General features: G+C 67.9%; 174 protein-coding genes, 1 tRNA gene, 1 pseudogene and 1 riboswitch. Of the genes and pseudogenes, 84 read left to right on the forward strand and 92 right to left on the reverse strand.

Going from position 1 to position 186,132, the window contains the following annotated elements; genetic code table 11:
- Positions 1–393 precede the first annotated feature (393 nt).
- Together EV643_RS32600 and EV643_RS32605 are read right to left on the reverse strand one after the other, a co-directional pair.
- Complete coding sequence (locus tag EV643_RS32600; RefSeq protein ID WP_133804040.1) at positions 394–2,163, reverse strand: hypothetical protein; 1,770 nt, start codon at positions 2,161–2,163, stop codon at positions 394–396.
- A gap of 433 nt (positions 2,164–2,596) precedes the next feature.
- The gene (locus EV643_RS32605) at positions 2,597–3,184 is read right to left on the reverse strand and encodes a hypothetical protein (protein ID WP_133804041.1); all 588 of its coding nucleotides are present in this window, start codon (positions 3,182–3,184) and stop codon (positions 2,597–2,599) included.
- Between the two features lie 459 nt (positions 3,185–3,643).
- On the opposite strand from EV643_RS32605, the gene EV643_RS32610 reads away from it, so the two are divergent.
- The 8 genes from EV643_RS32610 to EV643_RS32645 all read left to right on the forward strand — a co-directional run bounded on the left by EV643_RS32610 (position 3,644) and on the right by EV643_RS32645 (position 14,756).
- Positions 3,644–5,233, forward strand: coding sequence for a restriction endonuclease (locus EV643_RS32610; protein ID WP_166665663.1), 1,590 nt, complete (start codon positions 3,644–3,646; stop codon positions 5,231–5,233).
- Positions 5,234–5,430: 197 nt separating this feature from the next.
- Complete coding sequence (locus EV643_RS32615; RefSeq protein ID WP_133804043.1) at positions 5,431–5,901, forward strand: MerR family transcriptional regulator; 471 nt, start codon at positions 5,431–5,433, stop codon at positions 5,899–5,901.
- Between the two features lie 38 nt (positions 5,902–5,939).
- Positions 5,940–6,224 carry a type II toxin-antitoxin system Phd/YefM family antitoxin gene (locus EV643_RS32620; protein WP_133804044.1) on the forward strand — a complete coding sequence of 95 codons (285 nt, stop codon included), beginning with the start codon at positions 5,940–5,942 and terminating at the stop codon, positions 6,222–6,224.
- A 92-nt stretch (positions 6,225–6,316) separates the two neighbouring features.
- Entirely contained in the window at positions 6,317–7,867 is a 1,551-nt protein-coding gene (locus EV643_RS32625; protein WP_133804045.1) for a hypothetical protein, read from the forward strand.
- Positions 7,864–8,592: a hypothetical protein gene (locus EV643_RS32630; protein WP_133804046.1), complete on the forward strand. Its 729-nt coding sequence runs from the start codon at positions 7,864–7,866 to the stop codon at positions 8,590–8,592. The genes EV643_RS32625 and EV643_RS32630 overlap by 4 nt, the downstream gene beginning before the upstream one ends.
- Positions 8,589–12,998, forward strand: a complete 4,410-nt coding sequence (locus tag EV643_RS32635) for a coiled-coil domain-containing protein (protein WP_133804047.1) — start codon at positions 8,589–8,591, stop codon at positions 12,996–12,998. Before EV643_RS32630 ends, EV643_RS32635 begins: the two co-directional genes overlap by 4 nt.
- 89 nt (positions 12,999–13,087) lie before the next feature.
- Complete coding sequence (locus EV643_RS32640) at positions 13,088–14,050, forward strand: hypothetical protein (RefSeq protein ID WP_133804048.1); 963 nt, start codon at positions 13,088–13,090, stop codon at positions 14,048–14,050.
- Between the two features lie 19 nt (positions 14,051–14,069).
- Complete coding sequence (locus tag EV643_RS32645; protein ID WP_202869865.1) at positions 14,070–14,756, forward strand: DUF5753 domain-containing protein; 687 nt, start codon at positions 14,070–14,072, stop codon at positions 14,754–14,756.
- 1,104 nt (positions 14,757–15,860) lie between these two features.
- Here EV643_RS32645 and EV643_RS32655 read toward each other — a convergent pair.
- Positions 15,861–19,124 carry a phosphoribosyltransferase gene (locus tag EV643_RS32655; RefSeq protein ID WP_133804050.1) on the reverse strand — a complete coding sequence of 1,088 codons (3,264 nt, stop codon included), beginning with the start codon at positions 19,122–19,124 and terminating at the stop codon, positions 15,861–15,863.
- A gap of 265 nt (positions 19,125–19,389) precedes the next feature.
- On the opposite strand from EV643_RS32655, the gene EV643_RS32660 reads away from it, so the two are divergent.
- Entirely contained in the window at positions 19,390–19,893 is a 504-nt protein-coding gene (locus tag EV643_RS32660) for a Pycsar system effector family protein (RefSeq protein ID WP_133804051.1), read from the forward strand.
- Here the strand turns inward: EV643_RS32660 and purN (EV643_RS32665) are convergent.
- From purN (EV643_RS32665) to EV643_RS47035, 3 genes are all read right to left on the reverse strand, one after another.
- Positions 19,825–20,610 (reverse strand): phosphoribosylglycinamide formyltransferase, encoded by a 786-nt coding sequence (gene purN / locus EV643_RS32665; protein WP_370452412.1) that lies wholly within the window; start codon positions 20,608–20,610, stop codon positions 19,825–19,827. The genes EV643_RS32660 and purN (EV643_RS32665) overlap by 69 nt on opposite strands.
- Before the next feature lie 306 nt (positions 20,611–20,916).
- Positions 20,917–21,483: a BRCT domain-containing protein gene (locus EV643_RS32670; RefSeq protein WP_133804052.1), complete on the reverse strand. Its 567-nt coding sequence runs from the start codon at positions 21,481–21,483 to the stop codon at positions 20,917–20,919.
- An 82-nt stretch (positions 21,484–21,565) separates the two neighbouring features.
- A complete protein-coding gene (locus EV643_RS47035; RefSeq protein WP_133804195.1) occupies positions 21,566–22,048 on the reverse strand; it encodes a 3'-5' exonuclease in 483 nt (160 codons plus the stop codon).
- A gap of 47 nt (positions 22,049–22,095) precedes the next feature.
- Here EV643_RS47035 and EV643_RS32680 point away from each other — a divergent pair.
- Positions 22,096–23,635, forward strand: a pseudogene (locus EV643_RS32680) (IS1182 family transposase).
- Here the strand turns inward: EV643_RS32680 and EV643_RS47040 are convergent.
- Entirely contained in the window at positions 23,604–23,768 is a 165-nt protein-coding gene (locus tag EV643_RS47040) for a hypothetical protein (protein WP_133804196.1), read from the reverse strand. The pseudogene EV643_RS32680 and the gene EV643_RS47040 overlap by 32 nt on opposite strands.
- Positions 23,769–23,792: 24 nt before the next feature.
- The gene (locus EV643_RS32690) at positions 23,793–24,122 is read right to left on the reverse strand and encodes a hypothetical protein (protein WP_133804053.1); all 330 of its coding nucleotides are present in this window, start codon (positions 24,120–24,122) and stop codon (positions 23,793–23,795) included.
- A 669-nt stretch (positions 24,123–24,791) separates the two neighbouring features.
- On the opposite strand from EV643_RS32690, the gene EV643_RS32695 reads away from it, so the two are divergent.
- A complete protein-coding gene (locus EV643_RS32695) occupies positions 24,792–26,201 on the forward strand; it encodes a helix-turn-helix domain-containing protein (protein WP_166665664.1) in 1,410 nt (469 codons plus the stop codon).
- 76 nt (positions 26,202–26,277) lie between these two features.
- On the opposite strand, the gene EV643_RS32700 is transcribed toward EV643_RS32695, so the two are convergent.
- A tRNA-Thr gene (locus EV643_RS32700) sits at positions 26,278–26,353 on the reverse strand.
- Positions 26,354–26,497: 144 nt separating this feature from the next.
- Here EV643_RS32700 and EV643_RS45095 point away from each other — a divergent pair.
- Together EV643_RS45095 and EV643_RS45100 are read left to right on the forward strand one after the other, a co-directional pair.
- Entirely contained in the window at positions 26,498–27,037 is a 540-nt protein-coding gene (locus EV643_RS45095; protein ID WP_202869867.1) for an MFS transporter, read from the forward strand.
- A 50-nt stretch (positions 27,038–27,087) separates the two neighbouring features.
- Entirely contained in the window at positions 27,088–27,624 is a 537-nt protein-coding gene (locus EV643_RS45100; protein WP_202869868.1) for an MFS transporter, read from the forward strand.
- On the opposite strand, the gene EV643_RS32710 is transcribed toward EV643_RS45100, so the two are convergent.
- Entirely contained in the window at positions 27,608–28,789 is a 1,182-nt protein-coding gene (locus EV643_RS32710; protein ID WP_133804055.1) for an MFS transporter, read from the reverse strand. The genes EV643_RS45100 and EV643_RS32710 overlap by 17 nt on opposite strands.
- 150 nt (positions 28,790–28,939) lie before the next feature.
- Between EV643_RS32710 and EV643_RS32715 the strand changes: the two genes are divergently transcribed.
- Positions 28,940–32,950 carry a patatin-like protein gene (locus EV643_RS32715; protein WP_133804056.1) on the forward strand — a complete coding sequence of 1,337 codons (4,011 nt, stop codon included), beginning with the start codon at positions 28,940–28,942 and terminating at the stop codon, positions 32,948–32,950.
- Here the strand turns inward: EV643_RS32715 and EV643_RS32720 are convergent.
- Positions 32,910–33,803, reverse strand: a complete 894-nt coding sequence (locus tag EV643_RS32720; RefSeq protein WP_133804057.1) for an EamA family transporter — start codon at positions 33,801–33,803, stop codon at positions 32,910–32,912. The two genes, EV643_RS32715 and EV643_RS32720, sit on opposite strands and share 41 nt — an antisense overlap.
- A 68-nt stretch (positions 33,804–33,871) precedes the next feature.
- On the opposite strand from EV643_RS32720, the gene EV643_RS32725 reads away from it, so the two are divergent.
- Entirely contained in the window at positions 33,872–34,723 is an 852-nt protein-coding gene (locus EV643_RS32725) for a LysR family transcriptional regulator (protein ID WP_133804058.1), read from the forward strand.
- Here the strand turns inward: EV643_RS32725 and EV643_RS32730 are convergent.
- Positions 34,720–35,142, reverse strand: a complete 423-nt coding sequence (locus EV643_RS32730; RefSeq protein WP_166665665.1) for an SRPBCC family protein — start codon at positions 35,140–35,142, stop codon at positions 34,720–34,722. The genes EV643_RS32725 and EV643_RS32730 overlap by 4 nt on opposite strands.
- 116 nt (positions 35,143–35,258) lie before the next feature.
- Between EV643_RS32730 and EV643_RS32735 the strand changes: the two genes are divergently transcribed.
- The gene (locus EV643_RS32735; protein ID WP_202869869.1) at positions 35,259–36,221 is read left to right on the forward strand and encodes an RNA polymerase subunit sigma-70; all 963 of its coding nucleotides are present in this window, start codon (positions 35,259–35,261) and stop codon (positions 36,219–36,221) included.
- On the opposite strand, the gene EV643_RS32740 is transcribed toward EV643_RS32735, so the two are convergent.
- The 4 genes from EV643_RS32740 to EV643_RS32755 all read right to left on the reverse strand — a co-directional run bounded on the left by EV643_RS32740 (position 36,210) and on the right by EV643_RS32755 (position 38,431).
- Positions 36,210–37,073 carry an alpha/beta fold hydrolase gene (locus EV643_RS32740; protein ID WP_133804061.1) on the reverse strand — a complete coding sequence of 288 codons (864 nt, stop codon included), beginning with the start codon at positions 37,071–37,073 and terminating at the stop codon, positions 36,210–36,212. The two genes, EV643_RS32735 and EV643_RS32740, sit on opposite strands and share 12 nt — an antisense overlap.
- A 10-nt stretch (positions 37,074–37,083) precedes the next feature.
- Complete coding sequence (locus EV643_RS45105) at positions 37,084–37,629, reverse strand: COG4315 family predicted lipoprotein (RefSeq protein WP_133804062.1); 546 nt, start codon at positions 37,627–37,629, stop codon at positions 37,084–37,086.
- Between the two features lie 62 nt (positions 37,630–37,691).
- Positions 37,692–38,108, reverse strand: coding sequence for an SRPBCC family protein (locus EV643_RS32750; protein ID WP_133804063.1), 417 nt, complete (start codon positions 38,106–38,108; stop codon positions 37,692–37,694).
- Complete coding sequence (locus tag EV643_RS32755; RefSeq protein ID WP_133804064.1) at positions 38,105–38,431, reverse strand: metalloregulator ArsR/SmtB family transcription factor; 327 nt, start codon at positions 38,429–38,431, stop codon at positions 38,105–38,107. The genes EV643_RS32750 and EV643_RS32755 overlap by 4 nt, the downstream gene beginning before the upstream one ends.
- A 79-nt stretch (positions 38,432–38,510) precedes the next feature.
- On the opposite strand from EV643_RS32755, the gene EV643_RS32760 reads away from it, so the two are divergent.
- On the forward strand, positions 38,511–38,939 hold the full coding sequence (locus EV643_RS32760) for an SRPBCC family protein (RefSeq protein ID WP_133804065.1): 429 nt from the start codon (positions 38,511–38,513) through the stop codon (positions 38,937–38,939).
- Here EV643_RS32760 and EV643_RS32765 read toward each other — a convergent pair.
- A complete protein-coding gene (locus EV643_RS32765; RefSeq protein ID WP_133804066.1) occupies positions 38,887–39,741 on the reverse strand; it encodes a cytochrome c biogenesis CcdA family protein in 855 nt (284 codons plus the stop codon). The genes EV643_RS32760 and EV643_RS32765 overlap by 53 nt on opposite strands.
- Positions 39,742–39,746: 5 nt before the next feature.
- A complete protein-coding gene (locus tag EV643_RS32770) occupies positions 39,747–40,310 on the reverse strand; it encodes a TlpA family protein disulfide reductase (protein ID WP_166665666.1) in 564 nt (187 codons plus the stop codon).
- 87 nt (positions 40,311–40,397) lie between these two features.
- On the opposite strand from EV643_RS32770, the gene EV643_RS32775 reads away from it, so the two are divergent.
- Complete coding sequence (locus EV643_RS32775; protein WP_238165952.1) at positions 40,398–41,576, forward strand: DUF3179 domain-containing protein; 1,179 nt, start codon at positions 40,398–40,400, stop codon at positions 41,574–41,576.
- Positions 41,577–41,588: 12 nt separating this feature from the next.
- On the opposite strand, the gene EV643_RS32780 is transcribed toward EV643_RS32775, so the two are convergent.
- Positions 41,589–41,993 (reverse strand): hypothetical protein, encoded by a 405-nt coding sequence (locus EV643_RS32780; protein ID WP_133804069.1) that lies wholly within the window; start codon positions 41,991–41,993, stop codon positions 41,589–41,591.
- Positions 41,994–42,105: 112 nt separating this feature from the next.
- Here EV643_RS32780 and EV643_RS32785 point away from each other — a divergent pair, with 112 nt between their 5' ends.
- The 3 genes from EV643_RS32785 (at position 42,106) to EV643_RS32795 (ending at position 43,977) form a co-directional block, all read left to right on the forward strand.
- Entirely contained in the window at positions 42,106–42,600 is a 495-nt protein-coding gene (locus EV643_RS32785) for a DoxX family protein (protein WP_370452413.1), read from the forward strand.
- Positions 42,601–42,697: 97 nt separating this feature from the next.
- Complete coding sequence (locus EV643_RS32790) at positions 42,698–43,180, forward strand: hypothetical protein (protein WP_133804070.1); 483 nt, start codon at positions 42,698–42,700, stop codon at positions 43,178–43,180.
- Positions 43,177–43,977, forward strand: coding sequence for a Crp/Fnr family transcriptional regulator (locus EV643_RS32795; RefSeq protein ID WP_133804071.1), 801 nt, complete (start codon positions 43,177–43,179; stop codon positions 43,975–43,977). Before EV643_RS32790 ends, EV643_RS32795 begins: the two co-directional genes overlap by 4 nt.
- 12 nt (positions 43,978–43,989) lie before the next feature.
- Here the strand turns inward: EV643_RS32795 and EV643_RS32800 are convergent, their stop codons facing one another.
- From EV643_RS32800 to EV643_RS32815, 4 genes are all read right to left on the reverse strand, one after another.
- On the reverse strand, positions 43,990–44,847 hold the full coding sequence (locus EV643_RS32800) for an NAD-dependent epimerase/dehydratase family protein (RefSeq protein ID WP_133804072.1): 858 nt from the start codon (positions 44,845–44,847) through the stop codon (positions 43,990–43,992).
- Positions 44,848–44,908: 61 nt separating this feature from the next.
- Positions 44,909–46,207 (reverse strand): NTP transferase domain-containing protein, encoded by a 1,299-nt coding sequence (locus tag EV643_RS32805; protein WP_166665667.1) that lies wholly within the window; start codon positions 46,205–46,207, stop codon positions 44,909–44,911.
- A 225-nt stretch (positions 46,208–46,432) separates the two neighbouring features.
- A complete protein-coding gene (locus EV643_RS32810) occupies positions 46,433–48,460 on the reverse strand; it encodes a DUF222 domain-containing protein (RefSeq protein WP_133804074.1) in 2,028 nt (675 codons plus the stop codon).
- A 50-nt stretch (positions 48,461–48,510) separates the two neighbouring features.
- Complete coding sequence (locus EV643_RS32815; RefSeq protein WP_133804075.1) at positions 48,511–49,104, reverse strand: TetR/AcrR family transcriptional regulator; 594 nt, start codon at positions 49,102–49,104, stop codon at positions 48,511–48,513.
- A gap of 79 nt (positions 49,105–49,183) precedes the next feature.
- Here EV643_RS32815 and EV643_RS32820 point away from each other — a divergent pair, with 79 nt between their 5' ends.
- On the forward strand, positions 49,184–49,768 hold the full coding sequence (locus tag EV643_RS32820; RefSeq protein WP_133804076.1) for a nuclear transport factor 2 family protein: 585 nt from the start codon (positions 49,184–49,186) through the stop codon (positions 49,766–49,768).
- Positions 49,765–50,697 carry an SDR family NAD(P)-dependent oxidoreductase gene (locus EV643_RS32825; protein WP_133804077.1) on the forward strand — a complete coding sequence of 311 codons (933 nt, stop codon included), beginning with the start codon at positions 49,765–49,767 and terminating at the stop codon, positions 50,695–50,697. Before EV643_RS32820 ends, EV643_RS32825 begins: the two co-directional genes overlap by 4 nt.
- On the opposite strand, the gene EV643_RS32830 is transcribed toward EV643_RS32825, so the two are convergent.
- Complete coding sequence (locus EV643_RS32830; RefSeq protein ID WP_133804078.1) at positions 50,686–51,318, reverse strand: anti-sigma factor family protein; 633 nt, start codon at positions 51,316–51,318, stop codon at positions 50,686–50,688. The two genes, EV643_RS32825 and EV643_RS32830, sit on opposite strands and share 12 nt — an antisense overlap.
- Positions 51,315–51,833 carry a sigma-70 family RNA polymerase sigma factor gene (locus tag EV643_RS32835; RefSeq protein WP_238165953.1) on the reverse strand — a complete coding sequence of 173 codons (519 nt, stop codon included), beginning with the start codon at positions 51,831–51,833 and terminating at the stop codon, positions 51,315–51,317. The genes EV643_RS32830 and EV643_RS32835 overlap by 4 nt, the downstream gene beginning before the upstream one ends.
- A gap of 284 nt (positions 51,834–52,117) precedes the next feature.
- Here EV643_RS32835 and EV643_RS32840 point away from each other — a divergent pair, with 284 nt between their 5' ends.
- Entirely contained in the window at positions 52,118–52,495 is a 378-nt protein-coding gene (locus tag EV643_RS32840) for a COG4315 family predicted lipoprotein (protein ID WP_166665668.1), read from the forward strand.
- Here EV643_RS32840 and EV643_RS32845 read toward each other — a convergent pair.
- Positions 52,489–53,541: a response regulator transcription factor gene (locus EV643_RS32845; RefSeq protein WP_133804081.1), complete on the reverse strand. Its 1,053-nt coding sequence runs from the start codon at positions 53,539–53,541 to the stop codon at positions 52,489–52,491. The two genes, EV643_RS32840 and EV643_RS32845, sit on opposite strands and share 7 nt — an antisense overlap.
- A gap of 145 nt (positions 53,542–53,686) precedes the next feature.
- Between EV643_RS32845 and EV643_RS32850 the strand changes: the two genes are divergently transcribed.
- The 5 genes from EV643_RS32850 (at position 53,687) to EV643_RS32870 (ending at position 56,622) form a co-directional block, all read left to right on the forward strand.
- On the forward strand, positions 53,687–54,124 hold the full coding sequence (locus tag EV643_RS32850; RefSeq protein ID WP_133804082.1) for a cupin domain-containing protein: 438 nt from the start codon (positions 53,687–53,689) through the stop codon (positions 54,122–54,124).
- Positions 54,121–54,519 (forward strand): DUF1304 family protein, encoded by a 399-nt coding sequence (locus EV643_RS32855; RefSeq protein ID WP_133804083.1) that lies wholly within the window; start codon positions 54,121–54,123, stop codon positions 54,517–54,519. The genes EV643_RS32850 and EV643_RS32855 overlap by 4 nt, the downstream gene beginning before the upstream one ends.
- Before the next feature lie 16 nt (positions 54,520–54,535).
- Positions 54,536–55,141, forward strand: a complete 606-nt coding sequence (locus EV643_RS32860; protein ID WP_133804084.1) for a hypothetical protein — start codon at positions 54,536–54,538, stop codon at positions 55,139–55,141.
- Positions 55,142–55,267: 126 nt separating this feature from the next.
- Positions 55,268–55,906 carry a VOC family protein gene (locus EV643_RS32865; protein WP_133804085.1) on the forward strand — a complete coding sequence of 213 codons (639 nt, stop codon included), beginning with the start codon at positions 55,268–55,270 and terminating at the stop codon, positions 55,904–55,906.
- Between the two features lie 101 nt (positions 55,907–56,007).
- The gene (locus EV643_RS32870) at positions 56,008–56,622 is read left to right on the forward strand and encodes a SigE family RNA polymerase sigma factor (protein ID WP_238165954.1); all 615 of its coding nucleotides are present in this window, start codon (positions 56,008–56,010) and stop codon (positions 56,620–56,622) included.
- A 19-nt stretch (positions 56,623–56,641) separates the two neighbouring features.
- Here EV643_RS32870 and EV643_RS32875 read toward each other — a convergent pair whose 3' ends face one another.
- Together EV643_RS32875 and bla are read right to left on the reverse strand one after the other, a co-directional pair.
- Positions 56,642–57,412, reverse strand: coding sequence for a TrmH family RNA methyltransferase (locus EV643_RS32875; RefSeq protein WP_133804086.1), 771 nt, complete (start codon positions 57,410–57,412; stop codon positions 56,642–56,644).
- 225 nt (positions 57,413–57,637) lie between these two features.
- Positions 57,638–58,528 carry a class A beta-lactamase gene (bla, locus tag EV643_RS32880; RefSeq protein WP_133804087.1) on the reverse strand — a complete coding sequence of 297 codons (891 nt, stop codon included), beginning with the start codon at positions 58,526–58,528 and terminating at the stop codon, positions 57,638–57,640.
- 106 nt (positions 58,529–58,634) lie between these two features.
- Between bla and EV643_RS32885 the strand changes: the two genes are divergently transcribed.
- Positions 58,635–59,390, forward strand: a complete 756-nt coding sequence (locus tag EV643_RS32885) for a class E sortase (protein ID WP_238165955.1) — start codon at positions 58,635–58,637, stop codon at positions 59,388–59,390.
- Positions 59,391–59,399: 9 nt separating this feature from the next.
- Here EV643_RS32885 and EV643_RS32890 read toward each other — a convergent pair whose 3' ends face one another.
- Positions 59,400–59,822 carry a hypothetical protein gene (locus EV643_RS32890; protein WP_133804088.1) on the reverse strand — a complete coding sequence of 141 codons (423 nt, stop codon included), beginning with the start codon at positions 59,820–59,822 and terminating at the stop codon, positions 59,400–59,402.
- Between the two features lie 52 nt (positions 59,823–59,874).
- Positions 59,875–60,603 carry an SAM-dependent methyltransferase gene (locus tag EV643_RS32895; RefSeq protein WP_202869870.1) on the reverse strand — a complete coding sequence of 243 codons (729 nt, stop codon included), beginning with the start codon at positions 60,601–60,603 and terminating at the stop codon, positions 59,875–59,877.
- 64 nt (positions 60,604–60,667) lie between these two features.
- On the opposite strand from EV643_RS32895, the gene EV643_RS32900 reads away from it, so the two are divergent.
- Positions 60,668–61,459 (forward strand): class I SAM-dependent methyltransferase, encoded by a 792-nt coding sequence (locus tag EV643_RS32900; protein ID WP_133804089.1) that lies wholly within the window; start codon positions 60,668–60,670, stop codon positions 61,457–61,459.
- On the opposite strand, the gene EV643_RS32905 is transcribed toward EV643_RS32900, so the two are convergent.
- On the reverse strand, positions 61,460–62,227 hold the full coding sequence (locus tag EV643_RS32905; protein ID WP_133804090.1) for an SDR family NAD(P)-dependent oxidoreductase: 768 nt from the start codon (positions 62,225–62,227) through the stop codon (positions 61,460–61,462). It abuts the gene before it with no gap.
- Between the two features lie 171 nt (positions 62,228–62,398).
- Between EV643_RS32905 and EV643_RS32910 the strand changes: the two genes are divergently transcribed.
- Complete coding sequence (locus tag EV643_RS32910; RefSeq protein WP_133804091.1) at positions 62,399–63,715, forward strand: neutral zinc metallopeptidase; 1,317 nt, start codon at positions 62,399–62,401, stop codon at positions 63,713–63,715.
- A 23-nt stretch (positions 63,716–63,738) separates the two neighbouring features.
- On the opposite strand, the gene EV643_RS32915 is transcribed toward EV643_RS32910, so the two are convergent.
- Positions 63,739–64,194 carry a GNAT family N-acetyltransferase gene (locus tag EV643_RS32915; RefSeq protein WP_133804092.1) on the reverse strand — a complete coding sequence of 152 codons (456 nt, stop codon included), beginning with the start codon at positions 64,192–64,194 and terminating at the stop codon, positions 63,739–63,741.
- Between the two features lie 223 nt (positions 64,195–64,417).
- On the opposite strand from EV643_RS32915, the gene EV643_RS32920 reads away from it, so the two are divergent.
- The gene (locus EV643_RS32920) at positions 64,418–65,254 is read left to right on the forward strand and encodes a mechanosensitive ion channel family protein (protein ID WP_133804093.1); all 837 of its coding nucleotides are present in this window, start codon (positions 64,418–64,420) and stop codon (positions 65,252–65,254) included.
- Positions 65,255–65,314: 60 nt separating this feature from the next.
- Here the strand turns inward: EV643_RS32920 and abmR are convergent, their stop codons facing one another.
- From abmR to EV643_RS32945, 5 genes are all read right to left on the reverse strand, one after another.
- A complete protein-coding gene (gene abmR / locus EV643_RS32925; protein ID WP_133804094.1) occupies positions 65,315–65,839 on the reverse strand; it encodes an ATP-binding transcription factor AbmR in 525 nt (174 codons plus the stop codon).
- 149 nt (positions 65,840–65,988) lie between these two features.
- Positions 65,989–66,984, reverse strand: a complete 996-nt coding sequence (locus EV643_RS32930; RefSeq protein ID WP_133804095.1) for an N-acetylglucosamine kinase — start codon at positions 66,982–66,984, stop codon at positions 65,989–65,991.
- On the reverse strand, positions 66,984–68,240 hold the full coding sequence (locus EV643_RS32935) for a 6-phospho-beta-glucosidase (RefSeq protein ID WP_133804096.1): 1,257 nt from the start codon (positions 68,238–68,240) through the stop codon (positions 66,984–66,986). Before EV643_RS32935 ends, EV643_RS32930 begins: the two co-directional genes overlap by 1 nt.
- An 88-nt stretch (positions 68,241–68,328) precedes the next feature.
- Positions 68,329–69,528, reverse strand: coding sequence for an ROK family transcriptional regulator (locus EV643_RS32940; RefSeq protein ID WP_133804097.1), 1,200 nt, complete (start codon positions 69,526–69,528; stop codon positions 68,329–68,331).
- Between the two features lie 221 nt (positions 69,529–69,749).
- Entirely contained in the window at positions 69,750–70,439 is a 690-nt protein-coding gene (locus tag EV643_RS32945) for a uracil-DNA glycosylase (protein ID WP_133804201.1), read from the reverse strand.
- A gap of 58 nt (positions 70,440–70,497) precedes the next feature.
- Here EV643_RS32945 and EV643_RS32950 point away from each other — a divergent pair, with 58 nt between their 5' ends.
- The 3 genes from EV643_RS32950 (at position 70,498) to EV643_RS32960 (ending at position 72,079) form a co-directional block, all read left to right on the forward strand.
- Entirely contained in the window at positions 70,498–70,944 is a 447-nt protein-coding gene (locus tag EV643_RS32950; protein WP_133804098.1) for a group II truncated hemoglobin, read from the forward strand.
- Positions 70,945–70,962: 18 nt separating this feature from the next.
- Positions 70,963–71,358 carry a nuclear transport factor 2 family protein gene (locus tag EV643_RS32955; protein WP_133804099.1) on the forward strand — a complete coding sequence of 132 codons (396 nt, stop codon included), beginning with the start codon at positions 70,963–70,965 and terminating at the stop codon, positions 71,356–71,358.
- Between the two features lie 139 nt (positions 71,359–71,497).
- A complete protein-coding gene (locus EV643_RS32960; protein ID WP_133804100.1) occupies positions 71,498–72,079 on the forward strand; it encodes a dihydrofolate reductase family protein in 582 nt (193 codons plus the stop codon).
- 145 nt (positions 72,080–72,224) lie between these two features.
- Here the strand turns inward: EV643_RS32960 and EV643_RS32965 are convergent, their stop codons facing one another.
- The gene (locus EV643_RS32965) at positions 72,225–72,746 is read right to left on the reverse strand and encodes a DUF1990 domain-containing protein (RefSeq protein ID WP_133804101.1); all 522 of its coding nucleotides are present in this window, start codon (positions 72,744–72,746) and stop codon (positions 72,225–72,227) included.
- A 9-nt stretch (positions 72,747–72,755) separates the two neighbouring features.
- On the reverse strand, positions 72,756–73,748 hold the full coding sequence (locus tag EV643_RS32970) for an LCP family protein (RefSeq protein ID WP_133804102.1): 993 nt from the start codon (positions 73,746–73,748) through the stop codon (positions 72,756–72,758).
- A gap of 311 nt (positions 73,749–74,059) precedes the next feature.
- On the opposite strand from EV643_RS32970, the gene EV643_RS32975 reads away from it, so the two are divergent.
- Complete coding sequence (locus tag EV643_RS32975; RefSeq protein WP_133804103.1) at positions 74,060–74,353, forward strand: HU family DNA-binding protein; 294 nt, start codon at positions 74,060–74,062, stop codon at positions 74,351–74,353.
- Between the two features lie 85 nt (positions 74,354–74,438).
- Here EV643_RS32975 and EV643_RS32980 read toward each other — a convergent pair whose 3' ends face one another.
- Positions 74,439–75,530 (reverse strand): SMP-30/gluconolactonase/LRE family protein, encoded by a 1,092-nt coding sequence (locus tag EV643_RS32980; protein ID WP_133804104.1) that lies wholly within the window; start codon positions 75,528–75,530, stop codon positions 74,439–74,441.
- 185 nt (positions 75,531–75,715) lie between these two features.
- On the opposite strand from EV643_RS32980, the gene EV643_RS32985 reads away from it, so the two are divergent.
- Entirely contained in the window at positions 75,716–77,671 is a 1,956-nt protein-coding gene (locus tag EV643_RS32985; RefSeq protein WP_133804105.1) for a M13 family metallopeptidase, read from the forward strand.
- Between the two features lie 57 nt (positions 77,672–77,728).
- On the opposite strand, the gene EV643_RS32990 is transcribed toward EV643_RS32985, so the two are convergent.
- From EV643_RS32990 to EV643_RS33030, 9 genes are all read right to left on the reverse strand, one after another.
- Positions 77,729–79,249, reverse strand: coding sequence for an aminopeptidase P family protein (locus EV643_RS32990; RefSeq protein ID WP_133804106.1), 1,521 nt, complete (start codon positions 79,247–79,249; stop codon positions 77,729–77,731).
- A gap of 37 nt (positions 79,250–79,286) precedes the next feature.
- Positions 79,287–79,709: an aspartate 1-decarboxylase gene (panD, locus tag EV643_RS32995; RefSeq protein WP_133804107.1), complete on the reverse strand. Its 423-nt coding sequence runs from the start codon at positions 79,707–79,709 to the stop codon at positions 79,287–79,289.
- Positions 79,710–79,834: 125 nt separating this feature from the next.
- Positions 79,835–82,033 (reverse strand): MMPL family transporter, encoded by a 2,199-nt coding sequence (locus EV643_RS33000; protein ID WP_133804108.1) that lies wholly within the window; start codon positions 82,031–82,033, stop codon positions 79,835–79,837.
- An 81-nt stretch (positions 82,034–82,114) separates the two neighbouring features.
- Positions 82,115–82,816 (reverse strand): response regulator transcription factor, encoded by a 702-nt coding sequence (locus tag EV643_RS33005; protein ID WP_133804109.1) that lies wholly within the window; start codon positions 82,814–82,816, stop codon positions 82,115–82,117.
- Positions 82,719–84,095, reverse strand: coding sequence for a sensor histidine kinase (locus tag EV643_RS33010; RefSeq protein ID WP_133804110.1), 1,377 nt, complete (start codon positions 84,093–84,095; stop codon positions 82,719–82,721). The genes EV643_RS33005 and EV643_RS33010 overlap by 98 nt, the downstream gene beginning before the upstream one ends.
- A gap of 87 nt (positions 84,096–84,182) precedes the next feature.
- Positions 84,183–85,616 carry an FGGY family carbohydrate kinase gene (locus EV643_RS33015; RefSeq protein ID WP_133804111.1) on the reverse strand — a complete coding sequence of 478 codons (1,434 nt, stop codon included), beginning with the start codon at positions 85,614–85,616 and terminating at the stop codon, positions 84,183–84,185.
- Entirely contained in the window at positions 85,603–87,000 is a 1,398-nt protein-coding gene (locus EV643_RS33020; protein WP_133804112.1) for an alpha,alpha-trehalose-phosphate synthase (UDP-forming), read from the reverse strand. Before EV643_RS33020 ends, EV643_RS33015 begins: the two co-directional genes overlap by 14 nt.
- A gap of 6 nt (positions 87,001–87,006) precedes the next feature.
- On the reverse strand, positions 87,007–88,005 hold the full coding sequence (locus EV643_RS33025; RefSeq protein ID WP_133804113.1) for a Gfo/Idh/MocA family protein: 999 nt from the start codon (positions 88,003–88,005) through the stop codon (positions 87,007–87,009).
- Complete coding sequence (locus EV643_RS33030; RefSeq protein WP_133804114.1) at positions 87,996–89,432, reverse strand: amidase; 1,437 nt, start codon at positions 89,430–89,432, stop codon at positions 87,996–87,998. The genes EV643_RS33025 and EV643_RS33030 overlap by 10 nt, the downstream gene beginning before the upstream one ends.
- 199 nt (positions 89,433–89,631) lie before the next feature.
- Here EV643_RS33030 and EV643_RS33035 point away from each other — a divergent pair, with 199 nt between their 5' ends.
- From EV643_RS33035 to otsB, 3 genes are read left to right on the forward strand one after another with little or no spacing between them, the layout of a single operon-like run.
- Entirely contained in the window at positions 89,632–89,943 is a 312-nt protein-coding gene (locus EV643_RS33035; RefSeq protein WP_133804115.1) for a DUF3263 domain-containing protein, read from the forward strand.
- Positions 89,944–89,946: 3 nt separating this feature from the next.
- Positions 89,947–90,525 carry a LytR C-terminal domain-containing protein gene (locus EV643_RS33040; RefSeq protein WP_133804116.1) on the forward strand — a complete coding sequence of 193 codons (579 nt, stop codon included), beginning with the start codon at positions 89,947–89,949 and terminating at the stop codon, positions 90,523–90,525.
- The gene (otsB, locus tag EV643_RS33045) at positions 90,522–91,358 is read left to right on the forward strand and encodes a trehalose-phosphatase (RefSeq protein WP_133804117.1); all 837 of its coding nucleotides are present in this window, start codon (positions 90,522–90,524) and stop codon (positions 91,356–91,358) included. The genes EV643_RS33040 and otsB overlap by 4 nt, the downstream gene beginning before the upstream one ends.
- A 162-nt stretch (positions 91,359–91,520) precedes the next feature.
- Here the strand turns inward: otsB and EV643_RS33050 are convergent, their stop codons facing one another.
- The 3 genes from EV643_RS33050 to EV643_RS33060 form a co-directional block, all read right to left on the reverse strand.
- A complete protein-coding gene (locus EV643_RS33050; RefSeq protein ID WP_133804118.1) occupies positions 91,521–92,636 on the reverse strand; it encodes a hypothetical protein in 1,116 nt (371 codons plus the stop codon).
- Entirely contained in the window at positions 92,633–93,154 is a 522-nt protein-coding gene (locus EV643_RS33055; protein ID WP_133804119.1) for an RNA polymerase sigma factor, read from the reverse strand. Before EV643_RS33055 ends, EV643_RS33050 begins: the two co-directional genes overlap by 4 nt.
- 399 nt (positions 93,155–93,553) lie before the next feature.
- Positions 93,554–94,003, reverse strand: coding sequence for a hypothetical protein (locus tag EV643_RS33060; protein WP_133804120.1), 450 nt, complete (start codon positions 94,001–94,003; stop codon positions 93,554–93,556).
- 49 nt (positions 94,004–94,052) lie between these two features.
- On the opposite strand from EV643_RS33060, the gene EV643_RS33065 reads away from it, so the two are divergent.
- The 6 genes from EV643_RS33065 to EV643_RS33090 all read left to right on the forward strand — a co-directional run bounded on the left by EV643_RS33065 (position 94,053) and on the right by EV643_RS33090 (position 100,403).
- Positions 94,053–95,087 carry a DNA-3-methyladenine glycosylase family protein gene (locus tag EV643_RS33065; protein WP_133804121.1) on the forward strand — a complete coding sequence of 345 codons (1,035 nt, stop codon included), beginning with the start codon at positions 94,053–94,055 and terminating at the stop codon, positions 95,085–95,087.
- A gap of 79 nt (positions 95,088–95,166) precedes the next feature.
- The gene (locus EV643_RS33070) at positions 95,167–96,423 is read left to right on the forward strand and encodes a cation:proton antiporter (protein WP_238165956.1); all 1,257 of its coding nucleotides are present in this window, start codon (positions 95,167–95,169) and stop codon (positions 96,421–96,423) included.
- Between the two features lie 182 nt (positions 96,424–96,605).
- Complete coding sequence (locus EV643_RS33075; protein WP_133804122.1) at positions 96,606–97,571, forward strand: helix-turn-helix domain-containing protein; 966 nt, start codon at positions 96,606–96,608, stop codon at positions 97,569–97,571.
- A 65-nt stretch (positions 97,572–97,636) separates the two neighbouring features.
- A riboswitch (SAM riboswitch) is annotated at positions 97,637–97,777 on the forward strand.
- A gap of 10 nt (positions 97,778–97,787) precedes the next feature.
- Positions 97,788–99,056, forward strand: coding sequence for a threonine synthase (thrC, locus tag EV643_RS33080; protein WP_133804123.1), 1,269 nt, complete (start codon positions 97,788–97,790; stop codon positions 99,054–99,056).
- Entirely contained in the window at positions 99,053–99,328 is a 276-nt protein-coding gene (locus EV643_RS33085) for a ubiquitin-like small modifier protein 1 (RefSeq protein WP_133804124.1), read from the forward strand. The genes thrC and EV643_RS33085 overlap by 4 nt, the downstream gene beginning before the upstream one ends.
- 52 nt (positions 99,329–99,380) lie before the next feature.
- Entirely contained in the window at positions 99,381–100,403 is a 1,023-nt protein-coding gene (locus EV643_RS33090; RefSeq protein ID WP_133804125.1) for a zinc-dependent alcohol dehydrogenase family protein, read from the forward strand.
- Between the two features lie 15 nt (positions 100,404–100,418).
- On the opposite strand, the gene EV643_RS33095 is transcribed toward EV643_RS33090, so the two are convergent.
- Positions 100,419–101,645, reverse strand: coding sequence for a hypothetical protein (locus EV643_RS33095; protein ID WP_133804126.1), 1,227 nt, complete (start codon positions 101,643–101,645; stop codon positions 100,419–100,421).
- A 173-nt stretch (positions 101,646–101,818) separates the two neighbouring features.
- Between EV643_RS33095 and EV643_RS33100 the strand changes: the two genes are divergently transcribed.
- From EV643_RS33100 to EV643_RS33110, 3 genes are read left to right on the forward strand one after another with little or no spacing between them, the layout of a single operon-like run.
- Complete coding sequence (locus tag EV643_RS33100) at positions 101,819–102,991, forward strand: DegT/DnrJ/EryC1/StrS family aminotransferase (RefSeq protein WP_133804127.1); 1,173 nt, start codon at positions 101,819–101,821, stop codon at positions 102,989–102,991.
- Positions 102,978–103,739, forward strand: coding sequence for an amidohydrolase family protein (locus EV643_RS33105; RefSeq protein WP_133804128.1), 762 nt, complete (start codon positions 102,978–102,980; stop codon positions 103,737–103,739). Before EV643_RS33100 ends, EV643_RS33105 begins: the two co-directional genes overlap by 14 nt.
- Complete coding sequence (locus EV643_RS33110) at positions 103,739–104,467, forward strand: amidohydrolase family protein (RefSeq protein ID WP_133804129.1); 729 nt, start codon at positions 103,739–103,741, stop codon at positions 104,465–104,467. The genes EV643_RS33105 and EV643_RS33110 overlap by 1 nt, the downstream gene beginning before the upstream one ends.
- Here EV643_RS33110 and EV643_RS33115 read toward each other — a convergent pair.
- Both EV643_RS33115 and EV643_RS33120 read right to left on the reverse strand, forming a co-directional pair.
- A complete protein-coding gene (locus tag EV643_RS33115) occupies positions 104,464–105,408 on the reverse strand; it encodes a dihydrodipicolinate synthase family protein (protein WP_133804130.1) in 945 nt (314 codons plus the stop codon). The two genes, EV643_RS33110 and EV643_RS33115, sit on opposite strands and share 4 nt — an antisense overlap.
- A 16-nt stretch (positions 105,409–105,424) precedes the next feature.
- The gene (locus EV643_RS33120) at positions 105,425–106,564 is read right to left on the reverse strand and encodes a mandelate racemase/muconate lactonizing enzyme family protein (protein WP_238165957.1); all 1,140 of its coding nucleotides are present in this window, start codon (positions 106,562–106,564) and stop codon (positions 105,425–105,427) included.
- A gap of 98 nt (positions 106,565–106,662) precedes the next feature.
- Between EV643_RS33120 and EV643_RS33125 the strand changes: the two genes are divergently transcribed.
- Positions 106,663–107,631, forward strand: coding sequence for an LLM class flavin-dependent oxidoreductase (locus EV643_RS33125; RefSeq protein WP_133804132.1), 969 nt, complete (start codon positions 106,663–106,665; stop codon positions 107,629–107,631).
- Here EV643_RS33125 and EV643_RS33130 read toward each other — a convergent pair.
- From EV643_RS33130 to EV643_RS33160, 7 genes are all read right to left on the reverse strand, one after another.
- Complete coding sequence (locus tag EV643_RS33130) at positions 107,624–108,796, reverse strand: DegT/DnrJ/EryC1/StrS family aminotransferase (RefSeq protein ID WP_133804133.1); 1,173 nt, start codon at positions 108,794–108,796, stop codon at positions 107,624–107,626. The genes EV643_RS33125 and EV643_RS33130 overlap by 8 nt on opposite strands.
- Positions 108,793–109,548, reverse strand: coding sequence for an amidohydrolase family protein (locus tag EV643_RS33135; protein WP_133804134.1), 756 nt, complete (start codon positions 109,546–109,548; stop codon positions 108,793–108,795). Before EV643_RS33135 ends, EV643_RS33130 begins: the two co-directional genes overlap by 4 nt.
- Entirely contained in the window at positions 109,545–110,231 is a 687-nt protein-coding gene (locus EV643_RS33140) for an amidohydrolase family protein (protein WP_133804135.1), read from the reverse strand. The genes EV643_RS33135 and EV643_RS33140 overlap by 4 nt, the downstream gene beginning before the upstream one ends.
- The gene (locus tag EV643_RS33145) at positions 110,228–111,100 is read right to left on the reverse strand and encodes a carbohydrate ABC transporter permease (protein ID WP_238165958.1); all 873 of its coding nucleotides are present in this window, start codon (positions 111,098–111,100) and stop codon (positions 110,228–110,230) included. Before EV643_RS33145 ends, EV643_RS33140 begins: the two co-directional genes overlap by 4 nt.
- Positions 111,100–111,915: a carbohydrate ABC transporter permease gene (locus EV643_RS33150; protein WP_133804204.1), complete on the reverse strand. Its 816-nt coding sequence runs from the start codon at positions 111,913–111,915 to the stop codon at positions 111,100–111,102. Before EV643_RS33150 ends, EV643_RS33145 begins: the two co-directional genes overlap by 1 nt.
- A gap of 119 nt (positions 111,916–112,034) precedes the next feature.
- Complete coding sequence (locus tag EV643_RS33155; RefSeq protein WP_133804136.1) at positions 112,035–113,294, reverse strand: ABC transporter substrate-binding protein; 1,260 nt, start codon at positions 113,292–113,294, stop codon at positions 112,035–112,037.
- Between the two features lie 87 nt (positions 113,295–113,381).
- Positions 113,382–115,406, reverse strand: a complete 2,025-nt coding sequence (locus EV643_RS33160; protein ID WP_133804137.1) for a ligand-binding sensor domain-containing protein — start codon at positions 115,404–115,406, stop codon at positions 113,382–113,384.
- A gap of 183 nt (positions 115,407–115,589) precedes the next feature.
- Here EV643_RS33160 and EV643_RS33165 point away from each other — a divergent pair, with 183 nt between their 5' ends.
- Positions 115,590–117,554: an NHL repeat-containing protein gene (locus EV643_RS33165; RefSeq protein ID WP_133804138.1), complete on the forward strand. Its 1,965-nt coding sequence runs from the start codon at positions 115,590–115,592 to the stop codon at positions 117,552–117,554.
- A 54-nt stretch (positions 117,555–117,608) separates the two neighbouring features.
- On the opposite strand, the gene EV643_RS33170 is transcribed toward EV643_RS33165, so the two are convergent.
- From EV643_RS33170 to EV643_RS33190, 5 genes are all read right to left on the reverse strand, one after another.
- Complete coding sequence (locus EV643_RS33170) at positions 117,609–118,301, reverse strand: hypothetical protein (RefSeq protein ID WP_133804139.1); 693 nt, start codon at positions 118,299–118,301, stop codon at positions 117,609–117,611.
- Between the two features lie 29 nt (positions 118,302–118,330).
- On the reverse strand, positions 118,331–119,482 hold the full coding sequence (locus EV643_RS33175; RefSeq protein ID WP_133804140.1) for an L-histidine N(alpha)-methyltransferase: 1,152 nt from the start codon (positions 119,480–119,482) through the stop codon (positions 118,331–118,333).
- Positions 119,483–119,583: 101 nt separating this feature from the next.
- Positions 119,584–119,784 (reverse strand): cold-shock protein, encoded by a 201-nt coding sequence (locus EV643_RS33180; RefSeq protein ID WP_133804141.1) that lies wholly within the window; start codon positions 119,782–119,784, stop codon positions 119,584–119,586.
- Between the two features lie 137 nt (positions 119,785–119,921).
- Positions 119,922–120,101 carry a hypothetical protein gene (locus EV643_RS33185; protein ID WP_133804142.1) on the reverse strand — a complete coding sequence of 60 codons (180 nt, stop codon included), beginning with the start codon at positions 120,099–120,101 and terminating at the stop codon, positions 119,922–119,924.
- Positions 120,098–121,489, reverse strand: coding sequence for a PspC domain-containing protein (locus tag EV643_RS33190; RefSeq protein WP_133804143.1), 1,392 nt, complete (start codon positions 121,487–121,489; stop codon positions 120,098–120,100). Before EV643_RS33190 ends, EV643_RS33185 begins: the two co-directional genes overlap by 4 nt.
- Before the next feature lie 205 nt (positions 121,490–121,694).
- On the opposite strand from EV643_RS33190, the gene EV643_RS33195 reads away from it, so the two are divergent.
- From EV643_RS33195 to EV643_RS33210, 4 genes are all read left to right on the forward strand, one after another.
- Complete coding sequence (locus EV643_RS33195) at positions 121,695–123,179, forward strand: ATP-binding protein (RefSeq protein WP_133804144.1); 1,485 nt, start codon at positions 121,695–121,697, stop codon at positions 123,177–123,179.
- Positions 123,176–123,817 (forward strand): response regulator, encoded by a 642-nt coding sequence (locus EV643_RS33200; protein ID WP_133804145.1) that lies wholly within the window; start codon positions 123,176–123,178, stop codon positions 123,815–123,817. Before EV643_RS33195 ends, EV643_RS33200 begins: the two co-directional genes overlap by 4 nt.
- A gap of 286 nt (positions 123,818–124,103) precedes the next feature.
- Complete coding sequence (locus tag EV643_RS33205) at positions 124,104–125,363, forward strand: MFS transporter (RefSeq protein WP_133804146.1); 1,260 nt, start codon at positions 124,104–124,106, stop codon at positions 125,361–125,363.
- Positions 125,364–125,488: 125 nt separating this feature from the next.
- Positions 125,489–126,811 (forward strand): C1 family peptidase, encoded by a 1,323-nt coding sequence (locus tag EV643_RS33210; protein ID WP_133804147.1) that lies wholly within the window; start codon positions 125,489–125,491, stop codon positions 126,809–126,811.
- Positions 126,812–126,879: 68 nt separating this feature from the next.
- Here the strand turns inward: EV643_RS33210 and EV643_RS33215 are convergent, their stop codons facing one another.
- A complete protein-coding gene (locus EV643_RS33215) occupies positions 126,880–127,623 on the reverse strand; it encodes an alpha/beta fold hydrolase (protein WP_133804148.1) in 744 nt (247 codons plus the stop codon).
- A gap of 81 nt (positions 127,624–127,704) precedes the next feature.
- Here EV643_RS33215 and EV643_RS33220 point away from each other — a divergent pair, with 81 nt between their 5' ends.
- Both EV643_RS33220 and EV643_RS33225 read left to right on the forward strand, forming a co-directional pair.
- Positions 127,705–128,472, forward strand: a complete 768-nt coding sequence (locus EV643_RS33220; RefSeq protein ID WP_133804149.1) for a GAF and ANTAR domain-containing protein — start codon at positions 127,705–127,707, stop codon at positions 128,470–128,472.
- A gap of 163 nt (positions 128,473–128,635) precedes the next feature.
- Positions 128,636–129,028 carry a DUF6766 family protein gene (locus tag EV643_RS33225; protein WP_133804150.1) on the forward strand — a complete coding sequence of 131 codons (393 nt, stop codon included), beginning with the start codon at positions 128,636–128,638 and terminating at the stop codon, positions 129,026–129,028.
- Positions 129,029–129,037: 9 nt separating this feature from the next.
- Here EV643_RS33225 and EV643_RS33230 read toward each other — a convergent pair whose 3' ends face one another.
- Entirely contained in the window at positions 129,038–129,670 is a 633-nt protein-coding gene (locus EV643_RS33230; protein WP_133804151.1) for a ClpP family protease, read from the reverse strand.
- Entirely contained in the window at positions 129,667–130,275 is a 609-nt protein-coding gene (locus tag EV643_RS33235) for a ClpP family protease (RefSeq protein ID WP_133804152.1), read from the reverse strand. The genes EV643_RS33230 and EV643_RS33235 overlap by 4 nt, the downstream gene beginning before the upstream one ends.
- Positions 130,276–130,502: 227 nt before the next feature.
- Here EV643_RS33235 and pcrA point away from each other — a divergent pair, with 227 nt between their 5' ends.
- Together pcrA and EV643_RS33245 are read left to right on the forward strand one after the other, a co-directional pair.
- Positions 130,503–132,821 carry a DNA helicase PcrA gene (gene pcrA, locus EV643_RS33240; RefSeq protein ID WP_133804153.1) on the forward strand — a complete coding sequence of 773 codons (2,319 nt, stop codon included), beginning with the start codon at positions 130,503–130,505 and terminating at the stop codon, positions 132,819–132,821.
- Between the two features lie 141 nt (positions 132,822–132,962).
- Positions 132,963–133,526: a hypothetical protein gene (locus EV643_RS33245; RefSeq protein WP_133804154.1), complete on the forward strand. Its 564-nt coding sequence runs from the start codon at positions 132,963–132,965 to the stop codon at positions 133,524–133,526.
- A 3-nt stretch (positions 133,527–133,529) separates the two neighbouring features.
- Here the strand turns inward: EV643_RS33245 and EV643_RS33250 are convergent, their stop codons facing one another.
- From EV643_RS33250 to EV643_RS33260, 3 genes are all read right to left on the reverse strand, one after another.
- Complete coding sequence (locus EV643_RS33250) at positions 133,530–134,849, reverse strand: lanthionine synthetase LanC family protein (RefSeq protein WP_202869873.1); 1,320 nt, start codon at positions 134,847–134,849, stop codon at positions 133,530–133,532.
- 94 nt (positions 134,850–134,943) lie between these two features.
- Complete coding sequence (locus EV643_RS33255) at positions 134,944–135,702, reverse strand: M23 family metallopeptidase (protein WP_166665669.1); 759 nt, start codon at positions 135,700–135,702, stop codon at positions 134,944–134,946.
- 345 nt (positions 135,703–136,047) lie between these two features.
- On the reverse strand, positions 136,048–136,959 hold the full coding sequence (locus EV643_RS33260; RefSeq protein ID WP_133804155.1) for an esterase/lipase family protein: 912 nt from the start codon (positions 136,957–136,959) through the stop codon (positions 136,048–136,050).
- Between the two features lie 184 nt (positions 136,960–137,143).
- On the opposite strand from EV643_RS33260, the gene icmB reads away from it, so the two are divergent.
- The 4 genes from icmB (at position 137,144) to EV643_RS33280 (ending at position 141,177) form a co-directional block, all read left to right on the forward strand.
- Positions 137,144–137,560, forward strand: coding sequence for a coenzyme B12-dependent isobutyryl CoA mutase small subunit (gene icmB, locus EV643_RS33265; protein ID WP_133804156.1), 417 nt, complete (start codon positions 137,144–137,146; stop codon positions 137,558–137,560).
- Positions 137,561–137,908: 348 nt separating this feature from the next.
- A complete protein-coding gene (locus EV643_RS33270; protein WP_238165960.1) occupies positions 137,909–139,183 on the forward strand; it encodes an ABC transporter substrate-binding protein in 1,275 nt (424 codons plus the stop codon).
- Positions 139,184–139,312: 129 nt separating this feature from the next.
- Positions 139,313–140,329: a carbohydrate ABC transporter permease gene (locus EV643_RS33275; protein WP_238165968.1), complete on the forward strand. Its 1,017-nt coding sequence runs from the start codon at positions 139,313–139,315 to the stop codon at positions 140,327–140,329.
- Positions 140,329–141,177 carry a carbohydrate ABC transporter permease gene (locus EV643_RS33280; RefSeq protein WP_133804158.1) on the forward strand — a complete coding sequence of 283 codons (849 nt, stop codon included), beginning with the start codon at positions 140,329–140,331 and terminating at the stop codon, positions 141,175–141,177. The genes EV643_RS33275 and EV643_RS33280 overlap by 1 nt, the downstream gene beginning before the upstream one ends.
- A 240-nt stretch (positions 141,178–141,417) precedes the next feature.
- On the opposite strand, the gene EV643_RS33290 is transcribed toward EV643_RS33280, so the two are convergent.
- Positions 141,418–143,064, reverse strand: a complete 1,647-nt coding sequence (locus EV643_RS33290; protein WP_133804159.1) for a glycoside hydrolase family 13 protein — start codon at positions 143,062–143,064, stop codon at positions 141,418–141,420.
- A 184-nt stretch (positions 143,065–143,248) separates the two neighbouring features.
- Here EV643_RS33290 and sucC point away from each other — a divergent pair, with 184 nt between their 5' ends.
- Positions 143,249–144,421 carry an ADP-forming succinate--CoA ligase subunit beta gene (gene sucC, locus EV643_RS33295; protein ID WP_133804160.1) on the forward strand — a complete coding sequence of 391 codons (1,173 nt, stop codon included), beginning with the start codon at positions 143,249–143,251 and terminating at the stop codon, positions 144,419–144,421.
- Between the two features lie 12 nt (positions 144,422–144,433).
- Positions 144,434–145,324: a succinate--CoA ligase subunit alpha gene (gene sucD / locus EV643_RS33300; protein ID WP_133804161.1), complete on the forward strand. Its 891-nt coding sequence runs from the start codon at positions 144,434–144,436 to the stop codon at positions 145,322–145,324.
- A 72-nt stretch (positions 145,325–145,396) separates the two neighbouring features.
- Here the strand turns inward: sucD and EV643_RS33305 are convergent, their stop codons facing one another.
- The gene (locus EV643_RS33305) at positions 145,397–146,740 is read right to left on the reverse strand and encodes a hypothetical protein (RefSeq protein WP_238165961.1); all 1,344 of its coding nucleotides are present in this window, start codon (positions 146,738–146,740) and stop codon (positions 145,397–145,399) included.
- A gap of 142 nt (positions 146,741–146,882) precedes the next feature.
- Between EV643_RS33305 and EV643_RS33310 the strand changes: the two genes are divergently transcribed.
- The 5 genes from EV643_RS33310 (at position 146,883) to EV643_RS33330 (ending at position 153,214) form a co-directional block, all read left to right on the forward strand.
- Entirely contained in the window at positions 146,883–148,133 is a 1,251-nt protein-coding gene (locus tag EV643_RS33310; RefSeq protein WP_133804162.1) for a cell division protein PerM, read from the forward strand.
- 10 nt (positions 148,134–148,143) lie between these two features.
- On the forward strand, positions 148,144–148,779 hold the full coding sequence (gene purN / locus EV643_RS33315; RefSeq protein ID WP_238165962.1) for a phosphoribosylglycinamide formyltransferase: 636 nt from the start codon (positions 148,144–148,146) through the stop codon (positions 148,777–148,779).
- The gene (purH, locus tag EV643_RS33320) at positions 148,776–150,335 is read left to right on the forward strand and encodes a bifunctional phosphoribosylaminoimidazolecarboxamide formyltransferase/IMP cyclohydrolase (protein ID WP_133804164.1); all 1,560 of its coding nucleotides are present in this window, start codon (positions 148,776–148,778) and stop codon (positions 150,333–150,335) included. Before purN (EV643_RS33315) ends, purH begins: the two co-directional genes overlap by 4 nt.
- A gap of 205 nt (positions 150,336–150,540) precedes the next feature.
- Positions 150,541–152,064, forward strand: coding sequence for a peptide ligase PGM1-related protein (locus EV643_RS33325; protein WP_133804165.1), 1,524 nt, complete (start codon positions 150,541–150,543; stop codon positions 152,062–152,064).
- A gap of 253 nt (positions 152,065–152,317) precedes the next feature.
- Positions 152,318–153,214, forward strand: a complete 897-nt coding sequence (locus tag EV643_RS33330; RefSeq protein WP_202869874.1) for a trypsin-like serine peptidase — start codon at positions 152,318–152,320, stop codon at positions 153,212–153,214.
- Between the two features lie 48 nt (positions 153,215–153,262).
- On the opposite strand, the gene EV643_RS33335 is transcribed toward EV643_RS33330, so the two are convergent.
- Positions 153,263–153,673, reverse strand: a complete 411-nt coding sequence (locus EV643_RS33335; RefSeq protein WP_133804167.1) for a peptidase inhibitor family I36 protein — start codon at positions 153,671–153,673, stop codon at positions 153,263–153,265.
- A 590-nt stretch (positions 153,674–154,263) separates the two neighbouring features.
- The gene (locus tag EV643_RS33340; protein WP_133804168.1) at positions 154,264–155,202 is read right to left on the reverse strand and encodes an SMP-30/gluconolactonase/LRE family protein; all 939 of its coding nucleotides are present in this window, start codon (positions 155,200–155,202) and stop codon (positions 154,264–154,266) included.
- Positions 155,203–155,386: 184 nt separating this feature from the next.
- Between EV643_RS33340 and EV643_RS33345 the strand changes: the two genes are divergently transcribed.
- Positions 155,387–156,667, forward strand: a complete 1,281-nt coding sequence (locus tag EV643_RS33345; RefSeq protein WP_133804169.1) for a glycoside hydrolase family 18 protein — start codon at positions 155,387–155,389, stop codon at positions 156,665–156,667.
- Positions 156,668–157,297 carry a phosphotransferase gene (locus EV643_RS33350; protein WP_133804170.1) on the forward strand — a complete coding sequence of 210 codons (630 nt, stop codon included), beginning with the start codon at positions 156,668–156,670 and terminating at the stop codon, positions 157,295–157,297.
- Here the strand turns inward: EV643_RS33350 and EV643_RS33355 are convergent.
- Together EV643_RS33355 and EV643_RS33360 are read right to left on the reverse strand one after the other, a co-directional pair.
- A complete protein-coding gene (locus tag EV643_RS33355; RefSeq protein WP_166665670.1) occupies positions 157,294–158,061 on the reverse strand; it encodes a class I SAM-dependent methyltransferase in 768 nt (255 codons plus the stop codon). The two genes, EV643_RS33350 and EV643_RS33355, sit on opposite strands and share 4 nt — an antisense overlap.
- Before the next feature lie 105 nt (positions 158,062–158,166).
- Positions 158,167–159,153 (reverse strand): pirin family protein, encoded by a 987-nt coding sequence (locus EV643_RS33360; RefSeq protein ID WP_133804172.1) that lies wholly within the window; start codon positions 159,151–159,153, stop codon positions 158,167–158,169.
- 203 nt (positions 159,154–159,356) lie between these two features.
- Here EV643_RS33360 and EV643_RS46070 point away from each other — a divergent pair, with 203 nt between their 5' ends.
- Together EV643_RS46070 and EV643_RS46075 are read left to right on the forward strand one after the other, a co-directional pair.
- Positions 159,357–160,313, forward strand: a complete 957-nt coding sequence (locus EV643_RS46070; RefSeq protein ID WP_238165963.1) for an ArnT family glycosyltransferase — start codon at positions 159,357–159,359, stop codon at positions 160,311–160,313.
- Between the two features lie 5 nt (positions 160,314–160,318).
- The gene (locus EV643_RS46075) at positions 160,319–161,266 is read left to right on the forward strand and encodes a mannosyltransferase YkcB-related protein (RefSeq protein ID WP_238165964.1); all 948 of its coding nucleotides are present in this window, start codon (positions 160,319–160,321) and stop codon (positions 161,264–161,266) included.
- Between the two features lie 105 nt (positions 161,267–161,371).
- Here the strand turns inward: EV643_RS46075 and EV643_RS33370 are convergent, their stop codons facing one another.
- Together EV643_RS33370 and EV643_RS33375 are read right to left on the reverse strand one after the other, a co-directional pair.
- A complete protein-coding gene (locus EV643_RS33370) occupies positions 161,372–163,546 on the reverse strand; it encodes an MMPL family transporter (protein ID WP_133804173.1) in 2,175 nt (724 codons plus the stop codon).
- Between the two features lie 49 nt (positions 163,547–163,595).
- Positions 163,596–164,156, reverse strand: a complete 561-nt coding sequence (locus EV643_RS33375; protein WP_133804174.1) for a TetR/AcrR family transcriptional regulator — start codon at positions 164,154–164,156, stop codon at positions 163,596–163,598.
- 129 nt (positions 164,157–164,285) lie between these two features.
- Here EV643_RS33375 and EV643_RS33380 point away from each other — a divergent pair, with 129 nt between their 5' ends.
- From EV643_RS33380 to EV643_RS33390, 3 genes are all read left to right on the forward strand, one after another.
- Positions 164,286–165,149 carry a bifunctional methylenetetrahydrofolate dehydrogenase/methenyltetrahydrofolate cyclohydrolase gene (locus EV643_RS33380; protein WP_133804175.1) on the forward strand — a complete coding sequence of 288 codons (864 nt, stop codon included), beginning with the start codon at positions 164,286–164,288 and terminating at the stop codon, positions 165,147–165,149.
- Entirely contained in the window at positions 165,149–165,418 is a 270-nt protein-coding gene (locus EV643_RS33385; protein ID WP_133804176.1) for a DUF3017 domain-containing protein, read from the forward strand. Before EV643_RS33380 ends, EV643_RS33385 begins: the two co-directional genes overlap by 1 nt.
- Before the next feature lie 194 nt (positions 165,419–165,612).
- Positions 165,613–168,945 carry a S8 family serine peptidase gene (locus EV643_RS33390; protein ID WP_238165965.1) on the forward strand — a complete coding sequence of 1,111 codons (3,333 nt, stop codon included), beginning with the start codon at positions 165,613–165,615 and terminating at the stop codon, positions 168,943–168,945.
- Between the two features lie 70 nt (positions 168,946–169,015).
- On the opposite strand, the gene EV643_RS33395 is transcribed toward EV643_RS33390, so the two are convergent.
- Positions 169,016–170,008, reverse strand: coding sequence for a malate dehydrogenase (locus tag EV643_RS33395; protein WP_133804177.1), 993 nt, complete (start codon positions 170,006–170,008; stop codon positions 169,016–169,018).
- 211 nt (positions 170,009–170,219) lie between these two features.
- Between EV643_RS33395 and EV643_RS33400 the strand changes: the two genes are divergently transcribed.
- The 4 genes from EV643_RS33400 (at position 170,220) to EV643_RS33415 (ending at position 174,052) form a co-directional block, all read left to right on the forward strand.
- Positions 170,220–171,371, forward strand: a complete 1,152-nt coding sequence (locus EV643_RS33400) for a glycerophosphodiester phosphodiesterase (RefSeq protein ID WP_133804178.1) — start codon at positions 170,220–170,222, stop codon at positions 171,369–171,371.
- A 67-nt stretch (positions 171,372–171,438) separates the two neighbouring features.
- Complete coding sequence (locus tag EV643_RS33405) at positions 171,439–172,245, forward strand: spermidine synthase (RefSeq protein WP_133804179.1); 807 nt, start codon at positions 171,439–171,441, stop codon at positions 172,243–172,245.
- Between the two features lie 67 nt (positions 172,246–172,312).
- Positions 172,313–173,176, forward strand: a complete 864-nt coding sequence (locus EV643_RS33410) for an MOSC domain-containing protein (RefSeq protein WP_133804180.1) — start codon at positions 172,313–172,315, stop codon at positions 173,174–173,176.
- A 96-nt stretch (positions 173,177–173,272) separates the two neighbouring features.
- Positions 173,273–174,052 (forward strand): NPP1 family protein, encoded by a 780-nt coding sequence (locus EV643_RS33415; RefSeq protein WP_133804181.1) that lies wholly within the window; start codon positions 173,273–173,275, stop codon positions 174,050–174,052.
- A gap of 6 nt (positions 174,053–174,058) precedes the next feature.
- On the opposite strand, the gene EV643_RS33420 is transcribed toward EV643_RS33415, so the two are convergent.
- The 6 genes from EV643_RS33420 to EV643_RS33445 form a co-directional block, all read right to left on the reverse strand.
- On the reverse strand, positions 174,059–174,319 hold the full coding sequence (locus EV643_RS33420; RefSeq protein WP_133804182.1) for a hypothetical protein: 261 nt from the start codon (positions 174,317–174,319) through the stop codon (positions 174,059–174,061).
- A 138-nt stretch (positions 174,320–174,457) separates the two neighbouring features.
- On the reverse strand, positions 174,458–175,324 hold the full coding sequence (locus EV643_RS33425) for a hypothetical protein (RefSeq protein WP_133804183.1): 867 nt from the start codon (positions 175,322–175,324) through the stop codon (positions 174,458–174,460).
- Between the two features lie 174 nt (positions 175,325–175,498).
- Positions 175,499–176,332 carry a CAP domain-containing protein gene (locus EV643_RS33430; protein ID WP_238165966.1) on the reverse strand — a complete coding sequence of 278 codons (834 nt, stop codon included), beginning with the start codon at positions 176,330–176,332 and terminating at the stop codon, positions 175,499–175,501.
- A gap of 316 nt (positions 176,333–176,648) precedes the next feature.
- Positions 176,649–177,503, reverse strand: coding sequence for a CAP domain-containing protein (locus EV643_RS33435; RefSeq protein ID WP_133804185.1), 855 nt, complete (start codon positions 177,501–177,503; stop codon positions 176,649–176,651).
- Between the two features lie 141 nt (positions 177,504–177,644).
- Positions 177,645–178,307: a GNAT family N-acetyltransferase gene (locus EV643_RS33440; RefSeq protein WP_133804186.1), complete on the reverse strand. Its 663-nt coding sequence runs from the start codon at positions 178,305–178,307 to the stop codon at positions 177,645–177,647.
- A gap of 136 nt (positions 178,308–178,443) precedes the next feature.
- The gene (locus EV643_RS33445; RefSeq protein WP_133804187.1) at positions 178,444–179,583 is read right to left on the reverse strand and encodes a GNAT family N-acetyltransferase; all 1,140 of its coding nucleotides are present in this window, start codon (positions 179,581–179,583) and stop codon (positions 178,444–178,446) included.
- 80 nt (positions 179,584–179,663) lie between these two features.
- Here EV643_RS33445 and EV643_RS33450 point away from each other — a divergent pair, with 80 nt between their 5' ends.
- Positions 179,664–180,479, forward strand: coding sequence for a DeoR/GlpR family DNA-binding transcription regulator (locus EV643_RS33450; protein ID WP_133804188.1), 816 nt, complete (start codon positions 179,664–179,666; stop codon positions 180,477–180,479).
- 24 nt (positions 180,480–180,503) lie between these two features.
- Here the strand turns inward: EV643_RS33450 and galK are convergent, their stop codons facing one another.
- Both galK and galT read right to left on the reverse strand, forming a co-directional pair.
- Positions 180,504–181,634, reverse strand: a complete 1,131-nt coding sequence (galK, locus tag EV643_RS33455) for a galactokinase (protein WP_133804189.1) — start codon at positions 181,632–181,634, stop codon at positions 180,504–180,506.
- On the reverse strand, positions 181,631–182,677 hold the full coding sequence (galT, locus tag EV643_RS33460; RefSeq protein ID WP_133804190.1) for a galactose-1-phosphate uridylyltransferase: 1,047 nt from the start codon (positions 182,675–182,677) through the stop codon (positions 181,631–181,633). Before galT ends, galK begins: the two co-directional genes overlap by 4 nt.
- 184 nt (positions 182,678–182,861) lie before the next feature.
- Between galT and EV643_RS33465 the strand changes: the two genes are divergently transcribed.
- A complete protein-coding gene (locus EV643_RS33465) occupies positions 182,862–184,166 on the forward strand; it encodes a hemolysin family protein (RefSeq protein WP_133804191.1) in 1,305 nt (434 codons plus the stop codon).
- A 5-nt stretch (positions 184,167–184,171) separates the two neighbouring features.
- Here the strand turns inward: EV643_RS33465 and EV643_RS33470 are convergent, their stop codons facing one another.
- Together EV643_RS33470 and EV643_RS33475 are read right to left on the reverse strand one after the other, a co-directional pair.
- A complete protein-coding gene (locus tag EV643_RS33470; protein ID WP_133804192.1) occupies positions 184,172–185,113 on the reverse strand; it encodes a protein kinase domain-containing protein in 942 nt (313 codons plus the stop codon).
- Positions 185,114–185,169: 56 nt separating this feature from the next.
- A complete protein-coding gene (locus EV643_RS33475; protein ID WP_133804193.1) occupies positions 185,170–186,012 on the reverse strand; it encodes an alpha/beta fold hydrolase in 843 nt (280 codons plus the stop codon).
- Positions 186,013–186,132 lie beyond the last annotated feature (120 nt).

Here is a 186,132-nt window from a genome sequence, read left to right on the forward strand (position 1 = left end):
TGGATCAACAGACCAGCACCGACACCCCAGAAGGAAACCGACACAAAACTAGCCGCCTAACTCACGCTGGCCTCATCCGCCTTGACAAATTCCGGAGGCGGCATAGATCGGTACAGAAGCGTTGGTCGGATCTGCCGGGGTTGAAGGTTGCTTCGCAGTGCTCGCATGCGCGTCTTCGGGCGTCTAGATTGGCGAGATACTGGCTCGCGGAGGTGTCCATATTGGCTCAACGGTCGGCGGGCGATGCGTTCGAATAGTCGTTGCGCTCGGCTGAAACGCCTTGGATGCAAGAAGTGTGTCAGCGGTCGACCCTGCACGGCGACTGAAAGTTGCCTGCATCCGTTGAGTAGCCGAGGCTCACAAGGAGGGAGAAGCCTGCGCGCGGTCCGGGTCCTAGGAGCTGCCGATGACCTCCAGTTCGCCGCCGATGCCGACGCCGGAGGCGCGGGCGGAATTGAGGAGGGTCTCGACGAGGTGCAGTCGTAGCAGGTCGGTCTCGGCGCCGTTCGAGCCGGAACGCAATTGATGATAGGTCGGTTCAGCGATGTGGGGCTGGACGACGACGACTCGCCAGGGGTCGGTGGCGTTGCGCGGTTCGAGGGCCTCGAGGAACTCGGTGCGATCATCGACGCTCGCACCGTCTGACCAGCAGGCCGGGCGGGCTACGGGTGCTCGGCTCAGCTTGGTGCGCAGCCGATCGGTGTCCGCGTAGACGAGGTTCTTCACAGCCTGGCCGACCACGACTTCGTACGCCGCAGCGGCGACGCGGCGGCGTGGCGACGCGCTCCGTGCGGCCTTCACATGGTTGACGCTCAGACAGCCGTCGTCAGGTGCGATGTGGAAGAAGTCGGCGGCTTCGCCGGCGCCGTCGTCACAGGTCAGCCAGCCATCGGAGAAGTGCTGGACGACCCAGCCGAACAGGGACGTGTCGCCCGGCCGGCCCGCGAGGTCGTGGATCTCCTGCGGTTCCGTGCGGTCCGGCTTCTCGCGGGTGATGTCGAACCCGGTGAAGTCCTCGAACATCCAGTTCCGGAATGCGGCGACGGGAATCCGCTCCTTCCAGATCTGGCCGTTGCTGAACGTGTGGCCCGACCGGTAGTAGACGGTCAGCAGCTCCTGGTGCCCGAGCGCGTCCATGATCTCCCGGACTGTCGGCGGATCGGTCGGTTCGGTGGCGTACCCCAGGCTGAGATCGAATCCGTGGTCGCCGACCCGGGGACCCAGCGCGAGCGTGCCGCTGATCGATCCGCCGAAGCCGACGCCGAGCACGAAGTCGGGGGAGTTCGCCTTCTCCTGTACGTCGAGCGTCGCGGCCTCGAGCGTGATGGCAGCGTCGCGGACTTCGTCTCCGAGGTCCGGCAGGTTCGCCAGCTCGTCCGGTGTCGTCGCGATGATCTCGTACGCGCCGAATACTCCCGACAGATCGGCGACCGGACGTGCGAGGTGCGGCAATCCGTGTCCAGTGGCGGTGCCGGACACAAGGGCCTTGTCCAGCAACAGCAGGAGCTCGGCCACGGCCGCGGCGAAAGCGTTGAAGTCGGTGGCCGGCCCGAACCAGACCGAGGACCGCCTCGGTGTCGTCCCGATCGTGCCGTGGAGGACGAATCGCTCGGGATCGTCGTCGAGGAGGGCCTTCGCCGACCCCATCGCGAACGACGAGTCCTCGAACGGACTGAGCGCGTCCTGGAGGCGCTGGCCGCTGATGTTCTTGGTGTCGGGTTTCGTCGTCCGGCGTTGATGCGTGCCACGGAGCCACAGTCCCTTGGATTCACCGGTGAGCAGGGCTGATTCGAGCACATCGGGCGGGATCCGGCGCAGCGCCGGCCTCGGCGCCTTGTCGAGCCATCGTTGCAGGCGGTCGACGGTGACGTTGTCGGTGTGTACGGCGAACAGCCGGCCGCGGCGGAGAACGGCGGTCAGGTGATTCGTCGTGTCGACGAAGCTCGACCCCGGTGCGGCCCATCCAGGATGCGCGCGGACTTCCCGCACGAAGGCTGCGATCTGGTCGATACCGAGATTCTCGAGGCCGCGAGGAGCCTCGGGCTGGCCGGCATCGGGCGAGCTGCTGGCGATGATCCGCTCTTCCCGTCCAGGGCGTGACCGCCATGGATCACGCAGTACGCGCTCGCATCCGTCGAAGAACTGCCTCGGATCGTCGGCCATGCATTCCAGAACCACCACGGACACATAAGGGCGAAGAAGCCCCCAGCTCAGCGCGGCAACGGAGTGACCAGCCTCGACACCCATACACGACCCCCAAGGTGATCGAACACACCAGCCCGATCACTCAAGGTTATGAAGGCGACGCGAGGCCTGTCCGGCCACTCAGCGTGTCGGCACAGCGGCTTGGCTCCCGGATCAAACCAGAACGGGTCGCCGGTGCACGTCGTCAGCGCGGATGAGCAGCTGTCCGTCCTGGCGCACAGATCGCGGCGAATGATTCTGGAGGCGTTGCGCGAGCCGCAGCCGCCCGCCCGGTCGAGCGGCCTCGGCACGCCCGGGCGTGACGACGATGCCCGCCTCGGCATGCCAGTTACGGCTACCGGGCGGCGTTACGTTCTGCCCGGCGTGCGGGCCCGCCGTGCCGGCCTCTGCGTCAGGTTGTGGTCAGGGACGCCGGCTGCGCTCGCGACTCGGCCCTTGGAGTCAGCTTGGCGCGTGGTCTGCTGAAGCCGAGCGCCTGCGCGATGATCGTCAGCGGCGGTAGAAGCAGGTAGAGCAGCGGACACGTCAGTACGAACAAGCCGCTCTCCAGGCTTCGTTCGCGGACCATCGCGATGACTGGTCCGATACAGCCCAGAAGAATCAGTTGCCACGAGACGCCGTCGACCTCCAGCAACATCAGAACGGCGAGAGCCAAGCCGACCGGCCCTCGGGTGGTCTCGAACCACGTGACCGAACCAAGGGCGACCCCCGCGATTGCGACAAAGGCCAGTACGACGGCCGCGGTCGCAACAGCGTCGCTACGGGTGTGCAGCCACTCTGTCGCCGAGCCGATCGACCAACTCAGGCCTGTCCAGTCGATGGCGTGCTGCAGCACTGCACTGGGCAACTGCCGGTGGTGCAGGGCCGCCGCGAGCCAACAGAACACCAGCCAGTCGAGAAGCAGGGCCAAAGGTTTCATTGCCTTTCCGGCCGCGCTGTTCAGAACCGCAGAGCCGAGCGAGGACACGAGTTCGATCATGACCGAGAGTCTGACAGCGACCACCGACAGTCAGAGCCCTCGTTGATGTCGCCGAACCTCTGCGCCGGAAGCAACCGGCACAAGCGAGCCTTCGCAGATGGTCGCGACCAGGAGCCGGAGATACCGGCGGTGACGGATCCGGTGGTTGCTGAGGTTACGCATACCAGCTCGCAGCGGCGACCGGACCGACTGTCGAGTGCACGCGCCACGGTTCCACTCTCCTGGTAAGGGACGGGCTGGCCGGCCTGCGCTGGCCCGAGTCGGGGCGGAAGGGTCCTGCACCTAGGTGTCCGCGGTGTGCTCGAAGTACCGATGTCGACGGGCCCCGGCACAGCCGGGGGAGTAAGCCGACTCTCGTCGAGTGGGTCGGCGCGGGCTGCGCTCGTAACATTGTGTAGCTGGTGCTGTCCGCTGAGTTCGGTGCCTCCGCGGGCAGGTCGACGTGGCTTGGGAGGGCGGATGGCGCGTGGGCAGGGTTCCCAGAACGAGTGGCAGCGACAAGCTGCCGCAGCGGCGCGGGCGCGGGAATGGGAGGAGCGTGCGCGGGAGCGAGCAGTGCGAGAGGCGGAGAAGGAGCGCAAGCGGCTGCACCAACTTCGTATGACGGAGCAGGTCGACCAGGACAACGAGCAGTTGGAGGCCAGCGTCCAGCAGCTCCGCTCGATCCTCGAATCAGGTCTCTCGCGTCCTGCAAGGATAAATCTTCGCGCGCTACGCCGGACCTTCAAGGCACCGGAGCTCAAGCTGGGAGACCTGGCGCAGGCGAGTCCAAAGCCGACCTGGGATCAGTACGCACCTAATCCTCCGGGCCCGATCTCGAGGTTCTTCGGCGGCGAGGCGAGGTACGAAGACAGGCGGCGGTGGGCCGAGGCCGCGCTCCAGAAGGCACTAGAGGAGCATGCGGAGCAGGAGAGACAGCGTCAGCAGACGATCTCGCAGCTTAAGCGGGATCATGCCGAGCGGGTTGACGCGGAGGCGAAGCAAGTTGCCCGGCACAACCGTTCGGTCGAGGCCCTTGCTGGGCAGCTCGACGAGCGACAGAAGGACGCCGTCGAGAAATACCTGCGACAGGTGATCAAGGCGACCCCGATACCCGCATCGTTTCCGCGACGTCTGGCGCTGACGTTCAGTCCTCGTGCGGATCAGGTCGTGCTCCAGGTCGAGCTGCCGCCGAAGAGCGTCGTGCCGATGGTCTCGTCGTACCGCTACTTGCCGACCAAGGATGAGGTACGTCCGACCGCCAGGCAGGCGAAGGAGGCCGGGAGCCTGTACCGGGCGATCATCAGCCAGGTCGCTTTGCTGTACATCCGCGATCTCTTCGCCGGCGATCCGAAACTGCGGACGGTGGCATTCAACGGTCACGTCCAAGCCCTCAATCCCGGCACCGGAGAGAACGAGTTCCCGTGCATCATCAGCCTCAACGTCGAGCGTGAGGACTTCCCGCAGGATGCGAACCTGCGGAAGGTCGAGCTGGCGGCCTGCGTCCGGCACCTCAATGCGATCGTCTCGGCCCATCCGTACGAGCTCGAGCCGATCGAACCGATCCTCGACTTCGACCTGAGCAAGTTCTCGTTCGTCGAGGGGTTTGATGCGGTTTCGACACTAGACGCGCGTCCGGACCTGATGGAGATGTCGCCGACCAACTTCGAACATCTGGTCCGGGAGATCTTCGTCGCCCAGGGTGCCGAGGGCTGGACGACGGAGCAGAGCAACGATGACGGAGTCGATGCGGTCATCGCGAAGCGTACGCCGCTGATGGGTGGCCTGAGTATCGTGCAGGCCAAGCGCTGGAGCAAGGTGGTCGGCATCAGCCACGTGCGTGAGCTGGCCGGTGCCATGGAAGAGAAACGAGCTGGCTGGGGAATTCTCGTCACGACCTCCTGGTTCACACCCAAGTGCTGGGACAAGGCACGCGAGCATGGGCGAATGGAACTCATCGACGGCGATCGCTTGGTGTATCTGATCAAGGAGCACCTGGGCAAGGATGTGTTGATCGGAATCAAGGACCGGCCCGCTGCGCGACGGAACCAGCCCCAATCCGGTCGGTGACTAGTAGGCCCCGGCACGGACCAGCTGCCTGACCATCTGTGCGCCGTACGCGAATATGACGCCGTACTGCACACCGCAGTTCGACGCCGCACTCGCGGAGCGGTGAGGGTTCAGTCGCCATCGCCGTAGAACTGACAACTCGAAATCACAACTCAGAATGGTGGAAACGGTCATCTGATTGCGAGCAGACTCGTGGCATGAGCACCTTGAGCGGCGATGCATTCGATCCGAACGCCATTGACGACGTCGATCGCGTGGTCGAGGAACTCGCGAAGGAGTACTACCCAGGCAACAACTCGCAGGCACCCTGGGAGCCGGCGGGTTGGGACAACGTTCCTCGAGGCAGGCGGGTCCAGCGCGACCCTGAAACCGGCCGAGTGACCGAGTTGTTCCTCATCGGTGCGCTCGCCTTCGCGATGAACCGCAAACCCCTCACGATCCGTCTCTGGGAGCGCAAGGGGATCATCCCTAAGGTCCAGCAAGCAGCGGGCCGCGAGGGCAGTCAGCATGGTGGACGACGCCTCTACACACGCGCACAAATCGAGGGAATGATCGTGATTGCTCGGGAGGACGGTCTGCTGAGCAATGACCGCCGTCCGATCGAATCGACCAACTTCACGCCGCGCGTGGCGGCACTGTTCGACCGGTTGGCCGTAGGCGACACCTGAGCGATCACCAGCGGACGAAGTCAGCTACCGATGAGGCCATGAACCCGGTGGTTGATGGCTCCGACGTCGGCAGTAACAGTCCGGGTCCAGATCAGTGGCTGTCGGCCACTGAGGCGAAGAAGCGGTTGGGCACACTCGTGAAGACGGTCAACGAGGACCGGGGCGCTGTCGGAATCACAGCTCGGGGCGGATCAGAGGCCGTGCTCATCTCGGTCGAGGACTACCGGATGTGGCGAAAGATCAGCGAACTTGTCGAGCGCCGGGGAGGAGGCACTGAAACGACCCGGGAGTTGGCGGTCGCCGAGCTGGATCTTGGCCTGTGACGTGGTTGTGACGTTCTGTTATCGTTGCGTTGCTGGAGGTGCGGGGGAGACGCATGCGTCCGGTGGCGACTCGGTGAGGGGAGTGACGCTGGGTGAGTGACCTTCCGTCGGTCGGGCGGGCCGTGTTCGACGAGTCGTTCGGTGGACGGGTGCGGGCGTTGCTGCGGATTCGGCCGGTGGCCGATGCGGCGGACAATGCCGGACGGCAGTCGTGGGGTGACCAGCGGTACGACGTGGTGACGCTTGCGCTGGCCGCGATCGACTCGGTGATCGCCAGGCAGGGGTTCGACGACGAGGTGTCCTATGACGAAGTCGTGGCTGGCCTGGAGGCGCTGGCCGCGACCGCGCATCCGGAGCGTCCGGTTGACGAACACGCTCTGGTCGCGAGGTACGTCATCGACGCACTGCTCAATCGTCGGGAGCGTGAAGCGCCGTATCGGTACCAGATTTCGATCTTCAGCCGTGACGGCGACGGGGCGATCCGGCACCGGCAGATGCCCGCGGAGTTCCGCCTGCTGACGGAGCATGAGGATCACGCCCGGGGCGTGAACGTGCTACGTGCGTCGGCGGATGCGATCAATGCGCTGGTCGGCGGATTGGAGTTCGACGTCGAGGACGAGCAAGCCGCGATAGAGCTCATGCTTGCGCGACAGCTCGAGCGGGGTGCATTCGGGCAGGCGGAGAAGGCTGCGGAACGGTCGCGCCTGCTGTCTGTGCGCTACGCCGACGAGCTGCGGACCTTGCTCGCCGACACGACGCGGGACATCCGGACGGTGCTGGATCAATGGACCGAGCAGGTGCCGCAGCAGTTGGAGCGCAATCGCGCGCATCTGGAGGAGCGGCTGTCGGCGGAAGCCAAGGCGCTCGAGCATGTTCGTGGGGCGCTGGATGCCCCGGATGCAGAGCCTGAGGTTGCCGGTGCGGCTGCACGTATCGCGGGTCTCCTCGAGGAATGTCGCCACAGGCACACGGAGCTCCACGGGCGGCTGGTCAGTGCGCGAACGACGTTCCTGGACGAACAAACACGTCAGTCGTTCAGGCCGGTCGGCAGTCTGCGGAATCCGAACATCACCGACGATGTCTTCCTCCCGCTGCTCACTCTCCCGGCGGATCTCGCAGTGGAACCGGCCGAGACCTTCGCGACGTCGATCGCGGGCACGCAGGTGCCGCGGATCGTGCGGTTTGCCGATCTAGTGGACGATCTGCTGGCGCCACGGCGAGGCAGCGTCATCGAGGATCCACCCGATCCGGACGACGAGCTGGATGATCCGGATCCGCCAGCGGTTTCGGCCGAGGTGCTTGCGGCTGCCGCGGAGGTGGTTGATTCTGTTGAGCTGCCGTCGCGCCTGTCTGCGTTGTTGTCAGCGGCCCGTGGGGCGGATCTACCGGCGGAGGTCGATCGGGCGGCAGTGGAACGCGTGATCGCGCTGTCGGTGCTGTGGAGCTTCGCTCCCGAGTCGGTCGAGGACTTCTCGACGGCGGTGGACACGGCTGCCCAGGTACTCGGACCAACCGCGGTCGTCGATGCCGACGGGACACGGATCCCGCTGTCCGGTTGGTCGGGGGACGACTTGATTGTCGCTGAGGACGAGGATGCGCTCGGGGCATGGGCCGGTGCTCCGAGCGATCAGGAGGCGTCGTGACGTTGAGCCAGCGTGACCTCGCCGATGTCGGCGTACTCATCGGGTGCGGTCTGCGTCCGAAGCTGCGACCTGGTGCGGACTCCGAATACCGCGCCCTGCTGGGCCGGTACCGCACGGACCCCGAGTTCCGGAACGCGGTCGACGGCGTGCTCGACGGGCTGGATGCGCAGGTGTTGTCTGAGTCGGATCTCGGCCTGGTCCTTGGTGCACGCCGTGAATCCGTCTTCGCGTTCCGGATCTCGGATCTGCCCAATGTGACCCGTGTCAGTGACCGGCTGCTGATCGGTTTGGTCAGCGTAGCTGTGGCGGCGTTCGCGTTTCCGGCGCCGGCCGACTTCGACGATGACCGCGTGCATTGGGTGTCGGTGGAGGAGATCGAACGTTTCCTTCGCGAGGTGTGCGAGCGCCTCAAGCAGTCGCCGGACTTGGTCATGCGAGAGGAGGAATCGTTCGAGGAGGCGTGGCGAACGTACGACCGGCTGTCACCTGGCTACAAAGCGGACAAGGGCAAGGGAAAGGCTCGACGGTCACCGGCCTCGTCGCCCTACTGGGTGGCCAGTGTGCTCACGTGGATGGTCGATCAGGGGCTCGCCAGACCGGCGCCGACGCGCGGTCCGGAGGCATTCCAGCTGCTGGAGCGGTTCCGTATCCAAGCCCGCGAGCTTGCCGGGAATGCGACGTACGCCGTGCTCGCGTCGATGCGGCGTGAGGAGGGCGCGGCGTGACGTACCACCTGTCGCGCTTCCGGCTGGCGAGCGTCGGTGACCGCGCTGCACGGTTCACGGACTTGACCGCGGACCTGACCGCGTCCGGCCTTGATGGCTCGGCCGGTGAAGGGGAGCCGACCGACTCGATCGTCTGGCTGCGGAATGGCGGCGGCAAGTCCAGTCTCCTGTCCCTGTTCTTCGCGTTGCTGCTCCCGTTGCGGAAAGACTTCCTGGGGAAGGCGGTGAAGCGGCAGTTGGAGGACTACATCGCCACCGGCGACACGAGCCATACAGTTGCCGAGTGGGTAGCCTCCGACCCGCAACGTGGTCGGCAGCGGCTCATCACGGGCGCCGTCTACGAATGGGTCGAGCGGCGCAAGCCAGCCGACCCGGATCGTGACCGCGAGAAGCTCAAGAGTTCGTACTACGCCTTCTTCGCTGTCCCCGGCGTGCTCGACCTGGACCACTTGCCGATCGACGATGAGACAGGCCGCCGCCGATCCAGGTCGGATTTCGTTCGTTGTCTGCAGGAGATCGCCGCGTCGCGTCCGCAGGAGTTCCTGTTCACGATCACCGAGCAACGCAGCACCTGGATGGATGCACTTGTGGCCCGCAACCTCGACCCGGGGCTGTTCCGGTATCAGAAGCAGATGAACCACTCGGAGGGCGGCGTCGCCGAGCTCTTCGACTTTCCGACGACGGACAAGTTCATCGACTTCCTGATCGACCTGACCGTTGACAGTGCGCAGCCGGATCTCGTTGCGGCGAACTTGAAGAAGATCATCGACGTGCTCGGCCGTAAACCGCAGTTGACGATCGAACGTGACTTCTGCGGCGGGCTGGCGGACAAGCTCGACGAACTCGCGGAGAAGCATGCGCGGGCACTGCAGGCTGAGGGCGAGGCTACCGATGCGCGATCGGCCGCCGCTGCGCTCGCCGGTGCGTTTCGCTCAGCTTCCCGGGCTCAGGAGGCCGACGCGACGTGGTACGGCGAGGAGTCGGATCGACTGCGCGAGCGCGCAACCAAACTGGACAGCGAGCGGAACCGACGTAACGACACGGCCAATGAGTTGCTCAGGGTCGCCGCGACCCATCGGCTCACAGCTGCCCGTTCCGCGTGCGACGGTGCTGCGCGCCAGGCGGACGAAGCCAAGAGCGAGAGCCTGGCTTGGGAGGCGGTTCACTGGCTGGCCGAGCGGATGGAGGTGCAGGAGGCGGCGAAGTCGGTGCGGGAACAGTTGGCCGAGGAGGAGCACAAGACAGCTCCGCTACGTGCCGCGCGTGACGACGCTGCGCTGGAGTTGAAGTCGCGCTACCGAACGCTCGCTGACGAGGAGAACGAGGCGGAGGCGGAGGCAGTTTCCGCCGCCGAGGAGGGGGAGACGGACGCCGAGCACGAGGCGACTGTTGCGCAGGGCAATCGTGATAAGGCGACCGAAGCCACCACCCGCGCGGAGAACCTACGTGGCAAGGTGATCGAGATCGAGCAGGCCGTCGAGGCGGCCGTTGACAGTGGTGATCTGCCTGATCCTGCTGCTAAGCCATCCGAGGTGCTCGCCGGTTCGCGGGCTGCGAGGCGGTCGACCGTGGAGCTGCGGGAGACTATTCGGGTGCGGCGGTCCGCCGTACCAGAGCAGCGACGGGCGCTGCAGGACGAGCGAAAGCGGCTCACAGGCGAGCAGGCCACCAAGGTCGCCGAGCGAGATCAGGTGGCCGACGATCGTCGGAAGCTGGCCGCGCGGGTCGAGGCACTCGCGACCGATGCCAGACTCGCGGAGCTGGTAGAGCTCGGAGACGGTGGGCGTCTGAATCTGTGGGGCGAGGCCGCCGATCTCCGGGCCGCCCTGACCCATGCGGCTGCCGCCGCCGAGCTGGCGATCGTCGACTCGCGGGTTGACGCGGCAGACGACGATCGCGCGTTGGAGGGCCTGAGGACCGAAGACTTCCTGCCGACTACGCGTGATGCCCAGCGGGCCGCGGAGACCCTGATCGCCAACGAAGTCGCTGCACGACCGGGATGGCATCTTCTGCGGGATCTGGTCGCCGAAGCCGAGCGGGGGGCCGTACTGGACAACGCCCACGTGGCGGAGCTTGCAGCCGGCGTCGTGGTCGCGGACGGCGATGCCGACGATGCACGGGTCATCATCGCCTCCGCCAGTTGGAGCAGCGTCGCTCACGTCACAGTGTGCACCGCGGCGCAACTGCAGGAGGCGCTGCGGCGGGCCGCGCCCGAGTGGACCGCCGTACCCAGCGATCCGGCGCTCTACGATTCGTTCGCCGCCGAGAACGCCAGGATCGAACGCGAGCTACGACGGCACGAGCAGGACCAGCAGATCGACGCACTCCAGCAACAGGCCGCCGCAGATCGAGAGCTGCTGGCAACACTCGAGGGCCTCCTGCAAGACTGCCCAGCAGGGCACCTCGAAGAGCTCGAACGGATCGTCGCCGCCTGCAACGAGGCCATCGACGAGTACCAGAAACGGGATGGCTCGCTGGCGGAGGAGATCGCGGAGCTCGAGCGCCAGGACAAAGCGGACGCCGAAACCGAGAACGAGCTCTCCGAAAAACTGACCGTGCTGGCGGGACAGATTGAGCGGCTCGACGCTCTTGCGCGTAAGGTATCCGAGCTCCCGGCGCTCCAGCAGCAGATCGAGCAGCTTGACAAAGACGCCAGGCATCACAGCGACGCAGCCGACGATGCCGCACGACGTACGCGCGAGTTTCGTCTCGCCGCGCAAGCAGCTCGTGGCCGCGCTGCCGAGCACAAGTCGAATCGGGGGCGCCACCTCAGGGACGCGGGGGAGATCTCGCTGCTCGACGCTGACCGTGAATCGGCCGGCGTGGGATCCGGTGAGCCGTTGTCGGTGCTGCAGCACCGGTTCGCCGAGTTCGATCGGCGCTGGCAGACCGCGGCATCTCAGTCAGTGCTTGCCGAGAGGCTGAACAGCCTCACCGAACGCCTCACGAAGGCGGCCGGCGAGCTGGATGCCTACGATCCCGCTGTCCGCGAACAGGCCGGCGATCTGCTGGCGACAGGTGACGGGCAGGATGCGGCCAGACGTGCTGCCGCACGAAGCCGTTCACGGGAAGCAGCCGACGAGGCTCAGCAGATGTTGAGCACCACGAGGTCCGAGCTCGACCTGGCAGAAGCAGAAGTCAAGGAACGGACACCGAAGGACAGGCCGCGCCACGCGCAGCTCGAAGCCGAACCGGCGACCGAGGCCGAGGCTCGCCGGCTGGCCGAGGACGAAGCCGCACGCGCAACGGAGATGAGCAACAGAGCTACGAACCTGCGGCGAGACGCTACTGAGGCCGGCACCGAGGCGAGTGAAGCCCGTACAAGAGTGCAGGTGTTCCAGCAGCAGGCCAACCGGCTGCAGGACGCTGCCGCACCAGCCGAGGTGCCCGAGGACGTTCCGGCGTACAGCGGCGAAGCCGACGCAGAGGCTGTGCTCGATGGCGCACTCCAGTGCTTGAACGGTGCGGTTTCCACTGCATCGAATGCGAGGCGGGACGCTGACGATGCTGTCGGTGTTGTGCGGCGCATCGCAGCTGAGAGCCGGTTCGCGACGGTTCCCGCCGCCATCCGGGATCGGTTCACCGCCGACGATGCCAGCGTTCTAGCGGGACGTGCCGCCGCGCAGGCTGCCCAACTGCGACTGCGCTACACCACGATCGAAGGGCAGCTGGCCGACATCGGCCGAGATCAGCGTCTCGTGGTCGTGGAGGTTGCGGCGATGGTGCGCGACGTGATGGCCACGCTGGACTCCGCGCACCGACACTCGAAACTGCCCGGCACGTTGGGCGGCTGGAGCAACGAACACTTCCTGCGGATCAGGTTCACCCACCCGGCCACCGAAGAGGATCTGCATACGCGGATCGACACCGTAGTCGAGCGCATCGTGGCGGAGAAGTCGAAGCCCGAAGGCCTCGCGCTGCTCAAGCGATGCGTGCACGAAGCCGTTGCGCCGCGGGGGTTCACAGTCAAGGTGCTCAAGCCGAACAGCGACCTGGCGGTGGAACCGGTCGAGGTCACCCAGCTCGGCAAATTCTCCGGCGGGGAGAAGCTCACCGTCTGCGTCGCGCTCTACTGCACGCTCGCTCGGCTTCGCGCGGTCAATCGTGGTCAAGGCAAGGCTGCGGCGGGTGGCACGCTGGTCCTGGACAATCCGCTCGGTACGGCGAGCCACGTCGCGCTACTCCGATTGCAGCGCGACGTGGCGGCTGCGCACGGTGTACAGCTCGTCTACACGACCGGTGTGGAGGATCTCGGAGCGGTCGGACAGTTCCCCAATGTGCTGCGGTTGCGCAACGCTCCTGGGGCACTGCGCACCCGGCGGTACGTCGTACTCGAAGATCGCTACGGTCCGGCGGCGGACGGAATCACGGGTGCGCGCCTGAGCCGCACTGAGTCGGAATCGTGAACCTGAGTTCCCTCGGCAGGCGGCTGGCTGCTCTGATCGAGACGTCACCGACGCAGCAGATTGAGCTAGGTGTGCTGTATGACGCGGCCGTGGCATTCGACCGTAGCTTGGCCACCGCTCCCGACGCGCGCTCGGAGATCCGGGCCGCGCTGGATGAGCTGGTCGCCGCCGGTGTGGTCATCCTGCCGGCGTCGGCCGGCGGCTACGACAGGAGAGAACAGCCACCGCTGCCGCTGTGGGTTCGCCGCCCACCGCGCCCGCGGCGGGCGGCTCAGCCCAAGCCTGTGCGTGTGTGGCCGGCAGCGCTCGAGGCCGCCGGGCGGATTGCGAGCCGGGACGATGAGCTCGCCGTTCTCGAGGCAGTTGCCGCGTTCTTGCGTGACTGTGGTGAGGCGCGGCCGAGCGTGCCGGTCCGCGAACGGTCTCTGGAGCTGTTCGGTGACGAGAAGCGACTGGATCGTCTCAGCACTACGAGATTGTTCACTGCGGGCGCGCTCACGCTCGAGCTGCTGCGGTGCCATCAGGTGCCGATCCCGTTCGTTTCGCAGTGGGTTCCCGGAGCCGTCGATCCGCACGGCAAGGCTTTGCTGATCGCGGAGAACCATCACACCTACGCGTCGCTGCTCGAAGTCACTCGTCAGCACGCCAACCATGGCGGTCCCGGCAGGCATGTCGGCTATGGAACCGGAAATCAGTTCCCGTCCGCGGTGCTGTCGGTGCCGCTGCTGGTCCCGGCGCCGCAGCGGATCGTCTACTTCGGCGATGTCGACCTGAAGGGGCTGCAGATTCCGGTAGCTGCGAGCCTGAAGGCCCTGCAAGCTGGTCTCCCTGCGGTGGTTCCCGCGATCCCGCTGTACGAGCTCCTGTTCGCCACGCCGCACCGGCTGCCGGGTGCCCGAGTCGCCGTCGACGAGGCTGCGGCCGCGTCCGAGTGGCTGTGCGAGTTCGCCGGCGATGCCTGCATGGCATTGGTCAACGGCCAGCGACTCCCACAGGAAGCCGTCGGCTACGAACTCCTGCTGCGCCACCAGGACGTCCTGCACCGCATCTGATCAGGCGAGACGTTGACCGGTGGCGACGCCGGTACGACGAGGAGCCGCGCAATGCGAGGCCTCAGACCAGATCGCCGATCTAATCGCTTCGCTGGAAGCGATCGAGGGCATGTTCGTCCAGTGGAAGCGCATGGAACGCGGCGGACTTCGACGCGCCCACGAGTCCGTCATGCCGCTGTGGCAGCGCACCCGACGCTTCCGGACGTACTCGCCGTGGCTGGTCCTCGGTGCAGTACAGACCCAGAGCTACACCCGCGCCCTGCTCCGCGGCACCGCGGCCCGCCGCGGCCTCCCAGACGACGTCGAGGATGCCGTGAGGGTGCGGAATGAGCGCCGGAAACTGCTCCACCAGAAGGACCGGACGTTCACAGTACTTGTGGAGGAAGCCGTACTCCGAAACGTCATGGGCGACACCGACGTCATGGCTGGCCAACTCGGCCACCTCCTCACCGTCAGCGAGCTGCCTTCGGTCTCCCTCGGCATCTTGCCCCTCGGCGCCGACCGCACAGCCATGCCCCCAGTCGAGGATTTCTGGATCTTCGACGACGCCCAGGTCAACGTCGAACTCATCTCCGGCTACCTCACCATCACCCAGCCTGGCGAGGTAGCGATGTACGCCGACGCCTTCGCCCGCCTATCCAAAATCGCCGTCGTCGGAGCCCCCGCGAGACGCTTGATCGCCTCTGCCCTCGAGGCTCTGCAATAGCCGTGCAAGTCTCTGCAAGTCCATACTCTGAGCACCTGCCGGACTCCTACCGTCTAACCATGGTCAGGGCGGCGGAAGAGCCCCGAGCGCGCACCCGGGCGGTGCGTGGTTGCCCCTGCCCTGTCGCCGGCCGTTCCAAGCGGTGGCTGTGATGGGAGTACGGAATGAATCTGACTGGGAACCGGTCGCGCGAGTGGCCGGTACTACGCTCAGCGCAAGAAGTGGATTGCGACGGCCGCAATCCACGCACTGATGACCCTTGCCTCCTCGGCTACCACCACGGCCTACACAGGGACGATGCAGGAGTCGAATGGCTCGATGACGGCGACCTTGCCCGTCCCGACTGGCTGAATCGCTGAGCGCCGAAACATCCGCGACCGCCAACTACGCCGCGGGTCGTCCGGACAACGGCAGTGGAACGTCGCAACCGAGCAAGGCTGGATGGGTCTGACTCGCGCCGCGCCGGCCATATCCTCCCCTGGGCGCGTAGAGGCGCACTTAGCGCGAGGGACCATCACTCCGCGAATGTCGACTCGCGAATACCGCCGAGACGAGTGGCGGACAAATTCATGCTGCGAAATCTCGCTGACCACCAGGTCGGTTGATGGTCCCCACAGCGAGCAGACTGTCGATGTAGAGGTCGCCCCTGGCCCACCGTGTGGTAGAGGTGCAAGTCCGAAAACGAACACACACCTTAACCACACGCCTGGAGGTCGATCTGGAACCGCCAGGTCGAGCGCCTAGAGGAGCCTGAGTACGCTCCTCTTGTTCGGCGCGGTCCCCCCTGCGCTGATGCCGGTTCCAGTTCGTCTCGATAACTGCGTCGAGCACAATGGTGGCGCTATTTGCGGATTATCGAGAACCCGGACTGGCTAGTGGACGGGGTTCTGCGCGTTCGGATGCTTTCGCGAGGCTGGGCGGCAGCGGACAGAGTCGGCCTGTCCAGGGCAATATCAGGCTCGCCGTGCACGGGATTCACGATGCGACCGTCAGCAGGGCCATCGGAGCGCGCCGTGCAGTTCGATCTGGAATGTCCAGCACGCCGTCGTCGATCTCACTCCAGTGTAAACATCGAAATGGGAGCTGGATCTATCCTTGGTGATGTCATCCCGATAGATGGCCGTAAATAACTGGTGTCACTCGCTGGTTCCCCTCTACCTCAGTCGGATGGCCTTTGGCAACAATACCTCCTAGTCCAAGGCGGTCGGCTACTCCGGACCTAATTAGCCCTTGTCCGGCAACCATCACGAAGCACGACGAATCCAAATAACTTCCCTCAAGGTCCCCAAGATCCTGTTGCAAGCAGGACAGATGTTCCAAGAAACTTCGTCCCATCATTTCGCCACCGTGTTGCCGTGAAAGGGACGTGCCTACGAAGTTGGTCTCAATGAGGATGGCTCTAAAGCGGACCCCCGGGAACGCCTCCGCACACTTGCGTAACCGTGCGAGGGTCTCGATTGCCCACTCAAGGGCCAATCTACCGCCGAATGCGACATGCTTTTCGTCATCGGCGGAACTAAGGCCAACTTTCCAAGGGTGAACTTCGCCACCCTTCTTCCTGGCCACTTGTTGCATCTCAATGAGTTGCGAATTGGCTGCCCGGCGAAACACGAAGGACCTTCGGCGATATGTCTCCACATCTATGTCCTGCTCCTTCCATTCATTTCCTTTCGAATCAACCAGGTCGTACCAAAGTACATATGAATAGCGTTGCCCAACGAGCGGAGTGCCATATTCCTCTAGCATGAAATCTACTAGGCTCACTGCGCCATCTATCGAGTTCCTCAGAGTTGTTATCTTCTCCAGAGCGAGTCGGCAGGCCGAAAGTCTCTCGTCGAGAGTCGAGAGGCGGAACGACTCCATCAATTCCTCTACTTCAAGAACATCATTTGGCGCTGCGATCGAGGCATCGGTCATCCTAGCTCGCCATGTCGACAACTTCTTTGCCCCGTTGCGAATGTCCTTTTCGCTCGAACTTCTCTGAACTTGCGAAACAGAACCTTCCTCGAGAATGGCGAACCACGCGCCTACGCTCCAACAAATACCAGCGAATTGCGTAATGGCGCTCTCAAGCGCCTCCCCGCCTGTTGAAGTTTGGGCTTCGATGTATGGTTTCCAGTACCCCTCCCATGTGCGTGCTTCACCTTCTCTACCCGCGTGTCGTAGTTTCGACGTTCCGCCATCCACTACGTTTCGCCAGAACTGGGTTCGATACCAATGAGCCTTCTTGAGCGCCGAATTGACTGCTGTGTATCCATTTCCGCGATGAAGTCGAGTCATAAGCTTCGCGGCCATTTGGAGATCTCGGTGAGAAAATGCGCTCCGCAGGCTGCTGCCGTTTTCCTCATCCCACCATTCGGAGAATAGAACGAGCTCTGCTTCAATTGCCGCCAATGTATCTCGAGCGTCTCTCGTCGTAGTGAGTGCGATGAGATCGTCGGTGGTCTGCGCTGGTCCCGGTAAGCCGCCGCCCATCAACGCTCCGACAATGTTTCCGAGCCCGAATGCGAATGCTGGCGCCATCGAGTGGACCTGGCTGCCGTCAACCCGTCTTCCCAATTGATACTTTCGCGCTGAGTCTAAAGTCAAGACGTTGCGTCTGCGCAGATATTTCGAAAACCAAATCTCATTCACAGAGGCTGAACTCGATCGGGAGCGAAACTCCATAATCGCCCCGTGTAGGTGAAACGCACGGTGAAGCATCAATCGTTCGCGACTGGCACTAGGTACATCTGCCTTTGGCAGAATGTATCCTTGGGAAATGCCTAGCTGAAATAATAGAACGAGAAGCTTCTCTAGGGCGACTCTGGATAGCGAATCGCGTCCTGACCCATGAAGGATTCCATCAACGGCATCAAAGGCAAGATCCAAATGGCCATCATGTATTGGCACATCTTCGCCGTGGCGATAAGCGCGATACAAGATTCCGGCCTCACAGCACGTGATAGGAACGGATATGCCAAGATCGTTCAACCCATCGAGGATGAGGCTTAAGAGTCGTCTAAAGTGAACGTCATTCTCGGTGTCGTAGCGCTTTGCAAGATGTTCGGTGATACTCCGCCACGGAATGCCTTTGAGTAATCGATCGCGGAACGGGGCGTCCTCAGGGTCGGCAACTAGAACCCCTGAGCCTAGCCGCCGCGCTTCATCTCTGGCTGGGATCTCGTAGCGCTCGAAGAGTGCCAGGAAGATCTCAGAAAAGTCAGTCTCGATGCTTCCGCTAGAAGGATGCGAACTGCTAAGCATAATGCCATCCGCTGGGGCATCTGCATCGTTAAATAGAGCCGCGGTTCGCAGCTTGACATCACTCGGCAACTCTGCGGGATTGAGGGCGATGTGCGGTGCGTCATCGGAAAGCGCACCGAAGACTACATGTTCGGCTGGAGCGCTAATCGACTCGAGTCGCTTGCCCAGTTCGGGGCCGAAGTGGATGGGCGCCTCTCGATCAAGAAAGCCGACGGTGGGCAAACCATGAATTGACGATGCGATCGATCGAAGGAAACGCCCGCCGAGGGCTGAGCTGAGCAGATACTGTGTAATCCGTAGCCATCCGATTGGTTCGCGGATTGCACCGACGAGTGAATCTAGCGGACCGGCTCCGGATTCTTCCAGTCGTTGAATAATATGTCGAGCGCAACGCTCCACTCCTGCCACATCGAGCGGTTGAAGGGTTACAATAGGAACGAATGAGAACCAAGCCGCATCATCGACGAGCCGGCCAAATGCGCGCACCTTCACGATGTCCAGGCAGGCCAACGCGTCAGGGCCGAGAGATCGAGCCAGCTCAGCGTAGATAAGATCACTGGGAAAGAAGGTGTACGCGAGAATATCTGTGGTGCCTCGCGATGGACTGTCCACTTTGTAGGTGGACCACTCAATACTGGAGAAGAATGTTCCAAGATCCGTCCGTCGAATTCGCGTATTTGCTGAGATCGGAAAATCCACGATGTAAGGTCTTGGGAGTGACGCAAGTGCGCTTATCTCCGCCGCACAAAATGTCTTAATGAAGTCATCCGTGCCTACCAGTTCAGCATGATCTAACTGGACAATATCGGGAGAATAGAAGTCCTCGTCCACGCAAAGGGCATGAATGCTGACCTCAGCACCCACGTCGATCAATCGTGCGCGCGCACGTGCAAGTGTGGTGCCAAGGATCACCGTATCGTCAACCAGTGCGACCCGTTTTCCTCGAAGTTCTCGCAAATCAAAGTCCAGCATTCTATCCGTAACAACTGGACTGTCTGTTCCAATGTAGCCTAGGCGAACGAGGGTGTCATACAGGCAATAGGATTTGCGAGCGATGAACATAACAACATCTGCATCCAATTGCTGCAAATGCCGCATGAATTGACGAATGCCGTCAAGCATCCGCGGCTCGAATTGGCCCAAGACTTGACGATGCAGGCTGAGTTGGATCTCTGAGCGGCGCTGCATATCTTGGCCTTCTTTCCCGCGCTGGCGGAACGGTGAGGTTCCCTGCAAGAATGGCCCAGAGTATGCCCTCCGGCAAGTGCGCGGTTCAGGTCGGTTTGTTCAAATCTCTCGAAGATCGCTACCTTGGAAGCCGTCGAGCCGTGGCGGGTCGGCCATCAAGTGCTTGATCCATTCATTCGCTCGAAAGGATGTTTTGGCAATGACGGATGATGTCTCCGCATGCGCAGAGGTAATCCTCGCAGCGGCCCGAGAGGAGATCGGGAGGGCGGACGCAAAGGCATCCATCCTCTTGGCGGGTGCTGGCGTCGTAGTGGGTGCTCTGCTCGCCTCTGCACTCTCAAGCGATTGGAGTCCCGCGCGCCTGGTTTTGGCGGCGGCGATCCTCTGGTGGCTCAGCATTGCAGCTGTCGCGTTGGGCCTCGGCATGTTGGGATATTGCATCTACCCTCAAACCAAGCGTATCAAAAATGGCGGCAGCGTCATTTCTTACTTCGGTGATGTGGTCGGCCTGTCTCGCCTCCAGTTGGAGGCGGCGTTGGAGGAATCTGTAGCGGAGCCGAGGAGTGCGGTTTTGGATCAACTACTCCAAGTATCGGCGATTGCGGCAAGGAAATACTGGGCAATCAGTGCTGCACTACGACTGATGCTGTTCGGGACCATCGGAGCCGGTCTCGCCATCGCGGTCGATACCTGGCTGAGTTAGGTGACGTCGGAGGGTCAGAGGGGATTCGGATACAAGTTCCCCGATCACTTTCACATATAGATCCCGTTCAATAGACTGGATCCGTCTACGCAGACTGTCAGTAGTATCGTCGTCAGCAACGGCGACCGGAGCCTGAGCGATGATTTCGCCGGTATCTATGCCTTCGTCGACCCAGTGGATTGTGACGCCTGTTACCTTCACTCCATGCGCCAAGGCATCACGGACTGCGTGGGCTCCGGGAAATGAAGGCGAGAGTGCTGGATGGGTATTAATTGTAGGATATGTCCCTATCACTGCGCTAGAGAGAATCTTCATATATCCTGCAAGTACGAGTAGATCTGGATCGAATTTTCCAATTGCCCGGGCCAACGCTCGGTCGAAATCGTCCCGAGAAGTGAAATCCTCGAGGGTATTGGTAAAAACTGGAATCCCGTGTCGCCCCGCGCGAGCCTCGGCCCCTGTCCCCAACCTGTCGGTGCCAACCGCAGTTATCGTTGCATCAATGCGCGTTCCGCATGCGTCGAGGATTGCCTGCAGCGTCGTGCCTTCGCCAGATGCTAAAACGACAAGGTTTGCCGACATGGGCTCCTCCAGGTTCGTCGAGCGGAGAATGACCCTCGACGAGTCCGCCGGCGCCAGTCTTTTAGCTGAGGTCACGATACAGAAAATGGAGGCGACGGGACAGACTTCAGCTGCTGTGAGGGCTGAGCGGAACATGCTCGTCCTTCACCGGCTGAGAGGGACGAACCTGGCTACGGAGTGTTACATCCAGACCGTGAGGACCAGGACGTCATGGGCCACTTCGGCGTTGGTCTGCTCGTCGTACGTGCATGTCGCCAATGCCGCGTTCCAATGAAGGAGGAGCGCATCAAGCCCGGGGCGGTTCACTCTGCTCCCGCGCTCTGTCAAGTCCGCGTTCTCAGCCATGTGTTCGCCCACTGAGTGCACGGACCCAGAGCTCTGACCATGCTGCGCACACGCTTGTTCGCCGTCCGGCGGTGTCGACCGATCAGTAGCCCCCGCTCAGTCAATGGTGAGGCCGATCGCTGGCCAGAAGGCGGCTTCCGCGATGATGCGGGTTCCGTAGCTTCGCGCCTTCTTCGCTTTGCCCGACAAGGAGTTTGGGTCCGCGACAACGAGAATGTCCAAGGATTTGGTTACTCCGCCGTGCACCACGAGCCCGGCGGCTCTGGCGAGACCCTGCGCTTGCTCGCGAGTGACGGGCTGTCCATTGAGTCTTGCTTGCAGCGCCCCGGTGAAGCAGACACCCAAGCCACGTAAGGGTTCACCAGCCGACGCGGATGGCTGATGGGATCTTGCCTCGTGCAATGCGGCGCCGATCTCGTCCACTCCGAGGCCGAGCCCGGAGGCAACGTCCGCAAGATCGGTCAACTCAAAATCGGTGAGGACTCCGTCAGCGAGGGCAGTCACCGCCAGCGCACGTAAATAGGTGGCATGAGCCTGCTCGACATCGTTCCGTCGGAGTCCCCACTCCCCAGCCGTCTCGGCAAGGGCCTGTACTTCGTCACTATCGATCAAGCGATCCTCCAGCGCCCGATCGAGAAGATCGAGATACGCCGCGGTGTCCACAGGACTCCGTGCACTACTGAGATCATGTGCCGGTAGGTGCCGTACCAGTTGTGCCAGGGCAGACAGTTCGGGTCTCCATCGCTCAGATCGGTCGTGTGTCCGCCCGGAGGCCGGCCATATCGGCCAACCGGGGGTGTCCGGCCAATCCACGGGTACACATCCGAGGGCCGTCAGTGAGGTGGCCCCGTGAAGAGCCGATCTTCCAAGGTAGGTCGCTAACAGTCCGGCGGTTGCTGTTGCAGTCACCGAGTGCACTATGCGCATCCGGATGACCGAGGCCCTCTGCAGCCAGGCAGTTCGCCAGCCGACCGCCACCGAACCGACCGAGTCTGTATGACATACCCAGGGTGCAGAGCGCCGGCCAGGCTGGGGGAGTGGCACCGATACGTTGGTATTCAGCTGTGACGAACCCCAGGTCGAATCTGGCGTTGTGCGCGACGACCACTGAGCCGGTGAGCAGATCAGCGACATCTCCGGCGATGTCGATGAAACGTGGGGCGTCGAGAACGTCCGCACCTCGGATGCCATGTATGTGAGTCGGGCCTCTAGGAGGCCGCTGAATAATCCGCGTGTCGTCGCGGTGTCTGCTGTGCGTGCTGAGAGGGTTTTGGCATGCAGGGTGTTGAGCGGGTCGACCGGGAACTGCTGGACGCGCGGGCTCTGGTGGGTCATCTGGTTCCTGAGGGCAGCATGTTCGCGTTCCTGGCGGAGCATCGGCGGGATCTGTTCGCCGACAGCGACTTCGATGACTTGTTTGGGTCGGGCCGGGGGCGGCCGTCGATCCCTGCGTCGGTGATGGCGTCGATTCTGGTATTGCAGGGTTTGCACGACTATTCCGATCGGGAGACGGCCGAGGCGGCGCGGTGTGACCTGCGGTGGAAGGTCGCGACCGGAATGGCGCTGGATGACAAGGGTTTCGACGCCTCGACCCTGGTGTATTGGCGACGGCGGTTGGCGAAGTCGGGTCGGCCGCATCGGATCAACGACGCGGTCCGCAAGGTGGTTCAAGCGACCGGGGTGGTGCGGGGCCGGTCGAGGCGGGCGGTGGATTCGACCATCCTCGACGACGCGGTGGCCACTCAGGACACGGTCACTCAGCTGATCTCGGTGATCCGCCGGGTCGGGCGGGAGGTGCCCGGTGCGGCCGAGCAGATCGCGGCGGTGTGCACCGGTCACGACTATTCCCGGCCGGGCAAGCCGACGATCGACTGGGACGATCCGGCCGCACGGGAGGCGCTGGTGTCGGCGCTGATCAACGACGCGAACGCGCTGGTCGCGGTGCTTTCGGGGCGCAGGCTCGATGAGCGCGCCGAGAATGTGGTGGCGTTGCTGGCGTTGGTCGCCGGTCAGGACGTGGAGCCGGCCGAGGGTAGCGATGGCACCGACGGGCGGTGGCGGATCGCGCGGCGGGTCGCGCCGGAGCGGGTGATTTCCACGGTGGATCCCGAGGCCCGGCATACCCGCAAGTCGCCACGCAACACCCGCGACGGGTATCGCGCGCACGTGTCGGCCGAGCCGGAGACCGCGATCATCACCGACGAGGCGCTCACCCCGGCCGCCGGGGCCGACAACAGTGACGCCGCCGTGGCCGAGAACTTCCTCGGCGCCGAGACCGAGGCACGCCAGTGGTATGGCGATTCCGCTTACGGCACAGGGGATCTGCGGGGCGCCATCGATGACGCCGGGCATGCGGCGGTGATCAAACCAGGCCCGGTGAAGCACCGGTCGAAGGCGAGTTCACCATCGACGACTTCACCGTGGACGAGGCCGCCGGCCAGGCCCACTGCCCGGCCGGACACACCCGGGCGATCACCAAGAAACGAGCCGTGGTCTTCGGCGTCTTGTGCCGCGACTGCCCGCTACGGACCCGCTGCACCACAGCCAAGAACGGCCGCATACTCCACCTGCACGACCGCGACGCGCTGCTGCGCCAGGCGCGCCATGACTGGTCCGACAAGCCGGAACTGCGCCAGGACTACCGCACCTTCCGGCCCAACGTGGAACGGGTCATAGCCCAGATCGCCGCCAAGGCGGGCGCCGCGTCAAACTCCGCTACCGCGGCACCGACAAGAACAACGCCTGGCTCAAACACCGCACCGCCGCCCTCAATCTGCGCAACCTCATCGGACGAGGGCTGGTTCAGTGTCGGTGAGTTCGTAGGCGAGTTGGCCGATTGGGCCTCGTGATGGTTCGGCGGTGAGATGGACGGAGACGTTGTCGGTTTTGAGGAGTTGGGCGAGGTGGGTGATGGTGGTGGTTTTGCCCACGCCGGACAGGCCGTCGATGGTGACGAAGAGTCCGGGCGGGTCTCAGAAGAGGGTCGCGGCCGGTTCATCGGCGGCGCTATCCGTGGTGGCCTTGCCAGCCATGATGTTCAGCAGTTCGGTGAGTGTAAGCGGCGCGCGGTCGGGCGGTGTCGCCAGGTGGGCGAGGAGCCGGGCACATACGATCGCCTCGTACGTCGCTCGATGCGGTACCAGATCGTGAGGAAGTCCTTCGGCTAGGCCGAAGGCGTCGACCAGGGCGCCGAGTTTGTAGGAGTCGCGGCCGTCAGCCAGCGAAGAGCCCTTAGAGTCGCGCGAGTAGTCGCTGCTGGGCAAAGCGAGGATCTCGGCGCATAGTGCTGTGCTATCACTCAACCAACGCGGACCTCGCTATCGGTTGGCCCCACGGTTTTGGGTCTCACCCCGCGTGTGGTCGGGGCCTGTCGGGCCGAGTTGTCGCCTCTCCTGTCCGGCGCGACTTGAAGGCACTTGACCTCGTCGAGTGCGGTATGACCGACTTTGATGAGGCGATCCGGGCCAGCTGCCCGGCTGTGGGCTCACAGATCGATTGCTGCCTAATGGATCCTTCAAAGTTGCGGTAGGCAAGTACCTGCTCCGTCACTGCTCCGTGAGCCGATGGCAAACGATGATCACCGCCGCGGAACGCTGAGAGGCAAACCCGCAGGTCAGGCGCCGATTCAGTCGTGTGTCGTCTGTCGCCCGCCAGGAACGAAGAGATCTACACCATCTCCGAGGGGTTTCGAGACTTCAACATGCCTGCCCAATCTCCCGTCGGCCGAGCCTCGGCAGGGTTGCCCATGGTGGTGCCTGGCCTTGGCGTACAGGTGGCATCGCTTGGCTACAGCGGCCTGGTGACATGGCCCCAGCTGATGGGCGTGGGCGTCCACGCGGATTGTTCTGGGTCTCGGACGTTGAGTCTGCATAGCCGTTCCGGATCGGGACCGGACGGGCATTCGTGCGGAGGTCTGGATGGCGAAGCAGCCGTTGCCGCTGGGAACTTGGGGGACGATCTCGTCTCGGGCTATGCGCTGGGACAAGAAGGGGCGTGCGGACAAGTTCGAGGCGAAGGCTAGGTATCGGGACGTCGATGGGCGGACTCGGCGGGTGGCGGCTTGGGGGAAGACCGCTACCGAGGCGGAGAACAAGCTCAGGACGATGTTGAAGACTCGGACGAGGTTGAGCGGATCCGCGGAGATCAAGCCTGAGAGCCGGGTGTCGGTGGCGGTTGAGCTGTTCCTGGCTGAGATTAAGGAGCTTGGAGAGCAGGAGGTCTTGGCACCGGGGACACATCAGACCTACCGGTATCAGTGCGACAAGAATCTGACGCCACGAATCGGCGAGATTCGTCTTGTGGAGTTGACGACGCCGCGGGTGAATGACGTGATTCAAGCCATCAGGAACGAGGTCGGGGTCGCGAGCGCCAAGACCTGCAAGAGCATCCTCTCAGGGGCGCTCTCGATGGCGGTGCGGCATGGGGCGTTGATCGCGAATCCGGTTCGGGAGATCAAGATTCGTGGAAAGAGGCGGCGTCGGTCGCCCCGAGCGTTGGAGGAGGACGAGAGAGAGGCATGGTTCGAACTGCTGCGGCAGGATGAGCGCGCGGTTCGGGCTGATCTGGTGGATCTGTGCAAGTTCATGCTGGCTACCGGTGAGCGGATCGGTGAGGCGCTGGCCGTCACTTGGAAAGATGTGAATCGGGAGACGGGGCAGATCAACTGCAGCTACCAGGTTCAGCGACTGAAGGGCCACGGGCTGATTCGCCGGCGCGTGAAGTCGGCGGCTGGCGAGCGGGTTCTTGTGCTGCCGCGATGGGCGCTTGAGATGGTGCTTGCTCGGTGGAACGAGGGCACGCCGTCTGGCTCACCTGTCTTCCCGGACTCCAAGGGCGGGTTCCGGGATCCGCATAACGTCCAGCATGCGCTGCGGAACGCACGCCGTCCTGTGGGTGGTCAGCGTCGAACAGAGCTGGGGCAGACCCTGAAAGCGCATCGGCGGCGAGCTGGATTCACACAGACTCAGATCGTCGACAAGCTCGGCTGGCGGAAGACGAGGATCAGCCTGATCGAGACCGGGCGGGTGAGGCTGGAGGCGGAAGAGGCGGTCGCCTTGGCCAACGCGTACCGGTTGAGCAAGCGCGATCGGACAGCGCTGCTGGAGCTGACCGAGCTGGCCGGCATGCGGTCGCTGGCTGACGAGATGGCTTGGGTCACTGCCCACGTCTTCCGGAAGACGACCGCGACGATCCTTGAGGACGCAGGGCAAACGCCACGGAAAATTGCCGATCAGCTTGGACACTCAAGGATCTCGACCACGGTCGACGAGTACGTCGGTCGGCGTGCTCGTAATCCGGAGGCAGCAGGCCTGTTGGATGAGGCGCTGAGGGGCATCCATGAGCAGCACCGGCAACCAACGGAAGGGGCCGCGATCGATTGATCAGACCCCGAAGCGGTCAGTAAGCGGCCAGTTGGACCCCTCAAGAGCATGCCTTGATGGGCATATTTGCAGGTGGTGGAGCCGACGAGGGGACTCGAACCCCTAACCACCGCTTTACAAGAGCGGTGCGCTACCAATTGCGCCACGTCGGCTGGTGCGTGCGGAGCGCGGCCCCGCGTGCCGGTCCATGGTAGAGGATTCGGGGGACGGCCGGGCGAGGGAGGGGGTGGGGTGTGGGCGCGGCGGGGCTCGTGCGGGGGAACGGGGCGTTCCGGAGCTTGTTTGTGGCTCGGTCGGTGTCGTTTCTGGGGGACTCGCTGGGTTTGGTGGCGTTGTTGTTGTATGTCGAGGCGGCGACGGGGGCCGCGTTGGCGGTGGCGTTGCTGTTGCTGGCGGGGGACTTCACGCCGGGGTTGTTCGGGGCGGTTGCGGGGGCGATCGGGGATCGGTTCGATCTGCGCAGGGTGATGGTGGGGTGCGAGCTGGCGCAGGGGGTGCTGGTCGCGGTGATGGCGTTCACGTTGCCGCCGTTGCCGGTGCTGCTGGTCTTGGTGGCGGTCTGGAGCATCGTGGCGCAGGTGTTCCAGGCCGGCTCGCGGAGCGCCGTACCGGCGTTGGTCGAGGACAAGGATCTGGAGACCGCCAACTCGACGCTCGGTGCGGGGACCAACGGGCTGGAGGCGATCGGGCCGTTGGTGGCCGCGGTCCTCTTCCTGGTGCTGGACGTCCGCGGGATCCTGTTGATCGACGCCGCGACCTTCGCAGTATCGGCCGTCCTGCTAAGCCGACTCCCTCCCTGCCGCCTGCTCCTGAGCACAGGGACGCTTCGCTGCTGAGCAACGCAAAGGCGGGCCTCGGGTACATCTGGCGGACGAAGGCGGTTCGCGTGATCGGGCTCGGGTTCTTCGCGGTGGTCGCGTTCAGCGGGGTGGACGATGTCGCGATGGTGTTCCTGGCCAAGGACGAGTTGCATGGCGGCGATTCCGCGGCGGCCGCCCTGTACGCCGGGGTCGGCATCGGCCTGGTCGTCGGGTACGCGTTGCTCACCCGATTCGCCCCGCGCGTGAAGATGCCGGTGCTGATTGTGATCGGGTTCGCCGTGAGCAGCCTGGGCAACCTCGCAACCGGACTCGCATGGGCCATCTGGGCCGCCCTCGCGCTTCAGACGATCCGCGGCATCGGGATCGCAGCACTCGACGTGGCGATCAACACGCACCTTCAACGCGTCGTACCGGCGGGCATGCTCGGTCGCGTGTTCGGCAACCTGTACGGCGCGATCGGCCTGGCAGCAGGGGTTTCGTACGTCTTCGGCGGCCTCCTACTCCAACAGACCGACGCGCGTGTCACGTTCGTCGTGGCCGGAGTCGGCGGTCTGCTCGCAACGGCCGCCACTGCCATCGCACTCCTCAGAGGGAGGCGATAGGGCTTCGCAACGCGCGTGCTCCTGGTACGGCGATCAGGGCGACCGCCGCCATCACCAAGAACGCGGGCAGTGGGTGGTCCACCAGCAAGCCGACTGCTGTTGCGACGAGGAGGCCGCCGAGGTTGCCTGCCATCCAGATCAAGCCGGCACCCGTTCCGTCGGCTTCGCCTGTGCGGCGTTCGACCAGCTCCAACACGATCGGCAGAGCGGGCAGCAACAAGAACCCGATCAGCGTGATCGCCACGAACCCGACCACCACCCCCGGTTCGACAGCCAGCGCGACACATGCCAACGCGGTCCCCGCCAGACTGATCACGAGCAGCGCCGACTCCGCGTGCCGTCGTACGACGAGCACCGGGATCACCGCACTGCCCACCACCCCGGCGACCACGTTCACCAGCAGGATCGTGCTCGCGGTACCACCGCTCACCCCGGCCGGTTCGAGGAGCGCCTGCGCAAAGGTGGTCAGGGCAACGAAAACCCCGAACGGGAAGATCGCCAGCACGCACAACCGGCGGATCAGCGGATCACCCCAGGCCACCTTCAGCGCACTCCGATCGGGCCGGCCGCGCTCCACCCGAAACGAGCCTCGCTTGCGCAGGGCAACGATCACGACAACCGCCGCGACCACCGAGAAGATCGCGGACAGCCTGAGCACGACCGGCAGATCCGCAGAAGCAGGAAAGACAGCCGAGAGCACGAAAGCAAGAACCATCCCCGCGAAGATGCTGGCCGTCCCGACCGCGATCCCGGTGGCCCGGTCCTTCTCCACGAGGTATCGGCCCGTGATCCCGGTGACCGCGTTCAGCACCAGGGGCTGAGCCACCGACGCGACGAGCTGACCGATGAGCAGCCAGCTGTAATCGTCGCCGATCAACCTCAGCAAAGCGCCCAACGCGGTCAGCACGGCACCGACGATCAGGCCACTGCGGAACCAGCGGTCCAGCACCAGACCGGCCGGGATCGCGAGGACGACGTACAGGAGTGGGAAGACCTGGGCGAGCCAGCCGATCGCGTTCTCCGAGACGCCGTACCGTTCGGCGGCGACCGTCGTGACCCCGGCGAAGTTCAGCCAGACCAGTTGCGTTGCGGCACCCACCAAGGCGAACGCGGCCACCGGCACCCACCGACTCCGCAGCCCGGCGACCTGCCCAACCTCGACCATCCCGCCTCCTCTGGCAAAGCGCTGACCGAACAGTAGTACCAATCCACCGGCGGAGCTGAGCACGTGACGGAGCGTGACGCGAGGAGTACCATCCAGCGCAAGGCTGACGGCGGTCCAGGGGTGGGACGCCGAATCGGCCAGGGGGATTCGATGAACGTGCCAGAACAAAACGTGCCAGAGCAACCGGCTGTCAACGGACACGGTGCGGCGAAGGAAGAGATCCGCTTCGCCGTCGTCCTCAACGGCGGCGTCAGTCTCGCCGTCTGGATGGGCGGCGTGGTCCGCGAGATCGACCGGGTGACCCGCGAGGAGGGTCCGTACGGCCGGCTGCTGTCCTTGCTGAACAGCCAGGCCCGTGCGGATGTCATCGCCGGTACGTCGGCCGGCGGGATCAACGGCGCCGCGCTCGCCCTCGGTCAGGCCAACCAGGACGCGAAGGTCGCGGCGATGCGCGATCTGTGGTCCGAGCAGGGCCGGATGGATTCCCTGCTGCAGCGGCCGTTCCGGGGTTCGCCGGCGTCGTTGCTGCGTGGTGACGACTACTTCCTGCCCAAGCTGTACGAGGCGATGAAACAACTCTGCAAGCCGTGGGAGAGCAGGTCCACGGCCGAGCGGCCGGTCGAACTGATCATCACCACGACGTTGCTGCATGGGGCGCGGACGGTGTCCGTCGACTCCCTCGGCCAGCAGCTCCCGCAGATGCTGCACCAGGGCTACTTCACCTTCAAACGCGAAGGCGACCAGGACGACTTCGAACCAGCCGCTGATCAGGACATCGCCGCCGGGTTGGCGATCGCGGCCCGGTGCACGGCCGGTTTCCCGCTGGCGTTCGAGCCGTGTTTCGTACCGGCTCGCGGACCGGACGGCCTGACCGAACCGTCCAACGGCCACCACGTCGATCTGTCCGACCCGAAGCAGCGACCGGATCTCGGCCGATACGTGTCCTGGCGCACCGCCGGCCCGGCCGAGGCCATACCTCCCGACCGGTCGAGGTACGCCGTCGACGGTGGGTTGCTCGCGAACACCCCGACGCAGGCCGCGCTCGACGCCGTCGCCCGGATGCCGGCCGGAGGTGTGGTCCAGCGCGTCATGCTGCTCGTCTATCCGCATGCGCCGGTCAACCGCCCGGACCCGGCTGATCGCGCCGACGATCCGCCGACGGTCGCCGGGGCGATGGGTGGTTTGCTGGGCGCCCTGCTGAGTCAGGGCAACCGGACCTTCGTCGACGAGATCGAGAAGCACAACCAGGCCGCATCGGCGCGGCGTGGCACCCGGCTGGACATCCTGGAGGGTTTGAAGGAACCCGATGAGCTCAAGAGACTTGCCCAGTGCGTGTACGGGCAGTACCGCAAGCAGCGGGTCCGACGGGCGGCGCGCGATCTCGCCGCTCGGGTCGAGCCGCCGGCGGACTGGTCGTACCGCCGGATCAGGGGTGCCGTCGAAACCGCGCAGCGCAAGTGGCTGGCCGCCGCCGACGAGAGCCTGCCGTACGTACCGCGCGAGCTGCCGACCGAAGACAGTGTGGTCAGCCCGGGTACGCCGTACTGGGGCTGGGGTGTCACGGCCGCGCTCGACGTCGCGGACGAGGCGCTGGACCTGCTGCACCGGCTGATCAGCGTCAATTCCGATGAGCACACCTGCGCCGAGCTCGCCAAGGCCCGCTGGACCGTCAGCAAGGCGCGAGCCGACCTCCATACCGTTCGCGACCGGATGGACAAGCCATGGACAGAGGATCCCGTTCTCAGCGCTCTGCAGCCCGGGGCGAAAATGTGGACGTTGCGGCTGGCGCACTATGCCCGAGCGATGATCAACGAGGACCGCGCGGTCGCGTCGGCCGAGTCCGCGGTGCTGACCGACGTGCTGTCGCAGGACCAAGGCGCCAAGCACCCGATGTCGGAGCAGGTCGAGTCGGCTCTGCAGAAGCTCCGCGACGAGGTGACGTTCGCCAATACCGGTCAAGCTGCCACCGAGGCTGTTGACGAGATCGTCAAAGCCGTGGCCGGAGCCATCCCGCCGTTGAAGGCCGTCAGCGATGAACGGATCGCCCGATCGGCTGGGCTGAAGCCGTGGCAGACCCTGTTCGCCGACCTCACCGCCCACGGGGAGGTCAACCGCAGAAGGGTTCTGACCCGGTTGCTCTGGTTGCACGTGGCCGCGTGGACCCTCGCCGACGACTCCTCGACCGGCAGCAGTCACCCGGTGGATCTGGTGCAGATCTCGTTGCAGACCGAGAACCGCTTCGCCAAGCAGTCGATCACGCTGGAGGACAAGGTCGGCGGGATGTCGCTGAACCGCTTCGGTGGATTCCTCAAGCGGTCCTGGCGGATGAACGACTGGACCTGGGGGCGGATGGACGCGGCGACCATGTTGTGCCAGATCATCCTGTCGCCCGAGCGGCTACGCCGGCGAGCCCTCCAGAGCAGGCCCAGCGAAACCCCGGAGACGGCGGCTCAGTTCGTCGACACGCTCGTCCAAGAGTTGTTCGGTACGTCGGCGCCGGCGGAAGTGCTCGAACTACGGGAGGACGCGATCCGTGAGCTCAAGCCCGTGTACGCACTGGACGGACCGGATCTGCCCGCCAGCCTGCCGAACCTGGCCGCGATCGCCGCGTGGGCCGTGCACCTGCGGGTCGCCGTCGAGGAACTGCCGACCATCGCCGCCGCCGTCGCGGCCGACCGGAGCGATCGCGCGAACCCTTCCTCCAAAGGCGAACTCTTCCTCACCCAGTACTCCGCCCTGCTGACAGAGCTGGACGGTACTGCGGATCCGGAGGACTCGGATCCGTTGTCGGCCGACGAGGCTGAGCTGGGATCGAGGGCCTTGCAGGCATTCGACCGAGCCGGAATCGGCCGGGAACCGCTCGAGGAGGAGGCGCGCAGCGATCAGCTGATCCGTACCGCGGCAACGGCGGCCAGCGTTGCCGTCACAGTTGCCGACAGCAACCGATCGGGCCTGGACGCGATCAAGCCGGTCACCCGGACACTTCGCGGCGGCATGATGGTGCCGTACTGGACCGTTCTCGGACTCGCGGCAGGCGGCGCGATCATGCGGTTCCTGGCCCTGCTGACGTTGGCCCTTGGCGGGTTGCTGCTGGCGTTGTCTCTGGTGGGTGGGGTCGACGGCTGGGCGGCCGGACCAGCCACGGCGATCGGGGTCGGCGCGGTTCTGACCGCGTTCGGGTTCGCGGCTCTGCGTACCGGAACGTTGCTGCACAGTGTGGTCCTGCTGACACCGGTCATCCCGTTGGTCGGGTTCGCCGTCGACGGCTGGCGGAATGGCGATGCCGGTAGTGATCGCGCACTTGGGGTCGCCGGGACGATCGTCGCGCTCGTCCTCGCGTTGATGTTGCTGGGCAGCCTTCCGTCGCAGGTGAGCAGCCCGATCGCAACGGCGTACCGGGTCTTGGACAAGCGGGTACGGCGGTACTTCGGGGACCAGGTCGTCATGGAAGGGCTGTCGGTTCGGCAGAAGATCCGCTGGCGGCTGGCGGCGGGTTGGGTCTGGAGTGCGTGGACCATCGTCTGGCTCGCTGCCGTTGCGGCGGTCGTCTACATCCTGGTTCGCATCGTGGTGTGGATCGACGATCATGCGCTCCAGTGGCGGACCGAGCATGGCTGGATCGTCGCGGTCGCTGTCGTCCTCGTCGTGGCCGGTTGGGCCGTCGGTTACTGGACCGGCCGGCGGTTGCGATCCTGGGTCGAGTTCCGCAGCCCAGCCGGGGTCAGCTATCAGACCCGCGACGTCAACCACTCGAGCGGGGTCGCGGCGACCTGGTCGGTGATCTACGGGACGGTCTACGCGGTCATCGCGGCCGGAGTCCTCTGGCTCTGGCCCGACCAGTCGAGCTGGGTCTGGCGATCCGCGCTTGCGACCGCGGTGGTGTTCGCGTTGCTTCTTCTGTACGTCGTACCGGTGGCCGTGCTGGTCGGTTCGGTCCAGTCGGTGTGCCGGCGCCTCGTCAAGGACACGCGCAACGTGGTGATCACCTGGCCGGGCGCCGACGCGAATGAAGGCGACGTGGTGAACCTGCTGTTGAAGCAGGACGTTCGCTTCCGCTGCCTGCTGAAACCGTCCACACCCCAGGCGACCGCCCTCGTCCTCACCGGTGCCGGCCACCGCCTCAGGAACCGGGTCGACAAGGACCTCGCAACCGGCTCCTGACGCTGACGACGTTGGCGGTGACGATGGCGGAGATCGCGATCCACTCGACGAGGTCCGGGGCCTGGCCGAGCATCAGCCAGCCGACCAGGACGGCGAGGAGTGGGTGGACGCTCATGAAGAGGCCGAAGAAGCCGGCGGGGATGGTTCGGAGGGCGATCAGGTCGACCAGGAACGGTATGGCCGAGGACATGATGCCCGCTGCTGCCGCGTAGAGGATGTACTGCGCTGCCGGTGCTTGGTGCAGCAGGATCCACAGGCCGACCGGCAGATACATGACGGCGGAGACCAGCGAGGCCGCCGCTGCGCCTTGGGCCGAGGGCAGGCGGGCTCCGACCGTGCGGTTCAGGAGGATGTAACCGGCCCAGCAGGCGGCCGCGACCAGTCCCAGGGCGAGGCCCAGGTAGTCGGTTGTGGGTTGCGGGCGCATCAGGACGATCACCGCGGCACCTGCGAACACGGCACAGATCAGGTCGATCCGGCGTCGCGAGGTGGTCAGCGCAACGGCGAGCGGGCCGAGGAACTCCAGCGTCACGGCCAGTCCGAGCCCGATCCGGTCGACGGCTGTGTAGAGCGTGAGGTTCATCGTGGCGTAGATGCCGGCGAGCGCCAGGACAGGGATCCACTGGTGCCGCGTGAAGCTGCGGAGCCGTGGGCGGGTGACGCTCATCAGGACCGCTGCGGCGACCCATTGCCGGATGGCGACGACACCGGCCGGGCCGATCGAACCGAAGGCGAGCGCGCCGGTTGCCGCGCCGACCTGGTTCGACGCTGCGCTTGCCAGCATCAACGGGACGCCGCTGAGCCGACCGGTACGTCGGCCGGCGGCTGGAGCAGGAGCAGTGACGACACTCATACCGGCAGGATGTGCCTGCGCAAGCAATACGCATAATGCATCGAACGGCCCAGCTATACGCTGGACGCATGGATGTCGAGCTCCGGCACCTGCGCTGCCTGATCGCGATCGTGGACGCCGGCACCTTCACCGACGCCGCGATCGACCTCGGCATGTCCCAGGCCGCGGTGTCGCGCACCCTGGCGAGCCTCGAGCGGGCCCTCGGCGTACGGGTCCTGCATCGAACCAGCCGGAGCGTCGTCCTGACCCCGACCGGTGCCCAACTCGTACTGCGGGCCCGCCATCTGCTGGACGAACTCGATGATCTCGTCCGCGAGGCGACGTCGGGACATTCGCGGCTACGGCTCGGTCATGCGTGGTCGGCCCTTGGACGGCACACGACCGCGTTCCAACGACGCTGGGCCGTACGCCGTCCTGACGTGGAACTCCTCCTGGTCCGCACGAACACCCCGACCGGTGGATTGGCCGAAGGCGCATGCGATCTCGCCGTGGTCCGCACCTCGGTGGACGAGAAGCACTTCGCCGCTACCGTGGTCGGCCTGGAACGACGGCACATCGCGCTCGCGGCCGACGACCCGTGGGCCCGCCGCCGATCGGTGAAGCTGGACGAGATCCGAGCCCGGACCGTCCTGGTGGATCGTCGTACCGGGACCACAACAGCCGAACTCTGGCCGACGGGAAGCCAACCGTCACTCGAGTACATCGCAGACGTGGACGACTGGCTCGCCCGGATCGCGGCCGGCGGCGTCGTGGGCCTCACCCCGGAAAGCACCGCCACCCAGTACGGCCGCACAGGCGTGGTCTTCCGCCCCCTCACCGACGCCCCACCAGTCCCAGTCCGAGCCATCTGGCCCCGCCACGACCCCCACCCCGCAGTACAGGACGCGGTAGCCCTGATCACCGAGACCTACCGAGGTTAGTCGTTCCAGCGGGTTCCCTGTTCGATGAAGCGGCGGAGGGATTCCAGGGACTGGCGGAAGGCGGTTTGGATCATGGGCGTGACCTCGTCGGGTTCCTGCAGGGGTTCGAACCAGGTGTCGAGGACAACGGTCGTGTGGCCGGCTGGGTTGGGGACGACGGTGAACTTGCCGTGGGAGTCACGGACCGGTAGGCGCACCTGGAGGTGTTTCCAGGCGTAGCTGCGGGTTTCGGCGGAGTAGTTGTCGATCTGCTCGTGGACCTGCGAGCCGTCGGCCATCGTGCAGATCCGGGTGCCGTTGTCGACCTGGGCGGACACGGTGCCGGGGAGCCAGGCCGGGGTGGCGGCGAGGTCGCCGAGGATGGCCCAAACGGCGTCCGGCGAGGCGTTGATCTCGATCCTGTCGGTGAGGTGTGGCATCGGAACCTCCTTCGTCCGGGCCGCTGGTCGGCCCTGCATCCCGTATGACAACGGGCGGCGGGCCAACTCATCGGTGCCGGCGAAAACTGTCGGGGGGCCGACTTACGATGACATCCGTGAGGTCGATCGCGTCTGCCCACGGGAGCGAGGCAACCCTGCTGGAGGCGGCAAGGGCCGGTGATCTCGGCGCCTTCGATGCGCTGGTGACCGACCATCGCCGGGCACTGCACCTGCACTGCTACCGGATGCTCGGTTCGTACCACGATGCGGAGGAGGCCACCCAGGAGACGATGCTGCGCGCTTGGCGTCGTCTCGACCTTTTCGAGGGTCGCGCGCCGTTGCGTCATTGGCTGTATCGCATCGCCACCACGACCTGCCTGAACATGATCACGGCACGGAACCGGGTACCAGCCGGTCTGAGCGACGTGCCCTATCTGACGCCGTACCCCGATCAACTGCTCGACCAGTTGCCCAGTGTGGACGCCGATCCGGCTGCGGTCGCCGAGCGCCGGGAGTCGGTTGCGCTCGCGTTCGTCGCTGCCTTGCAAAGCCTGCCCGCAACGCAGCGCGCAACGCTCATCCTGCGTGACGTCCTCGGCTGGCCGGCCGCGGAAGTCGCCGAGCTGCTCGACACCACAGTGGCGGCGGTCAACAGTTCGTTGCAGCGAGCCCGCGCCACGCTGCCGTCGCCGGGCGGGCGTCGTTCCCTGGACGAACGGGACCGGGAGGTCGCCGAACGCTTCATGACGTGCTGGCATCGGTGCGACTTCGAGGCCCTGGCCGCGCTTCTCCGCGAGGATGCCATCCTGCGGATGCCGCCGGAGCGGGCCGAGTTCCGCGGCCGGACCGCGATCATCGACTTCTTCGCCACCGTGCCGGCTGACGGCCACCTCGACCACATCCGCCTCCAACTCACCCGCGCGAACGGCGGCCCCGCCGTAGCAGCCTGGATGCGCGACGAGACCGGCGAGCCTTCTCCGTTCGGGCTGATGGCGCTCACAGTCGACGACGGCCGGATCGCCACCATCACGGGCTTCCCCGACCCCGCGCTGTTCGCCGTCTTCGGCTTACCTGGCTAGCTTCGCGACGGCGGCCGCTATCTCCGCCGGGAAGTCCTCCTGCAGAAAATGTTTGCCTGGGACGGTGGGGATGTCGTCGAGCCGGGCCGCGAGGCGAGCTTGTACGCCGTACGAGCGCAGTGGCAGGGCTGGATCTTTGCTGCCCCAAAGCAGTCCCACTGGATACGCGCCGGAGCGGAGGGCACCTTCGTACAGCCGCCGCTTCTCGACGGTTCGCTCGAACGACCGCATGATTCGCAGGAAGGCGCGGCCCGAATCCTCACCGAGAAGCAGCCGCAGGTGTGCGTCCAGGTCTTCCGCCGGTACGTCGGGGCCGACGCCGATCGTGCGCATCAGCGCGCGGAACACGATCGGCACGCGGGCCGACGCCAGCCACGCCTCACCGAGCAGGCGGTGCGCGAAGGGTTCCATCACCCAGGGACGGCGGAAGGTGTCGACGGCAACGATCGTGTTCAGCAACAGGATGGAGCGGATCCGGTCCGGCACCGCGGCCGCGATCTCGAATCCGACGGGTCCGCCGATGTCGTGCACTACGAGATGAACCCGGTCAAGCCCGAGTGCGTCGAGCGCCGCGGTCGCCCAGCTCCCGAGCCCGGTCCACGAGTAGTCGAAGTCATCCGGTCGCGCGGCCAGACCCAGGCCGGGCAGGTCGAACGCGATCCCGCGCAGCCCACGCAGCGCCAGCTCGTGCAGCACCCCACGGTAGAGGAAGGAGGACGTCGGCACGCCGTGCAGGCAGACGACTGCCTCCCCGCCGGACGGCCCTTGATCGAGGACGAAGCTCGCCTCGCCGGCCGCCGTGAACTCCCGTCCCGCGCCGCGGTGGGCGGCCAGCACCTCGTCGACTGTCATCGTTGGCCGGTCAGGCTGGGGCTGCGTCGCCGGACGGTGTGACGACCAGCCACAAGCCGCCGAACCCCGTGATGTTGTGACACTTCACCTCGTTCTTGCCCTCGTGCGCGTAGTAGTAGAGCGGGTGACCGCCGTACGTCACCTGAGTGCTGCCGTCGGTTCGCTTCGTCGTGCCGAGGAGGGACTGCTTCACCTCGCCGGCGGCCGTGGGCGAGCCGTCCGTCAACACCGGTGGCCAAGCCACGGCGCAGGCGCTGTAGCAGGCCGGGGCCGAGGACGTTTCCTTGTCGAACAAGTAGATCGCCTGGCCAGTCGTGTCGAACAGCATCGGACCGAAATCACTGGCAGCAGTCTTGATCCCGGTCCCGGTCCGCGGCGGAGCGGAGGTGTCTGCCGGCGAGGTCGGTGTACCGCCCGGCGGCGTGGTGGCATCAGGTGACGGCTGCGCTGACGACGAGGCCGTCGGCGATGACGCCGGCGCCGACCCCGCGCCGGAATCACTGCCGCAGCCGGCCAGCACCAGTCCGCAGGCGGCAAGCATCGCGATGGTACGCATCCGGATCAGCTCCTCGGTTTCCTCTGACGGTAGTGCCGAAGCGAGCCCTGCGGCGCCTACCGTCATCGGTTCGTAAGGCTCGCGGTTCGGAGTTGGGTGAGGTAGCCGCTCCAGCCCTGGTCGTGCGGAGCCAGCATCGGGTGGGGGAGACCGGTGTGGACCAGGCGGAGCCGGGTGCCGTCGCCATCGGGGTGCAGGTCGATACTGACTGTGCTGGTTCCCGGTGGCACGACCGCGTCCCCTTCGAAGCCCCAGGTGAAGACGAGCCGGTACGGCGGGTCGACGACGACGTACTCGCCTCGCACGGTGGCCGTGTCGTTGACGATACAGCGGTAGAGGCCGCCCGGTCGGGGATCCAGGAACGCCTCCCGGCCCAACCAGAGCTTGTGCCGCTCCGGATCGGTGAAGAAGTTGAACACCACGTCGGGTGGCGCCGCGATGCTGATCTCGTGCTCGACCCGATCGCCCGTGACGGTCATCGTGCGCGGTCCGTGGATTCGCCGCGACCGACCTCGGCCGCCGCCTCCTCGGCCAGCCTGGCCAGGCTCGTCGTCCAGAACCTGTCGACGAATTTCTTCAGGCCTGCCAGCCCGCTCGGCTCCGCCAGGTACAGCCGCCGGGCGCCGTCGCGCCGCTCGACGATCAGGCCAGCCTCCTTCAGCACGGTCAGGTGCTGGGAGATGGCCGGGCGGGTGACGTCGAAGTGGGCCGCGATTTCACCGGCGGCCAGCTCGCGGTCCCGCACCAGCTCGAGGATCCGCCGCCGATGGGGTTCGGCGAGCGCTCGGAGTTGATTGTCCACGGACACATGTTAGAGTCAGCTAACGTAAGTATCAACTAACATCAGGCTCGATCGGGCCTGGGCAGGGGAGGGGATCGCGATGGCGCGGATCGTTTTCGAGCTGGAGATCGAGGCGCCGGCCGACCGGATCGTCGAGGCACTGGACACCGAGGACGGCATCGCCGGCTGGTGGACCGCCGACGTCGACTTCGCCGGCGGAGTCGGCTCGATCATGAAGCCGGGTTTCCCGATCGCACCGGTGCCGTTCGAGTTGAGCGTCGACGAGGTCGGCCTGGGGCAGGTGGCCTGGACGTCAGTCGGCGACTTCCCACCGCACTGGGCCGGCACGCGGGTGCTGTGGACGCTGACCCCCACGGCAGCCGGAACGTTGGTGCATTTCAGTCACGATGGCTGGGCGAGTGACGAGGGCCCGTTCGCCAGTTCGGCCCTCACCTGGGGCCGGTTGATGGACACCCTCAAGACCTACGCCGAGACCGGAGTCGCAGCACCCCTCTTCCCCAAAGGCTGAGGATCAGCAGGATCACGAGCGCGACGAGTGCTCCGCTCGCGCCGATGAGGTCCAGCCCGGACGCCAGGCGACGCTGAAGGGCGGCGCCAGCCGCGATTACCGGGTCGCCGGCGCCCGCGCCGCGTAGGACGCGGATCTCGTACCCGCCGTAGTACGCGACGTAGAGACCTGCGACCACGAGCAGCAGACCGCCGAGCCGGGAGACCAATCGACCGGCCCGGCGCAGCGCAGCCACCACGGACCCGCGTGCAAGGGCGACCGCGAGGGACACCACCGCGACGACGACACCCATACCGAGTGCGTACGCCGTGAAGACGGTGACGCCTTCGACGATCGAGCCGGTGCGGAAGGTGGCCACCACCGTCACGAGGAACGGACCGATGGTGCAGCCCAGCGAGGCCAGTGCGTAGGCCACGCCGAACAGCGTCATCGACAGAACGGACCTGGTCGGTGCCGGTCCCCGGCCCGTCGTGATCCGTAGTCCCGGAATGCTTCGGCCGGCCAGCAGCCAGGCGCCGACAAGCGCGAGCGTCAGGCCGAAAATGACGGTGAACCAGGGCAACCGCTGCTGGATGGGGCCGGCCACCGACGCCAGCGCGAGTCCGAAGACGCCGAACACCAGGACGAACCCCGCCGTCATCGCAGCGGCGAATCCCAGCGCCCGCCCGATCGCGACACCGCGGCCAGGCTTGTCACCGACCACAAGCAGGGACGCGTACGCGGGTAGCAGCGCGAATCCGCAGGGGTTGACGACCGCCACGGTCCCCGCCGCGAGTGCCAGACCAACCGGTACTCCGTCCACGGTAGTCAGCCGATGAGCGCGGCGACCTTGTCGCGCAGCTCGTCGCCCCCGATGACGCCGGTGAACGTGACGTTGCCCTGGGCATCGAGGAGGACGTAGGTACTCTGCTGGGTCACCTCGAAGCGGCGCCAGATCGCGCCGTCGGGGTCGCCCAGGTGGGTGATGGCAGCGGTCATGGTTCGGTCCACGAATGGCTGCATGTTGTTCAGGTCGTCGAGGCCGGCCACTCCGAGGATGCCGATTCTCCCGGCGTACACCTGCTGGACGCTGAGGACATCAGGCGCCTCGGCGTGGCAGGTCGGGCACCAAGGCGCCCAGAACCACAGCAGGACCGGCTTCCCGGCGAGCGTGGCCGCGCTGAACGGTTTGCCGTCGAGTGTCGTGCCAGTAAAGGCCAGCTTCCCGGCCGACGCCGTGGAGGTTCGATCCGGTGCCGGGGTCGCCGCCGATGTGGCGCCGGAAGTCCCGGTGGCCGGGCTGACGTTCCTGTCGTCTGCTGCGCAAGCGGCCGTTCCGAGCAAGACGAAAAGCAGGGTCATGGCGGTCAGCAGGGGGCGGCTGATCCTCATGATCCGACGATGGCACATAGGCCGACGTCAGCGGTCTGTAAGCGCGATTACGGTGCAGTGACGGTCTGGACGGCGGATGCTGGGATCATGGCCGGATTGCGTCCGAGCCTGCGAGTGGCGGGATTGCTGCTGCTCGTGGTCGTCATCAGTGGCTGCGCGTCGACGGCATCCGACAGCGGTGTGGATCGGCCCGTCGAGGTGACCCAGGCCGCCCCTGACGGTGTCGAGGACGGACCGTCCGCGCTCGACGATCCTCGCGACCTGCGGCTGCCCAAACCGCTGATCGACCCGGATCAACTGCTGTCCGGCGGCCCACCACCGGACGGAATTCCGGCGATCGACAACCCCCGCTTTCAGCGTGCCCGTGACGTCGACTGGCTCGCCGAGAACGAGGCGGTGCTGGCGTTGAAGGTGGGCGGCGAGAGCCGTGCCTATCCGATCCAGATCCTGACCTGGCACGAGATCGTCAACGACACCGTGGCTGGGATCCCGGTCGCTGTTACCTACTGCCCACTGTGCAACTCCGGCATCGCCTTCGATCGCCGCGTCGGCAGCCGGACCCTGACCTTCGGTACGTCGGGAAAGCTGTATGCGAGCAATCTGGTGATGTACGACCGGCAGACCGAGTCGCTCTGGCCGCAACTGACCGGACAAGCAAGTCTTGGGGTCCTCACCGGCGCCATCCTCGACAGCTTTCCCCTCGCACCGGTCGCCTGGCGCGATTTCCGAGCCGACAACCCGAACGCGTGGACCCTGTCCCGCAGTACCGGCTTCGACCGCGACTACGGCCGCAATCCGTACGTCGGCTACGACGAGGCGGACAAGCCACTGTTTGACGCGCCAGGGGAAGACCCACGCCTACCCGCATTGGAACGTATCGTCGCCATCCCCGGAAAGCAGGAGACCATCGCGGTGGTCCGCGAATCCGTCACCCGAACCGGCGTCCGCACCATCACCATTGACAGGCGATCCCTAGTGGTCTGGCACCGGCCGGGACAGGCCTCCGCACTGGAGCGTGCCGACGTCTCCGCCGGCCGGGACATCGGCACAGTCGCGGTGTTCGAACCCGTGGCCGGCGGGCGCCCGCTGACCTTCAAGCCCGCGGGCGCCGGGTTCGTCGATGCCCAGACCGGTAGCCGGTGGAACATCCTCGGCCGCGCGACCGGCGGCCCACTCACAGGCAACCAGCTATCGGCCTACCCGTTCATCGACACCTTCTGGTTCACCTGGATCGCCTTCCAGCCGGACACCCAACTCATCCGCTGACCGTCAGCCGGGTCAGAACTGGATCGGGCATTTGAAGTCGTTCTCGGCGACCCGGGTGATCGTGACGTGACCGGCAGCGGCAGCAGCTTGCACCGCCGCCTCCGAGGTGAGCAGGTACGGCGTGACGTTCCAGGTGACGGCGAAGAACTTCCAGTCACCGCCGTGGTAGCCGGCCGAACCCGGGCCGACGGCGACCACGCCCTTCTGCGCATCGACTCCGCCCATCACCGCGTAGAAGTTGTCGCGACCGTCGTCGGGCGTCGCGGCCGGCGGGACGACGGTCCGCACCACGGCGCCATCGAGGTAGCAGCAGCCGTCCGGGAAGACGAAGGGCGGACGATCGGCCTGCGCGGTGGCGGGAAGCCCCAGCAGGACGAGGATCACAGCGGACACAATTGACAGCACACGCACCTTCATAGCGACCTCCTCGTGATGTCGAGGCAAACGCTAGTTCCGCTATCGGGGGCAGGCCCTTACGTAGTCCTTACGTCTGCCGCACAACGTCAATGGTTGAAATCGCTATAAGCAGGTGATCATTGAAGGTGACACCTCGCGACTGGGCGCGATCGACGCCGGCGCGGATGCCAGTCTCCTGCTGGAGGTCGTCATGGATGTCGTGGTGCTGATCGGCCGGATCCTGTTCGCCGCGCTCTTCGCCGTTTCCGCGATAGGGCACTTCGGTAAGACCGATGCGATGACCGGGTACGCGAAAAGCAGAGGCGTGCCCGCCGCGCGACTTGCCGTGCTGGGGGGCGGTGTCCTCCTGGTCCTCGGCACGGTCTCGGTGCTGCTCGGGATCTGGCCGGATCTGGGCGCGCTCCTGCTGGTCGTGTTCCTGGTCCCGACCGCGCTGCTGATGCACGGCTTCTGGAGAGAGTCGGATGCGCAGGCCAAGCAGACCGAACAAGTCCAGTTCTTCAAGGACACCGCACTCGCCGGCGCCTCGCTCATGCTGTTCGCGCTGTTCGCTTACGTCGGTGACGACCTCGGCCTGGTGATCGTCGGACCACTCTTCGACCTCTAGCGCCCGAACTGTAACCGCGGTCACCGACGCGACGCGGTCGTCCGGCGTACCGTCCTCGGTCGTCCACAGGATTCGTGCGGCTGGAGGAGGGCTTCTGATGTCTTCGGCAGGTACCACCACGAGCATGCGAGCACTACCCATGAGCCTGGTCACGGGCGCCGCCGCCGGCGTCGTCGCCGGGCTCCCGCTGGGCATCATCATGCAGCTCCGCGACGCCGACCCGAAGATGATGCCCGGCGTCCAGATGATCGAACAGGTTGGCGACCTCATCTCGGATCCCTCGACAGGTCTCGGCTGGCTTGTCCACCTGTTCAACTCCGCACTGTTCGGAGCGGTTTTCGTCCTGCTCCTCTCCCGCTGGCTCACCCAGCGCGGCCCAGCGATGATTCTCGGGCTGCTGTACGGAGCCGCGTGGTGGGTCGTCGGAGCGCTCTGGATCATGCCCGAGTGGCTGGGCATGGACGCCATGGTCTTCGAGATCGGCGCCAACCAGTGGTGGAGCCTGGCCGGCCACTTGATTTACGGCCTGCTGCTCGCCGTCGGCTACCTGATGGGTCGCGCCCAGCTGTCCAGAGCATGACCGAGCGGTACTGTCTGGTCGAGGGCCTCGATGCCCTCGACCGGCGGTCCGGAGGCTCATCCCCGCCCTGGGCGCCAGGACAACGCGAGGAGTGGGCCGACGTGGAACGAGCCACCGGCGACGACATCTGGTGCATGGCAGAAGTCGACATCTTCGCGGACCTCTCCGAGTCGGAGATGGAAGCCATTGCCGCCGCCGCGCCGATGAAGTCCTACGCGGCCGGTGAGCTGCTGTACTCGCCCCACCAACCGGTCGAGACTCTTTTCATCCTGAAGAAGGGCCGGGTCCGGATCTTCCGCGTTTCCCCCGACGGGCGAGCCCTGACCACTGCTCTGGTCATGCCGGGCACGGTCTTCGGGGAGATGATGCTGGTCGGCCAGCAGATGCACGACAACTTCGCCGAAGCCTTGGACGACGTCGTGGTCTGCATCATGAGTCGCGCCGACGTGCACCGGTTCCTGCTGTCCGATCCCCGCATTTCCGCGCGGATCTCGGAGATCCTCGGCCGCCGGGTCGCCGAGCTCGAGCGCCGGCTGAGTGACACCGTGTTCAAGAGTGTCCCGGAACGGATCGCGGGCACGCTCTGCCTGCTCGCCGCCGAGCAGCAGAAACGCCCGTTGGCGCGCGGCGTCCAGATCGCCCTCACCCATGAGCAACTCGCCGCCCTCACCGGCACCTCCCGCGAGACCACCACCAAGGTCCTCGGCGAGTACGCCGACCGCGGCCTGCTCCGGCTCGGCCGCGGAAAGATCACCATCCTCGATCCCGAAACGATCGCCGCCGAAGCAGGGCGGTGAGATCCGGGCGCTTCAGCCCACCGATCCTCGCCACGTGTGCTCCGGCTCGTAGCCGAGGACTCGCCTGGCCTTGTCGATGGAGAGGAGGGTCTCGTTCGGGGCGAAAGGCTTCTTGATCGGGACGTCGGGGAAGATCTCGGCCAGGAGTTCCTCGTTGGGCCGGGACATCACCGTGTCGGCGTTGGCGATGATGAAGACGTCGGTGCCGGTGCTGTCGAACTCGAGCGCCTTGCGGACCGCTTGGGCTCCGTCGCGGGCGTCGATGTAGCTCCACAGGTTCCACTTGCGCAGCCGGGCGTCGGCATCGAAGGACGGGAACCTCGCGTAGTCCTCGGGGTACATCACGTTCGAGAACCGCAGGCCGATCAGCTTGAGGTCGGGGTGCCAGCGGCAGAGTTGCCGGGCCAGTTCCTCCTCGAGCGTCTTGACCAGCGAATAGGTGCTGTTCGGCCGCGGCGGGTACTCCTCGTCGACCGGCACGTACGGCGGTGCCTCGTCGAACGGCAGCCCGAGCACGGTCTCACTCGACGCCCAGACGATGTTCCGTACGCCGGCCCGCAACGCGGCGGAGAACACGTTGTACGTCGCGGTCATGTTGTTCTGGAACGTCGCCGCGTTCGGCCGGAGACCAGGAGCCGGTACGGCGGCCAGGTGGACCAGTGCGTCGACCCCGTCGTGGCGGTCGTCGATCCCGGCCAGAGCCTCATACGCCTGTCCGAAGTCGGTCAGGTCCACCCGGGTGGAAATGATGCCGGTCCGCGCGGGCGGCGCCTGGTCCAGGGCGACGACCTCCCAGCCGTGATCGTGCAGGTGATCGACCACCGCCCGGCCGAGTTTGCCGCTGCTACCGGTCACCGCTACGCGTGCCATCTCCCACTCCCTTTCGTCTGTCCCAGATCATGCCTGCTCCCACCGCCTACTCGCGCATCGACTACTCGCGCATTGCCCGGAGCAGCAGGATGACGCCTCGGATGACGTCCAGGTTGGCTGCGACGGCGACCGCGATCAGGCCCCAGAGAGGGACCGTGAGGATGGCGGCGATGGCGAAGATGAGCAGGCGGAACTCGCGCCGGAAGAGGAGCCGTACGTCGGTGTCGCGGCCGACGGCGTGCACGTAGGAGACGAGGAGACATCCAGTCGCGGCGGCGAACCCCCAGGGCCAGGCGGATGGGGTGGGTCCGGTGGCGAGGATCAGGGCGAGCACGACCGCCAGGTCGGCGTACCGGTCGAGGAGGGTGTCGAGGGTGGCGCCACGACGGGACGCCGTACCGCTGACTCGGGCGAGTTCGCCGTCGACGCCGTCCAGGGCGGAGCCGAGTACGACGCCGAGGCCGCCGGCGATCATCAGCCAGGTGTTGCCGGTGGCAACCAATCCGGCGGCCAGCAGGGTGACGGCGAAGGCCAGAGCGGTCGCGAGGTCGGGCGTGAGGCCGGTGTGCAGGAGGACGCGGGTGAGCGGCCCGGAGATGCGCCGGTTGACGACCCGGGCGATGACGCCGTCGGTGGGTTTGGGTCCATAACGGCGCCACATGAAGCGCTCCAACGCGCGCACGGCTTCCGGCGTGTCCACGTCGGCCCACAGGCCGTGTACCTCCCGCGTTTGCATCGGCCGGCCGTTTGCGAGGAGTTGTTGCCGAAGTTCCAGCCAGGTCTCCGGCGGACGGGTCGCCACCGAGAGGACGTCGCTCGGCTCGACGACGGTCAGCCCCGCGTCCACCGCGTCGTACTGGATGAGGTCCGGTCCCAGGGAGGCGACGTGTCCGTCATCGCACAGGAGGACCCGGTTCGGCCGGATGCCGCTGAGGCCGACGACTTGGCGATCTAGGTCGCGGTCCACCGCCGCCACGTTGCCGGCGGTCGTCTCGGTCAGCCGCCGTACGTCGTCCGCCTCGAACACGTGGTCGCCCATCACCACCAGGCAGCGTTGGTCGCCGACCTCGCGGAGCCCGGCCAGGACGGACGAGGCGGTGCCCTGCTGCCAGTCGGGATTCGTTACCACTTCAACTTTTAGGTTGCGCGCCTTGACCGCGGCGATGACGTCTTCGCAGCGGTAGCCAACCACGACGACGATGCGTTCGACACCGGCCTGCTGCAGCACTTTGGTACAGCGTTCCAGCAGGCTGATCCCGCCCACCCGGCGCAACGCCTTCGGATTAGCCGAACGCATCCGGAGCCCTCGCCCGGCGGCGAGCAGCAAGGCGACGCGCACGGTCACGGTTTCGTCGAGCATGGTCGGCCTCCCTTCGCATCTCATGATGCCTGGAAGCGGCGCCACCGAAAGAGCTCAGCCGCTCGCGGTCGGGCCAGCCGTTCACCGGACCGGCTGGATCCACGTGTCACAAAGTCGGCAGCCGAGTGCGCCGACATGCACAGCGTGTCGGGACAGCTGTCGAGCTCGTCCGCGGCTTGGGTTGTCGACGGCAACTCCGCCAGGTCGAACGGAGGGTGTAGGACCTCAGCCCGTGTGAAGCTTCTGTTGAGCCCGGAGCCGTGACCGCGCCATCGCCGCCGTCCATCGGTGCCGGGCTCGGTCGCCGGCCTCCGTGTGCGCCTCCGGGTGTGGCTGTGGCTGTGGGTGTGGCCCGGGCCGGCGTTCGGGGACGGGGATCGGGTCGCTTTCCCGGTAGCGGCGGCCGGTGGGGCTGATCCAGGTGTGGGTGCCGTCGGGGTGTTGGTGGATCTTCCAGCCGCCTTCGTGTTTGAGGCGGTGGTGGTGGCGGCATAGGCACTGCAGGTTGTCCGCGGTGGTGCGGCCGCCGGCGGCGAACGCGTCGCGGTGGTCGAGGTCGGTGAACTCGGCGGGCCGGTTGCAGCCGGGGAAGCGACAGGTGCGATCCCGGAGCCGGACATACCGGTCCAACGCAGCCGACGGTGTGTACCGGTCCGGATCGCTGTCGGGTGGCTGGTCGGTGACCCGAATATCGAGCCGCGAGCCGCCACGGCGAACCCCCGGTCCTGCCCCGGCTCCGGTACCGACTGTCGCTCCGACTTCAGCGGCGGCACCGGCACCGGCACTCGCACTGGCTCCGGTGGCGGCGTCGGCGAGGTTCGGTAGCAGGGTGTCGGTGAGGGCCTTGAGGAGGTGTTTGCGGAGCGAGTTCTGTGGGATCGGTCCGTAGTGTTCGGCTTCACCGCCGGTGCCTGTTTGTCCGTTGATCAGGGCTTGGAGTTCGGCCCCGGTGGCGTGGATGACCACCATCGCATCGGCGCCGTAGGCCGCCGCGTCCAACTCGTCGGCATCGTCGCCGTTGAACGGACTGTCGGCAGCACCGGACACCGGACCATCCCGGTCCGCGGAGGTGGTCCCGTCTCGGTCCGCCGAGGCCGTCCCGTCGTGGTCCGCGGAGGCGTTCCCGTCGTGGTCCGCCGGGGTGTTCTCGCCTGGTTCCGTGGGGGTGTTCTCGTTCGCCGGGGTGGCGTCTGTGCCCGTGGTACCGCGGTCGGTCGCGTCGTCGTAGTCGCGTGGGTTGTGGCTGGGTGCGCCGGTCGCTTCGTCGGTGGCGGGGTGGGCGGTGGTGTCGGCGGCGCCGGTGGGGGTGGTGGTGGGTTGTTTGGTGCGGGGGAGGAGCCGGTTCCGGGCGATGTCGGCGCGGAGTTGGTCCAGGGTGCGGGGGTCGCCGTTGCGGCGGCGGCGGACGGCGGCGCGGGACAGGCTGGTCATGATGGCGGCGGCGTCGAGGGCGTCTTGGGTGTGGATGAGGGCGGCGGTGCCGTGGTCGTCGGGGTGCATCCGGACGGCGCGTTCGTCCAGGGCGCGTTTGTGGGCCTTGTCGGTGGCGGCCGGGGACCGGCGGGCGACGATGGTCTGGGCGGCCTGCCGGATCCCTTGCAGCGGGTGCTTGCGGGCCCAGGCGAGGATCTCGGCCTCGGCGGCGCGGAGGTCGTCGAGGTCGTCCAGGACCGACAGTTCGGCCACGATGGTGAACGCGGCCCGCTCGGTCAGGTCGCCCTCGAGCAACGCGTGCCAGGTGGCGGGGAAGTTGTGGACCAGCTCGCAGGAGGTGTGGATCCGGCGGGTCGCGGCACCCCGGTGCAGGTTCAACACCAGACAGACCTCGTCGGACACCGACCGCAGATCACCCGCATGCCAGCGGCGTTCGCCGGGGGCAGCCTCGCGGTCGCCGGGTTCGGGGTGGCGGTGGCCGAGGTCGGCGGACACCCCGCGCAGCGTGTCGTCGAAGCCGGCGATCGCCTCGGCCTTCAACGCGGCCAGCCGGGCCTCGAGCCGGGTGATGGCATCGACCCGGTCCAGCCAGCCGCCGTCGGTCAACTGCGACGTGTCCTGAGAGACCACCGCGTCATACAGCGCAGAACCGCCAGCAGGATCATCCTCCACGTCGAACCGGCCCAAGACGCCGTGTTTGGCGATGGTGGTGTCGCTTAGAGGGGACGTGTTGTCGGGGTTGTGGGGTGAGCGGTCGGCCTGGCCCGGGGGTGGGCGCAGGGCTGCGTCCTCGGGGTGGGTGGCCAGGCATTCGCTCATGAGTCGAGCATATGTTCGACTACACTGCGAATCAAATCGGCTGCGTTAGGTCACGAGGTCGGGTGCAGTCGCTCGAAGGCTTCGTCAACGGCGCCCGGAACTCGGGCGGGGTCGTCGCCGACGGTCGCGCGGCCGGCGTAGTAGCAGGCGAGGGCTAGTTCGGCGGCTAGGAGGGCGGTGTCGGGGGTGGCGCCGGCGGTGGTTAGGAGCTTGGTGAGTTCGGTGGCGTAGCGGCGTTGTTTGGTGAGGCTGCGGGCCAGGAGTTCGGGGTGCTTGGCGACCAGGCGTTCGTGGTGGAGGTATGCCGTCGGCTGCTCGACCAATCGCTCGATGAAGGCGACGACGATTCGGCGTACCAGGGCCAGTGCGGCGGGGAGTGAGTCGCCGATCGGGGTGCCGGTGAGGTGTCCGGCGGCTTCCCTGACAGCTTGGTCGAGCTCGTTGTCGTCGCCGAAGACGACCTCCTGTTTGTCGCCGAAGTAGCGGAAGAAGGTGGCGCGGCCGACCTCGGCGCGTTCGGCGATGTCGGTCACGGTGACGCGGTCGAAGCCGCGCTCCTCGAAGAGTTCGAATGCTGCCGCGACGATCGCTTCCCGGGTGCGCTGCTGTTTGCGCTCGCGGAGCGTGGCCGGCTGGGTGTCCATTGCGTCATTCTAGCGATCGGGTATTGTTTGAGACTGAGTCCCACACGAGACTCAGAATCAACACAGGAGGAGAGGTGTCATGAGGAAGCGCATCTTCGCGCTGCTGGCCGTCGGGGCCGCGGCCGTCACCATCGCCGCGGTCGGCATCGGCAACGCCGCGGCCGAGACGAAGGGAACGGCAGAGATGACGGGAACGGCGGGAACGACTGAGCAGGCGGGGACGACTGAGGAAGGGAAGGGGAGCTCGGTGGTGAAGACTCTGCGGAACACGCACAAGATCACCGAGGCGCTGGAGCGGAAGGACCTGGAGACCGTGTCGGCGATGACCGCGGATCGGGCCGTCCTCCAGCACGCGCTGGCGCTGTCGGGGGATCGCGACGAGGCCGCGCGGTTCGTCGGCAAGGAACAGGTGATGGGCTACATCGGCGGCGTGTTCAGCACGTTCGGCACCATCAACTTCACCGACGTCCGGGTGACCGTCAGCGCCGACGGCCGGTCGTCCTTCGTCCAGGCGAACGGCGACTTCACCACAGCCGACGGACGCCCGTACCTGAACGTCTACCTGTTCCGCTACGACTGGCAGAACGGTCAGGCGGTCAGCATCGAGGAGTACGCCAACCCCATCACGTTCTGCCGGACCGTCGGCCACCCGACCTGCGCATGACCATCCTGCTGACGGGGCCGACCCGTGGTCTCGGTCGTGCCCTGGTCGACGTACTGTCGTCCCTCCGGCCGGCACCGCACCTGGTGCTGGCCGGACGGGATGAAGTTGCCCTCAGCAAACTTCAGCTCCCGAACACTGAGCCACTGCTGATGGATCTGGCCGATCTCCGATCCGTCCGGTCAGCCGCGGACACCATTGCCGCGGACGTAGATGCGGGACGCCGGCCGCCCCTGACAGCGGTGATCGCGAACGCCGGCATCCAGCTCACGGATCGCCTGCACGTCAGCGCCGACGGCCACGAGCTGACCTTCGCCGTCAACGTCCTGGCTCAGCACCTGCTCATCCGCCGCCTGCTCCCCGCCCTCGCCCCGAACGCCCACGTGATCCTCATCGGCAGCGGAACACACCGGGGTGGCTGGCGCTCCCTCGGCCTCGTCGCCCCACCTCGTTGGGAAGACCCGGCAGACCTTGCGCAAGCAGGGATCGGAGCCGACGCCAGTACTGCGGTCGCCGGCCAGCGCGCCTACGCCACCAGCAAGCTGGCTGTGGTCCTCCTGGCCCATGCCTGGCAACGCCGCCACGGCGATCGTCTGCGCGTGAACGTGTACGACCCTGGGCTGATGCCTGGCACCGGACTCGCCCGCGACATGACGCCCTGGCGCCAATGGGCCTGGCGCAACGTCATGCCCGCACTCCGCGTCCTCCCCGGCGTCACCTCACCCGCCGCGTCCGCCCGGAAGCTGGCGGCCTTGGCGATGGGCGACGTCCACGGCGACCTCCAAGGCTCGTACGTCGAAGTCGGCCGGGTCAAGCGCTCCTCGCCGGCGTCGTACGACCGAGCGGCTGAGGACCGCCTCTGGCAGGTCGCCGAGGAGCTCACCGAGGAGCTCACCGAGGAGCTCACCGAGGTCAGGCAGTCAGCGGGTTGAGTTGGTCAGGGTGATGAGCACGGTGTTGTCGGCGGTGACGACTTCGAGGTGATCGATGTCGGCCAGCGGGATCGACGTACTGGCGGGCACGTCGGCCTGGTCGTAGCCGGCTGTCGCCCACCAGCCGGTGACCTCCGAGGCGCCGGTGCGGGAGTGGACGAGCAGCTTGCAGTTCTGGCCCGGTTGGAGATCCTTCATGTGCAACTGGATGTCGGTTCCCCAGGGCTGATCGGTCATCACGGCCGTCGTGTCGATGCCGTCGACACCGTTCGTGGCCGTCCAAGTGACGGCGGATTCCGCGTCGGGCAGCAGTTGCCGGGCGAGCAGAGCCGCACCGAGCGCCAGCACGATCGCCGCGGCGGCGGCCAGGATCCAGCCGGTACGCCGCCGCGGCGCGGGCGGGGGTGGCCGCAAGGCAGGACTCGGATCCGGCTCGGTCTCCAGAGCGGCCAGGTCGTCGATCGTCAACGTGTGCAGCAGACCAGGCAGGGGAGCGAATTGGAGCAACTCGTCACGGCACCTCGTGCAGTCACGCAGATGCACCTCGGTCTCAAGGCGTTCGGCGGTGTCCAGCGCACCGAGAACATAGGCGCCGAGGGCAAACGTCTCCGGACACGTCATGGGCCCATCACCCCCCTCTCCTCCAGAGCGGCCCGCAAAGCGTGCAACGCGTAGTAGCTTCGTGATTTCACCGTTCCCGCTGGGACGCCGAGGACATCCGCCGCCTCGGCCACGGTCCGGCGCCGATAGAACAGCTCGATGATCACCTGGCGATGGTCGTGACTCAGCCCCCGCAGGACTTCGGCCACCTGCCAGGCCTGCAACACCCGGTCGATGTCGTCGCTGTCGGCCTCGAAATCCTCACCGGCGATCGGTACTTCGGCGACCCGGGCGGCCCGTCTGCGGTGGCCTGAGATGACCAGGTTCCTGGCCACCGTGAACAGCCACGGCCCGGCCCGGTCCGGTTCGAGGTCGGCCGAACTCTTCCAGGCGCGAGCCATCGTCTCCTGCACGATGTCCTCGGCGTACTGGTGGTCGCCGCCCACCGAACGCAGGACGTAACCGAACAGCGGCCGCCTGTACCGGTCGTACAGTGCGCGGATGACCGCCTCGTTCGGTTGCCCGTGCGGTGTCACTGCATCCACACCTTGGAATACGCGGTCCGGCCGCCGATGGTTCAACCTCCGCCGGAATTGAACCCAGCCGGCGCCGGCGGCGTACCAGCTCATGACCGGCCGTATCATCGCGGCCGGCCTGGAGAAAGGGACCGGAGATGAGCAAGTGGTTGCTTTTAGCAACAGGCGTTGCTGTCTTGGCAGCCGGGTGCGGAGGTGGCGATGGTGCCGAGGGCCCTGGCGCCGCACCGCCGGCCGATGGCTCGGCGGCGACCGGGGCCGTTGCCGTGAAGGAGGTGCCTGGTGTGGGTCAGGCATTGGTCGACAAGGCAGGGATGACGCTGTACTTCGCCGACCAGGAGGCTGACGGGTCGATCAAGTGCACCGACGACTGCCTGGGCTTCTGGTTCCCGGTCGCGCCGGACGCCAGTACAACGGACACCGGTACGGCGGGGTCGGTGCCCGGCCTCGCCGTCGTACGCCGGCCCGATACCGGCAAGGACCAGCTCACCTACCAGGGCAAGCCGCTCTATACCTTCAAGCTCGACAAGGCTGCCGGCCAGCACACGGGCCACAACCTCACTGACGACTTCGCCGGCACCACCTTCACCTGGCGCGCCGCGACCACCACCGCGACCACCGAGGCCCCGCCCGCCTCCGACCCCGGCAACTACGACTACTGAGAAGCCGTCAGGTCGTCCGGGCGGAGGGTGGCGACGAGTTCTGCGCGGCTGCGGACGCCGACCTTGGTGAAGGCCGCCTTGAGGTGGTCCTGCACGGTGTGCGGGGAGATCGACAGCCGGTCCGCGATCCCGGCGGTGCTGTGGCCGGAGATCACCTCGAGGCAGATCTCGCGCTCCCGGGAGGTCAGCCCGTACGCCGCGAGCAGCATGCCGACCAGGTGATGTCCGCCGGCCGGCTCGATCGTCACCACCACCTCCGGCAGCGCGTCATCGCTGATGAGCCGGCTGGCCTGCATGACCACCCAGCCGCCCGTCGCCGCCTGGACGCGAGCCTCGAACGTGCCCGATTCGGCGGCCAGCGCCCCGGTGACCAGGGCCCGAAGCAGAACCCGGGACCGGCCGGGCGCGATCTGGTCCAGCTCGTCCTGCCAGGCGGACGCGGCCGGGGTGAGAGCACGCGGCTCGCCTCGCGGCCCGGTCACCACGATTGCGGGACCCGGTACGCCGCGGTGCCCGTGCGCCCCGGTTCGTACCGCGATCCTGGTCGCGGCCGCGATCACCGGTGACACCGAAGCAAGGAAGTCCACCTCCCGATCGGTGAACTCGCTGCCGCTGCGAACCAGTCCAGCGCCACCCCAGCAGGAGCCGTCGACGGTGAACACAGCCCGTACTTCGTGGTCGAGCCCGAGTGGTCGCCACACCTCGTTGAGCCTGCGATGGCCGATGACCTCCCGGTACGGCAGATCCGACAGGCGCGCCACCGGGAACGACCTGCGCGCCAGCTCCGCGAACGAGTGCCGGTCGGTCCCGGCGTACTCGGCTTCGGCCAGCAGGGGTTCGTACTCGGGCGGGATGCGATTCCGGCCGCTGGTCATCGTGCTGAGCACCAAGGTGTCCGGGTCGATCGTCGCCCAGCAGGTCAGCTCGCAGTTGACGACCTGATCGACCACGTCGATCGCGGCCGCGTGCAGTTCGGCCACACCGAGTCCGGACACCGCGAGTGCGGCGATGTCCCTCCGTGCGGTGCGCGCCCGGCCCTCCCACATGGGCTCAGTATGCGCCGGTCGCGGCCGCGCGCCCATCCCCGAAATGTGGGGATTCGGGAGTCCGATCGAGCCCTGCTGCACGGGATGGATCGGCCCGTTGACGGTTCCTAGCGTGGTCGGCAGTCAACGCATTTGGAGGGACACCATGACAGAGTCGGTTCACTTGAGTACGGCGGGTACCGGGGCTGAACTCACCGCCCCGGATGCCACCGTCACGGTCAAGATCGGCGGCGAGCACACCGGCGCGCAGTACGAGCTCTTCGAGATCGACGCACCGCGTGGGCAGGCGGGGCCGCCGCATCGGGAGGCCTGGAGCAAGGCCTTCTACGTGTTGCAGGGGCGGATCCTGGTGCAGGCCGGCGACCAGGGCTACGACCTCGGACCGGGATCCTCGATCACGATCCCGGCCGGCACCGTGAACACCTTCTCGGTGCTGACGCCGGCGGCGAAGTTCCTCGCCATCAGCCAGAGCGACGGTATGGGCCGCTTCTTCGCCGACCTCGACCGGGTGGACGCCGACGATCCCGAGGCGCTGGCCGAGCTCGTCGGGCGGCACGGCGTGACGTTTGCGGAACAGTCATGAACAGCGTTACCCAGATCGCCGCACTGGTCGGCGCCGTTGCGTACATCGGAGCGGCTCCCCTGGAGTTGTTCTTCTTCAACCGGCCCGCAGTGCAGAGGTTCCTGCACGTGGAGGCCGACAACCCCGCCGACGTGCGGATGTGGGCCTTCGTCGTCGGCTTCCGCAACCTGCTCGCCGGCATCGCCACGATCGTCGGACTCATCATCTACCGCACCGGCGACGAAGCTGTCGGCACGGCCGTCGTCGTGACGGCGTGCGGCTACATGCTGCTCGCCAGCCTTGCGATGGGAATCGCTGATGCGCTCGGGTACTGGCGACCTCGCGGCGGCAGCGTGTTCGGCACCGTCGGTTCGAGCCTGCCACCGCTCATCGCGCTGATCGCAGCGACCGGGTAACGGAAGGGGCACGCCCATGACGACCCAGGTCCCCGTGGGAGCAACCAAGCTCAGCGCTGACCGGCGCCGGGCCCTCAAGCTGACCCTGCTCGGCGGGCTCTGCGGACTGGCGTGGGCCGCGGGCCTGCGCGGGTTCATGGCACAGATCGTCCACGAGGAGTCCCGCGTCACCTGGTCCGGCACATTCGGCTGGATCCTGCTTCCCGGCCTGGCGATCGGGCTGCTGCTGGGGTTCGCCGAGCATGTTCGCAGGACGGGAGGGCGGCCCGGTTGGCGCTGGCTGGCCCTCTCACCCCTGCTCTTCGCGGCGATCCTGTTCAGCAACCCCCTCGACATGCTGCAGATCTTCGAGGACGGCCTCGGTGGCGGTGCGGTCGGCGTACCGCTGTTCGGCATGGCGGGCGGCTACGCAGTCTCGGGACGCGGCCCTCTATGGGGCCGGTTCGTCTGCGGCCTGCTGGCCGCTGCGGTGGTGCCCATCTGGGCCCTCACCGTGGAGTCCTTCGCCGGTGCCGACCTGGCGCTCACCACCCCACGCGGCCTGTGGGTGGCCCTGTACTACTACTCGTTCATGGCGCTGCTCATGCTCGCCAGCGCCATTCCACACCGTGAGGTGACCTGAGGGCGCGTGCGCTCGCGATCTCGTACAGGAAGGAGTTGACCGGAGTCGCGTGCCGGATTTGCCGCCTGCGGCGCCCGCTCGAAAATGATCCACTACCGCTCCCGCCTGCCGAAGTAGCCTCGGGCCATGGCTGATCCCCTACTCGATCACTTGGTCCTTGCCACGGACGACCTAGAGAGCACCGTCGCGGCCTTCCAGGCGGCAACAGGCGTGGTGCCAGCGGCAGGCGGGCGACACGTGGGGCTGGGGACGCGTAACTACCTTGTCGGGCTGGGACCGACCGCCTACCTGGAGATCATCGGGCCGGACCTGCAGCAAGCCGAGGTGGAGCCGGGGAACATGCCGTTCGGGGTGGGCGAGGTGCGGGGTACGCGGCTGGTGACGTGGGCGGTCCAGCCGGTCGATCTGGAGGCGTCGTTGACGGCGGCCCTGGAGGCTGGTGTGGATCTGGGCGAGATCCGGCCGATGTCGCGCGCGACCCCGGCTGGGGATGTGCTGAGTTGGCGGCTTGCGTCGACCCATCCGGCGCCCTTCGACGGATTGGTGCCCTTCCTGATCGACTGGGGCTCGACTCGCCATCCAGCGGAATCCGGCCTGCCGCAGGTCTCGCTACTGAACTTCACCGCGACCCACCCGGACCCGCCAGCAGTAGCAGTAGCCCTCGATGCGTTAGGCGTCACTTTGCCGATCGCTACGGGCCCGGTCGCCCTGTACGCCGAGGTTCGCGGCCCAGCAGGCGTGGTCGCCCTGGACGACCTCACGTGACCCCGGCAACCGCTGTCGCGGGTTGAGAGTGGGACGACAGCCGGTTGAAAGGGCGGCACTGAATCCTCCCGAGTAAGACATCGCTCACTCGGGAGGCAGCCGTGAGCGTCCAGACGTTCACCGACATCACAGTCCGAAAACCAGCCCGATCCCCAGTCCTCACCACCGTGCGGACCGCGGTCCGGGTCTCGTCACCCGCACCTGCTCGTACGGCGGTCGAGTTCAGCGACTTCGTGGCCACCCGGTATCGGGCGCTGCTCGGGACCGCATACCTGCTCACCCGCGATCGCGGTCTCGCCGAGGACCTGGTGCAGACCGCGCTGGCGAAGTGCTGGATGTCCTGGCACCGGATCGAGTCCGACGAGCCCGACGCCTACGTCCGCCGGGTCCTGATCAACACCTTCCGCGGCACCTGGCGGCTGAAGCGCGGCAAGCGCGAGTACTCGACGGATGTCCTTCCCGAGATCCCGCGGAGTGGGGAACCCACCGACTACGAGACCAGCGACCGCCGGGCCGCCCTGCTGACCGCGCTCGCCCGCCTGCCTCTCCGGATGCGCGTGATGGTCGTACTTCGCTACTTCGAGGACCTCACCGAAGCGGCGACCGCGGACGCGCTCGGCTGCTCGATCGGCAACGTCAAGAGCCAGACCAGCCGCGCCCTCACCAAGCTCCGGCAGGACCCTGCCCTTACCGACCTATGGCTCCCAAATGCCTGATACAGCCTGGCGGGGCTCATCAGCGGCGGTTGGCGACCTCGAACGCGACCACGGCGGCGGCGACAGCGACGTTGAGGGACTCGACGCCGTTGTGCAGCGGGATGCGGAGGTCGGTGTCGGTGCGGACCGAGATGCCGTGGGTCTCGCCGCCGAGGACGAACACCGAGCGTGCCGCCAGGTCGGTGCGGAAGAGCGACTTCTGGGACCGCGCCGACAGGCCGTACACGTGGTACCCGGCCGACCGGAGCGAGTCCACCGCGCCCTGGGCGGTCGGCGCGTTCACGATCGGGGCCTGGAACGCGACGCCGGCCGAGGCCTTGATCACCAGCGGCCCGACGTGCGGCGTACCGGCTCTCGGCAGGATCACGCCGTCGAACCCGGCGCCCGTCGCTGTGCGGAGGATCATCCCGACGTTGCCCGGATTCGTCACGCCGTCGAGCAGGAACACCTTGGTCGGGCGCTTCCCGCGATTGCGGATGAAGTTCTGCAGTGGCGTCATCCGGGGCGCGTCGACGTCGGCGACCACGCCCTGGTCCTGTTTCCCGTTGCCCGCGAGCCACTTCACCCGGGTCGACGTGGCCCGCTCGACCGGCGTACCGAGTCGTTTCGCGGCCGTCAGGATCTCGTCCAGCGAGTGCCCGCCTGCGTTGTCCGCGACCACGACCTTGGCGACCGACAGCCCTGGGTCGTTGAGCGCCTCGAGCACCGGCTTCCGCCCGTAGATGGTGATCCACTTGTCCCGGGGCGACAACTCCGCCCGGTCCCCGGATTCACCAGTACGCCGACTCACGGCGCCACCTTACCGCCGTCCCCGTACTCATCTGCCGGTCGCGTGGTGAGCTCGTCGGCCGGGTGCAGGTGTGGGCAGCAGGGACCGCCGCAGAAGCGGTAGTGCTTCGGGCTGCACCACGGCTTACATTCGTCCTCGTGCTGCTCCACGGGCAACTGCTCGACGCTCATCATTACCTTCCACTGTCACCCCGGGACCAGGTTGGTCCGCTGAGGCGCGCCGATGTTACCGGCGTCCGAGGGCCTGGGCCAGGGCGGTGGCGGTCGAGGCGATGATTGCCTCGTCAGTGACCTGGGTGGGCTGCGAGCGATTGGTGTAGATGGCGAGGATCAGCGGTGCACCGCTCCGCGGGTGCGCGATCGCGATGTCGTTCGCGCTCCCGTAACTGCTCGACGTACCGGTTTTGTCGCCGACGATCCAGGTCTTGGGCAGGCCCGCGCGGATCCGCTTTCCACCCGTCCTGGCGGCGCGCATCCAAGCGATCAGCGCAGTCCGGTCGGCGGGGTGGAGGCCGCCGCCGACCGTCAGCATGCGCAGGGATCGGCCGGCCGCGGTTGGCGTGGTGGTGTCGCGGCGTTCGGACGGCGACCAGTTGTTCAGTTCGATCTCCCAGCGGTCGAGCCGGGTGACCGGATCGCCGAGGCGGCGGATGAAGCAGGTCAGACCGTCCGGCCCACCGATCTGCTTCAGCAGAACGTTCGCCGCGGTGTTGTCGCTGACGCAGATCGCCGCCCAGCAGAGTTCCGCGACCGTCAATCCGTCGTCGATGTGCTGCGAGGTGATCGGTGAATTCGCGACCAGGTCGGCCTTGGCCCAGGTCAGCCGTTTGCGGAGCAGCCCTGGTTCGCAGTACCGGCTCCGGTCGAGCATGGCGGCGCCGAGGAACGCCTTGAAGGTGGAGAGCACCGGGAAGCGTTCGTCGCCGCGGTACCGGACGGTCCGGCCGTTGCCGACGTCGAGCGCGTAGGCGCCGATCCGGCAGTCCTTGTCCCGTTCGAGGTCCTGCAGCCGGCCCTTCAAGTCGTACTGCGTACCGGTGGCCGACGCGGCCGGCAGGGTGCTCGTGGCCAGTGCGGCGGCGCCGATCAGTACTCCACGACGAGACAGCCGGATCAACGTCCTACCTCCTCAACTCGGGCCGGTCGAGCCTACCCAGGGATGGGTTCGCGGGTGGAGGCGGGATTTCGGTGGGCTTTCGGGGATGCGAGCTACCTTCGAAACCATGGTGAGGCGGTTGGTCGGTGCTGTGCTGCTCGCGGCGGCGCTGACGTCGTGCTCGGATGTGGAACTCGCTGACACGGGGTCTACGGCGACGCCAGCCGGTACGCCGACGGCTGGTACGACGGATGGAACGCCTGGTACGCCGACCGCCGGCGGGCCGACGACCGCGCCTTCTACTACTCCGACTGCACCGCCGCCGACCGTCGCACCGACATCGCCGGAGCCGACCGCTGAGCGGACGATGACGACGACCCCGGTCCGGCTCGGCATCCCCGAGCTCGGGTTGAGCGGGCTGCGGGTGGTCGCCTACACCGGTACCGCGGACGATCTCCCCGGGACGCGGATCCAGGACCGGGGCGCAGCCGCGTCACCCAGGGGTCCGCGGGGCGGGGTCGGGCCGGGCGAGGTCGGCAACTTCATCATCACCGGGCATCGCACCACCCACGGCCGCCCCTTCGGCCGGTTGCCCGAGGTCCGCAACGGCGACCACGTCCTGATCACCGCCAACGGGACCGTGTACGACTACGTGATCTTGCAGACGATGACGATCTCGTTCCGCAAGCCCGCTGAGCTCGCGCAGCAGAACGCTGCCGTCCCCGGTCGACCCGGCGAGGTCGCCACCCGCGCGATGATCACTCTCTCCACCTGCAGGACCCTCGAGGACCATGCCGAGGGCAACTACTGGAAAGACGCCCTGGGGAACCCCGAGCACCGCATCAACAAGATCGGCGTCCTGGTCTCCACCCGACCGGCCTGAACCAAGGTCTTAAGAGCGGCCGAACTTCCACCACTTGGGCTTGTTGGCCTTGATCTCGTCGTCGGTGAGCGGCGGTGGGACGGGCGGCCTGGACTCCTCGGTGAGGAAGTTGCCGGACTCGGTGTCGTACGGGGTGACGCCGAGGCGGTGGCTGATCTCCATCACGACCGGGATCGAGCGCGGCCCGTCGTTCAGGTAGAAGGTGATGTCGCGGACCTCGACGCCCTTGCCGATCGTCATCTCGACGTCGTACTCGTCACTCCGCAGGAGCAACCAGGACTTCTTGCTCGCATCCACGCCCGGTACCACCTCGCGGACCACGCCGACCACGTCGTCCGCGGTACCGAGGGAAGGCGGTTCGTAGCCGTCCGGAATGTCCTCCAGCCGCCGGACACCGCCGGGACCGCGCATCGCATAGATAGCCCAGCTCATGCCCCCAGCATTCCCCAGTTCGTCAAGTCGCCCAACCCCGCCCCCGGCCGGATCACAGTTTCCGGGCCGTGAGGAGGGCGAACGTGAGGTACTCGCCCTGGTCGGCCTCGAGCATCTCGACCGTGGCGTCGGGGGTACCGTTGCGGGCGGAGACGGCGCGGGACCAGGTGAGCCAGTCGCGCCAGCCGTTCTCCTGCAGCCGCGCGGACGTGACGTCGACGAGCTCGGTGATCTCCCAGTGGAACCGCCACCAGTCGGCCGTGTGCCAGGCGATCGCCTCCCAGCCGACCAGTTTCTTGATGTGGTCCGGGATGTACCCGAGGTCGCGGATCTCCTTCCGCATCGCCGGGGTCGCGACGCCCAGCTGTCCACCCGGTTTGAGGAAGCCGGTCAGGTACGCGAGGTAGCCGTCCGCGGTACCGAAGTACTCGTAGGCGTCCACGCACACGATCGCGTCGAAGAACTCACGCGCGAACGGCAACGCATGCGCCTCCGCCTTCAACGGCGTGATGTCGAGGCCGGCGAACCCCGCGGCGACCTCGGTCGGGTCCACCCACAGATCGGCGGCCCACACCTGTACGCCGTACTCCTTCGCCAGGAACACACTCGTCCGCCCCTTGCCCGACCCCAGATCGAGCACCCGCATCCCCGGTCGCAGGTCGAGATCGCGGGCCAGATCCTCCAGCAACCACAACGGATGCGGCCCCATGTCCCCGCCCAGCACCCACTCGTCGTCGTACTTCGCCGCCCGCGGGTACTCAGCTCGCTCAAAGGTGTCCACGGGCCGCAGGGTAGCGCCTGGAAAAGGAGGTGTCCGGGGATTTTGGGACCGGGATGATGGGGCGATGGTTGAACTGGATCCGGCGATTCGAGAGTTCTATCGGGAGCGGTACGTCGAGGGCGACCGGCTGGCGCGGAGTGGGCACGGGCAGCTGGAGTTCTTGCGGACGCGGGAGTTGGTGCGACGGTTCCTGCCCGCGACGCCGGCGATGGTGCTCGACGTGGGCGGCGCCACCGGGGTGCATGCGAAGTGGCTGGTCGGGGACGGGTACGAGGTGCACCTGGTCGATCCGGTCGAAGAACATGTGGAGCAGGCCCGGGCGGTCGGGGGATTCACGGCGGCGGTGGGGGATGCGCGCGCGTTGGATCAGGCTGACGGCAGTGTTGACGTGACGCTGTTGCTGGGGCCGCTGTACCACTTGGTGGATGCCGCCGATCGTGCTCAGGCGTTGCGGGAGGCGCGCCGGGTTACGCGGGTGGGCGGACTCGTCGTCGCGGCGGGGATCAGCCGGTACGCCGGGTTGCTGGAGTACGGGAACAACGGGCGGCTCAGCGAGGACAACGTGCACCTGTTCACGGACGCCCTGGCGACTGGACGGCACTACGACGACCCGAACGGGTTCACGAACGCGTACTTCCATCACGCGGACGAGTTGCGCGCGGAGTTCGAGAGCGCGGGATTCGAGGACGTCGACGTACTCGGTGTCGAGGGCCCTGCCGCACCGACCCTGGACAACGCGGCCGACGACGACGTCCCGAGGCTGTTGCCGGCGGCGATCACGTTGGCCCGGTTGGTGGAGCGCGATCCCCGGATGATGTCCGCGAGCCCGCATTTCCTCGCGTTCGGGCGAGCCTGATCAGTAAATCGAGTAGCCGCCGTCGATGAGGAGGACGGAGCCGGTCATGAAGGCGGACGCGGGGCTGGCCAGGTAGACGACCGAGGGGGCGATCTCCTCAGGGGTGGCGTAGCGCTGGAGTGGGGCGTCGAGGATCCAGTTCTGCCGGAACTCGGGCTGGTCGACCGGTGCCATGTCGGTCTTCACATAGCCTGGTGCGATGGCGTTGACGCGGATGTTGTGCGGCGCCCATTCGGCGGCGAGGCTGCGGGTCAGGTGGTGGACGGCCGCCTTCGACGCGTTGTAGGACGCTTGCCACTGGGGACGGTTCACGATCTGCGCGGACATGCTGCCGACGTTCACGATCACCCCGCCGCCCGCGTCGATCATGGTGCGGGCGACCGCCGTACTGGTGTTCCACAGGGCGGTGAGGTTGAGGTCGATGACCTGCTGCCATTCCTCGTCCGGTACTTCCAGGGCGGGTCGGTGGATCGCGATCCCGGCGTTGTTGACCAGGATGTCGATCCCGCCGAGCTCGGCCGTCACGTCGGCGACGAGCGCGGTGACCTCGGCCCGTTGGGTGATGTCGGCCGGTACGGCGAATCCGCGCCGGCCGCGAGCCTCGATCTCGCTCACCACCTCGTCGTTGCGGGCGGAGTCGCGGGCCGCGATCGCGACGTCGGCACCGGCTTCGGCCAGGGCGAGCGCGAAGGCCCGGCCGAGGCCGCGGTTGCCGCCGGTGACGAGGGCCCGGCGATCCTTCAGCCCGAAAGTGTCCAGGACGCTCATCCAGCGGTCTCCCTTGCGCTCGAATCTGGTTACACAACGTATGTAAGTTGGCCGGGAATGGCGAGGGCGATGTCAAGAGCGGCGAAGCAGTAGGCCGGGGCGGTCGCAGGGCATAGCATCATCCGGCGGCACCGCCCAGGTCAGCTGACCGAGGACAAGAGGGACGAATACATGGCCGACGACACCACCCCGGAGACCACGCCCACTCCGGAGCGGTCGCCTGCACCAGAGCCGGGATACTTCCTGCCGGGCGGGGCTGGTGAGTCCGCTGTCGAGACCGGTACGGCGAGCCCGCGTGCGGTACCCCGTCAATCGCTGGGCCTGGGGAAGGCACATCCGGTACGCCCCCCGGTGGATCCGTCGTTGCGCAAGGCAAAGCCCCTGCCCAGCGACCCTGGCCAGACCGGATTCGGCGCACCTCCACCGGCGCCGCTGTCCGACGCCCCGGCCACCCCGCTGACCGGGACCAAGCAGCCCGGCGGGCCGCGGCCCGTCGGCGGCTGGCACTCGACGTCGACGCGGAAGCCGCCGCAGTTCTCGACCGAGCCGCCTCAGCTGAAACCGCCCGCCCGGTACTCCAAGCCGTTCATCGCCGGCTTCTCGGCCCTGATGCTGGTCCTGCTCGGCGGCGGCGTGTTCGCGGGCTCCAAGCTGATCGACTCCTACGACGACACGGTCGAGAACCCGTTGGCCCGTCCGTCGGTGAAGCAGACCGAGGACCCGCTGCCCGCCCCGCCCCAGCCGACGGTCACCGTGACCGTCCAGCCGGTGCCGGACGCGGTGCGGGTCAAGCAGAACAAGCTGTACGCCGTCGGCAAGGTGCCGTCGGTGAAATGCACCGAGCCGAAGATCAAGCCGTCGACGGAGGCGGCCCTGCTGAAGTACTACCAGACCCTGCTGCCGTGCCTGAACAAGGCGTGGGCGCCCCTGGTCCGCAAGGCGGGGTACCCGTTCCGTGCGCCGAAGCTGGTGATCTACCGGTCGAGCCAGCGGTCCGCGTGCACCGGTGAGGCCGACCTGGCGTTCTACTGCGGCGACGACGAGACGATCACCATTCGATCGTCGGTCGACCTGAAGAACTACCGGATCGACAAGGAGGCGGCCCGGGTCAGGATGATGGACACGCTGGCGCACGAGTACGCGCATCACGTGCAGCTGCTGACCAACATCCTGATCTCGGCGAACTCACGGGAGGGCTGGGCGAAGACCGAGGCGGCGAAGCTGGAGGAGCGCCGGCGGGTCGAACTGCAGGCCAGCTGCCTGGGCGCGGCCTTCCTCGGCGCGAACCGGACCACGCTCGGGCTGACCGGCCGCAAGCACGACATCTGGGAGTTCCAGGCCAAGCACAGCGGTGACGAGTACAACCCGAAGAAGAAGCGCGACCACGGCTCCCGCAAGAACATGTGGGCGTGGGTCGGCCCTGCCTTCACCACCACCAATCCCGCGTCCTGCAACACCTTCACCGCCCCGGCGGCCCGAGTCAGCTGACCGCCGGTACGCCGTACCGCGGGTCAGCTGAGCTTGAGTTTGAAGCCCTCGTGGCTGTTCTCGAAGCCCAGCCGGTCGTAGAAGCGGTGGGCGTCGGTGCGGGACTTGTCGCTGGTGAGCTGGACGAGGGCGCAGCCCCGGTTGCGCGACTCCTCGATCGCCCACTCCATCAGCGTGCTGCCCAGGCCGATACCGCGGGCCGACGCGGCGACCCGGACCGCCTCGACCAGGCCGCGTGACGAACCACGCCGGGACAGCCCCGGGATAATCGTCAACTGCAGCGTGCCGATCGGCTCACCGTTGCGATCGGCAACGACCAGGAGCTGGTTCGGGTCGGCGTCGATCGCCTCGAACGCGGCCTCGTACGGCGTCAGGTCGTCGACGGACTCGCGGGTCGCACCGAGCTGGTCGTCGGCGATCATCGCGATGATCCCGGGCAGGTCGGCGCGGATCGCACGCCGGATCACGACATCGGTCATACCGCCAGGATCTCAAGGGTCTGGACGGGTGCAGCCGCCGGGGTCAGCACCGTCCGACTGAAACGGTCATTGCCTTACGCAAATACTTTTCGTTGAACCGGTGTTTGCGCTTCGGCTCACCGGGCACGAGAGTGTTACCGACACCACACTGCATCCGCCCGTGCCCGTCGTCGCGCGGACCGATGCGTGCCCTCGAGTGCGGGCCAATCCGGAAGGAAGGCCGATGTCCGCACTAGCGATCGACTTCACCCAACCCTTCGAAGATGCCTTCGGCAAGCTCCTGGGCTTCGTCCCGAACCTGCTCGGTGGCCTGGTCATCCTGATCGTCGGCTACTTCGTCGCGAAAGTGCTCGGCAAACTCGTCGGCAAGCTGCTCGGCCGGGTCGGCTTCGACCAGTGGATGGACCGGGCCGGCGTGTCCGGCGTGCTGCAGCGCTCCGGCACCGGGCTGACCGCGTCGGCGATGCTCGGCCAGGTCGTGTTCTGGTTCGTCTTCCTGATCAGCTTCACGATGTTCGCCTCCGCGCTCGGCGTGCCGGAGATCTCGGCCTTCATGAGCGACATGCTCGGTTACATCCCACGGATCTTCGCCGCGATCGTGATCATCTGCCTGGCCGCGTTGTTCGCGAACTTCCTGGCCGCGATCATCCGCGGCGCGACCGGCAACGAGACCCTGGCCAAGGTCGGCAAGTACGCGGTTCTCGTGTACGCCGCGTTCGCCGCGCTGACCCAGCTCGGTATCGCGGTCCAGCTCACCGGCAACACGTTGCTGATCGTGCTCGGTGGTGTCGCCCTGGCGCTCGGTCTCGCTTTCGGCCTCGGGGGTCGCGAGCTGGCCGGCCAGGCACTCCGCACCATGTTCGAACGCGGCCAGTCGATGACGGCATCAGCCGGTACTGCGAACCAGGGCGCCAACGGCACGACTGACTACCCGGACCCGCAGTACCCGGACCCGCAGTACCCGGATCCGCAGTACCCGGCGACGCATGGCGCGCCGCAGTCGGGCAACTGGTCCAATGGCTCCGGCGACAACGGCAACTGGCAAGGCGGCCAGCGGTAGTCATCAGCCCTCCTGCCGGAGTGGATCGCCTCCGGCAGGAGCCCGCCTGTCCGGATGTTCCTAGCCGGCGTCCGGGCCTGCCCGGCGGACGTCGTCGACCTTCGACATCGCGTCGCGGAGGTCCTTGAGCCACGTCTCGCTGTGCTGGGCGACGAGCTTGACGCACCAGCCGAGCGCGTCGCTCCGGGAGCGGGCGACCCCGGCGTCGACCAGCGTGTCCAGCACCTGGCGTTCCGGCTGCCGCAACCGCGTCATCACCGGCGCGGACAGCGACGTGAACACCGTCCGCGTCTCACCACAGTTGACGCCCCATGCGACCTTCCGCCGGGTGGCGTGCTCGAGCTCGCGGGCGATCTCGATCCGCCGCTCCCGGGTGTCCTCCCGGTACTGCTTGATCCGCCCCTCCTCGGCCGCCGACCGCGCCGCTTCGCTGACGTCACCCTCCTGCTGTGGCGCCGGGATCGTCCCGACGATGAGGATCTCGTCCCGGTCGATCGTCACCTCCGGCTCACCCTCGAACCACTCCTGCGGCAGCCGCCCCGTCAACCAGCCCCGCACCCGCTCACTCTCCGCCTGTGTACTCATGTAATCATGATTACACCGCAAGCAAGTCTCGTCACAAGGCTCACGGTAATGCCCAGAGCGAACACCGCTCCGCTCGAGCGGAGCTGAGGAAAGGCGAGATCCGCCGGGATGAGGCGGGCGGTGCCGGGGTTGGGCTGGTCGGGGGTGGGTCAGGTGGCGTAGGCGGCTCGTAGTTCGAGGTGGGCTGCGTGGGGTGCGCCGGTGTGGTCGAGGCCGAGGAGGGCGGCGCCGACGACGGGTGGGACCTGTACTACGGACGGCGCGGCCTTGGGCGCGGCCTCGGCGAGCAGCGTGATGACCGAATCGAGCAGGAGCGGGTGGCCCGCGGTGAGGACGCCTCCGCCGAGGACCACCGGGGTCGGTTCGTCCAGGAGATCGAGGCGGCGCATCGCGATCACCGCCATGCTGACGATCTCCTCGGCCTGGCGCTGGACGAGCTCCGCCGCGACCGCATCCCCGGCGGCGGCGACCTGGAAGAGCAGCGGGCCGGCCTCGAGCCGTTGGGCCGCCGGGATCTCGCCGAGGTGCATCGCTTCGATCAGCTCGGTCATCGACCCGACCCTGTAATGCCGCGGCAGTTCCGTGGCCAGGGCGGTGGCGGGGCCCCGGCCGTCGTCGGCGCGGGCCGCCGACCAGATCGCCTCCTCCGCGAGTTGTTGCCCACCGCCCCAATCTCCGGAGATCTTGCCCACCGCGGGGAACCGGGCAGTGCGGCCGTCGGGCAGCAGGCCGGAACAGTTGATCCCGGCGCCACAGACCACGACGATCCCCCGCGGCTCGTCGACGCCGGCCCTCAGCAAGGCGAAGGTGTCGTTCGCGACGTACACCGACTCTCCCCAACCGAACGAACGGATGACATCGGCGATGCGTTGCTCCTCGATCGGCAGGTCCGCGTTCGCCAGGCACGCGGACACCTGCTGGACGAGGGGTCCGTCGCCCACAACCAACCCGGCTTCAGCCGCCGCGGCAGCGACCAGCGGCGCGAGCCCTTCCACGGCAGGGAGGAAGCCGCCAACGAGGTACGGCTCGAAACCACCACCCCGCGCCGTACCGAGCACTCGACCGTCAGGGCCGACCAGAGCAACATCCGTCTTGCTGTTGCCGGCGTCGATCGCCAGCACCCCGCCCGGCAGCAAAGCCGCCATCAGTTCGCCCACGGCAGGTACTCGTGGTTGTGCGCGAGCAGCTTGTCGGTCAGCGCCCGCGCGTACTCGATCTGCCCGACCAACGGATGCGCCAGCAAAGCATTGAAGACCCGCTGGTCCCCACCCTTCAGTGCGGCCTCAAGTGCCAGATTCTCGTACGCCGTGACGTTCGCGACCAGTCCCGCGTACAACGGTTCCAGCGGCGCGACCGGCAACGGCGTAGTACCGGCGGCCCCGACAGTCGCCGGCACCTCGATGACCGCGTCGTCCGGCAGGAACGGGAGCGTCCCGTTGTTCAAGGTGTTCACCACCTGCACGTCACCCGTGTCGTTCAGCAGCGACGACGCCAGCGCGACCGCGGCCTCGGAGTAGTACGCGCCACCACGTTGCTCCAGCAGCGCAGGCTTCTCGTCCAGCGTCGGATCGGCGTACAGATCCAGCAGCTGCTTCTCGATCGCCGCCACCTCGGCAGCCCGCGACGGCTTCTCCAGCAACTCGCGGACCACCTCGTCGTGCGCGTAGAAGTAGCGCAAGTAGTACGACGGGACCACCCCGAGCTGCAGCAACAACTCAGCCGGCAAGTGCAGGTCATCCGCCAGCGAACCGATATGCTCGGCCAGCAACGTAGGCAGTTTGTCCTCGCCGTCGACCCGTACTGCGCGCTCCCAGGTCAGGTGGTTCAACCCGACATGATCCAGCGCGACCTGTTCCGGCGACACCCCGAGCAACCGCGCGAACCGCCGCTGGAATCCGATCGCCACGTTGCACAACCCGACGGCCCGGTGACCCTCGGACAACAACGCCCGGGTGACGATCCCGACCGGGTTGGTGAAGTCGACGATCCACGCGTCCGGGTTCGCCCGCCGGACCCGATCGGCGATGTCCAGTACGACGGGAACGGTGCGCAACGCCTTCGCCAGCCCGCCGGCGCCAGTGGTTTCTTGCCCGACGCAACCACATTCGAGCGGCCAGGTCTCGTCCTGGTTCCGTGCCGCCTGGCCGCCGACGCGCAGCTGCAACAGCACCGCGTCCGCGCCGTCGATCCCGGCGTCGAGATCCGAGGTCGTGGTCACCAGCCCCGGATGACCCTGCTTGGCGAAGATTCGTTGCGCCAGGCCACCAACGAGTTCGAGCCGGTCGAGCGCCGGGTCGGCCAGGACGAGTTCGTCCACCGGCAACGTGTCCCGCAACCGGGCGAACCCGTCGACGAGCTCGGGCGTATAGGTGGATCCGCCCCCTACGACTGTGAGTTTCATCCTTTGACTCTCCTGGCTCTGGCCGTGCGGATCCGCCGGGCCAGGTAGCCGTGGTGGACCTGGTCCGTTGGACGGGTGGCGGTGGGTTCTAGTCGGTGCGGCCCCTGCTGGTCGGGCCGGCTGTGTCGAAGACTGTGTCGCGGGTGGTGCTCAGGGCGGACTGCAGCGCCCCGGACAGCACCGGGTCGGTGGTGATGGCGGTCAGCAGCAGCCGCGGCCGGGGTACGGCGAGATCGGCGAGCTCCTCCTGGACCAGGGCGCGCAACCGTTCGCCGCCGGCCGTGATCACCCCGCCCGCGAGCACGATCAGCTCGGGGTCGACCACGGCCACGATCGCGGCGAGACCGACGGCGAGCCGATGGGCGAACTCGGTGAGTACTTCGTCGCCGGCGCCCGGGGTGTTGACGGCGGCGGCGATCGCTGCTTGCGCAGTACGGGCTCTGAGGCCGTGGCTGCGGGCCAGGGCCAGGACGGATTCGCCGCCGGCCAGTTCCTGGAATCCGCCGGCGTTGTTGCGGCCGACGTTGCGGACCAGCGGGGTGCCGGGCAGCGGGAGGAAGGCGACCTCGCCCGCGCCGCCGGTCGCACCGCGATGCAGCCGGCCGTTGATCACGACCGCCGCGCCGATGCCCTCCTCGCCCCACAGCAGCACGAAGTTGTCGCTGTCCTGGGCGTGCCCGATGCGCTGCTCGGCGATCGCGGCGAGGTTCACGTCGTTCTCGACCTCGAGCGGTACGGCGATCGCGCGGGCCAGCTCCTCGAGCAGGTGCGGGTCGTGCCAACCGGGCAGATGTGTCGCGTACCGGAGCCGCCCCGTGGTCGGGTCGAATCCGCCGGGGGTGCCGATCGAGACGCGGTACAGCCGGTCCTTGGTCAGCCCGGCGTCGCCCAGTGCGCCGTCGATCGCCTTCATCACACGATCGACGGTGCCCTTGGCGGTACGACCGGGCGTGGGCAGCTCGTATCGGCCGACCACCTTGCCGGTGAGGTCCGCGATCGCCGCGTGGATCCGGGCCGGTGTCACGTCCAGGCCTGCGACGTGCGCGATATCGCCGTTGATCTCGTAGAGCTTGGCGTTCGGGCCGGGGCGGCCGGCGCTCGTGCCGCTCTGCCGGACCAGTCTGGCGCTCTCCAGCCGGGCGAGCAGCTGGGACGCGGTCGGCTTGGACAGACCGGTCAGGTTGCCCAGCGTGGTCCGGGACAGGGGACCTTGTTCGAGCAGCAGATCGAGGGCGGCTCGGTCGTTCATCGCGCGGAGCAGGCGGGGTGTACCGGGTGTGCTGGCCATGAGCTAACCCTGCCTCCTTCCTGCCCGGAACGCGCGGCGCCGTACCGACCTGATTGATCGAAGGGGCAACTGTTAGGAAAACTTCCTATTAATGCGAGACCGTACGGGTGCGGCCGGGGCGATGTCAATCGATCGGGGCAGCCGGTTCTGGAACCTGGGCACAGCAAAGACCGGGCCGGTTTGGCTCCTGCCGACCCGGCCCGGGCGTAGTACTGACTTGGCTAGGGGAGGCGCCAGTCGATAGGGGCGCCGCCCTGTTCGGCAAGGAGGGCGTTGACGCGGCTGAACGGGCGGGACCCGAAGAAGCCGCGGTCGGCCGACATCGGGCTGGGGTGGGCGCTCTCGATGGACGGGACCGTGCCGAGCATCGGCTTGAGCGTCTGTGCGTCGCGGCCCCAGAGGATCGCGACGAGCGGACCGCCACGCGCGACCAGTGCGCGGATCGCCTGCTCGGTGACGGCCTCCCACCCCTTGCCCCGGTGCGAGGCGGGCTTACCTGGTTGCACGGTGAGCACCCTGTTGAGCATCAGCACGCCCTGGTCGGCCCAGGGAGTCAGGTCGCCGTTCGAGGGCGCGGGGGCGTCCACGTCGGCCATCAGTTCGCGGTAGATGTTCGCCAGGCTGCGCGGGATCGGGCGCACATCGGGTGCGACCGAGAAGCTCAGGCCGACCGGATGGCCCGGTGTCGGGTACGGATCCTGGCCGACCACCAGCACTTTTACATTGGCGAGCGGCCGCTGGAACGCTCGCAGTACGTTCTCCCCGGCCGGCAGATAGCCGCGTCCGGCGGCGATCTCGTCCCGCAGGAACTCGCCCATCCGGCTCACCGTCGCCTCGACCGGCGCGAGCGCCTCGGCCCAGTCCGGCGCGATCAAATCACCCAACGTCTTCGGACTCACCCGCCCTAGCATCGCAGAGCCGGCTGTGGTGTGCTGCATCCGGTTCGACGACTTCGACTGGGGGCCGGACATGGAGAGCGTGTACGAGGCCGCGGGCGGCAGCGAGGGCTTGATCCGGCTGGCCGCGGCGTGGCATTCGCGGGTGATGGCGGACGAGATCGTCAGCCACGCGTTCAGCCACGGATTCCATCCGCAGCACACCGAGCGACTCGCGGCGTACTGGGCCGAGGCCCTCGGCGGTCCCACCACGTACTCCGACACCTACGGAGACGAATCCTCGGTCGTCCGGATCCACAGCGGCAACGGCCCACACGAGGAGATGGACCGCCGCGCGATCACCTGCTTTGACCAGGCCCTGCAGGACGTCGGCCTGGTCGCCGAGCCGCTTCGGCAGGTGTTGTACGACTACTTCGCCTGGGCCACCACGGTATCCATGACGCAGTACACCGGCGCTGCTGACGATGTCCCTCTCGGGCTGCGCATTCCACGCTGGTCCTGGGACGGCCTGCAGTCGTAGGCGGATTATGGTGGGCCAATGAACCACGAGACCGCCCAGGGCTGGCTCAACCGGTACGTCGACGCGTGGCTGTCCTACGACCCGGACGACATCGCAGACCTGTTCACTGAAGACGTCGCCTACCGCTATCACCCGTACGACGACCCGATCGTCGGCCGGGACGCCGTCGTCGCCTCCTGGCTCGGGGAGGACACGTCGGGCGTGGCCTCCACCCGCGACGCACCCGGCACCTACGAAGCCGAGTACTCCCCGGTCGCCGTCGACGGCGACACCGTAGTAGCCACCGGCACCTCCCACTACCGTGAGGTCCCCGGCGGCGCGATCGTCCGCACCTTCGAAAACTGCTTCATCATCCGCTTCGACACAGAAGCCCGCTGCCGAGAGTTCACCGAGTACTACATCCGCCACCCCTGAACAGCACGGCATCCACTGTCGGCGTACCGAAAGTCCTCGGAAGAAATTCGGGAGGCGGTGTCGGATCGGGGTCGATGGCTTCGTAGCAGGGGTGAGCGGCCGCCCACGAGGGCGCCCCACCGTACTCGAGGAGAGCATCATGACCGCTACCTACACCTTCGACATCTTCTCCAGCCTCGACGGCTTCGGCTCCCACAGTGGCAACTGGGGCGGCTACTGGGGCAAGCAAGGCCCCGAACTGCTCGACCACCGCCTCGCCCTGTACGGCGAACAGCAGCGGATGGTCTTTGGGGCCAACACGTATAGGGCGTTCGCGCGGATGCTGGCCTCGAGCACCGAGGACTCCGAGGTCCGTGACCCCTGGGTCACCCGGATGAGGAACCTGCCGGCAACGGTGGTGTCGAGCACACTCGAAGGACCCCTCGACTGGCCGGACGCGACCCTCGTGAGCGGCGACGCCGGCGACGTCGTCGCCCGGCTCAAGGAGGAGTCCGGGGTGCCGTTGCGCTCGCACGGCAGCCTGTCGCTGAACCGGGCGCTGATGGCTGCCGGTCTGGTCGACCGCGTCCAGGTGACGCTCTTCCCGGTGATCACCGGTCAGACCGGAGTGGATCCGATCTTCCAGGGTGCGGCCGACTTCGACCTCGAACTGATCGAGAGCCGCACGCTCGACGGCAACATCCAAGAGCTCATCTACCGGCCCACCCTGCACGCCAGCTGACCAGGGCCAGGTCTGGGGTTCACCGGGTGGCCTCGAAAAGTCTTGTCTTGTTGGTGTGTCGTTGCCTTAAGCGCTTGTTTGGGTTGGTAGGAATGGAGATGGCCCCGCAAAGTATGAGATTGCGGGGCCTTTGACGTGTTCGGGGTCAGTTTGCGAGGTGGCGGAGGGCTCGGGTGTAGCGGTGGGCGAAGAAGGATTGGGCCTTGCGGGATGCGGGGCCGCCCAGTCGGGTGTACCAGCTGGCGGGGCGGCTGTAGGCGAGGACGGTGAAGTAGACGTCCTCGCCCTCCCGGGTGATCACGAACGACTCTTCGCCGGACTCGGGGTGCCCGGGCAACGTCCCGTACGCGAAGCCGATGCGGTCCGGTTCGTCCACGGTCCAGACGACCCGGCAGGGGATCGGTACGCCGACCGGGCCGGTGCCGAGTCGGCCGAGTGAGTTGGTGCCGATCACTGCGGGACTCTCGGTCGCCTTGATCCGGATTCCGGCCGCGCTGTGCATCTTCCAGCTCATCAACGCGTCTCCGGCCCGGTGGAACACCGCGTCGCCGGTCCCGATGCGCGCGCGGTGTTCCAACCGGTGGTACCCGGACGGCGTCTCGGCGAACCGGGTCGCGCCGACCACGTCGTACGAGAACCGCAGTCCCGCAAGGTCGCCCAGCTTCATCGCCGGCGGTCAGCTGCTCTTCAGGCCGGTGGTCTTGTCCTGCTTCAACGCCTGGAAGAGCGCCTTGGCCTTGGTCCGGTCCCACTGCACCGTGTTGCCGCTGCTCGCGATCGGCACGGTCATGGTGATCCCGTCACCACCGCCCGCGACCGACCTCATGCCCTGCGCGAACCGGTACAGCTCGACCGGGCTCATTTCCTTGTCGATGGACAACGCGCCGGCGCTCGCGGTGCTGAGGCGGAAGTACCGGATCGGGTTGAAGAACGTGGCCGGCGAGATCGCCTTGTCCGCGACCGCGCCGATCATCTCGCGTTGCCGCTTGACCCGGCCGAGGTCGCCCTCTTTGTCGGCGTACCGGTACCGGACGTAGCCGAGCGCCTTCGGGCCGTCGAGCTCCTGGCATCCGGCCGGCAGGTTGATGTGCGCCTTCTGGTCCTTGATCGCCTTGGGCGGACACATCTCGATGCCGCCGAGGCTGTCGATGATCGAGGAGAAACCGCCGAACCCGATCTCGACGTAGTGGTCGACGCGCAGACCGGTCGCGCCCTCGACCGTCTTGATCAGCAGCGGGGCGCCGCCCCAGGAGTAAGCAGCGTTGATCCTGCTCCGGCCGTGGCCGGGAACCGGTACGTAGCTGTCCCGCGGCAGGCTGATCAGCACGGTCGGCCCGGATTCCGGGACGTGCATCAGCATGATGGTGTCGGTCCGCTTGCCTTCGACGGAACCCGTGCCGAGCTTCTTCTTCTCCTCGGCGCTGAGGCCCTCGCGGCTGTCGGAACCGACCATCAGGTACGTCGTGCCGGGGGTCTCCGCCGGGCGGTCGCCGGTGGGCATCGCGTCGACCTTCTCGATCTTGTTCCACGCGAACAGCGGGACGCAGATCAGCATCAGGACGAACAACAGGATGACCAGTCCGAGGATCCGGCCGAACCAGTTCCGCCGCTTCTTGCGAACGGGCGGCCGGCTGACGTAGCGCGGGTCGAGGGGCTGCGGTTGGCTCATGCCTCGACCGTATCGGGACGCGGTTGCACGCACCTCACCCCGTCGGAGGGTTTCCGGCCCCAGACTTTCAGACCCGGGCACCCGCCGGCCTCCGCCGAAAGAACGAAATCCACCCGACGACCGAACCAATCGCGCCGCCGACCGATCCAACGCGCCCGCCGACCGAACCAGATCCTCTCCCACCCATGACATTTGTCGTGGGTCGGATTGTGGGATCTTCTCGCTAACGACAATCATTTCGGTTAAGGTGTGTGGCGATCGACCGGGTGGCGTTTGGGGTGCCGCGCGGCGGAACGAGTCTGAGGAGAGCCGTGAATCGCAACGAGCTGGTCGCCGGTGTGGCGTCGAAGGCGGGCATTCCGCGGAACCAGGCCGAGAAGGTCCTCGACGCGCTGGGCGACGTCGTCACCGAGGCCGTGCACAAGGGTGACAAGGTGTCGCTGACCGGCCTGCTGAGTATCGAGCGGGTCATGCGCGCCCCGCGTACCGGCCGCAATCCCCAGACCGGCGAACCGCTGTCGATCCCGGCCGGCTACTCGGTCCGGCTGTCCTGCGGCAGCCGGCTGAAGGCCGCCGCCCGCGGTGATCTGCGGACCATCTCCTGAAGGCCCATCTCCTGAAAGCTCTGCCATAGAGAGACCGCTTGGCGCCCTCCGATCGTCCGGAGGGCGCCAACCGGTGTTTCAGGGGTCAGCGGTGAACCGCTGTCACCCAGTACTCCGTCTCGGGGGTGGGCGTGGTGCCGAAGCGGGCGTTCGGGAGGTAGATGCGGTCGTCGAAGAACGCCGCTGTGGTTGGGATGTCGAAGTCGGTGCTGGTGATCTCGCGGATCAGTGCCCCACTGGTGCCTGACTCGTTCAGGTCGAGGACTGCGATCTTGTTCAGCCGGTTCTGGACGACGTACATGGTGTCGTTCGAGCGGAGCAGGCCGTCGCCGTTGGTCATCACCGCGCCGCCGAGGTCGATCTTGCTGGTCACGCCGGTGCGCGGGTCGACCTTGAACAGCGTGCCGGTCCCGGACTGGACGATGATCAGCGCCCGGCGGTCCGGTGTGAGCGCGATGCCGTTGGCGTTGTTGACCAGCGGGTCGTGTACGTAGTCGCCGGTCAGCGGAACCGTCTGCACCGCCGACGCCGCGGGGAGTTCGCCGTCGCGGCCGAGCGGGACCTTGTACAGCACGGGCTGCCGCGAGTCGGTGAACCAGGCGGCGTCCTTGCTCAGGATCACGTCGTTGACGAAGGTCGGCGTTGCGGTGGTGAACGTGTACGACGCCAGGACGTCGCCGGTACGGGTGTCGATCACCCGGCCGTTGCCATTGCCCGCGCCGGCCACGAACAGCCGGCCCTTGGCGTCCACCTTCATCCCGAGGGACGCCGTACCGGGGCCTGGGCTGAGGACGCGGCCGGTGCCGGTGCGCAGGTCGGCCACCCAGATGCGGCCGTCCACCCGGGAGCCGAAGTACGCCTTGGAGCCGGCGATGGCGATGCCCTCGGGCTGGAAATTGAGCGGTAGGTCGAAGTGCTTGGGGAAGCTGGCGGACTGCCCGGCCGGGGCGGCGGCGAGGGCGGTTGCGGTGTTGGTCGTTTGGCCGAACCTGATCCGGCCGCAATGCTCGTCGTCGACGCTGTCTCTCGCGGGAGCGCCGACGGCTGCAGCAGCAGCCGCGTCAGCGGGTGCCGCTGTGGTGGCCGAGGCGGTGCTGAGAGTGGTGAGAAGTAGGGCGGAAAGACCGACGGTCGCAGTGAGGGTACGGCCAAGCTGTGTGGACAGCGGGCGTGACATGAGCGGTTCCTCCTGGTCGGTGACCTTGAGTCGGCTCGATGCCCCCGGAGTAGCCGACACGCGGCTGATTTTGCCTTCAACCGTAGAACAACGAACGACCGTGCTGAATGGTTCAACTGCAACGCCAGCTCTCACCAGGTACTGTCGCGGCAAGCGTTGTCGCAGAGCGAGGGAGCAAGGGATCGATGACGGCAGGTATCGACGTTTCGGGGCTGTCCAGCACGGTTCGGGCGCAGGACGATCTGTACCGGTACGCCAACGGACCGTGGCTGGAGCAGCACGAGATCCCGGCGGACAAGGCGATCTACGGCGCCTTCCACGCCCTCTGGGACACCGCTGAGCAGACCGTCCGGACGATCGTGGAGAAGACCGCCGCCGCCGAGCACCCGGAGGGATCCGAGGCGCGCAAGATCGGCGACCTCTACACCAGCTTCATGGACGAGGAGACGATCGAGCGGCTCGGCGCCGGCCCGATCGCGGATGAGCTCGCACTCGTCGCCGGAGTACAGGACCAGGCCGGGTTCGTCGCGGCCCTCGGGCAGCTGGAGTTGCAGGGCGTCGGCGGAGTTTTCCACTACTGGGTGGACGCGGACGCGAAGAAGTCCGACGAGTACGTCGTGTACGTGACGCAGGGCGGGCTCAGTCTCCCGGACGAGTCGTACTACCGCGAGGACACGTTCGCGGAGATCCGGGCGGCGTTCGTCGAGCACGTCGCGCGGATGCTGGAGCTCGCCGGAATCGCGGATCCGGCCGGTGCGGCTGAGCGGATCCTCGCGCTCGAGACCCGGCTCGCCGCGAACCACTGGGACCGGGTGAAGGACCGTGACGTCACCCAGACGTACAACAAGCTGGATCGGGCCGCGCTGGGCGAGTTGACTCCCGGGCTCGACTGGTCCGTGTGGCTGAGCAACGCCGGTGTGCCGGAGAGCGCGTTCGAGCAGCTGGTGGTGCGGGAGCCCGACTTCCTCACCGCGGCTGCCGCGGCGTTGCAGGAGGTTGAGCTGGATCACTGGAAGGAGTGGCTCAGCTGGCGTGTCGTGCACAACGCGGCCCCGCTGCTGAGCAGCGCCTTCGTGACGGAGAACTTCGACTTCTTCGGTCGCAAGCTGACCGGCGCCCCCGAGCTGCGCGAGCGGTGGAAGCGCGGCCTCGGTGCGGTCGAGTCGGCGCTCGGCGAGGCCGTCGGCCAGCTGTACGTCGCGGAGTATTTCCCGCCGGTCGCGAAGGCCCGGATGGTCGAGCTGGTCGGCAACCTGGTCGAGGCGTACCGGCAGCGGATCGAGGCGCTCGACTGGATGAGTCCGGAGACGCGGCAGCGGGCGCTGGACAAGCTCGGCCTGTTCACGCCGAAGATCGGCTACCCGGACAAGTGGAAGGACTACAGCAAGCTCGAGGTCCGGGCCGACGACCTGGTCGGCAACGTCCGGCGGTCCGTCGCGGTCGAGACCGAGCGTGACCTGGACAAGCTCGGTCAGCCGGTCGACCGGGACGAGTGGAAGATGACGCCGCAGACGGTCAACGCGTACTACAACCCGCGGATGAACGAGATCGTCTTCCCGGCCGGGATCCTGCAGCCGCCGTTCTTCGACCTGGACGCCGACGACTCGGTGAACTACGGCGCGATCGGTGCGGTGATCGGGCACGAGATCGGGCACGGATTCGACGACCAGGGCTCGAAGTACGACGGCGACGGGAACCTGAGCGAGTGGTGGACCGATGCGGACCGGGCGGCGTTCGAGGAGCGCGCGAACAAGCTGGTCGAGCAGTACAACGTGCTCGAGCCGGCCGAGGCCCCGGGGCACCAGGTGAACGGCGCGCTCACGCTCGGGGAGAACATCGGGGATCTCGGCGGCCTGTCGATCGCGCACACGGCGTACGAGATCTCCCTCGGCGGTGCGGAGCCGCCGGTGATCGACGGGCTGACCGGCTGGCAGCGGTTCTTCCTGTCCTGGGCCGGCGCGTGGTCGACCAAGACTCGTGAGGCCGAGGTGATCCGCCGGCTGGCGCTGGATCCACACTCGCCGCCGGAGTTCCGCTGCAACGCGGTGGTGCGCAACATCGACGCGTTCCACCGGGCGTTCGAGGTGTCGGAGTCCGACAAGATGTGGCTGGCCGAGGAGTCCCGCGTTCGCATCTGGTGACGACTGTTCGGGGCGCGACCTCACCCGGTACTGCGGGGAGGTCGCGCCCCGATGCTGTCAGCCTTGCGGTGATGCCATCCAGTCCTGGATCGCGTCGATCTCTCGCGGCATGGCGCCGGAGAGGTTCTCGGTGCCGTCGTCGGTGATCAGGATGTCGTCCTCGATCCGGATGCCGATGCCGCGAAGGTCCTCGGGGACGGTGAGGTCGTCGGCCTGGAAGTACAGGCCCGGCTCGACGGTCAGGACGTATCCGGTCTGCAGGTCGCCGCGGTAGGTGTCGTTGCGGGCGGCGGCGCAGTCGTGGACGTCGATGCCGAGCATGTGGCTGACGCCGTGCAGGGTGTAGCGCTGGTAGATCATGCTCTCCGGGTCGAGGGCCTCCTCGGCGGAGACGGGCAGCAGCTCCATCGCTTCCAGCCCGTGCACGATGACCTCCATCGCGGCCTTGTGACCGGACGCGAACGGGACACCTGGCTTGAGGGCGGCGATGCCCGCGTTCTGCGAGTCCAGGACCAGTTGGTAGAGCTCGCGCTGGCGCGGGGTGAACTCGCCGCTGACCGCGAGCGTGCGGGTGATGTCGGCCGTGTAGAGGTTGCGGTTCTCGACGCCCATGTCGAGCAGCATCAGCATGCCGTCGGTGGCCGGGCCGTCGTTCTCGATCCAGTGCAGCGTGGTGGCGTGGGAACCGGCCGCGGCGATCGAGGTGTATCCGACGTCGTTGCCTTCCGCGCGGGCCCGGCGCCAGAAGGTGCCCTCGATCCACCGCTCGCCGTACTTGCGGACCTGGTCGATCTCGGTCAGCACGTCCGAGAAGCCGCGGTGGGTGATCGCGCAGGCCTCGCGGAGCTGCTCGAGCTCGAACGCGTCCTTGACCAGCCGCAGCTCGGACAGCGAGGCGGCGAGTTCGTGGTCCCGGTCCTCGTCGGCCTTGACGCCGCTGAGCAGCGACGCGATCGAGTTGTCCTCGCCGCGCCGGACCCGGGTCGGCACGTCGCTCTTCAGCGCGTCCGCGAGCTTGTCGACGTGCCGGGTCTCGATCCCGAACTGCTTGGCCGTCTCGGTCAGCGACGGACGGCGGCCGGCCCACAGCTCGCCGTACATCCGGTCCCGCCAGAACTCCTCGCCCTCGCTCCGGTCGGCCCGCGGCCGGAAGTAGAGGACGGAATCGTGGCCGCTGCCGTTCGGCTCCAGTACGAGGACGGCGTCGGAGGTCTGGTCGCCGACCAGCCAGACGTAGTCGGTGTGCGGGCGGAACACGTAGTCGGTGTCGTTCGAGCGGACCTTGTAGGTGCCGGCCGGGATCACCAGCCGCTCGCCCGGGAACGCCTGGGAGAGCGCGTCGCGGCGTTTCGCGGCCCAGGCGCCGACATCGCTGAGCGTCACGTCCCGTCGCTCCGTGTCGGCCCAGCCCGAGTTCATGAACGCCCGCAACTTCGGGTTCGGCTCACTGTCGTGCTTGGCCGTCTTCGGCGCGGCGGTCTCACCGGCGGCACCGGGGTTCGCGTCGGCGGCGGTTTCGGAGGTCGCGGCGGCGACCTCAGTTGCGTCGGTGGCGGTGGTCTCGGTCGTGTCGGTCATCGTCGACCAGTCCTCATCTCGGCACGGGCTGTGTGGTTCAGCGCGGAGGGTGCAGTTGGTCGCCGCGGAGCAGGCCGCTGTCCGGCTGCGCCTCGGCGGGATCCGAGCCGATGCGGGTGATCGCATTGTGCTCGTCCACGAAGACTACGCTCGGTTCGAAGACCTTCGCTTCCACGTCATCGAACATCCCGTAGGCGATCAGGATGACCAGGTCGCCAGGGTGGATCAGGTGCGCCGCCGCGCCGTTGATGCCGACCACCCCGGAGCCACGCGGCCCCTCGATCAGGTACGTCGACAGCCGCTGTCCGTTGGTGATGTCGACGATGTCGACCTTCTCCCCGGGGATCAGGTTCGCGGCCTCCATCAGGCCGGCGTCGAGCGTGCACGACCCCACGTAATCCAGGTCGGCCTGGGTCACCGTCGCCCGATGCACCTTCGACTTCATCATCTCGCGCCACATGACTGTCGATGATCGCCCCTCCCGCCTGAAGTGTCAGTGGCGGCGGTCACCCGTACGACGGAAGAGCTGCCGGCGAGCCAGTCCGGCAGCTCTTCCGAAGTTCTACGAGACCCCGGTCACACGCATCAGTGGTGGGTCAGTTCGGGCTCGCGGGGTGCGGGGGTGGGTGGGAGGTGGCGGCGGAGGGACTCGCCTTCTACGTCGACGTTGGGGAGGAGCCGGTCGAGCCAGCGGGGGAGCCACCAGGCCGAGCGGCCGAGGAGGGCCATGACGGCTGGGACGATGGTCATCCGGACGACGAAGGCGTCGATGGCGACGGCGAAGGCGAGGCCGAAGCCGATCGAGCGGATCAGGGTCTCGCTGGACAGGATGAAGCCGGAGAAGACCGCGATCATGATGACGGCCGCTGCCGTGACGACTCGGGCGCCGTGGCCGAAGCCGTCCACCACCGCGGTGCGCGGCGGCGCCCCATGGACGTGCTCCTCGCGCATCCGGGTGACCAGGAAGACCTGGTAGTCCATCGCGAGCCCGAAGACCACACCGACCAGGAAGATCGGCAGCATGCTGACGATCGGGCCGGTCTCGCCCTCGATGCCGAACAGTCCGGCCAGCCAACCCCACTGGAACACCGCGACCAGCGCCCCGAACGTCGCTACGACCGTGAGCAGGAAGCCGAGCGTCGCCTTCAGCGGCACCAGGATCGAACGGAACACCAGCATCAGCAGCAGGAACGCGAGCCCGACCACCAAGGACAGGTAGGGGATCAGCGCGTCGCCGAGCTTGTCGGACATGTCGATGTTGAACGCGGTCGAACCGGTGACCGCGATCTCGGCACCACCCGACTCCGGTAGCGAGCGGATCGCCTTGACGAGGTCTGCGGTCTCGGTCGTACTCGGACCACTCGATGGGATCACGGTCAGCAACGCGGTGTCCCCGGCCGGGTTGAACGTCGGCGGCGTCACCAACGCTACGTCGGGCAGTGCTCGTACCGCGGTCGCTGTCGCGCCGGCCGCGGCCTGCGGATCCGCGGCGGCGGCAGCGTCGACGACCAGCATCAGCGGACCATTGAACCCTGGACCGAAGCCTTCGGAGAGCAACTCATAGGCGTTGCGCTGGGTCGACCCCGGTGCGGCGCTGCTGTCATCGGGCAACCCGAGCTCGAGGTCGGCCGCCGGAATCGCCAGCGCTCCCAGCCCGATCACGGACACGAGCAGTACGGCGACCGGCCGGCGCGTGACGAGGCGACCCCACCGGCGACCAAGGGACGGGCGACCACCCGATGCCTCGGGATCGCCCCCACGCAGACCCGGGATTCGGCCGCCGAGAACCCGGCGCCCAGCCATCCCCAGCAACGCGGGCAGCAGGGTGAGCGCGATCGCGACGGCGAGGACCACGGTGAATGCGGCGGCCAAGCCCATCTGGGTGAGGAACGGGATATCGACCACGAACAAGCCGGCCAGGGCGATCACGACGGTCAGGCCGGCGAAGACCACCGCGGATCCGGCCGTGCCGACCGCGCGGCCGACCGCCTCCTCAGGCTCCAGACCGCTGCTCAACTCGTGCCGGTAGCGCGACATGATGAACAACGCGTAGTCGATCGACACCGCCAGCCCGATCATCAGCGCCAGGATCGGCGTCCCGGAGCCGATTTCGATGAACCCGGTCGCGGCCGAGATCGCGGTCACCCCGATGCCGACACCGATGATTGCTGAGAGCAACGGTAGGCCGGCGGCGACGAGTGAGCCGAACGTGATCAGCAGGACGACGGCGGCCACCCCGATGCCGATCACCTCGGTCAGGCTCTGCTCTTCCTGCACCTGCATGGCGTCCCCGCCGTACTCGACTGTGAGTCCGGCCGCGCGGGTGGGCTCGACCGCGGCCGCCACTGCCTCCTGCGCTTCCGGAGTCACCTCCTGCGCAGAGACGTCGTACGTCACCTGGGCGTAGCCGATACGGCCGTCAGGGGAGATCGCCTTGGCGGTGAAGGGATCCACGACCCTGGCCACCTGAGGGGCGTCGGTGATCCGGCCAAGGGTCTGCTGCACCTGGGCCGTATTCGCGGCGTCGGTGAGCTTCTGGCCCGGTGGCGCCTCGAAGACGATCCGGGCGGTCCCCGCATCGGCGTCGGCCTGCGGGAACCGCTCGTCGAGCAGGTCGACCGCGCGCTGCGATTCGGTGCCCGGGATCGAGAAGCCGTTGGACGTGGGGCCGGACAGGGTGGCGGACCCGGCGATGCCCGCGGCCAGGAGACCCAGCCACACAAGCACGACGAGCCGGCGTCGGCGGAACGCGAACCGGCCGAGCCGGTAGAGGAAGGTAGCCATACCGACGATCGTTCCGGTCGGGCTCTGTAGTCCGCGTCGGCCAGGTGTGGGCTTCTCGGCGTACTGCGGATGCCGTAGCCGCTACTGCGTTTGCGGTACGTCGGCCGGCGGAAGCGTCGTCCCGGGACGGACCAGGCCGGTCTGATACGCGACCACGACCAGCTGGGCGCGATCACGGCAGCCGAGTTTCACCATCGCCCGGTTGACGTGGGTCTTCGCGGTCGAGGGCGAGAGCACCAGCCGTACCGCGATCTGGTCGTTGGACAGTCCGAGCGCGACCAGGCTGACGATCTCCCGCTCCCGGTCGGTGAGGACGTCGAGCACCGACGGGCCGAGGTCCTGGCCGACCTGCGGCTCGGTGAGGAAGCGGTTCATCAGGCCTCGGACCGCCTTCGGCGAGAGCAAGGCGTCGCCCCGCGCGACCACCCGGATCGCGTTGATCAGCTCGGCCGGCTCGACACTCTTGCCGAGGAAACCGCTGGCTCCGGCCCGGATCGCTTCGAAGACGTACTCGTCCACCTCGAACGTGGTCAGGATCAGCACCTTCACACCGGCCAGTGCCTCGTCCGCGGTGACCATCCTGGTCGCCGCGAGACCGTCGACCTCCGGCATCCGGATGTCCATCAGGATCACGTCGGCCAGCTCGCTCCGGGCCAGCTCGACCGCCTCCCGGCCGTTCGACGCTTCAGCCACAACCTCGAGATCGGGGGCTGAGCTCACCAGCACCCGGAACCCGCTGCGGATCAGCGTCTGGTCGTCGGCCAGCAGCACCCGGATCGTCACCTACGACTCCAGTCTCGAGAGGAAGAACAGCGTGGACGCCGAACCCGCCACCTGGCTCCGGCCCGGTCGCCAGCTTGCCGCCGACCGCGGTCACCCGCTCGCGCATCCCCAGCAGACCGTGGCCGGCGCCGGGCTGGGTGAGCCCGGCTGGGTTGAGCGCGCCTGGGGTACGCGCGGACATGGTGCTGGACGCGACCGCAGTCCGGCCGTTGTCCCGCTGGCCAGAGCCGAGCAGCACGCTGGGGCTGGGGGCGTACGTGGTGGGGCCCGTGTCGGTGATGTCGACGGCCAGTGAGCCTGGGCGGCGGGCGAGGCGGATCCTGACCGCCGCGCCCGGAGCGTGTTTGAGGACGTTCGTCAGCGACTCCTGGACGATGCGGTACGCCGTCAGCTCGGTCACCTCGGGCAGCCGGCCGATCGAGTCCGGCGTCTCCCAGTCGACCTCGACCCCGGCGGCTGCGAACGACTCGATCAAGGCACCCAACTCCTGCAGCGACGGCGCCGGGGCGGTCGGCATCGAGGTGCCCGGGCGGCGCAGTACGCCCAGCAGAACGGTGAGCTCCTGCAGCACGGTCCGCCCGCCGGACCGGACCAGGGCGAGGGCACGCTCGGCCTCCTCCGGCTGGCTGCGCAGCACGTGTGCGGCGACGCCGGACTGAACGTTCATCAGCGCGATGTGGTGCGCGATCACGTCGTGCAGCTCGTGCGCGATCCGCAGTCGCTCCTCGATCACCCGGCGCTGGGCCTCTTCGTCGCGGGACTGCTCCGCGCGTAGGGCCCGCTCCTCCAGCTCTGCCATGAACGCGCGCCGATATCGCACCGCCTCACCGAGCGCGCCCGCGAAGAGGACCAGAAAGGCGATCCCCAGGTTGTCGAGGAAGTTCGCGTCGACGAACAGGACCTCCGCGGTCAGCACCGTCACCGCCACCGCGCCCACCGCGATCGACCGGGTCCGCCGGTCCTTCCGCACCACGACGGTGTAGACCGCGCAGGCCATGAACAGGATGATCGGGCTCTTGCCCTGCTCGGCGATCGCGAACACGGTCGCGACCGCTGTGGTGACTGCGAGCACGACCAGGGGCGCGCGCCGCCGGAACGTGAGCGCGACGGCGCCCACGACGGACAGCAGCACCACCGTCTGGTTCAGCTCGATCCGCTCACCGACGTGCCGGCCGCCGGGCACCAACAGGTTGAGCGCCAGCAGGAACAACGCGAGGGCATGGTCGAGCGCCAGCGGATGCCACTTGAACTCGCGGCAGAACCTCAGGAGCGCGCCCATTCCCTCACAGTACGTGTCCGCGGCCGGAACCGCGTCGCCCTCCAGCCGTATCCCCGCCGTACCGCAAACGCAGTACGGCCCGCGGCATCAGCCCAGTTCCTTCGAAGCTTTGACGGCGAGTTCGCGGAGTGCGGAATAGCGCGGCCGCAGCGCAGCGACCCGGTTGACCTCCGCGTCGACGGGCCTCAGGTGCTCGCCACCCGGGTCCGGCGACAGGCCGAGCGCCACGGCGGCGGCCCCGCGGGCGCCTACCTCGGCCTCGGCGCAGACCGTCGTCGGCCGGGCGAAGGTCGCGGTCAGACACCGCCGCCACCAGGCCGACGCGTCGATCCCACCACCACCGAGCACGACCGACAGTTGCCGCCCGAACAACCCGTCCAGCATCCGCAGCCCACGGTCGACCTCTAGCGAAGCTCCCTGCAACGACGCGGCCAGTAGGTCTGCCCCGGTGTCGTCGAAGGACAACCCGAAGTACAGCCCCGAACCACTCGGCACGGTCTCCGGCGGCCGGGTCCCCGCCTGGAACGGTACGGCGATCACCCGCGACGACCCGATCTCCACGCCCGTCGGCTCCTGGTGCTCCTTGTCCAGTTGCAGGACGCCGGTCAGCCACGCATGCAGGTTCCCCGCAGCGGAGAAGGCCATCCCGGTCACCGCGCGCTTGTCGTCAACGCGATACCGCCACAACTCCCACGGCAACTCGGGCGCGTTGTCGATCGGATGAACCACCCGAACGGCGGCCGAGGTGCCCACGGTCACGGCCGCGGTCGTCTCGTCGTACCCGCCGGTCCCGACGTTCGACGCGGCGCCGTCGCCCGTCGGCGGATGCACCGGTACGCCGACCAGTCCGGGCCAGCGGCGTTCGAACTCCGACGACAACGACCCGGTCCAGCCGGTCGGGACGATCGACGGCAGCCGGTCGGGTTTGACCCCGGCGATCTCCAGGGCCTCTTCGTCGTACACACCCCGGGCGAGGTCGAGGGTGCCGGTCCCGGACGCGATCGACACCGACGTCACCCGTGCCCCGGTCAACCGCTCCAGGACGAGATCCGGCAACCCCGCAAAGGAATCAGCCTGTACTTCGGACATCAGCCACGGGATCCGCCGGGTCCAGTACAACCGGTGCAACCACGCTCCGGTACGCGCGTGGAACGCGTGCTCGTCGAAGTCGGCACCCAGTTTCGGCTCGACCGATCGCGTGTCCACCCACGGGATCACCGGTGTCAGCGGCCGGTCACGGTTGTCCAGGGCAACGATCGAGTGCCACTGCGAAGACATCACGATGTCGGTGATGCCCTCCAGATGCCCGCCGGCCTGCAGTTCGTCCAGGCAGCCGAGCAGACCTTCTACGTAGTCGTGCAGGTCCAGCGTCGCCTCACCCGCGGCGCCGTACCGGGCACTGACCTTGTGCCGGGCGAGTGCTCCGGGGATCGGGGAGGCGTCGGCGGCGGACAGGACCAGCGCGCGGGCGGACGACGTACCGAGATCGAGAGCGAGTAAGCGGCCGTCAGTCCTCGGCATGCAGGGCCTTCAGGAAGGAGGCGGCCCACACGTTCACGTCGTGCGCGGCCAGGTGCTTGCGCATCGCCTTCATCCGGCGGCCGAGCTGGCGACCGTCGGAGTTCATCGCGTCGACGATGGTGTCCTTCATCCCGTTGATGTCGTGCGGGTTCACCAGGAACGCCTGGCGGAACTCGTCCGCCGCACCGGCGAACTCACTCAGCACCAGCGACCCTGTGTCGTCGTACCGGCAGGCGACGTACTCCTTCGCGACCAGGTTCATCCCGTCCCGCAACGGCGTCACCACGGCGACGTCGGCGGCCCGGAACAGCGCGGCCATCTCGGTGCGGGAGTAGGACGTGTGCAGGTAGTTGATCGCGGGCGTGCCGATCCGGCCGTGCTCACCGTTGATCCGGCCGACCAGCAACTCGATCTCGTCCCGCAGCATCCGGTACTGCTCGACGCGTTCCCTCGACGGCGTTGCGACCTGGACGAAGACGGCGTCGTCGACCGAGATCCGGCCTTCGTCGAGCAGTTCGCCGAAGGCACGCAGCCGTTGCCGGATGCCCTTGGTGTAGTCGAGCCGGTCGACACCGAGCAGCACGTGGGAGGGGTTCCCGACTTCGCGGCGGATCTCCCGGGCCCGCTCCTCGGTCTCCGGCTGCTTGGCCAGCTGTTCGAGCTCGCCGACGTCGATCGAGATCGGGAACGCCTTGGCCCGGACGATCCGGTCGTCCGGCAGCAGGATCCGGTCGCCGCGGGTGCGCAGGCCCATCCGGTTGCGGGCCAGCCGGGCGAAGTTCGACGCGGCGCCGGGCCGCTGGAAGCCGACCAGGTCCGCGCCCATCAGCCCGTCCAGGATCTGCCGCCGCCACGGCATCTGCGCGAACAGCTCAGTCGGCGGGAACGGGATGTGCAGGAAGAAGCCGATCCGGACGTCGGGACGCAGCCGGCGCAGCATCGCCGGGACGAGCTGCAACTGGTAGTCGTGCACCCAGACCACGGCGTTGTCGTCGGCGGCGTCCGCGGCGGCCTCGGCGAACCGCCGGTTCACCGCGACGTACGCCTCCCACCACTCGCGATGGAACTCCGGCGGCACGATCACGTCGTGGTACAGCGGCCAGAGCGTCGCGTTGGAGAAGCCCTCGTAGTACAGCTCGACGTCCTCGGCCGACAGGGTGACCGGGACCAGGTGCATGCCGTCCTCGTCGAACGGGTCGACCTTCTCGTCCTTGCCGCCGGTCCAGCCGATCCAGGCGCCGTGCTGCCGCTTCATCACCGGGGCCAGCGCCGTGACCAGACCTCCTGGGCTGCGCCGCCACGCCGTAGTCCCGTCGGGCATCTCGATCCGGTCGACCGGCAATCGGTTGGCCACTACCACGAAGGAACTGCGTCCGTTCGGCATTTGCTGTTATCCACCCAGATCTTCGTCGTCGCCGGGGTACCTGACCCCGATCTGTCTACGCGTCTCGTCGAGCAGCTCGAGGATCTCGATGGTCGCGGCGTGCGGCAGCGCCGGGCACTCCACCAGCCCGTCACGCAGCGCCCGCATCACCTCGGCCGCCTCATAGTGGTACCCAAGGCCATGCGTCGGGACCTCGATCCGTTCCGTCCCGGCGCCCGTACTGCGGACGTAGTGGTCCGGATGGTGGAATCGGTGCGGCAGCAACAGATGCCCGTCCGGACCACTGACCGAAGCCGTCCACGGGTTCTGCGACCGCAGTCCGCAGGTCATCGCGGCGATCGCCCCCGAGTCGTACCGCCAGGCCATCGCGACGTTCAGGTCGATGCCGTCGGAGTTCAGCGAGCCGACTGCCTTGACCTCGTCGGGCCGGCCGAGCGCCATGTGCACGAACGTCATCGGGTAGATCCCGCCGTCCATCAGCGAGCCGCCGCCCAGCGCCGGGTCGAGCAGCCGGGCCGGCAGTTCCGGTTTGTAGAAGCCGAAGTCGGCCAGCGCCTCCATCGGCTCGCCGATCACGCCCTTCGCGAGATCGGCGAACATCGCCTGGACCACCGGATTCGTCCGCATCCACATCGCCTCGGCGAACAAGGTGTTGTTCGCGTGCGCGACGTCGACCAGATCCCTGGCCTGCTTGGCCGTCAGGGTGACCGGCTTCTCACACAGCACCGCGATCCCGGCCTGCAGCGCGGCCCGGGCGATGCCATAGTGCTGTGGATGTGGGGTGCCAACGTAGATCACGTCGACCGTGCCGGACTCGATCAGCCTGCTGTAGTCGTCGTACCGGTGCTCGATCCCGAAGGTGTCACCGAACCGGTTCGCATTCTCGAGCGAGCGGGACGCGACCGCGGTCACCTGGGCGTCCTCGAGCAGCGCGAGGTCCTTGGTGAACGACGTGGAGATGTTGCCAGTGGCAACGATGCCCCAGTTGACGCGGTCTATACCCACTGTCTGAACTCCGGTCGGGGGAATGGGCCGTGCGCCTTGATTCTCGCTGTTTCGAAGGCGTGGGCCAAGCGAATGAGCGTGGCATCACTTCGTCCGGTGCCGTGGAAGCTGATCCCGACCGGCAGTCCGGCCACCGTCCCGGACGGCACCGAGAGCAGCGGATAGCCCGCCAGCGCGGCATGTGAGGACGAACTGCCGAGCACGTGGTCGCCGTTGACCAGGTCGATCGCCCAGGCCGGCGAGTACGACGGCGTGACCAGGGCGTCCAGCTGATTGTCCCTCAGCAGGTTGTCGATGCCGTCACGGCCAGCGCGCAGCGCCGACAATCTCGCGGCGACGTAGACCGGCGATTGCAGCCCCTCGGTCGCCTCGGCCCGCTCGAACAACTCTTGGCCGAACCATTGCAACTCTTTGTCGGCGTGGGCTTTGTTGAATGCGATCAGATCCGCGAGGTTGCGCGGCCCGCCGTCCACGCGAGTCGCCAGGTACGCCGCCAGGTCGACCTTCAGCTCGTACGACAACACGTTCAACTGATCCTCGTCGCCACCTGGAGACGGGAGATTCAGGTGATCGACCAGGGTCGCCCCGCACTGCGACAGCAACTGCAGTGCTTCCTCGCTGACCTGGTCCAATCCGGTCGAGTAGCCCCACAACGGCCCACGCGGTACGCCGATCCGTACGCCGGTCAGGTCGTCGCCACTGCAGTGTTCCTCGTACCGCGTCCCGCCGCCGGTCAGGATCGTCAGCAGAGCGGCGGCCTGGCTCACGGTCCGGGTCATCGGTCCCGCGGTGTCCTGGGAGTGCGAGATCGGCACGATCCCCTTCTGCGGGACCAGGCCGACCGTGGGCTTCAGGCCGACGACGCCGTTCAGGGCGGCCGGGCAGACGATCGAGCCGTTGGTCTCGGTCCCGATCGCCAGGTCCGCGAACCCGGCGGCGACGGCCGCGCCCGATCCGCTGGACGAACCACCCGCGGACCGGTTCAGGGCGTATGGGTTCCGCGTCAGCCCGCCGTACGCGCTCCAGCCGGACGACGACGAGGAGCCGCGGAAGTTGGCCCACTCGCTCAGGTTGGTCTTGCCCAGGACGACGCAGCCGGCCTCGCGTAACCGGCGTACCAGTGGCGCGTCGTCCGGCGGGGGCGGCTGGTCGGCCAACGCCAGCGAGCCGGCCGTGGTCGGCAGGCCGGCGGTGTCGACGTTGTCCTTCACCAGCACCGGTACGCCGTGCAGCGGGCCGCGGACACGACCGTCGTCACGCTCCGTGTCCAAGCGGGCGGCATCGGTCAGCGCATCGGGGTTCGGCGTGCAGACGGCAGCGATCAGTGGGTCCAGCTCGGTGATCCTGGCCTGCAGCTCTTCGACCGTTGCGAGGGCGGTTCGAGAGCCCGGCGACACGTCACCGGAGCCCTGTCGACTTGAGCTCACGGCTTTGATCCTGCCAGAGTTGACTGTCCCCGGCGGCCCGTATCGTGGCGCCGGACATGTCGCATCGCGGCACGTCGCCGGCGCTCCGCGGTGACTGTCCGACACGGGACACTTGCCTGCGCGGTGAATGACATCGCTGTTGTTCAACACGTACAGTGGAGCGCGGACGGATCACCGACCGCACAGGAGTCACCAGCAGATGGACAGCGCTAACGCCAGTTCCACCGGCCCCGCCGCCGAGGCAGCCCAGCCGGTCGTCGGCGGGTTGTCCGAGCGGGACGCCGCCATCCTCGGCTTCGAGCGGCACTGGTGGAAGTACGCCGGTGCCAAGGAGCAGGCGATCCGGGACCAGTTCCAGATGTCCGCCACCCGCTACTACCAGGTGCTGAACGCGCTGATCGACCGGCCGGACGCGCTCGCGCACGACCCGCTGCTGGTCAAGCGCCTGCGCCGGCTGCGCGCGGCCCGGCAACGCGCCCGCTCAGCCCGCCGACTGGGTATCGAGGTCTGAATCTTGAACCGCCCGACGGACGAACGGGGCCAGATCCTGTCGTCCCTCGTCGCCGTGCTCGCCGTCGTCGCGATCGTCGGCGGGCTGCTGGTGCTGTTCGGGACCAGGGCCAAGGACAGCGGCGCGGCTGAGCCGTCCGCACAGTCGTCGACGCCGAAGCCGACACCCCGGCCGGCCTCGATTCCCGGCTCCGCTCCGACCTCGGTCTCGACGCCCACCGAGACGCCAACGACAGCACCGACGACCACCTCGGGGCCGACCGAAGCGCGGACTTCGGTTCCGACACCGAGCGTCACGCTTCCACCGACGGAGCGGCCGGCCGCGGAGATCTACAACAACACGGACCGCAAGGGCCTCGCCCAGGACGTCGCGAACCGGGCCCGGCAGGCCGGCTGGACCGTGCGCGGCGCGGACAATTGGCACGGCAAGATCGTCGCCAGCACGGTGTACTACCCGGCCGGTATGCAGGCCGAGGCCGCCCAGCTCGCTCAGGATCTCGGCGTCAACCGGATCAAGGAGGCGCTGTCCAACATGAAGAAGGACCGGCTCACGGTCATCCTCACCTCGGACTACGCCGGATGAGCACTCCAGTACTGCTGACCGAGGCCGGCCGGCTCGGCTGGGAGGCGATCGTCCGGGATCCGGGCACCGCGGTGATCGCCTCGGACTTCGATGGCGTGCTGTCCCCACTGGTCGAGGATCCGGCGATGTCGCGGTCGGCTCCAGGTGTCCTGGACGCTCTCGCCCGCCTCGCCCAGACCGTGAACCAGGTCGCGATCGTCACCGGCCGGCCCGCACTGGTCGCGACCGAGTTGTCCGGCGTGACGGGTCACCCGGGGCTCGGGCGGCTCGTCGTACTGGGTCACTACGGGTTGGAGCGGTGGGAGGCCGCGACCGGTGCCGTGACGAGCGAGCCGGTGCCCAGTGGAGTGGCGGAGGCGCGGGACAGGTTGCCGGGCGTGCTGCAGGCCGCCGGAGTACCGGACGCGTTCGTGGAGGACAAGGAGAGCTCCGTGGCGGTGCACACCCGTCGACTGCCCGATCCGCTGGGCGCGCTGGAGGCTCTGCGGACGCCGCTGACCGAGCTGGCCGAGTCGGTCGAGCTGCGGTTGGAGCCGGGCAACCTGGTGTTCGAGCTGCGACCGCCCGGGATCGACAAGGGGGTCGCCATGCGCCGCCTGGTCGGGTCCACCGGTGCCCGGTCCGTGCTGTATGGCGGGGACGACCTCGGGGATCTCGCTGCCTTCCGGGCGTTGCAGGAGCTCCGCAGCGAGGGCCTGTACGCCGTACTGCTGGCGACGCGTTCGTCCGGAGCGACCGAGCTGTTGGATGCGGCCGACATCGTCGTCGACGACCCCGCCGGCGTGGTCACGGTGTTGACCGCCCTCGCCGACGCGATCGCCGTCGGAAGCTAAGTGCCCCGCGTCGGATGTCCTTCGGCGCTTGCGGCGCCCAGGCACGCACCTCGCCGCGTTGGAGAAGCATCCACGATGAACACCGCATCGAGGACGCTTCTCCGCCTTGCGATGCACGCACCTGGACACCGCAATCACTCGAACGACATCCGACGCGGGGCACTAGAACCTCCGGGGTGGTTCGTCGCCGGTGGTGCGGTGGACCGTGACCAGCGTGTCGCCGTCCAGCTGGGAGACCGGGACGACGGTGTAGAGGGTGCGCCCGCCTGGGAAGGTGAAGCGCTGAGCCGGTCCGGTCGCGCCGTCCGAGGCGCTTCTGACGCTGAGGCTCTCGACCGTCTTGTCGTCGGTCAGGTAGCTGAGCACCGTGCCGAAGAACGGTGCGCTGCCGGCGAAGATGTACGTCTCGTCGGCACCGGTCGGCTGCACCAGGTTGCCTCCGCTGATCATGTCCTCCGGCAGGGCATCAGGCTGGTACGACTCGTCGTCGGCGGGCACGCTCGCGAACTGGTACCCGCCCTTGGTCTCGAACGCGTAGAGCGTCGCGTGGCGGAGCATCCCGGCCGGGTCGTAATACGTGCGGTCGTCGATCAGGAGCGGTTTGCCGATGATCGGGGTCGCCTTGACCTGCGCCGAGCGCGGATCGAACGGCAGCTGCGCCGCTGTGTGTGCGCCCAGCGCGACCGGATCCGGGGATGGCCGACCACCGGGACCGGAGCACACCGTGCGCTTGCCGACCAGCCAACCGGTCGTGGTTCGGGTGAGTTCTGTCCGGGAGATGCGGCGTCCGGTTGCGTCGCCGTAGTCGAGTACGCCGGTCGCCCCGCTCAGGGTGTAGCGGTAGCGGGGCACCCCGTAGGCGATGGCTTCCGGTGGCGCCTTGGCGGGATCGAGTACGGCGCGAATCGGTTTGAACGTCATCGAGTCCTTGCCCGGCTGGATGACGGTTCGATCCGGGCAGACCCAGTCGCCGATCGGTCCCGGTCGCGTTACTGGCTCGCGGCCAATCTTGGTGATCTTGGTAGTGGGTGGAGGTGTGGTGCTGCTGACGGGCGGCTCGTCGGGGTCGGTGAGGAAGGCGCCGGCGGCAACGAGCACGGTCGCGACCGAAGCGGCAGCCAGGTACGGCGTCAACCGTCGGCGCCACGGTCGAACAGACGGATTGACGACTGTTTTGCCTACCGTGCGCTGCTGTACGTCGTCCCACATCCGGTCGACGTCGACTCGGACCGCCGCGGCCTCGCGTTCGAGCTCCTGGGTCAGACGGTTCTCGTTCATCGATGGTCCTCGAGTTCGTGTGCGAGCCGGGCCATACCGCGGCTGATGAGTGACTTGACGGTGCCGACCCGCACTTGCATGGCGGTGGCGATCTCGGCGAGCGGCAGGTCGAGCCAGTACCGCAGTACCAGCGCCTCCCGTTGCCGGGGTGCGAGCTCCGCGAGGGCCCGCATCAACCCGACGACCGACTCGTTGCGCTCGGCCTGTTCGTTTGCGGGAGCCGCCGCGACCGGATGCAGCGTTCTGCGGGCAGCGACGACTGAGCGCCGCTGTCGCGAACGCACCTCGTTGACGACCATCCGGTTGAGATACGCGATCAGATTGCCCACCTGATCGTGCCGGACGACGTAGAACTTGCAGAACGCCTCTTGGACGACGTCCTCCGGATCGTCGGCCCCGAGCAGATGCGCCAGCCGGACCAGCCGATCGGCGTGCGCGCGGAACAGCCCTTCGAAGGGTGGATCTCCCGATGCCGCGCCGTCACCGATCTCCACCAGTTCTCCCATCATCGTCCCCATACCTGAAGGACGATCCCGCCCCCAAAAGGTTGAGTCAGCCCCGCCGGAAGCCCTGCTGCCGCGCCCGGCCCCCGCACCCGACCCCGATGTCCTAATGTCTCAATTCTCAGGACACGGCTGCCCTTGTCCTGAGAATTGAGACATTGAGGTTTCTCATCCGCCCGCGGCCCACCTGGTGGTGGGGCAGGCGGGGTCGGCGGTGACCTTGTGCACGGCTCGGCCGTTTCTGGTGGCCGAATGCGCCCGGTGGGTGCACAAGGTCGGGTCGCGCCGACGAGGTGCGGGGTCCTCCAGCAGATCCACGCGTTCCGGTCCGAGTTGGCGACCCGTACCCCTGGATGCGGGAGCGGCTGGCCGGGGCGCCGGTGCCGATCCGCTGACCAGCGTGTCGCCAGCTGGTTAGCGGCGGCGGAAGGTTTGTTGGAGGGTGCGGCCCAGGGGCTGGATCGGGCGCTCGGTGTAGTTGCCGTCTTTGAGGCCGGCGAGGCGTTCGAAGAGGTTTCGGGAGGCGGGGTCGCCGGTGCGTAGCCAGGACCAGGCGACGCAGAGCAGGTACAGGGGGAGCATCGGCAGGCCGATCAGGCAGAAGTACTGCCAGGAGTGCCGTTCCTCGTGCTTGAGCAGGACCGGACGGGTGTCGAAGTAGTCGCGGTCGTTCTTGGTCAGCACCAGGTTCCCGATGGTGAACGCGTTGGCGATCGGGAAGCCGAGTTTGTAGCCGGTCGCGAAGAACAGTCCGCGCGGGCCGCGACTGAACCGCGCCCGGCCGATCAGGCCGACCAGGAATCCCGCCAAGGTCGACAGGTTGAGGAAGTTGACGATCAGCTTGAGGAGCTGCCAAACCGACATTTCCTCAGTATCACCGCCCGGACGCGTTCTGTCGGCAGGATGAGACAGGATGGGTGTCGTGAGTTCGGTGGTACGACGCTGGCGGCCCGGGCGTCCTGTGGATCCCCACACGGTGATCGGTGGTCTACGCAAAGGGCCGGGCGACCCGGCGTACGCGTTCGACCCCTCGTCTCGGACGGTGTTGCGGGCGACTCGTACTCCGGACGGGCCGGTGCTGCTCCGTCTCACGCCGTACACGGCTGTCGGTGAGGTGGAGGCCGAGGCGTGGGGGCCTGGTTCCGCGTGGGTGCTGGATGGCGTACCGGAGTTGCTGGGGGAGGCGGACAGCTGGGACGGGTTCGAGCCGCTGCCCGAGCACAAGCCGTTGGTCGACGCCGCGCGACGTTTCCCGCACTTCCGGGTGCCGCGCACAAGGGCCGTCTTCGAGGCGATGGCCGCGGCCGGGATCGAACAGGTCGTCACCGGCAAGGAAGCGTTCGGGGCCTGGCGCCTCCTCCTGCGCGAGTACGGCGAACCGGCGCCGGGACCGGCTGATCCGCGCGGCGCGGGTGGTCCGGCGGGGCCGCGGGCTTCGGCGGGGGTGGGTGGTTCGGCGGGGCCGGGCGTGCGTGGTGTGCGGACGTTGATGGTGCCGCCTTCGCCGGAGGAGTGGCGGCTGATCCCGTCCTGGCAATGGTTGCGGGCCGGTGTGGAGGGGCGCCGGTCGAGGGTGGTGATCACGGCGGCGACCCGGGCGAAGGCGCTCGAACGCACCCTCGACCTGACCGATTCCGCCGAGATCGAACGCCGGCTCCGTTCACTCCCCGGAGTCGGCGTGTGGACCGCGGCCGAGGTCCGCCAGCGCGCCCACGGCGACCCGGACGCCTTCTCCTTCGCCGACTACCACGTCTCCCGCAACGTCTCGTACGCCCTGACCGGTGAGGAACTCGACGACGACGGCTGCGCCGAACTCATCGAGCCGTACCGCGGCCACCGCTTCCGCGTCCAGCGCCTCCTCGAACTGGCCGGCATCGGCCACCCGCGATACGGCCCGCGCAAGGCACTCCCCACCCACACGCCGGGAGCGACTCACCGGCTGCGTTGAAACCACCGCGACAGTCGCAGCCCGCGAAAAGTCTGTGGCGATCGGCCCGACCTGGGTGCCGACGGCCGACAGTGGGCACATGGGCGACACCATGCGGATCACCGGGGACGGGCTCTACCTGATCGCGGGCCTTGCCCTACTCATCGGCGCGGTGCTGCCCAGACTGCTCAAGCGGTACGCCGTGTCGGCGCCGATCGCGTTCGTCGGCGCCGGGTTGTTGCTCGGGTTGGTGGTCGACCCTGACCGGCTGAGTCCGATCGCGGAGCCGGAGCTGACCGAGCACCTCGCCGAGCTCACGGTATTGATCGCCCTGATGGGCGTCGGGCTGGCGATCGACCGGCCGATCGGGTGGCGACGCTGGCAGGTCACCTGGCGGCTGCTGCTCGTCGCGATGCCGGCCTGCGTGGCCGCGGTGGCGGGAGTCGGCTGGCTGCTCGGACTGGCGCCCGCCGTCGCGTTGTTGCTGGCCGCCGTGCTCGCCCCGACTGATCCGGTGCTGGCCTCGGACGTCCAGGTCCAGGGCCCGAGCACCGGCGAGGGTGCCGAGCCGGAGGAGGACGACGAGGTCCGGTTCGCGCTCACTTCCGAGGCCGGTCTGAACGACGGTCTCGCCTTCCCGCTGGTCTACCTGGCCGTCTTCGCTGCGACCAAAGGGGCGGTCGGTGACTGGGCGCTTGAATGGGTCGCCTGGGAGCTGATCGGCAAGACGGTGATCGGATTGGTGACCGGCGTCGTCGCAGGACGGTTGCTGGGCCGGATGGCGTTCTCGGCGCCGCTGCCGAGCTTCCGGCTCGCCGACTCCCGCGAGCCGGTGCTGGCGCTGGCTATGACGCTCGGCGTCTACGGGCTGGCGGAACTGCTGCACGGGTACGGATTCCTCGCGGTGTTCGTCGCCGCCCTGACCCTGCGTGCGGCCGAGCGAGCGCACGACTTCCACGAGGAGCTGCACAGCTTCCTCGAGCAGCTCGAACACATCCTGACCTGGGGAATCCTGATGCTGATCGGGGTGGCGGTGACCGGCGGCATCCTAGAACCGCTGACCCTGCCGGGGGTCCTGATCGGGCTCCTGCTGGTACTGGTGATCCGGCCGCTGGTCGGCTGGTTGTCGCTCCAGCGCACCCCGATGCGACGGTCCGAGCGCTGGGTCACCGCCGCCTTCGGGGTACGGGGAGTCGGTTCCGTCTTCTACCTCGCGTACGCCGGGTCCGACTTCGCCGCGGACCTGCCGTGGCTGTGGGCGACCGTCGCGTTCACAGTGGTGCTCAGCGTCGCAGTCCACGGCGTCGCGGCGACTCCGATGATGCGGATGCTGGAGCGTCGTCGGAGGGGCTCCTGAGGCGCGCGTCGGCGGTATGGCGGGTGCGCGCCGCGGCGGGTGGTTCGACCCCGTGGCGAATGGCGTTTGCGGCGTGGATGCCGACGGCGAACTCTCGCCGTATCCGGAACATGACCTCATGATCGTTCGCTGCGCCGGGCGGGAGAAGTGGCGTAGATGACGACTATCGCTAAGATTTCGACATGCCCCGACCGACCGTCTCCGTACTCGCCTACGACGGCATGACCGCCTTCGAGGCCGGCATCGTGATCGAGGTCTTCGGGCTGGTCTGGCCGGACATCGACCAGCCCTGGTACGAGCTGAAGGTCTGCACCGAGACAACCGACCCGATCCGCGTGCTCGGCGGCGCCACGTTGAGCAGCCCGTACGGCCTGGACGAGTTCGCCGCCGCGGACACGGTCGTCATCCCGAGCGTCGCCGACCCCCGCGCCACCACTTCGCCGGAGCTCGTCGAGGCCCTGCGGCATGCGCACGACCGGGGCGCCCGGATCGTCTCGATCTGCTCCGGCGCCTTCGCTCTCGCCGCCGCCGGGCTGCTGGACCACCGCCGAGCCACCACCCACTGGCGGTACGCCGGGCTGCTGCGCGAGCGCTACCCTGCGATCGACGTGGATCCCGAGCCGCTCTACACCGACGACGGCGACGTGCTTACCAGTGCCGGTTGCGCGGCCGGCCTCGACCTGGCGCTGCACCTGGTTCGCAAGGACCTGGGCGCCACCGTGGCGAACGCGGTCGCCCGGCGACTGGTGATCCAGCCGTACCGGACCGGTGGACAGGCGCAGTACATCGAGTCGCCGATCCCGCCGGAGCCGGACGACGCCCCGGTGGCCCGCAGTCTCGGTTGGGCCCTGGAGCATCTGGCCGAGCCGATCGGCGTACCGGACCTGGCCAAGCACGCCGGTCTGTCGCCACGCACGTACCTGCGCCACTTCGTCCGGGCCACCGGCACGACTCCGGCCAAGTGGCTGATCGCCCAGCGGGTGCAGGCGGCCGTGGCGATGCTGGAGACCGGCGACGCACCGGTCGACGAGATCGCCACCGCCGCCGGGTTCGCCACCGCGGTGACGCTGCGGCACCACTTCGCGAAGAGCCTGCACACGTCGCCGTCGGCGTACCGGCGGGCCTTCCGGGACCGGCGGAGGCACTGAGATCAGCCGTCTCGGATGATGGGATCGAGGGACAAGATTTGGACTCGATTGGGTAATCTCTGTGGTGCTCATCCAGAGGGACTGAGGGAACGGCCCGTTGAAGTCCCGGCAACCCTCCCCGTGGAGGCCTCGCTCCGGAGGCGCTCGCGGCGGAAAGGTGCCAAATCCGTCCCGCGCCGAGATCCGGCGTCCGGGGAAGATGAGGAGGACACCTCCATGAGCCTGACCGCTGCCCCTTCGACCCACACGATCCGTGAAGGTGCCTTCGGCAACGGTACGCACCTGAGCTGCCGCGCCTGTGGGGCGAAGTCGGAACTCGGTCCGTTCTACGCCTGTATGGAGTGCTTCGGTCCGCTCGAGGTCGGGTACGAGTTCCCGGCCATCACCCGTGAGCAGATCGAGGCCGGCCCGAAGAACATCTGGCGCTACCAGCCGCTGCTGCCCGTGCCCACCGACGTGGCCAGCTTCCCGAACACCGAACCCGGCTACACGCGACTGATCGACGCCGGCAACCTGGCCCGCGAGCTCGGTCTGCGCAAGCTCTGGGTGAAGGACGACTCCGGCAACCCGACCCACTCCTTCAAGGACCGCGTGGTCGCGTCCGCGCTGAGCGCCACCCGCGAGCTCGGCATGAAGGTCTTCGCCTGCCCGTCCACCGGCAACCTGGCCAACGCCGTCGCCGCCGCGGCCGCCCGGGCCGGCATCCGCTCGGTCGTCTTCATCCCGAAGGACCTCGAGCGTCCCAAGATCATCACCACCGCCGTGTACGGCGGCACTCTGGTCGCCGTCGACGGGAACTACGACGACGTGAACAAGCTCGCCTCCGAGATCGCCGGCGAGGAGGACGGCTGGGCGTTCGTCAACGTCAACGTCCGCCCGTACTACTCCGAGGGCTCCAAGACACTCGCGTTCGAGATCGCCGAGCAGCTCGGCTGGCGGCTGCCGGAGCAGATCGTCATCCCGGTCGCCTCCGGTTCGCAGCTGACCAAGATCGACAAGGGTTTCACCGAGCTCGGCAAGCTCGGCCTGGTCGACGCCACCGAATACAAGGTGTACGGCGCACAGGCGACGGGGTGCTCCCCGGTCGCCCAGGCATTCCGCGACGGACATGACGTGGTGCAGCCGGTCAAGCCCGACACGATCGCCAAGTCGCTCGCGATCGGCAACCCGGCCGACGGCCCGTACGTGCTCGACGTGGCCCGGCGTACCGGTGGTGTGATCGCGGACGTCAGCGACGAAGAGGTCATCGAGGGCATCCAGTTGCTGGCCCGGACCGAGGGCATCTTCACCGAGACCGCAGGTGGGGTGACGGTCGCGACACTCAAGAAGCTGATCGAGACCGGGCAGCTCGACCCCGAGGCCGAGACGGTGATCATCAACTCCGGCGATGGGCTGAAGACGCTCGACGCCGTGGCCGACCGGGTCGGCCCCAAGGTGACCATCCCCGCGTCGTACGACGCCTTCGTGAAGGCAGGACTCCAGTGAGTGTCAGTGTTCGCGTCCCGACCATCCTGCGGCCCTACACCAAGGGCGCGTCCGAGGTGTCCGTCGAGGGCGCGACGCTGAGCGAGGTGCTGGAGTCGCTCGACACCTCGTTCCCGGGGATCAAGGGCCGGGTGCTGGACGATTCGGGCGAGTTGCGCCGGTTCGTCAACGTCTACGTGGACAACGACGACGTCCGGTTCACCGAGGGCCTGCAGACCAACATCAAGGACGGCGGCCAGGTCTCCATCATCCCGGCCGTCGCGGGCGGCTGATCTCGCACTCTGATCCCTCGCACTCCGGGCGTTCGTGGGTGAGGATGGCCGGATGCGCGCGATTGTCATCGAGCAGTTCGGCGTCCTGCCCACGATCCAGGACGTGCCCACGCCGGAGCCCGCCGCGGGCGGCGTAGTACTGCGGGTCGAGGCGACCGGTCTGTGCCGCAGCGACTGGCACGGTTGGCAGGGGCACGACTCGGACATCGTCCTGCCGCACGTCCCCGGTCACGAGCTCGCGGGGACGATCACGGCCGTCGGCGAGGGCGTCAACGGCTGGCAGGTCGGGGATCGGGTCACGACGCCGTTCATCTGTGCGTGCGGTCAATGCGAACAGTGCAAGGAGGGCAACCACCAGGTCTGCCCGAACCAGCTGCAGCCCGGGTTCAACTACTGGGGATCCTTCGCCGAGTACGTCGCACTGCCGTTCGCCGAGGTGAACCTGGTCCGGATGCCGGAGTCGCTCGACTTCGACACGGCCGCGGGTCTCGGGTGCCGCTTCGCCACCTCGTTCCGCGCTGTTCACCAGGTGGGGCGGGTCGAGGCCGGGGAGAACGTGGTGATCTTCGGCTGCGGTGGGGTCGGCCTGTCCGCGGTGATGATCGCGGCGGCTCTCGGCGCCCGGGTGATTGCCGTCGACACCAATCCGGCCGCCCTGGAGCTGGCTCGCTCGTACGGCGCGACAGACACGGTGCAGGCCGCTCCGGAGACAGTGCAAGCGATCCGCGACCTGACCGGCGGCGGCGCGCACGTAACGATGGACGCGCTGGGGTCGAACGAGATCGTCCAGCAGGCGTTGCTCGCCTTGCGGCCGCGGGGACGTCATCTGCAGGTCGGGTTGCTGCCGTCCGGAGTACGGCTTGATGTCAGCCGGCTGATCGGCCAGGAGCTCGAATGGCTGGGCAGCCATGGGATGGCGGCGCACACCTATCCCGAGATGCTTGACCTGGTTGCTTCAGGCAACCTCCGTCCGGCCGACCTGATCACCCGGACGATCGGTCTCGACGAGGTACCGGAAGCCTTGGACGCTCTGACCGCCGGGACCCCGGCCGGCGTGACCGTGATCAGGCCCTGATGATCAGCTGCGCGCTCAGAGCCGAATGAGGTAGATGGTCGGAGGGCGACCGGTGCGGCCGTGTTGCTGGCTGCCGATCGGGTCCGCAAGGCCCGCGCGTTCCAGCCGCTTGAGGACGCGGCGGGCGGTTCGAAGCTGGACGGTCAGATGTTCGGCGACGTCCTGGGTGGTCAGGCCGTCGGGCAGGGACGCGCCCAGTTCACGCATCCGGGAGAGCGTCTGGGTGTTGAGTCCGACCCGGCGGGCCAGCAGGGGCAGGCTTTCCGGTCCGCGTTCGGCGGCGGGTTGGTCCTGGTCGCTGGCCGGCTCGATGACGATCTCGACGTCGTCCGACATCGACACAACGCCGGCGACCGGGCCGATCGAGGCTGCCCGGCTCACGGCTCGACGGGCGAGCGCCTCGGCCTCGGCCGCGGTACGGCCGACGCCGAAGCCGACCCGGGCCGTGGCGTGTCGTGCGGCCAGATGGTCGAGCAGAGGCATCCGGGTGAACTGCTCGGTGGCCTGTTCGAGTAACCCTCGCGTCGTCACGACCAGGTTCCGCCCGTCCGGGAGGGCCGCGAGGCTGCCGCCCAGCGTGATCAGGTCGCCGGCCAGCGCCTCGTCCGGCTCGGGGAGCTCGATGACGCCCAGCGCGACCTGGGCGTCGCCGACGTGCTGGCCGGTGGTGGTCAGGACCAGCGCCTGCAGCGTGGACTGGATCGAGTACCGCGAGGGCGCCAGCCGGACGGACGGCATCTCGTTCTCCAGCAGGTGGAAGGCCGAGCCGAGGCAGCTGATCGCCACCTTCGTGTCGTGGCGTTCCCGGGCCGTCCGGTGGAAGGCGACGATGTCGTCGGAGGTCAGCCCGGCCCGGTACGGGAGCACATGGATCTGCTCGGTGGGTAGCTTCGCCTCGATCAGGGTCTCCAGTACTTCGCTGCGCCGGAGCGTGTCGATCGAGAGCCGGGTGACGTCGTGGCCGAGTCGGAGCAGTTCGACGAGAGCCCGCAGCAGGGTGGCGCCGTCGTACGAGACGTACATCGAGGGACGGTCGATGACGCCGGCCGCGGTGGCGATCGTGTACGGGACGACGCCGGTGAAGAGGATGGCGTCGACCTTCTCCTGGACCTGCCCGACCAGGTCGACGGTCTCGCTCTCGTGCCGGTAGGGCAGCGGAAGCAGGGTGGCCGCACTGCCCGTCCCGACCGCCAGCACGCGCTGGACCAGGTCTTCCGGGCCGATGATCCCGACGGTGATCACGTGGTGCACTCCTTGCCGGTTCGCCCCAGGTGGTGACCGGAACTTCTGGCCCGGCCCTCAAGTCGGCAGAATAGCGCAAGGCTTGCCCGCTCTTGCGCTGCCCTTGACGACAGTTCACGCCGTCTCCTACGTTTCGGTCAAGACCTTAATTGCCCTGGACCCAGGAGTCGCGTATGTCCGGAACGGTCCGGCGGCCGCCGCTGCCCGGAGTACTGGAGCCGGCCGGTCGCACGATCGGCGCCGAGGAGCGCGAGGCCGTACTGCGGGTGCTCGACTCGGCCGTGCTCTGCAGCACCTTCGGCGGCGAGACGCGAGCGCTGGAAGCCGAGATGGAGGCTCTCTACGGCCGTTCGGCGGTCGCCTGCAGCTCGGGGACCGCCGCGCTGCATCTGGCCGTCGCGGCCGTCCGGTTCGAGCCGGGCGACGAGGTGATCACCACGCCGATCTCCGACTTCGGCACGGTCGCGCCGATCCTGGCGCAGAACGGCGTACCGGTCTTCGCCGATGTGGATCCAACGACCGGCAATCTGGATCCGGTCGCGGTGGAGGCGGCGATCACGCCTCGGACCCGGGCGATCATCGCGGTCCATCTCTTCGGTGCTCCGGCCGACATCGTGGCTTTGCGGGCGATCGCGGACCGGCACGACCTGCTGCTGATCGAGGACTGCGCGCAGGCGTGGCTCGGGACTACCGCCGAAGGTGAACTGCTCGGGCGGTTCGGGGACATCGCGTGCTTCAGCCTGCAGCAGTACAAGCACATCACGGCGGGGGACGGCGGGCTGGCGATCACCGCCGACCCGGAGCTGGCGGACCGGATGCGGCTGTTCATGGACAAGGGCTGGGATCGCGCCAAGGGCCGCGTCCATCTCACTCTCGGCCTGAATTGCCGGATGACGGAACTGATCGCAGCGGTCGCCCGGTGCCAACTCGAGAAGGTCGCCGACGTGGTCGGGAGACGGCGGGCGCGTGCCGAGCAGTTGGTCGCGGCCCTCGCTGATCTGCAAGCCCTGGGGTTGCCCGCTGTCGCCGGGCATGCGTGGTGGTTGTTCCCGTTGATCGTTCCCGGTGACAACCGGCGCTGGGCGCAGGCTTTGGCTGCGGAGGGGATTCCCGCCATGGCCGGCTATCTGGACCGGCCGCTGTATGCCAATCCGGTCTTCGCCGGGGCGCCGGTCTACGGGACGTCGCGGTATCCGCTGGATCGTGACTACAACGCCGGCCTCTGCCCGAACGCGGAGCGGTTGATCCAGCACACCCTGCTGGTGTTGCCCTGGAACGAGGCCTACACGAAGGTGGACGTCGACGAGATCGCTCAAGCCCTCCGGAAGGTGCATGCGGGTGCCTGACTGGCTGACCAGATCCCCGGAAGAACAAATCGAGTACGACGTCGACGTACTCTTCGGCGCCTGGCCCGCCCACCCGGAAGACCCGGACCTGCGCACGGTACGCCGGCACCTCGGCCGCTCCGGCATCCAGCACGCCCTGGCGATCTCCACCCGAGGAGCCCTCTTCGACGCCGCCGCGGGCAACGCGGAAACCCTGCAGGCAGCGGGAAGCGGCGTGGGCGGGCCGGAGTTCATCCCGGTCGGCACCGTTGATCTGCGGGATGCGGTGGGGGTGGGTGAACGGCTGGACGAGTTGGTGGATCAGGGGGTGCGGTGTCTGCGGTTGTTCACGCTGCAGCAAGGGGTACAGGGGGCGACGCCGGCGTACGAGCATGTGGTGGGGGAGGCGGTCGCCAGGGGGATGGTGTTGTTGCAGGACGGGGATCCGCGGACGTTCGGGCCGGTGCTGGCGGGGCGAGGGGCAGACGTGGTGTTCCTCGATCTGCATGTGTATCTGCTGACCGACTTCCTGCTGATCGCCCGGGACGAGCCGGGGTTCCGGGCGACCACGCGGATGTTGTCGAGCCCGGACGGGATCGAGCGGGTCGTGGAGACGGTGGGGGCCGAGCACCTGGTGTTCGGGTCCCGGACGCCGTTCATGGATGTCTCGCCGCAGACGCTCCGGCTGCGGTACGCCCGGATCGACCCGGGGGATCGCGCATTGATTGCCGGCGGCAACGTGAAGGCGCTGCTCGGGAAGGTGGGCTGATGCGGATCATCGACGTCCACGGCCACTGGGGACCCTGGCCGTACCACCTGGAGGTCGGCGACGTCAGCCTCAACGTGGAGCTGATGGACCGGTACGGCATCGACCTGCAGCTCGTCTCCGCCGCCGAGGCGGTCGTGTACGACGCGGTGGCGGGCAACGCCGCTCTGGCGGAGGTGCTCACCAGCCAGCCAAGGCTCTACGGCTATGCGGTGATCAACCCCAACCGCCTGGAGCGCAGTGCCGACGACCTCCGCGACTGCCTGAGCACCGGCCGGTTCCTGGGCGCCAAGATCCACACGAGCTATCCGGAGGTCTCGATCAGCTCGCCGTTGATGGCCGAAGCGTTCGACCTGCTCGACGAAGTAGGCGTGCCGCTGCTCCTGCACACCTGGGGGACTGATGTCGCCAAGCTGCCAGGGATGCTGCAGGACCGCCCCCGGCTCCGCGTGATCGTGGGACATGCGGGCGGGGACGCCTGGCGCGAGGCCGCCCGTGCCGCGGTGGAATGCGACCGGCTCTACCTCGAACACTGCCGCACTGTCACGGACGCCGGGCGGATCCCCTTCGCCCGGGCGGCCGGAGTACCAATCGGGCAATTCTTGTTCGGGACGGACTCGACCTTGATCGACCCGTGCGTCTCGCTGGGTGTCATCCGTGACGCGGGCTTCACGCCGGAGGAGCTGGAGCAGGTGCTGTCGAAGAACGCCGAGGAACTCTTCGGACTCTAGAGCGCTTCCAGGCAACGAATGACGGTGTCGCGCTCAGAGGCGGGCAGAGTAGGGCCGTAGGGATCGTGGGCGGCTTCCTCGGGCAGCAGGCCCTCCCAGACCGCGGCCCACAGCATCCGCTGCACGTACCCCTCGATGGGGTCGTAGAAGGTCGCGGCGGCGAAACGATCCAGCCGCTCAGAGGCAGCCAGGAAGCCGCCATGGTCGCCACCGGTCCAGGCCCGCAGTACTGCGGCCGACAGCTCGACCTGGGCGGCCGCTATCCCCACCAGCGCCGTGTCCGCGCCCCACATCATCGACGGCCCGAACATCCGGTCCTCGCCCGTGATGGACAGCTTTCCCGTCCCTCTAGCCGCCCAGATCGCGTCCTGGCAGCCGATCGCCTGATGCAGCGTGGCCGTCTTGATCCCGAGCATCGCGGGCAGTTCGAGGAGGTCCCGGATCAGCTGAGGCGAGTACGGATAGCCGCCGGCCTCGCCGTGCAGGTAGAACCCGACCAGTGGGAGCCCACTCTCGGCCGCCACCCGCTCGTGCAGTCGCACCGCGGCAGCGTGGCCGTCAGGCAGCGAACCCAACGCAGCAAGGGGACAGACCATCACCGCATCAGCTCCGTGGCTAGCAGCAGCGACGGCCATTGCCACCGTCGCGTCTGCCGCCTCCTGCAGGCTGCCTGCCGACACAGCGCGCGGTACGCCGACCCCAGCCACGATCGGCGTACTGGTGGCCTGCCGCCAGGTCGTGAGCACCGTTGAGCGGTCCGACTCGCTCAGGTAGAGCCCCCGGCCGGTGTGCGCCCAGACAGCGACGCCACCGATCGGGCCGGCCGCGATCGCCTCGGCGTACGAGGTCAGGGCGCCGTACGCCACCACGCCGTCGCTGGACATCGGCGTGACGACAGCGGGCAGCAAGGTGCCGCGGAGTCGGTCGACCAGTGCGTGCATGCGCAGGACCTCCCTGTCAGACGTCGTGGCCAAGGCCTGGCCGGGTCGGTACGTCGACCCAGCCGTTGGCCTCGCCGAAGGCGCTAGGGGCCAGTGGTTCCTCGTTGACCAGCATCGGCCCGACCAGGTCGGCCGGGACCGTGGCACCCGGCACCGCGGCGGCCAGGTGAACAGCAGCGAGCGTAGCCACACCCAGTTCAGGCATGGAGCCGATCTTCACCGCCAGTCCGGCTGCTTCGGCCACGTTCGCGATCTGCAACGCCCGATGGAGTCCACCGACCTTGAGGATCTTGATGTTCAGTACATCGGCCGCGCCTCGCCGCACGATCTCCAGCGCGTCCTGCAGCGAGTGCATGCTCTCGTCGACCATCAGACGCAGGTCGAGCCGCTCCCGAAGCCTGACCAGCCCGGCGAGATCCCAGCGAGGCAAGGGCTGCTCCAGCAGGGACAACCCGGCCTCGGTCATCTTGGTGAGCATCGGTAGCGCAGTGGTCGCGTCGTATCCCTCATTGGCGTCCAGGCAGAGCTCGGCATCAGCCGGTAGCACCGCGCGGACCGCCCGGACCAACTCCAGGTCCTGCGCCGGATCCTTGCCTCCCTTGACCTTGAGATGCCGGAACCCACGATCGGCGTACTCCGCCGCTTCCGCCGCCATCTCGTCGAGCGTGCCGAGTCCGACCACCCAGGCGGTCTGGACCCGCTGCCGGATGCTGCCACCGAGCAGGGCGTGGACGGGCCAGCCACTGAGGTGCCCGGCCAGGTCGTAGAGCGCGATGTCGAGGCCGGCCTTGGCCACGTGCTGCCCACGCAGTACGGCGTCCATCACCAGGTGGGCACCGGCCCTGTCGAGCGGGTCGCGGCCGAGCAGCGCGGGCGCGAGGTGGTCCTCGATGGCGGCGGTGACCCCCGCCAGCGTCTCGCCGGTGTAGGCGGTCATCGGCGAGGTCTCGCCGACTCCGACGGTGCCGTCAGCGGTTTCGATCTCGACGACCAGACTGATCAGGTCGGTGCTGATCCCGCTGCTGATCTTGAACGGCTGCCTGTACCGCGCACTCACCACCCGGGTCCGGATCGCGGTGATGGGAGCGCTGTCGGCAGAGGCTGAGGGGCCAGGTGCAGTGCCGGTGTCACGGCCGATGTCACGGGCGATGCTCAAGATCTGGCTCCTGGGGGTCGCAAATCGGGAACAAACCATTTACGGTCAAGACCGTAAGTAGCGCGGTCGGTCGATGTCAATGGAAGGCGGCACCCCTGATGCGGCTGGGTCTGTATCTGAATCAGTACGGCGACACCTCCGATCGGCCATCCGTCGAGTACGCGGTCGAGCAGGCGCGGCTGGCCGAGCAGGCCGGCTTCGAGTGGATCGTGCTCGGCGAGCGGCACCTGCACCGGCCGGGGTACCACGAGATCCTCACCTCGCTGACCTGGCTGGCGGCGCACACCGACCGGATCGGGATCGCCACGGCCGGCATCGTCGCCCCGCTCTACCACCCGGTCGTACTGGCCGAGACGCTCGCGCACCTCGACGTGCTGTCCGGCGGGCGGCTGACCGCCGGCTTCGTGCTCGGCTACCGGCCGGAGGAGTTCGCGCTGTACGGCGTGACGCAGGCCGAGCGGGTCGCGCGTTTCGAGGAGTGCCTCACGATCCTCACCCGGCTGTGGACCGAGGACGAGGTGACCCACGAGGGCAGGTTCACGTCGGTCCACGAGGCATTCCTGTCGCCCCGGCCGGTGCAGAACCCGCGTCCGCGGCTGTGGAACGGCGGCCGGGTGTCCGCGATGCTCGAGCGGACCGCCCGGATGTGCGACGGCTGGACCACCTCGTTCAACGAGCTGGACGCGGACCTGCCCGCCAAGATCTCGGAGTACCGCTCCTATCCGCGAGGTGCGGGCACCCTCGGCGCCGAGGTGATCCTTTGCCGGGAAGGGTTCTGCGCCCCGACCTCCCAACAGGCGCGCCAGTCGCTGGAGGAACCGCTGCGCGATCTGTACGACGCGTACACCGGCTGGAAGCGCACCTCGGCGGACGTGTCCCGCTACACCCAGGGCTGGGACGACATCGCCGCGCGCAGCCTGATCGGCTCGCCCGACCAGTGCGCCGAACGACTGCAGCACTACGGAGAACTCGGTGCCGACGGCATCATCCTGCGGATCCAGCCGCCGGGGATGCCGCAGTCCGAGGCCCTCGAGTCCATCGAGGCGTTCGGCAAGATCATCAACTAGCGAAGGCTTGCCGGACCTTCTCCGCCGCGGTGATGATGTCCGCCAGCGCCTGCTCATCGGCCATCAGCAGGTGCTGGCGGATCCAGACCACCGACTCCTCGGCGGACTCCGCCACCGGGCAAACCTGCTGTACGCCGTACGGGCGAAGCGCGGCCTCGCGGGACAACGAGCGATACCCGGCATCCAGCGGCACTCCCTCGGCAGTCATCGCGGCCACGAAGTCGGCCTTGCCGCGGCCGCCGAAAGCTCGAGCGTCGTAGCGCAGCATCGCCAGATGCCGGCTGTTCCTGGTGGTTCCAGCCGGCTCGGGCAGCAACGCCAGACCATCGAAGCCCTTCAACTCTCTTTCCAGGAAGGTGATCGCCCGTTCCCGGGTCGCGAGCTGTCCACCTAGCAGAGCAAGCTGCGGAAGCAGTACGGCGGCCTGGAACTCCGTCATCCGCAGATTCCACCCGACCTCGGGGTGCTCGTACCAACCTCCGTCCAGGCTCCGTCCGACGTTGTGCAGCGACCACAAGCGTTGGTAGAGGCTCAGGTCGTCGGTGACGATCAGCCCACCTTCACCGGCGGTCATCGCCTTGCTGGACTGGAAACTGAAGCAGGCCGCATCACCCAGGGTGCCGGCCGGCCGCCCCCGGAAGGCCGCGCCATGGGCCTGCGCGGCGTCCTCCACGATCGCGAGGTCGTGCACCCGGGCAAGCTCGCCCAGCTTGTCGGCGTCCGCCGGAGCTCCGGCGAGGTGGACCGGCATGATCGCCTTGGTCCGCGGCCCGATCAGGCGCTCCGCCGAGGCCGGATCGAGGTGCAGCGTGTCCGGCGTGACGTCCGCGATCACCGGCCGCGCGCCCGCGAGGATGACCGCTGTCGCGCTGGCCACGAACGTGTAGGCGGGCACGATCACCTCGTCGTCCGTGCCGACCCCGAGCGCCCGTAGCGCCAGGAAGAGCGCGACCGTTCCGTTCACCACAACCACCCCGTACTGCGCACCGACCGAGTGCGCGAAGGCTCCGGCGAACTCGGTGACCTTCGTACCGGAGGTGGCTCCCCACGCACCGCTGTCAAGCACCTCCAGCAGGAGTTCGCGTTGTTCCGCGGTGGCCGCGGGTGGCCAGCTCGGCCAGCCCGCGCGGCGTACCGGCGTACCGCCGTCCAGAGCCAGCGTCATCGGATTCCCTCCAGGAGCCGGGTCATCGTGCCGAAGAGCAGCAGGTCGCGATCGGCCGGCGCCAGCGGGCCGAGCATCACCCGGCCGAGGCCGACGCGGAGATCCAGGAAGAGCGCGTCGGAGCCGAACACCAGTTGAGTCGCGCCCACGGTGGCAACCAGCCAGGCCAGGTCCCCATCCGTCATCCGCGACCCGCAGATCTCCAGCGTCACATTCGGGTACTGCGTTGCCACCTCGGCCGCCGCGGCGAATCCCGGCGGCGTGAGCCCGGCGTGTCCCATCAGCAGCTGGACCGATGGATGCCGCGCAGCGACGACCGCGAAGTGCGCCGGATCCGACCAGGGCGACTCGTGCTGACTGTGCGAAAGCACCAGGCGACCGCGCTCCGCGGCCAACTCGAAGGCGGGCTCGTAACCCGGTCCGGCCAACGAATGCTCATGCGTCTCCGGGTGTAGCTTCAACCCGATCACGCCGGGCACACTCAGCAGGTCCGCCGCTCGTTCAGGTGCCTGCGGATCGTGCGGATCGTAAACGGCGTAGCCGAGAAGCCTGTCCGGGTATCGAGCCAGCTCCGCCAACAGCTTGGCGTTTCCTGCCCGCGCGTCCGGCCCGACCCCGAGCAGATGTGACACGCACATCGTCGCGACGCCGCAGCGATCCATCACCGCGAGCAGCCCCTGCGTCGAGCTGTCCGGAATCGCGAAGTTGAACCACGAGCCGAGGTGCCCGTGGGCGTCGATCACCCGGCTCATCGCAGCAGCTCCAAGACATTGCCCCCAGCAATCAACTCCACGTCGGCGGCCGGCAGGTCCAGATGGTCGAGCTGGAACCGCGGTCCCGTGTCGTCCGACGCCGGCGCGCCCGTCCCGAACAGCACCCGATGAGGGCCGTATCGCCGGGCGATCCACTCGACGCTCTGATGCCCGCTGAGCGTCGCCGTGTCCACCCGGATGCCGGAATGCTCGTCCATCAGGTCGGCGAGTTGCCGCAGGCTCCGGTAGCCCGTGTTGATCAGCACGATCCCCAGCCCGGGCAGCTCGCCGGCGAGCCGGTCGATCTCGCCGAAGCTCGCGGATTCCCAGCCCAGCAAGACCGTGATGCCCCGATCCGCCAAGTCCTGAGCCATTTGAAGACCATGTGATCCGGTCAGAGCGAACCGATGCTCGGCCGGACACAACCGAACCACCCGTACGCCGTCCGCCGGCGCCGATGTCCCCAGCGGTCCAGGGACAACCACGGGAACAGGGAACAGCCGCGGGTGGTCCGGGAGCTCGTGTGGTGCGGTCGGGTCGTAGTGCAGCGCGTACGAGTGCACGACGCAGGCCGCGTCGATGGCGAGCCGGTCGAGCTCGGCCAGTAGCCGGGGCGCGTCCGCACTCGGCACGTCACCGGTCGGTATGGGCCCGAAGATCCGATTCGCGTCGACGACCTTCATGCCTTGAGACCCGTCATCGCGATGCTGTCGGTGAGGTAGCGCTGCAGCAGCCCGAAGACGAGCAGGCTCGGCAGCACGGTGATGGTCGCGCCGGCCATCACCTGGTTGATCGGCACGGCCTCGGTCTGCAGGGTGGCCAGGCCGACCGTCAGCGTCAGCATGTCGCCGGACTGCCCGATCACCAGTGGCCAGAGGAAGTCGTTCCAGTGCCAGAGGAAGACGAAGATGCCGAGCGTGGCCAGCGCCGGCCGGACCAGCGGCAGCACGATCGTGGTGAAGATCCGCCACTCCGGGGCGCCGTCGATCTCCGCCGCCTCGAACAGTTCGTCCGGCAGTTGCCCGATGAACTGGCGCATCAGGAACACCGCCTGGGAGTTCGCCAGCGTGGGCACGATCAGTCCCCAGTAGCCGTCCACCCAGTCCAGCTTCGAGACCAGGATGTACGACGGGATCAGGGTCGCCTGGAACGGCACCATCAGCGTCGCCAGGAACGCCCAGAACATCAGCTCCCGGCCCGGGAACCGCTTCTTCGCGAAGGCGTAGCCGGCCATCGCCGCGAACAGCAGGATGAAGAACACCGAGACCAGCGAGTAGATCAGCGAGTTCACCGTCCAGCGCGGGATGTCCGAGCTGGACAGCACACTGGCGAAGTTGTCCCAGGTCATCCGGGCCGGGTTGAGGGCGTCGGGGAAGGTGCGGCCGCTCGCCGGGGCGAAGGCGACCAGCACCATCGCGGCGAACGGCGCGACGGTCACGATCGCGGTCAGCGCCAGCAGGGTCGGCAGGGTCAACCGGGCGACGGGCTGCTCCTTGCGGCGGGGCGCCTCGGTGGGCTTGGCGAGCTTGGGTCGCTCCAGGAGGTTCGTCATCAGTCGTCTCTCCCCACGAGGCGGCGCTGGACCAGGGAGACGACCAGCACGATGGCGAACAGCACCAGGCCGATCGCGCTCGCGTAGCCGAAGTCGAAGTACTTGAAGCCGGAGTCGTACAGCATGTAGACGAGCGAGTAGCTGGACCGGACCGGGCCGCCGCCGGTCATCACGTACATCGCGTCGAAGACCTGGAACGCCTGGATGGTTTCGATCACCAGGACGAAGAACAGCACCGGTCGCAGCTGCGGCAGGGTCACGTACCGGAACCGCTGCCAGCTGTCGGCGCCGTCGATCATCGCGGCCTCCAGGTAGGAGCGGGGGATCGACTGCAGACCGGCCAGCAGGATCAGCATCGAGTAGCCGAATCCCTTCCAGGCCGAGGTCACCGCGATCGACGGCAGGACGAGCTCAGCCCGGCCGAGGAAGTCGACCGGGCCCAGGGACAGCACGCCGAGGATGCCGTTGAGCAGACCGCTCTCGGCGTCGTAGATCCACTTCCAGATCACCGCGGCCAACACGATGCTGGTCACGTAGGGCAGGAAGAACACGCCCCGGAAGAAGCCGCGCCGCCACACCACCTGGTGCAGCAGCAATGCCGTGCCGAGTGAGAGCAGCACCGTCAGCGGCACGAAGATCACCGTGTACGTCAGCGTGACGGCGAGACTCTCGTGGAACATCTTGTCGCTCAGCAGCCGCGTGTAGTTCTCCACCGCGATGAACGACCACTGACCGCTGAGCCGGTAGTCGGTCAACGAGAGCAGCACCGCACCGGCCACCGGCACGAACCGGAACACGATGAACAACACCAGCATCGGTGCCACGAACAACAACCCGGCTCGTGACCGCCCAGAAAGCCGGCCCGCCCGGCGGCCCGACAGCCGGCCCGCCGGGCGGACCCCTCCGGTGCCGCCCGGTGGGTCGAGTGTGGTGGTCAACGTTGTCTCGACAGCAGGTCGTCGGCCGCCTTCGCACCGTCGTCGAGTGCCTGCTGCGGGGTCTTCTTGCCGGTCAGCGCGGCCTGGATCTCCGCGGCGAGCAGCGACATCACCTGCCGGGCGGCCGGGTTCGGCTCACCTGGGAAGGCGTACTGCAGGGCGTCCGCGAACTTCTCCGCCTGAGCGTCCTTGGCCGGCACCTTGGCGTCGGTCCGGGGTGACAGGAAGCCAGACGCGGTGCCGAGGGCAACGACCTGCTTCGGCTCGATCATGAAGGTGAGGAACTTCTCCGCGGCCTCGATGTTCTTCGAGGCGGCGTTCACCGCCAGGCCGCCGGGCAGGCCGAACCCGACCCGCTTCTTGCCTTCCAGCGGCATACCGACGACGACGTTGCCCGCGCCCCAGGTGGTCGTGACCGTCTTGGCGTCGGCCGGGGTGTTGGTGAACCCCATCGCCACCTGCTGCTTGCCGAGCGCCTGGTCGGCGATCACGTTCCCGTTGGTCAGGCCGCTCTTCGGGATCGCGCCCTCGGAGTACAGGCTGGTGAGGAACGTGAGCGCCTCGACGCCGGCCGGTTCGTTGAAGGCGGCCTTCTTGCCGTCCGCGGAGAACACCGAACCGCCCGCCTGCCACAGCAACGGGTAGAAGTTCAGGTTGAGGGTTGCCTCGGGCGAGGCCGAGTAGTCGAGCGTCGCGACGCCCGCGGCTTTGAGTTTCGGCGCGGCTGCCTTGATCTCGTCCCAGGTCTGCGGCGGGGTCGTGATGCCCGCCTTGTCCAGCAGCTTCTTGTTGTAGAGCGTGGTGGTGATCGTGTGATAGATCGGCGCCGCGTAGAGCTTGCCGTCCGTCGTCAGGGCGGTGAGCGCACCTGGCAGGAAACTCGACTTGACCGGCTCGACCACCTTGTCGACCGGCGCGAGCGATCCGTTCTTGACGTACTGCGGGATCTGGTCCGGGCCGAGCAGCAGCACATCGGGACCCTTGCCACCCGAGAAGGCGGCCGCGAGCTTCTGGTCCCGGTTGGCCCAGGGTTGCTGCTCGACCTTCAGATCTGTGCCGGAGTTGGCCGCCTCGAAGTCCTTCTCGACCTGCGCCCAGTAGGCGGTGTTGGCCTGCTCGTCGGCGATCACGGGATACATCCAGACCGTGACGGAACCGGTCGACGACGACTCCGAGGAGTCCCCGCAGGCGGCGAGTGTGGCCGCGACCGCGAACGCGGTGAGCGGCGCCAGGATGCGGCTGACACTGGTTTTCATCGGACCCCTTAGTCCAGAGGAGGTAGCGGCAGGAGCTCGGAGCTAATAACGGTCCAGCCCGAAACTAGCTCGGTGGAATTTCGGCTGTCAACGGTTTAGGTCGACTCGTAACAGTGCGGCGCCGTTTGTCAGCAGCAGCTGGCAGTCACCCCGTACTCCGAGCCGCCGGTGCTGCTGCTGGAGGAAGAGGGTGGGGGCGCGGTTGGGCCTCGGGTCGATCTTGTAGACCTTGTTGCCGTCGATCCCGGCGTACAGGGCCGTGCTGGTGGCGACGAGGTCGCCGCTGGTGGAGGTAGTGCCGAGGACATAGGTGCGGATCACCTTGCCGTGCTTGGGCTCGACGGCGAAGACGGTCTTGCCGGCCACTCCCCAGAGCAGTCCGTCCGGTCCGAACGCGACCGAGCTCACCGTGCCCGCTCCGGGAACAGGCGCGGTCTCCCACAGCTTGCGGGAGCCGGCGACGTCCCAGGCGAAGACCGTGCCCTCGGTACGCGTCGGCGGGGTGGTGGCGAGGCCGCCGGTGATCGAGGTGCCGCCGTAGACGATGCCCTTGCGAGCGGTGAGCCCGAAGATGCTCTCGTCCTGGACGACATTGCGGAAGACCCGCGTGCTACCGGTCGCCGGATCGTGGATCGCCAGCGCACCACCGAGCCGGTCGCCGTCCGGTACCGTGCCGACGGCGATCTTGCCGTCCACCTCGGCCAGGGCCCGGGCTCGCATCTGCAGTTCCGGCTTGAGGTTGATGGCCAGCTTGGGATTGTCCGGCGTACCGGGCGGCCCTGGTGAGTACTCCGGGCTGCTCCACGGCTTGGTGGTGTCGTAGGAGTAGAGCCGGGCGTCGGGGTACGCGCCGATCCAGACCTTGCCGTCCGAGGCTTCCAGGACGGCCTCGATCTGGGAGAACCGGTTGAAGACGGCCGCTCCCGTGGACGGGTTGACCACGGCCAGGCCGCCGTTCAGGAAGCCACCCGCGTAGGCGGACGACTTCCCACCCGCCACGGACAGGATCTCGATCGGCTCCCGCCGTACTTCGGTCGGCAGGATCGCGGACTTGCCGGTCTGTGGGTTGTAGCGGAACATCTCACCCCGCCACAGGGTCCCGACGATGCTCTTGCCCGGGTAGTCGGGCAGGTCCAGCTCGGCCCAGCCGATCGAGCGCGTGTTCTGCACCCGGCCGGTGAAGGTCAGTCCGGTGCCGGTCAGGACCTTCGTCTCTGGGTCGTACCGCTTCAGCTCGCTCTGCTGGATCAGGTAGATCTCACCCGCGCCACCGGGTGGCGCCGTGTCGAGCCCGTGCGCGTCGGGGATCTGGTCCACCCAGGTTCGGGTGGCGAGGTCGTAGACGAACAGCGGGCTGGGGAAGGCAGTGCCGATCCGTACGTAGAGCCGGCCGCCGCGCGCATTGAGGTCGTACACGACCTTGCCCAAGGTGTCGCCGAGCCCCGGTGGCGTAGGGAGTTCGGTGATCGCGCCGGTGGCCACGTCCAGCTCCATGATGTGCGCGTCGGGCAGGGAGCCGGTGTAGATCTTGCCGTCTGCGTAGTCGATGCTCTTGACATACGGCTGGCCCGGAGCGGCCTGGCCGTAGTCGCGAACCGCGTTGGCCGCCGGGTCGAAGCGGAACACCTTGCCGCCCGGGGAGGTCCCGCCGTACACGTTGCCCTGGTCGTCGGTGGTGATGCGCCAGATGAAGCTCTGGCCGGCGAGCGGCTGGCCGAGGTCCTCGGCAACGTTCCCGGCGCCGGGCCGCCAGCGGTACAGATGGCCGTTGCCGTAGGTGCCGACATAGATCGAGCCGTCGGGCGTAGCGGCCACGGCGTAGCTGCCGTCCGCGCCGGGGAGCGGCGCGGAGACCAGACTGGCCCCGGTGGCCGGGTCCACGGCGTTGAGGTAGGCGGGCTTGCCGGTGGAGACGTTCCACAGCACGGGCTTGCCGCTCGGGCCGGGAGCCACGGTCCCGCCGATCAGCAGGACGTCCGCGAGCGGAACACCGAGCGGTACCACGGGTGGCGGGCTGGGCGTTTGCCCGGCTTCGGCGAGGCCGGAGCCGGCCACGGACGTGACGAGCAGAGCGGCGAGTGCTGCCGCGATGAGCGAGCGGGCTGATCGCACGGCGAACCTCCGGTAGAAGACCTATTTACGGTCGTGTCCGAAAGTAGAGCTTCTGAGCCTCGGGTAAGTCAACCTCTAATCATTCCTAACTTCATGAGCGCAGGTGCAGACTTTCGGCCTTGACCGTTAATCGTCGGGTTGGTATCAACTTTCTGACACCGCCCGAGGCTAGGAGCCCGATCGATGAGACCTGTCCGCACTTTGCTGGCTGTTCTGGCGCTACTCGGCACCACTCTGGCCGGGGCTCAACCAGCCTCGGCCGCACCCGTCCTCGAGCAACTTCCACCGCTGCCGCTCAACAGCGTCACCACCCCGGGCGGCGCCGTCGTGACCGGCCCGGACGGGATCTCGTACCTCTACACCGTGTCCACGGTCGCGGCCGGGAGCGCGCTCTTCTCCGTGATCGACACCCGCAACGGCACGAGGAAGCACCAGGTCCCGTTGCCAGGAGCGCTGGGAACCTGGGCGGTCACGGCGACGCCCGACGGTACGGCGTACATCGGCAGCTACTCGTCCGGGAAGGCCTTCCGCTGGAACTGGGGAGCGGCGACCGCCACCGACCTCGGCGTACCGGTGGCCGGCGAGACGTTCATCTGGGCGGTGGCCACCGATGGGAGTGGACGCCTCTACGGCGGGACTTCGCCGGGCGGCAAGCTCTTCCGCTACGACCCGAAGACCGGGGTGGTGCGGGACTACGGACAGCTCGTGGCGGGGGAGCAGTTCGTTCGCTCGCTGGCGATCGCACCGGACGGCACGGTGTACGCCGGGATCGGCGCGCACGCGCACGTCGTCGAGGTCAACCCGGAGACGGGTGCGAAGACCCCGCTCGCCCATCCGGCCGGGATCGACACGAATCAGTTCGCGTATGACATCCGGGTCTCCGGCAACTACCTCGCCGTCCGGTTCGCGGCATCCGCCGCGGAGGGGGAGTTGTGGCTGTACGACCTGACCAAGGCTGCCTGGACGAAGCAGATCCCAGGCGTAACCGGCATCGGGCTGGTCGCCGACCGCAACCAGCTGTACGTCGTACGGGCCGGGGACGTGACCGCGATCGATCTGTGCAGCGGTACGACGCGGGTGGTCGCGCACATCGAGTCGAACTCGTTGCTGCACGCCGTCGGGGTGGTGTCGGGGCGGGACCTGTTGGTGAAGGCCAACACGGGCGGCGCCTTCTGGCGGGTGAACCTGAGCTCCGGCAACGTGCGGACGTTCCAGGCCGCGCTCACGGAACAGCCGACGGCAGTCCAGTCGCTGGCGGTCGGCCCGGACGGCAAGGTCTACGGCAGCGGCTACCTGTCGGGTGGTCTCGCCAGCTTCGATCCGGCGACCCGGACGATGGTCGGACGGAAGGGCGTCGGCCAGATGGAGGGCATGGTCACCGTCGGGAACAAGCTCTACCTGGGTGAGTATCCGAAGGCCCTGATCTACGAGTACGACCCGGCGCAGCCGTGGGCACCCGGCACCAACCCACGCAAGGTGCTGGACCTGTCCGGCGAGCATCAGGATCGGCCGTTCGCGATGATCGACGCCGGCGGGATCCTTGCTGTCGGCACCGTTCCCACGTCAGGGGTGCTCGGCGGCACGCTGGCCTTCTACAACCCGGCCGACGGGTCGTCGAGGGTGCTCACGAATGTCGTTCCCACGCACAGCATCGTCGGCCTTGCCTACAGCAACGGTGTCGTCTACGGAACCACCTCGGTCTGGGGCGGCAACGGCATCGACGCGGCGGAGTACGACGCGAAGCTGGTGGCTGTGGACGTGGCTACCGGAGCGGTGCAGTACACGACTGTCCCGGTGCCGGGCGAGCGTGCCATCAGCGGGTTGACCGTGGACGGCAACGGCCACATCTGGGGCTACTCGACCTGCAAGGTCTTCGAGTTCGATCCCGTGCAACGTAAGACCTTGCGGACTGCCCAGTACTGCACCTACAACTGGGACACCGTGCACCACGTGTGGCGGGACGCGTTCCTGTACTTCGACGCAACGGACGGCTACCTGTACGGCAAGGCCCAGGCCAAGGTGTTCCGGATCAACCGCAGCACGCTCGCCTACGAGCAGCTGGTCCGGCCGATCTCAGTCCTCACCCAGGCCCCGAACCGCGACCTCTACATGTCCCGCGAATCCAACTTCTATGTCTATCGCAAGTAGACCCCACGCTCGCGTCCGAAGAACCTGAGGCCATAGGCCATGGTTCTTCGGACGTCAGCGTGGAGGGAGGCGCTCCAGCAGGGTCTCGAGCATTTGTCGGGTGGTGGCGAAGTAGCTGTTCTCGCGGTTGAGGGCGCGGTGGAAGGCGGCCAGCTCCTCGGCAGTGCTCGAGCTGGAGAACGTGCTGATCTCGGTCAGGTCGAGGCGGCGGTTGAACAGGTGGACCGTGTCGCGCCATCGGTGCATGAGGCCGACCAGTTCGGCGTCGCGGTGCCGGCCGAGGGCGCCGGATACCAGTGCCAGGTCGACGGCGGAGACGACGAGTCTTGGGTAGACCTGGCGGTGGCCAGGCGGGTCCGGGGAGAAGCGCTCGTCGGCCAGGAGACGGGTGTTGTCCTGCAGCTCGTCGGCGACGGCCCGGAGTACTTCGCTCCTGCGCTCGGCCTCGGCGGTGAGTCGTTCGACGAAGATGCCGGTCAGACCCGCGACCAGGGTGAGCGAGTTGACGGCCGGCTCCCAGCGGGAGTTCTCCGGCCAGAAGAACCAGATCACGCCCAGCACGAAAGCGAGCGCGAGCAGTCCGTAGCTGACGGTCGTCACGACAGTCCGCCGGTACGCCGCCCAGGTCGCGCTCCCTTTCGAAAGCCGAACGACTCGCGCCAGCACCCGCAGCCGCACAAGCACCCGCCGCCGAGCCCGGATGACGGCCTGCTCCCGCGCGACCGTCGCCGGATCCTCCTCACTCACACCAGATCACCCCCGCCCGAGGTCCGCGGCTACCGCAGCCAGATGTCGTCGGCGAGGGTGCTCGGGTTGGCACCGGCGGCCGCGGGGGCGAGCAGCAGGAGCTCCAGGCCGAACGGGTTCGGGCGACGGGTGTAGCGGAACTGGGACTGGATCGCCTCGACCGGTGTGAGCTTGCACGAGGTGGTGAGTCGCTTCAGCCGGGCCGTCGAGTACTTCCGGGTGGTTAGCAGGCGGATCGTGTCGCCGACCGGCAGCACCACATCGGTGTGATCGGGCAGACCCATGCGGATCTCGTTGCCGGTGTCGTTCTGCCACATGATCTTCACCAGCAGCGCATCCTCGTCCTGGATCTCGCCGATGAACTTGACGTGCTCGTTGTCGACCTTCAGATCCGTGTTGTACCGCAGGGCGCTGGTGACGAACTCGGCGAAGGCCCGGGTCTGGTGGTACTCATCGGCGGCCGCGTCCGCGGTCTCCTGGTCCAGCCGGGTCGTGCTCGCGACCTCGAGCAGCAGCCGGTCCTGCGGCCGGAGCACGTCAGTGACCAGCTGGAGCAGCTCTTCGTCGTTCTCGAAGTTCGCCAGCGTATTGCCGGTCAGGGTGAACAGCACCGGGTCCTCGCCGATCAGCCGGGTCACCATCTGGGCCAGCTCAGACAGGTTGTCGGCGATCGAGAAGTCGAGCTGGACCGGCAGCACCTGCGCCATCGGGAACCGGCCGCCCCGGACCGCCTCGACCGTGCCCATCCGGAGCATCTCCGAGCTCATGTCGACCGGTATGTAGTACATGTGCTTGTTGTTGCGGCGCATGTCCTCCAGGATCGTCCGGTCCTTCACCCCGGTGCCGATGCCGAGGCTGACCAGGTGGAAGCCGGTGCTGTCCAGGTGCGGCCTCACCTTGCGCCAGTGCCGCAGGAACGACTCCGTACCGGCCTTCATCACCAGGTAGAACGGGTCGTTGGTCGCGTTCGCCCAGGCGATCGTCGGGCCGATTCCCCAGTAGGAGAAGCCGGAGGCGATCTGCTTGCCGTCGCCGGTGCCGGACACCGGTCCGCGCAGGTCACCGGTGAGCGTGGCGAGCTTGTCGGTCTGGTCCTCGCCGACCAGCAGCAGCGACCAGGCGAAGTCGTCGTCGACGAGCGCCTGCTCGAGTTTCCGGATCACGTGCACCGGCTCTGTCACTGGCCAACCCCTCCCAAGGTGAGGTGGTCAGGTTACCGGTTGCCGACGCTGCGTGCCGACCCGAAATCCGCTGCCACGCGTCGCGTCGGCCCGGTGGGAAGTCAGATGGCCTTGACGGCCTCGGCTTCGCGGCCCTTGGGGCCGTCGACGACCTCGAACTCGACCTGCTGGCCGTCCTCCAGGGTCTTGTAGCCGTCGGAGATGATCTTGCTCCAGTGGACGAACACGTCGTCCTGGCCGTCGACGGCGAGAAAGCCGTAGCCCTTGTCGGCGTTGAACCACTTCACGGTGCCGCGCACCATCAGAACTCCCGTTGACCTTCGACGGGGCCCGCTCGCTCGGACCCCTGCGGCGCCCGGCCTGAGCCGAGCGGGCAACAAGCCTAGCCGAGCCGTACCGGCCCACCGACCCGCGGTCCAGGACGGCGTACGGCCGGGGCCTAGTCGCGTTGGGAGGCGGCCAGGCCGATGACGCCGGCGGCCACCAGCAGGACCGCGGCGGCGGGGCCGAGGTCTTCGATCGGGAGGATGCCGTTGTCGTTCAGCATCCAGAGCGTGGCGGCGCCGGTCAGGACCGTGCCGGCGATCACGCCCGGGACGTCGGTCTTCGTCTTCTTCATCCGCGCTCCACCTTGATGCTGCCGAGATCCATCTTCAGGTCCAGGACGAGGGACTCTCCGGCCTTCTTGCCGTCGGCACCGCCGTCGTCCACTGTCAGCTTCAGGTCGTGGCCGCCGCGTTGCTCGCTGAACGCTGCCACCTCGCCGGCCTTGGCGGTGAGGGTACCGGTGACGTCGACGTTCGCGGGCAGCTTGATGAGCACCTCGCCGAGTCCGCCGTCGACGACGATCTTGGCGCCGGGCTGGAACTTCGCCTTCGTCAGGTCCAGCTTCACGGCGCCGGCGTCGAAGGTGTACGTCTGGTTGGTCGCGGTGATCGGCTTGTCCGGCGTCGCGGTGTAGTTGGTGTCGGCGAAGGTCTGCGGTACCCCGTTGAAGAAGCTGGTGAAGGCCACGCCGAGGGCGAGCAGGATGCCGATCGGCAGCAGGGCGAGGGTCCGGCCGAGGAATCCGCCGATCAGCATGCCTCCGCCGAGCGTGGCCAGGCCGATCGCCAGGATCAGCGGGGTCGAGGCTCCTGCGAGCCAGGCGATCGCGATCGCGAGCCCGGTCAGCGCGACGATCGCCGGCTTCACCCCGCGGAGGCCCTTGGCGGGCGGTTCCGCCTTCGTACTGCGGACGGGCGGTGCGGGCGGCTCGTCGGCGTACAGGCCGAGTGGGTCGTCCTCGGTCCACACAGGGCGGACCGGCTCGACGGTGCGGTCCTGGGGGGCCTGTGTGGCCGAGGACGACGGACCCGCCGGGGGAGCTGACGGGCCGGTCGGGGAGCTGACCCCGCCGCTCTGCGAGGCCGCGTACTGCTGCGTTCCTTCGTACTGCGGGGTCGTGGGCTGGCCCGGGTACTGCTGGTAGCCCTGGTACGGCGCGCCGGGGACCTGTGAACCGGTCTGGCCGGGTACGTCCTGCGGGCGGGTCTGGCTCTGGTTGTCGCCGGTCCAATGCAGGCCGCCGTGGCTCCAATGGGACCGGCCGCCCTTGCGCCGGAACACGAACAGCCACAGCAGGCCGAGCACGATGAGCGGCCCGGGCACCATCTTTCCGAAGTTGAACGACGACATCAGCGCGATCGCGGCGAACACGCACACGCCGATCACTACCGGCCACAACCACGGGTGGTCCGGCCGGACCCGGTCGCCGAGCAGGCCCTGCGCGGCCGACCGGTCGCTGCCCTCGTCCGGCATCAGCACCCACGCGGCCGCATAGAAGAGCACACCCGGGCCGCTGATGATGAGCACGGCCATGACCACGCGCACCAGCACGGGGTCGATGTTCAAGGCCCGGCCGATCCCGCCGCAGACGCCCGCGACCATCCGGTCGGACCGGCTCCGGCGCCAGCTCTGCGGTTCCCGCATCTGGGCGCGGTCGAAGCCGTTCGAGTTCTGCTCCATGTCATCGATGGTGTCTCCCCGGCGCGCTCGGCAACATCGGGGATCCCCCTCTGCCGACCCCGGCTGTGTCCTCGGGCGGTCAGCGGACGGCCGCGGGATCGGGGTTCTCCCCGGGGCGACCCTGATCGGGGCGGGGGCATGCTGAGGTCCGCGCCCGGGGGAAGCCTGCTGGTGTCAGGCCTGTCCGCGTGTGACGATCATGGGGATGACTCAGCCAGCCGCAGCCGCGCCCACGGGCGGATCCCCTTCCTCCGGGGCTCCCTCCGCGAGCCCGCCCGGCCAACCGCCGTACGGACCACCAGGACAAGGGCAATACGGCAACGGTCAGTACTACGGCGGTCCTGGTCAGTACGGCGGTCCCGGCTATGGGCCGTCCGGGTACGGACCACAGGGTCCAGGACAGTACGGCCCCGGCGCTGCCCATGAGCCCCCTCCGGTCCGGCGTGCGTACAGGCGCACCGAGGGGCGCGTGCTCAGTGGTGTCGCCGGTGGGGTCGCGGACCACCTCGGGGTGTCCGACACCGTGGTCCGGCTGGTGTTCATCGCCGCGACCGTCTTCGGTGGATTCGGCGTCCTGATCTACGCGGCGCTCTGGTTCCTGATGCCGCTCGCGCCCCCGACCGTCCCGGCCGCGCCCGGTCTGGCCGCGGCCACCCGGCAGGGGAAGCGGTCGGACCTGCCGCCCCCGCCGATGACCGAGGGCAAGGCCCGGCGGCGGGAGAAGAACCGCGGCCAGGTGACCGCGCTGGTCGTGGTCGGGATCGGGCTGCTGCTTCTGCTGCAGTTCGCCGGGCTCGGGATCGCCGGGAAGATGTTCTGGCCGCTGGTGTTCGCCGGCACCGGTCTGGCGCTGATCTGGCGGCAGGCGGACGAGAGCCAGAAGACCGCCTGGACGAACAAGGCCCCCACCCTGGGTGCGCTGTTCGGTAAGGGCGGGATCAAGTCGCTGGTCCGCGTACTGGTCGGGCTCACCCTGATCGGCACGGCCGTCACGGTGTTCCTGGTGCAGAACAACCGGCTGTCGATGGTCGGCGACGTACTGATCGGCCTACTGCTCGCAGTGGTCGGCCTCGGCCTCATCGCCGGTCCCTGGGTGCACCGGCTGACCAGAGACCTGAACTCGGAGCGCAGTGAGCGCATCCGGTCGCAGGAGCGCGCCGACATGGCCGCACACCTGCACGACTCGGTGCTGCAGACCCTGGCCCTGATCCAGAAGCAGGCGAACGACCCGCGCGCCGTCGTACGGCTGGCGCGTTCGCAGGAACGCGATCTGCGGTCCTGGTTGTACGACGAGGACGACAACGCCGACCTGACCCTGGCCGGTGCGGCGAAACGGGCCGCTGCCGAGGTGGAGGACTCCCACGGCGTACCGGTCGAGGTGGTCACGGTCGGCGACTGCGACCTGACCGAAGGGCTGTCCGCGATGGTCCGGGCCGCGCGCGAGTCGATGGTGAACGCGGCCAAGCACTCCGGTGCGGCCAAGATCGACGTGTTCGTCGAGGTGGACGGGGACCGCGCGGAGATCTTCGTCCGGGACCGGGGCAACGGATTCGACACCGACGGCGTGCCGGAGGACCGGCTCGGCCTGCGGCACAGTGTGATGGGCAGGATGGAACGGCACGGCGGCCGCGCGACCGTGCGGTCGAGCCCGGAGACAGGCACCGAAGTGCGACTGGAGATGGACAGATGACGCAGAGGCGAGTGGTCGTGGTGGACGACCACGACATGTTCCGGGCCGGCGTGCGCAGCGAGATCGGCGCCGCGGTGGAGATCGTCGGCGAGGGATCCGACGTGGACACCGCGGTGAAGGCGATCGTGGGAACCGAGCCGGACGTGGTCCTGCTCGACGTCCACCTGCCCGGTGGCGGCGGTACCGAGGTGATGAAGCAGGTGCACCAGCGGCACCCGGAGGTGAAGTTCCTGGCGTTGTCGGTGTCCGACGCGGCCGAGGACGTGATCGGCGTTATCCGGGCCGGCGCCCGCGGTTACGTCACCAAGAACATCAGCGGCACCGAGCTGATCGACGCGATCGGCCGGGTGGCCGACGGCGACGCGGTGTTCTCGCCGCGGCTGGCCGGGTTCGTGCTGGACGCGTTCTCCGGTGCGATCGACATCGCCTCGGTGGACGAGGACCTGGACCGGTTGTCGCAGCGGGAACGCGAGGTACTGCGGTTGATCGCGCGCGGCTACGCGTACAAGGAAGTGGCCCGGGAGCTGTTCATCTCGGTCAAGACGGTCGAGACCCACGTGTCCTCGGTACTGCGCAAACTCCAGCTCTCCAACCGCCACGAACTCACCCGCTGGGCCACCGACCGCCGCCTGGTCTAGGGCCTGTCTGACGGTTTCCTGCGTGCTGCGCGGCACTCGGCACGGCATCTCGCTGCACTGGAGCAAAGGCCACGATGAACACCACATCGAGGCCTTCACTCCAGCACACCGAGCTACCGCACCGAGCACCTGCTCGCTACTGCTGGAAACCGCCAGACAGGCCCTACCGCTTTACTGGTCCCTGTCTTCCGTTCAGCGGAAGGCAGGACTGGTGGTGTGTGGGCGTCTCCAGGACCTTCGTCTGAAGCCGACGGGATCCACCCGTCGGAGTGGAGCGGAGGTTCGGATGTCCACGATCCACGAACAACCAGGGCGCGTCTGGGTACGTCCGTTGTGCTGGACCGCCGTCATGCTGGACGGTTTCGACCTGGTCGTGCTCGGCTCGATCACCCCGATCCTGCTCAGCGGCAAGGTGTTCGGCTACACCCCGTCGACGGCCGCGGCGGTGGCGACCGCGGGCCTGGTCGGGATGATGCTGGGCGCGCTGGCGATCGGTACCGTCACCGACCTGATCGGCCGGCGTCGAGCGATGCTGGTGGCGGTCGCGACGTTCTCCTTCTTCACCCTGCTGTGCGCGTTCGCACCGTCCGCGGAGGTGCTGGGCCTGCTCCGGCTGCTGGCCGGCATCGGCCTCGGCGGATGCTTGCCGACGGCAATCACCTTGGTGACGGAGTACTCCCGGGCCGGCCGGAACGGCGGCGCCACCACGCTGATCATGACCGGCTACCACGTCGGCGCGATGCTCACCGCGCTGCTCGGCATCCTGGTGATCCCGAGCCTCGGCTGGCGGGCGATGTTCGTGATCGGCGCGGCGCCCGCGGTGGTGCTGCTGCCGCTGATGTGGTGGCACCTGCCGGAGTCGCCGGTGTTCAAACAGGGTGCCGGGCTCGACCCGGTGAAATCCCTGCTCCGGCCGGGATTCCGGCGACCGACGATCGCCTTCTGGGTCACCACCTTCATGGGCCTGCTGCTGGTCTACGGCCTGAACACCTGGCTGCCGCAGATCATGCGGGAGGCCGGCTACCCGCTCGGTACCGCCCTGAGCCTGCTGCTGGTGCTGAACCTCGGCGCGATCTGCGGCCTGCTCTGCGCCGGCCGGATCGCCGACAGGGTCGCCATCCGCCCTGTCACGGTCGCCTGGTTCGCCGGCGGCGCGATCACGCTCGCGCTGCTGAGTGTGCGGCTGCCAGGCCCGCTCCTGTACGTCGTGGTGCTGCTGGCCGGCTGTTTCGTCTTCGCGGCCCAAGTCCTTGTCTACGCGTACATCGGTCGCGTGTACTCCGCGGAGAACCGGGCCACCGGCCTCGGTTGGGCTGCGGGCGTCGGCCGGCTCGGCGCGATCACGGGGCCGATCGTCGGCGGCGCGTTGCTCACCGCGGGGATCGCGTTCCCCTGGGGCTTCTACGTTTTCGCCGTCGTGGCGGCATTGGGCGCGATCGCGATCGGGGCAGTCGAACGGTCGTCGGTAGGCGCCCCAGCGGATCGGCGTACGGCTGATCGAGTCGGCAGTCCCGAGGCGTTGGGAGCGCCTGGATCGACCGAGTAGCGCGCGCCCGGCGTCCGGAGTACGAGATGGGAAGGGCAGCGGGGTGGCGGGCTGTGGACAGGGCACACATTCGCCACCCCGGCGGGTCCGTCATGGGCTTTGGTGCTGTTATACCGTCGACTCCTATGGAGCGGAATCTCACTAGCGAACAGCTCGCGCTCTTCGAGAAGGAGTTCGCGTCGAACCCGCAGTACCGGGTGATGCAGAACGCCGTCACGGAGACCCCGGTCACCAAGATCGCCCTGGATCGCCAGATCGTCACCTCGATCGACCATTCGGTGTCGAATCTGCTGGACGACTGGAAGGTGACGAACCAGAAGAAGAGCGGCCGGTGCTGGCTGTTCGCCGGCCTGAACCTGCTCCGCGCCGGTGCGGCCGGGAAGCTGCAGGTGAAGGACTTCGAGTTCTCCCAGAACTACCTGCTGTTCTGGGACAAGTTCGAGCGGGCGAACTTCTTCCTCGAGGCGATCATCGAGACCGCCGACCGCGACGTCGACGACCGGACCGTGGCGCACCTGCTGTCCGACCCGATCGGTGACGGCGGCCAGTGGAACATGTTCGTCGCGCTGGTCCGCAAGCACGGCCTGGTGCCGAAGACCGCGATGCCGGAGACCGAGAGCTCGTCGGCGACCGCGCAGATGAACGACACGCTCCGCAAACTGCTCCGGCAGGGCGCTCGTGACCTCCGCAAGCTCGACGGCGCCGAGGCGCAGCGGGCCCGCAAGGGCGAACTGCTGACCACGATCCACCGGGTGCTGAGCATCCACCTCGGTACGCCGCCGCAGAAGTTCCTGTGGCAGTGGAAGGACAGCGACAAGGGCTTCCACCGGGACGGCTGGACCACGCCGGCCGAGTTCGCCGCGGCGTACGTGACGCTGCCGGTCGACGAGTACGTCTGCCTGGTGCACGATCCGCGCGAGTCGAGCCCGACCGGGCGGACCTTCACGGTCGACTACCTGGGCAACGTGATCGACGCGCCGCCGGTGGTCTACCTGAACGTCGAGATGGACCTGATGAAGCAGCTCACCCAGGACGCCATCGTCGGTGGTGAGCCGGTCTGGTTCGGCTGCGACGTCGGCAAGCAGATGTCGGCCGACCTCGGCTTCTGGGACGCGAAGCTGTTCGATCTCGGGGCCGTCTACGACACCGAGTTCACGCTGGACAAGGCCGAGCGGCTGCTGCACCACGAGACGCTGATGACGCACGCGATGCTGTTCACCGGGGTGGACCTGGTCGACGGCAGGCCGCGTCGCTGGCGGGTGGAGAACAGCTGGGGCGACGAGAAGGCCGACAGCGGTTTCTGGACCATGAACGACTCCTGGTTCGGCGAGCACGTCTTCGAGATCGCGGTCCGCCGGTCGGCCCTCCCCGCCGAGCTCCAGGCCCGCTTCGAGGAGGCCCCGATCGTCCTCCCCGCCTGGGACCCGATGGGCGCCCTCGCCGACTGATTCCGTTTCCTGCCGTTACGTCCGAAGAACCTTGGGTTATAGCCCAAGGTTCTTCGGACGTTGTGGTTTCAGGTGAGCGCGTTGCGGATGAGGGCGACTCCTTCATCGGGGCGTTCGAGGGTGGGGAGGTGGCCGGCCCAGGGGAGTTCGACGTGCTCGACGTTGGGCAGTGCCTTGGCCAGGGCGACCGCGCCGACTGTGAAGAACTGAAGGTCGTGGGCGCCGGAGAAGAGCTTCACGGGTGCCGTGATCACGGCTGGATCGATCGGGTACTCCTCGCTCTCCACATCTCCCGCGGCCAGCTGGATCTCGAAGGCGTGACGTTGCATCGCCAACAGCAGGACGCGAGCCTCGTCGTCGGCTTCCGGGCCCAGCCAGGTCTCGACGTTCAGGGCCGTCGCTCCGTCGACGTCGCCCGCTTCCAGCAGCCGGTTCTCCTCGGCCCAGAACGCGCGGATGTCCTCCGTCGGCTCCACTCCGTCCACCGGCGGTGCGAGCAACACCAGCCGGCTGAACCGATTCGGTTGCCTGGTCGCCGCCTGCAACACCACATTGGCTCCGTACGACGCCGCGGCCACGGCCGCTCTTTCGACCCGCAGTACGTCGAGAAGCTCCAGCAGATCGTCCGCATCCGAGTACTGCGCGTCCGGCGCGAGCGGGGTTTCGCCGTACCCGCGGAGATCCGCCGTGATCACCTGGTGGTCGACCCGCAGATCCGCCACCTGCCGTGCCCACATCCGCGAATCCGCTATCCCGGCGTGCACCAGCAACACCGCCGGCCCGTCGCCAACCACCTGATGATGAATAGTCATGACGGCACCCTCGTCACTTCGGGGCCCCGATCGCAAACTCATTTGTTCGCTTAGTCGAGCCGGTGCCCCATCATTAGGGTCATGGACCAGAGCACCAGTGCGCCGCCGGAGGCTGAGGAGCCTTCGGAACCCACCGATCCGGCCCGCGAGGCGGCGGACATGTTCGCCGCGCTCGCGGTCGAGTTGCACGACTCCGATGGTGTCGAGGAGACGATCGAGGCTGTCGTGCAGTTCGCCCTCCAGGCGCTGAACTGCTCGCACGCCGGGATCGCGCTGGCCGCCCGCGGCGCCCGGCCCGAGATCCCCGCGGTGACGGATCCCGTCGTCGCCGAGATCTACGAGTTGCAGATGACGAGCGACGACGGCCCGCTGGTCGAGTCGATGCGCGACCTCGCCACAGTCCTGGTCCGCGACACCGCGACCGACGGCCGCTGGCCCGACTGGGCGACGAAGGTGCTCGGCCTGGGCGTTCGCAGCGTGCTGGACGTACCGCTGACGACGGCGGCCGGGACCGTCGGCGTACTCGGTCTGTACAGCGCCGAGCCGGACGCGTTCAGCGCCGACGATGAGGCGATCGCGCACATCCTCGCCCGGCACGCCTCTGTCGCCGTCGCCACCGCGCGGCACGAGGAGACGATGGCGCAGGCGGTCGACGCCCGGAAACTGGTCGGCCAGGCGATGGGCATTCTGATGGAACGCTTCGACGTGGACGGTGACAAGGCGTTCGCGATTCTCAAGCGGTATTCGCAGGACACCAACACCAAGCTTCGCGACGTCGCCCAGCAGTTGATCGACACCCGCAAGCTGCCGGAATCGACTCCGCCCCGGGAGAGCCGATCCCGGCGGTAATTCGCGGGCACGCATACCGGGACCTGTTCTGGGCACTTGGGCCATAAGGAGGGGTCAGGTCGCTCGAGAGACCGATCCCCCGAGGTCCCGTCGTTCAGCAACCAGCGGCGGGGCCGTCCGGGCTGCCCGGATTCCGGTCGGCCTATCCGGGTACCGGAGGGCCATGACCTCAGATGACATCGCACCGGATCCACGCGAACACCGGCGGCCCAACACCCACATGCGGCGGTGGGGCGCCGTTTACCTGCTCGCGCTACTGTTCCTCGGCTCCTGGATCGGGCAGTTCTTCACCCAGTTGAGCGAGTTCCGCACCGACCAGGCCGAGCACCAGCAGGCGTTCGCCTGGGCCGACTACCTGGTGAACTTCTTCGCCAGTACGTTCGAGAACTGGCAGAGCGAGTGGCTCCAGCTGGTCTTCCAGGCGGTCCTGCTGCTCGGCGCCAAGCACATCATCTTCCGCGTCGACGCCGAGGACATGGAACGCCTGGAGGCCAAGGTCGACCGGATCTCCCAGCATCTCGAGGAACGTCCGACCCAGCCCTTGAGCGGTCCGTAGTACGGGTTGTCAGGCGGAGACGGCTGCCTGACTCGGGAACAGGGCGGGGGTGATGCGGTGGCGGATCACCTCGTCGACGATGCCGTAGGCGCGGGCGGCGTCGGCGTCCAGGACGTGGTCGCGGTCGGTGTCGTGCCGCAGCTTCCCGATCGGCTGGCCGGTGTGGGCGGACAGGACGGACTCGACCTGACCGCGGACCCGGACCACCTCGTCGGCCTGCAGGATCAGGTCCGGGATGGTGCCCTGACCGCGGGCGGCCGGTTGGTGCAGGACGACCCGGGCATGCGGCAGGATCGCGCGCCGACCGGGTTCGCCGGCCGCGAGCAGGACCGCGCCGGCCGCGATCGCCTGGCCGACGCAGAACGTCGCGATCGGTGACCGGACGAACTGCAGGGTGTCGTAGATCGCCAGCATCGCGGTCATGTCGCCCCCCTCGCAGTTGATGTAGAGGTTGATCTCCTGCTCGGGTTTGTCGGCCTCCAGGTGCAGCAACTGGGCGATCAGCGCGTTCGCGACGCCCGCGTCGATCGCCGTACCGAGGTAGATGACCCGTTCGGACAGCAGGTGCGAGTAGACGTCCATGATCCGCTCGCCGCCGCGCGGGTGCTGGGTGATGACGTTGGGAATCGTGTACGAGCTCATCGGGCCACCTCCGTGGTCTGGACGCGAACCGGCATCACCTGGTCGAACGACTCGACGATGTGGTCGATGAATCCGTACTCCAGTGCCTCCCGGGCCGTGTACCAGTGGTCGTGCAACGAATCCTCGTAGACGGTGTCGAGCGGTTGCCCGGTGTCCTCGGCGATCAGGCCGAGCACGGTGTCGCGGATGTGCCGCAGATCGTTCGCCTGGATCTCGATCTCCGCCGCCGATCCGCCGATCCCCGACGACCCCTGGTGCATCAGCACTCGCGCATGCGGCAGGGCGTACCGCTTCCCCTTGGTCCCGCCGGACAACAGGAACTGCCCGGCACTGCACGCCAGCCCCAGTACGACCGTCGAAACGTCGCACGGCACCAGCCGCATCACGTCCCGGATCGCCAGCATCGACGGCACCGATCCACCGATCGAGTGGATCCACAGCGCGACGTCCGTCCCTGGATCCTCCGCCGCCAACGTCATGATCTGCGTCGCCAGCAAGGTCCCGTTGTCGTCGTCCAACTGCCCGTCCAGTACGACGACCCGCCGTCGCAACAACTCCATCCGCGCCTGCTCACTGAACATCGGCGCCTTGTTCTCATCAGCCATGTCTCCACCCTGACCGCCCACCCCGTCCCACCCCACCTTTTCTGCTGCCAGCGACTCTGCTCTAAGCCAACGCGGCGCCCCCAAACCCCGACCTTGTGCACCGCCCGTCCATTTCTGCGGCGGAAATCTGGCCGGGCGGTGCTCAAAGTGGGGGCTACGCGGGCGCGGCGGGGCGCGGCGCGGGCGCGGTACGCGGATTGTCGGGGGGAGTGTCTAGGGTGGTGGTGATGACGACCCTCTTCTCTCCCGATGAACTGCCGGTGCCGCTCGAGGAGCCGAAAAAGCAGCGGACCGATCCGGATTCGCTGCTCGAAGGGCTCAACCCGCAGCAGCGGGCCGCTGTCGTGCACGCGGGCAAACCGTTGCTGGTGGTCGCGGGCGCCGGGTCGGGCAAGACCCGGGTGCTGACCCGGCGGATCGCGTATCTGCTGGCCGCGCGGGACGTGCATCCGGGCGCGGTGCTGGCGATCACGTTCACCAACAAGGCGGCGGCCGAGATGCGGGAGCGGGTCGTCGACCTGGTCGGGCCGCGGGCGAAGCTGATGTGGGTGTCGACGTTCCACTCGTCCTGTGTGCGGATCCTGCGCCGCGACATCAAGCGGTTCGGGATCAGCTCGACGTTCTCGATCTACGACGACACCGACTCGCGCCGGCTGATGACACTGGTCTGCCGCGAGCTCGACCTGGACGTGAAGCGGTACAACCCGCGCGCCGTCCTGAACTGGATCAGCACCCAGAAGAACGAGTTGATCGACCACGAGACCGCGGCCTCGAAGACCTCCAACCACCTGGAGGAGACGTATGCCGAGTGCTACCGGACGTACCAGGAGCGGCTGGCTCAGGCGAACGCGCTGGACTTCGACGACCTGCTGATGACCACGGTCAACCTGCTGCAGGCGTTCCCCGAGGTCCGGGAGTACTACCGGCGACGATTCCGGCACGTCCTGGTCGACGAGTACCAGGACACCAACCACGCGCAGTACACGCTGATCCGGGAGCTCTGCGGCGAGGACGACCCGGCGTACAACGGCCCGACCGCGCCGCCGGCCGAGCTGATGGTGGTCGGCGACTCCGACCAGTCGATCTACGCCTTCCGTGGCGCGACGATCCGCAACATCCTCGCCTTCGAGGAAGACTTCGCCGGCGCCGAGACGATCCTGCTGGAGCAGAACTACCGCTCCACCCAGACGATCCTGTCCGCGGCGAACGCGGTGATCGCCCGGAACGAGGGCCGCAAGGCGAAGAACCTGTGGTCCGATTCCGGCCCGGGCGAGCAGATCGCGGTGTACGTCGCCGACAACGAGCACGACGAGGCCCAGTTCATCGCCGACGAGATCGACCGGCTCTCCGACGCCGACGGGGTCAAGCCGTCGGACGTCGCGGTGTTCTACCGGACCAACGCGCAGTCCCGGGTGTTCGAGGAAGTGTTCATCCGCACCGGCCATCCGTACAAGGTGGTCGGCGGCGTCCGGTTCTACGAGCGCAAGGAGGTCCGCGACGCGCTGGCCTACCTGCGGGTGCTGGTGAACCCCGAGGACACTGTCTCGCTCCGCCGGATCCTGAACGTGCCGAAGCGCGGGATCGGCGACCGGGCCGAGGCCGCGATCGAGGCGCTGGCGTCCCGCGACCGGATCTCGTTCGCCGCGGCGCTCCGCAGGGCCGAGGATGCTCCGGCGATGGCGAGTCGCAGCGTCAACGCCGTACAGGCCTTCGTCGACATCCTCGACGAGCTGACCGCGATGGTCGACTCGGGCGCCCCGCCGGACGACATCCTCGACGTCGCCCTGCACCGATCCGGGTACTACGAGGAACTGCAGAAGTCACCGGATCCGCAGGACGAGACCCGGCTGGAGAACCTGGACGAGTTCATCTCGGTGGCCCGCGAGTTCGTCGAGGAGCGGACCGCGGCCGGTGAAGCCGCCGATCTGCAGGCCTTCCTCGAGCGGGTCGCCCTGGTCGCCGACGCGGACCAGATCCCGGACGCGGCCGACGACGGTGGCGTGGTCACGCTGATGACGTTGCACACCGCGAAGGGGCTGGAGTTCCCGGTCGTGTTCCTGACCGGGATGGAGGACGGCGTCTTCCCGCACTCCCGGTCGCTGACCGATCTGAAGGAGCTGGAGGAGGAACGCCGGCTCGCGTACGTCGGGATCACCCGGGCGCGGCAGCGGCTGGCGATCTCCCGGGCCGCCGTCCGGTCGGCGTACGGGGCACCGCAGTACAACCCGCCGTCGCGGTTCCTGGAGGAGATCCCGGCCGAGCTGCTCGACTGGCGCCGGGACGAGTCCGCGATCACCCGCTGGTCCGGTACCGGGACGACCCGTGGCAGCGGGATCTCCAGCCGGTACGAACCGCCCCGCCGGACCGCGTCGGACAAGCCGGTGATCGCCCTCAACCCGGGCGATCGCGTGGTCCACGACACCTTCGGCATGGGCACCGTCGTGGTGATCCGGGGCGAAGGCCAGCAGGCCCAGGCGGACATCGACTTCGGCTCCGAGGGCGTCAAACGGCTCCTCCTCCGCTACGCGCCGGTGCAGAAGATCTGAATCCGTACGCCGCGGTCGCCGGGTGCCCGGTGAGCGTGCGCGAATGTGAAGAGCGGGTAGTTTTCGAGCATTCGCGTTGCGGTTCGGGTCCGGCTGAGCCACGCTTGGGACTCGGCCCTTCCCGGACGACAGGCTCTGCCCATGCCCAAGGCGTCAGACAGTAGCAACCGCCGGATCATCCTGGCGGGAGCCAATCCTGGGCTGCGGCTGTTCGACACCGAGGGCAAGGTCACCGCGTACGCGTCGATCTGGATGGTCGACTGGTCTGTCCGCGGCAGCGGGACCGCGGTCATCCTGTGGTTCGACGGGATCGTCCGGGTGGTGTCGGAGGACGTCGACCTGGCCGCCTGGCTGGAGCGGTACTTCGTCCGCTCGTTCCTCGAGGTCCAGGGCTTGCCGTGGCACGAGCCCGCCGTCGAACGCGACCTGGTCCAGGTCTCGATGAACCTGGCCAACGGCCTGACCGCGAAGGCGGCCGACATCCAGATCGAGATGGGCGGCGTCCTCGACCGCCGGCAGTTCGCCACCGACAACTTCCAGCTCGCCGACGGCATGCACAGCCTCAGCCTGGTGATCGCCCCGGTCCGTTCCGCCACCATCTCGATCGGCGGCGCGTCCGTCCCCGGTTTCGTCCAGGTCGACAACTCGCAGGACAAACCCGGCTCGTCCGCCTTCCTCACCACCGCCGAGGTCTGGCGCCGCTGAGGTTTACGGCTGGGCGCAGTTCCACCAGGTGTCCATGCGGGGGACAGGCGGTGCGGAGGAGGCGTCTGCGGTGGGGGCGTCTGCGGCGCGGGCGGCGTGGAAGAGGAAGGCGGCGATACCGGCCGCGCCCCGCATCCAGCCGACCGAGGGGGGCAGGAGTGGCGGATCGGCCCGGTGCTCGATGAATCGCCAGTACGCGTGCGGCCCTTCCCGAATCGCCCGTTCGACCAACACGTCCGCCAGGTGCAGGGCGAACTCCAGGTCCCCCGGCTCCCCCGACCGGTGCCACGAATCCAGGAACACCTCGCCGACTCCCGCAGTACCGCAGCAGCGTCCGTCGTTGTCCCAGAAGCCGGGATGCAGCCGCTGCGGCAGACCCGACGTTCGGACGCTGTGCAGGCACCGTCGATGCCAGGTCAGCGGGGCCTCACCCGCGACCTCGTCGACGCCGGCATAGTCCAGCGCCGTGAACAGCAGCGACGTCCCGCTCACCCCGTGGCACCAGGTGTACGTGACCTCGTCCTCGTCGTTGTGATCGCGCGGGAGATACCGCGGTACGACGAATCCCTCGCCGTCCGTGGTCCCCAAAGAGATCAGGTGCTCGGCCCCACCGCGCGCTGCCGCGACCAGATCGGGCCGGTCGAGCTCGGCGCCGGCCAGAGCCAGAGTGAGAGCCACACCGGCGACCCCGTGCGAGAGATTGGGCATCTGCACCCCGCCGGGCTCGACGCGGAAGCGATCGGACACGAACGGCCAGTTCATCCCGGTCGGCAACACTTCTGCCTCAGCCAGCAGCACCCCCGCAGCGTGTTCCGCCACCGGCTGAGCCTCCACACCGTGACGCCGGGCCCACAACGCACCCAGCAGTACTCCGGCCGTGCCCAGCGTCATGTCGTTGATCCGCGCATCCGGCAGATACCGAGGCGGTCCGACGCTCGTCTGCGGCCACCCGGTCGGCGTCGCCAGGCCCGCGAGCCGCTCGACGGCCGCATCCGCACCAGGTGCCCCGAGCGCTGTGAGCGCCCCGATCGAGCTGACCAGTCCGTCGAAGAACGTGCAGTCCTCCTCGGCCGGGATCGCGGCGGCCAGTTGACCGGCGATCGCGTCCGCCAGCTCCTTCTCCTCGGCGGTCCACGGCCGGCTGAGCCGGATCTCTGCCAGTACGTACGCGAGTCCACCGGTCCCGCCGTACGAACCGTTCCGATCGGGCCGGACCTCCGGGGATTCGATCTCCTCCGGGATCCAGGGTCCGTGGTCGTCCCACCGGACCTGGTCGAGCACCCACCTCCAGGCAGCCTCAGCTACCTCCCGCCCCGCCATCATGCGGCCATCATGTCACCGCACCCGAGCGTTCCTCAGCCGGATCCCGCTGAATTCGACCGTGTTCTCAACCACCGCGTCGCCGCGGGGAGGTGGATCAGACGTTGAGGCCGCAGTCGTTACGGAGCCAGGGGAGGGGGTTGATGGCGGGGCCGCCGTCGGGGTGGACCTCGAAGTGGAGGTGCGGGCCGGTGGTGTTGCCGGTGACGCCGACCGCGCCGACCTGGTCCCCGGCGTACACGGTCTCGCCGACCTCGACGCTGAACTTCGACATGTGGTTGTACCAGGTGACGGTGCCGTCCTCGTGCCTGACTTGCACCTGCCGGCCGTACGGACCGGCCCAGTCGGCGAAGATGACCTCGCCCTTCATCACGGTCCGGATCTTGGTGCCGATCGGGGCGGCGAAGTCGACGCCGGTGTGCACGCTGGCCCAGCGGCTGCCGCCCTGCCCGAAGGTGGCGGTGATGCGGTAGTCGGAGATCACCATCTCGCAGCGGGTGGCCGATTCGCGCGCCTTCTGGGCGGCGGCGTCCGCGGCGGCCTTGGCGGCGGCGAGAGCGGTGGCCCGCTTGGCGGTCAGCGCCCGGGTGGCGTCGAGCTTGGCGGCCCGGGCCCGGGAGATCCGGTCGGCCGCGGCCTGCTTCTTGTTGACATCGGAGCTGGCGAGTTGGACCCGGGAGGAGTCACGGGTGGCCAGCTGGCGCCGCTCGATCCGGGCCGTGGTGACCTCGGAGAGCTGGCTGTTCCCCATCGAGAGCGCAGCGACGTTCACCGCAGAGTTCGCCTGGGTCGGTGAGGCCAGCGAGCTGTGGCTGAACCCCACAGCTCCCGCCGCCGCCGCGAGGGCTGCGGTCAAACCGACTATCTGGGTACTACCTGGGGTGTTACGCCGGGCGACGCGATGCTTGGCACTCTTATGTCCTGCGCCGTTCTTGCGCGCAGCGTTGCCTGGCGTGACGCGGTTGCCCGCGGCACGGTGCTGGGACACAACGTGGCCTTTCGGTCACAGGGGAGGGGCTAGGGGTGGGGCCGAAGCCCTCGCCCGCCCTTCGGGGTTTATTCCCCCTAGGGGCTCAAGCACCATAACGGATGGGTCACGAGGCTACAAACCCTGCCACCCACTTTTCTGCGACTCCTTCACGAAACCTTTGCATGAGCGGCTGCACGTGCATCCGCCTTTCCCCGTCAGAAAGCTGCCGGATCAGGCAGTTTCCGTGCGGGGGACCCGCTCGTCGAGGTTCGCGAGTGCACCGGTGATCTGGTGCACCACCTCGCCGTGGAACGGCAGGGACAGGTGGCCCACGCCGCGAACCCGGATATTACGCGTAGTCAGGTCAGGGTGACTGATCCGGGCCCTCCGTTGCGGCACGATCAGCTGGTCGACGTCGCTGTAGAAGGCGATGAACCGGGTCTGGCAGTCCGGCGCCGGCTGGTCCAGCTCGGCCATCAGATCGCTGTCCGGACGGACCTGTTTGACCAGCGGCCAGGGCAGCAACCTGGCCGCCACGGTGCCCTGGTGCGGTGTGCCCAGCGTGACGCAGGTGTGCACCCGTTCGTCGCCGCCGAGCCGCTGCACGTAGTACCGGGCGATCAGGCCGCCGAGGCTGTGCCCGATCACGTGGATCTGCTCCGAGCCGGACTCCTCGCAGAGCGCCTCGATCTCCTCGCCCATCCGCTCGGCGGTCTTCCGGACGTCGAGGGTCAGTGGCGAGTACGAGAACGTGTGGACCCGGGTGAACCCGCGACGCAGCAGCTGGCGGCGCATCAGGGCGAACACGGTGTGGTTGTCGACGATGCCGTGCGCCAGCAGGATCGGCGTACCGGCGGCTCGGACGTCGCCGACCAGCAGGCTGCGCTGGGCCGGGGTGAGGCCGCTGAGGTTGAGCCGGTCCGTACGGTCGCCCGCGCTGGTCATCAGTGCGAGCGGATACATGGCCAGATGCGTGGTCAGCCAGCCGATCTCGATCGCCGCGCCATGCAGGACCCGGGGTGACAGGGCCGAGCGGGCGCCGTACTTGAGCCCGTCCAGAGCTTCACGCAGACCGCTCCGGCTGGACTCGGCCGTGAGTTCGCCCGGCCGTTCGCCGGGCTGTTCCGCCGCCTCTGCACTCATCGGCGTCTCCTCACTCGCATCAGACCCCCCGCGACAGGTCCGACCACTTTCAATTTCAACGGTAACCGGTTCCCGGGCCGCGTGGCGGGGAACACACGCGTTCGTGTCTTATCCGTGAAGGGCGGCTCGGCTAGCCTGCAAATCTGGACGCAACGCGGCGCCCCAGTACCGAAAGGCCCAGAGCATGCCAGCCACGAGCACCCTGCGCATCGTCGTCGCCAAGCCGGGACTCGACGGTCACGACCGGGGTGCGAAGATCGTCGCCCGGGCACTCCGGGACGCCGGCATGGAGGTCATCTACACCGGGCTGCACCAGACCCCGGAACAGATCGTCGAGACCGCGATCGCCGAGGACGCCGACGCGATCGGGCTGTCGGTGCTGTCCGGCGCGCACATGACCCTGTTCAAGAAGGTCCGCGAGCTGCTGGCCGAGCGGGACGCCGACGACATCGTGGTGTTCGGCGGCGGGATCATCCCCGAGGCCGACCTGGCGCCGCTGGCCGAACTCGGCGTACGTCGCATCTTCACCCCTGGCGCGCCGACCGCCGAGATCGTCGACTGGGTCCGCTCGAACGTCGGCGACACCTCCGCCACCGCCTGATCTGTCACGGATCCGCTCCGGAGCGTACTGACGACGTAGTGCAGCCGATCTGAACAGTCCTGCCCATTTCAGTCGGGTTACTGGTCAGTAATACCGAATCGTTAAGAAACACCTGGTTGTGCGGGCTTCCGAATCGCGGTCGCATACAGCCATGCGTTTGTTCGGTCACGGGGTCGATCAGGTGTGTGGCTCAGGACACATCGCCCCAGATCTCGGTACTGTCCGGATAGGGCGGCTCGCAGCACGGTGGGGAACTGTGGACGACCGACGCAGAACCAAGTAGTTCCATCGGGAGAGGGCAGGTACACGATGAGGTTTGAACGATCACACACACGCAAGGCGGCCTTTGTGGCCGTCGCCAGCAGCCTTGTGCTGCTCGCGTCCGCGTGTGGCGGTGACGAGGAAGCTGGCGGTGGCGCCACGACCGGGGGAGCTCTCGAAGGGCGCGGTCCGATCACATTTGCCACCGGCAAGGACACCTCCGGCTTCCTGCCGGCTCAGGTGTCGGCATGGAACTCCCAGCACCCGGAGGAGAAGGTAACGGTCGTCGAGCTGCCCGAGTCCGCTGACGGTCAGCGCCAGCAGATGGTGCAGGCGTCGCAGAACAAGCAGGACTCGTTCAGTGTGCTCAACCTGGACGTCGTGTGGACCGCCGAGTTCGCGGCCAACAGATGGGTCGAAGAGATTCCGCGAGACTCGTTCCCGAGCCTCAGCGCTGCGATCCCGGCCACCATCAAGACAGCCGAGTACCGCGGGAAGCTGTACGCCGTCCCGATCACCTCTGACGGCGGGATGCTGTACTACCGAAAGGACCTGCTGACCAAGGCGGGCGTCCAGCCGCCGGCCACGTGGGCCGAGATGGCGACCGCGTGCCAGAAGGTGCAGGCGTTGCCGGAAGGCAAGGGCATGGGCTGCTACGCCGGGCAGTTCGAGAAGTACGAGGGCCTGACCGTGAACTTCTCCGAGGCGATCAACGGCGCCGGCGGCGTGGTGGTCGGCGAAGACGGCAAGCCCAACGTCGACACCCCGGAGGCATTGGCGGGCTTGGAGTTCCTGGTGAACGCGTTCAAGTCCGGAGCGATCCCGAAGGCCGCGATCACCTACAAGGAAGAGGAAGGCCGGCGCGCATTCCAGGACGGCAAGCTGCTCTTCCACCGTCAGTGGCCGTACCAGTACGCACTGGCAAGCAAGACCGACGGCTCGTCGAAGGTCGTCGGCAAGTTCGCGGTTGCGCCGCTGCCGGGCTTGAACGGCCCGGGTGTGTCCACCCTCGGTGGACACAACTACGCGATCAGTGCGTTCGCGAAGAACAAGGCCAGCGCGGCCGACTTCATCAAGTTCATGGCCAGTGAGGAACGGCAGAGCGCGAACCTCCAGGCGTCCTCGCAGGCCCCGGCCTGGGCCTCGCTGTACGACGACACGGCACTGCAGGCGAAGTTCCCGTACCTAACTCCGCTGAAGGCCTCGATCGAGAAGGCCCAACCGCGTCCTGCGGTGGTCAAGTACGGCGATGTCACCGCTGCCATCCAGGAAGCGGCGTACGACGCTCTCACCGAGAAGAAGCAGCCGAAGCAGGCCCTCACCGACCTGCAGACCAAGCTGAGCAGCCTTATCACCCAGTGACCATGGACGGGGTCGGTGCACGGCGGTCACGCTGTGTACCGACCCCGACCTGTCAGAGCCCGGGGTCACGCCCGGAGCTAGAAGGAGGCAGAGGTGAGTGCACCCACTCCGGTCGCCGCTGAGCGACCGGTGAATCAACCCCCGACGTCTGAGAAGGTAAGACGTCACGACGAAGGCACCGGGAAGCTCGCGGCGATCCTGCTATCGCCGACGATGCTCGTGCTCGGCCTGGTCGTCCTGTTCCCCATCATCTCGGCGTTGCGCGAGTCCCTGTACCAGCCGGGCGGGGTCGACCCTGAGACAGGTTTTGTCACCGAGGGCGATACTTTCGTCGGCCTCGACAACTACACCGCGATCTTCACCGGCGACACCGCCGATCGGTTCTGGAACGCCTTCTACAACACCACGTTCTTCACGGTCACCTGTGTCGTCCTCGAGACGATACTCGGTGTCGCGATGGCCCTGGTGATGCACAAGGCGTTCAGGGGTCGTGCCGTCGTCCGGGCCAGCATCCTGGTCCCGTGGGCGATCCCAACCGTGGTATCCGCCCTGTTGTGGAAGTGGATCTTCCAGGCAGACGGTGCCGCGAACGCGATCATCGGCCGACAGGTCCTCTGGTCCACCGAGGGTTGGCAGTCGGTGGCGTCTGTCATCATCGCCGACACCTGGAAGACCGCTCCGTTCATCGGACTGCTGGTGCTGGCGGGCCTGCAGACGATCCCGAACGAGGTCTATGAGGCTGCCAAAGTGGATGGTGCCTCCGTGTTCCAGCAGTTCCGCATGATCACGCTTCCACTGGTGAAGCCGGCGCTGCTGGTGGCCGTTCTCTTCCGGATGCTCGACACACTGCGCATCTTCGACCTGCCGTTCGTGCTGGTCGGTCCGCACAAGGACTCGGTCGAGACGCTGTCGATGCTCGCGTACGACGAAGCGTTCAACACCAGATACGGTCCAGCGGCGGCGTACGCGACGGTCCTCTTCATCTACGTGGCAGTCGTCGCGTTCGCGTTCGTGAAGCTGCTCGGCGCCGATGTCATCGGCGACGCCGCAGTGCGGAAGCCGAAGAAAAAGAAGAAGGGTGACTCGGCGCCGCCAGGGGTAGGCGCGGCCGGTCTGGGCGGTCTAACAGCAGGCGGAGGTGTGTGATGGCTACGACAATCAGGGCTGAAGCCGGCCCGCTCCGCCGGTACGCGCCGTTGCTCGGCGTCGCACTGATCGTGCTCTACTGCCTGCTGCCGTTCTACTGGATGATGGTGTCCGCATTCCGGCGGCCCAGCGACCAGTTCGACAACTCGATCATTCCGAGGCCGTTCTCGTTCGACAACATCAAGGACGTCTTCAAGGAAGGCACCGGCTTCGGTCGCGGTTTGGCGAACAGCCTGCTGGTGGCCGGTACGGTGACGATCCTCACCCTGGTGATCGGTCTGGTGGCGGCGTACACGTTGGCCCGGCTGGATTTCCGGGGCAAGAACCTCGTGCTCGCGATCATCATCACGACCTCGATGTTCCCTGGCATCTCGCTGATCGTCCCGCTGCTGAAGCTGTTCATCGACATCAAGTGGATCAACACCTATCAGGCGATGATCGTGCCGAGTCTGTCGTTCGCGTTGCCGCTGGCGGTCTGGACGCTGACATCGTTCTTCCGGCAGATGCCACGAGAATTGGAACAGGCGGCGATGGTGGACGGCTGTACGCCTGCTCAGGCGTTCCGGAAGGTCATCCTGCCGCTCGCGGCCCCCGGTGTCTTCACGACGGCGATCATCACCTTCATCGCGGCCTGGAACGAGTTCCTGATCGCGCTGACGATGGTGCAGGTGAAGGAGAAGCAGACTGCGAATGTGATCATCTCGCAGTTCACCGGTGCGGCGGGACGGGATCAACCGTTCGGCAGCCAGATGGCCGCCGGTGTCATCGTCACCATTCCGCTGGTGATCGCCGTGCTGCTCTTCCAGCGCCGCATCGTCGCGGGTCTGACCGCCGGCGGGGTGAAGTGAGCCTTTTCCGGCGCGATCGGGACCGGGACGACCGGGATCGGCGGGCTCGCGAAGATCGGGATCGGCGGGACCGGGAGGACCGGGACCGCCGCGACCGGGAAGAGCGGGATCGCTGGGAACGGGACGAACGCGATCGCCGCGATCGCGAGGATCGGGACCGGCGAGATCGGGACCGCTACCGGTAGCAGTTGCAGTGCCGTCAGGGGCTGGGACCTTCGGGGTTCCAGCCCCTGACGCGTGTCAGACCTGCAGCCAGACGGCAGCGTCCACGGGCAGCTTGTCGTCGTCCAGCGGTGCACTGGACAGCAGTACTGCGGACGCGGGCGGCAGCGCGACCGGTTCGTCGCCGAGGTTCACCACACACCGGAAGCCGGGGTCGCGGGTGAACGACAGCACACCGGTAGGTGCGGTCTCGTCCCACACCATCCGGCCGTCGCCCAGGGCCTCCTGGTCGTGGCGGATGCGGAGTGCGGCCTTGTAGAGGTTCAGGTGGCTCTCCGGGTCGGCCGTCTCGGACTCGGCGGTCAGTGGGGCCCAGTCGGCCGGTTGCGGCAACCAGGGCTGCCCGTCACCGCCGAACCCGTACGCCGGTTCGCTGCCGCTCCACGGGATGGGTACGCGGCAACCGTCCCGGCCGCGCACGGTGCGACCGGACCGCTCCCAGGTCGGATCGTCCAGTACGTCCTCCGGCAGATCCTCGACCTCGGGCAGTCCCAACTCGTCGCCCTGGTAGATGTACGCGCCGCCCGGCAACGCGAGCTCGAGGAGAACGGCTGCCTTGGCGCGACGCAGTCCGAGTTCCAGGTCGGTGGGCACCGTGCCGGCGGGCATCGACGCGTCCTTCTGGTCCCGGCCGTACCGGGTGCGGTGGCGGATCGTGTCGTGGTTGCTCAGCACCCAGGTCGCCGGCGCGCCGACGGCCCAGAAGTGCTCGGTGGTGTGGTCGATGACCTCACGCAACTCCTCCGCGTCCCACGGACACTGGAGCGCATCGAAGTTGAAGGCCGAGTGCAGTTCGTGCGGCCGGACGTACTGCGCGAGCCGGTCGGCCGGGGACAGCCACGCCTCGGCGACGAAGACTCGCGGGCCTTGCGGAGTGTCGGCGTACTCGTCGGCGATCCGGCGCCACCGCTGGTGGATGTCGTGTACGCCGGGCTGGTCGTACGTCGGATGGCCCTCGTACTTGTCCCGGCTGACCTCGCCGTCCGGGGTCGGGACCACGTCCGGCAGCGAGGAGTCCTTCGCCATCGAGTCGGCCACGTCGATCCGGAATCCGTCCACGCCACGGTCGAACCAGAACCGCAGGATCGAGTCGAACTCCTCGATCACCTTCGGGTGATCCCAGTTCCAGTCCGGCTGGGAGATGTCGAACAGGTGCAGGTACCACTGCCCGTCCTCGATCCGGGTCCAGGCCTGCCCGCCGAAGGTCGCCGGCCAGTTCGTCGGCGGCAGCGAGCCATCCGGCCCCTTGCCGTCGCGGAACCAGAACAGCTCCCGCTCGGGCGAACCCTTTCCGGCCGCCAGAGCCGCCTTGAACCACGGGTGCTCCCAGGAGCAGTGGTTCGGGACCAGGTCGATGAGGATCCGGATCCCGAGCGCGTGCGCCTCGGCGATCAGTGCGTCGGCGTCCGTCAAGGTGCCGAAATCGGGGTTGATGCCCCGGTAGTCGGACACGTCGTACCCGCCGTCGAGCAGCGGTGACGGGTACCACGGGCTGATCCAGATCGCGTCCACGCCGAGGTCGGCCAGGTACGGCAGCCGGGCCCGGATCCCGTTCACGTCACCGGTACCGTCCCCATCGGCGTCCGCGAACGATCGCGGGTACACCTGGTAGACGACAGCACTACGCCACCAGTCGTCAGCTGGTCTGGTTGTTCCATCAGTCATGCGCACCAGCCTGTCACGATCCGCAGGAGGGTTGTGAGAGTCGTCTCAGCGTGTACCCCGGGTGTTGCGGTGCTCGCCGGAGTGGCTAGTCTCGGGCCGACGGAACGCGCCGGCGACCGTGCCTCTCTTCACGCACCGCAGCCTGCCGCGGACGACTCGTACAGGCAGAGAGGGAACCACACTCGTGGATCTGATGGAATACCAGGCGAAGATGGTCTTCGCCAAGCACGGCGTGCGGACGACCGTCGGTGAGGTCGTCACCACGCCGGAACAAGCGCGCGCCGCGGCCGAGAAGATCGGCGGCCGGGTCGTGGTCAAGGCCCAGGTGAAGACCGGTGGTCGCGGCAAGGCCGGCGGTGTCAAGCTGGCCTCATCGCCCGACGAGGCGGAGGAGCAGGCCCGCGAGATCCTCGGTCTGGACATCAAGGGTCACATCGTCAAGACGCTGAACATCGTGCCGGCCGCGGCGATCGCGGAGGAGTACTACTTCTCCTTCCTGATCGACCGGGCGAACCGCGACTACCTCTGCATCGCCTCCGCCGCCGGCGGCATGGAGATCGAGGAGGTCGCGCACACCAACCCCGAGGCGGTCGCGAAGATCTCGATCGACCCGGCCACCGGTGTCGACGAGGCCAAGGGCCGGGAGATCGCGGAGCAGGCCGGCTACCCGGCCGACGTACTGGACGCGGCCGCGGTGGAGATCGCCAAGCTGTACCAGGTCTTCATCGCCGAGGACGCCTCGCTGGTCGAGGTGAACCCGCTGGTCAAGCTCGCCGACGGCAACGTCGAGGCGCTCGACGGCAAGGTCACCCTGGACGAGAACGCGGACTTCCGGCACCCGGAGCACGCCGAGTTCGAGGACGCCTCGGCCGAGGACCCGCTGGAGGCCGCGGCCAAGGCGAAGGGCCTGAACTACGTCAAGCTGGACGGCTCCGTCGGCATCATCGGCAACGGCGCGGGTCTGGTCATGTCGACCCTCGATGTCGTCGCGTACGCCGGGGAGGAGTTCGGGGGTCAGAAGCCGGCCAACTTCCTCGACATCGGAGGCGGAGCCTCTGCCGAGGTGATGGCGAACGGGCTGGAGATCATCATCTCAGACGCCCAGGTGGAGAGCGTTTTCGTCAACGTCTTCGGCGGGATCACCGCCTGTGACGCGGTGGCGAACGGCATCGTGCAGGCGTTCGAGCTGCTGGCCAGCCGCGACGAGCACGTCGACAAGCCGATGGTCGTCCGGCTGGACGGCAACAACGCCGAGGAGGGCCGCCGGATCCTCGACGAGGCGAACCTGCCCGGCCTCGAGCGGGTGGACACGATGGACGGCGCGGCCAAGCGGGCCGCCGAGCTGGCAGCGAAGTAGGGGACAACGGACATGTCGATCTTCCTCAACAAGGACAGCAGGGTCATCGTCCAGGGCATGACCGGTTCCGAGGGGACCAAGCACACCACCCGGATGCTTGCCTCCGGCACCAACATCGTCGGCGGCGTGAACCCGCGCAAGGCCGGCCAGAGCGTCGACTTCGACGGCAAGGACGTGCCGGTCTTCGGTACCGTCGCCGACGCCGTCAAGGAGACCGGCGCGAACGTGTCGGTCATCTTCGTGCCGCCGAAGTTCACCAAGGACGCGGTACTCGAGGCGATCGAGGCCGCCGTCCCGCTGGTCGTGGTGATCACCGAGGGTGTGCCGGTGCACGACACCGCCGCGTTCTTCGCCGCCGCGCAGGCGTCCGGCACCACCCGGGTGATCGGCCCGAACTGCCCCGGCATCATCACCCCGGGCGAGTCGAACGCGGGCATCATCCCGGCCGACATCGCCGGCCAGGGCCGGATCGGCCTGGTCTCGAAGTCGGGCACGCTGACGTACCAGATGATGTACGAGCTGCGTGACTTCGGCTTCTCCACCGCGATCGGTATCGGCGGCGACCCGATCATCGGGACGACGCACATCGACGCGCTGCAGGCGTTCCAGGAGGACCCGGACACCGACGCGATCGTGATGATCGGCGAGATCGGTGGTGACGCCGAGGAGCGGGCGGCCGCGTTCATCAAGGAGAACGTGACCAAGCCGGTGGTCGGATACGTCGCCGGGTTCACCGCGCCGGAGGGCAAGACGATGGGCCACGCCGGCGCCATCGTGTCCGGCTCGTCCGGCACCGCGGCCGCGAAGCAGGAGGCCCTCGAGGCCGTCGGCGTCAAGGTCGGCAAGACGCCGACCGAGACCGCCAACCTGATGCGCGAGATCATGCAGGGTCTGTCGAAGTAGCAACACCTCGTACTACGGGCCTGTGGCCGGGGCAGCTGCCTCAGCCACAGGCCCGCAGTACGTGTGGCTGGACTACTTGAAGGCGGCGGAGCGCTCGGAGGCGCGGGTGAGGATCTCGGTGAACGCGGTGTCGGTGATGTCGAGGTTCTTCAGCACCGGGTAGAGCACGTAGATCGACCGGGTGCCGGAGACCGCGATCCCGATCCGGTAGGTGAAGATCTTGCCGCCGCCGGTGTCGTAGCTGACCTTCCACGCCTCGCCCTTGACCGTGCTCAGGGTGAGCGTGCCGGTGTTCTTCACCTTGGCGTTCGAGGTCGTCTTCTGGCAGTTGTCCACGTTCTTGCGGATCAGCGTGACGAAGGACGCGGCGGCCGTCTGGTTGGCGAACTCGGCGACCGTGGTGTCCAGGCCGAACTCGGTCGGCACCTGCGCCTCGGGGACGACGTACGTCAGCGCCTTGGACTTGGTCGACTTGGCCTTCTTCAGGTCGATCTTCTCGCAGCCGGTGCCGGTCCGGATGCCGCTGCTGACGCTGACCCAGGGCTTGTCGACGCTGCTCAGCACCGGCAGGTCGATCGGCGCCATGAACCCGGGCGGCTCCTGGCTCGGCAGCAGGGCGGCCTTGGCGGTGAGGTTGCCGGTGCCGCAGTCCGCGCCGGCGTCGGCACAGATCCGCTTCAGGCCGGCGCTCGCGGTCGCGAGCACGCCGTCGGGCTTGGGTGGGGTGCCGCCGGTGCTGTCGTATTCGAGCACCATCGTCGCCTGGCCGGCCGTCGTCACGCTGACCGTGCGGTACTTGTTGGTCAAGCTGGCGGTGGGCTGGCCGAAGATCGCGATCACGCCGCGCTCGCCGAGCCCCTCGGTCGTGTAGCTGGCGACCAGCCGGACCTGGGGGGTGTTGCACTGGCCCAGCCAGCCGGTGATCGTGCTGTACGCCTTGTCGGCGGCGCTGGTGTCGTTGGAGACCTCGACGTACTGGACCGCGGTGTCCTTGGTGGTGGCGTTGCGGAAGGTGCGGACCCAGGTCCGTACTCCGGCCGGGTCGGCGAACCGCTGGGCCTGGCAGACGAAGGACTTGTCCGGTGAGCCGCTGCCGTCCGCGGTCCCGGCGACCGCCCAGGCGCCGGTGCTGGTCAGGGGCTTGGCCGCGGTGCCGTCGATCAGCACCTTCGCGTCGGCGAGCAGGTCCCCGTTGCCCTTGTCGCCGTCCTTCTGGTTCTGCACCGCGGACTTGGCGCCGCCGGGGGTGCCGCCCCCGCCGAACGCGTTCACGACGGCGAGCCCGCCACCACCGATCGCGATCACCGCGATCGCGCCGACACCGATCAGCTGGTTCCGGCGGCGGGCCTTCGCGCGCCTCGCCTCGCGCGCCGCTGCGCGAGCACCGCCCCGCGGTGCCCGATGGGAACCAGACACTAGCTTTCGTCCTCCTGACTGATCCACCCGACGGTACCCGGTGGCCTGGAATGATCCAGCGGCAAGCCAGCCCGGCGAAGTCTTCCATATCCGGCGTGTCAGAACGAGCGGTCCCCCGGCAGCGGGCGACCATGGAGGTCAGATGACCGACACTCTGAGCCGTCCGGGCGCCCGTGACGGCGGACCACACCAGGCGCCCGGGCCCGCCCCTGTCGTGCCGGCCAAGCCGGTGGTGGTCGCGGCTGTCGTCGGAGCCGGGGCCTGCCTGCTCGCCGGTCTGCTCACCTGCGCCGCGGTCGCCGTGATCGGCTGGCTGGCGGCGACCTTCGGTGGTGCATCCAGTGCGGTCCGGGCCGGTGCCACGGTGTGGTTGGTCGCTCACAAGGCCGCTGCCACGCTTGGTGATGCGTCGATCACCATCGCACCGCTCGGGCTGACCTTGTTCGTCCTCTGGTGCCTGTATCGCGGCGGCCGGTTCACCGCCCGGGTCTGCGCGGCCGACCGGACGAAGGATCTGCTCACGGCGGCGCTGGTGTTCGCGGCGACGTACGGGCTCGGTGCCTTGATCATCGCCCTGCTGACGTCTGACGGGGCCGTGAAGGTGTCGCCGTTGTCGGCGTTCCTGGGGGCGGCGTCGCTGGCGATCGTGGCGGGGACGGCTGGGATCTTGGTGGAGTCGGGGGCCTTCGAGGATCTCGCGGACGCGACACCGAACGGTTTGCGGGATGCGATCCCGGCCGCTGTGGCCGGTGTGCTGACCGTGTTGGCCGTCGCGTCGGTTCTATACGCCGTGCTGCTGGCGATCCGGTTCTCCCGGGTGACCGGGATGCTGGAGCTGCTCGACGCCGGGATCGTCGGGTCGGTGGTGCTGTTCGCGATCTGCCTTGCCTTGTTACCGAACGTGATCATGTACGTCGTGGCGTTCCTGGCCGGGCCTGGATTCCAGTTGGGTGTTGGGACCACGATCGCCCCGACCGGGGTCGACGTGGGGAATCTGCCGGCGCTGCCGTTGCTGGCCGCAGTACCGGCTGACGGGGCGACGCCGACGTATCTGCTGGCCTTGACCGCCCTGGTGCCGTTGGTTGCGGGGGCCGCGGCTGGGTTGGTGGTTGCCCGGCGGGGTCTTGCGGCCGAGGATTCGGATGCCCTCGGCTGGGATGCGTTCGCGCTGCGCGGTGGGATGGCGGCCTTGCTGGCGGCTGTGGTGCTGCTGATCCTCATGGTGTTGTCCGGGGGGTCGGCCGGGCCGGGGCGGATGGCGTCGGTCGGGGTTGTGGGTGCGCTGCCGGCCGCCGGGGTGCTCGGTGCGGGGATGGCGATCGGGGCCGCGATCACCGCCGGCCTGCTGGCCGCCCGCCGCCCGGCTGAAGATGGGGCCGAGGCCGGGCGATAAGGTTCGGTGCGTGACAGACCCGGTTGCGCCTTCTTCGCCTGCCCCCGCGCGGCTCGTCGTCCTCGTCTCCGGGTCCGGATCGAACCTGCAGGCTCTGCTCGACGCCGGCCAGGACCCGTCGTACGGCGCACAGGTGGTCGCCGTCGGCGCGGACCGGGACGGGATCGCGGGGCTCGACCGGGCGACGGCGGCCGGCGTACCGACTTTCGTACACAAAGTGAAGAACTACGCCGAGCGGGCCGACTGGGATCGCGCCCTGACCGCGTCCGTCGCGCAGTACGAGCCTGATCTGGTCGTGTCGGCCGGATTCCTCAAGCTGGTCGGCGAGGCGTTCCTGGACGCTTTCGGCGACCGGTACATCAACACGCACAACGCGCTGCTGCCGGCCTTCCCCGGCATCCACGGACCGCGCGACGCGCTCGAGTACGGCGTCAAGATCGCCGGCGCGACCCTGTTCTTCGTCGACCGCGGGGTGGACACCGGGCCGATCATCGCCCAGGTCGCCGTACCGGTCGAAGACGACGACACCGAAGAAACCCTGACGGAGCGGATCAAGGACGTCGAACGCCGCCAACTGGTGGACTGGGTCGGCAAACTGGTCCGGGACGGCTGGACCATCACCGGACGAAAGGTCAGAACGAAGTGAGCACCGACCGCAGGCCGATCCGCCGGGCGCTGATCAGCGTCTACGACAAGACCGGTCTGGAGGAGCTCGCGCAGGCGCTGCACGCCGCCGGGGTCCAACTGGTGTCGACCGGTTCCACGGCGGCCCGGATCGCGGCGACCGGTGTACCGGTGACGAAGGTCGAGGAGCTGACCGGATTCCCCGAGTGCCTCGACGGCCGGGTGAAGACGTTGCACCCGAGGGTGCACGCGGGGTTGCTGGCGGATGTTCGGCTGCCGACCCACGTGGAGCAGTTGGCCGAGATGCGGGTCGAGCCTTTCGATCTTTTGGTGAGCAACCTTTATCCGTTTACGGAGACGGTTGCTTCGGGTGCGTCCGTTGACGAGTGCATCGAACAGATCGACATCGGTGGGCCGTCGATGGTCCGCGGTGCGGCGAAGAACCACGCGAACGTTGCCGTGGTGGTGTCGCCTTCGCGGTATCCGTTGTTGCTCGAGGCCCTTGCTTCCGGCGGGTTTTCGTTGGAGCAGCGGCAGTTGCTGGCAGCGGAGGCGTTCGCGCACACCGCGTCGTACGACGTCGCTGTCGCTTCCTGGATGGGGAGTGTGCTCACCGACACCGGTGAGGGTTCTGGTTTCCCGGCCTGGACCGGAGCGACTTGGGAGAAGGCCGCGGTCCTGCGGTACGGCGAGAACCCGCACCAGCCGGCCGCCCTCTACCGTCACTGGCGCGGCGGACTCGCGGCCGCGGAACAGCTGCACGGCAAGGAGATGTCGTACAACAACTACGTCGACGCCGACGCGGCCCGGCGTACCGCCTTCGACTTCACCGAGCCCGCGGTCGCCATCATCAAGCACGCGAACCCCTGCGGTATCGCGGTCGGCAAGGACATCGCCGAAGCACACCGCCGCGCGCACGAGTGCGACCCGGTGTCGGCGTACGGCGGTGTGATCGCGACGAACGCACCGGTGTCAGTGGAGATGGCGAAGCAGGTCGCCGAGATCTTCACCGAGGTCCTGGTGGCGCCTTCGTTCGAAGACGGTGCGGTCGAGATCCTGCAGGGCAAGAAGAACATCCGGCTGCTGCTCAGCCCCGCTGATGCTCATCCGGACGCGGTTGAGTTCCGCGGGATCAGCGGCGGCGTACTGATGCAGCACGTCGACCGCTTCCAGGCTCCTGGCGACGACCCTGCTTCTTGGCAGCTGGCGGCCGGACAGGCTGTTTCTGAAGAGGTGCTGGCCGATCTCGCCTTCGCCTGGAAGGCCTGCCGCGCGGTCAAGTCGAACGCCATCCTCCTCGCCGCCGACGGAGCCTCGGTCGGTGTCGGCATGGGGCAGGTCAACCGCGTCGACTCCTGCCGCCTGGCCGTCTCCCGAGCCGGCGACCGTGCAGTCGGATCGGTCGCGGCGTCGGATGCCTTCTTCCCATTCCCCGACGGCCTCGAGGTTCTGATCGAAGCGGGCGTCCGCGCAGTCGTCCAACCAGGCGGCTCCATCCGAGACGACCAGGCCATCGAAGCAGCCGAAAAGGCCGGCATCACCATGTACTTCACAGGAACCCGCCACTTCTTCCACTAGTACGTCGGCAGACGTCGTCCGCTCATGTCGACGGACGGGGACCGTGATCAAGGTCGCGGGGGCTTGAACATGTCCCGTTGGTGTTGACGGTCCCCAGTTGGTGTTGACGGTTGGCGGCTGCGGCGGTTCTTGCACTGAGGGTGGCGGTCGGTGACCAGGGGTTGTTGGGGTCGACAGGGTGGGGTCTGGGGCGGATGCTGCAGGTGTGTCCTTGGGGGAGGGCTGGCAGATGCTGGGATTCGCTGAGCTGCAGCGTCAGCTGGGTCCGGTCTGGGCGATGAACCGGCCGGGCGGGGCGCCGCATGTGCTTGTTGCGCTGCCGTCGTTCAGCCTCGGTGAGACGATCCTCGCGCACTACACGTCGCGGATCCCGGCGCTGGAACACCGCTATCTGCTCGCATCGCTGATGCTGCCCCGGATCGAGACCTGCGAGATGGTGTTCGTGTGCTCGCAGGCACCCGTGCCCGAGTTCGTGGACTACTACATCTCGCTCGCACCGCGGTCCCGGCGCCATAGTGCGCGTGCTCGCCTGCGGGTGCTGACGGTCGACGACCCCACGCCACGCTCGATCGCCGCGAAGCTTCTCGACCAGTCTGACCTGCTCGACCGGCTCCGGGCCTCGTTCGCCGGCCGGCCCGCCTTCATCGAGCCGTGGAACGTCACCGGCGACGAGGTCGAGGTGGCCCGGCGACTCGGCGCCCCGATCAACGGGACCGCGCCCGAACTGTGGCCGCTGGGGTACAAGAGTGCCGGCCGGCGGTTGTTCCGTGCTGTTGGGGTGCCGACGCCGGCCGGGCGGGAGGGGATCCGGAGTGTCGCCGATGTCCGCGCGGCGATCGACGCAGTACTGGCAGAACGGCCGGCTGCCGAGGGGGTCGTCGTCAAGCACGACAACAGCGGCTCCGGTGATGGGAATCTGGTTGTGCCGCTGGTCGATCTCGCCGGTCGGCGCTTGTCCGGCGACGCCATCCGCTCCCGGGTCGCCGCGATGCCGGCCTGGTACCAGGCAGACCTGGCCCTCGGCGGCGTGGTCGAGGAGCTCGTCACCGGTGCCAGGGCCGCGAGTCCGAGCGTGCAGATCGACATCTCGCCCTACCGTGAGGTGACTGTCGTCGCGACCCACGAGCAGGTCCTCGGCGGGGAGACCAGGCAGGTCTACATGGGCTGCCGGTTCCCGGCCGACCCCGCGTACGCGGCCGAGCTGGCGAAGTACGGAGAAGTGATCGGCCGGCACCTGGCGGACCGTGGGGTGGTCGGCAGACTGAGTGTCGACTTCATGGCTGTCGCGGACGACGCCGGCCGGTGGGATCTGTACGCCCTGGAGATCAACCTGCGCAAGGGCGGCACCACACATCCGTACGCCGCGCTGCGGAATCTCGTCCCGGGCAGCTACGACACCGGCGCCGGGACCTGGTACGCGGCGGACGGTACGCCGCGCTGCTACGTGGCGACCGACAACCTCGTCGATTCGTGCTGGCTGGGACTGCCACCCGTTGACGTGATCCGAGCGGTGGCCGCGTCGGGCCTGCAGTTCGACCGCCGTACCGGCGCCGGGGTCGTCCTGCATATGCTGTCCTGCCTCGCGATCGACGGCCGCCTCGGCCTCACCGCGATCGGCCGGTCGCGCGAGCACGCCCAGAGCCTGTACGACGCGACCGTCGCGGTGATCGCTGAACTGGCCGGCCAGATCATCGCCTCGCTGACCGAAGAGCCAGGCGTCCCTGGCTGACGGTGGTTGCTCCGTACCCATCGCGCAGGCGGCGAAGTCTGTTGGTGAGGGCGATTTCGGCTTAGGGTCGGCACTCGAAGTGACGGGGTGGTGACTGTGTGCACCAGCCCGGCCAGATCTGTCCCGTGAGAGCGGCCGGCGCCCACCGGCCGGGAAAGAGTGGCTGCTGATGAATTTCCGTCTACGTACAACCCTGCTTGCATCCGCCTGTGCTGTTGGGCTTGCCGTGACGTCGGCCTCGGTAGCGGGTGCCGTGCCGACTGCCGAACCCGCGCCCGCGAAGGCGACCGTCCATCGGGCCGCGGTGACGAAGGCCGAACAGTCCACGGTGTCGGACTACTGGACGCCGGAGCGGATGCGGTCCGCTGTTCCGATGGATCAACTGCTGAAGCCCCGGCAGCGTTCCGCCGGTCTGCCCGCTGTTGGCAAGCCGACGACGGTGCTTCCCACCGGGGTTGTCGGGCCAATGGCGTTCCCGAGTGGGGGTGCGCCGTGGACCGGTGGTGGCAAGATCGTTGCCACCGAAGGGCGGGTGTTCTTCACGTACACCGGCCGTACGGCGTCCTGCAGTGGTACCGCGGTGACGAGTGGGAACGAGAGCACGGTGATCACCGCCGGGCATTGCGTGAAGCTGGACGGGGCGTTCCACACCAACTGGGTATTCGTCCCGGCCTACAACAACGGCAGTACGCCGTACGGAACGTGGACCGCCAAGAAGACCTACGCGACGCCGCAGTGGGTCGCCAGTGAGGACATCAACTACGACGTCGGCGCGGCTGTGGTGAACCCGTTGAACGGCCAGAACCTGACCGACGTGGTCGGCGGCCAGGGGATCGCGTTCAACCAGGCGCGCGGCCAGAACATGTACGCGTTCGGGTACCCGGCCGCCTCGCCGTACGACGGCAGCCGGCTGATCTACTGCAGCGGGTCGACCTTCAACGCGTTGATCTCCGAGGGGATCGGGATGACCTGCGACATGACCGGCGGCTCCAGCGGCGGCGGCTGGTTCCTCCAGTTCAGCGAGTCGACCGGCGCCGGCATTGTGAACTCGGTGAACAGCTACAAGATCAACTTCATCCCCACCTGGATGTTCGGCCCGTACTTCGGCACCGACGCCCAGAACCTCTACAACACCGCCCAAGCCGGCTGACCCCCCACGCGGGCCGGACCCCTCACGGTCCGGCCCGCTCCGAAAGGATCAGCAGCCGGAGGTCCAGAGGTGGGAGTCGTAGTCGTTGTCGTCCATGCTCCAGTCGAGCCACTCTCCGCGGTCCATGCAGAAGGCGAAGCCCTTGTAGTTCACGTCGTAGTAGATCGCGACGACGTCCTCGGAGTGCTCAACGCCGTTGTTGTAGATGGTTTCGGCGTTGTCGTGCATGCCGTCGTCGCCCCACCACGCGTCGTCGCCTTCCCACTGGGCGCGGTGGCCGGTGGCGTCGTCGTCGGCCCAGGCGCAGAAGTAGCCGGACGGGCAGTCGCCGAGCGCGGTGCCGGCGGCGATCGCGGGGACGGTCGTGGCGAGCAGGGCGACGGCGCCGAAGGTGGCGAGGAGTTCGCACAGGTCGCCTCGGTCAGCGTGGCGGCGATCTGGGCTGCTCGGATCGCGGATCCAGAAGCGCCCTTCGTCCGTACTGCGACCAACGAGGCCAGCTCGCCGGGATCGTCAGCGGCGTACCCGTGTCGGCGAACGCAGCCGGCCCAGTCCTTCATCGCCTCCGCGTACGCCGGGTCGGCGCGAACCTGAGCGGCGACGAAGTACGGGAGTTTGTCCGTGATCCGGCGCGCACTGAACCACCGCGGCAGATCGTCGTACAGGGCCCGCCGGGCGTCGGCGATGCAGCCGTTGTCGCTGGTCCAGAGGCGTTGTCCGCCGGTTAGCTCGACCGAGATCTGGCGGCCGGTGCCGAGCAGTTGCGCTCGCCAGACCTTCTGCCGTTCGGGTGACAAGGACTTCAGGTACGCCGAGGACGGGGCGGCCGTCCTTGGTTTCTGGGCTGCATATCCGTTGACCCGGGCCCACGCGACATCATCGACGACGTACGGGAACCTGCGCTCGCCGGACGACTTCGGCGCGATCTGCGAGGAGCCCCACAACGGGGAGACGCTTGATCCGCATGCGACCGAACGTATGCAGCCAGGCTACGCACCGCGATCTTTACGGTCCCGATCGAACTGACCCCGAACCCGAGGTACAGGCGGTCAGGGCTTCTGCAGTTGTACTACGTCGAAGTCGGTGCCGGGTGGGGCGCCGGGGCCGAACGGTGGCGGGAATCCGACGTCGAAGCGGCCGTTGACGAATGCGAGCAGGCTGCCGTGTTCGGCCAGGGTGGTCGGGACGCGGAACAGGTCACTGGTGAGGGTTGCCGTGATCTCGCCACTGCTCAGGTCGGGGCTGAGTTCGAGCTTGACCAGGCGTTCGGCGAAGTTCTCCAGCACCCAGAGGGTCTTCCCGTCCAGCAGGATGCCATCCGGTGCCCCGGTGATGGCGCCGCCGGTCACCGCGATGTCCCGGCTGGATCCGGTCTGCGGGTCGACGGTCATCACCGCGCTGAGGGCCGAATGGCCGACGATGAGGAACGAGCCGTTGCGGGGACCATCGATGCCGTTCAGGTTGACGGCGTTCGGGATCATCTCCGCCGCAGGCCCGGTCAGCGTGATCGTCTGCGGCGTACCGATGTCGCCATTCGGTGCGATCGGCACCTTGTACAGCACCGGGTTGAACGAGTCGGTGAAGTACGCCCCGTCCCTGGTCACCACGACGTCGTTGAGGAGGTTCGGGCCGGTGGTGAGGGTCAAGTCGGCGATGGTGGACCCATCCCGGGTGCTGTAGACGTACGCGTGGCCGGTCGGGCCGCCGGCCACCCACAACCGGTGCTGGTCCTCGTCCACCTTCAAGCCGACGGCGACACGTCCCGGCGGTGCGTCGACGAAAATGGCACCCTCTCCGGAGCGAAGACTGCCGCGATAGATGTCGCCGCTGGTGAGCGAGCCGGCGTAGAACGTGCTGCCGGTCCCGACCGCGATCCCCTCCGGTTGGAAGTCGATCGGCAGCGGTACCGAGGCCGGGAACGGCCGGGCCCCGGCGACTGTCAGTGCGAAGACCGTCACGATCAGCGCAAACCTGCGAAGAAGCGTCATGACGTGAGCCCCCAATACCGAGAATCCCCTTGTTTGAAGGTAGATCCGGCCTGACGGAGGTGTCCAGGCCGAGGGTCGGTCCCACCGGCTGGACGGATTTCGTGAGGGTCTTTACGTAAGTCGGTCCAGGGCCCTAAGGTGACCGGCATCTGTTCCTCGAGAACCGCCCGTTTTAGGGAGCACAATGACGGTGAAGCGTCGAAGTCTTGCTGTGTTCGCGGCCGCCGCGGTGCTGGCGCCGGTAGGTTTGGCCGCGATGCCCGCGGAAGCGCACAACAGCTTGCGAGTGGTGGGGTACTACACCCAGTGGAGTGGCTACGACCGGAACTTCCTGGTCAGCGACCTGATCAAGAACGGTACGGCGGCCAAGCTCACCCACCTGAACTACGCGTTCGGATTTTTGGATGCCCAGGGCAACTGTGTGAGCGCCGACCCGTGGGCCGACTACCAGCGGCCGTTCACCGCCGAGCAGAGCGTGAGCGGCCAGGCCGACGAGCCGGGGCAGGCATTGGCCGGGAACCTCAACCAGCTGAAGCAGCTCAAGCAGAAGTACCCGAAGCTCCGGATCAGCATCTCGCTCGGCGGCTGGACCGGATCGAAGTACTTCTCGGACGCCGCGCTCACGCCGCAGTCGCGGGCGGCACATGTGAAGTCGTGCCTGGACCTTTGGCTGAAGGGCAACCTGCCGGGAGCTCCGGCCGGTGCCGCGAAGGGGGTGTTCGACGGGATCGATCTCGACTGGGAGTGGCCCGGCAGTGAAGGTGCCCCGGGCAACATCATCCGGCCGGAGGACAAGCAGAACTTCACCGCGCTGGTGCACGAGTACCGCAAGCAGCTCGACAAGCTGTCCTGGCCGGTCAAGGGTCGGTACAACCTGACCGCGTTCCTGCCGGCGGCGCCCGCTCAGGTGGACAACGGGTTCGAGGTTTCTAAGCTGTTCAAGGATCTGACCTTCGGGACCACCCAGGGGTACGACTACCACGGCGCGTGGGAGTCGGTGACGAACCAGCAGTCCGCGATCGACGGTCCCGCCGGTGATCCGTCGACGGACGAGTTCAGCTCGCAGGTGACGATCGACGCCTACCTGTCCCGGGGTGCGCCGCGGAACAAGCTGGTGATGGGCGTGCCGTTCTACAGCCGTGGCTGGACCGGGGTGACGAACCAGAACGACGGACTCTTCCAGCCGTCCACCGGCCCCGCGCCGGCGACGTACGAGGCGGGCTACGAGGACTACCGGCTGCTGAAGGCGAAGCTGGCCTCCTTCACCGTGCATCGCGACGAGCAGGCCGGATTCGCCTGGCTGTTCGACGGGACCACGTTCTGGACCTGGGACGACCCGATCGAGATGAAGCGCAAGGCACGGTACATCTCGAACCGCGATCTCGGCGGCGCGATGATCTGGTCCCTCGACGGCGACACCGAAAATGGCGAGCTGATCTCGGCGTTGCACCGTAACCTTCGCTGAGTGAACCTCAACGGGCTGGTGGATCGGTTCGGCGCGCATGATGCCGAGCCGATCCACGTCGGTTTCTCCGGTGCCACCGTCATTCGGTTGCATCGGGCAACTGAACGAGTCTTCTACAAGGCCGGCGAGGGTGTCGCCGACGAGGCGGACCGGCTGGAGTGGCTCGGCGGGACGGGCTTCCCTTGTCCGCGGCTGCTCGATCGGGGCGACGACTGGATGCTCACCGCGGAACTCCCCGGCCGGGACGCGTCGCAACCCTGGAGTGCCGCGGACCGACCGGCCGTACTCACCGCGATGGCCGAGGGCTTGCGGCAGCTGGACGCGTTGGCCGCCTGCCCCTTCCCGTCGCCCTTCCCCGGCCCGGCCGACGCGGTGACGCATGGGGACTACTGCGCCCCGAACGTCTTCATCGATCCAGCCACGCTGCGCTTCACCGGCGTACTGGACGTCGGTGCACTTGGCGCCAATGATCGGTACGTCGACCTCGCGCTGATGTACAAGAGCCTGGCCGGCAATCTCAACCCCCAGTACGGCGGACCGTCGGCGGCACGCTCCTTCGTACAGCAATACGGCGCCGACCCCGAAGACCCGCGCATCAAGTACTACATCGACCTCGACAACAACAGTTAGGCCACCGCACTCAACCAGAAGCGGTGGCTGATGGAGTGGAGTTCGCCGCGGGTGTGGAGTTCGGCGAACTTGTCGTGCATCGCCGAGCGGTCGAGTTCGGGGACCGACCAGGGGATCGTCCGCAGGTAGGCGATCAGCGCGGCGATGTCAGTGAACCGGGCGGCCGGCCGCTCCTCGCCAGAGCCGGTCACCCGGAGTCCGCCGGCCTCGGTCTGGCGGATCGCCTCGGCCAGGTCCCAGCCCTCCGGCTCGGTGTCGAGGCCGAGTAGCGCGCGCACCGACGCGGTCTCGTCGGACCCGACCTGCTGGGTGACGAACCGCCCGCCCGGCTTGAGCACCCGGCGCACCTCCTCCGGATCGAACGCGTCGTGCAGCGACAACACCACGTCGTACGACGAATCCCTGAACGGCAACCCGGTACGCCGGGCCTCGGTCGGCCGCGTGTTCTCCCGGGCGCCACCGGCAACGACCAGATGGATCCCGCGAGGCACCAAAGTCTGCACGGCCGCCGGGACGGTCGCCATCCACTCCTCGGTCGCGACCGTCAGCGGTGGCAACCCCGGTAACTCCGCGAGTTTCCCGCCCTCACCCGTCCCGAGATCCAGCGCCGCCGACGCGCCCTGCAACGCCGGATCGGTCAACCCAGCCCACGTCCACGAGGTCGCGCCCGCCCGGTACCGCCCGGTCAGGAACCCAGCACCCCAGTGGGCCTCGACGTCCACCCCGAAGCCCTCATCCAGCAACTCCTCGAAAGACAAAGACATGCACCCATGTCTAACACGCGGCTGGCGGGTCGTTTCGCCCATGCGGGGTCGTTGCGCCGCTGGCATGTTGTAGCCCGTCAGCGGCGCAAAGGCTGGCAGTGGTGCCTAGTCGGATTCCTGGAGGGTGGTGGGGGCGTTGTGGACGGCGGGGATGGTGCCTAGGCGGCCGGCCTGGAAGTCTTCGAAGGCCTGGATGACCTCGGCGCGGGTGTTCATCACGAACGGGCCGGCCATCGCGATCGACTCGCGGATCGGGCGGCCGCCGAGGACGAGCACCTCGAGGTTCGGTTCGGCCTGCGGCTGGGAGGCGGCCGCCGCCGTACGCAGGGTGTCGCCGTGGCCGAAGACGGCCAGCTGGCCCTTGCGGATCGGGCGACGGTCGGTGCCGACCGTGCCCTGACCAGCCAGGACGTAGACGAGCGCGTTGTATTCCGGCTGCCAAGGCAGCACCAGCTCCGCACCAGGGCTGACTGTCGCGTGCACCAACGTGATCGGCGTGTGCGTCGAGCCCGGGCCGTCGTGCCCGTCGACGGAGCCCGCGATCACCCGGATCAGCGCGCCGCCGTCCTCCGTAGACAACAGAGCTGAGTCGCCACCGCGGATGTCCTGGTAGCGAGGAGCGGCCCACTTCAACGATTTCGGCAAGTTCACCCAGAGCTGGATGCCGTGGAACAGGCCGCCGCTCACGACGAGGTGCTCCGGCGGGGCCTCGATGTGCAAGAGTCCGCTGCCGGCCGTCATCCACTGGGTGTCGCCGTTGGAGATCACGCCGCCACCGCCGTTGGAGTCCTGGTGCTCCATGATCCCGTCGAGGATGTACGTCACGGTCTCGAAGCCGCGATGTGGATGCCACGGCGTCCCCTTCGGCTCGCCTGGCGCGTAGTCCACCTCGCCCATCTGGTCCATGTGGATGAACGGGTCCAGGTCGCGCAGGTCGACGCCTGCGAAGGCGCGTCGTACCGGGAAGCCCTCGCCTTCGAAGCCGCTCGGGGCCGAGGTGACGGACTTCACCGCCCGCTCGGTCGCGACAGCCGGATCGGGCTGGTGGATGCGGGGCAACACAGTGATGTCGCTGACGGTCACGGCCGGCATGGCAAGCTCCTCGCTCGGGTAGTTCAAGAATAAACTACCTCGCTCAACAGGGCAACACCGGCGCAAATTCCCGGCGCTGGTTCCCGGCTCAAGGGTTCACAGCGAGCTCCCAGCCGACTCCCAAGGTCGTCGCAGTCCCGGTCGGCATCGTTCTCGTCAGGACCACCAACGGTCCGGCTCGCTGCCACGACTGGAGACGATCGATGACCACTCTCCTTGCCCCGCCGGAGACCGGCGCGAAGACCGCCGGGCCGGCCGCCCCGCCTGCCGCTCCGCCGCCAGGCCGGCTACGCCGCCTCATCCGCGGACCGGCCAGCCAGGCGGCGTACGTCCGTCCGGCCGCATTGGCGCTCCTCGTCGGCACCGCGTTCCTCTACCTGTGGAACCTGACCGCTTCGGGATACGGCAACACGTTCTACGCCGCCGCCGAGCTGGCCGGGACGCAGAGCTGGAAGGCGTGGCTGTTCGGTTCGCTGGACGCGGGCAACGTGATCACGGTCGACAAGCCGCCGGGCGCGCTCTGGGTCGCCACCGCGTTCGCGCGGATCTTCGGGTTCAACAGCTTCACCGTGCTGGCTCCGCAGGCGTTCATGGGCATCGCCGCGGTCGGCCTGCTGTACGCAACGGTCAAGCGGACGTCCGGTCCCGTGGCCGGTCTGATCGCCGGTACTGCGCTGGCCGTCACCCCGGCCGCCGTCTTGATGTTCCGGTTCAACAACCCGGACGCGCTGCTCGTGCTCCTGATGGTCGCAGCGGCGTACTGCGTGGTCCGGGCGATCGAGAAGGCCGGGTGGAAGTGGCTCGCGCTGGCCGGGGTCGCGATCGGATTCGCCTTCCTGACCAAGATGATGCAGGCGTTCCTGGTCCTGCCCGCTTTCGCACTGGTCTACCTGATAGCGGCACCGACGTCGGTACGCAAGCGACTTGTGCACCTCTTCGGCGCGCTGGTCTCGGTGATCGTCAGCGCAGGCTGGTACATCGCGTTGGTCGAGCTCTGGCCGGCCTCGAGCCGTCCGTACATCGGTGGTTCGACGAACAACTCCCTGCTGGAGCTTGCCCTCGGCTACAACGGGCTGAGCCGCATCCTCGGCGGCGCCGGCAACGGCGGCGGTGGTGGGGGAGCAACACCAACACCGGATTCGGCGGCAGCGCCGGCCTGACCCGGATGTTCAACGACTCCTTCGGTACCGAGATCTCCTGGTTGCTCCCGGCCGCACTGATCGCCCTTGTCGGCGGCCTGTGGTTGACGCGTCGCGCGCCGCGGACCGATCTGCCTCGCGCCGGTCTGGTGTTGTGGGGCGGCTGGCTGATCGTCACCGCTCTGGTGTTCAGCTACATGAGCGGTACGACGCACGCGTACTACGCGGTCGCGCTGGCGCCGGCGATCGCCGGGCTGATCGGGATGGTCGTGCACCTCGGCTGGAAGCACCGGAAGGAGTGGCCGGCCCGGCTGACGCTGGCGGCGATGCTCGCGGCCACGGGTGTCTGGGATTACGTCCTGCTCGACCGGACGCCGGACTTCCTGCCCTGGTTGAAGTTCATCGTCCTTGGCGTCGGCGTTGTCGGTGCACTGCTTCTGCTGGCCGGCGGTCGTCGATTGGTCCCGGCTGTGGTTCTCTCGGTGGTCCTCGCGCTCGGGCTCGGCACCTCGGCGTACGCGATCTCGACGGCGAGCCAGACCCATAGCGGTTCCATCCCGACCTCGGGTCCGAGCAGCAGCTCGATGGGCGGTGGCGGTGGAGGCACTCGGCCAAGCGGTGGTGGCGACGGCGGTGGCGGTGGCGACCGGAGCAGCAGCAGTGAGTTGACCGAGTTGCTGTCGAACACGACGACGACCTGGGCGGCGGCCACCAGCGGTTCGCAGTCCGCGGCCACTCTGGAACTCGCCAGCGGCAAGGCTGTCATCGCCATCGGCGGCTGGAGCGGCAGCGACGATGCGCCGACGCTGGCCCAGTTCCAGCAGTGGGTTGCCGAGGGCAAGATCTCCTACTACATCGCCAGTGGTCAGGGCGGTGGCGGCCGGGGCGGATCGAGCGAGATCCAGACCTGGGTCGAGGCGAACTACACCGCGACGACGGTCGGCAACAGCACCGTCTACAGGCTGATCTCGTAGCCCAGCTCCCCCAACGGTTCATTCGTCGCGTTTTCACCCGGCTCGCCCTCTCCGGGCAGCACTCTCAGCGGGTGAAAACGCGACGAATGAACGAGGGAGCGGGTGTCAGTCGACGCTGACCAGTTCCTTGTCCTCGGCCGGTGGCGCCTTGTCGACCCGCAGGTTCTCGCCCTCGATGTCGACCTTGGGCATCCGGTCGAGCCACTTCGGGAAGAACCAGGCGCGATCACCGAGCAGGGTGAGCACCGCCGGTACCAACGTCATCCGGACGACGAACGCATCGATCAGCACGCCGATCGTCAACCCGAAACCGATCGCCTTGATGATCGGGTCGTGCACCAGGATGAAGCCGCTGAACACCGCCGCCATGATCAGCGCGGCCGCGGTCACCACCCGGGCGCCGTGACCGACCCCGGCGATGGTCGCCTCGGTCGCGTGCTCGCCGTGCACGAACTCCTCGCGCACCCGGGACACGATGAACACCTCGTAGTCCATCGCCAGCCCGAACAGCACGCCCATCATGATGATCGGCAGGAAGCTGACCAGCGGCCCCGGTGAGTCGACCCCGAGCAGTTCGGCGCCCCAGCCCAGCTGGAACACCGCGACCGTGATCCCGAATGTCGCCCCGATGGTCAACAGGAACCCGAGCGTCGCCTTCAGTGGCACCAGGATCGACCGGAACGCGAGCATCAACAGCAGGAACGACAACCCGATCACGACCAGCAGGTACGTCGGGAGCGCGGCGGTCAACTTGTTCGACACGTCCACGCCTACCGCCGTGTTCCCGGTGACGGAGATCGACTCGTTCCCCTGCGCCAGCGGGTGGATCGCGTCCCGCAGGTTCTTCACCAGGTCCGCGGTCTCCTCGGTCGCCGGACCACTGGCCGGGACCACGCTCACCAACCGCGTCGATCCATCCGCACTGGCCGGCCCCGGCTGCACCGCGACCACGTCGGCCAATCCCTTGGCAGACCCCAGGATCTGCTCAGCCAGTACGCCGGACCGCTGCGCGCTGTCGGTCTTCACCACGACGACCAGTGGTCCGTTCGCACCCGGCCCGAAGGCGGCCGCCGTGAGGTCGTACGCGACTCGCTGGTTCGTCTCGGCCGCGGCGGACGCGCCGTCCGGCAGAGCCAGCCGCATGTCCTGCGTCGGGATCGCCAGGACCCCCAGCCCGATGATGCCGACGGCAACGATCGGCACCCGGAACCGCGTCACCAACCGGGCCCAGCGGAAGCCGAACCCCTCGGCAACCGGCACCTTGCCCGCCGTACGCGCCTTCCGCGGCAGCACCCGGTTGCCGAGGAACCCGAGCATCGCGGGCACCAACGTCAAGGCCACCAGCACCGCGGTCAGCACCGTCGCCGCCGCGGCGAAGCCCATCGCAGTCAGGAACGGAACGCCCACTAGACTCAACCCGGCCAGGGCGATCACCACGGTCGCACCCGCGAACATCACGGCCGACCCGGCGGTCGCCGTCGCCCGCGCGACCGATTCCTCGGGATCCAATCCCTCGGCCAACTGCGATCGATGCCGCGAGCTGATGAACAACGCGTAGTCGATACCGACGGCCAGGCCGAGCATCAGCGCGAGGATCGGCGCGGTCGACGAGACCTCCACGACCGAGGTGACCAGGAACAGACCCGCCATCCCGGCCACGACCCCGATCAACGCGGTGAACAACGTCATCCCGGCCGCGACCAGAGAACCGAACGTGACCACCAGCACCACCCCGGCGATCGCGACCCCGATCACCTCGGTAACACCGATCTCGGGTGCTCCGCCGACGATCCCACCACCAGGGACGACCTGGAGATCACCGTTGCTCAGCGAGCTCAGCGCGTCGTACGCCTCGGTGGTCTCCTTGGCCAATTCGTCGGCCGGCTTGGCGAACTGCACGTTCACCAGACCCGTCGTACCGTCGGGGCTGATCGCCTTGCTCGTGAACGGGTCGATCGCGGCGATCACCTCCGGCACTTGGCCGACCTTCGCCACGGTCGCGCCGACGGCCGCCTTGACCGTCGGATCCGCGAGCGTCTTCCCGGCCGGCGCCTTCACCACGACGCTCGCCGACGCTCCGCTGGCCGCCGGGAGATCGCGCTGCAGGGCGTCGAGCGCGCGCTGCGACTCGGTGCCGGGAATCGAGAACGTGTTGGTGGTCCCGCCGCCGAGCGTCAGTGCGCCGACTCCCAGCAGGACCAGCAGGAAAGTCCAGACCGCGGCGACGAGCCGGCGGCGCTGGTAGGAGAACCGGCCGAGCCGGTAGAGGAGATTCGCCATCTGACAAATGCGTCCGTTCACTGGGTTCGAGCGGGAATCCTTGTCGGTACTACGGGCGCCGGGTCGGCTTGCGGAGCAGGCGGTGCAGCGCGGTGTCGCAGAGTTGGTGGAGCTCGGCGTCGGTGCGTTCGCCGGGATGGCGGCATTCGCCGAGCAGGCCGTTGATCGCGAACGACGCGATGTCGATCTCGAGCTGGTCGTCGCTGCCGGCCAGGAACTCGGTGAGCCGGAGACCGTCCTGGACCAGGTCGGCCAGTTCGGGCGTCTCCTCGATGGTCGGCAGGACGTCCTGCAGCACGTGGACGAGCCCGCGGAACTGCACCGCGAGGTCGACGAACCGCGAGATCGCCAGCTCCTGCGCCGCCGCGGCGGGGAGCGCCGACACGTCGGCGAGGAGTTCCTTCAGCGCAACGTGCGAAGGCTCGAGCACCGCCGCAAGCACGGCCGGCTTGCTGTTGAAGTGGTACAGCACGGTCGCCTTCGAACAACCGGCTGCTGTGGCGATGTCCTGTAACGAGGTCGCGGAGTACCCGCGACTGGCGAACAGGGCCATCGCCTGCTGCTCGATCTCGCGCCGGGTCCGCTCCCGGGCGGGGGTGGTGACTGGCATACCGACGATGATCCCGACCGATCGGTCAGGATTCAACCGATCGGTCAGGTTTGTGGCTCAAGTCACCCGGGTGAGCGGTTGTGCCGGTCGCGGTTCAAGTGCCTGCCGGTGCGTGGCAGACTCGGGCGCGTGACGGCGGAGATATTGGACGGCAAGGCGACCGCGGCGGCGATCAAGGACGAGCTGAAGGTGCGGGTGGCCAAGCTCGCCGAGCAGGGCATCGTGCCGGGGCTCGGGACGATCCTGGTCGGCGACGATCCGGGCAGCCGGGCGTACGTGGCCGGCAAGCACCGGGACTGCGCGGCGGTCGGGATCGCCTCGATCCAGGTGGAACTGCCGGCGGACACGACCCAGGGCGAGATCGCCGCGAACGTCCGCGAGCTGAACGAGAACCCGGCCTGTACCGGCTTCATCGTCCAGTTGCCGCTGCCGAAGCACGTCGACACCAACGCGATCCTCGGCCTGATCGACCCGGTCAAGGATGCGGACGGCCTGCATCCGGTCAGCCTCGGCAAACTCGTCCTCGGTCAGGACGGACCGTTGCCGTGTACCCCGAAGGGCTGCGTCGAACTGCTCCGCCGGTACGACGTACCGATCGCGGGCGCGCAGGTGGTCGTGATCGGTCGCGGGGTGACCGCCGGCCGGCCGATGGGCCTGCTGTTCACCCGCAAGTCCGAGAACGCGACCGTCACCCAGTGCCACACCGGCACCCGCGACCTCGCCTCGGTGGTGCGGACCGGCGACATCGTGATCGCGGCCGCCGGATCGGCGGGGCTGATCACCGCCGACATGGTCAAACCGGGTGCGGTCCTGCTCGACGTCGGCACCAGCCGCAGCTCCGAGGGCAAGATCGTCGGCGACATCGACCCTGCCGCCCGTGAGGTGGCCGGCTGGATCGCCCCGATGCCTGGCGGTATCGGCCCGATGACCCGGGCGATGCTGCTCACCAACGTGGTCGAGGCCGCCGAAGCCGCGGCCGGGCCGATCCGGTGATGGCGGGCGCGGCCGAGCGGCGTACCGAGTGGCCGTTGGGATTGGCGGGTGTGGTCGCCGTCGCCGGGCTGGTGATCCTGACCTTCTACGACTGGCGCAACGGCGTGCTGATCTTCGCCGGCGGCGTGCTCCTCGCCGGCCTGCTGCGCGGCGTCCTCAGTGACACGGCCGCCGGCCTGCTGCACGTCCGCGGCCGCATGTTCGACACCCTCCTCCTGCTCGGCGTCGGCGCGTCGATCCTCCTGCTGGGCCTGATCGTCCCCAATTGACCTCCCTGCCCGAACGGGCAGTGATCGCCTCCCGTTGAGGCCACAACCTTTCCAAGCTAGTTGAAGTGGTTGCCGATGACCTCGATCTCGGGTTATGCATACCGAGTATGTAGAACGGTTCGTGGTGGTCTGGCTCCGCAGTGTGAGGACAGCCGGTCTGCCTTCTGGTGAGGACATCAAGGAGGGGACATCTCGTGGTTTCCAGGATCAGTTCCAGACGGGGGTTCGGCGCGATCGCCGTGGCCTCGTTCGTCGTACTGGGCGTCGCTGGCGCCCAGCCGGCTCAGGCGGGCGAAGCGGGTCAGGGTGCTTGGTCGGGCCGGGCGGCGCAGCCTGGCCAGCCGGACCGGAGCATCACCCTGATCACCGGGGACAGGGTGACGCTGCGCGGCGGTTCGCTCGACCGGCCGGCGATCGAGCCGGGGCCGGGGCGGCGGCACATCGCGTTCAGCACGCAGCGGGTGAAGGACCAGCTGTTCGTGGTCCCGTCCGACGTCAGCTCGGTGGTGACGGCCGGCCGGATGGACCGCCGGCTGTTCGAGGTCACCGGCTTGATCAAGGCCGGGTACGACGACCGCAAGACGTCCGTGATCCCGTTGCTCGTCACGTACTCCGGCCGCGCGGCCAGCCGTACTGCGCCCGCCGGGGCGACCGTGACCCGGCAGCTGCCCGTGATCAACGGCGCCGCGGTCGACGTGACCAAGAAGAACGCGGCAACCTTCGTCCGCAACCTGTCGACGGCGCGATCCGCCAACGGGCTGGACAAGATCTGGCTCGACGGCAAGCGGCACGTGAACCTGGACCAGTCGGTCCCGCAGATCGGCGCACCGGCCGCGTGGCAGGCGGGGTACACCGGCAAGGGCATCTCGGTCGCCGTCCTCGACACCGGCATCGACGCGACCCATCCGGACCTGGCCACCCAGGTCGCGGGCGCGAAGAACTTCACCGAGGAAGCGGCCGGTGACCTGGTCGGCCACGGCACCCACGTCGCCTCGACGATCGCCGGGACCGCGGCCGCCTCGGCCGGCAAGTACAAGGGGGTCGCACCGGACGCCAAGCTGTACGACGGCAAGATCTGCGAGCAAGGGGGTTGCCCCGAGTCCGCGATCCTGGCCGGGATGGAGTGGGCCGCGACCGAGGTCAAGGCCAAGATCGTGAACATGAGCATCGGCGGCCCGGACACGCCCGAGGTCGACCCGATCGAGGCCGCCGTGAACCGGCTGACCGCGCAGACCGGCACCCTGTTCGTGATTGCCGCGGGCAACAGTGGTCCCGGCTCCGGATCGGTCGAGTCACCCGGTAGCGCGGATGCCGCGCTGACCGTCGGCGCGGTCGACAAACAGAACCAGCTGGCCGAGTTCTCCAGCCGCGGACCGCGGACCGGGGACGGCGCGCTGAAGCCGGACGTCACCGCACCGGGCGTCGACATCGTCGCCGCCAAGGCGAAGGACTCCATCATCGGCGATCCGGTCGGCGACCAGTACCTGAAGCTCTCCGGTACGTCGATGGCGACGCCGCACACCGTCGGAGCGGCCGCGCTCCTGGCCCAGCAGCACCCGGGCTGGAAGGCGGGGGAGCTCAAGGGCGCCCTGATGGCGTCGGCCAAGCCGGCCGACGGACAGAACGCGTTCGAACAGGGCGCCGGCCGGATCGATGTCGGCCAGGCGATCAAGCAGTCGATCGTGACCGAGCCCGGTGGCGTCTCGTTCGGCACGGCACAGTGGCCGCACAACGACGACACTCCGGTCACCAAGACCCTCAGCTACCGCAACCTCGGCGACCAGCCGGTCACGCTGACGCTGGCCGCGACCTTCGCCGGTCCGGATGGCTCCCCGGCTCCGGCCGGCGCGCTGAAGCTGAGCGCGAACACGGTGACGGTTCCGGCCGGCGGCACCGCCACGGTGCAGCTGACCTCGGACACGAAGCACGAGGGACCGGACGGCTCATACACGGGCCAGGTCACGGCGACCGCCGCAGGCACCACTGTGGTCACGCCGCTCGGCGCGGACAAGGAGGTGGAGAGCTACACGCTGACCGTCAACCACGTCGGCACCGACGGCAAGCCGATCGCCGACGGGGCCACCCTGGTGTTCGGCATCGACGCCTTCCGGTTCCAGTTCCTCGCCGACCCGAGCGGCACGGCGAAGGTCCGGCTGCCGAAGGGCGAGTACCTGTTGCAGGGCGACCAGGCGGTCGTCGAGGGTGAGAAGGTCGACCTCTACACGAAGGTCCACCCGGCGGTCGAGCTCGACGCCGACACCACCGTCGTCTTCGATGCCCGGAAGACCAAGCCGGTCAGTACGACGGTTCCGCGCGCCGACGCGAAGGTGATCCTGGTCGATCTCGGCTATCTCCGGGTCAACGAGTCCGGCGAAATCGGTCTCGGGTCGTCGTTGCTCGCCTTCGGTTTCGAGGGCCTGCATACCGCCCAGCTGGGTTCGAAGCTCCCACCGGAGCAGTTCACCGGGCACGTAGCGTCGCATTGGGGCCTGCCGGGCAAGGACGGCCGGTTCGTGAACACGCCGTACCAGTACGGGGTCGTCAACACGTTCCCGGGCGAGTTCCCGACCGGGTTCAGCCGGAGCGTCAAGGCGTCCGACCTGGCAACCGTGGAGCAGTCGTTCAACGCGACCGGTGATCGGCCGGCGGAGCGGACGGTCGCCGGGCAGGCTCCGAACTCGGCCGGCGGCTGGACGCCGATCCTCGAATACGATTTGCCGGCGAAGGCGCGGCTCCACCTGGAGGGCGGTGAGGTGAAGTGGTCGAGCCGGATGGCGGAGATCGTGCCGAGCACCGATCCGGAGAACCCGTTCCCGACCGAGGTGACCGCGGTGGAGAGCCAGCCCACGCAGTATCGGGCGGGGCGGACGTACCGCGAACGGTGGAACGCGGCGGCCTTCGTACCGACTCCGGGGGCGGCGAGTGTCGCAGGCGGGGATCTGCTGATCGGCGTCTACACGAACACCGATGCCGATGGACATGTCGGCTTCACGCTGACGGACAAGGCGAGCAGCAAGCTCTACCGAGATGGCGAGCTGATCGGCGAGAACACCGAGTTCGGGTACGTCGAGCTGACGGACGTGCCGGCCGGCAAGGCGGCGTACAAGTTCGTCACGACCGGGACCAGGGCGTCGTACTCCGGGTTCTCCACCCGGACGGATCTCACCTGGACGTTCACGTCGAAGGGTGAGGACGAGGAGGAGTTCGGAGTCCGTACGGTGCGCTATCTGCCGGAGGTGGACGACCGGAACGTGGCGAAGCGGGAGCCGGTGACGGTACTGCCGGTGCGGCTCGCGCAGTTGCCGGGGGCAACACTTCCGGCGATGAAGAAGATCAGCCTCCAGGTATCCGGTGACGACGGCAAGACGTGGCAGCGGGCGGCCGTCGTACCGACTGGCGGGGATGCGTACAAGGCCATCTTCGCTACCCCGAAGGGCGCGAAATCCGTGTCCTTCAAGGCGAATCTGGTCGACGCCGCGGGCAACACGACGGAGCAGACCACGATCTCGGCCTACCGCCTCCGCTGAAAACGCCGGCGTCCGAAGAACCGTGGCCGATCGCGCACGGTTCTTCGGACGCAACGTGATGGGGAGGCGGTCAGCCGAGGAGGTTGAGGGCGGTGACGGCGTCGCGCTCCTCGCCGAGTTCGGTGGTGCTGGCGTCGATCCGGGCGCGGGAGAACTCGTTGATCTCCAGGCCCTGGACGATCTCCCAGTTGCCGTCCTTCGTCGTCACCGGGAACGACGAGATCAGGCCCTCCGGTACGTCGTACGAGCCGTCGGAGACGACCGCCATCGACAGCCAGTCGCCATCGGCCGAACCGCGCAGCCAGTCGCGGGTGTGGTCGATCGTCGCGGCCGCGGCCGACGCCGCCGAGGACGCGCCACGGGCCTCGATGATCGCCGCGCCGCGCTTCTGCACGGTCGGGATGAAGTCGCTCTCCAGCCAGTTCTGGTCGTTGACGACCTCGGCGGCGTTCTTGCCGGCCACCTCGGCGTGGAAGATGTCCGGGTACTGCGTGGCCGAGTGGTTGCCCCAGATGGTCAGCTTCCGGAGTTCGGTCACCGGGGTGCCGGTCTTCTTGGCCAGCTGGGCGAGCGCGCGGTTGTGGTCCAGCCGGGTCAGCGCGGAGAACCGCTCGGCCGGGATGTCCGGGGCGTTGCTCTTGGCGATCAGCGCGTTGGTGTTCGCCGGGTTGCCGGTCACGGTGATCCGGATGTCGTCGGCCGCGTGGTCGTTCAGCGCCTTGCCCTGGACGGTGAAGATCGCGCCGTTCGCCTCCAGCAGGTCGCCGCGCTCCATCCCCTTGGTCCGCGGCCGGGCGCCGATCAGCAGGGCCACGTTGGCGCCGTCGAAGATGACGTTCGGGTCGTCGCCGATCTCCACCTTCGCCAGCGTCGGGAACGCGCAGTCGTCGAGCTCCATCACGACCCCCTCGAGCGCCTTCAGCGCCGGGGTGATCTCCAGCAGCCGCAGCTCCACCGGTGTGTCGGGTCCGAGCAGCGCGCCGCTCGCGATCCGGAACAGCAGGCTGTAGCCGATCTGGCCGGCGGCGCCGGTGACGGCGACCTTCACGGGTGTAGTGCTCACGACACGCTCCTCAGAGGTTTGCAAACGTAGGGTTTGCCTTCGGACGCTAGCAAGCCGCCGCCCCGTTGGCGACGGTGGGTCCGGTGATCCACACCACCTGTTCGCGTCAGCGTTCACCAGCCGGATACCCGCCGGCTGCCGGGGCGCCATCGCGATGTCGTTGTCCGGCTTGAGGGTGTGCTCAGTCCTCTGACTTGTAAGGAGAATCACGATGAAGCGAACGGTGCTCTCGCGGCAGTTCGTCGCGGTGACCGCGTCGGCGCTGGCCGTCGGGGCCGCGGTGCTGGTCCCGGCCGTGCAGCAGGACCAGCAGGGCGCTGCCCAGCCGGAAACCGCCCAGCCGGCCGCCGCCGACCGCAGGCAGGACGACTTCGTGGTGGTCGGTCACCGTGGTGCGTCCGGCTACCGCCCCGAGCACACGCTGGCGGCGTACGAGCTGGCCGCGCGGATGGGCGCCGACTACGTCGAGCCGGACCTGGTGACCACCAAGGACCGTGTCCTGGTGGCCCGGCACGAGCCGGAGATCGGCGGTACGACGGACGTCGACCAGCACCCGGAGTTCGCCGACCGGAAGAAGACCAAGAACCTGGACGGCGTCCAGGTGACCGGGTGGTTCACCGAGGACTTCACCCTGGCGGAACTGAAGACGCTGCGGGCCAAGGAGCGGATCCCGGCGCTGCGGCAGCAGAACACGGTGTTCAACGGGCGGTACCAGATCCCCACCCTGCAAGAGGTGATCGACCTCAGCAAGAAGCTGTCGCGCGAACTGGACCGGCCGATCGGGATCTACCCGGAGACCAAGCACCCCACCTTCTTCCAGCAGCAGGGCCTCGCGCTCGAGCCCGAACTGGTCAAGGTGCTGACCCGCAACGGCCTGAACCGGCCCGACGCGAAGGTCTTCGTCCAGTCGTTCGAGGTGGCGAACCTGAAGGCGCTGGACAAGCAGCTCCGGGTCCCGCTGGTCCAGCTGACCAGTTCGGCCGGCGCGCCGTACGACTTCGTGGTCGCCGGTGACAAGCGCACGTACGCCGACATCGTGACCGCGAACGGGCTGAAGGAAGTGGCGACCTACGCCGACGGCCTCGGCCCGTCGAAGGACCAGGTCATCCCGCTGGACGCGACCGGCAAGCTCGGTCAGCCGACCGCACTGGTCAGCAACGCCCACAAGGCCGGCCTGGTGGTCCACCCGTACACCTTCCGGGTCGAGAACAACTTCCTCCCGGCCGAGTTCGACGGCTCCGCGGTGCCCGCCGAGTCCGGCGACCTGTTCGGTGAGATCGCGGCGTACCGCAAGGCCGGGATCGACGGCCTGTTCACCGACAACACCGACATCGCGATCGCCCAGGAAAAAGAAGCCCGCTGATCTTTTCGTGATCGAGGCGGCCGGTGGTCTCGCCGGTCGCCTCGACCGCTCCTGACAGACTGCGGGTATGGAACGTGTCGTCGGTTCAGGCCTGGCCACCGTGGAGGCCGAGGCCGACGGGACCTTCGTACTCAGGGTCGACGGTTCACTGCAGTCCCAGGTCGATCTCGCCGACCCGACCCACCTCGGGTTCGAGTACGTCCGCCGGATCGGGGACATCGTCGACGCCCTGGTCCCGCGCCGGCAGCCGATCTCCGTCGTCCACATCGGCGGCGCCGGTCTGACCTTGCCGAGGTATGTCGCCGCCACCCGGCCCCGGTCCCGCCAGATCGTGCTCGAGCCCGACGAAGACCTCACCGACTTCGTCCGCGAGGTTCTCCCGTTGCCCAAGCGGGCCGGGATCAAGGTGCGTCCCGCCACCGGCCGGGCCGGCCTCAAAGACATCTACGACGACTCCACCGACCTGATCATCGTCGACGCCTTCGTCCGCGAGACGGTCCCGGAGAACCTGGTCACGCGGGAGTTCACCGCCGAGTGCGCCCGCGTCCTCCGCCCGGCCGGAATCCTTGTCCACAACCTCATCGACGGATCCGCCGGCCTCGGCTTCGTCCGCCGCGTCGCCACCACGGTCCGCATCGGTCTCGGCGACGGCGTGGCTCTCGCGGAGCGCAAGGTGCTTCGTGGCAAGGCCTTCGGCAACGTCATCCTGGCGGCCTCCCGGCACCCCGTCCCCGATCTGACCACGGTCGGCGGCCGCGCCCACCCGCCGTACGACGTACTGCCGCTGACCGAACTGGCCGGCAAGGCCGAACCGCTGACGGACGCCGAATCCTTCGTCTCCCCGGCCGCCCCGTCGGGCACCTTCCGGAAGTGAACAAATCGCCGTCAGCTTGACCCGCGATCCACGGTGCCGTGTCACCGGTCAAGGTAGATTTCCGCGAGTGTCCGTCGCGAGAGTCTCCACGCTGACCTACTACCCGGTGAAGGGCCTGGCCGGGGTGTCCGTCGAGCGCGCCGAGGTCGGTCCGGCCGGGTTGCGGCACGACCGGACGTTCATGCTGGTCGAGCCGGACGGCACGTTCCTCAGTCAGCGCAAGGATCCGCAGATGGCGCCGCTGCGGGTCGACGTACTGCGGGACGGTTCTGCGCTTCGGTTGTCCGCCGACAGTGGCGAGGAGTTGGAGATCGAGGTCGCGTACGACGGGAAGCGGCGCGACGTCAGCCTGTTCGGCAAGTGGTTCGGTGCGGGCGTGGTCCAGGACCCGGCCGCGGACGCTTGGTTCTCCGAACGCCTCGGACGACCCGCCGCCCTGGTTCGTGTGACCCCCGAACACGAGCGGCCGGGTTGGGGTGTACACGGCGGCGAGACCGGATTCGGTGACGCGCACGCGCTGCTGATCACTTCGCTGTCCTCACTCGACGGCCTGAACGAGCGCATCGTCGAGTCCGGCGGCGACGTGATCCCGATGAACCGCTTCCGGCCCAACCTGGTCGTCTCCGGCTGGCCCGAACCACATACCGAGGACAAAGTGTTCCGAGCATCGGCAGGCTCCCTCGAACTCGGGTACGCCGCCCGCGCGATCCGCTGTGCCGTTCCCACCGTCAACCAGGCCACCGGTGAGAAGAGCGGTCCCGAACCCACCCGCACCCTGGCCCGCTACCGCCGCCAACCCGACTACGGCGGTGGCGTCAGCTTCGGAATGAAGGCCGCCGTCCTCACCCCAGGGTTCGTTGCCGTCGGCGAGGAGTTCGTGGTCCACGACTGGCTCCCGGAAGGTCCCGACCCGGCGCCCTCGACCCGCTGAATACCCCGGCAAGTCATCGGAAGGACGCCAGTGGGTGATGGTCCGCTCACTGAACGTGTAGGTCCCGGTCATCTCGGGAAGATCTACTGAGTGACCATGGGACTCAGACGTACCTTCCGCCCCCTTGGCGTGCTGTTTGGCGCCACCGTCCTGACGATCGCCACCGCCATACCGGCGCTAGCCGCTCCGCCCCCCGGCCTGCCGCAGAACGCCGACGGCTACGAGCAATCCTTCTCGCCCGCCTACGACTACGACACCGACGGCTGCTACGCCACACCCGCGATCGGACCGGACGGGACTCTCAACCCCGGACTGAACCCGAGCGGCGCGGTGAACGGCAGCTGCCATGACTCCTGGGATCTCGACAACTCGCAGACCTACGCCCGCTCCAAGTGCAACAACGGCTGGTGCGCGATCGTGTACGCCAGCTACTTCGAGAAGGACCAGGCGCTCGACGGAGTCAGCTGGGGAGGTCACCGGCACGACTTCGAACACGTCATCTCCTGGGTCAACCAGGCGTCCAACCAGGTCGAGTACGTGTCGACGACCCAGCACAGCAGTGTGGTGACGTACACGAGGTCGCAGGTTCGCTTCGACGGTACGCACCCGAAGGTCGTCTACCACAAGGACGGCGCCAGCACGCACTTCTTCCGGCTCGCCAACGGCAACGACGAGCCGCCGGAGAACCACTACCACAACTGGCGCTATCCGCCGATCGTGGGCTGGAACGGCTGGCCGAGTACGTCGCTGCGGGATCGGTTGATGACCGCCGACTTCGGGTCCGCGACCATCAAGGTCACCGACACCGGCGACCGGTTCCGGAACCTGCTCAACAACTCCAAACCCAGCGGAATCCCCTTCGACCCCTGGACCTGACGCCGGTCAGAGCAGGAGGAGGAGGGTGTAGAGGGCAGGGGCGGCGAAGGTGACCAGGAGGATCCAGGCCATCATCTTGTGACCGGGTTTGGCGCCGTCCAGGGACGAGGCGAAGTCCAGCACCGCGCCCTCTTCGGTGTGCCGGCTGAGGCCCATCCGCTTGGCCCCTTCGGGCCGGGTGTCGGGCCGCTCGTCGGCGAACGCCTCGGGTGGGATGCCGAACAACGCGGGCCGAGCCGGTTCGAGATCGTCGCGCTCGCCGTACATCCGGCCTCCCGCAGGCTAGGTGAAGGCTCAAGCTAACCCCGCGGACGAGGCAGGCTCAAGCACCTTCCACCATCGTCCCACCCGGACGACGAAAACGGCGGCCTGGCAAAACGCCGGGCCGCCGTTCAGGTCAGCCGATCAGCTGAAGTCGACCACCCAGGCGTACCGGGTCTTCTCGGTGCACAGCAGCGAACCGAGGCACAGACCCTCCTTGCGGGTGGAGTCTGCTTGACCGACGCCGAGCTCGGTCAGCCCGCAGTTGAACAGCGTGCCCGAGCTCTCTGTCTTCAGTCGGTCGAAGGCCGCCTGCGCGTCGTCCATGCCGTCGCCACCAGTCGAAGCTGCCGACGAACCTGTCGACGAGACGTTTCCATTGCTCGCGCGGCCATCGGCGTCCGACTGAGCGTTCCCGCTCAGGTTGCTGTTCCGGTCCAGACGGGCGCAGCCCTTGTCCACCCGGGCGTCGTCGATCAGCGTGAACAGCTGGAGCTCGGAGGGTGACATGTCGCCGTCATCGGTCGGCGTAGTGGGTGTCGGGGTGGTCGACGTCGTGGTTGTCGGCTTGGTCGTCTTCGGGCCGGCGGTCGCCCGGGTCGGACCGCCGGTCGGCAGCGGGGTCTCGTCACCGCCTGGCGTTTCCGTCGGCTCGTCGGTCGGTCCGTCAGTCGGCCGGGCCGTCTCCCCGGGCGTCGGCGTGTCCGACGGTGTCGGGGTTTTGGGCGTCCGGCTGGGCGTCGGGGTGGCCGTCGGCTTGGCCTTCGGCGGGCCGGTCTTCTTGGCGACCGGCTCGGTCGACGCCGTCACGTAGGTGTCGTCGTCCCGGCTGACATACGGGACGGACGCATCGGCCTGCTCCGACTGCGGTTCGTGCAGCAGGATCCAGGAGATCGGGGTGATCACCAGCACGACCGATGCGAGCGCGACCAGCGGCCGCCGGACCCGCGATGCGGAACCTGCTGACCTCTTGCTGCGCCGGCGCCGAGCGGTGCCTCCGGGCTCTGACATTACTTACGGTTTCCCTTCAACGGTCCCCAAGACGTGCCTCACTCGTCCACCGGGTGCTGTGAGGAGCGCCCGATGGCATAGGACGGATCTACCCGCGGTGTTTCGCGGCCAATCGGCCGGTCGTTGTCGTCTGATCACAACGTCTTCGCAGAACTTGGTGGCCTCGCAACAATGTCAACCGCCCACCCGGCCGAAGTCCTGCACCCAGCTGCCCGGTCCCCACTGGGACTTGACCTGGCCGGGGTCGAACCCGATGCCGATCCGGTCGAACTTGCAGTTCATGATGTTGGCACGGTGCCCGTCGCTCTTCATCCAGGCGGCGAACACCTCCTCCGCGGTGTCGTAGCCGGCGGCGATGTTCTCGCCCCAGCCGGATCCTTGGAAGCCGGCCGCGGCCATCCGGTCGCCCGGCCCCTGGCCATCGGGGTTGGTGTGGTCCAGATAGTGCCGCCGAACCATGTCCGAGGCGTGCCGTCCGGCTGCCTCGACCAGGCTGTCGTCAAGTCTGAGCGGACCGCAGCCCTCGTGCTGCCGGGCCGCGTTGCTGAGCTCGAGCACCTCGCGCTCCTGCTCGTTGGTGCCGCCCCCACCGCTCGGTGGCTGCGGCGGGTCGCTCGGCGTCGGCTTGCTGGTCACCGTCCGGGTCGCGGTCGGTGTGCCACTCGGCTTCGGCCTGGGCTTTTTGGTGCTTCCGGCAACGGTCCGCGGACCGCTCGGGGTCACCGTCACGGTCCCCGTCGTCCGCGGAACCGGGGTGGTGACCGGTACCGAGGTCGGCGGGGTGCTGGTGGTGGATTCGATCACCCCGAGCGCCGGCGTACCGGTCGTGGTGATCGAGGTGGTGACACCGTTCGGCAGGGTCGCGGTGACGGTGACCCGCGGCTGGCCGGTCTTGCCGGCGGCCTCGAAGGTGTCGTCGATCGCGGCGGGGCCGGAGTTGTCCTCGGAAACGTTCAGGACCTCGGTCGGGTCGTCATCGGCGACGGTCGAGCCGTCGGCAGACGACATCAACCAAACCACCGGTCCGGTGGCCAGCAACACCGAGAGCGCGCTGACGATCGGGCCGATCAGGCCGCGGCTTCGTCCGCGTCGACGTGCTCTTCTGCTCCGGTGTCGCCCAGGGGTTGGCGAGTCCGTCATGGATGGGCGAGATCCTCTTCGTTTAGGTCTTTCCGGTCTCTGTCGTTCCCCGTGTCCGTTGCCAGGTCCCCCCTGGTTACCGAACAGGAACCCTAACGGATCAACAAGGTCACCGTTACAGGTCCGGAGACCGCCTTAACGAAGTCCAAAGACTTTCTGGCAGGAACTTGCCAACCACCCGCGATCAGCCGCCGAAGTTCTGCACCCAACTGCCGTTGCCCCACTCGGGCTTGACCCGGCCGGAGTCGTAGCCGATGCCGATCATCGTGTAGTCGCAGTTGAGGATGTTGCGGCGATGGCCTTCGCTGTTCATCCAGCCTTCGACCACGTCCGCGGCACTGCTGTACCCGACGGCGATGTTCTCCGCCATCGCGCCGCCGGTGAACCCGGCCGCCTTCATCCGGTCGAACGGGCTGCGGCCGTCCTGGCTGGTGTGGTCGAAGTAGTGGTTGCGGACCATGTCGATCGCGTGCCCGTCGGCCGCGCGGGTCAGCGCGCTGTTCGTCCGCAGCGGTCCACAGCCGGCCTTCTGCCGTTCGTTGTTGGTCAGCTGAAGGACCTGGGCTTCCTTGGTCCCTGTGCTCGGCGGGGGCGGCGTGGTCGTCGACGGCGTACTGGTCGGCGTCCTGGTGGGACTGGGCTTGGGTGAGGAACGCGTCGGTGTGGGCGAGGGCGTCCGCGTGGCCCGCCGGCTCGGCGCCGTACTGGTCCGGGTCGGTGTCGGCGTCACAGTCGGCTTCTTCGACGGGGTCCGGCTCGGTGTCGCGGAAGGCGTCGGGGTGTCTACGGACAGCTCCACCGGCGGTGTCGACACGTCATCCGTCGCAACCGTCAACGGCTCGTCCTGCCCGGTCGGCACCGTGTCCATGCCGTCAGTCAGATACCACCCGCCACCCGCCACCAGCCCGAGAACCAGCATCGCCGCAAGAATCGGACCGGCCACCCCGCGCCGCCTCGCTCGCCGGGCACCACGCTGCTCGTACCGACCGTACTGCTGAGGTTGCTCGAAAGGGTCGTGACTGCCAGGCGCGTCCGTCATGGAAACGTGACCGTAGCGGATCCGGATCGAGACCACGACCCCTTGCGAGGAATCGCACCCCGCATTGACAAACCTTTGACGTAGGACGTCAGCCCGCCCTGACCGGCGCGGTGGGGCGGGGAAGGAATCCGGAACAGTTGATCAGTTGGAGCGGGCGATGACGATGTCGGCGATGACCTTCCAGCCGAGGCTGCGATAGAGGCGGAGACCGTCGATCGACGCGATCAGGATGCCGCGTTTGGCGCCCTGGGCCGCGGCCGTCTCGACCAGAGACGCCATCACCGCGCTGCCGAGGCCGCGGCGCCGGTGGGCCGGGTCGGTCTCGATCCGGTCGGCGACCGCGTCCTCGCCGACGACCGCCATCCGGCCGCTGGAGACGACCCCGCCGTGCAGGGTGGCGCGGGCGACGATCAGGTCGGACTCGAGCTCGGTGTGCAGGGCGTACCGATCGCTCAGCTTCAGCTTGGGTTGCTCGGACAGCTGGATGGTCATCAGCCAGTCCTGCTCGCGCTGGATCTCCAGGCCGAGATCCTCGAGCTGATCGATCCGGGCCTCCCGGTCGTCGGTGGCCAGCGTGATCCAGCCCGAACCACGTCCACCGCCGGCCGCCAGGGACAGTTCGGCCGCGCGTTCGACCCGTTCCGGTTTGTTGTCCGCGTCCAGGACGACGTACTCCATGGCGCGGTTGTCCTCGCCCGCGCGCACGGTCAGGATCCCGTCGTTGTCGTCCTCGACTTTGGTCCAGCCACGCGATACAGACCACCCGGCCTGCCAGCGGCGGACCAGCTCCTCACGATCTCTCACTCGTCGATTCAAGCAGCCATCCCGCGTGACGGCGAGGGGAAACGGTGTCGCGTATCACCAACTGACCGCAGTTCGCCGATTTCTGGGCGTGATCAAACCCTCGATCGACACCGTCCACCCCTCGAACGCCACCGCCTCACTCCTCGGACAGTGGCCGCGGGTCGGTGGCCAGCAGGTCGTACGAGTGCAGGTCGAGGTAGCTGCCGTCGCGGCGTGGAGCCGCGGATCGGGCGGTGCCGGTGTGGGTGAAGCCGTTGGCTTCGGCAACGTGGCGGGAGGCCGTATTGCCTTCGGCGGCGTACAGGGTGATGCGTCGCAGGCCTAGGCCGCCTTGCTGGATTGGGGTGAAGGCGTGGCCGACGGCGAGCCGGACGGCTTCACTCATCAGACCGCGGCCGCGTGCTTCGGGGTGGGCCCAGTAGCCGATCTCACCGGTCTTCTTGTCGTGCCGGTTGAGCAGGTCGAAGACGCTGACGTTGCCGAGCAGTTCGTCGGTGTCCGGATCCGCGATCATCCAGGACACCCCCTCGCCGGATGCCGAGTTCTCCAGCCGGCCCTCGATGAAGCTCTCCGCGTCGGCGAGCTCGTACGGCGACGGCATCCCGGCCAGCCAGTACTGCGTCCGCTCGTCGTTGCACGCCTCCACGACCCGCTTGGCATCCGTGGACCGGATCGGGCGCAGCCGGATCCCATCGCCCTCGATCACCGGCACGGTCCACCAGTTCCCGGCCGGTTCCAGTTCGTCGTCCCGGCTGACCGACGCGACCCACTCGTCCTTGCGTTCGCCGCGCGCGAGCCCGCCGTCCGGGACCATCACGAGATTCCGGAAGCCCGTCTTCCACGCGACCCGGCGGGACGCCCAGTTCCCGACGTACGCGCGCCAGATCACCCGGGTCCAGCCCAGCTCGTCGAACGCGTGCCGGATCACCAGCCTCACCGCCCGCGTCACCACCCCGTGCCCACGCGCCCACGGCGACACCGCGAACCCGATCTCGCCGACACCACCGTCGCCGTCGCGCAGGTCGACGGTGCCGGAGTACCGGCCGTCGTACTCGATCGCCCAGCCGAAGGAACTGCCGTCGCGCCAGCCGGCCGGGACCATCTCGCCGAGGTAGTGCTCGGCGTTCTGCCGCTCGTACGGGACCGGGACGGTTGTCCAGCGCTGCATCTCGGGGTCCTGGCAGGTCTGGTACGCCGGTTCGACGTCGGCCGGCGTGTGCGCACGCAGCGTGACCACGCCATCGGTCAGCACCGGCACGTCCTCGGGGAATCGCATGCCCATAGCCTGACCCCGCCGGCCACCCCCGGCAACGCCATTTTCACCCGCGGACGTCGGCGAATCGCTAGGCTGTGGGCGTGAATGCTGCTGGTAGTGCCGAGCCGGGGCGGGGACGGGGCGGACAGCTGGCTGCCCAGCGGCAGGCCACGATCGTTGCCGAGGTCAACAGTCGGGGTGCGATCACGGTGGCCGAGCTGGTCGACCGGTTCGGCGTGTCCGACATGACGATCCGCCGCGACCTGGACGCGCTGGACTCCAGCGGCCTACTGCACAAGGTGCACGGCGGCGCCACCTCGGTCGGCCTGCGGAGTGCGCACGAGCCCGGGTTCGAGGCCAAGCTGACGCAGGAATCGGCCGCCAAACAAGCGATCGCTGCCGAGGCCGCCCGCCGGGTGCAACCGGACAGCGCGATCGGCATCGGCGCCGGTACGACGACGTACGCGCTGGCCCGGCAGCTCCTCCGGGTGGAGAACCTGACCGTGGTGACGAACTCGGCCCGGATCGCCGACGTCTTCCACGGCAACGGCCGCTCCGATCGCACCGTCGTCCTGATCGGTGGGATCCGGACGCCGTCGGACGCCCTGGTCGGCCCGATCGCCACCGCCGCACTGCAGTCGCTGCACCTGGACATGCTGTTCCTGGGCGCGCACGGGGTCGACGCCGAGCACGGCCTCAGTACGCCGAACCTGATGGAGGCCGAGACCAACCGCGCCTTCATCGCCGCCAGCCGCGAGGTGGTCGTGGTCGCCGATCACACCAAGTGGGGCACGATCGGCCTGAGCACGTTCGCCGCCTGGAGCGACCTGGACATCGTCGTCACCGACCCCGGCCTGTCCACCGCAGCCCGCAAGGCCATGCGCGACACCGGCTGCGAGCTGATCATCGCGTCATGACCAGCCCTTACCCCGCGTCGTACATCAGGACAGCCGGGAAGCGCCGGGGGAGGGCGTCGCGGCGAGTGAGGTCGGCGGGGTGAAGCCGTGCTCCGCGAAGGCCTTCTCGACCGCGGCGAAGACCTGGTCCTCGGCCGTCTCCTCGACCAGCGCGATGATGCAACCGCCGAATCCGCCGCCGGTCATCCGGGCCCCGAGGGCGCCGGCCGCCAACGCGGTGTCCACGGCCACATCGAGCTCGGGGACGGTGATCTCGAAGTCGTCCCGCATCGACACATGCGACCCGGTGAACAACGGCCCGACCTCGCGCAACCGCCCGGCCCGCATGAGTTCCACGGCATCTTCGACCCGGCGGATCTCGGTCACCACGTGCCGCACCCGGCGGCGTACGACGTCATCGGACAACCGCGCCAACGCGTCATCCAGCCGGTCGAACTCAACCGCCCGAAGAGCCGGTACGCCGAGCTGGGCCGCGGCCTCCTCGCAGCTCTGCCGCCGAGCCGCGTACTCGCCATCGGCGTGCCGGTGCGGAGCCTTGACGTCGATCACGAGCAGGCCGAGTCCGTCGGCAGCCGGGTCGAACGGGATCTGGTCGGTCGTCATCGCGCGGATGTCGAAGTAGAGCGCGTGGCCCTCGGTGCAGCACATCGAGGCCATCTGGTCCATCAGCCCGACCGGCGCACCGACGTACTGGTTCTCGGCGCGTTGAGCGAGTCGGGCGACCTCGGCGGGGTCGACCTCGATGTCACGCAACCCCAGCAGGGCAACGAGCGTCGCGCAGAGCAGGGCCGCCGACGAGGAGAGCCCCGCGCCGAACGGAATGTCGGAATCCACCAGCAGGTTGGCACCGCCGATCTCGTAGCCGGCCTCCCGCAATATCCATGCGGCTCCGGCGGGATAGGCGGCCCAGTCCTCAACGGATCCCGGCTGCAGCGAGTCGAGAGAGAACTCGACCACCCCGTCCAGCACCGTCGACGCGACCGCGAACGTGCCGTCGTCGCGGGCCGAGGCGGTCACCACCATCCGGTTCGGCAGCGCGATCGGCAGTACCAGACCGTCGTTGTAGTCGGTGTGCTCACCGATCAGGTTCACCCGGCCGGGCGCCTGCCAGACGCCGTCCGGCTCGGTGCCGAAGACCTCCACGAATGTGCTCACGAACCAACCTTCCGCAGCGTCTCGGCGACTTCCTCGGGCCGGGTGTCGGAGATGAACGCGCCCATCCCGGACTCGGAACCGGCAAGATACTTGATCTTGTCGGCGGCCCGGCGGATGGACAGCAGTTCGAGGTGCAGGTAGCCCAGTTCGCGATCGGCCCGGACCGGGGCGGCATGCCAGGCGGCGATGTAGGGCAGCCGGTCGTCGTACAGCCCATCGAACCGGCTCAGCACGTCGAGATAAAGCTCGGCGAAGTCGTCGCGCTCGTCGGTACTCAGCTCCGCGATGTCGGCGACCTGACGGTGGGGATAGAGGTGTACCTCGACGGGCCAGCGGGCCGCCTCGGGGACGAATGCGGTCCAGTTGCCGTTCTCGGCGATCACCCTGGTCCCGTCCTTGCGCTCCGCGGCCAGCAGATCGGCGAAGAGGTTGCTCCCAGCTACTTCCTGGTACTCGCGGGCGCGGGCCATCACGGTGCGCATCCGCGGTGGCACGAACGGGTATGCGTAGATCTGCCCGTGCGGGTGGTTCAGCGTGACACCGATCTCCTTGCCCCGGTTCTCGAACGGGAACACGTACTCCACATCCGCCCGGGCGCTCAGTTCCGCCGTACGGTCGGCCCAGGCGTCGACCACGAGCCGCGCCTGGCCCTGGGAGAGATCGGTGAACGACTTGTCGTGGTCGCTGGTAAAGCAGACCACCTCGGTGTGACCCGGGCCGGCGAACGACGGGAACCGGTTCGCGAACACGGCCACGGTGTAGTCGTGGTCCGGGATCTCGGTCGGGTTACCCGGTTTCGTTGCGCACAGCGGGCACTGGTCGGCCGGTGGCAGGTAGGTCCGGGTGTTGCGATGGGTCGCGTAGGTGATCACGTCGCCGGTCAGCGGGTCGGTGCGCAACTCCACCTGCGGCTTCGGCTCCGGCAGGTCCCGGGTGTCCGCGAGCGGTACCCGGACCGGCGCGTCGGCCGGGTCGTAGTAGAAGAGGTCCCGGCCGTCGGACAGCTTCGTGTCCGTCCGTCGGGCGCCGCGAGGTGTGTTCATCGTCCGTCTTTCTACTCAGACCGCTGACAGGGTGACCGCACACCCCTGGTCATCAACCATCGTAAACCAACAGATTCAAACATGCATCGGCAGACCGGCTACCGGTACATTGGATCGATGGACGTCGCCCATTCAGCGCGTCCTCTCCATCGCGCCAGGAGAGGACGCTAGGAATTCCCCTGCTATGAACGAGACCCTGCTCAACATCGTTCTGATCTTCCTCTTCGTCATGATCGGCGGCGTCTTCGCGGCCGCCGAGATGGCCCTCGTCTCACTGCGCGAGAGCCAGCTCAAGTCGATCTCCGAGCGCGGCCGCCGCGGCGAGATCGTCGCCAAGGTGGCGCGGAACCCGAACCGGTTCCTGTCCGCCGTGCAGATCGGCGTGACCCTGATGGGCTTCCTGTCCGCCGCGTTCGGTGGCGCGACGCTGGCCCACAGCCTGTCCCCGTACCTGCAGGACCTGGGGCTGCCGGCCGGGCTGGCCGACACGGTCGCGCTGGTGCTGATCACCATCCTCATCTCCTACGTCTCGATCGTGATCGGCGAGCTGGCGGCCAAGCGGCTCGCGCTGCAGCGGGCCGAGCTGTTCGCGCTCGGCCTGGCCCCGCTGGTGGACCGGATCGCGTCGGCCGTCCGGCCGGTGATCTGGTTGCTGTCCAAGTCCACCGACCTGGTCGTCCGCGCCCTCGGCGGTGACCCGGGCGCGAACCGCGAGGTGATGTCGGACGAGGAACTCCGGCACCTCGTCTCCGGGCACGAGTCGCTCGGCGAGGAGGAGCGCCGGATCGTCGACGACGTGTTCGAGGCCGGCGGCCGGCAGTTGCGCGAGCTGATCGTGCCCCGGACCGAGGTGGACTTCCTGGACGCCGAGATGCCGGCGTACAAGGCGGTGAAGTTCGCCGCCGAGCGGCCGCACTCGCGGTACCCGGTGATGAATGGGTCGGCCGACGACATCGTCGGGTTCGTGCACGTCCGGGACCTGTTCGACCCGGAGGTCGCGTCCCGGTCGGTCCGGGTCGGCGACCTGGCGCGCGACGTACTGATGCTGCCGGACACCGCCAAGCTGCTGCCGACGCTGACCGAGATGCGCCGCCGCAGCACGCATCTGGCGATCGTGCTGGACGAGTACGGCGGCACCGCCGGCATCGTCACCCTCGAGGACCTGGTCGAGGAGCTGATCGGCGACATCAAGGACGAGTACGACGAGGAGCAGGTCGAGACCACCCGGTTGCGCAGTGGCGATTTCGAAGTGGACGGGCTGCTCAACCTGGACGACTTCGCCGACGAGACCGGTGTCGAGTTGCCGGACGGGCCGTACGAGACGGTCGGTGGATTCCTCGCCGCCCAGCTCGGCCGGATCCCCGAGGTCGGCGACGAGGGCCGCGTCGACGGCTACAAGCTCACCGTGACCGAGAAGGACGGCCGCCGCGTCGCCCGCGTCCGGGTCAGCCGGATCAAACCGGACGGAGAGCAACCTCCGCCGGAGTGACGCCGTCAGGGTGCTTCGCTCAGCGGTTGGGTGTCTTCGTCCTGGGCGGCTCGTGGTCGGTCCGGCACAGCAGCGGACAGCGCCAGGACTGCGTGCCGCCACAGTCGCCTGATCGGGAGCGGACGTCTGGCCGGTTCTTCGACGGCTCGTAGCTCGGGCAGCCTGCCCTCGGCGATCGCGGCCGCTGTCGGGCGATCGGCTGGGTCCTTGGCGAGCATCCGCAGGAGGAGGTCCTCGATCGGGCCGGCGAGTTCCGGACGTAGCTCACTCGGTGGTATCGGCTCCCGCTCGACCTGCTGATGCAGCACCTCCGCCGGATCGTCAGCCAGGAAGGGTGGATGGCCGGTCGTCAGGTGGTACAGCACGCAGCCGAGGGCGTAGATGTCCGATGCGGCGGTCGCCGGTTTGCCGAGGGCGCGTTCGGGCGCGAGGTAGTGGCTGGTGCCGAGGATCTGACCCGACGTGGTGGTGTCGGTCGTGTCGTTGGCGAGCCGGGCGATGCCGAAGTCGGCGACCTTCACCGTGCCGTCGACGTCGATCAGCAGGTTGCCCGGTTTGATGTCGCGGTGGACGATGTCGTGCCGGTGCGCCGCGGCCAGGCCGGCAGCCGCCTGCCGGATGATGTCGACGGCCCGCTCGGGCTCGAGCGGGCCGTGGAGTGCGAGCTCATGGGCGACGCTGCGGCGCTCCACCAGCTCCATCACCAGGTAGTAGCAGCCGCCGTCGCGGCCGAAATCGTACACCGCGACGACATGCTGGTCCTTCACCATGGCCGCGGCCCGCGCCTCCCGCCGGAACCGCGCGGCCGCGAACGGATCGCGCCGATCGGGGAGCAGCACCTTCACCGCCACCGGCCGCCCGAGAAGTTCGTCGCACCCCCGGAACACTTCGCCCATCCCACCGTGACCGAGCAGCTCGGTCAGTCGATAGCGCCCCGCCAGTAGCACGCCAGTCCAGTACCCAGCCCGCCCCCGCCGAATCAAAAGTTGCCCCTGGCCCCGAATCAGCCGGTCCGGTCGCGGATCCAGTCGAGGGCGGGCTCGGCGTGGGTGAGGACGGAGATGTGGCCGTCGCCGGGGTGGAGGCGTAGGGACGCCGACGGGATGTGTTCGGCGAGCCAGCGGCCGTGGGAGCTGGGGATGATGCCGTCGTCCTCGCCGTGGCAGAGGAGTACGGGCGCGGTGATCGCGGCGGGCTCGCAACCCCATGGCAGTACATAGGAACAGTCGTCGTCGATCAGCCCGTCCGGTCCGTTCGGCATCGACTTCTCACCCGCGACTGAGCCCAGCCATCCCCACGGCCCTTCGAACATCGCGAGGTCGGCCGGGATGAACTCGGGGTCGTAATCGGTGCCGGAGTTCTCGTGCCGGACCTTCGCGTCGCGACCGGCCGCGGCTGCCCGCAGCGACATGAGCCCGGAGGGGATCATGCCGTCGTACCAGTCGAGGCCAATGGCGTCGTACGGCGCGATGGCGGCGAAGGTGGCGACCGCCTCGACCCGGTCGCCGAGGACCGCGGCCGAGCCGAGCGCGTAGGAGCCGCCACCGGAGTAGCCCATCAGCGCGAAGCTGCCGACGCCGAGCCGGTCGGCGACGGCGGTCAGGTCGGCCGCCACCGAGGCCATCGTCCGCCCGGGCGCCGCGGTCGAACCGCCGTACCCGGGACGGTCGAACGAGATCCACCGGATGCCGAGCCATTCGCCGGCCTCGGCCAGCGGCTCGGGCGGGACGCCCAGGTTCGGGGTGCCGTGGTGCCAGAACACCGGCAGCCGGCCGTCGTCGCCGGGCGCGGAGTCGTAGACGTGCAGCGCGCGGCCGTCTGCCAGCCGGAGGTCCATCTCGTTCATCTTGCTCACCTTAGGTCTCGAGGGTCTAGCCAGCTTGGGCCGTGTCTGTCGTTCCGGGTGAGTCAAGTCTGGGTCTGGTTCAGGCGGCGAGTCCGGCGCGGGTGATGAGGTTGTCGATCG

This window comes from Kribbella caucasensis, from assembly GCF_004361855.1.
Classification (GTDB): domain Bacteria; phylum Actinomycetota; class Actinomycetes; order Propionibacteriales; family Kribbellaceae; genus Kribbella; species Kribbella caucasensis.

Bases quoted from the DNA above. Each gene is read 5' to 3' on its own strand.
- EV643_RS32600 (WP_133804040.1), bottom strand. From the start codon at position 2,163: ATGGCCGACGATCCGAGGCAGTTCTTCGACGGATGCGAGCGCGTACTG.
- EV643_RS32605 (WP_133804041.1), bottom strand. From the start codon at position 3,184: ATGATCGAACTCGTGTCCTCGCTCGGCTCTGCGGTTCTGAACAGCGCG.
- EV643_RS32610 (WP_166665663.1), top strand. From the start codon at position 3,644: ATGGCGCGTGGGCAGGGTTCCCAGAACGAGTGGCAGCGACAAGCTGCC.
- EV643_RS32615 (WP_133804043.1), top strand. From the start codon at position 5,431: ATGAGCACCTTGAGCGGCGATGCATTCGATCCGAACGCCATTGACGAC.
- EV643_RS32620 (WP_133804044.1), top strand. From the start codon at position 5,940: ATGAACCCGGTGGTTGATGGCTCCGACGTCGGCAGTAACAGTCCGGGT.
- EV643_RS32655 (WP_133804050.1), bottom strand. From the start codon at position 19,124: ATGCTTGACGGCATTCGTCAATTCATGCGGCATTTGCAGCAATTGGAT.
- EV643_RS32660 (WP_133804051.1), top strand. From the start codon at position 19,390: ATGACGGATGATGTCTCCGCATGCGCAGAGGTAATCCTCGCAGCGGCC.
- purN (WP_370452412.1), bottom strand. From the start codon at position 20,610: ATGTTCCGCTCAGCCCTCACAGCAGCTGAAGTCTGTCCCGTCGCCTCC.
- EV643_RS32695 (WP_166665664.1), top strand. From the start codon at position 24,792: ATGCGCTGGGACAAGAAGGGGCGTGCGGACAAGTTCGAGGCGAAGGCT.
- EV643_RS32710 (WP_133804055.1), bottom strand. From the start codon at position 28,789: ATGGTCGAGGTTGGGCAGGTCGCCGGGCTGCGGAGTCGGTGGGTGCCG.
- EV643_RS32715 (WP_133804056.1), top strand. From the start codon at position 28,940: ATGAACGTGCCAGAACAAAACGTGCCAGAGCAACCGGCTGTCAACGGA.
- EV643_RS32720 (WP_133804057.1), bottom strand. From the start codon at position 33,803: ATGAGTGTCGTCACTGCTCCTGCTCCAGCCGCCGGCCGACGTACCGGT.
- EV643_RS32725 (WP_133804058.1), top strand. From the start codon at position 33,872: ATGGATGTCGAGCTCCGGCACCTGCGCTGCCTGATCGCGATCGTGGAC.
- EV643_RS32730 (WP_166665665.1), bottom strand. From the start codon at position 35,142: ATGCCACACCTCACCGACAGGATCGAGATCAACGCCTCGCCGGACGCC.
- EV643_RS32740 (WP_133804061.1), bottom strand. From the start codon at position 37,073: ATGACAGTCGACGAGGTGCTGGCCGCCCACCGCGGCGCGGGACGGGAG.
- EV643_RS45105 (WP_133804062.1), bottom strand. From the start codon at position 37,629: ATGCGTACCATCGCGATGCTTGCCGCCTGCGGACTGGTGCTGGCCGGC.
- EV643_RS32750 (WP_133804063.1), bottom strand. From the start codon at position 38,108: ATGACCGTCACGGGCGATCGGGTCGAGCACGAGATCAGCATCGCGGCG.
- EV643_RS32760 (WP_133804065.1), top strand. From the start codon at position 38,511: ATGGCGCGGATCGTTTTCGAGCTGGAGATCGAGGCGCCGGCCGACCGG.
- EV643_RS32770 (WP_166665666.1), bottom strand. From the start codon at position 40,310: ATGAGGATCAGCCGCCCCCTGCTGACCGCCATGACCCTGCTTTTCGTC.
- EV643_RS32775 (WP_238165952.1), top strand. From the start codon at position 40,398: ATGGCCGGATTGCGTCCGAGCCTGCGAGTGGCGGGATTGCTGCTGCTC.
- EV643_RS32780 (WP_133804069.1), bottom strand. From the start codon at position 41,993: ATGAAGGTGCGTGTGCTGTCAATTGTGTCCGCTGTGATCCTCGTCCTG.
- EV643_RS32790 (WP_133804070.1), top strand. From the start codon at position 42,698: ATGTCTTCGGCAGGTACCACCACGAGCATGCGAGCACTACCCATGAGC.
- EV643_RS32795 (WP_133804071.1), top strand. From the start codon at position 43,177: ATGACCGAGCGGTACTGTCTGGTCGAGGGCCTCGATGCCCTCGACCGG.
- EV643_RS32800 (WP_133804072.1), bottom strand. From the start codon at position 44,847: ATGGCACGCGTAGCGGTGACCGGTAGCAGCGGCAAACTCGGCCGGGCG.
- EV643_RS32805 (WP_166665667.1), bottom strand. From the start codon at position 46,207: ATGCTCGACGAAACCGTGACCGTGCGCGTCGCCTTGCTGCTCGCCGCC.
- EV643_RS32810 (WP_133804074.1), bottom strand. From the start codon at position 48,460: ATGAGCGAATGCCTGGCCACCCACCCCGAGGACGCAGCCCTGCGCCCA.
- EV643_RS32815 (WP_133804075.1), bottom strand. From the start codon at position 49,104: ATGGACACCCAGCCGGCCACGCTCCGCGAGCGCAAACAGCAGCGCACC.
- EV643_RS32820 (WP_133804076.1), top strand. From the start codon at position 49,184: ATGAGGAAGCGCATCTTCGCGCTGCTGGCCGTCGGGGCCGCGGCCGTC.
- EV643_RS32825 (WP_133804077.1), top strand. From the start codon at position 49,765: ATGACCATCCTGCTGACGGGGCCGACCCGTGGTCTCGGTCGTGCCCTG.
- EV643_RS32830 (WP_133804078.1), bottom strand. From the start codon at position 51,318: ATGACGTGTCCGGAGACGTTTGCCCTCGGCGCCTATGTTCTCGGTGCG.
- EV643_RS32845 (WP_133804081.1), bottom strand. From the start codon at position 53,541: ATGTGGGAGGGCCGGGCGCGCACCGCACGGAGGGACATCGCCGCACTC.
- EV643_RS32850 (WP_133804082.1), top strand. From the start codon at position 53,687: ATGACAGAGTCGGTTCACTTGAGTACGGCGGGTACCGGGGCTGAACTC.
- EV643_RS32855 (WP_133804083.1), top strand. From the start codon at position 54,121: ATGAACAGCGTTACCCAGATCGCCGCACTGGTCGGCGCCGTTGCGTAC.
- EV643_RS32860 (WP_133804084.1), top strand. From the start codon at position 54,536: ATGACGACCCAGGTCCCCGTGGGAGCAACCAAGCTCAGCGCTGACCGG.
- EV643_RS32865 (WP_133804085.1), top strand. From the start codon at position 55,268: ATGGCTGATCCCCTACTCGATCACTTGGTCCTTGCCACGGACGACCTA.
- EV643_RS32885 (WP_238165955.1), top strand. From the start codon at position 58,635: ATGGTGAGGCGGTTGGTCGGTGCTGTGCTGCTCGCGGCGGCGCTGACG.
- EV643_RS32890 (WP_133804088.1), bottom strand. From the start codon at position 59,822: ATGAGCTGGGCTATCTATGCGATGCGCGGTCCCGGCGGTGTCCGGCGG.
- EV643_RS32900 (WP_133804089.1), top strand. From the start codon at position 60,668: ATGGTTGAACTGGATCCGGCGATTCGAGAGTTCTATCGGGAGCGGTAC.
- EV643_RS32905 (WP_133804090.1), bottom strand. From the start codon at position 62,227: ATGAGCGTCCTGGACACTTTCGGGCTGAAGGATCGCCGGGCCCTCGTC.
- EV643_RS32910 (WP_133804091.1), top strand. From the start codon at position 62,399: ATGGCCGACGACACCACCCCGGAGACCACGCCCACTCCGGAGCGGTCG.
- EV643_RS32915 (WP_133804092.1), bottom strand. From the start codon at position 64,194: ATGACCGATGTCGTGATCCGGCGTGCGATCCGCGCCGACCTGCCCGGG.
- EV643_RS32920 (WP_133804093.1), top strand. From the start codon at position 64,418: ATGTCCGCACTAGCGATCGACTTCACCCAACCCTTCGAAGATGCCTTC.
- abmR (WP_133804094.1), bottom strand. From the start codon at position 65,839: ATGAGTACACAGGCGGAGAGTGAGCGGGTGCGGGGCTGGTTGACGGGG.
- EV643_RS32930 (WP_133804095.1), bottom strand. From the start codon at position 66,984: ATGGCGGCTTTGCTGCCGGGCGGGGTGCTGGCGATCGACGCCGGCAAC.
- EV643_RS32935 (WP_133804096.1), bottom strand. From the start codon at position 68,240: ATGAAACTCACAGTCGTAGGGGGCGGATCCACCTATACGCCCGAGCTC.
- EV643_RS32940 (WP_133804097.1), bottom strand. From the start codon at position 69,528: ATGGCCAGCACACCCGGTACACCCCGCCTGCTCCGCGCGATGAACGAC.
- EV643_RS32945 (WP_133804201.1), bottom strand. From the start codon at position 70,439: ATGCTAGGGCGGGTGAGTCCGAAGACGTTGGGTGATTTGATCGCGCCG.
- EV643_RS32950 (WP_133804098.1), top strand. From the start codon at position 70,498: ATGGAGAGCGTGTACGAGGCCGCGGGCGGCAGCGAGGGCTTGATCCGG.
- EV643_RS32955 (WP_133804099.1), top strand. From the start codon at position 70,963: ATGAACCACGAGACCGCCCAGGGCTGGCTCAACCGGTACGTCGACGCG.
- EV643_RS32960 (WP_133804100.1), top strand. From the start codon at position 71,498: ATGACCGCTACCTACACCTTCGACATCTTCTCCAGCCTCGACGGCTTC.
- EV643_RS32965 (WP_133804101.1), bottom strand. From the start codon at position 72,746: ATGAAGCTGGGCGACCTTGCGGGACTGCGGTTCTCGTACGACGTGGTC.
- EV643_RS32970 (WP_133804102.1), bottom strand. From the start codon at position 73,748: ATGAGCCAACCGCAGCCCCTCGACCCGCGCTACGTCAGCCGGCCGCCC.
- EV643_RS32980 (WP_133804104.1), bottom strand. From the start codon at position 75,530: ATGTCACGCCCGCTGTCCACACAGCTTGGCCGTACCCTCACTGCGACC.
- EV643_RS32985 (WP_133804105.1), top strand. From the start codon at position 75,716: ATGACGGCAGGTATCGACGTTTCGGGGCTGTCCAGCACGGTTCGGGCG.
- EV643_RS32990 (WP_133804106.1), bottom strand. From the start codon at position 79,249: ATGACCGACACGACCGAGACCACCGCCACCGACGCAACTGAGGTCGCC.
- panD (WP_133804107.1), bottom strand. From the start codon at position 79,709: ATGTGGCGCGAGATGATGAAGTCGAAGGTGCATCGGGCGACGGTGACC.
- EV643_RS33000 (WP_133804108.1), bottom strand. From the start codon at position 82,033: ATGGCTACCTTCCTCTACCGGCTCGGCCGGTTCGCGTTCCGCCGACGC.
- EV643_RS33010 (WP_133804110.1), bottom strand. From the start codon at position 84,095: ATGGGCGCGCTCCTGAGGTTCTGCCGCGAGTTCAAGTGGCATCCGCTG.
- EV643_RS33015 (WP_133804111.1), bottom strand. From the start codon at position 85,616: ATGCCGAGGACTGACGGCCGCTTACTCGCTCTCGATCTCGGTACGTCG.
- EV643_RS33020 (WP_133804112.1), bottom strand. From the start codon at position 87,000: ATGCCGAACGGACGCAGTTCCTTCGTGGTAGTGGCCAACCGATTGCCG.
- EV643_RS33035 (WP_133804115.1), top strand. From the start codon at position 89,632: ATGGACAGCGCTAACGCCAGTTCCACCGGCCCCGCCGCCGAGGCAGCC.
- otsB (WP_133804117.1), top strand. From the start codon at position 90,522: ATGAGCACTCCAGTACTGCTGACCGAGGCCGGCCGGCTCGGCTGGGAG.
- EV643_RS33050 (WP_133804118.1), bottom strand. From the start codon at position 92,636: ATGAACGAGAACCGTCTGACCCAGGAGCTCGAACGCGAGGCCGCGGCG.
- EV643_RS33055 (WP_133804119.1), bottom strand. From the start codon at position 93,154: ATGGGGACGATGATGGGAGAACTGGTGGAGATCGGTGACGGCGCGGCA.
- EV643_RS33060 (WP_133804120.1), bottom strand. From the start codon at position 94,003: ATGTCGGTTTGGCAGCTCCTCAAGCTGATCGTCAACTTCCTCAACCTG.
- EV643_RS33065 (WP_133804121.1), top strand. From the start codon at position 94,053: ATGGGTGTCGTGAGTTCGGTGGTACGACGCTGGCGGCCCGGGCGTCCT.
- EV643_RS33070 (WP_238165956.1), top strand. From the start codon at position 95,167: ATGGGCGACACCATGCGGATCACCGGGGACGGGCTCTACCTGATCGCG.
- EV643_RS33075 (WP_133804122.1), top strand. From the start codon at position 96,606: ATGCCCCGACCGACCGTCTCCGTACTCGCCTACGACGGCATGACCGCC.
- thrC (WP_133804123.1), top strand. From the start codon at position 97,788: ATGAGCCTGACCGCTGCCCCTTCGACCCACACGATCCGTGAAGGTGCC.
- EV643_RS33090 (WP_133804125.1), top strand. From the start codon at position 99,381: ATGCGCGCGATTGTCATCGAGCAGTTCGGCGTCCTGCCCACGATCCAG.
- EV643_RS33100 (WP_133804127.1), top strand. From the start codon at position 101,819: ATGTCCGGAACGGTCCGGCGGCCGCCGCTGCCCGGAGTACTGGAGCCG.
- EV643_RS33105 (WP_133804128.1), top strand. From the start codon at position 102,978: ATGCGGGTGCCTGACTGGCTGACCAGATCCCCGGAAGAACAAATCGAG.
- EV643_RS33110 (WP_133804129.1), top strand. From the start codon at position 103,739: ATGCGGATCATCGACGTCCACGGCCACTGGGGACCCTGGCCGTACCAC.
- EV643_RS33115 (WP_133804130.1), bottom strand. From the start codon at position 105,408: ATGCACGCACTGGTCGACCGACTCCGCGGCACCTTGCTGCCCGCTGTC.
- EV643_RS33125 (WP_133804132.1), top strand. From the start codon at position 106,663: ATGCGGCTGGGTCTGTATCTGAATCAGTACGGCGACACCTCCGATCGG.
- EV643_RS33130 (WP_133804133.1), bottom strand. From the start codon at position 108,796: ATGACGCTGGCTCTGGACGGCGGTACGCCGGTACGCCGCGCGGGCTGG.
- EV643_RS33135 (WP_133804134.1), bottom strand. From the start codon at position 109,548: ATGAGCCGGGTGATCGACGCCCACGGGCACCTCGGCTCGTGGTTCAAC.
- EV643_RS33140 (WP_133804135.1), bottom strand. From the start codon at position 110,231: ATGAAGGTCGTCGACGCGAATCGGATCTTCGGGCCCATACCGACCGGT.
- EV643_RS33145 (WP_238165958.1), bottom strand. From the start codon at position 111,100: ATGACGAACCTCCTGGAGCGACCCAAGCTCGCCAAGCCCACCGAGGCG.
- EV643_RS33150 (WP_133804204.1), bottom strand. From the start codon at position 111,915: ATGCTGGTGTTGTTCATCGTGTTCCGGTTCGTGCCGGTGGCCGGTGCG.
- EV643_RS33155 (WP_133804136.1), bottom strand. From the start codon at position 113,294: ATGAAAACCAGTGTCAGCCGCATCCTGGCGCCGCTCACCGCGTTCGCG.
- EV643_RS33165 (WP_133804138.1), top strand. From the start codon at position 115,590: ATGAGACCTGTCCGCACTTTGCTGGCTGTTCTGGCGCTACTCGGCACC.
- EV643_RS33180 (WP_133804141.1), bottom strand. From the start codon at position 119,784: ATGGTGCGCGGCACCGTGAAGTGGTTCAACGCCGACAAGGGCTACGGC.
- EV643_RS33185 (WP_133804142.1), bottom strand. From the start codon at position 120,101: ATGAAGAAGACGAAGACCGACGTCCCGGGCGTGATCGCCGGCACGGTC.
- EV643_RS33190 (WP_133804143.1), bottom strand. From the start codon at position 121,489: ATGGAGCAGAACTCGAACGGCTTCGACCGCGCCCAGATGCGGGAACCG.
- EV643_RS33195 (WP_133804144.1), top strand. From the start codon at position 121,695: ATGACTCAGCCAGCCGCAGCCGCGCCCACGGGCGGATCCCCTTCCTCC.
- EV643_RS33200 (WP_133804145.1), top strand. From the start codon at position 123,176: ATGACGCAGAGGCGAGTGGTCGTGGTGGACGACCACGACATGTTCCGG.
- EV643_RS33205 (WP_133804146.1), top strand. From the start codon at position 124,104: ATGTCCACGATCCACGAACAACCAGGGCGCGTCTGGGTACGTCCGTTG.
- EV643_RS33210 (WP_133804147.1), top strand. From the start codon at position 125,489: ATGGAGCGGAATCTCACTAGCGAACAGCTCGCGCTCTTCGAGAAGGAG.
- EV643_RS33215 (WP_133804148.1), bottom strand. From the start codon at position 127,623: ATGACTATTCATCATCAGGTGGTTGGCGACGGGCCGGCGGTGTTGCTG.
- EV643_RS33220 (WP_133804149.1), top strand. From the start codon at position 127,705: ATGGACCAGAGCACCAGTGCGCCGCCGGAGGCTGAGGAGCCTTCGGAA.
- EV643_RS33225 (WP_133804150.1), top strand. From the start codon at position 128,636: ATGACCTCAGATGACATCGCACCGGATCCACGCGAACACCGGCGGCCC.
- EV643_RS33230 (WP_133804151.1), bottom strand. From the start codon at position 129,670: ATGAGCTCGTACACGATTCCCAACGTCATCACCCAGCACCCGCGCGGC.
- EV643_RS33235 (WP_133804152.1), bottom strand. From the start codon at position 130,275: ATGGCTGATGAGAACAAGGCGCCGATGTTCAGTGAGCAGGCGCGGATG.
- pcrA (WP_133804153.1), top strand. From the start codon at position 130,503: ATGACGACCCTCTTCTCTCCCGATGAACTGCCGGTGCCGCTCGAGGAG.
- EV643_RS33245 (WP_133804154.1), top strand. From the start codon at position 132,963: ATGCCCAAGGCGTCAGACAGTAGCAACCGCCGGATCATCCTGGCGGGA.
- EV643_RS33250 (WP_202869873.1), bottom strand. From the start codon at position 134,849: ATGATGGCGGGGCGGGAGGTAGCTGAGGCTGCCTGGAGGTGGGTGCTC.
- EV643_RS33260 (WP_133804155.1), bottom strand. From the start codon at position 136,959: ATGAGTGCAGAGGCGGCGGAACAGCCCGGCGAACGGCCGGGCGAACTC.
- icmB (WP_133804156.1), top strand. From the start codon at position 137,144: ATGCCAGCCACGAGCACCCTGCGCATCGTCGTCGCCAAGCCGGGACTC.
- EV643_RS33280 (WP_133804158.1), top strand. From the start codon at position 140,329: ATGGCTACGACAATCAGGGCTGAAGCCGGCCCGCTCCGCCGGTACGCG.
- EV643_RS33290 (WP_133804159.1), bottom strand. From the start codon at position 143,064: ATGACTGATGGAACAACCAGACCAGCTGACGACTGGTGGCGTAGTGCT.
- sucD (WP_133804161.1), top strand. From the start codon at position 144,434: ATGTCGATCTTCCTCAACAAGGACAGCAGGGTCATCGTCCAGGGCATG.
- EV643_RS33310 (WP_133804162.1), top strand. From the start codon at position 146,883: ATGACCGACACTCTGAGCCGTCCGGGCGCCCGTGACGGCGGACCACAC.
- EV643_RS33340 (WP_133804168.1), bottom strand. From the start codon at position 155,202: ATGACGCTTCTTCGCAGGTTTGCGCTGATCGTGACGGTCTTCGCACTG.
- EV643_RS33345 (WP_133804169.1), top strand. From the start codon at position 155,387: ATGACGGTGAAGCGTCGAAGTCTTGCTGTGTTCGCGGCCGCCGCGGTG.
- EV643_RS33355 (WP_166665670.1), bottom strand. From the start codon at position 158,061: ATGTCTTTGTCTTTCGAGGAGTTGCTGGATGAGGGCTTCGGGGTGGAC.
- EV643_RS33360 (WP_133804172.1), bottom strand. From the start codon at position 159,153: ATGCCGGCCGTGACCGTCAGCGACATCACTGTGTTGCCCCGCATCCAC.
- EV643_RS46070 (WP_238165963.1), top strand. From the start codon at position 159,357: ATGACCACTCTCCTTGCCCCGCCGGAGACCGGCGCGAAGACCGCCGGG.
- EV643_RS46075 (WP_238165964.1), top strand. From the start codon at position 160,319: ATGTTCAACGACTCCTTCGGTACCGAGATCTCCTGGTTGCTCCCGGCC.
- EV643_RS33370 (WP_133804173.1), bottom strand. From the start codon at position 163,546: ATGGCGAATCTCCTCTACCGGCTCGGCCGGTTCTCCTACCAGCGCCGC.
- EV643_RS33375 (WP_133804174.1), bottom strand. From the start codon at position 164,156: ATGCCAGTCACCACCCCCGCCCGGGAGCGGACCCGGCGCGAGATCGAG.
- EV643_RS33385 (WP_133804176.1), top strand. From the start codon at position 165,149: ATGGCGGGCGCGGCCGAGCGGCGTACCGAGTGGCCGTTGGGATTGGCG.
- EV643_RS33400 (WP_133804178.1), top strand. From the start codon at position 170,220: ATGAAGCGAACGGTGCTCTCGCGGCAGTTCGTCGCGGTGACCGCGTCG.
- EV643_RS33405 (WP_133804179.1), top strand. From the start codon at position 171,439: ATGGAACGTGTCGTCGGTTCAGGCCTGGCCACCGTGGAGGCCGAGGCC.
- EV643_RS33415 (WP_133804181.1), top strand. From the start codon at position 173,273: ATGGGACTCAGACGTACCTTCCGCCCCCTTGGCGTGCTGTTTGGCGCC.
- EV643_RS33420 (WP_133804182.1), bottom strand. From the start codon at position 174,319: ATGTACGGCGAGCGCGACGATCTCGAACCGGCTCGGCCCGCGTTGTTC.
- EV643_RS33425 (WP_133804183.1), bottom strand. From the start codon at position 175,324: ATGTCAGAGCCCGGAGGCACCGCTCGGCGCCGGCGCAGCAAGAGGTCA.
- EV643_RS33430 (WP_238165966.1), bottom strand. From the start codon at position 176,332: ATGTCGTCTGCCGACGGCTCGACCGTCGCCGATGACGACCCGACCGAG.
- EV643_RS33435 (WP_133804185.1), bottom strand. From the start codon at position 177,503: ATGACGGACGCGCCTGGCAGTCACGACCCTTTCGAGCAACCTCAGCAG.
- EV643_RS33445 (WP_133804187.1), bottom strand. From the start codon at position 179,583: ATGCGATTCCCCGAGGACGTGCCGGTGCTGACCGATGGCGTGGTCACG.
- galT (WP_133804190.1), bottom strand. From the start codon at position 182,677: ATGAACACACCTCGCGGCGCCCGACGGACGGACACGAAGCTGTCCGAC.
- EV643_RS33465 (WP_133804191.1), top strand. From the start codon at position 182,862: ATGAACGAGACCCTGCTCAACATCGTTCTGATCTTCCTCTTCGTCATG.
- EV643_RS33475 (WP_133804193.1), bottom strand. From the start codon at position 186,012: ATGAACGAGATGGACCTCCGGCTGGCAGACGGCCGCGCGCTGCACGTC.